211 protein-coding genes, 8 tRNA genes, 1 pseudogene and 1 riboswitch (2 of these 221 running past the window's edge) are annotated in these 230686 nt (G+C 61.1%); of the genes and pseudogenes, 137 read left to right on the top strand and 83 right to left on the bottom strand.

Translation table 11 applies throughout. From position 1 onward, the window contains the following. The 14 genes from murD to dnaE form a co-directional block, all read left to right on the top strand. On the top strand, positions 1-444 hold the 3' portion of the coding sequence (murD, locus tag VUN82_08755) for a UDP-N-acetylmuramoyl-L-alanine--D-glutamate ligase (protein ID XAS73907.1). The gene continues 1146 nt to the left of window position 1, outside the view; the window shows 444 of its 1590 coding nt (coding positions 1147-1590); the start codon falls outside the window, past its left edge; it ends in the stop codon at positions 442-444. A 2-nt stretch (positions 445-446) separates the two neighbouring features. Further along, entirely contained in the window at positions 447-1748 is a 1302-nt protein-coding gene (ftsW, locus tag VUN82_08760; GenBank protein XAS73908.1) for a putative lipid II flippase FtsW, read from the top strand. Positions 1749-1754: 6 nt separating this feature from the next. Then, positions 1755-2873 (top strand): undecaprenyldiphospho-muramoylpentapeptide beta-N-acetylglucosaminyltransferase, encoded by a 1119-nt coding sequence (gene murG, locus VUN82_08765; protein XAS73909.1) that lies wholly within the window; start codon positions 1755-1757, stop codon positions 2871-2873. Further along, positions 2870-4240, top strand: coding sequence for a UDP-N-acetylmuramate--L-alanine ligase (gene murC, locus VUN82_08770; protein XAS73910.1), 1371 nt, complete (start codon positions 2870-2872; stop codon positions 4238-4240). Before murG ends, murC begins: the two co-directional genes overlap by 4 nt. After that, a complete protein-coding gene (locus VUN82_08775) occupies positions 4233-5111 on the top strand; it encodes an FtsQ-type POTRA domain-containing protein (GenBank protein ID XAS73911.1) in 879 nt (292 codons plus the stop codon). Before murC ends, VUN82_08775 begins: the two co-directional genes overlap by 8 nt. A gap of 216 nt (positions 5112-5327) precedes the next feature. Then, positions 5328-6548, top strand: a complete 1221-nt coding sequence (gene ftsZ / locus VUN82_08780) for a cell division protein FtsZ (protein ID XAS73912.1) — start codon at positions 5328-5330, stop codon at positions 6546-6548. Between the two features lie 24 nt (positions 6549-6572). Further along, positions 6573-7283 (top strand): polyphenol oxidase family protein, encoded by a 711-nt coding sequence (locus VUN82_08785; protein XAS73913.1) that lies wholly within the window; start codon positions 6573-6575, stop codon positions 7281-7283. Further along, positions 7276-8052 carry a YggS family pyridoxal phosphate-dependent enzyme gene (locus tag VUN82_08790; protein ID XAS73914.1) on the top strand — a complete coding sequence of 259 codons (777 nt, stop codon included), beginning with the start codon at positions 7276-7278 and terminating at the stop codon, positions 8050-8052. The genes VUN82_08785 and VUN82_08790 overlap by 8 nt, the downstream gene beginning before the upstream one ends. 85 nt (positions 8053-8137) lie before the next feature. Continuing rightward, complete coding sequence (gene sepF / locus VUN82_08795) at positions 8138-8671, top strand: cell division protein SepF (protein XAS73915.1); 534 nt, start codon at positions 8138-8140, stop codon at positions 8669-8671. Positions 8672-8803: 132 nt separating this feature from the next. After that, a complete protein-coding gene (locus tag VUN82_08800) occupies positions 8804-9091 on the top strand; it encodes a YggT family protein (protein XAS73916.1) in 288 nt (95 codons plus the stop codon). Positions 9092-9261: 170 nt separating this feature from the next. Beyond that, on the top strand, positions 9262-9960 hold the full coding sequence (locus tag VUN82_08805; protein XAS73917.1) for a DivIVA domain-containing protein: 699 nt from the start codon (positions 9262-9264) through the stop codon (positions 9958-9960). A 99-nt stretch (positions 9961-10059) separates the two neighbouring features. Continuing rightward, positions 10060-10668 carry a signal peptidase II gene (gene lspA / locus VUN82_08810; GenBank protein ID XAS73918.1) on the top strand — a complete coding sequence of 203 codons (609 nt, stop codon included), beginning with the start codon at positions 10060-10062 and terminating at the stop codon, positions 10666-10668. Next, complete coding sequence (locus VUN82_08815; protein XAS73919.1) at positions 10661-11587, top strand: RluA family pseudouridine synthase; 927 nt, start codon at positions 10661-10663, stop codon at positions 11585-11587. The genes lspA and VUN82_08815 overlap by 8 nt, the downstream gene beginning before the upstream one ends. 69 nt (positions 11588-11656) lie before the next feature. Continuing rightward, the gene (gene dnaE, locus VUN82_08820) at positions 11657-15214 is read left to right on the top strand and encodes a DNA polymerase III subunit alpha (protein ID XAS73920.1); all 3558 of its coding nucleotides are present in this window, start codon (positions 11657-11659) and stop codon (positions 15212-15214) included. 9 nt (positions 15215-15223) lie between these two features. On the opposite strand, the gene VUN82_08825 is transcribed toward dnaE, so the two are convergent. Continuing rightward, positions 15224-15724, bottom strand: coding sequence for a flavin reductase family protein (locus VUN82_08825; protein XAS73921.1), 501 nt, complete (start codon positions 15722-15724; stop codon positions 15224-15226). A 114-nt stretch (positions 15725-15838) separates the two neighbouring features. On the opposite strand from VUN82_08825, the gene VUN82_08830 reads away from it, so the two are divergent. From VUN82_08830 to nrdR, 3 genes are all read left to right on the top strand, one after another. Beyond that, positions 15839-16369 (top strand): hypothetical protein, encoded by a 531-nt coding sequence (locus tag VUN82_08830; protein ID XAS73922.1) that lies wholly within the window; start codon positions 15839-15841, stop codon positions 16367-16369. A gap of 4 nt (positions 16370-16373) precedes the next feature. Then, positions 16374-17747, top strand: a complete 1374-nt coding sequence (hisD, locus tag VUN82_08835) for a histidinol dehydrogenase (GenBank protein XAS73923.1) — start codon at positions 16374-16376, stop codon at positions 17745-17747. A gap of 194 nt (positions 17748-17941) precedes the next feature. Then, positions 17942-18463 (top strand): transcriptional regulator NrdR, encoded by a 522-nt coding sequence (gene nrdR, locus VUN82_08840; protein ID XAS73924.1) that lies wholly within the window; start codon positions 17942-17944, stop codon positions 18461-18463. Here nrdR and VUN82_08845 read toward each other — a convergent pair. The 3 genes from VUN82_08845 to map form a co-directional block, all read right to left on the bottom strand. Then, the gene (locus tag VUN82_08845) at positions 18460-19227 is read right to left on the bottom strand and encodes an SDR family oxidoreductase (protein ID XAS73925.1); all 768 of its coding nucleotides are present in this window, start codon (positions 19225-19227) and stop codon (positions 18460-18462) included. The genes nrdR and VUN82_08845 overlap by 4 nt on opposite strands. A 7-nt stretch (positions 19228-19234) precedes the next feature. Then, complete coding sequence (locus tag VUN82_08850) at positions 19235-20038, bottom strand: ROK family protein (protein XAS74650.1); 804 nt, start codon at positions 20036-20038, stop codon at positions 19235-19237. A 73-nt stretch (positions 20039-20111) separates the two neighbouring features. Then, on the bottom strand, positions 20112-20990 hold the full coding sequence (gene map, locus VUN82_08855; GenBank protein ID XAS73926.1) for a type I methionyl aminopeptidase: 879 nt from the start codon (positions 20988-20990) through the stop codon (positions 20112-20114). 109 nt (positions 20991-21099) lie between these two features. On the opposite strand from map, the gene VUN82_08860 reads away from it, so the two are divergent. Continuing rightward, entirely contained in the window at positions 21100-21264 is a 165-nt protein-coding gene (locus VUN82_08860) for an SPOR domain-containing protein (GenBank protein XAS73927.1), read from the top strand. A gap of 41 nt (positions 21265-21305) precedes the next feature. Here VUN82_08860 and panB read toward each other — a convergent pair whose 3' ends face one another. Then, positions 21306-22211 (bottom strand): 3-methyl-2-oxobutanoate hydroxymethyltransferase, encoded by a 906-nt coding sequence (gene panB / locus VUN82_08865; protein XAS73928.1) that lies wholly within the window; start codon positions 22209-22211, stop codon positions 21306-21308. A 188-nt stretch (positions 22212-22399) separates the two neighbouring features. Between panB and VUN82_08870 the strand changes: the two genes are divergently transcribed. From VUN82_08870 to VUN82_08890, 5 genes are all read left to right on the top strand, one after another. Next, complete coding sequence (locus VUN82_08870) at positions 22400-23740, top strand: glutamine synthetase family protein (GenBank protein ID XAS73929.1); 1341 nt, start codon at positions 22400-22402, stop codon at positions 23738-23740. Positions 23741-23749: 9 nt separating this feature from the next. Further along, positions 23750-26761: a bifunctional [glutamine synthetase] adenylyltransferase/[glutamine synthetase]-adenylyl-L-tyrosine phosphorylase gene (locus tag VUN82_08875; GenBank protein ID XAS73930.1), complete on the top strand. Its 3012-nt coding sequence runs from the start codon at positions 23750-23752 to the stop codon at positions 26759-26761. Between the two features lie 12 nt (positions 26762-26773). After that, the gene (locus VUN82_08880) at positions 26774-27355 is read left to right on the top strand and encodes a GNAT family N-acetyltransferase (protein ID XAS73931.1); all 582 of its coding nucleotides are present in this window, start codon (positions 26774-26776) and stop codon (positions 27353-27355) included. A gap of 4 nt (positions 27356-27359) precedes the next feature. Continuing rightward, positions 27360-27575, top strand: coding sequence for an AsnC family protein (locus VUN82_08885; protein XAS74651.1), 216 nt, complete (start codon positions 27360-27362; stop codon positions 27573-27575). 572 nt (positions 27576-28147) lie between these two features. Then, positions 28148-28501, top strand: coding sequence for a hypothetical protein (locus tag VUN82_08890; GenBank protein XAS73932.1), 354 nt, complete (start codon positions 28148-28150; stop codon positions 28499-28501). A 167-nt stretch (positions 28502-28668) separates the two neighbouring features. On the opposite strand, the gene glnA is transcribed toward VUN82_08890, so the two are convergent. After that, positions 28669-30093 (bottom strand): type I glutamate--ammonia ligase, encoded by a 1425-nt coding sequence (gene glnA / locus VUN82_08895; protein XAS73933.1) that lies wholly within the window; start codon positions 30091-30093, stop codon positions 28669-28671. Between the two features lie 325 nt (positions 30094-30418). On the opposite strand from glnA, the gene VUN82_08900 reads away from it, so the two are divergent. Beyond that, positions 30419-30856: an RDD family protein gene (locus tag VUN82_08900; protein ID XAS73934.1), complete on the top strand. Its 438-nt coding sequence runs from the start codon at positions 30419-30421 to the stop codon at positions 30854-30856. Between the two features lie 131 nt (positions 30857-30987). On the opposite strand, the gene VUN82_08905 is transcribed toward VUN82_08900, so the two are convergent. The 3 genes from VUN82_08905 to lipB form a co-directional block, all read right to left on the bottom strand. Next, complete coding sequence (locus VUN82_08905; GenBank protein XAS73935.1) at positions 30988-31749, bottom strand: DUF4191 domain-containing protein; 762 nt, start codon at positions 31747-31749, stop codon at positions 30988-30990. A gap of 112 nt (positions 31750-31861) precedes the next feature. Beyond that, on the bottom strand, positions 31862-32869 hold the full coding sequence (gene lipA / locus VUN82_08910) for a lipoyl synthase (GenBank protein XAS73936.1): 1008 nt from the start codon (positions 32867-32869) through the stop codon (positions 31862-31864). Next, positions 32866-33534, bottom strand: coding sequence for a lipoyl(octanoyl) transferase LipB (lipB, locus tag VUN82_08915; protein ID XAS73937.1), 669 nt, complete (start codon positions 33532-33534; stop codon positions 32866-32868). Before lipB ends, lipA begins: the two co-directional genes overlap by 4 nt. Before the next feature lie 150 nt (positions 33535-33684). Between lipB and VUN82_08920 the strand changes: the two genes are divergently transcribed. Continuing rightward, a complete protein-coding gene (locus VUN82_08920) occupies positions 33685-35403 on the top strand; it encodes a protein kinase (protein ID XAS73938.1) in 1719 nt (572 codons plus the stop codon). Between the two features lie 53 nt (positions 35404-35456). On the opposite strand, the gene VUN82_08925 is transcribed toward VUN82_08920, so the two are convergent. After that, positions 35457-36356, bottom strand: a complete 900-nt coding sequence (locus VUN82_08925) for a TIGR01777 family oxidoreductase (protein XAS74652.1) — start codon at positions 36354-36356, stop codon at positions 35457-35459. A gap of 96 nt (positions 36357-36452) precedes the next feature. On the opposite strand from VUN82_08925, the gene VUN82_08930 reads away from it, so the two are divergent. Then, positions 36453-39962: a S41 family peptidase gene (locus tag VUN82_08930; GenBank protein XAS73939.1), complete on the top strand. Its 3510-nt coding sequence runs from the start codon at positions 36453-36455 to the stop codon at positions 39960-39962. Between the two features lie 74 nt (positions 39963-40036). On the opposite strand, the gene VUN82_08935 is transcribed toward VUN82_08930, so the two are convergent. From VUN82_08935 to VUN82_08955, 5 genes are all read right to left on the bottom strand, one after another. Then, entirely contained in the window at positions 40037-40465 is a 429-nt protein-coding gene (locus VUN82_08935; protein XAS73940.1) for an OsmC family protein, read from the bottom strand. Between the two features lie 186 nt (positions 40466-40651). Then, entirely contained in the window at positions 40652-41005 is a 354-nt protein-coding gene (locus tag VUN82_08940) for a hypothetical protein (GenBank protein XAS73941.1), read from the bottom strand. A gap of 180 nt (positions 41006-41185) precedes the next feature. Then, on the bottom strand, positions 41186-42940 hold the full coding sequence (gene sucB, locus VUN82_08945; protein ID XAS73942.1) for a 2-oxoglutarate dehydrogenase, E2 component, dihydrolipoamide succinyltransferase: 1755 nt from the start codon (positions 42938-42940) through the stop codon (positions 41186-41188). Positions 42941-43054: 114 nt separating this feature from the next. After that, on the bottom strand, positions 43055-44437 hold the full coding sequence (lpdA, locus tag VUN82_08950; protein XAS73943.1) for a dihydrolipoyl dehydrogenase: 1383 nt from the start codon (positions 44435-44437) through the stop codon (positions 43055-43057). Between the two features lie 297 nt (positions 44438-44734). Continuing rightward, positions 44735-46258, bottom strand: a complete 1524-nt coding sequence (locus VUN82_08955) for a leucyl aminopeptidase (GenBank protein XAS73944.1) — start codon at positions 46256-46258, stop codon at positions 44735-44737. A gap of 334 nt (positions 46259-46592) precedes the next feature. Between VUN82_08955 and VUN82_08960 the strand changes: the two genes are divergently transcribed. From VUN82_08960 to VUN82_08975, 4 genes are all read left to right on the top strand, one after another. Next, on the top strand, positions 46593-47531 hold the full coding sequence (locus tag VUN82_08960) for a PAC2 family protein (protein ID XAS73945.1): 939 nt from the start codon (positions 46593-46595) through the stop codon (positions 47529-47531). A 34-nt stretch (positions 47532-47565) separates the two neighbouring features. Further along, a complete protein-coding gene (locus tag VUN82_08965; protein ID XAS73946.1) occupies positions 47566-48909 on the top strand; it encodes an MFS transporter in 1344 nt (447 codons plus the stop codon). A gap of 66 nt (positions 48910-48975) precedes the next feature. Next, a complete protein-coding gene (locus tag VUN82_08970; GenBank protein XAS73947.1) occupies positions 48976-50244 on the top strand; it encodes a DUF4192 domain-containing protein in 1269 nt (422 codons plus the stop codon). 254 nt (positions 50245-50498) lie between these two features. Then, positions 50499-51818: an RNA polymerase sigma factor gene (locus VUN82_08975; protein XAS73948.1), complete on the top strand. Its 1320-nt coding sequence runs from the start codon at positions 50499-50501 to the stop codon at positions 51816-51818. A gap of 187 nt (positions 51819-52005) precedes the next feature. Here VUN82_08975 and VUN82_08980 read toward each other — a convergent pair whose 3' ends face one another. Continuing rightward, the gene (locus VUN82_08980; protein ID XAS73949.1) at positions 52006-52227 is read right to left on the bottom strand and encodes a hypothetical protein; all 222 of its coding nucleotides are present in this window, start codon (positions 52225-52227) and stop codon (positions 52006-52008) included. Positions 52228-52447: 220 nt separating this feature from the next. On the opposite strand from VUN82_08980, the gene VUN82_08985 reads away from it, so the two are divergent. Then, positions 52448-54556 carry a DNA topoisomerase IV subunit B gene (locus tag VUN82_08985; protein ID XAS73950.1) on the top strand — a complete coding sequence of 703 codons (2109 nt, stop codon included), beginning with the start codon at positions 52448-52450 and terminating at the stop codon, positions 54554-54556. A gap of 2 nt (positions 54557-54558) precedes the next feature. Here the strand turns inward: VUN82_08985 and VUN82_08990 are convergent, their stop codons facing one another. From VUN82_08990 to VUN82_09000, 3 genes are read right to left on the bottom strand one after another with little or no spacing between them, the layout of a single operon-like run. Further along, a complete protein-coding gene (locus tag VUN82_08990) occupies positions 54559-55806 on the bottom strand; it encodes an MFS transporter (protein ID XAS73951.1) in 1248 nt (415 codons plus the stop codon). A 56-nt stretch (positions 55807-55862) separates the two neighbouring features. Next, positions 55863-56909, bottom strand: a complete 1047-nt coding sequence (locus VUN82_08995; GenBank protein XAS73952.1) for a M56 family metallopeptidase — start codon at positions 56907-56909, stop codon at positions 55863-55865. 5 nt (positions 56910-56914) lie between these two features. Next, complete coding sequence (locus VUN82_09000; protein ID XAS73953.1) at positions 56915-57301, bottom strand: BlaI/MecI/CopY family transcriptional regulator; 387 nt, start codon at positions 57299-57301, stop codon at positions 56915-56917. 278 nt (positions 57302-57579) lie between these two features. Here VUN82_09000 and VUN82_09005 point away from each other — a divergent pair, with 278 nt between their 5' ends. From VUN82_09005 to VUN82_09020, 4 genes are read left to right on the top strand one after another with little or no spacing between them, the layout of a single operon-like run. Then, the gene (locus tag VUN82_09005) at positions 57580-59199 is read left to right on the top strand and encodes a cytochrome ubiquinol oxidase subunit I (protein XAS73954.1); all 1620 of its coding nucleotides are present in this window, start codon (positions 57580-57582) and stop codon (positions 59197-59199) included. Between the two features lie 17 nt (positions 59200-59216). Then, positions 59217-60293: a cytochrome d ubiquinol oxidase subunit II gene (gene cydB, locus VUN82_09010; GenBank protein ID XAS73955.1), complete on the top strand. Its 1077-nt coding sequence runs from the start codon at positions 59217-59219 to the stop codon at positions 60291-60293. 7 nt (positions 60294-60300) lie between these two features. Beyond that, positions 60301-63753 carry a thiol reductant ABC exporter subunit CydD gene (gene cydD, locus VUN82_09015; GenBank protein XAS73956.1) on the top strand — a complete coding sequence of 1151 codons (3453 nt, stop codon included), beginning with the start codon at positions 60301-60303 and terminating at the stop codon, positions 63751-63753. Positions 63754-63762: 9 nt separating this feature from the next. Beyond that, entirely contained in the window at positions 63763-64785 is a 1023-nt protein-coding gene (locus tag VUN82_09020) for a GNAT family N-acetyltransferase (GenBank protein XAS73957.1), read from the top strand. Positions 64786-64795: 10 nt separating this feature from the next. Here VUN82_09020 and VUN82_09025 read toward each other — a convergent pair whose 3' ends face one another. Next, a complete protein-coding gene (locus VUN82_09025; GenBank protein XAS73958.1) occupies positions 64796-65314 on the bottom strand; it encodes a DinB family protein in 519 nt (172 codons plus the stop codon). A 128-nt stretch (positions 65315-65442) separates the two neighbouring features. On the opposite strand from VUN82_09025, the gene VUN82_09030 reads away from it, so the two are divergent. Then, entirely contained in the window at positions 65443-65826 is a 384-nt protein-coding gene (locus VUN82_09030) for a VOC family protein (protein XAS73959.1), read from the top strand. Positions 65827-65899: 73 nt separating this feature from the next. On the opposite strand, the gene VUN82_09035 is transcribed toward VUN82_09030, so the two are convergent. After that, a complete protein-coding gene (locus VUN82_09035) occupies positions 65900-68425 on the bottom strand; it encodes a DNA topoisomerase IV subunit A (GenBank protein XAS73960.1) in 2526 nt (841 codons plus the stop codon). 55 nt (positions 68426-68480) lie between these two features. Here VUN82_09035 and VUN82_09040 point away from each other — a divergent pair, with 55 nt between their 5' ends. The 4 genes from VUN82_09040 (at position 68481) to VUN82_09055 (ending at position 73958) form a co-directional block, all read left to right on the top strand. Then, positions 68481-71168, top strand: coding sequence for a GNAT family N-acetyltransferase (locus VUN82_09040; GenBank protein ID XAS73961.1), 2688 nt, complete (start codon positions 68481-68483; stop codon positions 71166-71168). Positions 71169-71249: 81 nt separating this feature from the next. Further along, entirely contained in the window at positions 71250-71975 is a 726-nt protein-coding gene (locus VUN82_09045) for a DUF5998 family protein (GenBank protein XAS73962.1), read from the top strand. 20 nt (positions 71976-71995) lie between these two features. Then, entirely contained in the window at positions 71996-73201 is a 1206-nt protein-coding gene (locus VUN82_09050) for an alkaline phosphatase family protein (GenBank protein ID XAS73963.1), read from the top strand. Next, positions 73194-73958, top strand: coding sequence for a thymidine kinase (locus VUN82_09055; protein ID XAS73964.1), 765 nt, complete (start codon positions 73194-73196; stop codon positions 73956-73958). Before VUN82_09050 ends, VUN82_09055 begins: the two co-directional genes overlap by 8 nt. A 40-nt stretch (positions 73959-73998) precedes the next feature. On the opposite strand, the gene sepH is transcribed toward VUN82_09055, so the two are convergent. Next, entirely contained in the window at positions 73999-75387 is a 1389-nt protein-coding gene (gene sepH / locus VUN82_09060; GenBank protein ID XAS73965.1) for a septation protein SepH, read from the bottom strand. A 306-nt stretch (positions 75388-75693) separates the two neighbouring features. On the opposite strand from sepH, the gene VUN82_09065 reads away from it, so the two are divergent. Further along, positions 75694-75993, top strand: coding sequence for a DUF4193 domain-containing protein (locus tag VUN82_09065; protein XAS73966.1), 300 nt, complete (start codon positions 75694-75696; stop codon positions 75991-75993). A 38-nt stretch (positions 75994-76031) separates the two neighbouring features. Here the strand turns inward: VUN82_09065 and VUN82_09070 are convergent, their stop codons facing one another. Then, a complete protein-coding gene (locus VUN82_09070; protein XAS73967.1) occupies positions 76032-76523 on the bottom strand; it encodes a DUF3093 domain-containing protein in 492 nt (163 codons plus the stop codon). Between the two features lie 79 nt (positions 76524-76602). On the opposite strand from VUN82_09070, the gene dut reads away from it, so the two are divergent. The 3 genes from dut (at position 76603) to VUN82_09085 (ending at position 79091) form a co-directional block, all read left to right on the top strand. Further along, on the top strand, positions 76603-77112 hold the full coding sequence (gene dut, locus VUN82_09075; protein XAS73968.1) for a dUTP diphosphatase: 510 nt from the start codon (positions 76603-76605) through the stop codon (positions 77110-77112). Between the two features lie 56 nt (positions 77113-77168). Beyond that, entirely contained in the window at positions 77169-77942 is a 774-nt protein-coding gene (locus tag VUN82_09080; GenBank protein XAS73969.1) for a DUF3710 domain-containing protein, read from the top strand. A 366-nt stretch (positions 77943-78308) separates the two neighbouring features. Next, entirely contained in the window at positions 78309-79091 is a 783-nt protein-coding gene (locus tag VUN82_09085) for a DUF3159 domain-containing protein (GenBank protein XAS73970.1), read from the top strand. Here the strand turns inward: VUN82_09085 and VUN82_09090 are convergent. Further along, positions 79061-79795 carry an NAD-binding protein gene (locus tag VUN82_09090; protein ID XAS73971.1) on the bottom strand — a complete coding sequence of 245 codons (735 nt, stop codon included), beginning with the start codon at positions 79793-79795 and terminating at the stop codon, positions 79061-79063. The genes VUN82_09085 and VUN82_09090 overlap by 31 nt on opposite strands. Beyond that, positions 79795-80466, bottom strand: coding sequence for a TrkA family potassium uptake protein (locus VUN82_09095; protein XAS73972.1), 672 nt, complete (start codon positions 80464-80466; stop codon positions 79795-79797). The genes VUN82_09090 and VUN82_09095 overlap by 1 nt, the downstream gene beginning before the upstream one ends. Positions 80467-80545: 79 nt before the next feature. Between VUN82_09095 and VUN82_09100 the strand changes: the two genes are divergently transcribed. The 3 genes from VUN82_09100 to acnA all read left to right on the top strand — a co-directional run bounded on the left by VUN82_09100 (position 80546) and on the right by acnA (position 86997). Then, on the top strand, positions 80546-82558 hold the full coding sequence (locus VUN82_09100) for an APC family permease (protein ID XAS73973.1): 2013 nt from the start codon (positions 80546-80548) through the stop codon (positions 82556-82558). Then, positions 82555-83922, top strand: a complete 1368-nt coding sequence (locus VUN82_09105; protein ID XAS73974.1) for a TRAM domain-containing protein — start codon at positions 82555-82557, stop codon at positions 83920-83922. The genes VUN82_09100 and VUN82_09105 overlap by 4 nt, the downstream gene beginning before the upstream one ends. Before the next feature lie 264 nt (positions 83923-84186). Then, positions 84187-86997: an aconitate hydratase AcnA gene (gene acnA / locus VUN82_09110; GenBank protein ID XAS73975.1), complete on the top strand. Its 2811-nt coding sequence runs from the start codon at positions 84187-84189 to the stop codon at positions 86995-86997. A 134-nt stretch (positions 86998-87131) separates the two neighbouring features. Here the strand turns inward: acnA and VUN82_09115 are convergent, their stop codons facing one another. Further along, on the bottom strand, positions 87132-87974 hold the full coding sequence (locus VUN82_09115; GenBank protein ID XAS73976.1) for an MBL fold metallo-hydrolase: 843 nt from the start codon (positions 87972-87974) through the stop codon (positions 87132-87134). Positions 87975-88011: 37 nt separating this feature from the next. Beyond that, entirely contained in the window at positions 88012-88851 is an 840-nt protein-coding gene (locus VUN82_09120) for a hypothetical protein (protein XAS73977.1), read from the bottom strand. 301 nt (positions 88852-89152) lie between these two features. Here VUN82_09120 and VUN82_09125 point away from each other — a divergent pair, with 301 nt between their 5' ends. The 11 genes from VUN82_09125 (at position 89153) to VUN82_09175 (ending at position 99860) form a co-directional block, all read left to right on the top strand. Further along, positions 89153-90082 (top strand): helix-turn-helix transcriptional regulator, encoded by a 930-nt coding sequence (locus tag VUN82_09125; protein XAS73978.1) that lies wholly within the window; start codon positions 89153-89155, stop codon positions 90080-90082. Between the two features lie 76 nt (positions 90083-90158). After that, on the top strand, positions 90159-90593 hold the full coding sequence (locus VUN82_09130) for a cupin domain-containing protein (GenBank protein ID XAS73979.1): 435 nt from the start codon (positions 90159-90161) through the stop codon (positions 90591-90593). After that, positions 90590-90724: a hypothetical protein gene (locus VUN82_09135; GenBank protein XAS73980.1), complete on the top strand. Its 135-nt coding sequence runs from the start codon at positions 90590-90592 to the stop codon at positions 90722-90724. Before VUN82_09130 ends, VUN82_09135 begins: the two co-directional genes overlap by 4 nt. Before the next feature lie 299 nt (positions 90725-91023). After that, on the top strand, positions 91024-92967 hold the full coding sequence (locus VUN82_09140; protein ID XAS73981.1) for a beta-glucoside-specific PTS transporter subunit IIABC: 1944 nt from the start codon (positions 91024-91026) through the stop codon (positions 92965-92967). A 27-nt stretch (positions 92968-92994) separates the two neighbouring features. Then, a complete protein-coding gene (locus VUN82_09145; GenBank protein XAS73982.1) occupies positions 92995-94413 on the top strand; it encodes a glycoside hydrolase family 1 protein in 1419 nt (472 codons plus the stop codon). A gap of 90 nt (positions 94414-94503) precedes the next feature. Then, positions 94504-95352: a PRD domain-containing protein gene (locus VUN82_09150; protein ID XAS73983.1), complete on the top strand. Its 849-nt coding sequence runs from the start codon at positions 94504-94506 to the stop codon at positions 95350-95352. A gap of 140 nt (positions 95353-95492) precedes the next feature. Next, the gene (dxs, locus tag VUN82_09155) at positions 95493-97466 is read left to right on the top strand and encodes a 1-deoxy-D-xylulose-5-phosphate synthase (GenBank protein XAS73984.1); all 1974 of its coding nucleotides are present in this window, start codon (positions 95493-95495) and stop codon (positions 97464-97466) included. Continuing rightward, positions 97463-98032 carry a DUF402 domain-containing protein gene (locus tag VUN82_09160; protein XAS73985.1) on the top strand — a complete coding sequence of 190 codons (570 nt, stop codon included), beginning with the start codon at positions 97463-97465 and terminating at the stop codon, positions 98030-98032. The genes dxs and VUN82_09160 overlap by 4 nt, the downstream gene beginning before the upstream one ends. Next, positions 98029-98589, top strand: coding sequence for a hypothetical protein (locus VUN82_09165; protein ID XAS73986.1), 561 nt, complete (start codon positions 98029-98031; stop codon positions 98587-98589). Before VUN82_09160 ends, VUN82_09165 begins: the two co-directional genes overlap by 4 nt. A 32-nt stretch (positions 98590-98621) precedes the next feature. After that, a complete protein-coding gene (locus VUN82_09170; GenBank protein XAS73987.1) occupies positions 98622-98840 on the top strand; it encodes a hypothetical protein in 219 nt (72 codons plus the stop codon). Positions 98841-98882: 42 nt separating this feature from the next. Further along, positions 98883-99860: an aldo/keto reductase gene (locus VUN82_09175; GenBank protein ID XAS73988.1), complete on the top strand. Its 978-nt coding sequence runs from the start codon at positions 98883-98885 to the stop codon at positions 99858-99860. Positions 99861-99936: 76 nt separating this feature from the next. Here VUN82_09175 and VUN82_09180 read toward each other — a convergent pair whose 3' ends face one another. The 9 genes from VUN82_09180 to VUN82_09220 all read right to left on the bottom strand — a co-directional run bounded on the left by VUN82_09180 (position 99937) and on the right by VUN82_09220 (position 110083). Continuing rightward, entirely contained in the window at positions 99937-102081 is a 2145-nt protein-coding gene (locus VUN82_09180; protein ID XAS73989.1) for a 3-hydroxyacyl-CoA dehydrogenase NAD-binding domain-containing protein, read from the bottom strand. Then, on the bottom strand, positions 102078-103334 hold the full coding sequence (locus VUN82_09185; protein XAS73990.1) for an acetyl-CoA C-acyltransferase: 1257 nt from the start codon (positions 103332-103334) through the stop codon (positions 102078-102080). The genes VUN82_09180 and VUN82_09185 overlap by 4 nt, the downstream gene beginning before the upstream one ends. A 218-nt stretch (positions 103335-103552) precedes the next feature. Then, positions 103553-104896, bottom strand: coding sequence for an HRDC domain-containing protein (locus tag VUN82_09190; protein ID XAS73991.1), 1344 nt, complete (start codon positions 104894-104896; stop codon positions 103553-103555). A gap of 59 nt (positions 104897-104955) precedes the next feature. Next, positions 104956-105615, bottom strand: coding sequence for a DUF3000 domain-containing protein (locus tag VUN82_09195; protein ID XAS73992.1), 660 nt, complete (start codon positions 105613-105615; stop codon positions 104956-104958). Between the two features lie 69 nt (positions 105616-105684). Continuing rightward, positions 105685-106797, bottom strand: coding sequence for a low specificity L-threonine aldolase (locus VUN82_09200; GenBank protein XAS74653.1), 1113 nt, complete (start codon positions 106795-106797; stop codon positions 105685-105687). A 22-nt stretch (positions 106798-106819) separates the two neighbouring features. Further along, complete coding sequence (locus VUN82_09205) at positions 106820-107548, bottom strand: SDR family NAD(P)-dependent oxidoreductase (protein XAS73993.1); 729 nt, start codon at positions 107546-107548, stop codon at positions 106820-106822. Continuing rightward, a complete protein-coding gene (locus tag VUN82_09210; protein ID XAS73994.1) occupies positions 107548-108915 on the bottom strand; it encodes a DUF6421 family protein in 1368 nt (455 codons plus the stop codon). Before VUN82_09210 ends, VUN82_09205 begins: the two co-directional genes overlap by 1 nt. Before the next feature lie 185 nt (positions 108916-109100). Continuing rightward, positions 109101-109577: a peptide-methionine (R)-S-oxide reductase MsrB gene (gene msrB / locus VUN82_09215; protein XAS73995.1), complete on the bottom strand. Its 477-nt coding sequence runs from the start codon at positions 109575-109577 to the stop codon at positions 109101-109103. A gap of 14 nt (positions 109578-109591) precedes the next feature. After that, positions 109592-110083: a hypothetical protein gene (locus VUN82_09220; GenBank protein ID XAS73996.1), complete on the bottom strand. Its 492-nt coding sequence runs from the start codon at positions 110081-110083 to the stop codon at positions 109592-109594. Between the two features lie 138 nt (positions 110084-110221). Between VUN82_09220 and VUN82_09225 the strand changes: the two genes are divergently transcribed. Beyond that, positions 110222-111526 (top strand): alpha/beta fold hydrolase, encoded by a 1305-nt coding sequence (locus tag VUN82_09225; protein XAS73997.1) that lies wholly within the window; start codon positions 110222-110224, stop codon positions 111524-111526. Between the two features lie 18 nt (positions 111527-111544). Here VUN82_09225 and ybaK read toward each other — a convergent pair whose 3' ends face one another. From ybaK to VUN82_09240, 3 genes are read right to left on the bottom strand one after another with little or no spacing between them, the layout of a single operon-like run. Further along, positions 111545-112039: a Cys-tRNA(Pro) deacylase gene (ybaK, locus tag VUN82_09230; protein ID XAS73998.1), complete on the bottom strand. Its 495-nt coding sequence runs from the start codon at positions 112037-112039 to the stop codon at positions 111545-111547. Between the two features lie 42 nt (positions 112040-112081). After that, a complete protein-coding gene (locus tag VUN82_09235) occupies positions 112082-112549 on the bottom strand; it encodes a SufE family protein (protein XAS73999.1) in 468 nt (155 codons plus the stop codon). A 54-nt stretch (positions 112550-112603) separates the two neighbouring features. Then, positions 112604-113530, bottom strand: a complete 927-nt coding sequence (locus tag VUN82_09240) for a sulfurtransferase (GenBank protein ID XAS74000.1) — start codon at positions 113528-113530, stop codon at positions 112604-112606. Positions 113531-113741: 211 nt separating this feature from the next. Between VUN82_09240 and zapE the strand changes: the two genes are divergently transcribed. Continuing rightward, positions 113742-114782, top strand: a complete 1041-nt coding sequence (gene zapE / locus VUN82_09245) for a cell division protein ZapE (GenBank protein ID XAS74001.1) — start codon at positions 113742-113744, stop codon at positions 114780-114782. Between the two features lie 13 nt (positions 114783-114795). On the opposite strand, the gene VUN82_09250 is transcribed toward zapE, so the two are convergent. The 9 genes from VUN82_09250 to VUN82_09290 form a co-directional block, all read right to left on the bottom strand. Then, positions 114796-116016 (bottom strand): benzoate/H(+) symporter BenE family transporter, encoded by a 1221-nt coding sequence (locus tag VUN82_09250; protein ID XAS74002.1) that lies wholly within the window; start codon positions 116014-116016, stop codon positions 114796-114798. Positions 116017-116132: 116 nt separating this feature from the next. Then, positions 116133-116366, bottom strand: coding sequence for an antitoxin (locus VUN82_09255; protein ID XAS74003.1), 234 nt, complete (start codon positions 116364-116366; stop codon positions 116133-116135). A gap of 83 nt (positions 116367-116449) precedes the next feature. Then, complete coding sequence (locus VUN82_09260) at positions 116450-117904, bottom strand: amino acid permease (GenBank protein XAS74004.1); 1455 nt, start codon at positions 117902-117904, stop codon at positions 116450-116452. A gap of 198 nt (positions 117905-118102) precedes the next feature. After that, a tRNA-Gly gene (locus tag VUN82_09265) sits at positions 118103-118178 on the bottom strand. A gap of 57 nt (positions 118179-118235) precedes the next feature. Then, positions 118236-118310, bottom strand: a tRNA-Val gene (locus VUN82_09270). A gap of 42 nt (positions 118311-118352) precedes the next feature. Continuing rightward, positions 118353-118425 (bottom strand) — tRNA-Gly (locus tag VUN82_09275). Positions 118426-118482: 57 nt separating this feature from the next. After that, a tRNA-Val gene (locus VUN82_09280) sits at positions 118483-118557 on the bottom strand. Positions 118558-118595: 38 nt separating this feature from the next. Next, positions 118596-118666: transfer RNA gene (locus tag VUN82_09285), tRNA-Cys, on the bottom strand. 45 nt (positions 118667-118711) lie between these two features. Continuing rightward, a tRNA-Gly gene (locus VUN82_09290) sits at positions 118712-118784 on the bottom strand. 272 nt (positions 118785-119056) lie between these two features. Between VUN82_09290 and VUN82_09295 the strand changes: the two genes are divergently transcribed. Next, positions 119057-119131 (top strand) — tRNA-Val (locus VUN82_09295). Positions 119132-119289: 158 nt separating this feature from the next. After that, positions 119290-119775 carry a hypothetical protein gene (locus tag VUN82_09300; GenBank protein XAS74005.1) on the top strand — a complete coding sequence of 162 codons (486 nt, stop codon included), beginning with the start codon at positions 119290-119292 and terminating at the stop codon, positions 119773-119775. Positions 119776-119920: 145 nt separating this feature from the next. Here the strand turns inward: VUN82_09300 and VUN82_09305 are convergent, their stop codons facing one another. The 5 genes from VUN82_09305 to VUN82_09325 all read right to left on the bottom strand — a co-directional run bounded on the left by VUN82_09305 (position 119921) and on the right by VUN82_09325 (position 123253). Next, positions 119921-120316 (bottom strand): response regulator, encoded by a 396-nt coding sequence (locus VUN82_09305; GenBank protein XAS74006.1) that lies wholly within the window; start codon positions 120314-120316, stop codon positions 119921-119923. Positions 120317-120411: 95 nt separating this feature from the next. Further along, the gene (locus VUN82_09310) at positions 120412-121353 is read right to left on the bottom strand and encodes a hypothetical protein (protein ID XAS74007.1); all 942 of its coding nucleotides are present in this window, start codon (positions 121351-121353) and stop codon (positions 120412-120414) included. Then, positions 121340-121774, bottom strand: a complete 435-nt coding sequence (locus VUN82_09315; GenBank protein ID XAS74008.1) for a sigma factor-like helix-turn-helix DNA-binding protein — start codon at positions 121772-121774, stop codon at positions 121340-121342. The genes VUN82_09310 and VUN82_09315 overlap by 14 nt, the downstream gene beginning before the upstream one ends. Positions 121775-121785: 11 nt before the next feature. Beyond that, positions 121786-122745 carry a hypothetical protein gene (locus VUN82_09320; protein ID XAS74009.1) on the bottom strand — a complete coding sequence of 320 codons (960 nt, stop codon included), beginning with the start codon at positions 122743-122745 and terminating at the stop codon, positions 121786-121788. Next, positions 122720-123253 (bottom strand): sigma-70 family RNA polymerase sigma factor, encoded by a 534-nt coding sequence (locus VUN82_09325; GenBank protein ID XAS74654.1) that lies wholly within the window; start codon positions 123251-123253, stop codon positions 122720-122722. The genes VUN82_09320 and VUN82_09325 overlap by 26 nt, the downstream gene beginning before the upstream one ends. Positions 123254-123682: 429 nt before the next feature. Here VUN82_09325 and VUN82_09330 point away from each other — a divergent pair, with 429 nt between their 5' ends. Beyond that, positions 123683-124519, top strand: coding sequence for a DUF3883 domain-containing protein (locus VUN82_09330; GenBank protein ID XAS74010.1), 837 nt, complete (start codon positions 123683-123685; stop codon positions 124517-124519). Positions 124520-124647: 128 nt separating this feature from the next. Here VUN82_09330 and VUN82_09335 read toward each other — a convergent pair whose 3' ends face one another. The 3 genes from VUN82_09335 to VUN82_09345 all read right to left on the bottom strand — a co-directional run bounded on the left by VUN82_09335 (position 124648) and on the right by VUN82_09345 (position 126046). Next, positions 124648-124983, bottom strand: a complete 336-nt coding sequence (locus tag VUN82_09335; GenBank protein ID XAS74011.1) for a hypothetical protein — start codon at positions 124981-124983, stop codon at positions 124648-124650. Between the two features lie 101 nt (positions 124984-125084). Then, a complete protein-coding gene (locus VUN82_09340) occupies positions 125085-125504 on the bottom strand; it encodes a HEAT repeat domain-containing protein (protein XAS74012.1) in 420 nt (139 codons plus the stop codon). Continuing rightward, positions 125501-126046, bottom strand: coding sequence for a hypothetical protein (locus tag VUN82_09345; GenBank protein XAS74013.1), 546 nt, complete (start codon positions 126044-126046; stop codon positions 125501-125503). The genes VUN82_09340 and VUN82_09345 overlap by 4 nt, the downstream gene beginning before the upstream one ends. Positions 126047-126209: 163 nt before the next feature. Here VUN82_09345 and VUN82_09350 point away from each other — a divergent pair. Next, positions 126210-126909: pseudogene (locus VUN82_09350) on the top strand (SOS response-associated peptidase). A gap of 759 nt (positions 126910-127668) precedes the next feature. Further along, complete coding sequence (locus VUN82_09355) at positions 127669-127977, top strand: Lsr2 family protein (protein XAS74014.1); 309 nt, start codon at positions 127669-127671, stop codon at positions 127975-127977. An 86-nt stretch (positions 127978-128063) separates the two neighbouring features. Here the strand turns inward: VUN82_09355 and VUN82_09360 are convergent, their stop codons facing one another. The 7 genes from VUN82_09360 to VUN82_09390 all read right to left on the bottom strand — a co-directional run bounded on the left by VUN82_09360 (position 128064) and on the right by VUN82_09390 (position 132946). After that, a complete protein-coding gene (locus VUN82_09360) occupies positions 128064-128294 on the bottom strand; it encodes a hypothetical protein (GenBank protein ID XAS74015.1) in 231 nt (76 codons plus the stop codon). A gap of 1239 nt (positions 128295-129533) precedes the next feature. After that, positions 129534-129818, bottom strand: a complete 285-nt coding sequence (locus VUN82_09365; GenBank protein ID XAS74016.1) for a hypothetical protein — start codon at positions 129816-129818, stop codon at positions 129534-129536. Positions 129819-130258: 440 nt separating this feature from the next. Further along, positions 130259-130486, bottom strand: a complete 228-nt coding sequence (locus VUN82_09370) for a hypothetical protein (protein XAS74017.1) — start codon at positions 130484-130486, stop codon at positions 130259-130261. Between the two features lie 523 nt (positions 130487-131009). Next, entirely contained in the window at positions 131010-131420 is a 411-nt protein-coding gene (locus VUN82_09375) for a hypothetical protein (protein ID XAS74018.1), read from the bottom strand. 110 nt (positions 131421-131530) lie between these two features. Beyond that, positions 131531-131731: a hypothetical protein gene (locus VUN82_09380; protein ID XAS74019.1), complete on the bottom strand. Its 201-nt coding sequence runs from the start codon at positions 131729-131731 to the stop codon at positions 131531-131533. 48 nt (positions 131732-131779) lie between these two features. Then, entirely contained in the window at positions 131780-132187 is a 408-nt protein-coding gene (locus tag VUN82_09385) for a hypothetical protein (protein ID XAS74020.1), read from the bottom strand. Between the two features lie 594 nt (positions 132188-132781). Continuing rightward, positions 132782-132946: a hypothetical protein gene (locus VUN82_09390; protein ID XAS74799.1), complete on the bottom strand. Its 165-nt coding sequence runs from the start codon at positions 132944-132946 to the stop codon at positions 132782-132784. A gap of 24 nt (positions 132947-132970) precedes the next feature. On the opposite strand from VUN82_09390, the gene VUN82_09395 reads away from it, so the two are divergent. Next, positions 132971-134680 carry a hypothetical protein gene (locus VUN82_09395; protein ID XAS74021.1) on the top strand — a complete coding sequence of 570 codons (1710 nt, stop codon included), beginning with the start codon at positions 132971-132973 and terminating at the stop codon, positions 134678-134680. A gap of 62 nt (positions 134681-134742) precedes the next feature. Here VUN82_09395 and VUN82_09400 read toward each other — a convergent pair whose 3' ends face one another. Continuing rightward, a complete protein-coding gene (locus tag VUN82_09400; GenBank protein ID XAS74022.1) occupies positions 134743-135405 on the bottom strand; it encodes a hypothetical protein in 663 nt (220 codons plus the stop codon). A gap of 908 nt (positions 135406-136313) precedes the next feature. Then, positions 136314-137096 (bottom strand): hypothetical protein, encoded by a 783-nt coding sequence (locus VUN82_09405; GenBank protein XAS74023.1) that lies wholly within the window; start codon positions 137094-137096, stop codon positions 136314-136316. Positions 137097-137626: 530 nt separating this feature from the next. Between VUN82_09405 and VUN82_09410 the strand changes: the two genes are divergently transcribed. Next, positions 137627-138172, top strand: a complete 546-nt coding sequence (locus tag VUN82_09410; protein XAS74024.1) for an SHOCT domain-containing protein — start codon at positions 137627-137629, stop codon at positions 138170-138172. 76 nt (positions 138173-138248) lie between these two features. Here the strand turns inward: VUN82_09410 and VUN82_09415 are convergent, their stop codons facing one another. Next, positions 138249-138737 (bottom strand): hypothetical protein, encoded by a 489-nt coding sequence (locus VUN82_09415; protein ID XAS74025.1) that lies wholly within the window; start codon positions 138735-138737, stop codon positions 138249-138251. 416 nt (positions 138738-139153) lie between these two features. On the opposite strand from VUN82_09415, the gene VUN82_09420 reads away from it, so the two are divergent. Together VUN82_09420 and VUN82_09425 are read left to right on the top strand one after the other, a co-directional pair. Continuing rightward, positions 139154-140830 (top strand): FG-GAP-like repeat-containing protein, encoded by a 1677-nt coding sequence (locus tag VUN82_09420; protein XAS74026.1) that lies wholly within the window; start codon positions 139154-139156, stop codon positions 140828-140830. 369 nt (positions 140831-141199) lie between these two features. Next, positions 141200-142144, top strand: a complete 945-nt coding sequence (locus VUN82_09425; protein XAS74027.1) for a DUF5655 domain-containing protein — start codon at positions 141200-141202, stop codon at positions 142142-142144. A 275-nt stretch (positions 142145-142419) separates the two neighbouring features. Here VUN82_09425 and VUN82_09430 read toward each other — a convergent pair whose 3' ends face one another. The 3 genes from VUN82_09430 to umuD are packed head-to-tail and all read right to left on the bottom strand — an operon-like array spanning position 142420 to position 144487. Then, positions 142420-142734 carry a hypothetical protein gene (locus VUN82_09430; GenBank protein XAS74028.1) on the bottom strand — a complete coding sequence of 105 codons (315 nt, stop codon included), beginning with the start codon at positions 142732-142734 and terminating at the stop codon, positions 142420-142422. 30 nt (positions 142735-142764) lie between these two features. Continuing rightward, complete coding sequence (locus tag VUN82_09435) at positions 142765-144063, bottom strand: Y-family DNA polymerase (GenBank protein XAS74029.1); 1299 nt, start codon at positions 144061-144063, stop codon at positions 142765-142767. Beyond that, complete coding sequence (gene umuD / locus VUN82_09440; protein ID XAS74030.1) at positions 144056-144487, bottom strand: translesion error-prone DNA polymerase V autoproteolytic subunit; 432 nt, start codon at positions 144485-144487, stop codon at positions 144056-144058. The genes VUN82_09435 and umuD overlap by 8 nt, the downstream gene beginning before the upstream one ends. A gap of 297 nt (positions 144488-144784) precedes the next feature. Between umuD and VUN82_09445 the strand changes: the two genes are divergently transcribed. The 11 genes from VUN82_09445 (at position 144785) to VUN82_09495 (ending at position 156636) form a co-directional block, all read left to right on the top strand. Further along, the gene (locus VUN82_09445; GenBank protein ID XAS74655.1) at positions 144785-145813 is read left to right on the top strand and encodes an ornithine cyclodeaminase; all 1029 of its coding nucleotides are present in this window, start codon (positions 144785-144787) and stop codon (positions 145811-145813) included. A 79-nt stretch (positions 145814-145892) separates the two neighbouring features. After that, entirely contained in the window at positions 145893-147170 is a 1278-nt protein-coding gene (locus tag VUN82_09450; protein XAS74031.1) for an ABC transporter substrate-binding protein, read from the top strand. Continuing rightward, on the top strand, positions 147167-147925 hold the full coding sequence (locus tag VUN82_09455) for an ABC transporter ATP-binding protein (GenBank protein XAS74032.1): 759 nt from the start codon (positions 147167-147169) through the stop codon (positions 147923-147925). Before VUN82_09450 ends, VUN82_09455 begins: the two co-directional genes overlap by 4 nt. Continuing rightward, on the top strand, positions 147922-148701 hold the full coding sequence (locus VUN82_09460) for an ABC transporter ATP-binding protein (protein ID XAS74033.1): 780 nt from the start codon (positions 147922-147924) through the stop codon (positions 148699-148701). Before VUN82_09455 ends, VUN82_09460 begins: the two co-directional genes overlap by 4 nt. Next, complete coding sequence (locus tag VUN82_09465) at positions 148694-149563, top strand: branched-chain amino acid ABC transporter permease (protein XAS74034.1); 870 nt, start codon at positions 148694-148696, stop codon at positions 149561-149563. Before VUN82_09460 ends, VUN82_09465 begins: the two co-directional genes overlap by 8 nt. Further along, complete coding sequence (locus tag VUN82_09470) at positions 149563-150612, top strand: branched-chain amino acid ABC transporter permease (GenBank protein ID XAS74035.1); 1050 nt, start codon at positions 149563-149565, stop codon at positions 150610-150612. Before VUN82_09465 ends, VUN82_09470 begins: the two co-directional genes overlap by 1 nt. Next, positions 150602-151996, top strand: coding sequence for an ArgE/DapE family deacylase (locus VUN82_09475; protein XAS74036.1), 1395 nt, complete (start codon positions 150602-150604; stop codon positions 151994-151996). The genes VUN82_09470 and VUN82_09475 overlap by 11 nt, the downstream gene beginning before the upstream one ends. Continuing rightward, positions 151993-153291: a glutamine synthetase family protein gene (locus VUN82_09480; protein XAS74037.1), complete on the top strand. Its 1299-nt coding sequence runs from the start codon at positions 151993-151995 to the stop codon at positions 153289-153291. The genes VUN82_09475 and VUN82_09480 overlap by 4 nt, the downstream gene beginning before the upstream one ends. Continuing rightward, on the top strand, positions 153281-154435 hold the full coding sequence (locus tag VUN82_09485) for an amidohydrolase family protein (protein XAS74038.1): 1155 nt from the start codon (positions 153281-153283) through the stop codon (positions 154433-154435). Before VUN82_09480 ends, VUN82_09485 begins: the two co-directional genes overlap by 11 nt. Before the next feature lie 17 nt (positions 154436-154452). After that, positions 154453-155634 carry an amidohydrolase gene (locus tag VUN82_09490; GenBank protein XAS74656.1) on the top strand — a complete coding sequence of 394 codons (1182 nt, stop codon included), beginning with the start codon at positions 154453-154455 and terminating at the stop codon, positions 155632-155634. A gap of 108 nt (positions 155635-155742) precedes the next feature. Further along, on the top strand, positions 155743-156636 hold the full coding sequence (locus VUN82_09495; GenBank protein XAS74039.1) for a MurR/RpiR family transcriptional regulator: 894 nt from the start codon (positions 155743-155745) through the stop codon (positions 156634-156636). A 92-nt stretch (positions 156637-156728) separates the two neighbouring features. Here the strand turns inward: VUN82_09495 and VUN82_09500 are convergent, their stop codons facing one another. Next, positions 156729-157121: a nuclear transport factor 2 family protein gene (locus VUN82_09500; GenBank protein ID XAS74657.1), complete on the bottom strand. Its 393-nt coding sequence runs from the start codon at positions 157119-157121 to the stop codon at positions 156729-156731. Between the two features lie 217 nt (positions 157122-157338). Between VUN82_09500 and VUN82_09505 the strand changes: the two genes are divergently transcribed. From VUN82_09505 to VUN82_09515, 3 genes are all read left to right on the top strand, one after another. Then, complete coding sequence (locus VUN82_09505; GenBank protein ID XAS74040.1) at positions 157339-157719, top strand: STAS/SEC14 domain-containing protein; 381 nt, start codon at positions 157339-157341, stop codon at positions 157717-157719. Positions 157720-157878: 159 nt separating this feature from the next. Beyond that, positions 157879-158259, top strand: a complete 381-nt coding sequence (locus VUN82_09510; GenBank protein XAS74041.1) for an STAS/SEC14 domain-containing protein — start codon at positions 157879-157881, stop codon at positions 158257-158259. Positions 158260-158556: 297 nt separating this feature from the next. After that, on the top strand, positions 158557-158877 hold the full coding sequence (locus tag VUN82_09515; GenBank protein ID XAS74042.1) for a hypothetical protein: 321 nt from the start codon (positions 158557-158559) through the stop codon (positions 158875-158877). Positions 158878-159109: 232 nt separating this feature from the next. Here the strand turns inward: VUN82_09515 and VUN82_09520 are convergent, their stop codons facing one another. Then, a complete protein-coding gene (locus VUN82_09520; GenBank protein XAS74043.1) occupies positions 159110-159430 on the bottom strand; it encodes a hypothetical protein in 321 nt (106 codons plus the stop codon). A gap of 99 nt (positions 159431-159529) precedes the next feature. After that, entirely contained in the window at positions 159530-160024 is a 495-nt protein-coding gene (locus VUN82_09525; protein XAS74044.1) for a hypothetical protein, read from the bottom strand. 1067 nt (positions 160025-161091) lie between these two features. On the opposite strand from VUN82_09525, the gene VUN82_09530 reads away from it, so the two are divergent. The 18 genes from VUN82_09530 to hisF all read left to right on the top strand — a co-directional run bounded on the left by VUN82_09530 (position 161092) and on the right by hisF (position 178338). Then, positions 161092-163695: a GEVED domain-containing protein gene (locus VUN82_09530; GenBank protein ID XAS74045.1), complete on the top strand. Its 2604-nt coding sequence runs from the start codon at positions 161092-161094 to the stop codon at positions 163693-163695. Between the two features lie 102 nt (positions 163696-163797). Further along, positions 163798-165279 carry a SpaH/EbpB family LPXTG-anchored major pilin gene (locus VUN82_09535; GenBank protein ID XAS74046.1) on the top strand — a complete coding sequence of 494 codons (1482 nt, stop codon included), beginning with the start codon at positions 163798-163800 and terminating at the stop codon, positions 165277-165279. Between the two features lie 545 nt (positions 165280-165824). After that, positions 165825-166202: a hypothetical protein gene (locus VUN82_09540; GenBank protein XAS74047.1), complete on the top strand. Its 378-nt coding sequence runs from the start codon at positions 165825-165827 to the stop codon at positions 166200-166202. Positions 166203-166410: 208 nt separating this feature from the next. After that, complete coding sequence (locus tag VUN82_09545) at positions 166411-166581, top strand: hypothetical protein (GenBank protein ID XAS74048.1); 171 nt, start codon at positions 166411-166413, stop codon at positions 166579-166581. A 37-nt stretch (positions 166582-166618) separates the two neighbouring features. Beyond that, positions 166619-167566 carry a cytochrome gene (locus VUN82_09550; protein ID XAS74049.1) on the top strand — a complete coding sequence of 316 codons (948 nt, stop codon included), beginning with the start codon at positions 166619-166621 and terminating at the stop codon, positions 167564-167566. 50 nt (positions 167567-167616) lie between these two features. Continuing rightward, positions 167617-168189, top strand: a complete 573-nt coding sequence (gene def / locus VUN82_09555; GenBank protein ID XAS74050.1) for a peptide deformylase — start codon at positions 167617-167619, stop codon at positions 168187-168189. Continuing rightward, on the top strand, positions 168186-169106 hold the full coding sequence (gene fmt, locus VUN82_09560; protein ID XAS74051.1) for a methionyl-tRNA formyltransferase: 921 nt from the start codon (positions 168186-168188) through the stop codon (positions 169104-169106). Before def ends, fmt begins: the two co-directional genes overlap by 4 nt. Next, positions 169103-170653, top strand: coding sequence for a transcription antitermination factor NusB (locus VUN82_09565; GenBank protein ID XAS74052.1), 1551 nt, complete (start codon positions 169103-169105; stop codon positions 170651-170653). Before fmt ends, VUN82_09565 begins: the two co-directional genes overlap by 4 nt. 92 nt (positions 170654-170745) lie before the next feature. Further along, positions 170746-171420, top strand: a complete 675-nt coding sequence (rpe, locus tag VUN82_09570; GenBank protein XAS74053.1) for a ribulose-phosphate 3-epimerase — start codon at positions 170746-170748, stop codon at positions 171418-171420. A gap of 77 nt (positions 171421-171497) precedes the next feature. Beyond that, positions 171498-171651, top strand: a riboswitch (FMN riboswitch). Positions 171652-171738: 87 nt separating this feature from the next. Next, the gene (gene pnuC, locus VUN82_09575; protein XAS74054.1) at positions 171739-172431 is read left to right on the top strand and encodes a nicotinamide riboside transporter PnuC; all 693 of its coding nucleotides are present in this window, start codon (positions 171739-171741) and stop codon (positions 172429-172431) included. 41 nt (positions 172432-172472) lie between these two features. After that, positions 172473-173579: a bifunctional diaminohydroxyphosphoribosylaminopyrimidine deaminase/5-amino-6-(5-phosphoribosylamino)uracil reductase RibD gene (gene ribD, locus VUN82_09580; protein XAS74658.1), complete on the top strand. Its 1107-nt coding sequence runs from the start codon at positions 172473-172475 to the stop codon at positions 173577-173579. Further along, positions 173580-174278 carry a riboflavin synthase gene (locus VUN82_09585; GenBank protein XAS74055.1) on the top strand — a complete coding sequence of 233 codons (699 nt, stop codon included), beginning with the start codon at positions 173580-173582 and terminating at the stop codon, positions 174276-174278. After that, complete coding sequence (gene ribB / locus VUN82_09590) at positions 174275-174970, top strand: 3,4-dihydroxy-2-butanone-4-phosphate synthase (GenBank protein ID XAS74056.1); 696 nt, start codon at positions 174275-174277, stop codon at positions 174968-174970. The genes VUN82_09585 and ribB overlap by 4 nt, the downstream gene beginning before the upstream one ends. Then, on the top strand, positions 174967-175671 hold the full coding sequence (gene ribA, locus VUN82_09595; protein ID XAS74057.1) for a GTP cyclohydrolase II: 705 nt from the start codon (positions 174967-174969) through the stop codon (positions 175669-175671). The genes ribB and ribA overlap by 4 nt, the downstream gene beginning before the upstream one ends. Positions 175672-175689: 18 nt before the next feature. Beyond that, entirely contained in the window at positions 175690-176175 is a 486-nt protein-coding gene (gene ribH / locus VUN82_09600; protein ID XAS74058.1) for a 6,7-dimethyl-8-ribityllumazine synthase, read from the top strand. A 112-nt stretch (positions 176176-176287) separates the two neighbouring features. Further along, positions 176288-176551 carry a phosphoribosyl-ATP diphosphatase gene (locus VUN82_09605; GenBank protein ID XAS74059.1) on the top strand — a complete coding sequence of 88 codons (264 nt, stop codon included), beginning with the start codon at positions 176288-176290 and terminating at the stop codon, positions 176549-176551. 83 nt (positions 176552-176634) lie between these two features. Continuing rightward, positions 176635-177495 (top strand): ATP phosphoribosyltransferase, encoded by an 861-nt coding sequence (hisG, locus tag VUN82_09610; GenBank protein XAS74060.1) that lies wholly within the window; start codon positions 176635-176637, stop codon positions 177493-177495. Positions 177496-177561: 66 nt separating this feature from the next. Further along, positions 177562-178338, top strand: coding sequence for an imidazole glycerol phosphate synthase subunit HisF (gene hisF / locus VUN82_09615; GenBank protein ID XAS74061.1), 777 nt, complete (start codon positions 177562-177564; stop codon positions 178336-178338). 77 nt (positions 178339-178415) lie between these two features. Here hisF and VUN82_09620 read toward each other — a convergent pair whose 3' ends face one another. After that, positions 178416-179060: a TIGR03085 family metal-binding protein gene (locus VUN82_09620; GenBank protein XAS74659.1), complete on the bottom strand. Its 645-nt coding sequence runs from the start codon at positions 179058-179060 to the stop codon at positions 178416-178418. 89 nt (positions 179061-179149) lie between these two features. Between VUN82_09620 and hisI the strand changes: the two genes are divergently transcribed. The 11 genes from hisI to pyk all read left to right on the top strand — a co-directional run bounded on the left by hisI (position 179150) and on the right by pyk (position 194380). Then, complete coding sequence (gene hisI / locus VUN82_09625) at positions 179150-179566, top strand: phosphoribosyl-AMP cyclohydrolase (protein XAS74062.1); 417 nt, start codon at positions 179150-179152, stop codon at positions 179564-179566. 57 nt (positions 179567-179623) lie between these two features. Beyond that, positions 179624-181207 carry an anthranilate synthase component I gene (locus tag VUN82_09630; protein XAS74063.1) on the top strand — a complete coding sequence of 528 codons (1584 nt, stop codon included), beginning with the start codon at positions 179624-179626 and terminating at the stop codon, positions 181205-181207. After that, the gene (locus VUN82_09635; protein ID XAS74064.1) at positions 181204-181806 is read left to right on the top strand and encodes a Trp biosynthesis-associated membrane protein; all 603 of its coding nucleotides are present in this window, start codon (positions 181204-181206) and stop codon (positions 181804-181806) included. Before VUN82_09630 ends, VUN82_09635 begins: the two co-directional genes overlap by 4 nt. Positions 181807-181937: 131 nt before the next feature. Beyond that, positions 181938-182210 carry an HGxxPAAW family protein gene (locus VUN82_09640; GenBank protein ID XAS74065.1) on the top strand — a complete coding sequence of 91 codons (273 nt, stop codon included), beginning with the start codon at positions 181938-181940 and terminating at the stop codon, positions 182208-182210. 2 nt (positions 182211-182212) lie between these two features. Then, complete coding sequence (gene trpC, locus VUN82_09645) at positions 182213-183031, top strand: indole-3-glycerol phosphate synthase TrpC (GenBank protein XAS74066.1); 819 nt, start codon at positions 182213-182215, stop codon at positions 183029-183031. Between the two features lie 114 nt (positions 183032-183145). Then, on the top strand, positions 183146-184522 hold the full coding sequence (gene trpB, locus VUN82_09650; GenBank protein ID XAS74660.1) for a tryptophan synthase subunit beta: 1377 nt from the start codon (positions 183146-183148) through the stop codon (positions 184520-184522). After that, positions 184522-185334, top strand: coding sequence for a tryptophan synthase subunit alpha (gene trpA, locus VUN82_09655; GenBank protein XAS74067.1), 813 nt, complete (start codon positions 184522-184524; stop codon positions 185332-185334). The genes trpB and trpA overlap by 1 nt, the downstream gene beginning before the upstream one ends. Before the next feature lie 21 nt (positions 185335-185355). Next, on the top strand, positions 185356-186510 hold the full coding sequence (gene lgt / locus VUN82_09660) for a prolipoprotein diacylglyceryl transferase (protein XAS74068.1): 1155 nt from the start codon (positions 185356-185358) through the stop codon (positions 186508-186510). 260 nt (positions 186511-186770) lie between these two features. Further along, complete coding sequence (gene gltB / locus VUN82_09665) at positions 186771-191384, top strand: glutamate synthase large subunit (protein XAS74069.1); 4614 nt, start codon at positions 186771-186773, stop codon at positions 191382-191384. Next, positions 191377-192834, top strand: a complete 1458-nt coding sequence (locus VUN82_09670; protein XAS74070.1) for a glutamate synthase subunit beta — start codon at positions 191377-191379, stop codon at positions 192832-192834. Before gltB ends, VUN82_09670 begins: the two co-directional genes overlap by 8 nt. A gap of 55 nt (positions 192835-192889) precedes the next feature. Then, entirely contained in the window at positions 192890-194380 is a 1491-nt protein-coding gene (gene pyk, locus VUN82_09675) for a pyruvate kinase (GenBank protein ID XAS74071.1), read from the top strand. 159 nt (positions 194381-194539) lie between these two features. Here pyk and VUN82_09680 read toward each other — a convergent pair whose 3' ends face one another. Continuing rightward, the gene (locus VUN82_09680; protein ID XAS74072.1) at positions 194540-195145 is read right to left on the bottom strand and encodes a response regulator; all 606 of its coding nucleotides are present in this window, start codon (positions 195143-195145) and stop codon (positions 194540-194542) included. A 198-nt stretch (positions 195146-195343) separates the two neighbouring features. On the opposite strand from VUN82_09680, the gene VUN82_09685 reads away from it, so the two are divergent. Both VUN82_09685 and VUN82_09690 read left to right on the top strand, forming a co-directional pair. Continuing rightward, positions 195344-195425: transfer RNA gene (locus tag VUN82_09685), tRNA-Leu, on the top strand. 183 nt (positions 195426-195608) lie between these two features. After that, positions 195609-196643, top strand: coding sequence for a site-specific integrase (locus tag VUN82_09690; GenBank protein ID XAS74073.1), 1035 nt, complete (start codon positions 195609-195611; stop codon positions 196641-196643). A gap of 19 nt (positions 196644-196662) precedes the next feature. Here the strand turns inward: VUN82_09690 and VUN82_09695 are convergent, their stop codons facing one another. The 3 genes from VUN82_09695 to VUN82_09705 all read right to left on the bottom strand — a co-directional run bounded on the left by VUN82_09695 (position 196663) and on the right by VUN82_09705 (position 198703). Continuing rightward, positions 196663-196926 carry a hypothetical protein gene (locus VUN82_09695; GenBank protein XAS74074.1) on the bottom strand — a complete coding sequence of 88 codons (264 nt, stop codon included), beginning with the start codon at positions 196924-196926 and terminating at the stop codon, positions 196663-196665. 645 nt (positions 196927-197571) lie between these two features. Then, a complete protein-coding gene (locus VUN82_09700; protein XAS74075.1) occupies positions 197572-198081 on the bottom strand; it encodes a hypothetical protein in 510 nt (169 codons plus the stop codon). 4 nt (positions 198082-198085) lie between these two features. Then, the gene (locus VUN82_09705) at positions 198086-198703 is read right to left on the bottom strand and encodes a hypothetical protein (GenBank protein XAS74076.1); all 618 of its coding nucleotides are present in this window, start codon (positions 198701-198703) and stop codon (positions 198086-198088) included. A 104-nt stretch (positions 198704-198807) separates the two neighbouring features. On the opposite strand from VUN82_09705, the gene VUN82_09710 reads away from it, so the two are divergent. The 7 genes from VUN82_09710 to VUN82_09740 all read left to right on the top strand — a co-directional run bounded on the left by VUN82_09710 (position 198808) and on the right by VUN82_09740 (position 204159). Continuing rightward, positions 198808-199866, top strand: coding sequence for a hypothetical protein (locus tag VUN82_09710; GenBank protein ID XAS74077.1), 1059 nt, complete (start codon positions 198808-198810; stop codon positions 199864-199866). Between the two features lie 193 nt (positions 199867-200059). After that, positions 200060-200551: a hypothetical protein gene (locus VUN82_09715; protein XAS74078.1), complete on the top strand. Its 492-nt coding sequence runs from the start codon at positions 200060-200062 to the stop codon at positions 200549-200551. Continuing rightward, positions 200548-201564, top strand: coding sequence for a hypothetical protein (locus VUN82_09720; protein ID XAS74079.1), 1017 nt, complete (start codon positions 200548-200550; stop codon positions 201562-201564). Before VUN82_09715 ends, VUN82_09720 begins: the two co-directional genes overlap by 4 nt. Further along, on the top strand, positions 201561-202019 hold the full coding sequence (locus tag VUN82_09725; GenBank protein XAS74080.1) for a hypothetical protein: 459 nt from the start codon (positions 201561-201563) through the stop codon (positions 202017-202019). The genes VUN82_09720 and VUN82_09725 overlap by 4 nt, the downstream gene beginning before the upstream one ends. Positions 202020-202366: 347 nt before the next feature. Continuing rightward, positions 202367-202570 carry a hypothetical protein gene (locus VUN82_09730; protein ID XAS74800.1) on the top strand — a complete coding sequence of 68 codons (204 nt, stop codon included), beginning with the start codon at positions 202367-202369 and terminating at the stop codon, positions 202568-202570. Further along, a complete protein-coding gene (locus VUN82_09735) occupies positions 202510-203214 on the top strand; it encodes an alpha/beta fold hydrolase (GenBank protein ID XAS74081.1) in 705 nt (234 codons plus the stop codon). The genes VUN82_09730 and VUN82_09735 overlap by 61 nt, the downstream gene beginning before the upstream one ends. Positions 203215-203652: 438 nt before the next feature. Beyond that, positions 203653-204159 carry a hypothetical protein gene (locus VUN82_09740; protein XAS74082.1) on the top strand — a complete coding sequence of 169 codons (507 nt, stop codon included), beginning with the start codon at positions 203653-203655 and terminating at the stop codon, positions 204157-204159. Here VUN82_09740 and VUN82_09745 read toward each other — a convergent pair. Beyond that, the gene (locus VUN82_09745; protein XAS74083.1) at positions 204113-204436 is read right to left on the bottom strand and encodes a helix-turn-helix transcriptional regulator; all 324 of its coding nucleotides are present in this window, start codon (positions 204434-204436) and stop codon (positions 204113-204115) included. The genes VUN82_09740 and VUN82_09745 overlap by 47 nt on opposite strands. A 182-nt stretch (positions 204437-204618) precedes the next feature. Here VUN82_09745 and VUN82_09750 point away from each other — a divergent pair, with 182 nt between their 5' ends. The 3 genes from VUN82_09750 (at position 204619) to VUN82_09760 (ending at position 208472) form a co-directional block, all read left to right on the top strand. Continuing rightward, positions 204619-205518, top strand: a complete 900-nt coding sequence (locus VUN82_09750) for a sigma factor (GenBank protein XAS74084.1) — start codon at positions 204619-204621, stop codon at positions 205516-205518. Between the two features lie 1343 nt (positions 205519-206861). Beyond that, positions 206862-207392: an NlpC/P60 family protein gene (locus VUN82_09755; GenBank protein ID XAS74085.1), complete on the top strand. Its 531-nt coding sequence runs from the start codon at positions 206862-206864 to the stop codon at positions 207390-207392. A gap of 399 nt (positions 207393-207791) precedes the next feature. Continuing rightward, positions 207792-208472, top strand: a complete 681-nt coding sequence (locus VUN82_09760; GenBank protein ID XAS74086.1) for a hypothetical protein — start codon at positions 207792-207794, stop codon at positions 208470-208472. Between the two features lie 338 nt (positions 208473-208810). On the opposite strand, the gene VUN82_09765 is transcribed toward VUN82_09760, so the two are convergent. Both VUN82_09765 and VUN82_09770 read right to left on the bottom strand, forming a co-directional pair. Continuing rightward, positions 208811-209254 carry a hypothetical protein gene (locus tag VUN82_09765; protein ID XAS74087.1) on the bottom strand — a complete coding sequence of 148 codons (444 nt, stop codon included), beginning with the start codon at positions 209252-209254 and terminating at the stop codon, positions 208811-208813. Beyond that, positions 209251-210453 carry a hypothetical protein gene (locus VUN82_09770; GenBank protein ID XAS74088.1) on the bottom strand — a complete coding sequence of 401 codons (1203 nt, stop codon included), beginning with the start codon at positions 210451-210453 and terminating at the stop codon, positions 209251-209253. The genes VUN82_09765 and VUN82_09770 overlap by 4 nt, the downstream gene beginning before the upstream one ends. A gap of 480 nt (positions 210454-210933) precedes the next feature. Between VUN82_09770 and VUN82_09775 the strand changes: the two genes are divergently transcribed. From VUN82_09775 to VUN82_09815, 9 genes are all read left to right on the top strand, one after another. Continuing rightward, positions 210934-211248, top strand: a complete 315-nt coding sequence (locus VUN82_09775) for a hypothetical protein (GenBank protein ID XAS74089.1) — start codon at positions 210934-210936, stop codon at positions 211246-211248. 12 nt (positions 211249-211260) lie between these two features. Next, entirely contained in the window at positions 211261-212679 is a 1419-nt protein-coding gene (locus VUN82_09780) for a type IV secretion system protein (protein ID XAS74090.1), read from the top strand. Further along, on the top strand, positions 212672-214162 hold the full coding sequence (locus VUN82_09785; GenBank protein XAS74091.1) for an SCO6880 family protein: 1491 nt from the start codon (positions 212672-212674) through the stop codon (positions 214160-214162). The genes VUN82_09780 and VUN82_09785 overlap by 8 nt, the downstream gene beginning before the upstream one ends. Beyond that, the gene (locus VUN82_09790) at positions 214159-215619 is read left to right on the top strand and encodes an ATP-binding protein (protein XAS74092.1); all 1461 of its coding nucleotides are present in this window, start codon (positions 214159-214161) and stop codon (positions 215617-215619) included. The genes VUN82_09785 and VUN82_09790 overlap by 4 nt, the downstream gene beginning before the upstream one ends. After that, positions 215616-217418, top strand: a complete 1803-nt coding sequence (locus VUN82_09795) for a TraM recognition domain-containing protein (GenBank protein XAS74093.1) — start codon at positions 215616-215618, stop codon at positions 217416-217418. Before VUN82_09790 ends, VUN82_09795 begins: the two co-directional genes overlap by 4 nt. Then, positions 217418-217918, top strand: coding sequence for a hypothetical protein (locus VUN82_09800; GenBank protein ID XAS74094.1), 501 nt, complete (start codon positions 217418-217420; stop codon positions 217916-217918). Before VUN82_09795 ends, VUN82_09800 begins: the two co-directional genes overlap by 1 nt. Positions 217919-218002: 84 nt before the next feature. Further along, entirely contained in the window at positions 218003-219160 is a 1158-nt protein-coding gene (locus VUN82_09805; GenBank protein XAS74095.1) for an ImmA/IrrE family metallo-endopeptidase, read from the top strand. 52 nt (positions 219161-219212) lie between these two features. Beyond that, entirely contained in the window at positions 219213-219719 is a 507-nt protein-coding gene (locus VUN82_09810; GenBank protein XAS74096.1) for a single-stranded DNA-binding protein, read from the top strand. Between the two features lie 101 nt (positions 219720-219820). After that, complete coding sequence (locus VUN82_09815; protein XAS74097.1) at positions 219821-220102, top strand: hypothetical protein; 282 nt, start codon at positions 219821-219823, stop codon at positions 220100-220102. Between the two features lie 70 nt (positions 220103-220172). On the opposite strand, the gene VUN82_09820 is transcribed toward VUN82_09815, so the two are convergent. The 3 genes from VUN82_09820 to VUN82_09830 all read right to left on the bottom strand — a co-directional run bounded on the left by VUN82_09820 (position 220173) and on the right by VUN82_09830 (position 226641). Further along, on the bottom strand, positions 220173-220679 hold the full coding sequence (locus VUN82_09820) for a hypothetical protein (protein ID XAS74098.1): 507 nt from the start codon (positions 220677-220679) through the stop codon (positions 220173-220175). A 15-nt stretch (positions 220680-220694) separates the two neighbouring features. Next, entirely contained in the window at positions 220695-224243 is a 3549-nt protein-coding gene (gene mobF / locus VUN82_09825) for a MobF family relaxase (GenBank protein XAS74099.1), read from the bottom strand. A 1621-nt stretch (positions 224244-225864) separates the two neighbouring features. Further along, complete coding sequence (locus VUN82_09830) at positions 225865-226641, bottom strand: IclR family transcriptional regulator (protein ID XAS74100.1); 777 nt, start codon at positions 226639-226641, stop codon at positions 225865-225867. Positions 226642-226752: 111 nt separating this feature from the next. Here VUN82_09830 and VUN82_09835 point away from each other — a divergent pair, with 111 nt between their 5' ends. The 4 genes from VUN82_09835 to VUN82_09850 form a co-directional block, all read left to right on the top strand. Continuing rightward, a complete protein-coding gene (locus VUN82_09835; GenBank protein XAS74101.1) occupies positions 226753-228294 on the top strand; it encodes a pyruvate carboxylase subunit B in 1542 nt (513 codons plus the stop codon). Continuing rightward, the gene (accB, locus tag VUN82_09840; GenBank protein XAS74102.1) at positions 228284-228805 is read left to right on the top strand and encodes an acetyl-CoA carboxylase biotin carboxyl carrier protein; all 522 of its coding nucleotides are present in this window, start codon (positions 228284-228286) and stop codon (positions 228803-228805) included. Before VUN82_09835 ends, accB begins: the two co-directional genes overlap by 11 nt. Continuing rightward, positions 228798-230171 carry an acetyl-CoA carboxylase biotin carboxylase subunit gene (gene accC, locus VUN82_09845; GenBank protein ID XAS74103.1) on the top strand — a complete coding sequence of 458 codons (1374 nt, stop codon included), beginning with the start codon at positions 228798-228800 and terminating at the stop codon, positions 230169-230171. The genes accB and accC overlap by 8 nt, the downstream gene beginning before the upstream one ends. A 356-nt stretch (positions 230172-230527) precedes the next feature. Continuing rightward, positions 230528-230686, top strand: partial view of a thiolase family protein gene (locus VUN82_09850; protein XAS74104.1) — the start only. It continues 1056 nt past the right edge of the window; the window shows 159 of its 1215 coding nt (coding positions 1-159); the start codon lies at positions 230528-230530; its stop codon lies beyond the right edge, outside the window.

Below are 230686 nucleotides of genomic sequence, written 5' to 3' on the forward strand. Positions count from 1 at the left end.
CACGCTGCCTCGGCCGCGCTTTCAGCTTTCCACAACGTGGTGTGGATCGCAGGGGGCCTCTCCAAGGGCGTCAATTACGATGACCTCGTCAAGGAGCACGCCCCCCGCTTGAAGTCCGTGGTGCTCATCGGCACTGACACGGAGGCCTTGGAAGCGTCCCTCCAGCGACACGCAGCGGATGTCCCCGTGATAGCCCAGCCCAAGGGCGACACTGAAAGTGTGCAGACCGCAGACGGTAACGCCTCCTCGCCGATTTTTGGTGAGACCATCATGGCCCAGGCTGTGAGGGCAGCGGCCAGCGTGGCGGAACCAGGTGACACCGTACTCATGGCTCCAGCGGCTGCATCCATGGATCAGTTCTCTTCCTACGCTCACCGTGGCGACGCTTTCGTCCAGGCAGTACGCGAGCTCGTGGAAGGGCAGGCAAAGACCACCGAGGAGTAACAATGGTCAGCACGCCCACCCGCAGCCGCGGCAAGGTTTCCGGGAACGTCGAAGCCGAGGCTCCGTCGGCTGCCCGCAAGAAGCCCGTCCGGCTCCGGGGCCATGTTCGCTCCTTCTGGGAGGGCCTGGAGGGCAAGAGCAAAGCGCCCAACAGCTCCACGTACTACCTCATTCTTGGATGCGCCCTGGCCCTCACGGCCATCGGTGTCATGATGGTGCTCTCTGCTTCCAGTGTGGAAGCGATTTCCGAAGGCAAGTCCCCGTACGCAGACGCGTTGAAGCAGGCGATGTTTGGCGTCGTTGGACTTGTGGCGATGTACCTGATCTCCCGGACCAACGTCAGCTGGATGAAGAGGCTGTCCTGGTGGGGACTCGGTGCCGTTGTGGTCCTGCTGATACTTGTCCAGGTTTTCGGCCGCAGCACACTGGGCAACCAGAACTGGATCGACATCGGCGGGATCAGCATCCAGCCCTCGGAAATTTCGAAGCTGGTTCTTTGTGTTTGGATAGCGGCGGTCCTGGCACGCAAGGAGAAGTACCTGCATCGCTGGATGCACGTGATCATCCCGGTGGTCCCCGGTGCTGCCCTGGTCCTTGGGCTGATCCTCGTGGGCAATGACCTGGGCACGGCGATCGTTGTCATGGCCATTGTGGCTGCGGGGTTGTACTTTGCCGGGGTTCCCACCAAGATGCTGGCCATTGCGGGCGTCGCGGGAGCCATTGGCGCTACGGCCATGACAATCATCAGTCCCAACCGGATCTGCCGGGTGACAGCCTGGTTGGGCATGGCAGGGGATTCCTGCACCGCAGATTCCGACTTCACCTACCAGTCCACCAACGGCATGTATGGATTGGCGCAGGGGAGTTGGACCGGACTTGGGTTGGGGCAGAGCAGGCAAAAATACAACTGGCTTCCCGAGGCCCACAATGACTTCATCTTTGCCATCATCGGCGAGGAACTGGGACTGGTGGGCACCCTTGTGGTCCTGGTGTTGTTCGCCATCCTTGGCATCGCCATTTTCCGTGTCGTTGTCCGGCAGACCGATCCGTTCCAGCGCACGCTCGCCGGTGGCATCATGGTGTGGCTCCTGGGACAGGCAAGCATGAACATGGCAGTGGTGACCCAGCTGCTTCCAGTGATCGGTGTCCCGCTGCCTTTCATTTCTGCAGGTGGCTCGGCCTTGGTGATGTCGCTGTGCGGCGTGGGCGTAGTGTTGTCCTTGGCCCGCGGACAGTTGCCACCACAACAGCGTCCCAGGCTCTTGCCGCGTCGTTTGTCCAAGACCGCACGAAAGCGTAAATAGCACTTCATGACTTCAGATTCCCCCCACGCGTCCAAGCCGTTGTCCGTCGTGCTTGCAGGCGGTGGTACGGCCGGCCATGTCAGTCCGTTGCTGGCCATCGCGGACGCAATCAAGGAAAAGCGTCCGGAAGCTGCCATCCTGGCTGTCGGCACGCCGTCGGGCCTGGAAACCAGGCTTGTCCCGGCGGCCGGGTACGAGCTCGCCACTATTGACCGTGTCCCTTTGCCACGAAAACCGTCCCTTGATCTCGTGAAGCTTCCGGGGCGCTTGAGGGGAGCAGTCAGGCAGGCGGAACGAATCCTGAATGACGCACAGGCCGATGTCCTGGTGGGTGTGGGCGGCTACGTGTGCACGCCCATGTATTTGGCCGCCCGCAGGCGCGGTACGCCTATCGTGATCCACGAAGCCAACATGAAGGCGGGGCTGGCGAACCGGGTGGGTGCACGGTTCAGCCGCCATGTTGCCGTGGCGTTTGCCGGTACGCGCCTTCGCGGCGCCCGCCACGTGGGAATGCCCATGCGCCGCGCCATCTCAGGACTGGACCGCACCAAGGCCGCGCCTGCTGCCAAGGCTTCGCTGGGCCTCAATCCGGACCGTCCTGCCTTGATCGTGACTGGCGGGTCCTCCGGAGCACTGAGCATCAACCGTGCTGTGGCTGCTGCGTTGCCCGCGCTGGCAGCTGCCGGGATCCAGACACTGCACATCACCGGTACCGGCAAGGCTGTTCTGGATAACGACGGCGGGCTCCTCGCCGCTGATGGCTACCGGCAGGTGGAGTACGTGGATGGAATGGAGAATGTCTACGCTGCTGCAGACATCCTGCTCGCCCGTGCCGGGGCCGCAACCGTCAGCGAAGTGGCAGCAGTAGGGGTTCCAGCGGTGTTCGTGCCCTTGCCGATCGGCAACGGTGAGCAAGCCCTTAATGCAGCTGCCTTGGTGGAGGCCGGCGGAGCGCTGATGGTCCAGGACAACGAATTCACCCCGGAATGGCTCAAAGAAGAACTCATTCCACTCGTATCGGACCGCGGCAGGCTGGACGACATGGCCCGCAGGTCCGAGGCCCTTGGCATCAGAAACGCCGATCAGCGCATGGCTGATCTTGTCTTGGAAGCGGTATCCGCATGACGCACGCGATTGCACCACTCGAGTCCCTTGGACGAGTACATTTCATCGGCATCGGCGGCGTAGGAATGTCAGCCATCGCCCGGATCATGGTGGCCCGGGGTGTTCCCGTGAGTGGTACGGACGCCAAGGACCTTCCAGTCATGCATGACCTGGCCGCAGCAGGTGCCCGTATTGCCGTGGGATACGACTCCGGCAATTTGGGTGACGCCCAAACTGTTGTTGCCGGCTCCGCAATCCGTGCTGACAATCCTGAGTTGTCTGCGGCACGCCAGGCCGGTTTGCCCGTCCTGCATCGTTCCGAGGCATTGGCTGCCACCATGGACGGCCACAGGGTGGTCACCATCGCCGGTACGCACGGTAAATCCACCACCACCTCCATGGTCGCGGTCCTGCTCAAGGAAGCAGGATTGGATCCGTCGTTCGCCATTGGCGCGAACGTCCCGGCACTGGGAGTCAACGCGGCTCATGGATCCTCGGACATCTTCGTGGCAGAAGCGGACGAGTCCGATGGTTCGTTCCTCAACTACCGTCCTCTGATCGCCGTCGTCACCAACGTGGAAGCGGACCATCTGGACCACTACGGAACCGCTGAAGCTGTTTATGCCTCCTTTGATAACTTCGCGGCGCTCCTGCCGCCCCACGGAGTCCTTCTGGCATGTGCGGACGACGAGGGCGCCCGCGCCTTGGCGGAGCGGACAGCCGCCAAGGGAACCACTCGTGTGCTTACGTACGGGACAAGTCACGACGCCGATATCCGCCTTCACGATGGTGGCCCGGGTGATGTCTCGGTAGCGGTGGATGGAGCCGGGTACGACTTGGACCTGCAGGTTCCGGGAAGGCATAACGCGCTCAATGCGGCTGCCGCGTTCGCCGTGGCCTTGGAGCTTGGCGTAGCGCCCGGGACGGCGGCTACGGCACTTGGACACTTCACCGGTGCGTCCCGGCGCTTTGAACTCAAAGGGCAGGGGAGGGGCGTGCGTGTATACGACGACTACGCCCACCATCCAACTGAAGTGCGTGCGGCCCTTTCCGCCGCGCGCTCTGTGGCCGGCGGCAACAAAGTCCACGTTCTCTTCCAACCGCATTTGTTTTCACGGACCCGGGAATTCGCTGCGGAGTTTGCAGCGGCACTGGACGCTGCGGACACGGCGCTGGTCCTGGACATCTACCCTGCCCGTGAAGACCCCATCCCCGGCGTCACTAGTTCGTTGATTGCTGACCGGCTCTCCCAAGGACGGCTGGTCTCTGGTGACGAAGCTGTGGATGCTGTTGTGGCGTCCGCTGGCGAGGGGGACATAGTGCTGACCGTGGGAGCCGGAGATGTCACTGCTTACGGCCCGGTGATTGTGGAGGCGCTGGGTGGCTAGCACCCGTAAGCCAACCTTCAAGCCCGGGGCAGATTCCAGCCGGGAGAACAAGAGCCGTTCGGCCGGTGGTTCCCCGGACAGTGTCATCAGCGCCCAACGGTCAGTCGGGCCATCTCCAGTGACGAGTACGGTCAAGCAGAGCAGCGCGGACAACGTCATTGCTTTTCCCGAGCCAAAGGGCAAACGCAAACGCAGGCTCCTGCTGTGGACGCTCTGCATCATTACGGCCTTCGTAACGGTGCTCATAGTGGGTGCCATCTATTCGCCCGTGCTCGCGGTCCGGACCATCACTGTGGACGGCACCAAGCTAGTGACGCCTGAGACTGTGCAGAAGGCTTTGTCAGGTGTCGGGGGCAAGCCGCTGCCGCAGGTGAGCGAGCAGGAAGTCAATGAGCTCCTGAAGCCCTTGGTCCAGGTGCGTTCGGCAACTGTGGAGGCAAGGCCGCCGTCGGAATTGCTCGTGCACGTCAATGAGCGCGTACCGGTGGCCCTGTTGAAGCAAGGCGACTCGTTTGTGATGGTGGATGTAGACGGAGTCCAGTTGGGAGCCACACAGGATCAGTCTGCGGTTGCGCTGCCCCTGATCGACGCTGGTGCAGGTGCCACCAACACTGGGTTGTTTAAAGCCATTGCGGCTGTCCTGAACACTTTGCCGGCCGATGTGCTTGCGAGGATGTCCACCGCATCCGCTGCGTCGCCTGATGCCGTGGAGCTGAAACTGGTGGACGGAAAGACGGTAGTGTGGGGCAATGCCGAGGACAAGGAACTGAAGGCGAAGGCACTTGAGGCACTACTGAAGATGCCGCCGGATCCCAAAGTTCCCGTGAACGTCTACGACGTCAGCGTGCCCAGGCATCCATTCACCAAATAAAGAGCATTGAGCACGTAACCTGCGGGCCTCGGTGACCTTATTTCGCGACAATCAAGCGACACGCGCAAGCGGTCATTGCATGTGCGAAGCGGAGGAAATACCGTCGCAGTAGAGTTACTTGACATAACTATAACCTTCAACTAGAGGGTTAAGGTCCAAGGATTCAAGTTGGACTCGATCAGTTTCGCTATAGGACACAAGCAAGGGGCACGAAACGTGGCAGCACCGCAGAATTACTTGGCCGTCATCAAGGTCGTCGGCATCGGCGGCGGTGGCGTGAACGCAGTCAACCGAATGATCGAGGTCGGCCTCCGGGGCGTCGAGTTCATTGCCATCAACACTGACGCGCAAGCGCTCCTCATGAGTGATGCCGATGTCAAGCTCGACGTCGGTCGCGAGCTTACGCGCGGCCTTGGCGCCGGAGCCAACCCCGAGGTCGGCAAGCAGGCCGCCGAAGACCACGCTGACGAGATCGAAGAAGTTCTCCGCGGCGCTGACATGGTCTTCGTAACGGCTGGCGAAGGTGGTGGCACCGGTACTGGCGGAGCCCCTGTAGTCGCACGCATCGCCCGCTCCCTGGGTGCGCTGACCATTGGCGTGGTGACCCGCCCCTTCACTTTCGAAGGCCGCCGTCGCGCGGGCTCTGCCGAGGCCGGCATCGACGCCCTGCGTGATGAAGTCGACACCCTGATCGTCATCCCCAACGACCGACTCCTGTCCATCAGCGATCGCAACGTCTCCGTCCTGGACGCTTTCCGCTCAGCTGACCAGGTACTGCTTTCCGGTGTCCAGGGCATTACGGACCTCATCACCACCCCGGGCCTGATCAACCTCGACTTCGCCGACGTCAAATCCGTCATGCAGGGTGCGGGCTCTGCGCTCATGGGTATCGGATCCGCCCGTGGCGAAGACCGCGCAGTGAAGGCTGCCGAGTTGGCCATCGCCTCGCCACTCCTGGAAGCCTCCATCGACGGCGCGCATGGCGTGCTGCTGTCCATCCAGGGTGGTTCAGACCTCGGCTTGTTCGAAATCAACGAGGCAGCCCGCCTGGTGCAGGAAGTCGCGCACCCGGAGGCAAACATCATCTTCGGCGCGGTCATCGACGACGCCCTTGGCGACGAAGCCCGCGTCACCGTCATTGCCGCTGGATTCGACGACGTCAAGGCAACCTCTCCGTCCATGGACCAGTCGCGTCCGGCGCAGAACCCCGTGCCTGCCGAGCGTCCTGCTGCGCCAAACACGGCTCCTTCCAACGCAAACGCACCGCAGCATGCAACTGCAGGCATCGGCGCGGCAGGCTTGAGCAATTGGGGCCAGCAGCGTCCGTCGGCGCTCCCGGCGGACTCCGGCTTCGACGTCGACCTTCCTGCCGTTGTCGAGCCGGACCTGTCGGGCAGCCGCTCGGATGACCTCGACGTTCCTGATTTCCTGAAGTAAGCGGGCTTCGAGAGTCAATATCCCGTGTTTTGGTGGCGCAATGAAGTACAGCCCGGCGTTTCTGTGGCCTTCACGGACACAGGCGCCGGGAACCTGGCCCTCCATGTGGGGGACAACCCCGGGGATGTGACCGAGCGTCGTGCCCGGTTGGACTATGCTGCGAACCTGGGAAACCGTAGCTTTCAGTACATGGACCAGGTTCATGGCAATGAGGTCGCCCTTATTTCGAGCTACGGCCCCGGTCCCACTGCGGATGCAATGGTTTCCACGCCTTCAGGTAGCCAGGCTGCGCAGCCATTGTCCGTCATGGTGGCTGATTGTGTTCCTGTGGTCCTTGTTGGAGATGCAGGCGATCGTGGTCCCATCATCGCTGTCGCGCACGCAGGACGGCCAGGCGTGGCCTCTTCCGTTGTCCCGGCAACCGTCAACGAGCTGCGCAGGCTCGGTGCCCTGAACATCCGCGCCTGGCTGGGGCCCTCCATTTGTGGATCCTGCTATGAGGTTCCCGAGCAGCTTCGCGAAGATGTTGCCGCGGTGGCACCCGCCGCCTGGTCGAGTACATCGTGGGGAACGCCTGCTTTGGACCTTCCCGCCGGTGTTCGCGCCCAGTTGGCTGAAGGTGACGTCACGGTTGAGTACTCAGGGGAGTGCACCCTGGAAAATGACTCCCTTTTTTCCTACCGGCGGGATTCCCGTACGGGTCGATTCGCAGGTTTGGTGTGGACTCATGACTAACCTTGGACATGACGATGCCCTGTCCGGCGATGCCCCGTCCGGCGTTGCCCCGTCCGGCGATGCACGCACCACTGAACTCGCCCGCCGGCTCGAGGCCGTTAAGACACGGATTGGAGCGGCGACGGCTGCAGCGGGACGTACGGATCGGCCCGGGCTGATCGTCGTGACCAAGTTCCATCCGGCAGCTGATGTCCGGCGACTGTCCACGCTCGGAGTCCAGGATGTCGGCGAGAACCGGGACCAGGAGGCCGCGGGGAAAAGTGCCGAGCTCGCAGACCTGGACGTCCGATGGCACTTCATTGGCCAGTTACAGAGCAAAAAAGCGAAATCCGTGGCCAAATACGCTTACTCGGTGCAGTCAGTAGATCGTCTACAGGTGATCGACGCCCTGGAAAAGGCAGTCGCCCGTGAACAGGACGTCACGGGGCGGAAAGACCTTGAGTGCTACATCCAAGTCAGTTTGGATGACGACGCCGGGGCGCACCGTGGTGGTGCCCATCCCTCGGAGGTGGAATCCCTCGCGGCAAAGATCGCTTCCGCGCCCGGACTGAGGCTTGCTGGAGTAATGGCTGTGGCCCCGCTGGGCGCCGATCCGGAAGCGGCGTTTGAACGACTTGCGGTTGTTTCCGCAGAACTGCGGGCCAATCATCCGGCTGCTTCAGGAATATCAGCAGGCATGAGCCAGGACCTTGAAGCCGCTATCAAGTTCGGGGCGACACACCTGAGAATTGGCTCCGATATTCTCGGTTCGCGTCCGGCCGTGGGGTAGCGTCAAAGTATTGGAATGACGGGCCGGGGTTCCAATATGTCAAGTCATGGCGGCCCGCCTACTGCAGAAACGATAGGAGTGCACCATGGCTGGCGCTCTGCGCAAGACAATGATCTATCTTGGGCTCGCCGACGGCGATGAACACTACGAATCTGAGCAGGCCGTCGCGCACCACGACGAAGAACGCCCCCAGGCACAGGACCGGGAAGAGCGCCGAGCGCCTGCACCCGTCCGGGAAGTTGTCCGTGAAATGCCCACTGTTGACGCCGAAGAGGAATACCGCGCACCCGTGACACCCATTAAGCGTGCGGCGTCCAGCCGCGAAGATGCCTCGGGTTTGAGGCAGATCACCACAGTTCATCCGCGTTCTTATAATGACGCCAAAATTATTGGCGAGAGCTTCCGGGATGGCATTCCCGTGATCATGAATGTCACCGACATGGGCGAGGCAGACGCCAAGCGCCTGGTGGACTTCTCGGCCGGTTTGGTCTTTGGCCTCCACGGCAGCATCGAAAGGGTTACCAACAAGGTCTTCCTGTTGTCGCCGTCGTATGTGGAAGTCATTGGGGACGACAAGAAGGCCAGCGAAACCCAGGCCAGCTTCTTCAACCAGAGCTAAGAACGATCGCTACGAGGATGCCAGGCGGGTCAACCTGCCTGGCATCTGTGTTGCAATAGTAAGGACCGATCGGCGTTTCAAGAGCAGGGACTGATCGGCATTCCGGAACAAGTGGGAGATCTGAGCTAACTCGTGGGCATTGTTTTCGGCCTTATCTATATTGTGTTGTTGCTGTTTTTCATTGCCCTTATCATCAGGCTGATCTTCGAATGGGTTCAGATGTTCGCCCGTCAATGGCGGCCCCGCGGTGTGGCATTGGTAACAGCCCATGTTGTCTACTCCGTGACAGACCCACCACTGAGAAGGCTTCGCAAGTTGATACCGCCACTGCAAATGGGTGGAATCTCCTTGGACCTGGGCTTCCTGATCCTGATTATCGCCGTGAGCATCGCCATGGCGGTGAGCAGCGGCCTGGCGTAGCTGCGCACTGATGCTGTACCGCGGAACCGGGGGCACGCGAGGGTTCGAAGGCCGCAAATTCTCCAATTCAACACGATGGTGTTGAATTGGAGGAACCAGATGATATTTAGGTACCGTAGTTTTGAACGGCCGGAAGGCCTACTGACTAACTAGACCAACGAGGTGACCAGATGGCTTTGACGCCAGAAGACGTTGTCAACAAGCGCTTTCAGCCGACCAAGTTCCGCGAAGGCTACGACCAGGACGAGGTAGATGACTTCCTCGACGAGATCGTGGTTGAACTGCGCCGCCTGAACCAGGAGAACGACGAACTTCGCAAGAAGCTCGGCGAAGCTGGCTCGGCTGTGCCCGCGGCAACTGCTGCGGCTCCGGTCGTCGAGAAGGTTCCGGCCCCGGTCAAGGTGGACAAGGAAGCCGAGGCCAAGGCGGAAGCCGAGGCGAAGGCTGCTGAAGCTGCCAAGAAGAAGGAAGCCGAGCAGGCCGCTGCGGCTGCCGCCGCTGCCAAGGCACCTGCTCCCAGCAACGGTGTGACGCCTACTGCTGAGTCCGCTGCAGGACTGCTGGCCATGGCGCAGCAGATGCACGACAAGCACGTTGCCGACGGTGCACAGCAGAAGGAAAAGATTATCGCTGAGGCGCAGATCGAGGCTTCCAGTCTCGTCAACGACGCCCAGGAGAAGTCCCGCAAGATCCTTGGCGCCCTTGAGCAGCAGCGTTCGGTCCTGGAACGCAAGGTTGAGCAGCTCCGTGGCTTCGAACGCGACTACCGCTCGCGCCTGAAGGCCTACATCGAGGGCCAGCTGCGCGACCTCGACGCCCGTGGTTCCGTCGCTGCCCCTGAGGTCGGCGAAGCAACCGCAGACGTTTAGCAAGTATTCTAAAAGCCGGTGGCTGAGGTCTCCTCTGCCACCGGCTTTTGCTGTTAACACCCTGGTAGCAGCCCACAACGCTCCACGAACGAAAGCACTATGACCGACGACCTCACCGACGACGCATCGCGGCCGGCACTTCCCGTCCGACGCAAATGGCGTCCTGCAATGATCTGGCTCTTTGCGGGTTTTGCAGTTTTTGCCTACGCCTTTGACCAGCTCACCAAGCTTTGGGTGACCAGCACCATGACAGAAGGTGAGCGTATTCCAGTGCTGCCACCGTTGCTGCACTGGTACTACATCCGCAATTCCGGGGCTGCCTTTTCCATTGGTGAGAATGTCACATGGGTCTTCACGATCGTCATGGCCGGGGTTTCCGTTGCCATTCTTTTGCAGTTGCGGCGGCTCGGCTCCGCCTGGTGGGCATTGTCGCTTGGGCTGCTGCTCGGTGGCGCATTGGGCAATCTGACGGATCGATTGTTCCGTGAACCGTCCTTTGCCATGGGTCATGTGGTGGATTTCATCCAGGTACCGAACTTTGCCATCTTCAACATCGCCGACTCAGCCGTGGTGTCCGGCGTTGTGATCATTTGCCTGCTGACCCTGCGCGGGGTGGGCATGGACGGCACCCGGCAAGTGGCAGCACCAAAAACAGCCAAGCCAGCCGAGCCCGCTGGGGGCTCCAATGAGGAGAGCGTCGGTGAGTGAGTCGCTTGTGGTGCCTGAGGACCTTGCAGGAGCGCGGGCTGACGCTGGACTTGCACGTTTGCTGGACATTTCCCGTTCTGCTGCGGCACTGCTGATTGCCGAAGGCAACGTCACCAGTGGCGGTGCGGCTCTCGGCAAATCGGCAAAGCTTGTTGCGGGCGCGGTGTTGGACGTCACGGTTCCCGAGCGGCCGGATCCCCTGGAAGTCGTGGAGGAAGTTGTGGAAGGCTTGAAGATCCTGTTGGATGACGAGGAATTCGTCGTCATCGACAAGCCAGTGGGAGTAGCGGCGCATCCGTCGCCGGGCTGGGTGGGACCCACGGTGGTCGGCGGCCTGGCTGGAGCCGGGTACCGGATTTCGACGTCGGGAGCACCCGAGCGTGCGGGCATTGTCCACAGGCTCGACGTCGGCACTTCCGGCGTGATGGTTGTGGCTAAGACGGAGCATGCTTACACGGTCCTCAAAAGGGCTTTCAAGGAGCGGACGGTGGACAAGGTCTACCACGCGGTTGTCCAAGGACTTCCGGATCCACTTGAGGGCACTATTGATGCCCCGATCGGCCGCCACCCTGGCCACGACTGGCGCTTTGCAGTTATAGAAGACGGCCGGCCCTCGGTGACCCACTACGAGGTTCTGGAAGCCTTTGGTAAAGCTACGTTGGTGGAGGTGCACCTGGAAACGGGCCGGACGCACCAGATCAGGGTCCACTTCTCTGCTTTGCGGCACCCTTGCGCCGGCGATCTCACCTACGGTGCTGATCCCCGTCTCGCAGCAAACTTGGGACTCACCCGACAGTGGCTTCATGCACGGCAACTGGGCTTCACGCACCCGCGGACCGGCGAGTGGGTGGAAGTCACCAGCGACTACCCAGCGGACCTTCAATACGCCTTGGACCTGCTGGCCACGGGCTCAGCCTAGGCAACCCTTCCGGGCCGGCCCGGTCCAAGGTTCCCTATTTTGTCGGAGGCGGGACGGTAGACTGTCGTGGTGACTTCCAGCAATGATTCGTTCGTCCATCTGCACACCCACACCGAATACTCCATGCTGGATGGAGCGGCCCGCCTGGGTGAGCTGTTCGATGAAACCGAACGCCTGGGCATGCCGGCCCTGGCTACCACTGACCATGGCTACCTCTTTGGTGCGTTCGACTTCTGGCGCAAGGCCACGGACAAGGGCATCAAGCCGATCATCGGCGTCGAGGCCTATGTGACCCCGGGTACTGCCCGCGGGGATAAGGAGCGCGTTCGCTGGGGCGACGAAAGCCAGCGTAAGGACGATGTCTCTGGTGGTGGCTCGTATACCCACATGACGCTCCTGAGTTACAACAACGTCGGCATGAGGAACCTGTTCAGGGCCTCGTCCATCGCATCGCTGGATTCTGTCTTTGGTAAGTGGCCGCGGCTGGACCGGGAATTGCTCAATACGTACTCCGAAGGGCTCATTGCGACTACCGGTTGCCCTTCCGGGGAAGTCCAGACCAAGCTGCGGCTCGGCCTTTACCGCGAGGCTGTCGAAGCCGCCGCAGAGTTCCGCGACATTTTTGGGGCGGAAAACTACTTCTGCGAACTGATGGACCACGGGCTGGACATTGAACGGCGCGTTACCGGGGATCTCCTGCGCCTTGCCAAGGAGCTCAACCTCCCGCTGGTGGCCACCAATGACCTCCACTACACGCATGAACACGATGCCAAGGCCCACGAAGCTTTGTTGGCCATCCAGTCCGGCTCCACGCTCCTGGAACCGACGTACGACAACGGCGGCTCCCGCTTCGCCTTCTCGGGCAGTGGCTACTACCTGAAATCTCCGCAGGAAATGCGGGAGCTGTTCCGCGATCACCCGGAGGCCTGCGATAACACGCTGCTCATCGCCGAGCGCTGCGAGGTTTCGTTCAACACGGGCGCCAACTACATGCCGCGCTTCCCTTGTCCTCCCGGGGAAGACGAGACCTCTTGGCTGGTCAAGGAAGTAGACACCGGCCTTAAGTACCGCTATCCCCAAGGCATTCCGGACAATGTCCGCAAGCAGGCTGACTACGAACTCGGGGTCATTACCTCCATGGGCTTCCCCGGGTACTTCTTGGTGGTCGCCGACTTCATCAACTGGGCCAAGAACAACGGGATCCGTGTTGGTCCGGGGCGTGGTTCCGGTGCAGGTTCCATGGTGGCCTACGCCATGCGTATTACTGACCTTGATCCGCTCCAGCACGGCCTGATCTTCGAGCGCTTCCTCAACCCGGATCGCGTTTCCATGCCCGACTTCGACGTCGACTTCGATGATCGCCGTCGCTCCGAGGTGATCGACTACGTCACCAAGAAGTACGGCGACGAGCGCGTGGCGATGATCGTCACCTATGGAACCATCAAGACCAAGCAGGCGCTCAAGGACTCCTCCCGTGTGCTTGGCTACCCGTTCAGTATGGGCGAGCAGCTGACCAAGGCACTCCCGCCGGCGGTCATGGCCAAGGACATTCCCTTGGCGGACATCCAGAACCCGGAATCCAAGCGCTACAGCGAAGCGGGAGATTTCCGCCAGCTGATCGCCACCGATCCCGAGGCCGCCAAAGTCTTCGAGACCGCGCTGGGTATTGAGGGACTGAAGCGCCAGTGGGGTGTTCACGCGGCGGGCGTCATCATGTCCTCGGATCCCATCATCGACGTCATTCCTGTCATGCGCCGTTTCCAGGACGGCCAGGTCATCACCCAGTTCGATTATCCGACGTCCGAAGGCCTCGGCCTGATCAAGATGGACTTCCTGGGCCTCCGAAACCTGACGATCATTTCGGATGCCCTGGAAAACATCAAGATGAACCGCGGCGTTGACCTGGACCTGGAAAACCTGGAACTCGACGATGCTGCATCGTATGAGCTCCTGGCGCGCGGTGACACCTTGGGTGTGTTCCAGCTCGATGGTGGACCCATGCGGTCCCTCCTCAAGCTCATGAAGCCTGACAACTTTGAAGATATCTCCGCAGTTCTCGCGTTGTACCGGCCTGGACCCATGGGCGCCAACGCCCACACCGACTACGCCCTGCGCAAAAACGGGATCCAGGAAGTAATTCCCATCCACCCGGAGTTGGAAGAGCCGCTCAAGGAAATCCTGGGTGGGACCTTCGGCCTGATTGTGTACCAGGAACAGGTTATGGCCGTGGCGCAGAAGCTTGCCGGCTACTCGCTGGGCCAAGCCGACATCCTGCGCCGTGCCATGGGCAAGAAGAAGAAATCGGAGCTGGACAAGCAGTTCGCCGGCTTCTCCCAAGGCATGCAGGACAACGGCTACTCCATGGCCGCCGTCAAAACGCTCTGGGACATTCTGCTTCCGTTCTCCGACTACGCCTTCAATAAAGCGCACTCGGCCGCTTACGGGGTCATTTCTTACTGGACTGCCTACTTGAAGGCACACTATGCGCCCGAGTATATGGCTGCCCTCCTCACGTCCGTTGGTGATGACAAGGACAAGTCCGCTATCTACCTCAACGAGTGCCGCCGGATGGGCATCACCGTTCTTCCGCCGGATGTCAATGAATCCTCGTTGAACTTCACTCCCGTGGGAACGGACATCCGCTTCGGCATGGGGGCCATCCGAAACGTCGGCGTGAACGTGGTGGAAGCCATGGTCTCTGCACGGACTACGGAAGGCAACTACACATCCTTCAAGGACTTCCTGATGAAGGTCCCTGCAGTTGTCTGCAACAAGCGCACCATCGAATCCTTGATCAAGGCTGGCGCTTTCGACTCACTGGGACACCATCGCCGTGCTTTGGCCATGATCCATGAAGAGGCCATCGACTCCGTCATCACACTCAAGCGCAACGAGGCAATCGGCCAGTTCGATCTGTTCGCCGGTTTCGAGGACCAGGAACCTGAAGCTTCGCTGACCACGGAAATTCCGGACCTCCCCGAATGGGAGAAGAAGGACAAGCTGTCCTTCGAGCGCGACATGCTGGGTCTCTATGTTTCGGACCACCCCTTGCAGGGCTTGGAAGGCGTCCTCAGCCAGCATGCGGAGCAGTCCATTACTTCCATCATTGCCGAGGACGGACCGCACGACGGCGCGATTGTCACCATCGCGGGCATGATCACGTCGTTGAGCCGCAGGATCGCCAAGGCCAGTGGCAACGCCTACGCCCGTGCCGAGATTGAAGACCTGGGCGGCTCCATGGAGGTCATGTTCTTCGGTCAGGTGTACGGGCCCATCGCTTCCGTCCTGGCTGAAGACTTAATCGTGGTGGTCAAGGGGCGCCTGCAGCGCAGGGATGATGGAGCCGTGACGCTGAACTGCATGGAACTCTCGGTGCCGGACCTCAGTGAGAGCGTGAACGGACCGGTGGTGATCACCATTCCAACGTTCAAGGCCACCGAGGCAGTGGTTACCGACCTTCGGGATGTGCTGCGGACACATCGGGGCAACTCCGAGGTGCGGCTTAAGCTCATGGGGGACACCAAAGTGGAGGTCATGGGGCTTCCCGTGCACATGAGGGTCAACCCCAGCCCATCGCTCTTCGGTGACCTGAAAGTGCTGCTGGGTCCGGCCTGCCTGGATAATTAGTCCAGTGGGCTAGATTTCGTAGTCGAGGGGCCTCGGCTGGCTATAGCCGCCACCGTGATACAGCAGGGGAGCGCCGTCGTCGCCCACCTGGCCGTCGACGACCTCCACGACCACCACGGCATTGTTCTCAAACGACAACCGCATTTGGATCTTTCCCACCAGCCAACCTGCTACGTCCTTGAGAATGGGCACATCGTAAGGACCTGGCTCCCAGTGGTCGCCTTCGAAGCGGTCCCGTGTCTTGGCGAAGCGATCTGCCAGCGCCTGGTTCTCCAGTCCGAGCATGTGCACGCCAATGTAGTTGGCATTGGCGATGGCCGGCCAGGAACTTGAGCTTCGGGCCATGTTGAAGGTGAAACGTGGCGGCTCGGCGGACAGGGATGCAACGGAGGTGGCAGTGAAGCCAAAAGGCTTGCCATTCAGGTTGGCTGTGATGATGGCCACCCCGGCGGCATGGCGGCGAAACATTTCCCTGAACGTCTTTTCGAAGCCGGATAGTTCGCTTGCCACGTTGATGAATCTCCTGGAACTGGGTCGGGGGCGTCTTTCTCTCAGGGTATTCCTCCCTGTGCCCCACTTCTCCATTTTAATGAGCACACACGAACCTTTGTTAATGTGAGTTCCATGACTGAGCCCACTGTGCACGTTCCCGCGGAAGTCCAGACCGACGCCGCAACTCCCCGGCGTTCGCGGGACGCCCTGTGGCTTGTCCTGCCGGCGGCATCGGGGGTAGCCATAGGCATTCTCTGGTGGATCCTGGCCCCGGGCGGGGGGAACCTGGTTTCGGGCAACCCCGATCTGGCAAATCCTGCCAACCCGGCTTCGTGGCTGCCGCGCGATCTGGCCCTTGCCGCCCTGATGTTGGTGGCCGGGTGTGTCACTGGCCTCTTGCTCGACGGAAAGCTCCAGGGGACTGGGGTCGGCAGGCGGCTGGCCTTGGCACTGGCAGGGGGAGCCGCCGGCGCTGCGGTTGCCTGGGTGGTTGGCTTGGTTGCAGGGCAGCTGTGGGGCCCCGCTCCGGATCCTTCACTGGGTGCGGAATACGGTTTCACCCTCCGCTCGTACGCCGTCCTCGTCTTGTGGCCGGGCGCCATCGCCTTCGTGACGTTCGTACTTGCGCTGTTCGGGGTTCTTTCCAGGAAGCCCGTAAAATAGGCGGGTGACCACTTCTTCGGATACTTCCGCCCCTGCCACTGCATCCTTGAATTTCCGCAGTATCGATTTCCGCGGCCGCCACCTCTCCCTGGCTGAGCTGCGCGCCGCGGTACCCAGGGCCAAGCATCAGACGATGGCCGATGCGGAGCAGAAGGTCCTGGACATTATGGGAGCTGTTCGTAGCCGTGGCTTCGCCGCGCTGACGGAACTTGCAAGGACCTTCGACGGCGTTGAACAGTCCCACCCGCGTGTGCCGGTGGACGCACTTGCCAAGGCCCTTGCTGACATTGATCTCACTGTCCGTGCCGCGCTGGAAGAGTCCATCAGCCGGGCCAGACAGTTCGCCGATCAGCAGCGTCCAGCAAATGTTGACGTCGCTTTGGCTGATGGTGCGGTTGTCAGCCAGAACTGGATTCCCGTGGGGCGTGTTGGGCTGTATGTTCCCGGCGGCCTCGCGCCCTTGGCCTCCTCGGTGATCATGAACGTTGTTCCCGCGGTGGCTGCGGGTGTCGAATCCATCGCTCTGGCTTCACCGCCCCAAAAGGACTTCGGCGGCCTCCCGCACCCTACAATCCTTGCGGCGGCAGCGCTGCTGGGCATCGATGAGGTCTATGCAATTGGCGGTGCCCAGGCAATCATTTCGTTTGCCTACGGCATCCCCGGTTCGGAGGGAGTGCCTCCTATCGAGCCTGTGGATCTCGTCACCGGGCCTGGCAATATTTTCGTCGCCACTGCCAAGAGGCTGGTGAAGGGAGTCGTTGGCATCGATTCCGAGGCGGGGACTACCGAGATCGCTATCTTGGCCGATTCCACTGCCCAGCCCGCGCTCGTGGCTGCCGATCTCATCAGCCAGGCGGAGCACGATCCCAAAGCCGCCTCTGTCCTGGTGACGGACTCCGCTGACCTGGCGGACGCCGTCGTGGGTGAATTGGCACGGCAAGCAGCCGCCACGAAGCACAGCGCACGCGTCCTTGAGGCACTCTCCGGTCCGCAATCGGGTGTAGTGCTGGTGGATGACCTGGAACAGGCGATTGCCGTGTGCAATGCCTACGCCGCTGAACACCTTGAGATCATGACGGCGGACGCACCGGCGGTGGCGGCGCGGATCCGCAACGCGGGCGCCATTTTCGTGGGGGATTACAGTCCCGTGAGCCTTGGCGATTATTGTGCCGGATCCAACCACGTGCTGCCCACCAGCGGCACTGCTGCCTTCTCCTCGGGGCTGAACGTCACCACCTTCCTGCGCGCAGTGCAGGTCATCAACTACAACCGTGCGGCTCTGGAACAGGTCAGCGGCCACATCGTGAGTTTGGCCGGGGCCGAGGACCTTCCAGGCCATGGGGATGCAGTCAGGATCCGCTTCAGCGGGCAACGCTGACATCGAAACCAGCAGGGTAAACGGGACCTGACCACAACATATACGGGTCAACACCACTACATGTAGTAATTACAAGCTTGTCATTACGGTGTCATCGAACGTAAACTGGTGCCGGAAGAGAATCTTCCGGCACCTTTGCGTTTCCGGCACACTGCCGCTCGGACGTGGGCCGGAGCTGATCAGGGAGGCCCAGCGTGTACTGTCCGTTCTGCCGGAATCCTGACTCACGCGTCGTTGACAGCCGCATGGCCGACGACGGAACTTCCATCCGGCGCCGCCGGCAATGCCCTGAATGCGGGCGACGCTTCACCACGGTGGAAACCACCAGCCTGTCCGTCATCAAGCGCTCAGGAGTCGGGGAGCCGTTCAGCCGTATCAAGGTCATCAGCGGTGTGCGCAAAGCGTGCCAAGGCCGCCCTGTCACCGAAGACGATCTCGCCATGCTGGCGCAGGAAGTCGAGGAGAACATCCGCTCTTCGGGTGCCGCTGAAATTGACGCCCACGAAGTAGGCCTGGCCATTCTCGGTCCGTTGCGGAAACTGGATGAGGTGGCATACCTGCGATTCGCCAGCGTCTATCAAGCATTCGAGTCACTCGAAGACTTCGAATCCGCAATATCCTTGCTGCGGCATGAGGCCGAGGCGCACGCAAAGGCCGGGACCCACGCCAAAGCCGGGGCCAAGGAAGCCAAAGGTTCCGAGAAAAGCCAGCTCTAGCGGCCGCCTGATACGGGGAGGACCGCTCCAGTAATGTAGCCGGCCTCACCGGACATTAGCCACATCACAGCCGCAGCCACCTCTTCAGGTTCGGCGCCGCGGCCCATGGGAATGGTCGGATTGAGCCTCTCTACGCGGTCGGGCATTCCTGCAGCTGCGTGGAGTCCGGTGTTGGTACTGCCCGGAGCCACGGCGTTGACACGAATGCCCTGCTTTGCCACTTCCGCGGCCAGGCCCACCGTCAAAACGTCCACGGCGCCTTTCGACGCCGCATAGTGAACCCATGTCCCTGGGGAGCCTGCTTTTGTCGCCGTCGAGGAGATGTTGATGATCGAACCACCAGGGCCGCCGTTCTCGGTAGAGAGTCTCCGAACCGCTTCCTGGCACATGAAGATCATGCCAGCGACGTTCACGTCCACGACACGCTGCACTGTCTCGGCAGGCACGTCGGCAAGTGTTCCAATGAGGTTGCCGGTAATGGCCGCGTTGTTGATGACCGCTGTTACAGGACCCCACGCTGCGGCTGCGTCGAACAAACGCCCGACGTCGGCGGGCTGGCTGACGTCGCCCTGCACGGCCACTGCCTTGCCCCCTTGTGCCTGGATGTCCTTGACCACTGCATCAGCACCCTCGGCATCCAAGGAGTAGTTGACCACGACGCCATATCCGGAACGTGCCGCCGCGTTTGCAACTGCCGCGCCGATTCCGCGGCTGGCACCCGTGACGATCGCGATTCCGGCTATGGCGTCGTTGTCCACAGTCACCCTGCGGCTACTTGGCGAGTTTGTGGTGCAAGGCGACCTCAAGGGCGGCGCCCACGATGCCGGCGTCGTTCTTTAACTTGGCTGTGACAATGTTGGTGCGCAATTTCAGGTGCGGGAAATATTCATCGGAGCGCTTGGAGATGCCGCCGCCGATAATGAAAAGTTCTGGGGAGAACAGGAACTCTACGTGCTGCAGGTAGCGGTTGAGCAGCACGCCATACTCGTCCCAGCTCAGCCCATCGCGTTCGCGGGCCACGGCTGATGCCTTGGTTTCGGCGTCGAATCCGTCCACCTCGAGGTGGCCGAGCTCGGCGTTGGGAACCAATTGACCATTGAAAATGAAGGCGGAGCCGATGCCGGTGCCGAGCGTGATGACCAGGACGGTGCCGTCCACGCCCTCGCCGGCGCCATAGCGGGCCTCTGCGAGACCTGCTGCGTCGGCATCGTTGATAACCTCAACCGGCCGACCCAGCCGCTCAGTAAACTTCTTGTCGATGTCCGTGTCAAGCCAGGACTTATCCACATTCGCAGCGGAGTGGACCACACCGTGCTGGATAATGCCCGGGAAGGTGACACCCACTGGCGAATCAGCGGCAGGGGCGTCGGGGCGGCTGGAAAGTTCTTTAACGATCTCGGCCACCACTTCGGCAACTGCCTCGGGGGTAGCCGGCTGCGGCGTGGGAACGCGGAAGCGTTCGCCGATCAGCTTGCCCTTCTTCAGGTCGACGATGCCGCCTTTGATGCCCGTGCCGCCGATATCGATTCCGATCAGCGGAGGGTTCTTGTGGGTCTTCTCATCCTTCTTGGACAATGCATTTCCGATCATGGCAGGAGGGGTGGGCATGGCGCAGCCGCCCGCGGCTGCGATGGACCTTCCAGACAGCTTAAGGAAGGGTCAGGATTTCCGCGCCGGTCTCGGTGACCAGCAGGGTGTGTTCGAATTGGGCCGTGCGCTTGTGGTCCCTGGTTACAACCGTCCAGTCGTCGGACCACATGTCCCATTCGATCGTGCCAAGGGTCAGCATGGGTTCGATGGTGAAGACCATGCCTGCCTCGATCACGGTGTTGTACGCCGGGGCTGCGTCGTAATGCGGAATGATGAGGCCCGTGTGGAACGCCTCACCAACACCGTGGCCAGTGAAGTCCCGCACCACGCCATAGCCGAAGCGCTTGGCGTAGGACTGGATCGCGCGGCCGATTACGTTGATTTCGCGGCCTGGGGCCACGGCCTTGATGGCCCGGTTGAGTGACTCCTGCGTCCGCTCAACCAGCAAACGGGATTCCTCGTCCACGTCGCCAACCAGGAAAGTGTAATTGGTATCTCCATGCACCCCGCCGATGAACGCGGTGATGTCAATGTTCAGGATGTCGCCATCCTGTACCACTGTGGAATCCGGGATGCCGTGGCAAATGACTTCATTGAGGGAAGAGCACAGGGACTTCGGGAAGCCCCGGTAGCCCAGCGTGGACGGGTAGGCGTTGTGGTCCACAAGGAACTCGTGGCCAACCTTGTCCAACTGGTCCGTCGTTACGCCGGGCTGGATGTGCTTGCCGACTTCAACGATGGCCTGGGCAGCGATCCTGCTGGCAATACGGATCTTCTCGATGGTCTCCGCTGACTTCACTTCGGAGCCGGTGAACTTGCTGGGTGCCTTCTTGCCCACGTACTCGGGGCGGGGGATCGACGCCGGGACAGCCCGTTCAGGGCTGATGATTCCCGGAGTGAGCGTGCCGATGGGTGCGGTCGAAGCAAGAGAAGGCATAGATTGATCATATAAGGCAGGCAAGAGACGCAAGTAACAAAGTGCGGCCGGGTCCGAGTGACTGACGCCAACGTTACGCGTTTGAGGGCCGACGCAATGAGGAGGAGACGTGACGGAGTACTGGTACAACGTCAAGACGCATGAGATCGAAGAGGACGCCATGTCCGATTGGACACAGCTGATTGGCCCTTATAAGACCAGGGAAGAAGCCGAACATGCGCTGGAAAAGGTCAAGCAACGCAACGACGCCTGGGACGCCCAGGACGACGACTAGCTGTATTGGCGATTAGCTGTAATAGGGCGCCCCTGTCTTAGCTAGAAGGAATGCTCAGGTCCGGGAAATTCTCCGGACCTGACGTCCTCTCCAAAGGCTGCTGCGGCGTCGGTGAGCGTGGTGCGAAGGTCTGCATACTGCTTGACGAACTTGGCCATCTTGCCCCCTCGCAGTCCCGCCATGTCCTGCCAGACCAGCACTTGGCCTGTGGTGCTCTTGCCGGCCCCGATACCAACGGTTGGGACGCGCAATGCGGCATCCACGGCAGCGGCAGTTTCCGCGGGCACCATTTCCATGAGGACGCTGAAAGCGCCAGCGTCCTGCAGGGCAACTGCGTCCTCGATCAGCCGCTGGGCGTCCTCGCCCCTGCCTTGGACCCGGTAGCCACCCAGGGAATGTTCGCTTTGGGGAGTGAATCCAATGTGGGCCATGACAGGAATGCCTGCCTGGACCATGGCCTTCACGGTCTCCGCATAGTAGGCAGAGCCTTCGATTTTGACCGCATGGGCCAATCCTTCCTTGAGGAAGCGGACGCCTGTGGCGACTGCCTGCTCGGTTGAAACCTCATAGCTGCCAAAGGGCAGGTCCGCCAGGACCAGGGCGCGCTTGGCTGAGCGGCTTACGGCACGGCACAAGGGCAGCAGTTCGTCCACAGTGACGGGAAGGCTGGTCTCGTTGCCGAAGACGTTGTTTGAGGCGGAGTCGCCCACCAGGAGGACTTCGATCCCTGCTTGGTCGAAGATCTCGGCGGTGTATTGCTCGTATGCGGTGAGCATGGCGAAGTGCTCGCCGTTGTCCTTGGCCTGCTGGAGGTGATGGATGCGCACCCTGCTGACCTGCTTCTTGGCGCCCGCTGGCGATGCCTGGGCTGCCGCCGTGGGGCCGGTGCCATAGGGCGCGGGGACTTCGGCGGGCGTGGTGGACTCAGGAAGGTTGCTTGGGGCCATGGGTAGAGCCTAAGCCGTGCCGACGGCGCCTGCCAGCAGTGTGCCAAGGGTCACTGTTTGTAAACGCTGTGTTACGCGCAGCTACTGCGGCGGCATTCCTCCCGAATGCTTAGTAGAGTGAAGTCTGAGCTGCCGTGGCTTCAATGATGGGAACCGCGGCATGGACACCGAACCGGAAAAGAGGCCCTATGGACCGCCAGCAAGAGTTCGTTCTGCGGACGATCGAAGAGCGTGACGTGCGCTTCGTACGCTTGTGGTTCACCGACGTCGTGGGTTCACTGAAGTCCGTGGCACTTGCGCCGGCTGAGGTTGAAGGTGCCTTCGAAGAGGGCCTGGGATTCGATGGTTCAGCGATTGAGGGCCTGGCGCGGGTTTTTGAGTCGGACATGCTGGCACAGCCGGACCCCTCAACCTTCCAGATCCTTCCCTGGCGCGGTGAGACCGAGCAAACGTCCAGAATGTTCTGTGATGTCTTAACGCCGGATGGGGAACCGTCGGCAGCAGATCCCCGAAACGTCCTCAAGCGGACCCTTGCCAAGGCCGCGGATATGGGTTTCACCTGCTACACGCACCCTGAGATTGAGTTCTACCTGCTGAAGTCGAAGGAGCTTGGCCCCAATGGTGCGCCGGTCCCCGTTGACGAAGGCGGCTATTTCGACCACGTCCCTGGTGGTGTTGCGCAGGACTTCCGCCGGACCGCGGTGACCATGCTGGAATCGGTCGGTATCTCGGTGGAGTTCAGCCACCACGAGGGCGGGCCGGGCCAGAACGAGATTGACCTGCGGTACGCGGATGCCCTGCAGACTGCGGACAACATCATGACCTTCCGCACGGTCATCAAGGAAGTCGCCCTGCAGCAGGGCACGTATGCCACGTTCATGCCCAAGCCGTTTACGGACCACCCCGGCTCCGGAATGCACACACACTTCTCGCTCTTCGAGGGCGACACCAATGCCTTCTTTGAGGCAGGCGCGGAGTTCCAGCTGTCCAAGACTGCCCGCCAGTTCATCGCCGGGATCCTCAAGCACGCTCCCGAATTCACGGCGGTCACCAACCAGTTCGTGAACTCCTATAAGCGGCTCTGGGGCGGCGGCGAAGCACCGAGCTATCTGAGCTGGGGCCACAACAACCGCTCCGCGCTGGTGCGAGTGCCGTTGTACAAGCCCGGCAAGGGCCAGTCGGCGCGCATCGAGTACCGCGGCATCGACTCCGCCACCAACCCATATCTGGCATATGCCGTCCTTTTGGGCGCCGGTTTGAAGGGTATCGAGGAAGGCTACGAGCTTCCGGCAGCTGCCGAGGATGACGTTTGGTCGCTAACCACCGCGGAGCGCAAAGCCATGGGCCACGCTCCGCTGCCGGCCAGCCTCCACGATGCCATTCGTGCCATGGAGGAATCGGAGTTGGTAGCCCAGATTCTGGGTGAACAGGTCTTTGAACACTTCTTGCGCAACAAGCGCGCGGAATGGCAGGACTACCGCCTCCAGGTCACGCCGTACGAGCTGCAGCGCAACCTCGGCATTCTGTAGGCAGGGCGAATGAGCCTTGCACGTCGGCTCATATCAGCCGGATTCAATGACCTGGAAAAGGGCGAACGTTTTCTCGCTGCCCCGGAACTCGAAGGCATCGAGCAGGATGCCCTGTTCGCCGGGCTCTCCTTGGCGGCGAGCCCGGATACCGCGTTGCAATCACTGGTCCGGCTGATTGAGAAGAATCCCGGCCTCAAGAAGTTGGCCGGCGCGGACCCTGACACGAGCGAATCCTTGTATCGGCTGTTGGGGGCATCGGAGGCGCTGGGGGAGTTCCTCATGCGCAGGCCGGAGCACCTGGATGTTTTTGAGGCCCGGGTGAGCCCGGAGCCCCTTCCGGCCTCAAGCGAAGAGCTCAGGTCCCTTCTCCTTCGTTCGGTCAAGGCCGAGCCGGGTGCGCAGCGTCCAGTGGCCGGGTTGACGGGGCTTCCGGCGTATGCGGCCTTGCGGACGGCATACCGCCGCGGGCTCACAGAGCTTGCCATCAAGGACCTCTGCGCTGCCTCGCCGCAAGACTTCATGCCCGCCGTTGGTGCAGAGCTTGCCGACCTCGCCGGAGCCGCCATTGAAGCTGCCCTTGCCGTTTCCCGGGCAGAAGCGGCGGCCCAGTTCGACGCCTCGGAGGTGGCCGACGTCGGACTCGCAGTCATTGGCATGGGCAAATGTGGTGCCCGCGAGCTGAACTACATTTCCGACGTCGATGTCATTTACGTCATCGAAGCAGAGGAACTGGACGACGCCCGCGCCGCGACCATCGGCACCGCCCTGGCCTCCGGCATCTCGCGGGCGATTTCCTCATCCGCACCCGAGCCGGGTTTGTGGGAAGTGGACCCCAACCTTCGCCCGGAAGGAAAATCCGGGCCGTTGGTGCGGACCCTCCCTTCACACCTGAGCTATTACGCCCGATGGGCTGAGAGCTGGGAATTCCAGGCGTTGCTGAAGGCCCGCACGATTGCCGGCGACCGGGAACTGGGCCAGCGCTATGAAAAGGCAGTGGAACCACTGGTGTGGGCGTCCGCCGGCCGTGATGGCTTCGTCGAATCCGTCCAGGCCATGAGGCGCCGGGTCACCGACTACATTCCGGCCGCCGAGGAACAGCGGCAGATCAAGTTGGGACGTGGTGGGCTGCGCGACGTCGAATTCACTGTGCAGTTGTTGCAGCTGGTTCACGGCAAGTCGGACGAGTCCCTTCGTTGCCGTGACACCACATCGGCTATCGCGGCATTGTCTGCCGGTGGCTACATCGGACGTGCCGACGCCGCCGGCTTCGACAACGCGTACCGCTATCTTCGGCTTTTGGAGCACCGGATTCAGTTGTTCCAGTTGCGCCGCACCCATCTCATGCCCGTGGCGGAGGATGCGCAGCGGGTGTTGGCCAAGGCTGTCCTGGGGCCCTTCTCACTTGAACGCCCGCATCCCGACCAGCTGATGGCGACCTGGCAGAAGACCAAACGGTCCGTGCGGGATTTGCATGAGCGTATTTTCTACCGTCCATTGCTCAACACCGCCGCGAAACTCAGCAGCGAAGACGCCAAGCTGAGCCCGGAAGCTGCCCAGGGCCGTCTTGCTGCCCTCGGCTACCTCGATCCCAAGGGCGCAATGCGTCACATTGAGGCGCTGACTGCCGGTGTAAGCCGGCGTGCGGCGCTGCAGCGGCAACTGTTGCCCATTCTTCTTGGCTGGCTTGCCGAGGGCGTGGATCCTGACGCTGGGCTCCTGGCGTTCCGACGGGTCAGCGAAGCGTTGGGCACCACGCACTGGTATTTGGGAATGCTTCGCGATTCCCAAGCGGCAGCCGAACGCCTCTGCCAGGTGCTTGCCAATTCGCGGCTCATTTCGGACCTCCTGGAAGTCTCACCCGAGTCCGTGGCGTGGCTTGGCAGCGATAAGGACCTGGCTCCCATCCCGTTTGAGGCGCAATGGCAGGAAATCCGCTCCAAATTGTCCAGGCACCCGGACCCGGAGAGTGCCATGCGCCTCATCAGGTTGATCCGTCGGCGGGAGATCCTGCGGACCGCGATTGCCGATAGTGCGGGTTTGCTTGACCAGGACGCCGTGGGACTGGCGTTGGCCGAAACAGACCGGGCGGCCGTGCTCGGAGCCCTGCATGTGGCCGAATCCATCGCTACCCAGTCCGATCCCCTGAAAACCGAGGTTCTGGTGGTGGCGATGGGCCGGCAGGGTGGCCGTGAGATCGGCTACGGCTCAGACGCCGACGTCATGTACGTTCACCGAGCACGGCCCGGCTTCACGGATGAGGAAGCCCAGGAACAGGCGACGGCGATAGTCGCCAAAGTCTCCAGCCTTCTTACCCAGCCGCTAAAGCCCGCGATCATGGCCGAGCGCGTGTTGATGGTAGACGCGGACCTGCGGCCGGAAGGGAAGAACGGCGCCATGGTCCGGTCCTTGGAGTCCTATGCCGAGTACTATCGCCGGTGGTCCCTCATCTGGGAATCGCAGGCACTGCTGCGGGCGCGTCCCATGGCTGGCTCAGACGACTTGGCAGTGGCCTTCCTCCAGCTTATTGATCCCATTCGTTACCCGGCTGAACTCTCCGAGCAGGACGTCAGGGAAATCCGGCGCGTCAAGGCCCGCGTGGAATCGGAGCGGCTACCTCGAGGCGCTGATCCGGCGCGCCACGTGAAGCTTGGCCGCGGTGGATTGAGCGATGTTGAATGGCTGGTCCAGCTCATCCAGTTGCAGCATGCGGGCAAGCAGCCCGCGTTACGGACTACGTCCACGCTGGAGGCACTTGCCGCAGCCGAGAACCTTGGGCTTGTTGGCAAGGACGACGCCGGACTCTTACGGGAGGCGTGGAAGCTCGCCAGCCGAATCCGCTCGGCGAACGTCATAGTGACGGGCCGGGCATCGGATGTTCTTCCATCCTCACGGAGGGATCTTGAAGCTGTGGCACGTTGGTGTGGCTACGCGCCCGGAGCCGCGGGACAGTTCGAGGAGGATTACTTGCGCCTTAGCCGCCGGGCCCGGGCTGTGTTCGAAAAAGAGTTCTACGGTAATTGAGGGTGGCTGGTGATGAGTATCTGGCTTATTCCGCTCAAGCTGCTGGACGATGATGCCCGCGACATCCAGCTGGGCGCTGTGGCGGAAATGGCGGTGGAGCCAGCCCAGCGGGATTTTGTGGGGGACCCCCTGCGCATGATGTTGGTCGGACTCGAAGAGGAGTCACGGCTGCCCTACGTGATTGAGGCTCAAGGAGTGGGTGTCGGAGTCCTGACCCTCCAGTCTGGAGCGGCGCGCCTTGCGGGATGGCAGGATGACGATTCCGTGTGGCTTCTCAGGGGATTCCTTATCGATTCAACATGTCAGGGTCGGGGCCTCGGGACGATGGCTGCGGAGGCTGCGGTAGGCGAGGCCCGCAAACTGACAGCCAGGCGCGGTGGCGGTCAGGCCGGCGTCGTGCTTTCCGTCAACGAGCGCAACCCTGCAGGCATTGCAGCCTATGCAAAAGCTGGCTTTGTGGATGCTGGCCGCTACCTCGGCGGCAACTCCGGCCCGCAACGCATCATGTACAGGGCCTTTGAGCATGCTGAAATTTCGTTCCCGCGTGAGCCGTCAACAAATGTTGACGAAGATCATGGAGTCAACTATGGTTGACGGCATGGAGGTGGACAGAATGAAAACCCTTGTTGGATCAATGGATGGCATGGGGCCGGCGGAGGCGCTGTATGCGGTAGCTGAACTCCACAAGGAAGTTGGCAGGGCCGAGGCCTCCCTTGTACGCGCAGCCCGGCAGTCCGGTTTATCGTGGGAGGCAATCGCACTTTGCCTCGGCGTGACCAAGCAGGCGGTACATAAGAAGTACGGGAAGCAGTAGGACCAGTTCGAACGACCAATGCCGGGCATCCCCTAGGGTCTGTTCGAGCGGGCATGCTGTCCCTTAGGATTCTCGCGTGACAGTCAGGCGGGATTCGGAGGGGGCACCCTTCTCAGATGCGTCGTGCTTCCGGTGTGAGCAGGCGGGGCCGCACTGGTCTTCGCCGCATGGCCGCGGCGACGTCTATGCGTGCCGGCGCTGTTTCGCAACTTTTACTGACGCCGAATGGCGGCAGGGTGACGGGGGAGCGCAGGGCCTTTTCGAAACCAAGTAGCCGGCTGTGCCCGAAGGGTAAAAAACGAGTACACACTACTCGTGCCCTGACCTGCCCTGGGTAGGCACCATGTTTGCTATGACAACCTATGTGATTGAACAAGCGGCACTGGTTCACCGCTGTCAGTGCTGCGGTGAAGAAACCGAGCGGGTGTTTTGCGCGGACTGCGCAGCTCCACAACAACCTGGCGAAGTCCCGAAAACCAGGCACTAAAGACCAAAGGCAAGGTGCTGGTTCGTCCGTTGGAAAGCCTTATAGACTCGATTCCGTAACTACTCTCGATGCTTAGGAGAAGTACATGGAATACAACGGAAGTTCGTTTGAGAAGGCTATTCCTGCTGGAGAGTTGGATCGCCGCCACGTGGGTCAATCCATTAGCTTTCAGCCCAACGATTTCACGGTTGTCTTCGGGACGATCGCGGGCATCGCAAGAACCGAGGCGCTCGTATATTTATCGCTCGATGGCGTCTCCGGCGGCACGCATTTGAAGGACGAGTACGACCTCCCCATCGATCGGCACGTCTACCTGCAGTTGGATCCCCTGAGCAGCGCGGAAAAGGGTCTTGCAGATGCCGCAAAGGTGGTGAAGGAGAAGCTGGACGAGTTCGGAAAAAACATCCGGGACCGGGATCAGGGCAAGGAATCCGAGTAGCTAGCACTTCGCCACAGCCTTACGGATCTAGCTGATTCGGCGGTAGCAGCGGGTTATAGGACAAAGAGAAGGGCCGGCATCAGGTACAAAACCTGTTGCCGGCCCTTCTTATTCGGGAACCTTGGTGGGTTCCGCGTGGGCTAAACCTGGTTTAGCCGCGGGAGTTGCTAGACGCCGTAGTAGAGCTCGAACTCGTACGGGTTCGGGCGCAGCGACAGCGGGCGAATCTCATTCTCGTACTTGTAGTCAATCCAGGTATCGATCAGGTCCTGGGTGAAGACGCCGCCAGCCTGCAGGAACTCGTTGTCCTCGCGGAGGGCCTCAAGGGCTTCTTCCAGGGAACCCGGAGCCTTGGGGATGTCCTTGGCTTCCTCGGCCGGGAGCTCGTAGAGGTCCTTGTCGATGGGAGCCGGGGGTTCGATGCGGTTGCGGATGCCGTCAATGCCGGCCATCAGCTGGGCAGCGAAGGCCAGGTAGGGGTTGGACGAGGGGTCCGGAGCGCGGAATTCGATGCGCTTGGCCTTCGGGTTGGAGCCCGTGATGGGGATACGGATACCAGCAGAGCGGTTGCCCTGGGAGTACACCATGTTGACCGGAGCTTCGAAGCCCTTGACCAAGCGGCGGTACGAGTTGACGGTCGGGTTGGTGAACGCGAGGACCGCGGAGGAGTGCTTCAGCAGGCCGCCGATGTACCAGCGGGCAGTGTCGGAAAGGCCGGCATAGCCCTTCTCGTCGTAGAACAGCGGATCGCCGTTGCTCCACAGCGACTGGTGGCAGTGCATGCCAGAGCCGTTGTCACCGAAGACCGGCTTCGGCATGAAGGTTACGGACTTGCCCCATGCGTCCGCAGTGTTCTTGATGACGTACTTGAACTTCTGGAGGTCGTCAGCAGCTGCAGTCAGCGTGGTGAACTTGTAGTTGATCTCTGCCTGGCCGGCGGAGCCAACTTCGTGGTGGGAGCGCTCGACCTCAAGGCCGGCCTTGTCCAGTTCAACGCACATGGCGTCGCGGAGGTCAGCCTGCTTGTCGGTGGGGGAAACCGGGAAGTAACCGCCCTTGACGGGGGTCTTGTAGCCGAGGTTTCCGCCCTCTTCCTTGCGACCGGTGTTCCAGTGGGCTTCTTCGGAGTCAATCTTGTAGAAGCTGCCCTGCGGGGAGGACTGGTACTGGATGTTGTCGAAGACGAAGAACTCTGCCTCGGGAGCAAAGAACGCCGTGTCCGCGATGCCGGTGGAGGCCAGGTAGGCTTCAGCCTTCTCGGCTACGCCACGGGGGTCGCGGTGGTAGGGGTCGCCCGTACGGGGGTTCACGATGGAGAAGTTCAGCGCCAGCGTCTTCTCAATGCGGAATGTGTCGATGAAAGCCGAGGTCACATCCGGGATGAGCTGCATGTCGGATTCAGCGATGCCCTGGAAACCGCGGATCGAAGATCCGTCGAAGAGCTGACCGTTCACGAAGAAGTCGTGGTCTACGCTCTTTGCCGGCACATTGAAGTGCTGCTGGACGCCCGGAAGGTCGGTGAAGCGGATATCGACGAATTTGACGTCTTCGTCTTTGATGAACTTGAGGACTTCGTCCGCAGTCTTGAACATCTATGCTCCTTATGCATATCAAGTAACAGGCCCGGAAGGCCGCGTGAGCCAGCCCATGCCGGAGGCCCGGAGACACAAAAAATTCCCCTTGCCGCGGTGGCTAGCAACTCATACCACCTTAGGGAGATGGGATTTCCCGGGAGTGTCAGTATTGTTTCGGGCAGGTTACAGAATGATCTGTTGTGTAAACGGTAGTCGGCTTTCCTGTGTCAGGTCCAAGCGGGTCCAGTGGGCGAACACTTTGGCCCCAGCTAAGCGAAGGCGCAGGCACGATAGGTGCCCTCCGACGTCGGACCGTCAGTCCGGCAGCCGTTAGGCTTGGAGGGTGGTTGATCGAAAAGACATAGGCTCCTGGCTGAGCGGGCCGGACACATCCGGCATCTCTAAATACCCGGGTGAGAGACTCGGCCTTCCTGAGGCCGGACCAGGCTCGATGGCGCGGGCCGGACGTCGAATCCTGGCAATCGTGATCGACTGGACGATCGCCCTGGTCATCAGCAACTTCGCATTTAGTGGAAACCAGTGGGCAACGCTCGCCATCTTTGCTGCGGAGCAGATTCTGCTGATCGGCACGCTCGGCTACAGCATTGGCCACAGGATTGCCGCGATTCACGTGGTCCGCTTGGGGGGAGGCCCGGCCGGACCCCTCGCCGCTGTGGTGCGCACTTTGCTCCTGTGCCTGGTTATCCCCGCAGTCATCTTTGATCCGGATCAGCGTGGAATTCATGATAAAGCCATGAACACCATCCTCATTCGGATGTAGCGTTTCAGTCCTCCCGGTTGGAACCAACCCCATAGAAGCACCAATAAATAAGCAAAACCAACAAAAACCGCCCTTGTCTCGTTTGAGACATGGGCGGTTTTTCGTATAGGCAATCAAGCACCTACGGACAATCAGCGTCCGCGTGCAGCCTTGCGGTCCGGGCGGGCCTTGTAGGGGTCGATGCCCTTGGGGATCGGCAGGCGGGTGCCGAGGGAGTTGATGCGCTTGGACACAGCATTGACCTCCACCTTGGTGAGTTCGTTCTTCATCTTTCCCATGGTCTTGGCGAGTTTGTTCAAAGGCACCTGGCCCTCACCGCGACCGGATTCCAGAACGTGGATGGTGACGTTGGGCAGGATGCGCGTGAGTCGCTTACGTTCAGCTTCCACCAGCGGCTTGACACGGTGCGTGGGACCTTCGCTGACCAAAACGACGCCGGGACGACCAATTGCCATGAACACGGCGTCCTGGGTGCGAGGGTTAACCGCGACAGGCTGGTCCTGGGTGACCCAGCCGCGGCGGAGAGTACCCAAGGCCGCGCCGGAAGCACCAGGCTGGTTCTCGATCTGCGCGAATGCAGCCTTCTCTGCGCGACGGGAGAGGATGAAAACGGCGGCCAGGAGACCCAACGGAATACCGATGATGAGACCGGTAACCCAGTTGTCCAGGAGGAAGCCGACGAGGAAGGCCACGGCAACCACTGCCAGGAATGCCAGCAGCATGATCCACACAACCTGGGGATCATTCCGCCGCGTCATCTTGAAGACTTCAGCGATCTGCTTCAGCTGGCTCGGCTTCTTGGCCTTGGCTTCCTTGGGCTTGCGCTGGAACAGCCCACGCTTGGGGGCGTCGGCCGAGGGGGTCGATTTGCTGGAATCAGAGGAATTCGCCATAGTGCCTTAATTCTACGTGATGGACGTCGAAGGACCGGACGCCATTACGCTTGGCATCCGGCCCTTCGGTACTGCTTCATGGTGTTGCCGGTGAAGTGTTGCCGACCCGGGGTCAGGCGTGGGCGGCGAGGATGGTGGAGGCTTCCTGGCGGGTGGTGCCGGAGGACTCGATGTGGGCCAGGGCGGCGGGGATTTCCCAGCCCTTCTTGCGCATTGCGGTGGCCCACAAGCGTCCGGCGCGGTAGGAGGAGCGGACCAGCGGACCGGACATGACACCGAGGAACCCGATCTCCTCGGCCTCGTGCTGGAGGTCCACGAATTCCTGGGGCTTGACCCACCGGTCCACCGGCAGGTGCCGTTCGGAGGGGCGCAGGTACTGGGTGATCGTGATCAAATCACACCCGGCCGCGTGAAGATCGCGGAGGGCTTCGGAGATTTCCTCGCGGGTTTCGCCCATGCCCAGGATCAGGTTGGACTTGGTCACCATGCCCAGGTCCCGGCCCTGGGTGATGACATCCAGGGAACGTTCGTACCGGAACGCCGGGCGGATCCTCTTGAAGATCCTGGGCACGGTCTCGACGTTGTGCGCGAACACCTCCGGCTTGGAATCACAGATCGCGGCGATGTGTTCGGGTTTGCCGGAGAAGTCCGGGATCAGCAGTTCCACACCGGTGCCGGGGTTCAGTTCGTGGATTTTGCGGACAGTTTCGGCGTACAGCCAGACACCTTCATCGGCGAGGTCATCACGGGCCACTCCGGTGACCGTGGCGTAGCGCAGCTGCATGGCCTGCACGGACCGGGCCACCTTGGTGGGTTCGAACATGTCCACCGGGGAGGGTTTGCCGGTATCGATCTGGCAGAAATCACAGCGCCGGGTGCATTCGGACCCGCCGATCAGGAACGTCGCTTCCTTGTCTTCCCAGCACTCGAAAATGTTCGGGCAGCCTGCCTCTTCACAGACAGTGTGCAGGCCTTCCTTCTTCACCAGGTTCTTCAACCCGACGAACTCCGGGCCCATCTGGACTTTGGCCTTGATCCACTCGGGCTTGCGTTCAACCGGGACAGCCGAGTTACGCTGCTCAACGCGCAGCAACTTACGGCCTTCAGGTGCCAGGGTCACTGGAGTGCTCCTTCTGGGGTGGAAACGAGTGCTTCTTCATGCTTGCGGAACTCTTCCACGAAGCGGTCAACGATGTCAGCCGGGTTGATGGTCCGGCCAGTCTCCAGCGACATGGTGGTGACGCTGGCGTCGGTGATTCCGCACGCGATGATCTGCGCATATGGCGCGAGGTCGTTGCTGCAGTTGATGGCAACACCATGCATGGTGACACCCTCAAGGACGCGGATGCCTATCGCGGCAATCTTGCGGTCCGGTCCTTTGTCATCGGCGAGGATCCATACGCCTGCCCGGCCCTTCACCGTGACTGCCGGGATTCCATAGTCCGTCATGACGGCGATCATGATGGCTTCGAGGCGCTCCACATAGTCCCGGATTCCCGCACGGTTCTTGAGCTTGAGGATCGGATAGGCAATGAGTTGTCCCGGGCCGTGCCACGTTAACTTGCCACCACGATCCACGGGAACAACGGGGGTGCCGTCAAAGGGGCGTTCGTGGTCTTCGGTGAGCTTGCCTGCCGTGTAGACGGCGGAGTGCTCAAGGAGCAGGACGGTGCTGTTTTTCTCGCCGGCAACAACTTTGTTGTGGATCTCGCGCTGTAGGTCCCAGCCCTGCACGTAGTCAACGAAATCCGGGGCAAGACCCAGTTGTGAAAACTCAAGAGTCATGGGTTCAAGCTTAGACCCAGCAGGTCACTCACCATGATTTTGTGGTGAACCTCTCAGTCGCATCCGTCAGCGTGGCTTTCGTACCCCGCAAGCTGGTGCTGCCTGTGGATAACTTCTGCGGGAAATCCGATCATCCGGTAGACCTTGGATATGGAAACTACTGACGATCCTGCCCCCTCGGTCCCGCACATTCCGGGATACACGCCATTACGCCTACTGGGTAGCGGTGGCTCGTCGACAGTCTGGCTTGCCAGCAGGGACAAGGACGGTGCCCGCTTCGCCATCAAGTGCATCATGGGAGGGCCCGGCAAGGATTCCCGTGGGTCGGCCGGACCAGAGTCCCAACATGGCTTGCGTGAGGGGCTGATCCTGTCCGGGCTCGAGCACGAGCACCTTATCCGACTCCACGATGTGATGGACCTGCCGGGAGTGGGGACGGGCAGTGTCGGGCTCGTCATGGACTTTGCCGCAGGAGGTTCCCTTGCGAATCTGGTGGGTGGCCGACGCAAGCTTGGAATCGGTGAAGCGGTGACGATTCTGACCCCTGTTGCCCAGGTCTTGGCTTACCTGCATGCCCAGGGAACGGCCCATGGGGATATTTCCCCAGGCAACGTCCTGTTTACGGCACAGGGGAAGCCCCTGGTGACAGACCTTGGCGTGGCGGGTGTTGTGGGTGAGGAGAATCAAAGCCTCGACGTCGGCACGGACGGCTTCGTTGATCCTTCTATTGCCGCGCGGGGTGCGCGGGGTGATGGAGCCGGAGGAGCTTTGCAGCCGGAACGGGATGTCTATTCGCTGGCCGCGCTTGGCTGGTATTGCTTGACAGGCATGGCGCCGGAAATCGCCAAGCACCGCCCACCGCTGCCTCTCTTGGTTCCCGATGTCCCCAAAGGGCTCGCCGCTGCCCTTGAGGCGGGACTGGATCCCGATCCGCGGGCGCGTCCCACGGCCCGGGAGTTGGGAACAGCGATTTATCGCAGCGCGGCCGCGGAGCCCGTGGATCTGGCTGGGTCCGTCCATTCTTCCGTGATTCCGGAGTTGCTGACGCGCCGGCAGGCTGGGGGACGACCCCAGCGCAGGAGTCCGCTGAGCAGGAGTCCAGTGCGCAGGAGTCGACTGAGCAGGAGTCCATTGAGCAGGAGTCCACTGGCCGGGGCTGTGTTGCGGCTTCCGCCCTTGCGGACAGCAAGGACTCCGCGTCCCGAACGCCGAACCCGAACAAGACAACCTCAGCGGAGAACTAAACCGCAGAGTGGGCCACGTTCCAGCATCCGAGTGGGGTTCCTGGTGGCTGCGGGAGTGTCGGTCGGGGCGGTTGGGTTTGCTGTCTGGCTGGGAATCCAGGAACCCGCGTCTGGTTTGACGTCCGTAGTAGATCCAGGGACGACGACCGTAGTCACGGAAGCTGCCCAAGCCACTGAAGCGGCCCAAGCCACTCAAGCCGCCCATCCCATTCCGGACGCACTCTTGGACGCGCTGCACTCTGAGGATCCGGCAATCGCCATGCACGCGTTATCGGCGGTGCGCGACATGGCGCTGGGACTGGATCGTCTTGAATTGCTGGCAACCGTCAACGCAGCAGGCTCAGCTGCCCATGCGGCAGATGAGACGTTGAAGCAGCAATTAAGAGCTGACGGTATCCGCTTTGCCGGGCTCACCACCACCTTGGACAGCGTTTCGGTGTTGGGCCCACACGACGTTGATCGCGCAGTCGTTGCCCTGACCGCAACGACCTCAAGTTACGAGGAGCGCGACGCATCGGATCGCTTGGTGAAGTCCCAGCCCGCCGGGGAGCGCCAGCAGCTGCGCCTCATCCTTGTCAGATTGGCAGGGCAGTGGAGCATCTCGGAGATTCTCGGTCCCGGTTAGCCGTACTGCCATGGGACGTTCTTTGGCGTGAGTGGGTCTGGGATGCGGTTCGATCAGCGGGAATGCTTGCTCGTCAGCCACTCCATGGCTTCATCGAGCCCCGGGTGTTGCCACTGAAAACCGGCGGCGGCAAGCTTGGCTGGTTCCATCCTTTGGTTTGCCAGGACGAGCTCGTCAGCAAGCTTGCCAAGGACAAGCCGGAGGACGGGACGTGGGACGCGTAAGAAGGCAGGACGATGGAACGCTTTCGCGAGCCGCCTCACAATGGCGCTAACGTCCGCGCTTTCCGGGGCGCACACATTGACCGCACCTTCCAGATCGGACTTGAGGAGGAACGCGAGTGCAGCGGCTTCGTCGGCAAGGGTGATCCACGGCCAGTATTGTCGCCCGTTTCCGAAGGGTCCGCCAAGCCCAAGCCTGAGCAGTGGAAGCATTGGGCCCAATGCGCCACCGGAAGTGCTGAGCACCACTCCGGTCCTTGGTGTCACTACCCTCACGCTGGCTGGAGCGGTTCTGGCAGTCTGCTCCCATTCAACGCAGAGCGGTCCCAGCACTCCCGCGCCTGGACCGGAGTCTTCGCGGAGCACACCGTCCCGGGAGGCGCCGTAGTAGCCGGATGCTGACTGGCTGACGAAAGACAATGCCGGCTGGCCCAAGCGACGCATGGCCGCAGTGAGTGTCCGGGTTGGCTGAAGGCGTGAGTCACGAATGACACTGATTCTGTGCTTGGTCCATGGCCGGTCGCCGATGCCGGCGCCGGACAAGTTGACCACCGCATCTGCGCCTTCCAGGATTGCCTCGTCCAGGACTCCAGCAACTGGATCCCATGTCCTTTCGTCGTCAGTCTTTGCAGGCCGACGAACCAGCCGGATGACCTCGTCACCAGCACTTTTTAACTGCTCGGACAATGCTGTCCCAATCATTCCTGAGGCTCCGGACATCACGATTCGCATGACCCATCTCACCACGACCCCAGCATGAGGCAGAAACAGGTGCGAAGCGCGGGGCGGGTCCCTCTTGACACCGCGCCTCTTGACTATGATCGAACAATGACCTCCTCCAGCTACCTCCGTTTCCCGCATGCCCATGGCGAATTGGTCACGTTCGTGGCCGAAGATGACATCTGGATCGCCCCCGTCTCCGGTGGCCGGGCCTGGCGTGTTTCCTCCCAGCAAATGCCGGCCAGGAACCCACGCTTCACTCCCGATGGCAAGCGGCTGGTGTGGACTGCTGTTGTTGGTACCTCACCGGAAGTTGTCACCGCGGACGTCGACGGCGGCGGGTACAAGCAGCTGAGCTACTTTGGACACACCACAACCCGGGTCAAGGGTTTCACGCCCGCTGGAAACGTCCTGGTGACCAGCGCGTTCCAGCAGTCCGAGAGCCGCCACACCTATGCCTATAGCCTCCCCCTGAACGGAGGTGCCGCCGTCGAACTTCCTTTCGGACCGGTGGAGGCTGTTGCGTATGGACCCGAAATCGGTGACGAGAAGCCAGTGGTCTTGGCGAGCGTCCTTTCCCGCGAACCGGCTTGGTGGAAGCGTTACCGTGGCGGCACTGCCGGCAAGTTGTGGATCGACGCAGACGGCAATGGTGAGTTCGAGCGCTTGATCCCCGAAATTGAGGGCAACCTGACTGACCCGCTGTGGATCCAGGGGCGCATCGCCTTCGTCTCAGACCACGAAGGCTACGGAAACCTCTACTCCGTCCTTCCTGACGGATCAGGATTGCGTCGCCACACGGACCATGAAGATTTCTATGTTCGGCACGCCAGTTCGGATGGCCAGCGGATTGTTTTCGAATCTGCCGGTGAACTCTGGATCCTGCCCTCGTTGGACGCCGACGCTGAAGCCGTGAAGCTGGAGATCACGCTGGGTTCTGCATCACCGGCGCGGCGCCCTGCCCCGCTGAAAACGTCTGCGCATCTGGGCGACGTTTTTCCGAATACTGCAGGAACGGCCAGCGCGGTCGAGTCACATGGCACCATCCATTGGCTCCGCCATAGGGACGGGCCCTCGCGAGTAGTCGAAGCGACGCCGGGTGTCCGGGCCCGCCTCCCGCGTCCGCTGACGGATGGTCGTATCGCTTATGTGGCTGACCACGGGGGAGTGGAGGCTTTGTACGTCAAGCGCATCGCCGCACGCTTGTCCGGAGTTGTTGAGGTGCCGAAGGCGGCGGAACCTGTTGTTGCTTCCAGTGAAGCCGATGGACTCCCCAAGCCGGTCTCGGCATCCAACGTCCTGGGACAAGGTTCCACCGCAAACCAGCCAGCCAACCAGTCCATGGATACGGTCCAAGCGGCCGCACCCTCCGACGAAGCCGCCCAAGCCGAACCGTCACCAGACACAGTGGGGGGAACGGCGATACCTGTCGCATCCACAGGAGATGATCAAGCGGACGATCTCCGGCTGGACTTCCCCGCACCTACAAGGACGAGCGCACTGGAGGCCAGTCCCGATGGCCGTTGGCTCGCCATCGGCACGTCTTTTGGCGACGTTTTCGTAGCCGACACCACGTCCGGGACATTGACTCGTTTGGTCAGTATTGGCGAAGGCAGCGTCGATCAGTTGTCGTGGTCGGCTGATTCGCAGTGGCTCGCCTGGTCTGAGCCCGTGACGTCCTTCGGTTCCCGCAGCAAACTTCGGCTGGCACGGCCTTCGGCATCCGACGCCGACATTATCGATGCCACCGACGGCCGCTTCTGCGATGAATCACCCAGATTCACCCCGGATGGGAAATTCCTGGCCTTCCTGTCCAACCGGAGCTTCGACCCCGTCTATGACGGCCATTCTTTCGACCTTTCCTTCCCGAGCCCCATCAAGCCGTACCTGCTGGCCCTGGCCGCTGATACGCCGTCTCCTTTCGGTCCGTCCGTGGACACCCTTGAGGATGCTCCCGCCACAACAGCAAAGCACGACGACGGTGAAGCGCCAGTTGTGCGGGTCGACGCCGAAGGCCTTGCTCACCGCGTCATTACGGTTCCCGTGCCACAGGGAAACTACTCCGGACTCGCTGCCGGGGACGGGGCGCTGCTGTGGCTTGACACTGAGCTATCCGGTGTTACCGGCGAAGGGAAGGGCACTCTGCAGGATAAGAAGACAGCCCCCTCCCTGGTGCGCTTTGACCTTGCCAAGCGCAAGGAAACCACCCTCGTCGCTGCTGTGGACAGCTACCGGTTGTCTGGTGATCGCAAGACGGTTGTCTATGTCCTTGATAAGCAGATCGTGTCAGTTCCGTCAGACAGCAAGGTGGACGAAGAATCCGGGGAATTGGTCAAAGTGGACCTGAACAGGATCCGCGTGATCCTGGACCCGGTGGCTGCCTGGGGCCAGGCCTTCGATGAAGCATGGCGCTTGCAGAGGGACTTCTTCTGGGCTCCGGACATGGCTGGCCAGGACTGGGACTCCGTCTACAATCGCTACCGTCCGATCGTGGAACGGCTGGGGTCTCATGATGACCTTGTGGACCTTTTGTGGGAGATCCATGGCGAACTGGGGACCTCTCATGCCTATGTGCGGCCGGCCGCTGTGACTGAACCTGGTCGTAATGGTCAAGGCAGGCTTGGCGCGGAGTTGCAGCTCGGCAGCAAAGGCTGGGAGATAACCAGGATCCTGGCTGGAGAGTCTTCCGATCCCCTCGCAACTTCGCCCTTAACGCGTCCCGGCGCAGATGCCAAGGTGGGCGACGTCCTCCTGGCGATTGACGGCGTCGAGCTTTCCGCGGCGCTGACGCCCGCCATGCAATTGGTGGGTGCAGCGGGGAGAACCGTTGAATTGACACTCTTGAATGGCGAAGGACATGGTGGAGCTGCGGGTGCCCAGCGGCGGGTTGCCGTAGTCCCCATCCGTGACGAGGAGCGTTTACGCTATCAGGACTGGGTCCGCGCCAACCGGCGCACGGTCCGTGAGGCATCCGGTGATAAATTCGGCTACCTGCACATCCCGGACATGATGGCCAATGGTTGGGCCCAGTTGCATCGTGACCTCGATACAGAAACCGCCCTGGACGGGTTGATCGTAGACGTGCGGCGTAACCGTGGCGGCCACACCTCACAGCTCGTGGCCGAGCTCATTGGCCGGAAGGTCACTGGGTGGAGTATGCCGCGTGGCGAGAAGCCACGGACTTATCCCCACCATGCTCCCCGGGGTCCAGTGATTATCCTGGCAGACGAATTTGCCGGATCAGATGGCGACATCATCACCCAAGTGTCCAAACTGAGGGGCATCGGCCCTGTCATTGGGGTACGGACATGGGGCGGCGTGGTGGGCATTGACAACCGCTTTGCCCTGGCTGACGGTACCGGCGTGACCCAGCCCCGCTATGCCACGTGGTTTGGCGGTGGGATCGGCTGGGATGTTGAAAACCGTGGTGTGGAGCCGGACATCGAGGTGCTCTTCCCGCCCCACGCCTATGCAGCAGGCAGCGATCCGCAACTCGAGTATGGCATTGGTGCCCTCAAGGAGATGATCCAGGAGCTACCTACTGACCGCCCGCCGTTGCGTGAAGGCTACCGCCAGGTGCGGCCAGCGCCGTTGCCCGCCCGCCCGCAAGAGGGCTAGCAGCAGGTGAGCGCAGAAGAGCCCCGCCGCTCCCCTCAGGGGAGTGGCGGGGCTCTTTTGCGCTTTGAAGGGTTTTACTGCGCGAGGGTGGCATCCAAGGTGATTTCGATGCTGGCCAGTGCACCGGAAACGGGGCAGCCCGTCTTTGCGTCTTCGGAAATACGGCGGAAGTCGGCTTCGGACAGGCCCGGAACCTTCGCGGTCATGGTCAGGTGGCTGCCCGTGATGCCTGTGCCGGGAACGAAGGTAACGTCGGCCTTGGTCTGAACTTCTTCAGCTGTGAATCCCTCGCCGGCAAGTGCGTGGCTGAACGCCATGGAGAAGCATGCAGAGTGGGCTGCAGCGATCAATTCCTCCGGGCTGGTCTTGCCACCGGACTGCTCGGTGCGTGCCTTCCAGGTGACATCGAACGTGCCCAGGCCTGAGCTATCCAGCGTCGTGTTGCCGGCACCCTCAATCAAGTTGCCGTTCCAAACCGTGTGTGCGGTGCGTGTTGCTGCCATGTCCACTCCTTGGGGTCGTTTGTGTGTCGGCAACCAGCCATCGCCGGATGCCACCGGGGTCAATCCTATGGATTTGCCGGCTGCTCTGCACTGTCATTCCGCTGTCAGTGGATTGTGACCCCGGACCTGCGTTGACAAAGCAGCCGACCCCCCTGGCGAAGGCGGACCGGCTGCTGCGACGTGCGCTTAGTTCCAGAGCGTGGCAATGGCGATGTTCACCAGGGCCAATCCACCAACGCCGTGAGCCAAGCCGGTGGAAACAGGTTCGCCCTTCTTGACCTTGCGGGAGCCGATCACCGCTAGAACAGCAACGGCCACGCCGATGGCGAATTTGATGCCGAGCTTGAAGTAGTTGGGATGGGCATCCGGCATGAGGGGCAGGAGGCCCATCATGGCAATGCCTGTAAGCAACTGCAGGAATGCGCCGTCCCGCTGGCGGGGGTGGACGGTGGGCGTCTTGATGGTGGCGATCCAGTAGCCCACAATCATGGCTGCGCCGACGATGTGCAAGAACAGCAGGATGTTGAAGAGAATACTCATGGCCCCAGCTTATCCAGTTGGTTCTACGTCCTGTAGCAAAGCCACGCTTAGTAGACGAACAGCGCCGCGGACAAATGGTGTGGGACAACGAAACGGGGCAGGCTACCGGGTTTCCCCGGAGCCTGCCCCGCCTGGTTGAGTAGAGCGCCCTCCGTGAGGAGGGTCTGCTAACGCTTGGGCTTAGAGACCAAGATCTGCTTCGAAAGCACCTTCCTCAAGGCGGGCCTTGAGGGTCTGGAGGAAGCGGCCAGCGTCCGCGCCGTCCACCAGGCGGTGGTCGTACGTCAGAGACAGGTACATCATGGAGCGGATGGCAATCGAGTCGTCGCCGTTTTCGTCGGCCACCACCACTGCGCGCTTGACAATTGCGCCCGTGCCCAGGATGCCTACCTGCGGCTGGTTGATGATCGGGGTGTCGAACAGGGCGCCAACAGAACCGATGTTGGTGATGCTGAACGTACCGCCGGACAGCTCATCCGGGCCGATCTTTCCATCGCGGGTGCGTCCTGCGACGTCGGCGATCTTACCGGCGAGGCCTGCAAGGTTGAGGTTGCCGGCGTCGGAGATGACCGGCACCAGCAGGCCCTTATCGGTATCTACCGCAATGGCGAGGTGTTCGGCGTTGTGGTAGGTGATTTCCTGCTTGGACTCGTCGTAGGCAGCGTTCAGCTTGGGGTGCTGCTTCAGGGCTTCCGCCACAGCTTTGGCGATGAACGGCAGGAACGTCAGCTTCACACCGTTCTGGGCCTGGAACGAGTTCTTGGCCTTGAGGCGGAGCTTGGCGATCTTGGTCATGTCGACCTCGTGCACCTGGGTGAGCTGGGTGGAGATTTCCAGCGACTCGCGCATACGGCGGGCGATGACCTGGCGGATACGCGGAGCCTTCTCCGTGGTGCCTCGCAGGGAGGAAGCAACAACGGGTGCCGCAGCCTTGGCGGCAGGAGCGGCAGCAGGAGCCGCGGCCGGCGCTGCTGCGGCGGCTTGCTTGGCTTCGGCAGCGGCAAGGACATCCTGCTTGCGGATGCGGCCACCGACGCCGGTGCCGGACACGGATGCGATGTCCACGCCCTGCTGGTTTGCCAGCTTGCGTACCAGGGGAGTGACGTAACCAGACTCGGAGGACGAGCCGGCTTCTGCCGGCGCGGCAGCCGGAGCCGGCGCAGCAGCAGGTGCCGGTGCGGGGGCGGCAGCAGGTGCCGGTGCGGCTGCGGGTGCGGGTGCCGGTGCGGGTGCGGGGGCGGCAGCAGGTGCCGGTGCGGCCGGAGCTTCAGCGGCAGGAGCGGCGGGCGCCGGAGCCGGAGCGGGGGCTGCCGCGCCGGAGCCGATAACAGCCAGAACCGATCCAACTTCGGCGGTTTCGTCTTCGTTGACGCGAATTTCCTGCAAGGTGCCTGCAACCGGGGAAGGAATCTCGGTATCGACCTTGTCAGTGGAAACCTCAAGAAGCGGCTCATCCACCTCCACGGTGTCGCCAATAGCCTTGAGCCAGCGGGTGACGGTGCCTTCGGTAACGCTCTCGCCCAAGGCGGGCAGGGTTACTTCGTGGCCTTCGCCACCGGAGGCGGCGGGAGCTTCAGCCTGGGTTTCCTCAGCAGCCGGGGCGGCGGGAGCCTCTTCGGCGGGAGCAGCCTGCTCGGCAGCAGCGGGTGCTTCCTGAGCGGCGGGTGCTTCCTCAGCAGCCGGTGCGGCGGAGCCGGAGCCGTCGCCAATGCGTACCAGGGGGGCGCCAACCTCTGCTGTCTCGTCTTCAGCAACGAGGATTTCTTCGATGACGCCTGCGATCGGAGAAGGGATTTCGGTGTCTACTTTGTCGGTGGAAACCTCGAGCAGCGGCTCGTCGATCTCTACCCGGTCACCAACCTGCTTGAGCCAGCGTGTGACGGTTCCTTCGGTGACACTCTCACCGAGGGCGGGCAAGTTAACGGATTCAGACATGTCGTCCCCGTTCTCCTTATTGATCTTTTGTGCGGATGAATTCTGCTGGTCCGGACAAGGTGCATGCGGCAGATTCCGCGGCATGCACCCTGTCCGTTTGTCTTGGGTAAAGACTTAGCCGTGGAGCGGCTTGCCCGCGAGGGCGAGGTGGGCTTCGCCCAGGGTTTCGTTCTGGGTGGGGTGGGCGTGGACCAGCTGGGCCACGTCTTCCGGGTAGGCTTCCCAGTTCACGATGAGCTGCGCTTCACCGATCTGCTCACCCATGCGTGAACCGATCATGTGAATGCCCACAACGGGGCCGTCCTTCTGGCGGACAACCTTGACGATGCCACCGGTACCGAGGATGGAACTCTTGCCGTTGCCAGCCAGGTTGTACTCCTGCGTCTGGACTTGGTCGTCGCCGAACTTTTCCTTGGCGCCCTTTTCCGTGTAGCCGACTGTAGCGATCTCAGGCTCGCAGAACGTGACCTTGGGGATATTGACGTCTTCGACAATGGCGGGGTTCAGGCCGGCGATTTCCTCGGCGACGAAAATACCCTGCTGGTAGCCGCGGTGCGCGAGCTGGACGCCGGGGACGATGTCGCCCACTGCGTAGATGTTGCCGACGCCTGTGTGGAGGCGCTCATTGGTGATGACGAAGCCGCGGTCAAGGGTGATGCCGGCTTCTTCGTAGCCCAGGTTGGCAGTGACAGGGCCGCGGCCGACAGCCACGAGCAGGAGCTCCGCTTCGAACGTCTGGCCGTCCACCAAGGTGACCTTGACGCCGTCGTTGTTCTGCTCCACGCCCTGGAAGAAGACGCCGGTGCTGAACTTGATGCCGCGCTTCTTGAAGGCACGCTCAAGGTTCTTCACGATCGATGCGTCCTCGTTGGGAACCAGGGAGGGCAGGCCTTCGATGATGGTGACGTCCACGCCGAAGGACTTCCACACGGAAGCGAACTCGACGCCGATCACGCCGCCGCCCAGGACGATGACGCTCTTGGGGATGTAGTCCATGGTGAGGGCTTCATCCGAGGTGATCACCCTGCCGCCGATTTCCAGGCCTGGAAGGGAGCGCGAGTACGAACCGGTTGCAAGGACAATGTTCTTGCCCGTGTAGGCCGTGCCGTTGACGACGATGGTGTTGTTGCCCTGGAGCTTGCCTTCACCCTCGATGACGGTGATGCCCTTGGACTTGATGAGACCCTGGAGGCCCTTGAACTTCCCAGCGACGATACCGTCCTTGTAAGCGTTCACAGCCGACATGTCGATGCCATCGAACGTGACGTTCACGCCGTACTTGGCGGAGTCCCGTGCGTGGTCGGCGAGTTCAGCCGAGTGCAGGAGTGCCTTGGTGGGGATACAGCCGTTGTGCAGGCAGGTTCCACCGAGCTTTGCCTTCTCTACAAGGCCAACGGTGAACCCAAGTTGTACGGCTCGAAGGGCTGTGGCGTAGCCGCCGCTGCCGCCACCGAGTACCAGGATGTCGAATTCTTGCGCAGTTGCCTGATCGGCCACTAAAACGCTCCCTCGCGTGAATGATGACACGGGACAACGCGTCATCTGGTCTTGGAACTTGTTCTGCCGTGATTATGCCAGCACCTAAGTTCTCTTGCATTTGTGACTATCGAGTTCACCTTAGCGAACCACCTACCCATGCTCCACCCTCCACGGGCGTTTGTGGAGCGCTTGTGTCCAGACTCACGTTCTCTTGTGACACAGCGCTACACGCCGCATAATTCCGGGGTTGTGCGGGCGGTACGGACCCATCCGCCCTACCCGCACACCCCGGTTTAACGCAGTGGAGCGGGTTGCTTACGCGGAGGGCGCCAACAGATCCTCGGCGTAGGCCACCAAGGTACGGACTGTGCATCCCGTTCCTTGCTTGGGGGTGTAGCCGTAGGGGCTGCCGTTGTTGAACGATGGCCCGGCAATATCGACGTGTGCCCAGGGAATCTGCTGACCGTCCCCGTTCTTGCCCACGAATTCACGCAGGAAGACGGCTGCTGTCATCATTCCGCCGTTACGCTCGCCGATGTTGGCAAGGTCCGCAACCTGGGAGTCAAGGCTGGGGCGCAGTTCCTCGGGCAACGGCATCGGCCAGACAAGCTCGCCTGCCCTGTCAGCGGCGGACTTCAAGGCGGCCGTGACCGAATCGGAACCCATCACTCCTGCCGTGCGCAATCCGAGCGCAATCAGCTGGGCGCCAGTGAGTGTCGCGACGTCGATGATTGCGTCCGGCTTTTCCAGGCTCGCGGCCACCAATCCGTCGGCCATGACAAGGCGGCCCTCGGCGTCGGTGTTCAAGACTTCGACTGTCTTTCCACCATAGACAGTCAGGACGTCCGCCGGACGCTGGGCAGCGCCGGAAGGCATGTTCTCAGCAATGCACAGCCACGCGGTCGCCTTGATGGGCAGGCCGAGCGAGGCGATGGCGAGGACCGTATTAAGAACGACGGCGGCGCCCGCCATATCGCTCTTCATGTCACCCATGCCGAGGGCTGGCTTAATGGAGATACCGCCGGTGTCGAAGGTGATGCCCTTGCCCACGAGGGCGATCTTCCGGGTGGCCTTTGCCGGAGCGTACTCGACCTTGACCAAGCGTGGCTGCCGGGTTGAACCCTTGCCAACGCCGAGGATGCCGCCAAAGCCTTCCTTTTCCAAGCGCTTTTCGTCCCAGACCGTCACCTTCACGGGAAGACCCTTTGCCAGTTCCTTGGCAGATTCGGCGAATGACTCGGGGTACAAGTGGCTGGGCGGCTGGTTCACGAGCGTACGCGTTGCGTTGACGGCCCTGCCCAGCACTGTTGCCCGGTCAAGGGCAGGTTGGGCAGCTTTGGCATCAACGCCGGTCAAGATCAGAACCTTGGCCACCGGGTCCTTGAGCCCGTCCTGGCTGGAACGGTGTTCGGTGTAGGAATAGGCGCCCATGGCGGCACCTTCGGCGATTGCGGCGACGTCGGTGTCGGACGCCGTCGGGAACGCCAACGTCACGGAGGGGACGCCGGCAAGTTGCCTGACCGCGGATCCGGCCGCCCGGCGCAGTGCCTCTTCAGGGATGGTGCCGTCCTCGGACAACTTGCCCACGCCTGCCAGGACCAGGATCCCTGAGCCCGTTTCCGGCAAACCCGGAAGGCGGTGCGCCTGGTCGGGAGCACCCGAGACGCCAAGGAGCTTCAGCGATCCCTCAAGGGATTCGGCGGCCTTGGCACTCAAAGGGTTCTCCAGCAGCACTGGTCCGTCCGAGCCCTGGGCAACTCCGATCACAAGTGCGTCGCTGGGTGACTTTTTCAGGTCCTTGGCGATGACGCCGAGGATGATGTCAGTAGTCTTGACCACGAGGATGTTTCCTCACTTCTCTCTGCATTGCTTGGCGGGGCCGCATGTTTGGCGGGCCAGCTCCCGGTACGCGCCCGACGTCCTGTTGCGACGGCGGCCTTGGTCTTCAGGTCCAGCGTCGCAAAGACGTCGGCCCGTTTCGATCGTAGTCTCTCGCAGGCTGCTGACAGCAATTAAATGAGAGCTGCGGCACACCAAGGGCAGGAATGCCTACTGGAGGTGCAGCGTTGTACAAAGAGACACAGAGTCCCCACACCACATTCATGGAGTCAGCGACGCCATGACCAGTGGCGCATGGGGGCACCGAAGCTTGCCACTGCGAAAGGAACATGCCGTGTTTGAACGGATATCCGGCTCCCTCCTGGACCCCGAGGCGCTCTATGCGAGCAACATCGAGATCTTCCACAGCCCGGAACTGCGGGGGCTGAATATGGTCATGGGTTTCACGGGCTTTGCCGATGCCGGTCATGTGGTCAGGCAGATCAACGCGGAACTCCTGGACCAACTCGACGCTGAGGTCGTGGCCATGTTCGACGCCGACCAACTCATCGACTACCGCTCGCGGCGTCCCCACATCAGCTTCGTTGAAGACCATTTGCAGGACTATCAGGCACCCAGACTGGCGCTCTACAAGCTCACAGACGGCCTGGGCCAGCCCTTCCTGTTGCTCGCCGGCTTCGAACCTGACTTGCAGTGGGAGCGATTCGCCCGTGCCGTCGTAGGAATAGTGGAGAAACTCGACGTCAACCTGGTGACTTGGATCCACTCCATCCCCATGCCCGTACCGCATACGCGGCCGGTGGGAGTTACCGTTCACGGCAACCGGCCCGAACTTATCGAAGGTATCTCGAGTTGGAAGCCAACGGTCGAAGTTCCCGCCGCCATTGGCCACATCCTTGAACTCCGGCTCACCGAGGCCGAACGCCATGTGGCCGGCTACGTCATTCACGTGCCCCACTATCTGGCTGAGGCCGAATATCCTCCAGCAGCGGTGGCAGGGTTGGAGTACCTCGGAGCGGCAACGTCCCTGATGCTTCCTACTGACCGGCTCCGGGAGGCCGGCCGGGAAGTAGGCCGCCAGATTGCGGAACAGATTGAAGCCTCGGAGGAAGTGCAAGCCGTCGTCGCCAACCTGGAGGCACGGTATGACGAGAAATCCGAGGGCATCGTCCGGCGTTCGTTGCTCGCCGATGAGAACGACGAACTGCCCAACGCCGAGGACATTGGAGCGGCTGTGGAGGCGTACCTGGCGCGGAAAGACTCGCCTCAATAAATCAGCTTTGAACTGTGGCGGGCATAATTGAGGAGTGACTGCTCCCCGCGCCTGGCTCATCTGGACGATTGGCGTCTTTGCCTACCTGGTGGCCGTAGCACAGCGAACCTCATTTGGTGTCGCGGGTTTGGAAGCAACAGAACGCTTCCATGCCAGTGCTTCGGCCATCTCCTTTTTTACTGTATTGCAGTTGCTTGTCTACGCAGGCTTACAAATTCCGGTGGGCGTCCTGGTGGACAGATTCGGATCGCGGGTCATGATTGCCGGTGGTGCCATCCTGATGGGACTGGGGCAGTTGCAGCTCGCCTTCGCGGATAGCATCCCTGGAGGGGTTTTGGGGCGCGTCCTGGTGGGAGCCGGTGACGCCATGACATTCATCTCCGTCATCCGGCTCGTTCCCTTGTGGTTCAGCCCGGTCAGGGTGCCCGTGGTTACGCAGCTGACCGGGATGTGCGGGCAGTTGGGCCAGCTCTTCAGCGTGGTGCCTTTCGCCTTGCTTCTTCACTCTGCCGGATGGACGCCCGCGTTCATGTCACTCGCGGCGATGTCCGTGCTGGCTGTCGTCCTGGTCCTCGTGCTGTTGCGGGACCAGCCTCCCGGGCATCCGCCCCGGGAAACCGGGCAGGGCCTTCGCGCTACCGGAGTTTCCCTGTCACGCGCTTGGAAGCAGCCAGGCACCCGGCTAGGTTTGTGGAGCCATTTCACCGTCCAGTTCAGTGGCAACCTCTTTGCGATGACATGGGGTTATCCGTTCCTCCTCTCTGCGCAGGGACTTGATGCCGGGACGGTCTCAGCATTGATGGCCTTGTTTGTGGCAACCGCCATCGTCTCGGGGCCTGGATTTGGTCGGTTCGTCTCCAAACATCCAATGCGCCGCTCGGCCATGGTCCTGCTCATCACTGCGTCCACTGCGCTGGCTTGGGCGGCGGTGCTCATCCTTCCTGACCGGGCACCACTCTGGCTCCTCGTGATGCTGGTGGTGGTGTTGGCAGTTGGCGGGCCGGGCTCCATGATTGGCTTCGACTTCGCGCGGACATTCAATCCTTCCCAGCGTATTGGTACCGCCACAGGGATCGTCAACGTGGGCGGATTCATCGCTGCCTTGGTGGCGATCTACCTCATTGGCCTGGTCCTGGACGTCCTGAACGCGAGCGGATTCTCAGGCGGGGACTTGTACGGCCTTGATCCGTTCCGTGTAGCCCTCAGCGTCCAGTTCGTCCTGCTGGGCATCGGGACGGTCCTTATTATGCTGACCCGGCGGAAGGTGCGGTTGCAGATGGCCGAGCAGGGTGTCCACGTACCTCCTCTGGCTGCTACCTTGGTCCGGCAGCACCGCGAGAGGATCGAGCGCCGGCGAGCGGCACGTGCACAAAGGTAGCCACCTTTATCCACATACACGCGATGGTCCCTGTTTTCAACCATTGGCGTTGCCCAAGCTTGAAGCATGACCACCAAAGAGACGCTGAGCATTCATCAACCAGAAGACATCCTGGGTTACATACCGCATTTGTTGGGTTACTGGCCCGAGGACAGCCTTGTGGCCATCACGATGCAGGGGAGATTGCTCGGAGCCGCTCTCCGCGTTGACCTGCCTGCCCGGGCTTCGGGCCCCGCGCTTGCTGATTTTGCGGAGCATGTGCGTCACTACTTGGCGGCGGACACCCTTGCCGACGGCGTGGTCCTTGCCCTCTACACCGACGACGGTTGGGACGATGGCATGGTTGTCACCAGAACACTTCCACTGCTGGCTGAACTTCAAGAAACACTTGACCACGCTGATTTGCCTGTCCGGGACGCCTGGTTGGTTGGTCCTGAGTATTGGCGTGGCGCCTTCTGCGCAGACCAGGAGTGCTGCCCGGTGCCGGGCCTGCCGATAGAACGAATCCGGAACAGCAGGCTTAGCGCAGAAATGGTCTATCGAGGCAGCACCATCGGAGCTTCCCCAAGGAGCAAGGAACTTCCGCCCGTTCCGGGACGTCCTGGTGCCCTCGATCCCGCAGTGGCCGAGGCCGAATCAGATTTTGCAAAGCGGATGCGAACGTCATGGCGCAGTGGGAGGTGCTTTGATGGCGTACTTGAGGTGTGGCGGCAAGTGCTGGACGACGCCCGGATCCGTCCCGGCAGTGAAACCGTGGATTTGCTAACCCCGCGAGTCGCGGGTTTTCTCAGGTCGACCCTTGGTGTCCCCGGATGGCGGGACGCTGTCATGATCATGGCAGCTGCTGGAACCGGTTCCGCGAAGGCAGGGGCAGCAGCGTTCGGATTGCGCAGTGGCGACGACGACTCCGAGCCACTTCCGTTCGACGCCGGCGAGCTGGCATTGCCCCCGGCTGATACCGACAAAGGGGTTGGGAAGGCCTTCGAAGCAAACGGGATGCTCAGCATCTTTGCCTATGCTGACGTCCTTCTGGGTGTTGAACCGGCCATTCCTGACTGGGGGCAGCTTGATGCCCTGCAGCGTGTCCTGTCGTACTTGTGTGTCCAAGGAGAAGTGGGGGAAGTTGCTGCTGCTGCCTTGACCTTGCAAGGCTGGATTGCCTGGTGCAAGGGTAGTGGGTCCTCTGCACACGCCTGCCTTATGCGCGCCAAAGCAGCCAGCCCCGGCTACAGGCTCGCCGAATTGCTGGACGAGATACTCGGGCAAGGAAGCATCTGCGCCTGGGCCAGCCGTCCAGAGTCCGCATGGGGAACCTACAAAGGATCCCTCCTGTAGCCATCAGTAGCCATTACGCTTCATCAAGCGTGGGATTCATAAAACCGTGAGACAATGGATGCCGAGACCCGGTTGGGTCCGCGTTTGAATGCCCGCAATGAGCCCGGAATCCGGGAACATTACGGTGTCGTTGGCAGTTGTACATAGTGACTCTGCAGACGGCGATCGCATTTGAAATTGATCGCGGACTTGACAGGGTCATAGTGGTGTTGCCCGCATGGTGATTCCACAGACCGCCGCTAGAAAGGTTTTCTGTGACCCCGTCTTCCGTCGAGAAGGAACCCGCCGCCCAGGCCGAACTGTCCGCTGAGGAAAACAATGCGGCCACTTCGGCAAAGCGCGCGGCGACACGTGTTGCCACCAAGGCCTCAGAGGGCACCTCTGACAAGCCGGCACCAAAGAAGCGTGGACCCAAGCCCGGCGCCAAGGCCGCGGCCGAAGCCGCGAACAAGTCTTCGGACTCCGAGACCGACACCGAAGAAGTGGCTGTCGAGGACGAAGATTTCGATCCTGCAGCAGCTGAGGAAGTTGAAGTCGGAGACGACGATGCCGAGGACGGCGCCGTAACCGGTAAAGACAAGGCAGCGCCCTCCGGATCCGGATTCGTCTACTCGGACGCCGATGACGACGACGCCCCTGTCCAGCAGGTCATGTCTGCCGGTGCCACGGCTGACCCCGTGAAGGACTACCTGAAGCAAATCGGTAAGGTCGCCCTGCTGAACGCTGAGCAGGAAGTCGATCTGGCGCTTCGCATCGAAGCCGGCCTGTTTGCTGAAGAAAAGATCAACGCCGACGACGGTTCCATGGACCCGAAGCTCAAGCGTGAACTTGAATTCGTTATCCACGACGGCAAGCGGGCCAAGAACCACCTGCTCGAAGCCAACCTTCGCCTCGTTGTTTCCTTGGCCAAGCGCTACACCGGCCGTGGCATGCTCTTCCTGGACCTCATCCAGGAAGGCAACCTGGGTCTCATCCGCGCTGTGGAGAAGTTCGACTACACCAAGGGCTTCAAATTCTCCACATATGCAACGTGGTGGATCCGTCAGGCCATTACCCGCGCCATGGCTGACCAGGCCCGCACCATCCGCATCCCCGTGCACATGGTGGAAGTCATCAACAAGCTCGCCCGCGTCCAGCGGCAGATGCTTCAGGACCTGGGCCGTGAACCCACACCTGAAGAATTGGCGCTGGAACTGGACATGACGCCTGAGAAGGTCGTCGAAGTCCAGAAGTACGGCCGTGAACCGATTTCGCTGCACACGCCGCTGGGTGAGGATGGTGACTCCGAGTTCGGTGACCTCATCGAGGATTCTGAAGCTGTTGTTCCGGCTGACGCCGTGAGCTTTACGCTCCTCCAGGAGCAACTGCACTCGGTTCTGGACACGCTCTCCGAGCGTGAGGCCGGAGTCGTAGCAATGCGCTTTGGTTTGACCGATGGCCAGCCTAAGACTTTAGACGAAATCGGCAAGGTCTACGGCGTTACGCGTGAGCGCATCCGCCAGATCGAATCCAAGACCATGTCCAAGCTGCGGCACCCGTCCCGCTCGCAGGTCCTGCGGGACTACCTGGATTAAAGAAGGACGACTTCTGCTAAAGAGGTCCGCAGTCAAACAGTAACGGCCCGATCGGAGTATCCGATCGGGTCGTTACTGTGTGGGCGTCCTGTATTCAACGGAACAGGGCCCCTCCCGGATGGGAGGAGCCCTGTTCTTGCTCGAAGTGATGTGGCAGGAGAGTGTCCAGCCTTACCGCCAGTCCTGTCTAGTCGACCGGAACGGGTGCCTTCTCGTTGAGGCGCTCGGTCTCGTCGTGCCAGTCGGAGGTCAGGGGCCGAAGCGTGGCCTCAACTGCGCGTGCGTGGTGGCCGCAAAACAGCAGCTCACCGCCGGAGGACTCGAGTACAACGCGGACATATGCTTGAGCCCCGCAACGATCGCATCGGTCAGCTGCGTTCAGTGTGCGGTCTGCAACTGCTGTTGTCATGTCGGCCTCCTTAGTAGTTCTGTACATCCATATAACCAGTATTCGGAGCAGAACCATGGCAAGGATGGATCACTTTCGCTGTCCGCGTATCACATGTGCGTAACGTAACGAAGTAGAATGCCGGTTTCCGGGAGTGGCAACCGGTGCCGATGCGGGACCGAGACTAGCCTAAGATGGGCAGTGTTTGCCTTGAGATATACCCCGAAGGAGCACACCGCGAGTGGCACCGAGTTCTGAATACAACGCCCGGCATCTATCTGTCCTGGAGGGCCTGGAAGCCGTTCGCAAGCGCCCGGGCATGTACATCGGTTCCACCGACTCCCGTGGCCTTATGCACTGCCTGTGGGAGATCATCGACAACGCTGTTGATGAGGCCCTGGCCGGCTTCGGGCATGACATCAAGGTCATCCTCCACGCGGATAATTCGGTCGAAATCCATGACGACGGTAGAGGCATCCCGGTAGACGTCGAACCGAAGACGGGACTTTCCGGCGTCGAAGTTGTCTTTACGAAACTGCATGCAGGCGGCAAGTTCGGCGGCGGTTCTTACACGGCTTCCGGTGGCCTCCATGGCGTAGGCGCCTCGGTGGTCAACGCTTTGTCGAGCCGGCTGGATGTCCAGGTCGATCGTGGCAGCAAGACGTACCAGATGTCCTTCCGCCGCGGTGAGCCCGGACGTTTCATTGATGCCGGCGCCAAGCCCAGCCCCAACGCGACCTTCGAGCCTTTCGTTGAAGATTCTGTGTTGGACGTGGTTGGCAAGGCCAAACGCGGAGTCACCGGTACAAGGGTGCGTTACTGGGCCGACCGCCAGATCTTCACTCCCGACGCCAAGTTCTCTTATGACGACCTCGCCTCGCGTGCACGCCAGACGTCGTTCCTCGTCCCCGGATTGAAGATTACTGTCCGCGACGAGCGCAAGCTTGCGGGCACTCCTGGTGAAAACGGTGTGCACGAGGAAGTCTTCCACCACGACGGCGGCATTTCGGAATTTGTGGAGTTCCTCGCGGCCGACTCCGGAGTGACTGACGTGTGGCGTCTCCACGGTTCGGGGAAGTTCAAGGAAACGGTCCCGGTCCTTGATGAAAACGGGCACAGCAAGATCGCTGAAGTCGAACGCGACTGCGAAGTCGACATTGCCCTGCGCTGGGGGATCGGTTACGAGACGACGATGCGTAGCTTCGTCAATATCATTGCGACCCCCAAGGGCGGTACGCACCAGGCGGGCTTCGAGGCAGCGTTGCTGAAGACGTTCCGAAAAGCCGTGGAAACGAACGCCAGGAAGCTGAAGGCGGGCAACGACAAGATCGAGAAGGACGACGTCCTGGCCGGCCTCACCGCTGTGCTGACCGTCCGCTTGGCCGAGCCACAGTTCGAAGGCCAGACCAAGGAAATCCTCGGCACGTCCGCTGTTCGCGCCATCGTTGCCAAGGTGGTCGAGCAGGAAATTTCGAGCAGGTTGTCCTCTGCCAACCGCAATGACAAAGCACAGTCGGCACTGTTGCTGGAGAAGATCGTTGCGGAGATGAAGTCGCGAATTTCGGCCAGGGTGCACAAGGAGACCCAGCGCCGAAAGAACGCACTGGAAACCTCTTCGATGCCCACCAAGCTTGCCGACTGCCGCACTGATGACGTGGCACGATCCGAGCTCTTCATCGTTGAGGGTGATTCTGCGCTCGGAACTGCCAAGCTTGCCCGGTCTTCGGATTTCCAGGCCCTGCTTCCTATTCGAGGCAAGATCCTTAACGTCCAGAAGGCTTCGGTAGGGGACATGCTCTCCAACGCTGAATGTGCTGCACTCATCCAGGTTGTCGGCGCCGGCTCAGGCCGGAGTTTCGACCTCGATGCAGCACGTTATGGCAAGGTCATCCTGATGACAGACGCTGACGTCGACGGCGCGCACATCCGCACGCTGCTGTTGACGCTCTTCTTCCGCTACATGCGGCCCATGGTCGAGGCGGGCCGGGTGTTCGCCGCAGTTCCGCCCCTGCATCGCGTGGAGGTCATCAATCCGGGCCAGAAGGCCAACGAGATGATCTATACGTACTCTGAGGCGGAATTGCATGTTCTCCTGGCCAACCTGGCCAAGGAGGGCAAGCGTTACAAGGAGCCCATCCAGCGTTACAAGGGCTTGGGCGAAATGGACGCACAGCAGCTCGCCGAGACCACCATGGACCCGCGTCACCGGACCCTTCGAAAGGTCGGGATTGACAGCGCCCAGCGTGCTGAAGAGGTTTTCGATCTCCTCATGGGCTCGGACGTCGCGCCCCGTAAGGAATTCATCATTGCCGGGGCAGCGACGCTGGACCGGGAGCGCATCGACGCCTAGGTTCAGACCCGCGGTTTCCGGCCTGTTTTTGTGACGGAGCCGGAGGCCGCGGAAGCTGGTGCCGCAAAGGCCGCTGCCCCTACGGCCAGAGCAAGGGCACCCAAGCCCCAAGGGAGACCCGCTGCTACGGCAATCCCGCCCACCAACAAGGGCCCGCCAGCATCGCCAAGCTCCCGGCCAAGTTCGGCCGAACCCATCGTGCGGCCCAGGCGTTCAGCGGGAGTCGCATCTGCCAAGTGCGCGAAGGCCAATGGGGTAGCGGTACCGATTCCCAGTCCGATCAAAACGGCGGCACAGTAAATCGGTACGGCGCGGTACATGGAAAGGGCACCGTTCATAGCCAGTGCTTCGGGGAGAAGGCCCGCGATGAGTACGCCGACGGTTATGGCCAGCAAACCACCCACCATGCCCGGCCGGTCTGCGAGGACTCCCCGATCCCGCAATCGTCCGATCCTTGGCTGGACCAGCGATGACGCCAAGGCCAAGACCGTTACGACGGCGACACTGCCGGCGGTGCCGAGGCCCTCCCTTGCGGCCAGCGCCGGGAGAAAGCCTACCGCTGCGCCCAGGGCGCCAGTCGAGGCCGCCAGCACCACGGTAGGCCCAAGGAATGATCGCTCGGTACTTTGCTTCCAGACATCAACGATGGTGTATCTGGGCCGATGCAGGGGAGCCAGGCGCGGCACGGAGATGGCGGCCCAGACGGCTACTGCGAAGCCCAATAGGGAGAGGATGAGGAAGAGCAGGCTGAAACCGCCTGCGATGATCGCGACAGCGCCCAACAGGGGACCGACCGCGTAGCCAAGGCCCTTCCATGCGCCGTAACGGCCAAAGTAGCGACCCGTGTGTTTGCCGGCCAACCTCGCCACGCTGGCAGAGGATGCTGGTGAAAATGCCGAAGCAGCCATGCCTTGGCCCAGACGGGCTACGGCCAGCATGAGGGGTTGATCGGCCCACAGCCCGATGAGGGACGCAGCGGAGAAGGCCAGAAGCCCTCCGATGATCACGGGTTTGGGCCCAATGCGGTCGCTGAGGGCCCCGAAGACCGGCTTGAGGAAGACCTCCGCGATGTCGTACAGGGCCAACAGCACACCCAGGCCAAGCAGGCTCAAACCGATGTCCGCGCTTTCGGCGCCAAGTCCGGCGGCTACGGCGTGGGCGCCAAAAGCGGTGGTGAAGCCGGCTGCATAGAGGGGCCATCGGTGGCTGGGGGAGATGTCGGCACTCAAGCGCGACTTGTCGTCGTTCACGCCCCTCAATGTAACAACACCGCCATGTAACAACACCGCCAGCGCTGACCTTCTACCTAGCCAAGCAATCCCGGGACGATAAGAAGCCCCGTGGGCACAGCCAGCAGCAAGGCTGAGGTGGCCAGCACCAGGGCGCGAAGACCTTTGGCGAGTGGAGGCTGTGGCGAGAGGAGGCGGCTCACGCGTGACGCCGTCGTACGCGGTGAATCTGCCCCGCCGGTGGCGCTGATGCTGCCACCCTCGACGACGGCGCCCCCGCCGCTGAGCGCCCGCGGGCTGAGTGCCTGGCCGGCAAGAGCCTTGCCATTCGGTGCACCGCCGCTCACGGACTGTTCTCCCAGCCCTGGCGTGGAGGACCCGCTGGAGACTATGGCAATGGCCTTGATCAGCGTGACCTTGCTTTCGGTCCTGAGTGCGACGTCGTCAGCCAGCATTTCGATCAGGGAGTTCACGGCCGTCTGGGCAAGCCGTGTGGTGGGGAACCAGGGGAGTGCCTGCCGCCAGGCTGCGAACGCCCAGAGCAGGAGGTCGTGACGTTGGGACAAGTGCGCGTTTTCATGGATGAGCACTGCGCGCAATTCCGCCGGTTCGAGGGCGGCCATGAGTCCGTCGGACAAGACTGTCACCGAACGTGCGCCGCCGGGCAAGCAGTAAGCCACAGGGGAGTCGTGGTTGATCACTACGGTGCCCGGGCCGTCGTCCGAGGGTGATGCCAGAAGCGTGAGCAATTCGCGGTGTCGCCTGCGTTGCCGTTCAATTTTGTAGTAGGTCAAGAGCAGGGTGAACACCAGGTGGGCCGTTAGGAGTGCGGCCGCAGACAGGGCGAAGAGGTGCCAGAAGCCCAGCGCTGTGGTTGGCTCGTTATTGAAAACCATGCCGGCCAGGCTCCTGAGCCCAGCGATGAGGTTCTCACCGATTGGTTCCAGCCCGTAGACCAGCATTGCGCCGATCATGGACAGGCCACCTGCGAGGGCAATTGCCTGCCAGAGGACCATTGCGGTGAAGGGGGAGCGCGCAGGCCATTGCGCGCGCGAAAGCAAAACGGGTACCGGCCACGCCAGTATCAATGCCAGGACCGCCAGGAAGTATGAGGTCCAGAACATACTGGCTAATTGTAGCCGAGCAGTTTGCGCAGGGTAGCGGCTTCACTTTCGGAGACGGAGCCAATGAAGCGGGCAAGAACTGCTTCGCGGTCAGGAGCCGAGCCAAGAACTTCGTGCATGAGTTCCGCGGTGTGGTCGGCGCGGCTCGACACGGCTTGGTATCGGTGTGGCCTGGTCCCGCGTTCGCGTTCCACCAGGCCCTTCTTCTCCAGCCTGGAGAGCACTGTCAGGACCGTAGTCACTGCCAGGTCCTTGCCCTGGTGTCCCGCTGTGCCGTCGCCGGCTTCAGAGTCCTGCGCGAGAAGATCACGCAGGGTGTTGGCTGTTGCAGCCTCCTGGCCTGCCCAGAGCAGGTCCATCACTGCCCGTTCCAGTTCCCCAAGACTCGCCATCAATACTTCCCTACCTTCCGCGTCCCGGTGGCAAAAGCCGCCACCCGGGAGCGATGATCCAACGTTCCATCACAAATCTACCGCTTTTCAGCCTCTCATTCTACGTGAGGTAGAACTATCGGCGCGTCGCGGACGGCGCTTGACCCTTGCGTGTGCGTAACGCCACTTGAAGAATGGCATGTGGTTCCCTCACTTGTTCTACACTGTGTAGAAGTAAAGTTTTCTACACAACGTAGAAGTAATTACACCGCACTTGGGCCGCCGGACAAAGGACAGCCATGGACGCCTTGGAAATCGCACGCTGGCAATTCGGGATCACCACCGTCTACCACTTCATGATGGTGCCCCTGACCATCGGCCTTGGCCTGGTGGTGGCCATCATTCAGACCCTGTGGTACCGCACGGGAAAGCCCGAGTATCTCCGCATGACCAAGTTCTGGGGCAAGCTCTTCCTCATCAACTTCATCATGGGTGTGGCAACCGGCATCGTTCAGGAATTCCAGTTCGGCATGGCCTGGAGCGAATACAGCCGGTTCGTTGGTGATGTCTTTGGGGCACCGCTGGCCCTCGAAGCCCTTCTCGCCTTCTTCGTCGAGTCCACTTTCCTTGGACTCTGGATCTTCGGTTGGAAGCAACTTAAGCGCGGTGTCCACCTTGCCTGCCTGTGGATTGCCGTGATCGGTTCGGTCTTCTCCGCTTACTTCATCATCGTGGCCAATTCATGGATGCAGCACCCGGTGGGCGTTGAAATGGTGGAAGGCCGGCCTGTCATGACGGACGCCTGGGCAGTGTTTACCAATAACACTGCACTGGTTGCCGTACCGCACACTCTCTTCGGTGCCCTTGGTGTTGCCGGTGCCTTCCTGCTCGGAATCGCCTGGTACCACTTGTGGCGCCGCCGCCATGACGGCATTGACGTGGTTGGTGCGGACGGCCGGCTGCTTGTCGGAGAAGCCGATATCCCGGGCCGCGACAAGGGTGACTACACAGTATGGATGCGTTCCCTCCGGATCGGCGCCGTGGTGGCGATGATCTCCTTTGCCGGCACCGCCCTCACGGGCGACCTGCAAGGCAAGCTCATGTTCGAGCAGCAGCCCATGAAAATGGCTGCCGCGGAGGCGGCATGCCACGACGGCACCGGCTTTTCCGTACTGAGCGTCGGCAACCTGGGTGCCAAGAACTGTGACGACATCGTCGCTGTCATCGAAGTGCCAGGGATCCTTTCCTTCCTCGCCAAGGGCGACTTCACCACAGAAGTGAAGGGCGTGAACAGCCTGCTTGGGGAGTACAAGGAGAAGTACGGCACGCACTTGCCGGACAACCCGCTCTATGGCGACCGGGCCGGTCAGGAAATCCAGTACGTGCCCGTCATGGAAGTCACCTACTGGGGCTTCCGGATGATGATCGGCTTCGGGGGCGTCGCCGCACTGGCAGCGCTTGTGGCCCTATGGGTTACCCGCAAGGGCGTCGTCCCTGGGTCAAAATGGCTCATGCGCCTTGCCGTCTTCGGAATCCTGGCACCGTTCGGGGCCAACGCCGCCGGCTGGATCTTCACGGAAATGGGCCGGCAACCCTTTGTCGTAGCCCCAAATCCCGACATGAACGGTATTGACCAGGTCTTCATGTTCACCGCCGCTGCCGTTTCACCCGGCGTCAGTGCCGGTGAGCTCATGACCTCCCTGGTTGTCCTGACCGCCATCTACGCCGTCCTGCTGGTGGTGGAAGTCAAGCTCCTGGTCAAGTACGTCCGTGGCGGCGTCGCCTCAGCCATGCCTGAGCTTGCCCACGCCGCGGACAAGCACCGCGCCAGCGATGACGAACGTGACAGGGACAAGGAAGGCGACGACGGCGCACCCGGCCCCGACAAAGCCGACGACGTCCTGGCGTTCGCCTACTAGAAACAGAGGAATAGACAATGGAACTGTTGCCAACCATCTGGTTCGTGGCCATCGCAGTACTATGGACCGGCTATCTCTTCCTTGAGGGCTTCGATCTCGGGGTAGGCATGCTCATGAAGCTGTTTGCGCGGAACAACACGGACAGGCGCGTGCTTCTCAATACCATCGGCCCCGTCTGGGACGGCAACGAGGTTTGGCTTCTCACTGCAGCCGGAGCCACCTTCGCAGCTTTCCCCCTCTGGTACGCCTCCTTGTTCTCGGCGCTCTATCTTCCGCTCCTGTGCGTCCTGGTGGCGTTGATCTTCCGGGCCGTGGCCTTCGAATACCGGGGCAAGGTGGACACTGAACGCTGGCGCACCACCTGGGACTGGGCAATCGCCGTTGGATCCTTTGTGGCCGCCTTCGGTATCGGCGCAGCCCTGGCGCTTACCACCACGGGCTTGCCGCTCAACGCCAACGGGGACCGCACCGGTGGACCGTTTGCCTGGTTCAGCGGTTACGCCCTCCTTGGCGGCTTCGGTGTGGTCGCCTTCGCCTTGGTTCACGCCCTGGCGTTCCTGGCGTTGAAGACCGACGGCGAGGTGCGGCTGCGTGCCCGCCGCTGGTTTGTGCGGCTGGTGCCGTTTGCTGTCTTGCCGATGCTCGCATGGATGGTTGCTGTGCAGTTCCTGAGCGGAAAGACCTGGACGTGGGTCATTGTTGTGGCCGGAGTCGTGTCCGTGGTTTTGGCCTGGCAGTGGGCACGCAACGGCTCGGAGGGCCGGGCATTTGGGGCAATCGGAGCTTTCGTCGTCTGTGCCACGGCGTCGATCTTCGGGGCCGCGTTCCCAGTGGTCATCCCCTCAACCGTAGATCCCGCGTTCAGCCTAACTATTTCCAATGCTTCTTCCTCCGACTACACGCTGGGCCTGATGAGCATTGTGGCTGCGGTGGGGCTTCCCCTGGTTATTGCCTACCAGGCCTGGACTTACTGGGTATTCCGGCGCCGTGTCAGCGCAGCGCACATTCCCGAAGCCCACGGTTTCCTTCCGGCCATCGCCGCCAAGGTGTTGGTTGGCAAGGAAAACACCAGCCCTTCCAACCCGGGAGCCTAGCCTCGTCATGAAGCCCGTGTTCCCCTCCGGCCCGGCCACCCGATCCGCCCTCTACGTCATAGGCCTGCTCTCAGCCCTCAAGGCACTTTCGCTGGTACTGATGGCACAGGCGGTGGCCGGTGCACTGGCCGGTTTGGCCGGAAGCCCGTCCGATTGGACCAACGGGCTGGTGTGGGGGGCCGTCGGAGCGGTGCTACGGTCCCTGACCGTATGGGGCCAGGGCGTTGCGTCGCGCCGTGCCGCGCTGGGGGTCAAAGAGGAGCTGCGCTCGCAGCTTCTCAAGCGCTCACTGGCCGAGGGCGGAACAGCTGCGGTTGAGGGCACTAACGACGGCGGGCTCGCGATCCTCGCCACGCGCGGGCTGGACGCACTGGATGACTACTACACCCAATACCTGCCGGCCCTGGTGAACTGCGCGACCGTTCCGCTGCTCATCGGCGCCCGGATACTGTTTGCCGACTGGGTGAGCGCCGTGGTCATCGTCTTGACCGTTCCCCTTGTGCCGCTGTTCATGATCCTGATTGGCCGCCACACGGAAGACGCGGTCAGGGACGCCCAAACGACGCTTCGCAGGTTGTCCGGGCACATCCTTGAACTCGCAAAGGGCCTGCCTGTGCTGGTGGGTTTGGGACGGGCCAGCGAGCAACGCGCGGCACTCGAAGACATTTCCGAGCAATACCGCAGCCGAACCATGGTCACGCTCCGGACGGCGTTCCTCTCGGCTCTTGCCCTGGAACTCATAGCAACCATCTCAGTCGCTGTCGTAGCAGTCTTCATCGGCGTGCGGCTGGTGGCCGGAGACATGGCCCTGGAAGCCGGGCTTTTGGCACTTATCCTTGCTCCTGACTGCTACTTGCCCCTGCGTGAGCTCGGTACCGCCCACCATGCCAGCGATGACGGCAGGGCGGCCTTGGAAACTGCCAATACCGTGTTGAAGGCACCCACGCACCAGCGTCTTACTGATAACCAGCGTCTTACCGATAACCAGCCACTTACCGACAACCCGACATCTCGCACCGGGCTCGCCGACATCGTGGTCAGAGGCCTCACGGTGACCTATACCGGACGGCCCGCACCCGCCGTCGAGCGCTTGGATTTTACCGCTCCGGCAGGCCTGGTTACGGCGTTGGACGGAAACAGCGGCGCCGGAAAAAGCACTGTGCTGGGTGTCCTGGCCGGCCTGATCGGCCCGGGTCCGGGCGCATCCGTGACCGGCACCGTGACTGGTGTGGCACCGGGTACCGTCGCCTGGGTACCGCAACACCCCGTGATGGTGGCCGACACCGTGCAGGAGGAGATCGAGCTGTACCTTGGCGGGCAGCACTCAGTAGATACCGCGCAGGCTGTCGCGAGCATCCTGCGGAGAGTCTCTGCTGATCACCTTGCGGCCAAACACCCTGCCGAACTCAGCCCGGGGGAGTTGCGCCGTGTGGCGCTTGCCCGGGGCCTGGCGCGGCTGGAGGCCGGCGCTGCCGTGCTGCTTCTGGACGAACCCACCGCACATTTGGACCACTACTCAGCCAGCGTGGTCCGCTCTGCCATCACGTCCCTTCGCGGCTCTGCCACCGTCATCCTGATCGCACACGATTCCGCCACCCGTGCGCTCGCCGACCATGTAGTCCGGGTAGAGCACTTGACGCCAGCGAATCGGCGTACCGACCTGCCGGAACGAAGGGCTGCATCTACCGCGGCCCTCGTATCAACCGATCTGCAGCAGTCCACCCGGACAGCTGCCGGTACTGGTCAAATTGAGCACGCAGAGGACGGAATCGTCCACACAGCCCTCAACCAGGGATGGCTCCCCAACGTGAAACGGCTCGCGCTGGTCCTACGGCCGGTTCGAGGAAAGTTCGCCGCAGCAGGCGTGGTGGGAGTCCTCGCCGCGCTTTTCGCAGTTGCCCTGTCCGGCCTGTCAGGGTGGCTCATCATCCGGGCCAGCGACCAGCCACCCATTCTCTACCTCCTGGGCGCGATCGTTGGCGTGCGTTTCTTCGGCATCGGCAGGGCCGTCCTTCGCTACTGTGAGCGGCTCCTGACCCACGACGCCGTCTTTGCTGCGATGACACGCCTGCGCGGGGCGCTCTGGGCCACCCTGAGCCGCCGTGCACTCTCACTTCGCAGGCTTTTGCAAGGCGGTAACGTCCTGGGCTCGATCGTGGACGACGTTGACACACTCAGGGACCTTCTACCGAGGGTCGCCCTGCCTCCGTTGACTGCCGTGGGTGTTGGCGGTGCGGCCATCGCGGCAACGGCCATGGTGTTGCCCGTTGCCGTGCCCGCCGTTGCCTCTGCCACCGTAATGGGACTCATTGTTGCGCCGCTTGTTGCCGTACTTGCTGACCGGAACGCCGCCAAGGCAGAACAACAGCTGCGCTCGGTGGTGCTCCGCGATGTTGCGGCCGCCCTCGATGCCCGCGCCGAACTAACCGCCAACGGTGTGGCCGGAAGCATCCTGACCGCACTCAGCGACAAAGATCGTGCGGCTACCGTTTCGGCGCAGCGTTCTGCCTGGGCCGAAGGTCTCGGCCAAGCTGTCACCGTCCTCGCCTGCTCGCTCGCCGCCCTATGGGCGGCACTCCTGGGCGCCGAATCGGTGCACGATGGTTCCGCCGCGCCTGCCCTTGTGGCCGTGATTGTGCTCATGCAATTGGCCCTCGTGGAACCTTTTGCGGCAACGGTTTCCGCCGTCCGCCAGGGCCCTGCGCTCGCAGACGTCTTGGGCGGCGTGGCAGTCACCGGGGCGTTGTCCGGCCCCGCCGATGCGGACAACGCAGATCACGACGCCGGTACGCACCCTTTGCCTGACCGCGACGGCAAGGCGGGGCTGGAGTTGAACGGAATTGCCGCTGCCTGGCCAGGTGGCCCGTCGGTGATCTCCGGAGTTACCGCCGAGGCCGGGCCGGGCCGATGGCTGGCAGTCACCGGCCCGTCGGGAGCCGGCAAATCGACGCTGCTTTCAGTCCTCCTTGGCTTCCTTCCTGTGAAGGAAGGAAGGGCACTGCTCACGGGGACAGCGGCGTGGTGCCCGCAGGAAGCCCACCTCTTCGACTCCACCATCCGGGGTAATCTCCTTCTGGCGAGGCCCCCGGGGAACAAGCCCAACGAACAAGAAATGGCCAAGGCCTTGCAGGATGTGGGTCTCGACGTATTGGTAGGGACCTTGCCGGAGGGGCTTGACACACGCATTGGATCAGCCGGGGCCTTCCTCAGTGGTGGCGAGCGGCAGCGTCTTGCCATGGCCAGGACACTTCTGACGGGCGCGAGCGTGCTGTTGCTGGATGAGCCTACGGCGCACCTTGATGCTGAAGCCGCCCGCGAAATGATGGCCACCCTTCGCCGGGGTTTGCGGGACGTCACAGTAGTCTTGGTGACCCATAACCCGGATGACATCGATCCTGCAGACGCCAGGCTTGAGCTCCCCAGCGCGGCTGAGCTGGTGAGAGTTCCTACTCCCCAGTAGCCTGTTGGCATGTCTTCTGAGGTTCCACCCCTGATGCAGCCTGATGCCGGCCGAACAGGTCTGCAATGGCGGCCGGCCACAACTGCGGACCTCGACAACTGGGCGGAATTGATCGCCCGGACTGCCGCCGTCGAGCGTCCCGTCTGGTTCGAAAAGCGTGCCGACCTTGTCCATGTCCTGGAGTCCACCAAGAATGATCCCAGGACCAACACGCTGCTGGGATTGGACCGGGATGGGGTTGCCCGCGCGTACGGACGCATCACCAAAAACCCGGAGGGGGACAAGGCCACAGGAATGGGATGCGTGGACCCGGACTGGCAACGCAGGGGCATCGGTTCAGCAGTCCTCGCGTGGCAGGAAGCACAGACCCGGAGAAGGTTCCACACGGACAAGGCTGCGGGGCACAGCAATGCCCCACCCCGCCTCCGCATCCGAACTGAAGAACAACACCAGCACCAGGCAGCGTTGTTCCGGTCCCGGGGCTATGACGTTGTGCGCTGGTTCAATGAAATGCATCGGCCGTTGTCCGGGCCTGCTGCCAAGCCTGCTCCAGCAGCACGGCTCGAATCGGGATTGGAACTTTGCACGTTTGACGCATCCCTGCACGAGCCCGTTCGTCTGGCCCATAACGATGCTTTCAGGGACCACTGGGGAAGCGAGCCACGCGACGAAGAAACCTGGCGATTCACCATCGAGGAACCCACGGCGCGGCACGATTGGAGCGCTGTGGTAATTGATGCTTCCACAGGGGAAGTAGCTGGGTACCAACTGGCCAGCTACGATCCCGCTTCAGCGGTTGCCCGGGGTTTCAAGGAGGGCTATACCGAACTGCTTGGTGTCCGGCGTGCGTTCCGTGGCCGGGGAATAGCGCAAGCACTGCTGGCCGACGCCCTGCGGCGATTCACGGCCGCCGGGATGGACATTGCATCGCTGGACGTCGATTCTGCCAATCCCACCGGGGCCCTGGCACTCTACCTTGGCATGGGATACAGCCCGGTGAACCGGAGCATGACGTGGGAGAAGACGCTGTAGCCCAGCGGCCTTAGCCGTCAACGTCGTGTAGGTGATGGACGACGTCGTGCAGGAAGTATTGCGAGAACGTCAGCACCGTGAACTCGGAACCGTTGCTTCGCCGCCCTGTACGCTGCCATTCATCCTGCACCACCCGTGCGAAGGACTCGGCGATTTGCTCCCCTTCCGCGATCAGCTCGTCAGAGACAACGCGCGGATCCGAGCGTCCATACTCGCCGTCGATGGCCGCTTGGTCCTGGTCCCAGTTGGCAAATTCGGCGTTGTCATTACTCAGCATCAGGTTCAGCCTCTTATCGAAGAGGCTGAAGACATCGCGCACGTGGCATGCATACTCCATGGGAGACCACGTGTGGTCATTCGGGCGTACGGCGACGTCCTCGCGGCGCAGAACGGCGCGCCACCTCGGAAGCATATTCAGCACGGTGCCCGGGACCGTGGACGGCGTCACGGTGGAGGCGTCAAAGCCGCACTCGGGGCAGGGCTTTGAAAGCACCCATGTCCAGTCTTTTGCGTCGGGGATGATCGGCATGCCGCCAGTCTAAAGGGTCACCACCGGCAATCTCAGGCAAGGCGTAAAATCCGCAGCTGTTTGCCCCTGACTTCGTTGCCGCCCAGGAGTAAAGTTCGCTCCGGGGAGAGAGTCGGAAAGAGAAAAACATGCTCAAGGATCAGCAAGTGGGTGCCGTTCTTCCGGCATCGGATATTGCCCGGGCCCGCGCTTATTACAGCGAGAAACTCGGACTCGAACCAGAAAATCCAGACGCCGACGACAACCTCCAGTACAGGTGCGGGGACGGGACCGGATTCTTCATTTACCAAACATCCAATGCAGGTACGGCCAAGAACACCCAGATCGGCTGGATGGTCAGTGACCTCACTGCCACCGTATCGGAACTCCGCGAGAAGGGTGTTGTGTTCGAAGACTACGATTTCCCAGGCCTGAAGACTGAAAACGGCATTGCGACGATGCCGGACGGAACGGCAGCGGCTTGGTTCCTGGACTCCGAGGGAAACATACTGAGCCTCAACCAAAACGCCTGACGCAGCAAGCAGGGCCGGTGGTCTTAAACCACCGGCCCTGCTGTTGTTCCCTGTGCCATTGCTGGCTGTTGGCCTACTCGGTGGACACAGCCATTGCGTTCCAGGCCATGCTCGGACCGATCGCTTCGACTGGCTGTGACAGCGGCACACCTGACCCGTCCCTGCGGCCGTGCTCGTGGGGAAGTGCGCGGGCCACTCCGGCGGCCGATGACGCCTTCGCTGGTCCGTGTCCGGCCCACGCCAAGAGCAGGGTGTCCTCGCCCTTGAGGAAGCGGTGTACGCGGACGCCTCCGGTGGCCCGCCCCTTGGACGGGTATTCGTCGAAGGCAGTCACCTTCGCGGTCCCCGGGGCAGTGCCCGGCAGAGCGCCATTGGTTCCGGCAATAGTGACAACGACGGCGGCGGGATCGTCTGCGCGCACGGTGCCAAAGTGGATGACTTCGTCGTCGTCAGCGAGCTTGATGCCTGCCATGCCACCAGCGGTCCGGCCTTGCGGACGCACGTTTGACGCACTGAACCTTAGCAATTGGGCTTGCTTGGTCACGAAGACGAGTTCGACGTCGTCCTCCTGGGCGGGTTCAACGGCAAGAACGGTGTCCTTGTCCTTGAGCGAAATGATTTCCCAGTCCTCACGGTTCAGCGGGTACTCCGGCTGAACACGCTTAACCACGCCCTGCACGGTTCCAATCGCAAGGATGGCGTCCAACGGAACGAACGCAACCAGTGTCTCGCCCTTGAGAAGAGTGATGAAATCCTTGGCCGGCACTCCACCGGCCAGATTTGGAAGGCCTCCGACAGGGGGCAGGGCTGGCATGTCCATGACCTGTAGGCGCAACATGCGGCCCAGGGAAGTGACGGCGCCAATCTCGCCACGTGCCGTGGTCTTCACCACCGAACGGAAGACGTCGTGCTTCGCCCGCGGACCAGCCTCGGCCAGCGGTTCCTGGTTGGTTGTCCGTGCGATCTGCCCGGACACGCTGAGGAGGGCCCAGCAGGGGTCGTCCGGGATTTCGAGGGGGAGCGCTGCGGCCTTGCCCTTGGGCCCCGGTACCGCCGCCGCAAGGGCCGCGGCGACCGTGGGCGAAACTGCCTCGGACTCCAGGAGTACGGTGCGTCGGGGCGTACCGTACTTCGTGGCGATTTCGGCCAGCTCACCGGAAACCAGGTCACGGAGCAGCTCGTCGGAGGCAAGGATGGCTTCCAGGGCTTCGATCTCGCGGCGCAGCTCGTCCTGTTCCTTCTCCAATTCAAGGCGGGAGTACTTGGTCAGCTGCCGTAGGCGCAGTTCCAGGATGTAGTTGGCCTGGATCTCGGTGAGGTCGTAGATGGACATCAGCCGTTCACGGGCTGCGGAAGCTTCATCAGAGGAGCGAATGATCTGGATGACTTCGTCGATATCGACGATCGCGATCAGCAGGCCCTCCACCAAGTGCAGGCGGTCCTTCTTCTTGCCCAACCGGAAAGCCGTCCTACGCCGGACCACGTTCAGACGGTGGTCCACGTAAACCTGCAGGAGCTCCAGCAGGCCAAGGGTCTGCGGCTGGCCGTCAACCAACGTGACGTTGTTGATGCCGAAGGAATCTTCCATGGGCGAATAGCGGTACAGCTGCTGAAGCACGGCGTTGGGGTTGAAGCCGTTCTTCAGCTCGATGACCAGGCGCAGGCCATGGTTGCGGTCCGTAAGGTCCACGACATCGCTGATGCCGGTCAACTTCTTGGCGTTGACGGCGTCCTTGATCTTTTCGATGACCTTTTCAGGGCCAACCATGTAAGGCAGCTCGGTCACCACCAGGCCGGTACGGCGGGCAGACAACTGCTCCACTTCCACCTTGGCGCGCGTCTTGAAGGAACCGCGGCCCGTGGCATAGGCATCGCGGATACCGTCCAGGCCCACGATGCGGCCACCGGTGGGAAGGTCCGGACCCGGGACGTACTTCATGATGTCGCCCAGCGTCGCATCCGGATTAGCGATCAAATGACGTGCGGCCGCAATGACCTCAACAAGGTTGTGCGGAGCCATGTTGGTTGCCATGCCGACGGCAATGCCCGTAGTTCCGTTAACCAACAGGTTGGGAAACGCTGCCGGGAGGACGTCCGGTTGGGTCAACTGGTTGTCGTAGTTGGGGACGAAATCCACGACGTCTTCGTCGAGGTGGTCCGTCATGGTCAGCGCAGCCGCGGCCAGGCGTGCCTCCGTGTAACGCGGGGCTGCCGGACCGTCGTCGAGCGATCCAAAGTTGCCGTGACCATCGATCAACGGCAGGCGGAGGGAGAAGTCTTGTGCCATGCGCACCATGGCGTCATAGATGGCGGCATCGCCATGGGGGTGGAGCTTTCCCATGACTTCGCCCACGACGCGCGCACTCTTGACGTGGCCCCGGTCCGGGCGCAAGCCCATGTCCGCCATCATGTAGAGGATGCGGCGCTGAACCGGTTTGAGGCCATCACGTGCGTCAGGAAGGGCTCGGGAATAGATCACCGAGTAGGCGTACTCCAGGAAGGAGCCCTCCATCTCGGAAGTGACGTCGATATCGACGATGTTCTCGGTGAAATCGCCGAGAGGCTCGCCTTTGCGTGCGGGAGTTTGGCTGCGGGCCATGGGGTCGGTGGATCCTTGAAAGTTGTACTGCGGATGTTTTAGCTAGGCTAAGCCTATGGTGGATCAGCCCGACGTCGGCATTTATCCGGAATATTGGGAGGCCGATGTCGTCCTGCGCGACGGCGGGACAGCCCACATCCGTCCCATCCGCCCCGAGGACGCAGACGCCCTGCAGGCCTTCCATGCCGGGCAATCGCAAACTTCCATCTACATGCGGTTTTTCTCCTTCAAGCCCAAACTGTCCGGAAAAGAAGTGCGGCGCTTCACTGAAGTGGACCATGTGAACCGGGTGGCATTCGTCATCACGATCGGTGGCGAAATCATGGGCGTGGGCCGCTACGACCGGCTGGAGGACCCCGACGAAGCCGAGGTGGCCTTCAACATTTCGGACGCCCATCAAGGCCGCGGCATCGGCTCGATCCTCCTGGAGCATCTCGCGGCGGCCGCCCGGGAGAACGGTATTCGTCGGTTCATTGCCGAGGTCCTGCCCGAGAACCGCAAGATGCTTATGGTCTTCGCTGATGCCGGCTATGACCTCAAGCGCGGGTTTGACGACGGCGTGGTGAGCGTCGAGTTCAATATCGACCCCACCGAGAAATCGCGGGCCGTCATGGAGTCCCGCGAGCACCGCGCAGAGGCCCGCAGCGTGCGCGACTTGCTGGCGCCGTCGTCGGTGGCTGTCATTGGTGCCAGCCGCAAGTGGGGGACCGTAGGCTACCAACTCCTGGAACACATTATTGAGGGTGGCTTTGAGGGCCCGGTCTATGCGGTCAACCCCGAGGCCTTCGAGCTCGCCGGCATGATCTCCTTTGCCCGCTTATCCGAGATCCCCGGGCCGGTGCAGTTGGCGATCATCGCCGTTCCCTACGAGGAAGTGCCCAAAGTAGTGGACGACTGCGCAGCAGCGGGCGTCAAGGGCATCGTGGTGGCAACCGCCGGATTTGCCGACGACGGCGAGAGGGGCCTTGCACGCCAACATGAGCTGGTCCGGCGCGCCCGGGCCAATGGCATGCGGGTGATTGGGCCCGAGTCCCTGGGGATCCTGAACACTCATCCGGCCGTATCCCTCAACGCTTCCATGGCTCCGAGCATGCCGCCCCGAGGGGGCCTTGGCCTCTTCAGCCAGTCAGCCGCCGTGGGTGTCGCCGTCTACGCCGCGGCGAGGCGGCGCCGGTTGGGCCTGTCCACATTTCTCTCTGCCGGGAACCGCGCGGATGTCTCGGGCAACGACGCCATGCAGTACTGGGAGGACGACGCCGATACTTCCGCTGTAGGGCTCTACCTCGAATCAATCGGGAATCCCCGTAAGTTTTCCCGGCTCGCCCGCAGGTTGTCCCGGAGCAAACCGGTGATCGTCGCAAAGTCCGACGTCACGGGCCTCCGCCTTCCGCCCGGACATGAAGTCCGGACCACGCAAGCGCCCGCCGCCGCAGTGGACGCAATGATGCGGCAGGCGGGCGTCATCAGGGTGGGAACCATCGAGCAATTGATGGACATCGCCCAGATCGTCGCCTCCCAGGCATTGCCCACCGGCCCCGGCGTTGCGGTCTACTCCAATTCCGTCGCCCTGGCGAAAGTCGTCGCTGACAGCGCCGGACCACTCGGGCTTGATGTGAACCGGATGGTAACGGATGTGGACCTCGACGCCGGCATGTCACTCGCCCTTCCAGCGCTCCGGGCGAGCCTGCAGGCAAGCCTCGCGGACGAATCTGTCAACGCCATCGTGGCCGCACTCCTGCCTGCACGCGGACTCACTGTAGAAGCGCTGGCCGGTGTCCTGGCCGAGTGTGCGGCGGAGGCCGGCAAGCCGGTAGTGGCAGTGTTCACCGGCATTCTGGACCCCTCCATCCCTGTGGAAGGCATGGTAGGCAACTCCGATCATCAGTTACTGCCCTCCTATTCCAATGCAGGTGCCGCAGTAGGCGCCCTGGCCGCGATCGTTCGCTACGCCCAATGGCTGGACCGCGACCAAGGTCTTTTCATCGAGCCCGGTGCCTGCGATGTGGAAGGGACCAAGGAAACCCTGGCCAGGATGCTTACCGGCGTGACGGGGGAAAAACTCCGCAAGCTCGACGCCGGTGCTGCCGCAGAATTACTCGCGGGCTACGGCATCGCCGTGGTGCCAACAATCGGCTTCGCAACACCGGAGGAAGCTGTTGAAGCAGCCGAACGCCTGGGCTGGCCAGTGGTTCTGAAGACCACTGATCCCGCCCTGAGGCACCGCCTGGACCTGGGCGGCGTCCGCCTGGACATTGAAGATGCAGAGTCCTTGCTGCACAACATCGCCCAGATGAAGCGGGCACTGGAACCTTACGGTTCGCCGTCCCTCGAAGTTCAGGCAATGGCCCCGGTAGGCCAGGCGTGCACCTTCCGGGCGATAGAGGATCCTTTGCTGGGGCCGGTGGTGTCTTTCGGCCTGGCAGGGGACGCAGTGAATCTGCTGGACGATTGGGCACACCGGGTCCCACCATTGTCTGCGGCAGACCTGCACGACCTCATCCGCTCGCCGCGGGCTTCCAGGAAACTGTTCGGCTACCAGGGCCTCCCAGCCGTGGACGTCCCTGCCCTCGAGGACATCGCCGCCAGGCTGGCCAAACTCAAGGATGACCACCCCGGAATTGCCCTGGTGGAATTCAACCCTGTGCTCGCGGGCCCCACCGGTGCAACGATTCTGGGTGCTGATGTGTGGATAGGTAACGCGGCCAGGCGCACCGATAGCGCTCGCAGGGCAATGCGCGGTTAAGGGCTCCGTATACGCCAGCGACCACTCCAGTAGCGAAGCCGGCAGTTAGGAAGTCCCCAGTGGATCTGTGAAAATGGGGGAATGAGCACCCAGTCTCCGACGCCTCAGTCCCGTCCGTCCAATGCCGGGCTCCACAGCGCCCATAACCACAGCTTGCAGGGACAGAGCCTGGACCAAGCGCTGCAACAGGCTGGTTTCTACCCCCGGCTGGTGGCCGACGTCGTGGATGACGCCTTGGATGGCCGCGATTGCCTGTCACACCTCGTGCACCTTGAAACACACTTTGATCGCGCCGAGGTTCGCCGCCACATCACAGTGCTGGTGCTCACGGAAGACATGCTGGTGATCACCCACGTTGATGATCAGCAGCTGGATGAAGCCGGGGAACAAATCGTCGCCCAGATTTCCACGGAGTCCGTGCCGGTTGCACAGATCCGTTCGGTGGTCCTTAGCTACATGTACGCCCAGCCGCAGGACTACAAGCCCTCGGATCCCGTGCGGGAAATGACAGTCTCCATCGCCTGGTCCGGTGGGCAGCGCCTGGACATGGGCCCGGCAAGCTGCGGTGACCCGCAGTGCGAAGCGGACCACGGCTACAGCGGAACCATCGCCCAAGAGGATATCGTCCTGCGCATCAGTGCCGAAGCGGACGGCCTCCAGGCAGTCCAGGATGCGAAGGTCTTCGCACGCGCCCTTCGTGCCGTGAACACGGCAAATCCCACACCCATCCCGCACACAGGAATCCCCGCGCCGCGCCCACGTTCGGGGGTCTTCAGCAACCGCTTGAGCCGCGGACACCAGCGTTGAGGGTGACTGCACAGGAGCACATGCAGCCGACATCCGGTACGGCGCCGGCCCCGGACCTCCCTTCGCCCCCGCTTTTTGGGAGCAGGTCGATCGCCGAAGTTTTTACCAGTGCTGCCGCCAGCATGGGCATCCCCGGATTTGCCAACCAGCTTCACCTGCCTGCTGCGCCGCGTGTCTGTGTGGTCCTCGCCGATGGCCTGGGCCGCAGCCTGCTCAAGCAAAAGGCTTCGCACACACCGTTCCTGCGTTCCCTCCTGTCCAGCGGACAGGGCAATGTCCCCAACTGGATTGATTCCGCTTTTCCCAGCACCACGGCAGCTTCCCTGGCCAGCCTGGGAACAGGGCTTCCCGCCGGGCAGCACGGCATGGTGGGCTATGACGTCCTGGATCCTTCCCAGGACAAAGTAGTGAACCTGCTGGGCAACTGGGACGCCCATGTGGACCCTGCGCTTTGGCAGCCGCACGCTACCGTCTTCGAACGCATAGGGGCCGAAGCCGACGTCGTTACTGTGAGCCTCCCGCAGTTCGGGAATTCGCCGATGACCCAGGCTGCCTTGCGGGGCAGCCGTTTCGTGGGCGGCACGAGCCTGCATGCGCGCACAGCCGCTGCAGCAGAGGCCATGTCCGGCGGTGGCCGTTCCCTGATGTACTTCTACGTCAATGAATTGGACAAAGCAGGTCACCGCTACGGCTGCCAGTCCGACCGCTGGGAACACCAACTTGAAGAGCTCGACTCCACTGTCAAAAGATTGTCCGCGACGCTGCCGGCGGGAACCACTATCGTGCTGACCGGGGATCACGGAATGCTGGACGTTCCCGAGTCCCAGCGCATTGACTACTCAGCTGATGCTTCACTCGTCGCCGGGGTCCGCCACACTGCAGGCGAGCCCCGCATGGTTCATCTTTACCTTGAGCCCGGCCTTCCGGACACGCACCGCGAGTTGCTCATCTCCGCCTGGCGGGCAAGGTTTGGCGAACGCATCTGGGCTTTCACCCGTGAACAGGCGATAGGCGCAGGGCTGTTCGGCGACGTCCAGCCGGACGTGGCGCCGCGCATTGGCGACGTCATGATTGCCGCACGGGATACCCTTGCCCTTTACGACACCCGCAGGGTCCGTCCGGCATCGTTGGAAGTAGTGGGCCAGCACGGCTCCATGACGAAGGCGGAACGCGAAGTGCCGTTCCTTTGCTTCCCGGCAGCCGGTAAAAAGGGCAAACGTGGCTGAACTCGTCTTCTTCTCCGGCACCATGGACTGCGGCAAGTCCACACTGGCTTTGCAAATGGACTACAACCACCGTGCTCGGGGCAGGGGCGGGGTACGGTTCAGCTGCAACGACCGCGCAGGTGATTCGACGATTTCCAGCAGGTTGGGCCTGAAGACAGACGCCGTTGAAGTCCATGCGGACACGGACTTCTGGGATGAAGTGGTTGTACGCCGGACCGGTGGGCTCCGCGTGGACTACCTGATCTGCGATGAAGCCCAGTTCTACTCCGCCGCCCAGGTGGAGCAGTTGGCACGCCTGGTGGATGAGATGGACGTGGACGTCTTCGCGTTCGGGATCACCTCGGACTTTCGAACCACCCTGTTTCCCGGCTCTCAACGTCTGATCGAACTCGCCGACAAAGTACAGGTGCTCCAGGTCGAGGCACTGTGCTGGTGCGGGCGTCGCGCAACTCAAAATGCCCGAACGGTGGACGGCATCATGGTGGTGGAAGGGGACCAGGTCATGGTCGGCGATGTCGCACCCCAGACAGGCGGCGACGCCCCGGGCGTGAACGATCAAATTACCCCTGGAGAAGCTGGCGGCCATGAACCCGTGGTGGGCTACGAGACCCTGTGCCGACGCCATTACATGCGCCGCGTGACAGCCCACGGCGCCAACCTCATGGCTGGGGGAGACCCGACTCTTCCGTTCGACGTCGATGCCTGCCTATGGCCGGGAGCCGGTTCCGGCAGTGGCTCCGGCTTGACGCGTAGCTAGGGCTGGTCGCCGCGCCAGAGGTTAGTCGCCACGCCAGAGGTTAGTCGCCGCGGGCGCCGAAGACGATCTCGTCCCAGCTGGGGATACTTGATCGTTTCGGACGCGAGGGCTGGCGCTCTACGGGCGCCTCAGCATCCTTGTGCGTGTTCCGGTCCTCGGCCTCGAGGGATGCCTTGTCCTGTGAGGCTGTCTCTGTACGGGAGGCAGCACGATCAGTCTGTGTTTGCGGGGATGTGGCTCCGCCAAGCAGTTCGTCCAGCCCTGCCCGTTGCATCTGGTTGGTCGCGGAATCGATTCGATCCGCATCTTTGGGCTCAGGAGCGCTGGCCGCCCCCGGCTTGCGGTCGGTTAAGGAAGTAACGGGCCGCAATGGGCTTGCCACAACGGTGATTTCGCGCGTCTCCGTGCTGACGCCGTCATGGAGTTTCAGCGCGTCGTCGTCCGCGTCATGGTTCCGGGGCGCCAGGCTCAGCCGGGACAGCATGGACGGACGCCCATCCTTCCGCGTTGGCTCAGCCGCAGGGGAAGCTTGCGGTTCTGGGTGATCTCCGGCGGGTTCCTCGGCCGGCTCCTGATCTTCCCCGCCAGAACGCGGGTGGGCGGCCGGAACGTTGCTGAGCAGGACGGCCAAGGCGTCATCGCCGTCTTCGTCCACGCCCAGGCGCTGCCCACGGCGTGAGCGGAGCATTTCCAAGAGGCTGTCGGATTCCTTCGCCGACGCGCGTGCCGCGGTTTCGGCGTCGGTCTCGAAGTCGAAAGGACGATCCGAGACGGCGGCAAGCCGGCGTGCAGGAACGGGTCCGTCCAAGGGCTCCAGTTCACTGAGCTGCTGAGCCCAGCGGTTGGCGTTCTGCAGGGATTTCCGCTGCGGACTGAACGTCCACATGGCCGGTGGCTCCTCGCCGATGCTTCCGTGCGTACCGGGAACTGCATCAAAGCGCGCGACGACGGTCCAGGAACCATCGGAACGGCGCCAGGAGTCCCATTCAACCGTTGAAGAATCGATGCCGTGCGCCGACAGGCGGTGGGCCACCATTTCGCCGAGCGTCGCTGGGTTGTCGCCAAAGGCAGAGCGGTAGATGTCATGGCCAGGGGCCGGGGAAGCTACTTCAATGTTTCTGGCCTGCTGCGCAACGTACTCACGCTCGGCAAGGACAGGGCCCTCGTAACGTTGCACGTTGGCAAGGGGCAGCCCGGACAACTCCGCCACTTCGGCCGCCGTGGCTCCGCTGCGGATTCTGGACTGGATATCCCTGGGGGACATGGCAATCGGGGTGTTTGACGCCCGCGCAGCGACCTGGGCGGGTGTCCGGCTCGTCGCGGCACGAAGTGCCTCGTCGATCGGAAGCTGGAACATCGCACCGCCGGGTCCGCTCAGGAGCAGATGCCCGCCGTCGTCGTGGACGCCTACCAGCCGTAGATCCTGCATAACACCCTCCACCACATGGCATAACTGACATTCGAAACTCTGCCACCCCCGTTGCCCTTTTCCTACTAGGACAAAGGGCGTGCCGTGATATTCCGGCGAAAGAGTCAGATTACAGGGTGGATCCTTTCCAGCCATCCCAGCCCAATTTGCCGCCTCTGGACAATCGCTGGGCAGGGGAGGACAATCTGGCCGATATCGGGCACAAATCCGGGGCGTCCGGCGTTACACCCTTAGACCGGCGGCGGGCACGAAATCCGCCAGGCCGGAATCCTACCCGGAGCAAGTACGACAGGATGAAGAAGGACCATGGCCACGGATTACGATGCCCCTCGAAAGACCGAGGAAGACGTCAGCGAGGACTCGATTGAGGAACTCAAGACGCGCCAGTCGGGGAAGCAATCCTCCGCGGTGGATGTCGATGAGACCGATCTTGCCGATGGCTTCGAGCTCCCGGGAGCAGACCTCTCCGGCGAAGAGCTCCTGATTCAAGTCATGCCACCACAGCCTGACGAATTCACGTGCTACAACTGCTTCCTTGTGAAGCACCGCTCCCAGATTGCCACTGAGAGGGACGGGCACCTGTACTGCACGGAATGCGAGAGCTAGCAGTACCGGCGACTTCAGGAGCTACCTAAGGGGAGCGGCTACCGCGCGCCCAGGGCAGCGACGAGTTCGTCCGGGTGGCGCGAAGAGACCAGCCAGTAAGGCGTTCGATCAGCGGGATCGGTAATGTCGATTTTCACCACGGCATCGACCCACCCGCGGAAGCACATGTAGGCGAGGCCGTTGAGGCGGGTTCCACGTTCGGCGGTGGCCTCGTCTTTTTTGAAGGCCTCGGCGGTGCCGACGAATTTGCGGTCGATAGTGGCACGTCCCACCCGAAGGCTGTCCCGCGTAACGGTGATGGTAGGTGTTGTAACCACCAGCAGGGTGGTCATGACGGCCAGAAGCACCAGGGCGGCGATGACGCCCGCGGCGGCACTGATGGGCGCGAACATCAGGATTCCAGCGCTCGACAGGCCCACGACGACAACCCAGATCCAGATGGTGGGCCATAATTTCTCCGTGAACAACACCTCGGAGGCGGAGGGAGTATTCCGGGCAGGCATGGGGGCGGACTGGTCAGACGTAGGCATGGGTCCAGCTTATCGGCCCTTGGGCTGGCTATCTCCCCGGAGTGCCCGCATGGATGTGCCCCACGTAGAATGGTCCACTGTGAGCAACGAGACCGCAGTATTCAGTAATGACACCACCGCAGCGTATGGCACGCCCACTTTGGACGTTCAGCTGAAAATGCTCGACGCCGGACTGGAAGCACCGTCCTATGCGCACCCAGGCGATGCTGGCGCGGACCTCCGGGCCCGCGAGGACGTTAAACTTGCCCCGGGCGAGCGGAAATTGGTTCCTACGGGCGTTTCAATTGCCCTCCCTGACGGCTTTGTGGCACTGATCCACCCGCGGTCCGGCCTCGCGACCAAGCATGGCCTCACGGTTGTCAACGCACCCGGAACTGTGGACGCAGGTTACCGCGGCGAAATCGCCGTCACGCTGCTGAACACAGACCAAAACCACGCCATTGAGCTCAAGCGCGGCGATAGAATTGCCCAAATGGTGATTCAGCGCGTCGAGTACGCGCGCTTCGTGATGGTTGATGATCTATCCGACTCCGCCCGCGGTACGGGCGGCTTTGGTTCCACTGGCGGATTCAACGCACCGGTGGCCTGATAACCCACGGGGTTGCGGTTTACTTGGGGATAGACCACTACTAAGGAGACAACCCAATGCTTTTTGGGCGCGGCAAAAAGTCCAAGGCCGAGCGGCCGGAAACCGCTGGCACCGTCGAGGAAAACGACGCGGCTGAGGCAACAGCCCCTGCAACCGGCGCGTCCGGTACCAAGGGTGATTTCCGGCTTGGCAAAGGTCCTTGGGACATCGATGAGATCGAGGAACGCGACGGATACGTGGATCTCGGCGCACTGCTGATCGCACCCGCCGATGGACTCCAGTTGCGACTGGAAGTGGAAGAAGCTACTCAGCGCGTGGTGGCAGTGACCATGGACCTGGCAGGGTCAAGCCTGCAGCTCCAGGCATTCGCCGCTCCGCGTTCGGAAGGCCTGTGGGACGAGATCCGCGAGCAGATTGGCCAATCCGTAGCAAGCCAGGGTGGCGAGACAGAAGAAGTATCTGGAACGTTTGGCACAGAGCTCGTCGCCAAGCTCCCCGCCGAAGCTACTGACGGCAGCCGGGGTTTCCGGGCCGCCCGCTTCATGGGGGTGGACGGTCCCCGGTGGTTCCTGCGTGGTGTCCTCGGCGGCGAAGCTGCCCTGGACCGGGACGCCGCAGCAGGCCTGGAGGAGCTCTTCCGGCGCGTGGTTGTTGTACGCGGCGACAATCCGATGCCGCCGCGCGAACTGTTGCAGCTGCGTCTGCCCAAGGATGCTGCCGCCCAAGCCCCAGCTCAGGCCCCCGCTGAAGCTTCCGATCCCGCTGCACAGCAAGGTGGTCCCGCCCTGCACCAGCCGGAGCGGGGACCGGAGATCACCCAGATTGGCTGATACGCCCGGCTTGCCAGGATCCGCCGGGCAGCAGTCCCGGCAACACGGCGTCCGTGATCTCCCTGCCCGCGGCCGGGCCACCTGCACTGGATTCATCGAATCGGTCACGTACCAGCCGCCAAGTGAGCAACCCTTCTTTTCGGCGATTGTCGTGGACGCGCTGGAGCACAGTTCCCAACCATCAGTGGGTGGCGGGGGCGTGAAAAGGCCGTATGCACGGTTGCGCGTCATCTGGTTGGGCAGGAACCGGGTACCAGGGATTGAAGCAGGAGCGGAGTTGCGCTTGAACGGCGTGGTGACACATAAGGATGGCCTGCCTGCGATGTTCAATCCACGCTACGAAATACTTTCCCGTCAGGAGCACTTATGACAGTGGCCAATGGATCAGAACCTAAGGATCCGGCGCAGCCTACGACCGGCAAGGGTGAAACTCCGACCACGGGGTCAGCCAAGACCCCTGCAGCCGAAAGCCCGGGGGTCGCGGATCTAGCTGCGGGCTATGCAGAAAAGGCGGGACTTCAGCGCAACAGTGCCGGCCATGTGGACATGTTGAAGTCTGCCGGGGGAGTGCAAGGCATCGCGGAGAGCATCCTGCCTGGCCTCGTCTTCCTCGTGGCCTTCACCATAAGCCGCGACTTGACGATTTCGTTGGTGGCAGCGTTGGCCACGGCAGCGATTTTCACTGTTGTTCGCCTGATCCAGCGACGCCCGTTGACGCAGGCACTTGCCGGTGTGGTCGGCGTCGGGATTTCTGCTTGGTTGGCCAACACCACGGGGAAGGCTGAAGACTTCTACGTTCTGGGCTTCTTCACCAACATTGCCTATATTGCGGGCATGGTGCTGTCCATAGTGCTCAAGTGGCCTATCGCCGGCTTGCTGTTTGGTTTCGTCCGCAACGAGGGTCTCGAATGGCGCAAAGACCCGGAACGCCTGCGGGCGTACCAGCTTGGCACGTGGATTGTTGTGGCGGTGCTTGCGCTGCGGCTGGTGGTGCAGGTGCCCCTGTACTTCCTGGGTGAGCCAGGCTTGACGGCGTTGGCTACCACCCGGCTCCTCATGGGTGCACCGCTATACATCCTCGGCCTTTGGGTGGCATGGCTTGTTACCAAGCCCGCACCTCAACCGTCGAAGCCGTCGTCCTCCGCCTGATCAGTAACGCTGGCATCGCCGTCGCGGGGTCCTTGGCCCGCCATTGAGGCTGGTGACAACAGGGCCCGCAGTCCGTCCTCTGCCTGGATGGTGGTGACGAAGAACAGTTCGTCGCCACCATCGAGGACATCGTCACGACTTGGGGTGATGGGTGCCTGATCACGCAGGATGGCTACCAAGGTGGCGTCTTCGGGCCACTCAATGGCGCCCACTGTGCTCCCAATGACGTGGGAGTCGTGGGGAACGGTAAATTCCACGATCGAGGCGACGCCGGTCTGCAATGTCAACAGCCGGACGATGTCGCCGATTTCCACGGCTTCCTCAACCAGGGCAGTCATAAGCTGGGGAGTGTTGACGGCGACGTCCACACCCCAGGAGTCATTGAACATCCAGTCGTTCTTGGGGTTGTTGACACGCCCAACAGTGCGCCCTACGGCGAATTCCGTCTTGGCCAGCAGGGACACCACGAGGTTCACTTTGTCATCACCGGTAGCGGAAACCACGACGTCGGCATCCTCAAGTTTGGCGTCCTGAAGGGTGCTGAGTTCGCAGGCATCGCCCACCAGCCAGCGCGCACCCCGAAGGCCGCTGCGGCCAATGACTTCAGGCTTGAGGTCGATGAGCAGGATTTGATGGTTGTGGGCCAGGAGCTCACGGGCAATGGACGAGCCGACGCTGCCTGCGCCAACGATGACAACTTTCACTAAGACTCCTTGGCCGGTGCTTTGGCAAGGACCCGGCTGATCTCCGAAGTCCTGTCCAGGCTCAACATTGCATGGACGGTATCGCCTTCCTGATAGGCCGTGCCTGGCAGGGGCAGGAGGCCCTCGCCGAAACGCGTCAGGAAGGCGACACGGATGCCTGCGGCAGCTTCAATGGACGTCACGCTATGGCCAATCCATCCCTCGTGCAGGTCCACTTCCGCCAGGACGAGCCTGCCGGATGGCTCCCGGTAATCGCCGGCGAGATGCTGCTCCGGAAGGATGCGCCTGAGGACCTGGTCGGCGCTCCAGCGCACCGCGGCTACGGTGGGAATGCCGAGGCGCTGGTAGATTTCGGCGCGTCCGGGATCGTAGATGCGGGCCACGACGTGTCCAACATGGAATGTCTCCCGTGCCACACGGGTGGCCAGGATGTTGGAATTGTCACCACTTGAAACAGCGGCGAATGCGTAGGCCTCTTCCACTCCTGCCTGCTTGAGTGTGTCCCTGTCGAAACCTACGCCGGTGACCTTGCGGCCGGTAAACGTGTTGCGAAGCCGACGGAACGCCCGCTCGTCCTGGTCGATGATGGCCACCGAATGGCCGGCGTCTTCCAAAGTATGTGCCAGGGTTGCGCCAACACGGCCGCAACCCATGATCACGAAGTGAGCCACCGTGTCTCCTTATGTGTGTTTACCGTGTCGCTGCGTATGACTTTACCGGTGCGCTGGACGTAAGTCGGAGACCGCCGTCATGACATCGCTGGGGATTCAGAGTAGTTTTGCGAAAGTGTTGACAATACTGAATGCTGCGAAGCGTGTGTTGGTGGGCCGGCCAGTCCGGAATGACCGCCTATCCCACACCCTCTTGCCCAAGCGCATCGCTTTGCCGATCTTCGCCTCGGATGCCCTGTCTTCGGTGGCCTACGCACCGGATGAAATCCTGCTGACCTTGGCTCTCGCGGGTGTGAGCGCGGTAGCGTTCTCCCCCTTTGTTGGGTTGGCAGTGATGGTGGTGTTGCTCACAGTGGTGGCCTCTTACCGCCAGAATGTGCATGCCTACCCGTCGGGCGGAGGGGACTATGAGATTGCCAACGTCAATCTGGGCAAGTACGCCGGGCTCACCGTTGCTGCTGCGCTCCTCGTGGACTATGTCCTGACCGTTGCAGTGTCGATGTCCTCTGCCGCTGCATATCTCACCACGGCGATCCCTTCGTTGCACGGCCAACAGGCGATGATCGCGACTGTGGGCGTGATCATTCTCGCTTTGGTCAACCTGCGAGGCATCAAGGAGGCCGGCACGGTCTTCGCCGTTCCCACCTACATTTTCATGGCCTCCATCATTGGCATGACCCTCGTGGGCATCTTCCAGGCCATTACGGGACAACTGGGCCAGGCGGCGTCCGCCAACTTCACCATCGTGCCCGAGGCCGGCTTCGACGAAGGCCTCGTTGGCCTTGCCGGTGCATTCCTGTTGCTGCGTGCCTTTTCCTCGGGTGCTGCTGCCTTGACGGGTGTGGAGGCGATCAGCAACGGCGTGCCCAACTTCCGGAAGCCCAAGAGCAAGAACGCTGCCACCACCCTGTTGTTGCTCGGCGCGATCGCGGCGGCCATGCTGGCCGGCATCCTTTACCTCGCCAACGCCACGAAGGTGCACATTGTCTTGGATCCCGCCAAGGAGTTCCTCCTTGATGGCAAGCCGTTGCCCGAGGGCTATATCCAGAATCCGGCCATCAGCCAGATCGCCGACACCATTTTTGGGGCCGGTTCCATTCCGTTCTACATAGTGGTGGCTGCCACCGGCGTCATTCTCGTGTTCGCTTCCAACACCGCGTTCAACGGCTTCCCTGTGCTGGGCTCCATCCTGGCTCAGGACGGTTATCTGCCCCGCCAGCTCCGCACCCGCGGCGACAGGTTGGCCTTCAGCAATGGCGTGCTGGCCTTGGCTGCCGGAGCGCTGGTTCTCATCCTTTCGTTCAACGCTGATGTCACCAAGCTCATCCAGCTGTACATCGTGGGGGTCTTCATTTCCTTCACCGCCAGCCAGCTTGGCATGGTCCGCCACTGGGGCCGCGAACTGAAACTCGCGCGGGACAAATCGGTACGCCGCAGGATCATCAAATCGCGGACCATCAACATGGTGGGTTTCGGCATGACTGCGCTCGTCTTGGTCATCGTCCTCATCACCAAATTTGAGCAAGGTGCCTGGATCGCACTTCTGGCAATGTTCGTGCTGTTCCTCATCATGTGGAGTATCCGGGCGCACTATGACAATGTTGCCAAGGAATTGGCTGTTGACGAGGATTCATCGCCACGCGCGCTGCCTACCCGTGTCCACGCCGTACTGCTTGTTTCGCACGTCCGCAAACCTGTATTGCGGGCCCTGGCTTACGCCCGGGCGTCGCGGCCCTCGCGACTGGATGCGATTACCGTGGACATCAACTCCGAAGAGACAGAACATACCGTGCGGGATTGGGAGAAGCTGGAAATTCCAGTACCGCTCACCGTACTGGCCAGCCCCTACCGTGAGACCGTGACTCCCATCATGGAGTACATCAAGAACATGCGACGCGACTCACCCCGGGACTTGATCGTGGTGTACATCCCCGAGTACGTCGTGGGCAAATGGTGGGAGCAGCTGGTTCACAACCAGACGGCACTCAGAATCAAGACGCGGCTCCACTTTGAACCTGGAGTCATGGTTGCCAGCGTTCCTTGGCAGCTCAAGTCCTCCGAAGAAGCAAAGGCACTGCAGGATACACAATGACCTCCCACAGCATTTCCCCCCTCACTGACAACAGCGGAGGCCAAGGTACGCCCGGCACCGAACTGACCGTTGACGTTGGCCCTGTCGCACACGGCGGGCATTTCGTCGCACGCCATGAAGGTCGCGTCATCTTCGTACGCCATGGCATTCCGGGGGAGAAGGTCCGGATCCGATTGACCGACTCCGGCGACTCGTCGCGCTTCTGGCGTGCCGACGTCGTCGAGGTCCTGGAAGCCTCGCCGGACCGCGTGCCGCATTTCTGGAAGCCGGCCGATTCGCTGGCGGCCTGGCAGCACGGGAATCCACCCGTGGGCGGCGCCGAGCTCGGCCACATTTCCCTGCAACGGCAGCGTGCCCTGAAGGCCGAAGTGTTGTCCGAGCAACTCAAGAGACTCGCGGGCCTGGACCTCGCGGTCGAGGTTGAGGGCGTGGGTGCCAACGACGACGGCGGACTCGGCTGGCGTACGCGCGCCAGCTTTGCTGTCACACCCAAGGGACGGCTGGGAATGCATGCCCACCGTTCGGACGTCGTGGTGCCCATACGGGAGATGCCACTGGCGCTCTCCGGAATCAACGACCTCAAGTTGTGGGACCTTGATCTCAGCGGGATAGCACGCGTAGAAGTGGTGGCGCCAGCCAATGGCTCCAGGCCGCTCGTGTTGCTGGCGCCGGAGGAAACAACAAGTCCCAAGCGGCTGCACAGCATCCTTTCGCAGTTGTCGCACGAAGTTTCCGTAGCCAGCTTCGATCCCGGCAAGGGCCAAGTACTGCAGCTTCGGGGACGGACCTGGGTGCAGGAATCGGCGGCAGGGCATGAATACCGGGTGACAGGCGAAGGCTTCTGGCAGATTCACAAAGACGCGCCGGAGACGTTGGTCAACGCGGTGACCGGCTACCTCGCAGGCGGTGGGTATCTCCAACCGGGTGCTGCGGTGGCGGACCTCTACGCCGGCGCAGGCCTGTTTACTGCTCCTTTGGCTGATGCGGTAGGCGTTACGGGTTCGGTATTGTCCGTTGAAGGATCGCCTGGCACCAGCCGTGATGCGCGCAAGAACCTGCACGGAGAATCCCATGTTGAGATCGTGCAGGGACGAGTGGAGCGGGTATTGCACCAGCGTCCCAGGAACTTTGATTCCCTGGTCCTGGACCCGCCGCGCGTGGGGGCTGGAAAAGCCGTGGTAAACCAACTCATGGCCTCACATCCCCGCGCAATTGCCTATGTGTCCTGTGATCCGGCTTCTTTTGCACGTGATCTGGGTTACTTCCAGCAGGGCGGTTGGCGCCTGGAGTCGTTGAGAGCGTTCGACCTGTACCCCCACACTCATCACTTGGAGACCGTCAGCCTCATCGTTCCCGCCGGTTAGGCGTCTATCGCCCGCCGCGCCACCGGATGGCGGGCGATTCGTCGAGGGTGCCGCGCTGGGTGCAACTGCCTGCGGCAGTGCTTCAACATGATCGATGCCACTACGATGGGCATAGTAGTCCCACATAGCAGCCCCACTCCGCGTAGTTCCGCGGGGGATAGGGGTTGACCAACTGAGAGTGCCGCCCGGCTAAGTAAGGTGCGCCTAACTGGCTAGCGGCCAACCACGCGACAAAGATGAAACTGTTGCGAGAGGAGTCCTGCCATGAGCACTGTGGACAGCTTCGGTTCCAAAGGCGTACTGAATGTAGCCGGCACCGATTATGAAATTTTCCGGTTGAACTCCGTAGAGGGCGCAGACAGCCTTCCGTTCAGCCTCAAGGTATTGCTTGAAAACCTCCTGCGGACTGAGGATGGCGCCAATATAACGGCTGACCACGTCCGCGCCCTGGCCGGTTGGGACCCCAATGCGGAGCCCGACACGGAGATCCAGTTCACCCCGGCCCGAGTCATCATGCAGGACTTCACCGGCGTACCCTGCGTTGTAGACCTCGCCACCATGCGCGAGGCAGTTAAAGAACTTGGCGGCGACCCCAAGCGCGTCAACCCCTTGGCGCCAGCCGAAATGGTCATCGACCACTCCGTCCAGATCGACGCCTTCGGTAACTCCGGCGCACTGGAGCGCAACATGGAGATCGAATACCAGCGCAATGGTGAGCGCTACCAATTCCTGCGGTGGGGCCAGACGGCCTTTGATGACTTCAAGGTTGTCCCCCCGGGAACCGGCATTGTCCACCAGGTCAACATCGAGTACCTGGCCCGCACGGTCATGACCCGTGAGATCGATGGCGTGCTTCGTGCCTACCCGGACACCTGCGTTGGAACCGACTCCCACACCACCATGGTCAACGGTCTGGGAATCCTGGGTTGGGGCGTCGGCGGCATCGAAGCCGAGGCTGCCATGCTTGGCCAGCCCGTCTCCATGCTGATTCCCCGCGTCGTGGGCTTCAAGCTCAGCGGCAGCATCCCGGCAGGCGCCACCGCAACGGACGTTGTGCTGACCATCACCGAAATGCTGCGCAAGCACGGCGTGGTGGGTAAGTTCGTCGAATTCTACGGTGAAGGCGTTGCCGCTGTGCCGCTGGCAAACCGCGCAACCATCGGAAACATGAGCCCGGAATTCGGTTCCACGGCCGCCATGTTCCCGATTGACGATGTCACCTTGGAATACCTGCGCCTGACCGGCCGGTCCGAAGAGAATGTCGCCCTTGTGGAGGCATACACCAAGGAGCAGGGCCTCTGGCACGATCCTTCCCGCGAGCTGCGCTTCTCCGAGTTCCTAGAGCTGGACCTTTCAACGGTTGTTCCGTCCATCTCCGGCCCGAAGCGTCCGCAGGACCGCATCGAGCTGACGGATGCCAAGGAGCAGTTCCGGAAGGACATCCACAACTACGTCGCCATTGAAGATGGCAGTGTAGACGAATCCCTGGACGAGTCCTTCCCGGCTTCGGATTCACCGTCCTTCACGCACGCCGACTCGCACACGACGGAGACGGCACGCGTTGCGTCCGCCGCCAACGGTGCGCACGGCCGCCCGTCCTCCCCGGTGCACGTGAAGACAGCCGACGGCCGCGAGTTCGAGCTGGACCACGGTGCAGTGTCGATCGCCTCGATCACGTCCTGCACCAACACCTCCAACCCGTCTGTCATGTTGGCTGCAGCCCTCCTTGCACGCAACGCTGTTGACAAGGGCCTGACGTCCAAGCCGTGGGTCAAGACCTCTGTGGCTCCGGGCTCGAAGGTCGTCACCGACTACTACGAGAAGTCCGGCCTGACCCCGTACCTGGAGAAGCTCGGCTTCTACATCGTGGGCTACGGCTGTGCAACGTGCATCGGCAACTCCGGCCCTCTGGAGCCGGAGATCTCCGAAGCCATCCAGGCCAACGACCTCTCCGTGACGGCTGTCCTCTCGGGCAACCGCAACTTCGAAGGCCGTATCAACCCGGACGTCAAGATGAACTACCTGGCTTCCCCGCCGTTGGTCATCGCTTACGCCCTGGCCGGTTCCATGGACTTCGATTTCGACACCGATGCCCTGGGCACGGACTCCGAGGGCAACGAAGTTTTCCTGAAGGACATCTGGCCGAACCCCATCGAGGTGCAGGAAGTCATTGACTCCTCCATCGACAAGGCTATGTTCGCCAAGGGTTACGAGGGCGTCTTCGACGGCGACGAGCGCTGGAAGGCACTCGACACCCCGGCAGGCGACACGTTCGCCTGGGCCGAGGACTCCACCTACGTGCGGAAGCCCCCATACTTCGAAGGCATGAAGGCGCAGCCGGATCCCGTCAAGGACATTGCAGGTGCACGCGTGCTCCTGAAGCTTGGCGATTCCGTCACCACGGACCACATCTCCCCGGCCGGCTCGTTCAAGTCGGACACGCCTGCAGGCCAGTACCTCCTGGCCAATGGCGTGGAGCGCAAGGACTTCAACTCCTACGGCTCGCGCCGTGGCAACCACGAAGTCATGATCCGCGGTACCTTCGCCAACATCCGCATCAAGAACCAGCTCCTGGACGGCGTCGAGGGTGGCTTCACCCGCGACTTCAGCCAGGAAGGTGCACCGCAGGCCTACGTTTACGATGCCGCACAGAACTACCAGGCTGCGGGAACGCCGCTGGTTGTCCTTGCAGGCAAGGAATACGGTTCCGGATCGTCCCGTGACTGGGCAGCCAAGGGCACTGCGCTCCTGGGTGTCAAGGCCGTCGTTGCCGAGAGCTACGAGCGCATCCACCGCTCCAACCTCATCGGCATGGGCGTTCTTCCCCTGCAGTTCCCCGCTGGCGAGTCCGCGGCAACGCTCGGCCTGACCGGCACGGAGACGTTCTCGGTTGAAGGCGTTACGGCGCTGAACAACGGCACCACGCCCAAGACGCTCAAGGTGACGGCAACGGCCGAGGACGGCACGTCCAAGTCCTTCGACGCTGTCCTGCGCATCGATACCCCGGGTGAAGCGGACTACTACCGCAACGGTGGCATCCTGCAGTACGTGCTTCGGCAAATTAGCGGTTCCTGAGCTGATCGGCTCGGATACCAGAGGATCTGGTCGCTGACTCGCTTTCACCGGCTGTCACACTAGAGTCTCGCTCAAGTGCCCCGTCAGGCTTCGGCCTGGCGGGGCACTTCTGCTTTGTAGGTCCGACTCCGGGCCTACGCGGACGCGCCGCCCAGCCGGAAAGGCTCGCCCGGTGCGAGCACGCGGATGCGCTTGGGGTTGACCACGACGTCCCAGAGCGTGTCCGGGTCGGCGTTGAACGGGGAAAAATCGGGGGAGTCCACCGAGCCCCAGTGGTGCAGGATCAGGTCTGCGTCGGGGTAGGCATTGGCCATCTCGACCGCGCCGTCGAAGGTGAAATGCCACTCGCTGTCCGAGAAGTCGAACAGTAGCGCGTCCGGGGTCGGCATGGTCAGATGGTGTTCGCGGATCAGCCGTGAGTCCCCTGGTGCCCAGATCACGCCGTCACGGGTCTCGATCCAGAAGCCGCACGAGTCCTCATCGCGGAAGGTGCGCTGTCCCGGCTTGGGCGCGGCATTCTGCCAGGCATGGTCCGCCGGCGTGACCGTGACCCGGACCCCGCCGATGGAGAAGGCGTCGCCGGTGCCGTGGCCCTCGGCGGGCATGCCCAGTTCCTGCATCAGATCGGAGACGTAGCGCGTCGAGTGGAACCGCTGCGTGACTTCATTCAAGGCATTACACGTCGGCACGCTGAAGTGGTCATTGTCCGCGTGAGTGACCAGGATCCCATCGACTCGGGGGACGTCTGCCGCCCGGAGCGGGTAGTCGATGAGCACAGGCATGTCAAAGTCCTGGAGCAGCGGATCGACCATAATCAGCGTCCCCCGTGCATTGATCAGAAATCCCGCCATGCCGAGCCAGTAAAGGACGGTACCGTGCGGGTTATCGAAGGCCTCAGCACGAATTGGCATAGTTTTCGGGGCCATGGCCTGCCCGCGGGGGCTGTGCCGGAGCGGTGGGTGCGAATGGTTCATCATGTCTCCTTGGGTCTATTCTGCGGTGCAATGGGAGTGGTCACTGTTCACTCCGGCGACCGAGCATGAAATCAGCCATAAGATCTTGCACGGCCTCAACCATGTGCTCACCGGCGGCAGTTCCGCAGCCAACGGAACGGGCGGCAGCAATGAGAGGTGTAGTGCCGTGTCCCGAGACGACGTCGCCGACGAACATTGAGGAGGTCAGCAACGAGCGATCCACCGGCAACGGGTCTTTGTCTCCCATCCCCAGAGGGGTCGCGTTGAAGACCAGGTCGAAGCCCGTTGGGTCGACCGTCCCGGCACGCGCGCGGCCAGGATCCATCATCTCCAGCAGGTCCAGTAAACCGCTCACGCGCGACAGGTCGGCGTCGTGGAGCACGAGCTCCCGCACCCCGGCTTCGATGAGGGCGATTGCGATCGCACTGCCCGCGCTTCCGGTACCCACTAGCAACGCTCGTGAGCCGTAGATGGTCGCGCCGTGGTCCTGCTGCGCCTTGACGAACGCGAGGCCGTCGAGCATGTCCCCATGCCAGGTGCCGTCCGGGTTGCGGCGCATGACGCTGACGACGCCAGAGCGGCTCGCACGGTCGGTGCTGGTGGAGCAATAGGTGAAGGAGCCGTGCTTGTGCGGCATCGTGACCAGGATCCCGTCGACGTTCGGCGTTGCTGTGAGTCCGGCCATGACGGCATCGAGTGCGCCCTCTGGTACTTGCATCGGTACGCAGATCCCGTTATGGCCGCGCTCCGCGAAAGTCCGCGTGAGCCATATAGGGGACTGCACGTGCGTGATGGGGTCTCCGATGATGGGAAACAAGCGGGTGGCTCCGCTCAGATGTTGCAGCGTCTCTGCTGTTCCGTCCGGGATCCATGCGGTCATGGGTGGTTTCTCCTTCTCGGTAGGGGTTTCCCCGCCGCGTCGGGTGTTTCGCGTGTATCTGGAGCCCGGTGTCAGGCGTCCTCGACGACGTTCTTCAGCACGGTCGTCGCGCCCATCCCGTTGGGCCAGCCGGCGTAGAAGGAAAGGTGCAGTAACGCTTCCTTGAGCTCCTTTTCTCCTTCGTCGTAGTTGCTCGAATGCCTCTATTCCATCGCGACTGCGGCAGGGGAGGGGAGTCTCTAGTGAAGGGTGTACCAGCGGGGCCTCCCTCCAAGCCAGTGGCCCGAATAGCGTTGTGTGCATGAACACCAAGGATGAAGCACGGGAGTTCCTCATATCCCGTCGGGCGAACATCAGCCCCGAGCAGGCCGGACTGACGGTCTCGGGGCACCGTCGCGTCGCGGGCTTGAGGCGGGGGGAGGTTGCGATGCTTGCGGACGTGAGTCCGGAGTACTATGCCAAGATCGAGCGAGGCAACCTCGCCGGGGTGTCCGACTCCGTGCTGGAGTCGGTCGCACGGGCCCTGCAGCTCGACGATGCCGAGCGCGAGCACCTTTTTGATCTCGCACGGGCCGCAAACGGAGGCGCGCAGCACGTGCGCCGGCGCAAGTCGAAGACATGGGTGGCGCGGGATAGCCTGACCCGTGCGCTGGACGTCATCGTGAACGGTCCGGCGTTCGTACGCAACGGACGGATGGACATCTTGGCGACCAACGCCCTGGGTCGCGCCTTCTATGACGAGGTCTTCGACGGGCCCGGGCAGGGGAACCTCGCCCGGTACTGCTTCTTCGACGAACGCGCAAAGACGTTCTACCCGGACTGGGAGGCGGCGGCCGACGTCACCGTGGCGATTCTGCGCACGGAGGCCGGTCATGATCCTCGTGACAAGCAGTTGCATGACCTTGTCGGTGAACTCTCCACCCGCAGTGACGCGTTCCGTACGCGGTGGGGTGCGCACAACGTCCGCCGCCACGGCTCGGGCACGAAGGACTTTCACCACCACGAGGTCGGCGACCTCACCCTCACCTACGAAGGACTCGAGCTGACCGCCGAGCCGGGGCTTTCGTTCCTCATTTACACCGCCGAGCCCGGTTCGCCGAGCGATCAACGGCTGCACTTGCTGGCAAGCCTCGCCGCCACCGTAACCGCGACGCGTCGCACCCCGTACTCGGCGACACCACCACCACGAAGGACTGATCATGCAGACCAGAGCACTGGGCCAGGGGCTTGAGGTCTCCGCGATGATCGTGCCGATCCCCGGCACATGGCTTACCTCAACCGCTGGACGGAACAAAAGGAAAAGCAAAATGACTGACAACGAATTCGACCAGATCTTCCCGCTCGGGGAAAAGAACGACGCCTACGCCCAGTACTTCATCGGCCAGAGTTATCTGGCCCCGCTCGCCTCGGGAAGTGTTCCGGTCAGCAACGTCTCCTTCGAGCCGGGATGCCGCAACAACTGGCACATCCACCACGGCACCGATGGTGGAGGAGACCAGATCCTGATCTGCACTGCGGGCAGCGGCTGGTACCAGGCAGAGGGCACCGAGCCGATCAGCCTGGAGCCCGGAACGGTGATCCACGTCCGGGCCGGCACGAAGCACTGGCACGGTGCGAAGGCCAATTCGTGGTTCTCCCACGTTGCTTTCATCACCCCGGGCGAAGGCGTAAGCAACGAATGGCTGGAGCCGGTCACCGACGAGGTGTACGGCGCGCTTCCGACCAACGGAGAGAACGCATGAGCATCCTGAACGAGAGCTACACCCTGTCCAACGGCATCGAGATCCCGAAGCTGGGGCTCGGCACGTGGTTCATCGACGATGACGAGGCAGCGGGCGCGGTCGCCGCGATCGACGTCTACAGCGGCAAGTGACGCAGGAGGACCAAGTAGCATGACTGCGTGGAACCGGTGACGCCGTCACGTCCTCCGATCGTCCGGCGATCTGGACGGCTTGACGTGACTCATATCACCTGACATGATGATTTCTGGTTCTTTCGAGACCTGGGTATGTAACTCGCTTCGGGCGAGGCAAGGCTCAAGCTCTGCGACCTTCATCGGTCAACCGGCTTGGGCCTTTTTCGTGCCCTGATACAGGATCACCTGAAACAGCTCAAGCCGCGTTGCCTCACACCCCGCCCAATGAAGGGCGGATCTGAGAATGCGAGGAAATCATGAGCAAGCAATACGCTCCCTTAGCCGCAGACATAGTGCGGCTCGTTGGCGGCAAAGCCAACATTACCGAGGCCTACCACTGCCAGACCCGGCTTCGTTTCGCCCTAAAGGATGAATCCGCCGTCGCGCTGGACGAGCTGAACGCCACTGAAGGCATCGTAAAAACCCTCTCCAAGGGAGGGGTCTTCCAAGTGGTGGTCGGCATGCACGTCAAGGAAGTGTTCAACGAAGTGGAGCGCGAGCTCGGCGATTTGTCTGTCAACGCCAAGGACGACGGCGGCGCGGCCAAGGTCAAGCGCAATAACGTGGGCAGCGCGGTGATCGAGTTCGTCTCCAGTGTCTTCCAGCCCCTCATCCCAGCATTGTCTGGAGCTGGTATGGTCAAGGCGCTCCTTGCCCTGCTCGTAGTGCTGAATCTCGTGTCCCGGGAATCTCAGACTTACGCTTTGGTCAACCTTTTCGCAGATGCAGTGTTCTACTTCCTCCCCGTGCTGCTGGCTTTTAGTGCGGCTCAGAAGTTGAAGATCAGCCCGATCCTGGCAGCCGCGGTCGCTGCCATGATGCTGCACCCCAACTGGGTCGCCCTGGTGACGAAGAAGGACCCGGTCACCTTCTTCGACATCTTGCCGTTCCCCTTGGTCAACTACTCGGGCGCGGTCATTCCGATCATCTTGGTCGTGTTCGCCCAGTACTACGTGGAGCGTGGTCTGACCCGGGTGGTTCCGAAGTCCGTGAACCTGGTGTTCGTGCCGATGCTGACCTTCCTCATCATGGGTACCCTGGCCCTCGGTGTGCTCGGACCCATTGGCAGCATTCTGAGCGGCTACCTTGGTTCCTTCTTCACATTCCTGAGCACCAACGCAGCCTGGGCCCCGGCCCTGCTGGTCGGTGCGACACTTCCGGTCATGGTCATGTTCGGCCTGCACAACGGCATCGCCCCGCTCGGTGTCGTCCAGCTCGCCCAGACGGGCAAGGAAAGCATCTTCGGCCCCGGTGCCCTGGTCTCCAACATCGCCATGGGCGCAGCGTCCCTGGTGGTCGCTTTCCGAACCAAGGACAAGAAGACGCGTCAGATTGCCACCGCAGGCGGCATCACAGGCCTGATGGGCATCACGGAACCGATTCTCTATGGCATCGCCCTCCCCAAGCGTTACCCGCTCATCGCGGCCATGATCGGCGGTGGCGCGGGCGGCTTGTACGCGGGCTTGACCCAGACGCACCGCTTTGCCACCGGCTCCTCCGGCCTGCCCGCCGTTCTGCTCTACATCGGTGACAACACGCTGGTGAACATGATCAACATCATCATCGCCCTGGTCATCTCCGCCGTCGTCTCCGCCGTGCTGACCTTTGTGCTCTCGTTCAAGTTCGAAAAGCCCGCCGTCGAAACGGCCTCGGCAGCGGACGACGATGCGGCCCCGTCCGTCCGTCGCCCTGCTGCCAAGGAGACCGCCGCCGTCGCCGGTGGCACAGCAACTCTGGTGCGGACCGAAACCATTGAATTGGCAGCGCCCTGCGCCGGCACCGTTGTTCCGTTGGCCGACGTCGGCGATCCGGTCTTCGCCTCCGGAGCCATGGGTCCGGGCGTCGCCGTGGAACCGTCCGAGAGCGTCATCGTCTCCCCGGTGAGCGGAACGGTAGCCGTGGCCATGAAGACCGGCCACGCCTTCGGCATCAAGACCGACGACGGCGTAGAGGTACTGGTGCACGTGGGCATCGACACGGTGACCATGAAGGGTGAGGGTTTCCACGGCGCGCTGGAACGCGGGACACGCGTGGAGGCAGGGCAGCCGCTCGTCACGGCCGACCTGGACGCCATTCGCGCCGCCGGCCATCCGGCCACCGTACTGGTGGTCGTGACCAACGGACCCAAGGACGCACCGGTGGAGCAGCTTGAAGGCGGCTCCGTGGTGGCAGGCGCGGCGATCGCCGTCGTCGGACGCTGACCAGGAAGCCACGAAAGGAACCGCAGAATGCAGCACGAGCAGCTCACCCCGTTCCCCGAGGACTTCCTCTGGGGAGCCTCCACCTCCGCATATCAGGTGGAGGGCGGCTGGGACGCCGACGGCAAAGGCCCGTCGGTGATCGACATCCACATGCACCGGCCGGACGGCGTCACGGACTTCACCGTGGCGGCCGGCCACTACCACCGCTACGCCGAGGACGTGGAGTTGTTCTCGGAGATGGGTCTGAACGCCTACCGCTTCTCCATCGCATGGACCCGGATCGTCCCGGACGGCGACGGCGCGGTGAACCCGGCCGGCGTAGCGCATTATCATCGGGTGATTGACGAGCTCCTGGCCAAGGGCATCGAGCCTGTCGTGACCATGTACCACTTCGACCTCCCCGCGGCGCTGGACGCCAAGGGCGGCTGGTCGGAGCGGGCCACCATCGACGCCTTCGAGCGTTACGCCCGGGTACTTTTTCAGGAGTACGGCTCCAAGGTGAAGTACTGGCTCACCATCAACGAGCAGAACATGATGATCCTGCACGGTCGCGCCATCGGGACCACCGGACGCAGTGGCCAGGTGGGAGGAAAGGAGCTTTATCAGCAGAACCACCACATGTTCCTGGCGCAGGCGCGGGTCATGGTGCTTTGCCATGAGCTGCTGCCAGAGGCGAAGATCGGGCCGGCCCCGAACATCGTGTCCGTCTACCCGGCCACCTGCGCGCCGGAGGATATCATCGCGGCGGATGACTGGGATGCCATTCGCAACCTGCTCTACGTGGACCTGTCCGTCCGGGGCAGGTACCACAATCTGGCGTGGGCCTACCTCTGTGCCAAGGGCTGGGAGCCGGAGATCCTGGATGGCGATCTTGAGCTGCTGGCTGCGGCCAAGCCGGATTTCCTCGCGTTCAACTACTACTCGACTCAGACGGTCGGTGCGTCCCGTGGGGACTCCTCGGACATCCAAGTGCGGGGTGGGGACCAGCAGATCGTGCGGGGCGAGGTGGGCCTCTATCGTGCGGTAAAGAATGAGCATCTGCCCGTCAATGCCTTCGGCTGGGAGATCGACCCGGTGGGGTTCCGCACCACTATGCGCCGCCTCTGGGACCGCTATCAGCTGCCGCTCATCATCACCGAGAACGGGCTGGGTGCCTTTGACGAGCTGGTGGACGGCAGGGTGCGGGACGATTACAGGATCGAGTTCCTGCGCCTGCACCTGGAGCAGATCCGGCTGGCCATCAGCGACGGCGTGGACGTGTTCGGCTACTGCCCGTGGACGGCGATCGACTTGGTGTCCACGCATCAGGGCATCTCCAAGCGGTACGGCTTTATCTATGTGGACCGCACGGAGGATGATCTGAAGGATCTGGCGCGCGTGCGGAAAGACAGCTTCTTCTGGTACCAGGGCATCATCGCTTCCGGTGGCGAGTCGCTCTCCGCCTGAGGCTCCGGCGGGATCCCGCCGGGCTGTGGTGCGGGGCAGAATCCGCCCCGCACCACCACCATGATTTTTTGACGGAAGGAACGGTGAGACGTGCAAGTCAAGCGCGTGCTCAACAACAACGCGGTGCTGGCGGTCGATGTCGACGGCAAGGACCTCGTGGTGATCGGCCGCGGCCTCGGGCACGGCCGCAGGCCAGGTGACCAGATCTCCCGCGAGGTGGCGGATCAGGTCTTCGTTGCGGCGGAGAACGCCAATCTGGAACGGCTCGCCCGCTTCCTGGATGACATCCCTCTGGACTGTCTGAATGCAGCCGGCGAGGTCGCGGAGCTGGCGCAGAAGCGGCTCGACCTGCGGGTCAGCCAAGCCCTGGTGGTGCCGCTCGCGGATCACCTCAGCTTCGCCGTCGAACGGCTGCAAGAGGGGATCCCCGCCCAGTTCCCGCTGGTCTGGGAGGTCTCCCAGCTTTACCCGAAGGAGCTGGCCACGGGACGCGAGGCGTTGGGCCTGGTGGAGGCGTCGCTGGGGGTGAGGCTGCATGACGACGAGGCGGTGGCCCTGGCCATGCACTTCGTGAACGCTCAGTTCGCCACGCCCGGCATGGAGAAGGCCATGCAGATGACTGGTGTCATCGCGCAGGCATTCGCGCTGGTGGATAAGACTTTCGGCTTCACCGTGGACCAGCAGTCCATGAACGCGGCACGCTTCGTCACGCATTTGAGATACCTGTTCAGCCGAGTCGCCTCGGGCAAACAGATCTCCGAGAAGTCCTCCGTGCTGGTGGACGCGATCATTCAGAGCCACCCGGAGGCCGTCGTGTGCTCCGCCAAGATCCAGTACCTCCTGGAAATGGGACTGGACACCAGCCTCACCCGGGACGAGGTGGCATACCTGGCCTTGCACGTCGCACGCCTGGTAGCGGACGTGAGTGAATACCGCTAGAGCCCGGATGCGCCGTTCCCCTGAGCCGGGGCTGTTTGCGTTCCCGGGACGCGTATTCGTTCCCCACGCACGGCGCGAAAATGTTGGCCCCGGGCACGCGCTAAAGTTAACAAGCACGTCATTCACCCTAAGGAGGGCCGTTGGGACTCTTGGAAACCATCAAGGATCCACAGGACCTGGCCAAGCTGTCCGGCCAAGAGCTGGAACAGCTGGCCGGCGAGATCAGGGACTTCCTGATTACCAACGTAGCCGCTACCGGTGGACACCTGGGTCCCAACCTCGGCGTCGTCGAGCTCACGCTTGCCGTACACCGCATCTTCGAGTCTCCCCGGGACAGCGTTGTCTTTGATACCGGGCACCAGTCCTATGTCCACAAGCTCCTCACGGGCAGGCAGGACTTCAGTACTCTGCGCCAGCAGGGCGGCCTCTCGGGTTACCCGGACCGCGCCGAGTCCGAGCACGACATCGTCGAAAGCTCCCACGCTTCCTCGTCCTTGTCCTGGGCGGACGGCATTTCCCGCGCCCGGCAGTTGACCGGCGAAGGCGACCGGTTCGTCGTCGCGGTTGTAGGTGACGGTGCCCTTACTGGTGGCATGACCTGGGAAGCCATCAATAATATTGCCGCTGATAAGCGGCGCCGCGTGGTGATTGTGGTCAACGACAACGGCCGCTCCTATGCACCGACTGTGGGCGGTTTTGCCGACTACCTGGCATCGCTGCGCCCCACCATCGACACTTTGCGGACCACACCGGCTTATGAGCGGATGCTTGACTGGTGGAAGAAGAAGCTCCAGGACGGCGGTCCGGTAGGCCAGTTCACCTACAAGAGCCTGCACGCCATGAAAAAGGGCATCAAGGACTGGTGGGCGCCCCAGGGAATGTTTGAAGACCTGGGCATGAAGTACATCGGTCCGGTGGACGGACACAACCTCCAAGCCATGGAGCACGCTCTCAGCACGGCCAAAGCCTACGGTGGCCCGGTGATCGTGCATGCCATGACGGAAAAGGGCCACGGATATGCTCCCGCCCTTGCCAACGAGGCCGATCAGTTCCACGCTGTGGGAATCATTGATCCAGAGACAGGTGAGCCGACCGAAAGGCCCGGCGCCAGATCCTGGACCTCGGTCTTCGCCGAGGAAATCGCCGACATCGCTGATGAGCGTCCTGACGTTGTCGGCATCACCGGGGCAATGCTGATACCCGTTGGTCTGCACAAGTTTGCGGAGCGCCATCCTGAACGCGTTATCGACGTCGGTATCGCCGAACAGCATGCGCTCACGTCTGCTGCCGGGATGGCCTTCGGTGGCCTGCACCCGGTGGTGGCGGTTTATGCAACCTTCCTGAACCGTGCTTTCGATCAGCTCCTGATGGATGTAGCACTTCACAAGGCAGGGGTCACCATTGTCCTGGACCGTGCAGGCGTTACAGGACCGGACGGTCCCAGCCACCACGGCATGTGGGACATGGCGATGGTCCAGATTGTCCCAGGACTCCATTTAGCCGCTCCGCGCGACGCCACCCGGCTCAGGGAAGAACTGCGCGAGGCGGTCGCCATCAATGACGCCCCCACCGTGGTGCGGTTCTCCAAGGGCAGCGTCGGCTCTGAAGTGGAGGCCATTGAGCGGCTCCACGACGGCGTGGATATCCTGGCACGCCGTCCCGAGGGTTCCACCGAAAACGACGTCCTCATCATCAGTGTTGGCGCGATGTCCGAGCTCGCCCTGGATGTCGCCGGCCGTCTTGGCGCCCAGGGAATCAGCTCAACGGTGGTCGATCCCCGCTGGCTTCTGCCTGTGCGCAGATCAATCATCGCCCTTGCCGCCCGGCACCGCCTGGTCATCTGTATCGAAGACGGCGTCCGCGCCGGCGGCGTGGGTTCACGCATCCGCCAGGAAATGCGCGCAGCAGGCGTTGATACAGCTTTGAACGAGGGCGGCTTGCCTGTTGAGTTCCTGGTGCACGGATCCAGGAGCCAGGTCCTGGAGCGCGTCGGGCTTACGGCCCAGAAAATAGCCCACGACATCGTAGCGCAGGTCCTGGGGACAAAGGTCCCCTTTGCGCGGCCCCTGCCAGGTCAGGAACACCCCACCACCGGCAGTCTGCCCAAGCTGTGAGTCCCGATCGCGAACCGGGCTCCCTGCAGCCCGGCGACCTCGTGGTGGCGAGAAACAGGAAGTGGAACGGCAAGGCGCACTGGGTTGTACCCGGCCGCTACTTGGGTGAGGACATCCACGGCTGGTGGATTTTCCAAGGCGCGGGGGAGTTCTGTTCTCGTCCCGGTGCTGCCTTCTACACAGCCTCGGATGCAGTCCTGCTGGTACCGCGGACCGGCGAATTCGTGGCCACTTTCTATGACGACACCTACCCGGGTGACTTCCGGATCTACGTAGACCTGGCAACCGGTCATGGATGGAACACCATCAGGCCAGGCGTTACCGAGTTCCACATGATCGATATGGACCTGGACGTCATCCGATCCACCCTTCACGGTGTGTTCGTCGATGACGAGGATGAGTTTGAGGACCACAGGGCAGGCATGGGATATCCCGCAGAAATCGTGGAAACCATGCGTGCGGAGTGCGCAGCCCTTCGTGAGGGAGTGGAGGCCATGAAGGCTCCATTCGACGTCGAGGGCACCAGCAACACCAGTGCAGAGTGGTTCAGGAAAGGACGAACATGAGCGGCATTATCCGCGCATACAAACGCGACGACGAGGGAGTACTTCACTTCCGTGAAGCCTGGTACGACGACGACGACCACCAGTTCGTGATCAATCACGGCGTTGTGGGCCACCAAAGCAAGACCGATGAAACAGACGTTGACGACGACACTTCGGTAGACGGTTTGATGGCGGCTTTCGCTGCCCAGTGTGAAGAGGATGGATACGCCGAGATCCCGGAGTCCGAGCAGTTCTGGGTGGTTGCACAGTTTGCGCTGAAGACCAAGGACGGCACTGAACGTGACCGTCACTTTGAGCGCAAGGCAAAGGCCGCGCTCACGGGCGAACTGGCTTGGCGAGGACTGGGAATCGTGGACCGCACGGAGATCGGAAACTCGCGTCTGAACGTTTTTTGCCTGTGCCCGGATGTCAACAAGGCCGTCAATGCCATCAAGATCTGCGTTCGCAATGAGGACCTGGATTTCACCAAGCTCTCCATCGCAGCGGCTCCGCACAGCGACCCCACCGCATTCCGCGTGAAGCACTCGCCCAAGCAAGGTGTGGGCTTTACCCTCTAAGTAGGACCTAACGCACTCAGGAGGGATGTTCCATGTCGTCCAAGAGCAATTGGCCCGGACATACGCCGCTACCCAAGGGCCTTGCGGCGCCGGCAAAACGCGCCCTGGCCCACGAAGGCATCGAAACTTTGGAACAGCTGGCTGAGTTTGGCGAACAGAAGGCCTCCAAGCTCCACGGCATGGGGCCGGTAGCCATTGCCCAGCTCGAGGAAGCAATGGAGGAATCCGGCATCACTTTCGGCTCGCGCTAACATCGGCCATAGTCCCCGGAAGAGCGTTATAGGCTGGGTTCCATGACTGAATATCGACGCCTTGGCCACTCCGGACTGACCGTCTCAGCTGTAGGGCTGGGTTGTAACAACCTGGGACGCGCCAACACTCCCACGGAGTCGCAGGAAGGCACGGATGCCGTTGTCCGCGCCGCGATCGATGCCGGGGTGACGTTCTTCGACGTCGCAGATGTTTACGGCCGGGAGCCTGGCCTCAGCGAGGCCATGCTGGGCAAAGCGCTGAAGGGACATCGCGACGACGTCGTCATCGGTACCAAGTTCGGCATGGATATGCACGGGGCCAATGGCAACGACTTTGGTGCGCGCGGTTCGCGGCGCTACATCCTCAAGGCGGTTGAAGCCTCGCTGCGCAGGCTGGGTACGGAGTGGATCGACCTCTACCAGTTCCACACCCCGGACCCACAGACGCCCATTGAGGAAACCCTTGCAGCGTTGGATGTCCTGGTCACCAGCGGCAAGGTCCGCTACATCGGTCACTCGAACTTCGCTGGGTGGCAGATCGCCGAAGCCGAGTACGTTGGGCGGCAGTCTGGAGGGGTTCGCTTCATTTCAACCCAGAACCACTACAATCTGCTGGACCGCCGGGCCGAGCTCGAGGTCATTCCGGCAGCCAGCGCCTTCTCGCTTGGTGTGCTTCCGTATTTCCCCCTGGCCAATGGCCTGCTCACAGGCAAGTACTCCGCCGGCCATGCCCCCGAGGGTTCCCGCCTGAGCCATACACGGACCAATCTGGTGCATGATGCCGATTGGCAGCAGCTGGGCCGCTTTGGTCAGTTCGCCAAGGAACGGGGCATCACCGAACTCCAGCTGGCATTCTCGTGGTTGGCAGCCCAACCCGGCGTCAGCAGTGTCATCGCTGGAGCGACGCGTCCGGAGCAGATTCGTGAGAACGCGGAAGCAGTGTGCTGGGTCCCTAGCCAGGAGGAGCGCGAGGAACTGGACGAGATCTTCCCGCGTGCTCCCAAGGTGGCACTCTTCTAGACACAAAAGGCTTGGAAACGCAGGAAGGGCAGTGGCGCGGGCTTTCGCTCTTACCACTGCCCTCTTTCTTGCCGCTTTAGGCCGGGGCGGAGGCGACGCCGGGTGCCAGGAAACGCTTGCCATTGACGCGTTCAGCGGCGCCAACGCGGTCCAGGTAGGGAGTGATGCCGCCCAGGAACATGGGCCAGCCCGCACCCATGATGACGCAGAGGTCGATGTCCTCAGGCCCGGCAACCACGCCTTCTTCAAGCATCAGTCCGATTTCCTCGGCCAGTGCGTCCTGGGTTCGCCGCAGCACTTCCTCGCGTGTGGAGGGAGTGTTACCGAAGGACATGATGGCCAGAGTCTCAGCCGGGATGACTGGCTTTCCGTCCGGACCGGGGACCCAGAGGGACTTTACGCCGTTGTCGATGAGCTTCTGCAGGTTCTGTGAAACGGGGAAACGGCCTCCGAAGGCATTATGGAGGGACTCCTGCACATGCTGTGCGACCGGCAGTCCCACCATGGCGCTCAGGGTGAAGGGAGTCATCGGCAGGCCCATGGGACGCAAAGCGGTGTCTGCCACTTCGGCGGGGGTGCCTTCGTCGAAAGCGGCGATGACTTCGCCCATGAGGCGGAGCAGGATGCGGTTTACGACGAACGCCGGCGCATCCTTAACCAGGACGGCAGTCTTCTTCAGGCCCTTGGCGAGCTCAAAAGCAGTAGCCAGTACGGCGTCGTCAGTCTTTGGCGCCCTGACAATTTCCAAGAGCGGCATGACGGCAACAGGGTTGAAGAAATGGAAGCCCACCAGCCGCTCCGGGTGCCGTAGGTCCTCGGCCATGGCGGTTACGGACAGCGAGGAAGTGTTGGTGGCGAGGATGCACTCGGGGGAGACGATCTCTTCCACTTCGGCGAAGACTTGCTTCTTGATGTGCAGCTCTTCAAACACGGCCTCGATGACGAAATCGGCATCAGCGAAGACTGCCTTGGACACCGAACCGGTGACGAGCGCCTTGGTCCGGTTGGCGGCGTCGGCCTTGATTCGCTTCTTTGCCAGCAATTTGTCGACCTCTGCGTGGACGTACGCGACGCCCTTGTCTACCCTGGCCTGATCGATGTCGGTCATGACGACCGGCACCTTGAGCTGGCGGGCGAAAAGTAGCGCCAGCTGGCTTGCCATGAGCCCCGCGCCTACCACGCCTACCTTGGTGACCGGGCGGGCCAGCTTCCGGTCCGGTGCGCCTGCAGGCCGCTTGGAGCGCTTCTGCACGAGGTCCAGGAAAGCGTACACGGTGGAGCGGAACTCATCCGTCTGCATCAGGCCGGCAAGGGTCTCACATTCCAACTCCGCCGATTCGCCTTGGCTCATGGTGCGATTTGCCTCCATGATGTCCAGCACCTTGGCGGGCGCGGGCGAAGCATTGGAGGTCTTCGCCTCAACAAACGCACGGCCTGCGGAAACCGCCGCAGCCCAGCGGCTGGCGACGCCTTCGTCCGAGGGGTCGACGGCGTTCTTCCGCACTGGGGTTTCTTTGCCGGTAATGACACGGGCAGCCCACGCAAGGGACTGCTCCACGAAGTCGGCCGGCTCGAAGATGGCATCGGCAATACCGAGCTCAAACGCTTCCGGGCCAGTGAGTGTGCGGTTGTTGCTGAGCGGGTTCTCGATCATTACCTTGACGGCGTTTTCGGGTCCGATCAACCGGGGGAGAATGTAGACGCCGCCCCAGCCCGGAACAAGGCCAATAAACGCCTCAGGCAGTGCGAGGGCGCCTGCGCCGGTGGAGACGGTCCGGTAGGTGGATTGCAGGGCGATCTCGAGTCCGCCGCCGAGCGCCAGACCATTGATGAAGGCGAAGCTGGGCACCCCGAGGTTGGCCAGGGTGGAGTACACAGCGTGTCCAAGCTGGGCCATCCACAGGCCATGCTCGCGTTCTTTGAGGGTCTTCACGGCAGACAAGTCTGCGCCGGCCACCAGGAAGTATGGTTTGCCGGTCACACCGACCCCTACGATTTCACCCTTGGCGGCACGCTCCTTGAGTCCATCCAGGACTTCGCCCAATTCCACCAGGGTGTTTGGCCCCAGCGTGGTGGGTTTGGAGTGGTCCAGTCCGTTGTCCAGGGTGATTAAGGCAAAGGTGCCTGCACCGCCTGGAAGCTGGATGTCCTGGACGTAGGAATGCGTCACGATCTCGTCGGGGAAGAGGGAGGCGAGCTTCTGGAATTCTGTGGCGCTCATGCGGCGGCTCCTTCTGTACTGGTCTGGAGGGACGATTCGAAGTCAGCGTGGTGTGGGTTCTCCCAAATCACCGTGGCGCCCATGCCCAGGCCGATGCACATGGTGGTGATGCCATAACGGACCGAGGGGTCTTCCTGGAACTGCCGGGCCAGTTGGTTCATCAACCGAACGCCTGAGGAAGCAAGCGGATGTCCGACGGCGATCGCCCCGCCATAGCGGTTGACCCGGGGGTCGTCATCCGCGATGCCGAAGTGATCAAGGAAGCTCAGGACCTGTACCGCGAAGGCCTCGTTGATCTCGAACAATCCGATGTCCTCGATGGCGAGGCCCGCGTTTTTGAGGGCCTTTTCCGTGGCTGGCACGGGACCGATTCCCATGACTTCCGGTTCCACTCCCGCGAAGGCATAGGAGACCAAGCGCATCTTCACGGGCAGGCCCAATTCCGCAGCGGCTTCCGCCGAAGCGAGTACCGCAGCGGTGGCGCCGTCGTTCAAGCCTGCTGCGTTGCCCGCCGTAACCCGCCCATGGGCCCGGAAGGGGGTACGCAGTTCGGCGAGATCCTCCACCGTGGTTCCCGGCCGGGGTGGCTCATCGGTGGTGTGCAGCGCCCAACCCTGCCCTGGCTTCATGGTGGCCACGGGGACGAGGTCGTCCTGGATCTGCTGGCGGGAATACGCTTGGGCGAGTTTCGCCTGCGAGGCGGCCGCGTAGGCGTCCGTTCGGTCCTTGGTGATGGCCGGAAAGCGGTCGTGCAAATTCTCGGCCGTGTTGCCCATATTCAGCGCTGCGGGATCCACGAGCCGCTCTGACATGAAACGCGGATTGGGGTCGGCGCCGGACCCCATGGGGTGGTTTCCCATGTGCTCCACGCCGCCGGCAATGACGACGTCGTACGCGCCGAAGCCGATGCCACTCGCCGTCGTCGTTACTGCTGTCATGGCTCCAGCGCACATGCGGTCGATTGCGAAGCCGGGCACCGTGCGGGGAAGGCCTGCCAGAAGGGCCGCCGTCCTGCCAATGGTGAGGCCTTGATCGCCGGTCTGGGTTGTCGCGGCGATGGCTACCTCGTCAATGCGGTCAGCAGGCAACGACGGATTGCGGCGCATCAGTTCGCGGATGCACTTTACGACGAGGTCATCAGCGCGCGTACCCGCGTAGATGCCTTTCTCGCCGGCTTTACCGAAGGGTGTCCGCACACCATCCACGAACACGACGTCGCGGACGCTCCTCTGAGCACTGCGTGATGGACTCATGTGTTAACTCCTCGTTGAGACATGGTGCCGGATTCCGCAGAGCGGTCTCCGATTGGCATTAATGCAATGTTACTCGTGAGTAACTTAGGGTGCAAGGTCGATAGGTGCAAGGTGGTTAGGATGCAAGATGCTGCGGATGCCTGACATGTCCCGGGACGCAAAAGGCCCGCCACCTCGAACCGAAGTTCGGGTGACGGGCCCAGGGGCAAGGTAATGAATCAGTCGGAGTCCTTGGATTGCTGCTCTGCCCTCGACTTGGACTCCTTGCCGGGGAGCGGCTTTGGGTTCAAGCATGCCTCAGTCAGGATGGGCGCTGCGAAGGAGATTTGCCATTCCCGCGCACCCAGGGTGCGTAGCTCATCGGCTATCGATTCCAGTGAAACGTCCGACGGCGGCCGCCACGCCACGCGGCGGAGGTAGTCCGGGGTGAGCAGGTTCTCGATAGGTAGCTTGAGTTCGTCGGCCTTTTCCTGGAGCGCGGGGCGGGCTGTGGCAAGGCGTGCGGCAGCTGCCGGATCCCTGTCCACCCATACGCGTGGCGGGGGCGGCGCGTTGGTGGCCAAGTGCAGGGGAGGCAGATCCGTGAGCGTGCGGGCTGTGGTTATGCACCGCAGCCATCTGGGGGCTTCGCGCTGGGCTGACCTGCCATGGAAGCCTTTGGTGGCCAGGAGCTGGGGAACGGTGGTGGGAAGCGCCTTGGCTGCTGCGACGAGGGCGGAATCGGGGATGAGCCGTCCGGGAGCGACGTCACGCTTGCGGGCCAGTTGGTCCCGCTCCTCCCACAGTTCCCGAACGGCGGCCAGCTGGCGGCGGTCACGGATCTGGTGGAGTCCGGATGTCTTCCGCCATGGATCCACCCTTGGGGGTGCGATACCGGCAGCAAGGATTCCCTCGAATTCCTGCTCGGCGAATCCGAGCTTGCCGTCGGCCTGAAGAAGTTCGATGAGTTCTTCGCGGAGTTCAGCCAGGACTTCGACGTCGAGGGCAGCGTAGCGCAGCCAAGGCTCCGGCAGCGGCCGTGTTGACCAGTCTGCGGCGGAATGTTCTTTGGCGAGACCGAACCCAAGCAGCTGTTCGATGACGGCAGCGAGCCCGACGCGAGGGAGTCCGGCCAGCCTGGCCGCAAGTTCGGTATCGAAGAGTTTGTCCGGCCACATGCCCAGCTCGGAAAGGCAGGGAAGGTCCTGGGTGGCAGCGTGCAGGATCCATTCGACACCGCGCAGCGCATCATTGACGATGTTCAGGTTGTCAAACGGTTCGGGGTCAATCAACCAGGTGCCGGCTCCTTCGCGCCGGATTTGTACGAGGAAGGCGCGCTGGCCGTAGCGGAATCCGGAAGCGCGTTCGGCGTCGACGCCAGCCGGCCCGGTTCCGGCCGCAATAGCCGCGGCACATCGCTCCAGGCCTGCCAAGGTATCGATGACCAGGGGCACGCCTTCGCGCGGGGTATCAAGATCGATGACTTCAGGGATGTGGCTGTCGAAGCCTTCAACTTTGATGTGGGTGGTGGGATCAGCAACCGGATCGCCGGTTGTGGTTTTATCCAGGTTTTCAGGGGTCATGGTGGCTTAAGCTTACCGATTCCTGCTGCGGCAGGCCCTTGTGGACGAATTCAGGGCAATCAATTGAGCCTCCTGTTGGGTAGTCCGGTAACGCCCGGCGGCAAGGGGGGCAGCCCGGCGAACGTACAAACCATGTCAGACCAGGCCTCCAGGTGCGCTTGCACATTTGCCGTGGCAGGAGTCCAGGAGGCACGCAATTCGATATCTATCGTGTCGGGGCGATCGGACAGGGTGCCGAAGCTCTCCGAAAGAATCCTTGTTGCAGTACCTCCCGCAGCGCGGTACTGGGCAGCATGGTTTTCAAGGGCTTCCACCAGCCAGGTCCACGCGACGGAACCCAGCATGGTGTCATTTCCCATCTCGGCGTCCATCTGGGCGCGGATATAGGTGACAATCCGGAATTCGCCTTCCCATACTGCCGAGCCGTCGGGGTCGTACAGCAGGATGAAACGGCCGGTAGCCAGCTCGTCGTCCTCTTCATCCGGAGGGCTGGCGTTCTGCTTTTCGGCGAAGGCTTTGGCTGCAGGGCCGTGGACCGGAATTTGGCGGGTGGCTGCCGTCGGGCTGAAGACTTCCGCTCCAAGGGCCACAGCGTATGGTGCCAGACGGGCGGGCGCAGGGATTTCGTCCAACCGCAGTTCGCTGCGGCATTGTGCTTTTCGTAGCGATCCCAAGGCGGAAAGAAATTCCGAGGGAACCTGGGCGAGGGCGTTCACCATCGCAGATTATGCGTCCGGGGCAGCGAATCCCTGTAGGCTCGCCGCCCCGGACAATTCCTTGTTCACTTGTTAGCCGGCCGCCAAATCGGTGGCAAGCTCCCGCTTAATGGCGGCGACGAAGGCGTCGATATCTTCCTCCGTGGTATCGAAGGAGCACATCCATCTGACTTCACCACGGGCAGCGTCCCAATCGTAAAAGGCGAAGGATGAGCGCAGGCGGTCGGCGACTCCGCCGGGCAGAATCGCGAAGACGCCGTTCGACTGTGTGGCCTGGGTGGGCTCCACGCCGTCGATACCCTCGATGGCCGAGCGCAGGCGTGCTGCCATCGCGTTGGCGTGGGCAGCTGACCGTAGCCACAGTCCGTCCTCCAGCAAGGCGATGAATTGCGCCGAGATGAAGCGCATCTTCGAAGCCAGCTGCATGTTCATTTTGCGAAGGAATTTCAGGCCGTCGGCGGCTTCAGGGTTGAGGGCAACCACGACTTCACCAAAAAGCAGTCCGTTCTTGGTGCCGCCGAACGACAGGATGTCCACACCGGCGTCGCGCGTGAACGTACGCAGGGGAACGCCAAGGTGTGCTGCCGCGTTTGCCAGCCGCGCTCCATCCATGTGCAACTTCATGCCTTTGGCATGGGCGTGATCGGCGATGGCCCGCACTTCTTCAGGGGTGTAGCACGTGCCCAACTCGGTGGTCTGGGTAATGGAGACAACCAGGGGCTGAGCGCGGTGCTCATCGCCCCAGCCCCAGGCTTCGCGGTCGATCAACGCAGGCGTGAGTTTTCCGTCTTCGGTGGGTATCTGCAGCAGCTTGATACCGCCAACCCGCTCGGGCGCACCATTCTCGTCCATGTTGATGTGCGCCGTGGAAGCGCAAATGACGGCACCCCAGCGGGGAAGGAGCGATTGCAGGGACAGGACGTTGGCGCCTGTGCCGTTGAAGACCGGGAAGGTTTCGATGCCGCTGCCGAACTGCTGTTCCAGGACCTCCTGGAGCCGGGCGGTGTAAACGTCCTCACCATAGGAGACCTGGTGGCCTCCGTTGGCTGTAGCCAGAGCAGCGAGGACCTCGGGGTGGACTCCCGAATAATTGTCCGAAGCAAAGCCTCGAACCGAGGGGTCGTGGAGTTGGCCGTGGCCGGTTGTGGCGGTGGCGCTGTGGAGCGCCTCTGTTGTGCTCGTCACTGGTTCATTCACGCTTTCAAGTCTATTTGGCCAGCAGGATGCGCTGGCCGTTGAGGGTGTCCGCCGGTTCGCTAAAGAGTTCGACGACGGCGGCAGCCAGTTCTTCGACGTCCGTGTAGCCTGGGAAGCGCCGCTCCGGGTGCGCGCGCCGCATGGCGGCATCGACGAGGGATTTGACCACGAAGATCCCGGCGGCGCTGTGTTGTGGTGCCGGGGTTTGTTTGTTTCCTGACTGATCTTGCCGGAAACCGTCGGCTACCGCGAGGGTCCAGGCTTCTGCGGCGGCCTTGGCAGCTGCGTAGCTTGCTGTCGCGGCGGTCGGTGCAGACACGACGGTGGATGAGACCATGGCAAAGCGGCCATGGGGTGACTCTTCCAACTGGCGATAGAAAACGCGCGAGACGTTGCGCAGGGTGGTAATCGCGCCCTCTTCAAGGGATTCCCAGTCGTCGTCGGACTGGTCCTCGATGCCGGTCGCACTGCGCCAGCCGCCCACGAGATGGATGACGCCGTCTATTCGCTCGACGCCGAGCTGATGAATCGTCTCTGCAAGTTCGCGAACAGAATCAAGGCTGGCGAGGTCGCAAACCAGCGGGGTCACGCCATCACCGGCCTCCAAGGATGCGGCCTTGATACGGACATCGTCTGAACCGATGGTGAAAACCCTGTAACCGGCGGCCGCCAAAGCGCGCGCCGCAGCTACACCGGACGCGCTGCTGCCGCCGGTCACCAGGACTGTCAGTGGGCTCATCAGGCCGCCGTCGCGCCAGTGATGCCGGTGGTGGATTCGATAACAGGGCGCATTTTCTTCTCCAATGCTTCGTAGAACATGGACAGCGGGAACTCATCGTCCAGGACTTGGTCAGTAAGGCCGCGGGGGGCGCCGTTCAAAGGCAGGGCTTCAGGGCCCTTGGCCCAGATCGACGCCGGGTGCGGAGTCACTGTACCGGAAATGAGCTCATAGGCCGCAAGCCAGTGGGCAGCCTTCGGGCGGTCGATGGAACGCCAGTACAGCTCTTCGATCCTGGCACCAAGCTCCACCACAACGTCGGCTGCTTCATCCCAGTCGATGCTGAGCTTGCTGTCCGTCCAGTGCAGCACGTGGTGTTGGTGCATCCACGCGAACAGGAGCTGGCCGCCAAGGCCGTCGTAATTCCGAACGCGGCTGCCGGTGATGGCGAATCGGAAGATCCGGTCAAAAATCACTGCGTACTGCACGAGCTTGGCGTGCTTGCGGGCATCAGGATCGGCGTTCTCGTCCTTTTCGATGCGCACTGACTCCCGGAAGGCGGTCAGATCGCACCGGAGCTCTTCCAAGGAGTAGAGGAAGAACGGCATGCGCTGCTTGATCATGAACGGATCAAAGGGAAGGTCACCACGCATGTGTGTGCGGTCGTGGATCAAGTCCCACATGACGAAGGTGCGCTGGGTGAGTTCCTGGTCTTCAAGGAGCTCCGCGGCGTCCGCAGGGAGCACAAGCGATGTGGTGGCAGCCGCAGCTTTGAGTACGCGGCGGAAGCGGGCCGCTTCACGGTCTGCAAAGATGGCGCCCCACGTGAACGTCGGTGTCTCGCGGACAGCCACTGTCTCCGGGAAGAGGACTGCCGAATTGGTGTCGTAGCCCGGGGTGAAATCAACAAAACGAATGGGAACGAAGAGCTTGTTGGAGTACTCGCCGGCTTCCAGTCCGCCAATGAACTCCGGCCAAATGACCTCGATCAAGACAGCTTCGACCAAGCGGGTGGTGCTGCCGTTCTGGGTATACATCGGGAAGACCACCAGATGCTGGAGGCCATCGACCCGCTGCTCCTGCGGCTGGAAGGCCTGGAGGGAGTCCAGGAAATCCGGAACTCCAAACCCGCCCTGGACCCAGCGGCTGAAGTCTTCCACCAACAGTTCAAGGTATCGGGCGTCGTGCGGGAAGTGAAGGGCCAACGCGATGATGGCATCCGAAATCGTTGCTACCAGTTGTGCGGCTTCTGCGTGGACGGCCGGATCCGCAATGGAACCGTCCTGCTCCTGGTATCCCTGAAGTGCGGTGACAGCGGCCTTGAGGGCAGTCCACTCCATGTTGTCGGCCGTGACACGCGGGAGGGCGGCGGTGGCAGTGATGGTCATTGATGCTCGTCCTTTCAGAAGTCGTTCATGTTTCTGATGTGAGCGTAGCAACCGAAAAGCTTAGCTAATCCAAAAATGGGCTGAGCATAAGCAAGACTGTTGCAAAGGGTTGTTTCAAAGTGCTCGAGATGCAGCAGCTGTGCGTCCCGGGACGGGCGCCGCTTGCGAGCCCGCCCCGGAAGGGCCTACTTCTTGTCGGACTCGGCTGGCTCCATGGACTCAACTGGCTCTTTCGATTCCACAAGCCGCAGCGAGATCGAATTAATGCAGAACCGCTGATCCGTGGGAGTGCCGTACCCCTCGCCTTCAAACACGTGACCCAAATGCGAATCGCAGTTCGCGCACCGGACTTCCACCCGGTCCATCCCCATAGTGCGGTCATGCAGGTAACGCACCGTGCCCTCCGCCAACGGCGCCCAGAAAGACGGCCAACCGCAATGGGAATCAAACTTTTCGTGGCTGGTGAACAACTGACTGCCACAAGCGCGGCACTGATAAACGCCCTCTGTATGAGTGTCCCAGTACTCGCCGGTGTAAGGCCGCTCAGTACCGGCCTGGCGCAGCACTCGGTACTCATCAGGGGTTAGCTCATCACGCCACTGGGCGTCGGACTTCTCCATGGGCACGCCCGTGGTCTTGCTGGTGTTCTCAGGAGTGTTCATGTCTTATGCAACGCTCACGAGTCGCCGATAAATCCCGAACCCGCATACAAGTGAAGAACGGGAAGCCCCAACTGGTCCTGCGCCTTATTGGCCCAATCCGTGTGGAAAGTATCCGCGATTGCGTGCGGACGCGTTACCACCACAGCTTGCGCGGCATCCAAGGCCCGGACCTTCGATACCAGGCCGGCCACGGCACCGCCGTCGACAATCTCTCCCGTGACACCGCCGCCCAAACCTTGCAGCGCAGCCAAAGAAGTGGCCAGGGTTTCCGACGCCTCCGCCCGCTCAACATCCGGGTTGGGGGACTGGCCACCAAGTTCCCGGAAAGCTTTGGCAATATCAAGCATGGAAAGGTTCTCCAGGAAATCAACCAGGAGATGTCGCTCGGTATTGGCCGGGACCAGGACAACCAAGGGTGCGTCGCCGCCGTCGACCAATTTGGCGATGTTGACGCGGTCGTCGGGACCAAGGGGCTCTTCTGTCAGGATGACGATGGGATCGCTCATGGCTACAGCGTAGTCCCGCCGAACAAGACGACGCAGATTTTCGGCACTCAATTCCTGCCAGGCCATTTCCGGGCAACCAATCCGCCGCGCGCCCTCCACGTGCATGGACCACGGCTACTGAACGGCGACAATGGAGCCATGGCATTGAATACCCGGTCAGCAAGCAACGCTGCAGAGAAGAAAATGTCCCTGAGCACCAAATGGGCCATCGCGGGAATCCTCACCGGAGGGACACTCGCAGGACTCGTCGGTGCAGGATCCTCCGCGCTCGCAGTGTATTTTGCCCGCCGCGTCATTACGCCCGCTGCCCGTCATGAGGACCAGGAGGTTCTCGCCCTCATCCGCAGCGACAAGGGACTGCAGGTCATCCTTGCGGCCACCCCTGACACCACCATCGACGGCGTGTTCAGCCTCTTCTTCGAGGGCGGCAAAGGCCATGCCAGGATTGGCAGGATCGTGTCCTACTCACCAGCTGAACAAACGGTGCTGCGCGAGGTCGAAGAGGTTTACGGCGGCAATCTGGCTGAAGCCCGCCGGGGATGGTGGAGCGGGGCAACGTACCCGGATCCTGCGGCCATCGGCCTCGCCGCCGAGGAGGTGGAGATTGACCTCGACGTCGGAAAGGCGCCGGCATGGCTGGTCCGGGCGGATGCAGCTACCCACGCACCCATCTGGGCGATCATGGTGCACGGCCGCGGTGCCACCAGGCTTGAAGGCCTCAGGGCTGTCCGGACGGCGCGGGAGCTGGGACTGGACAGCTTGCTGATTTCGTACCGTAATGACGGAGTTGCGCCCTCGGCACTTGATGGCCGGTACGGCCTAGGCTCCACCGAGTGGCGGGACGTGGAAGCCGCGATCGAATATGCGATGGCACATGGTGCCCGGGAAGTGGTCCTGTTCGGTTGGTCCATGGGTGGAGCGATCAGCCTCCAAACAGCAGATCTGTCCAAGCACAGGCACCTGATCCGTGCTTTGGTGCTGGACGCGCCAGTGATCAATTGGGTCAACGTGATGGCCCACCATGCAGAGATGAACAGGATCCCCTACAACGTGGGCCGGTACGGGCAGTTGATGCTCGGGCATCCACTGGGTCGCAGGCTGACAGGACTTTCCGCTCCCGTGGATTTCAAAGCGATGGACTGGGAAGCACGAGCCGTGGAGTTACGAACCCCAACACTGCTGATCCACAGTGTTGACGACGACTACGTCCCCTTTGAGCCTTCTGCGAGCCTTGCGGAGAAGAACCCGGACATGGTGACGTTCGAACCATTCCATGGAGCGCGGCACACGAAGGAATGGAACGTTGACCCGGAGAAATGGGAACGGCTGGTTCGCTCATGGCTGCAGCGTCAGTTGGCTCCCCGGAACAATCCCGGGCAGTCGGAGGCTGCTGGTCTGTCAGAACGTGCCGCGCAGTCGGAGGGTAACGCGCAGGCTGGGTGACGCTAGCCCTGGGTGATGTTAGCCCTTGGAGCCGATTGGCGCCGTCACTGCTTTGGTCAGCCGGACCAGGTCCCCTGGGGCAAGCTCGATGTCGAGACCGCGTCGCCCACCGGACACCAGGATGGTGTCAAAGGACAAAGCCGACTCGTCCAGGACAGTGGGGGAGGGTTGGCGCTGGCCCAAGGGCGAGATTCCGCCCAAAACGTAGCCTGTCCTGCGCTCGGCCGCCTTGGGGTCGGCCATGGCTGCCTTCTTCGAACCCAGGGCTGCCGCCACGGACTTGAGGTCCAGGTTTCCGGAAACGGGGACGATGCCCACGGCGAGTTTGCCTTCGACTTCCACCATCAATGTCTTGAAAACCCGCTTGGGATCGATGCCAAGGACTTCGGCAGCTTCCAGCCCGTAGCTTGAGGCCGACGGATCATGGGAGTACGGGTGCAGCACGAAGGGAACGCCGGCCGCAGCGAGTGCTGCAGTGGCCGGCGTTCCCTGTGATGCCATCTTCTTGGCCATGTGTGCCAGGACGCCTCTCAGCCTTGCCTTGCGGAAAGTTGCTTAGCGTTCCAAGCGGCTTGCGGCCGCCACTTTCCGCTTGATACGGCCCAGCATGGCGGTCATGCCGCGCATACGCAGGGGAGTGATAGCCCTGGTCAATCCCAGCAACTCCGGCATGTCGTCCGGAACGTCCAGAATTTCCTGGGCAGTCAACCCATCGAGTCCTTCGTGCAGTACCCCGGCGAATCCACGCGTGGTGGGAGCCTCCGGAGGAGCTTTGAAAAACAACCGGTAGGCGCGGGGGCCTTCGGCGTCGTCTTTGTTTTTCTCGGATTCGATCGTAAGGAACAGAGGCGATTGGCACTCCACAACCTGCTCCAGCAGCTCCGGGTGGTCCTTGAGGCGCTCCGGAAGTTCGGGCAACCCACGGGAGAACTCGAGCAGCAGTTGCAGGCGGTCAGGCTCGGTCAGTGCCTGGAAGTCATCGACGATTTCCGCCAGTGCGGCGGGCAAAGTGTTGGTACTCATCACTTCTAGCTTACGCACAACGGTGCTGATTGCATCGCTGGTTACGTTGTATCGCTAGTTACGGACCAAGGCTGCCGGTACGGAACCGCGCTCGGCGCCCTTGACGATGGGTACGCGGACCGCGTTGCCCCATTCGGTCCAGGAACCGTCGTAGTTGCGGACGGTCTCAAAGCCCAGCAGATACTTAAGCGCGAACCAGGTGTGGCTGGACCGCTCGCCAATGCGGCAGTAAGCCACGACGTCGTCGCCCGCCGTCAGGCCGGCTTCGCCGAGGTAGAGGGCTTCCAGTTCCTCACGGGAACGGTAGGTGCCGTCCTCAGCAGCAGCCCGGGCCCACGGAATCGAAGCGGCCGTAGGGATATGACCGCCACGCAGTGCGCCTTCTTCGGGGTACGCGGGCATGTGAGTGCGCTGGCCCGTGTACTCCTCGGGGGAGCGGACATCGATCAGGGGGTTGCCCAGGTGAGCCAGGACGTCCTCCTTGAAGGCCCGGATGGGAGCGTCGTTGCGCTCAACTTCCGGGTAGGTGCCCGGGGCCGGCGTCGGTACATCCGTGGTCAATTCGCGGCCTTCAGCGATCCACTTGTCGCGGCCGCCGTCCAGCAGGCGCACATCTTCGTGTCCGAACAGCGTGAAGACCCAGAGGGCGTAGGCTGCCCACCAGTTGGACTTGTCACCGTAGATCACCACAGTGGTGTCGCGGGAGATGCCCTTGGATGCAGCCAAAGCGGCGAATGCGGCACCGTCGACGTAGTCGCGGGTCACTTCATCGTTCAGGTCCGTATGCCAGTCGATCTTTACGGCACCCGGAATGTGGCCGGTTTCGTACAGGAGGACGTCCTCATCGGACTCCACAACCACCAGCTTGCCGTCGGCGATGGCGCCTTCGGCAAGTGCTGCGGCAAGCCACTGAGTGGATACGAGTCGTTCAGGGTTCGCATAGGACGCGAACTTTTCGTTTTCTTCAACGGGGTAGGACATGATGATGGCCTTTCACTGACAACGGGCGGAGCCAGGCCCTGGAAGCTGCATCAGTTGCCGGCCCGGCGTGCTCCAACACTAACCATGGGCCGCGACGAATGCTTCCCCGCTGGTCACATGGTGAAACATGGCCTTGGTCACGTCACCGTTTTCGGGCCGCCCGATGCCGGTATTCTTGCTGGGGACCCAAATACTCTAAGAACGGACCACCGTGGTACAGATCGAACAACTGGCTGCCCGCACACCGGCAGTCTCCGTGGAGGAACTCCTTAAGGGTTTCTACCCGTCTCCGCGATTCGGAGAGGTATCGTTCGATAGCTACCGCCCGGACCCTGCCCAGCCCAGCCAGGCCAATGCGGTGAAGCTGCTGTCCGCATTCGCTGACGGTGTTGGAGCCGATGACGGCGGTGGCCTGTTCAAGAAGTTGTTCGCCAAGAAGGCCCCCGCCACCCGTGCAGGCATTTACCTTGACGGTGGCTTCGGCGTCGGAAAGACCCACCTTCTGGCCTCCCTTTGGCACCGTTCTCCGGGTCCTAAGGCCTTCGGTACTTTCGTTGAATACACCAACCTCGTAGGCGCGCTCTCGTTCCGCAAGACCGTGGAAGCCCTCAGCAACTACAAGCTGGTCTGCATTGACGAGTTCGAACTCGATGATCCCGGCGATACTGTGCTGATGTCCCGCCTGATGCGTGAACTGGCCGACGCCGGCGTAAAGCTGGCCGCAACCTCCAACACCCTGCCGGGTTCCTTGGGCGAAGGACGCTTCGCAGCCGTGGACTTCCAACGGGAAATCCAGGTCCTTGCCGATCAGTTTGATGTTGTCAGGATTGACGGCGAAGACTTCCGCCACCGTGGCCTGCCCGCAGCTCCGTCACCGTTGAAGACTGAAGAGCTCAAGCACCGCATGCATGCCGAGTTCGACGGTCAAACAGTTGCCGTGGATGACTTCGGCACTCTCGTGCACCACCTCGCCGGCGTTCACCCCAGCCGCTACCGCCAGCTGATCTCAGGGATCGAAGCCGTGGTGTGGCGCGACGTCGAGACGATTACCGAGCAGGCAGTAGCGCTGCGCTTCGTAGTCCTCGCCGACCGGCTCTATGACAAAGATGTGCCGATTCTTGCCAGCGGCGTCCCCTTCGACAAACTCTTCACCGAAGAGATGATGACGGGCGGCTACATGAAGAAGTACTTCCGTGCCGTGTCCCGGCTTACGGCTCTTGCCCGTGAGGGGCAGAACCACGAACCTGCCTGATTCGGTTCCGGCTTTACTTGTGTGAAGGCATAAGCGGTTCCCGGTCTTTCAGTAACCAGCGGACCAGGATGCCTCCCGCCAATGCCCAGAAGGCGGCACCTACTCCGGCGAAGCTGATCCCTGAGGCGGCAAGCAGGAAAGTGATGCACGCGGGTACGCGTTCTTCGGCGACTGCCAATGCGGAAGAAATGGCTGAGGCCAAAGTGCCCAGCAAGGCCAGCCCTGCCACTGCTTCAAGCAAACCCGCCGGTGCAGCAGCCACCACTGTGACAAGGGCTGCGGAGAACGCTGCCAATATCAGGTAGGCCAGCCCCGCAATGAACGCGGCGATCCAGCGCCTGCCGTGATCTTTCCCCGCTTCCTCGCCCGCGGCCAAGGCGGCACTCAAGGCAGCAAGGTTGATGGCGTGGCCTCCGAACGGAGCGCCCGCGATGGTTCCGGCTCCGGTTACCACCATCGATGCCCGCCAAGGTGTTGTGAAGCCAAAGGATTTAAGCACGGCGACGCCGGGAATGTTCTGCGATGCCATCGTGACAATGAACAGAGGCAAGGCAAGCCCTACGGCTGCCTCCACAGTAAATGTTGGAGTAGTCCATTCGAGCCGCGGCAACAGGTCGTCCCCGGGAATCTGAACGCCGTTCGTCACGATATGGATGCCGATAACGGCCAGGGCGACCAACAGTGAGGCGGGGACTGCCCAGCGGGCCGCGAACTTCATCATGACCAACCAGCAAAGGGCCACCGGGCCAACCAGCAAGGGCGCCTCTCCCAGGGATTTGAAGGGTGCCAGGCACAGGGGGAGCAGCACGCCTGCCAGCATCGCCTGCGCAAGCGCTGTGGGTATCTTCGCCATGAGGTTTCCCAGGCTGGGCAGTAACCCTGTCAGGACGATCAGCACCCCGACGACGAGGAACGCACCCACCGCCGCCGGCCAGCCGCCGTCGACCATTCCTGCAGTGGCGAGGAGCGCCGCACCTGGGGTGGACCAGGCCAACGTGACAGGCATTTTCGACCTCCACGCCAGCCATAAGATGCCCAGGCCGAACGTCAGCGTGAGGGCCAGGAGGCCGCTGGAGGCTTGCGTCTGGTTGGCTCCCACAGCCCGGAGTCCGGCAAGGACCACAGCGAAGGAGGACGTGAAACCGACCAGGGCGGTGACGATGCCTGCCGTGATGGGTGGCCCCAACGTGTCCTGGCGGGAGGGGCGCTGGACTGCGGAAGAGGCTGATGGCATAAGGACCAAAATACCGGACAGGAAGCTGGTTACTCGTTAAACGCCAAGGGCACCGGTGGCGCCTCTCGGCGGGACCGGTGCCCCCTTGACGTATCTGGTACGGCGGGCTCAGGCAGCTACAGCTGCTTAGGCTCATCCGCGACGGGAGCCTGTGCGGCGTCACCGTCTGTTGTAGCCACGAAGTCGGAAGCGGCATTCTGAACCGCGTCAACCTGACCTGCGAACTTGCCGCCTGTCTTTTCGTCGACGAAGTCTCCGGCCTTTTCGATGCCATTCTGGATGGCTTCTTCGTTGCCCTGAATGAGACCCTGAGCCTTACCCTTCAGGTCGTCAATTAAACCCACGGGCACCTCCCTTCCTTCGCGGAGCCAGTTCGCTCCTCCGCGTCCGACCCTAACACCACATTCAGGGTGTGCCAAGGATTCCAGGCGCGCTACGCCAAGGGCTTACTCAGTTCAAGGTGGCGCGGGCTGTCCGGATTCATGAGCGAGTGCTTACGGCCGTAGGAGAAATAGATGACCAAGCCAACAATGAGCCAGACGACAAAACGCAGCCAGGTTTCCCAGTGCAACTGGGACATCAGGAACGCTGAGGCCAGCACGCCGAACGCAGGAACTACCGGCATCCATGGCAAACGGAACGTGCGGGGGGCCTCGGGCCGCTTGTAGCGGAAGACGATGACAGAAATGCAGACTACAACGAATGCTGCCAGGATGCCGATGTTGGTGAGGTCTGCCACTTCCTTGATCGGGAAAACGCCAGCCAGGAACGCTGAGGCGATGCCCGCGATCCACGTCACGCGCTGCGGTGTGCCGTGACGGTCCGTACGGGCGAACCAGCCCGGCAGCAGGCCGTCGCGGCTCATGGAGAACCACACGCGGGTAACGCCCAGAAGGAACGTCAGCATGACCGTCAGGATGGATAGGACCGCGAAAACCGAAATGATGGTGGCGATGACCGGCAGACCCACCCCGGTGAACGCCGATGCGAAGCCAGCCTTGGGATCGATGTCCTTGTAGTTCTGCATGCCGGTGAGGACGAGCGTAGCCGCGACATACAGCAGCATGGCGATGATCAGGGACAGGACGATCGCCTTGGGCATGTGCTTCTTGCCGTCCTTGGCTTCTTCCGCGGCTGTACTCATGGCGTCGTAACCAAAGACAGCGAAGAACACCGTAGCTGCACCAGAGAAGACCGGGCCGAAGCCGCTGGGCATGAACGGATTGAAGTTCTCGGTGTTGATGTAGAAAGTGCCCAACCCGATGATGAACAGGATCAGCACCACTTTGATGGCGACAGCCACCAACTCGAAGCGCCCGAAAGCCTTGGTTCCCCTGCTCAGGATCCAGGTCACCAAGAGGCAGACCAGGATCGCCGGAAGGTTGATGATGCCGCCCTTGCCTTCATCCGCAGTGGATGTCATCCACGTGGGCATGTGGATTCCGATGCCGGACAAGAAGGCATCGAAGTAGCCGGAGATGCCGATTGCCACAACGGCAACAATGGCAATGTATTCAAGCAGGAGATCCCAGCCAATAAACCAGCCGATGATCTCGCCCAAAGCCACGTAGCCATAGGTGTAGGCGGAGCCGGCCCTGGGGATCATGCCTGCAAATTCGGCATAGGACAGAGCTGCGGCGCCGGAAGCGAGTCCGGCAATAAGGAACGAGACGAGCACTGCAGGGCCAACGCCCGGGTTGTTTGCGTCGCCGTGGGCTACAAGGCCGGCCAGCGAGAAGATGCCGACGCCGATAATGCCGCCGACGCCGATGGCCGTCAGTTGCCAGAGGCCAAGACTCTTGAAGAGTCCACTGTGCTTGCTTTCTTCCTCGATGTCGTCGATGGGCTTGCGCCTCATGACGGATTGGGAAGCCGTCTGTTGATTCATGGGGGTACTCCTGCCAGTTGGCGTGGAACGGTGATGAGCTCGCATTACATTCTGCGAGACGAATCACATTAGATAAAGCGACTTTTTCTTAGGTGTATCAGTTACTTCAAATAATGAATGGCATTTGGCTCCGCGTGTGCGCATAAAGGCTCAGTGCGGGCATAAAAAAAGCAGCTCCGGGGAGCTGCCTTTTTTCGTTGGAGCGGACGACGAGATTCGAACTCGCGACATCCACCTTGGCAAGGTGGTGCTCTACCAGCTGAGCTACGTCCGCACATGTTATCTGCCTGGCAGATGCCTGGCCTTCAACAACAAACAAGTTGCCTTGTTCTGGTGGGCGATACTGGGATCGAACCAGTGACCTCTTCCGTGTCAGGGAAGCGCGCTACCGCTGCGCCAATCGCCCGTTTCCGGGTCCTCATGAAGGAATCCGTTCCTCATGAAAGAGAGCGGACGACGAGATTCGAACTCGCGACATCCACCTTGGCAAGGTGGTGCTCTACCAGCTGAGCTACGTCCGCACATGTTGTCTGCCTGGCAGATGCCTGGCCTTCAACAACAAACAAGTTGCCTTGTTCTGGTGGGCGATACTGGGATCGAACCAGTGACCTCTTCCGTGTCAGGGAAGCGCGCTACCGCTGCGCCAATCGCCCATGCATCCAGCCGTGGCTGGAGGACATGGTTTTCACCGAGGTGGGTACGGGATTCGAACCCGTGTATACGGCTTTGCAGGCCGCTGCCTCGCCTCTCGGCCAACCCACCGTGTAAGCAGATTCCGAGGAATTCTTGCCTTGACAGTGCCTTGCGAGCGGACGACGAGATTCGAACTCGCGACATCCACCTTGGCAAGGTGGTGCTCTACCAGCTGAGCTACGTCCGCAGTGCCGTTACGCCGGCCTGCCCAGTAGGCATTCCGTCGCTTTCCGACGAGTAAAAACTCTATAGGAGGTTGCTTGAAACTCCAAATCGGTTGGTTGCTTTGGCTTCTTAATGGGCTTGGATCGTTGAATTTACGCGGCTGGCGGGGAGTTTCATGGTTGTAATTCCGCGGTTGTGATTCGGTGTTGGAAAGGTGGGCTGAGCGCGTTTTGCAATCCAGCCAGGGTGGGCTAGTCTTCTGTATGCATCAGCGAGTTGATGCACGTTCTACCCGGGCGATTGGCGCAGTGGTAGCGCGCTTCGTTCACACCGAAGAGGTCACTGGTTCGAACCCAGTATCGCCCACCAAGAGAAACCCCCGGATTTCCGGGGGTTTTTTTGCGTTGTACCCCCAGGGCGTCGCATCGATCGCTATCGCGAAGAAGCTCCGTATGTGACGGCGCTCACTGCTACATTGTTCCGAGGGGGGTGCAAAGGGTGCTTCCTGCACGCCGAGGAGTTCCCGTATGAGCCTTCAGATTCCGCGCCCGGGCGACCTACCCGCAGCGACAGCAGACGAGGACCCGAAGAAGAACCGCAAAGCCCGTACTTCCATTGGCATTGGCCTCATTGCTGTCGCCGTGATCAGTGCGGCGGCAATGATTTGGCTGTATTCGTTGTATGGGGCTGGGCTGGCAACCCTCACCGAGAGCGATAGGTCTGAACACGCAGTCTTCGTAACCCTCAACATCTTTTACTTCATGGCGTTGGCTGCAGTTGGTATTTGGAATATCGCTGCCAGGCGTAGTGCATCCAAGGTGCCGCTCATTGCTGCGCTCGTCATGTCGTGCCTCGCGCTGACGTTCACTGTTATCAACATCCTTGACTTCGCGACGACCAGCGGCAGGATTCCGAGTCTGTTTATGTTGTTCCTGAATGTGGGTATCTGCGTTCAGACAATCAGGCTCTTGCTCGTAAAGCCGCAGCTGGACAGGTCCTCTGTTCGCCACTAAATGCCGCATCAAGTAGGCAATTAGACGTGCGCCGCGGAGGGCACCGCCGCTTCCGGGAAGTACTGCGCGACGTCGTAAACATTTGCAGTCTGCCAACCGGGAAGGGTAACGGAGGGCGACTGGCAGGTCTGCCTCAGACGTCCCTTCAGGTGCTGTAGGGATCCGGGGATGTGAGTTCCTGGGGGCTCAGTTTCAGCGCGAGCTCACGCAGTTGGCGGGGCCGGAAGGGCTTGATCAGGTATGCCGTGGCGCCAGAGGCAATGCCATGGAGTTCATCGTCCCGTTCGGCGAAGGCTGTGATCATCAATATCGGGGCCTGGGAAACCGCGGAAATCAGGCGGGCGGCTTCGCGACCGTCCATGTCGGGCAGTCCCAGATCAAGGGTGATCAGTACCGGGTTCAGCCGTTCGACTGCGGTCATGCCTTCATGTGCTGTTTCGCAGGCATGGACTTCGAAGCCAGCACCCGTGAGGATCAGTGCGATGAGGTCGCGGATGTCAGCATTGTCTTCGATGACGACGCAGGTTCTCTTTGAATTCACGTGGGCTCCTTTCGCGACAAGCTTACGGGCGGGATTGGTCGTCGCAGCAGAGATGTGCAGGATCTCTTTTGTGCCGCGGGCGGCCATCTTTGACTTCAGCCCACGGGGCGCCGTTGAGGGGGAAGTTGCCACATCCGCGACCGGTCCTCAGGAAATGCGAACCTTAGTGAGCTGATGAGGCGTTTGATCGTGACGAATTCCTGGGATCGGACGTACTGCTGCGCTTCATCCGCCGACACAAAAGTGCGGGCGTAGCTGGACTGGTGAGCGGCATTACCCAGTACCAGCTGGTCGCCGAAGCGGAGGACGGACCGAGGTCCCACCGTTGCTCCAAACGGACTGTCGCAGACTTGGTCGGCGGTCGTTTGAGCCACGAGCCCGAAGGAACCCCTGGGTTCTGCCTCCGCCGTCAATCCAAAGGAGAATGCAGCTGCCAGGGTCGGATCCAGGAGTTCGGCGCCCGTTGAAATTTCTGAATGTTGGAGCTGGACAATGGGCGGTGGCAGCAGCGGGCACGAAACGGCATCGGCCAACGGACCGAAGTACAGATTGGCGACAGGCAGCGAGTCTTGGTCCAATACGGTTACGTGCAGTCCCGGGTACTCAGCCGAGGGCTCGTGGCGCTGAACACTCCATGTAGCGGGTAGGTCGATGCTGGCCTCGGCCGCGGTGTCGGTGTCGGCCCACGGATTGACCAAGACGGCGGTGCGCCATTTTGCTGGTGAGGCTTCGTGGGTTGCGGCTCCGGAATTGCCGCTGGCTATTGGTCGGCCAGCATCGCGGTCGTTGTCCGTCTGCTTTGTCGCCGACGATAGGACGGCGGGGACCGCTAAGGCGATGAGGGCTGACAGGGCGAAGATAAGGATGGTCTGGTTAATCCTTCTCCGACTGGATTTAGGCCGACGCCAGGACGGTGCTAAACCGATCCCGAGTGTTTCGACGTCATCGACGGTGCCTGGCGGAATCGTGTTGACGGGAAGGACTGCAACGTCGATGGTTGGAGCTGCGTTGGATATTTGCAGCTCAAGGGGTTTCATGGGCGCTGTCCTCCATAGAGAATCCGAGATTCTTGGCCCGGTCTTCCGCGTGTCCATAAGCCCTGTCCAGAAGCGCTCCTGCATGAGAGATGGAACAGCCCAGATAGTCTGCAAGTTCACCCATGCTGAGTTGGTCCCAGTAAATGAGCCTCAGCACTTCGCGCTCCACAGGGTGTAGTGCCGCGATGATCCCGGCCATGGACACCTGTTCGGCGAGTGCTTTGTCATTGTCTCGAATTGCAATTGCTGCGGACCGGGCGGATGCGGCAAGCAGGGCTCCGAAGGGGATTTCTATTCCGGCTTGTGCCTGGCTCACGGCCCAGCGGAAAGTGTCTGTCGTAAGCACTTGGGCATAATCCATATCGCCTATCCGGCGGGCGAGGAAGATGGCCAGCCGCTGATAATCCGTTGCACTGGGCATCGTCATCGCTCCTACTTCGGCTCGATGATGCGCACCGAAGTCAGCATCCGCTTGAACGTCAGGTATTCATCGGTCCCCATGTATGCCCGGGCCTCGTCAATTGTGGCGAATGTGGGGGTGAGTGAGGTTGTCGAGCTCGACAACCAGCCGGCGGCCACGCCGTTGAATTGGAAGTGGTCGGAAACGATCAGCATGGTGTCGGCCGGGAAGGATTCCATGTGGTGGTATTCAGTGCAGGAATCGACTGCATTCCCTGGTGGCAGCGAGGTGATTCCGAGGGACGGCTTCAATGTCGATCCGTCCACAACCCGGTAAACGAACCGTGGCGGCGCCGTTCCGGGCGTAGCAGCGTTGGCGGGTACATCCACCGGGGTGCTATCCAGTTCCACATAGTTCTCTGGAGAGGCGACGCAGGCGTGGGGGTCGCGCTGCGGCAGCGCCTTTCCGTAGTAGATCTGGGCAAGGATATCCTGCGTCGGAGTGTCCCTGACGATCTTGATGGAAAGGGAGTCGTAGCCTTCGTTCGGGACGTCGCTGCTTGTCGTAAATCCGGGCGCAATATCCAATTGAATCTGAGGACCCTTATCATAGCCAGCCTGCGTGGTGGACAGGCGCACCACCCGCCACCCCTCCGATCCAATCTCGGTGCTGCTGACGCTTGGTGATGGGCTGACTGCCGGTGGTGTGGGCTGCAGCGGGGCCAGCAGTTGGACCAGGGCGATGGTGGCTATTACCAGGACGGTCAACGCGGCCATGGCCACGGCAAGAGCGAAGGACCTGCGAGAGTATCTGCTCCGGGGAAGGGCTTTTCTGTTTTGCCCAACAAAGTCCGAACCGCTGGCTTGTAGGCCGGGCGCACCATCGAGTGCGGCACGCAGCTCTGCCCGGGGGTCAAGCCGCGGCGCGCTCGGGGGGCGCACGGGATTGGCTGATTCCAGGAGTTGGTCAATCTTGTCCATGGGAGTGATCACCCGCTTTGTCCATATGACCGGTTCGGAGTTCTGGGGGCATCGCGGCCGCGAATGCCCGCTTTGCCCTGTGAACGCGCACGCTTACGCTGTTTTCGGTGCAGCCGAGCGTAGCCGAGATCTCCGCGGTGGAGAGCCTGTCCCAGAAATGCAACATCAGGATCTCCCTGTCTCTTGGGCGGAGTTTGCCAAGCGTTTCGGCAACCGTGGCCTCCACTTCGCCATCCGATGGGGCGGCGGCGCGGACACCGTCGGCGAGTTTGAGCATCAACTCACGCCGTCGCCGTATGCCGCGATATTCGTTGCCTATGACGTTTCTCGCGACGCCGAACAGCCATGCAATGTCGGTCGTGGGCTCATCCTCGGATCGCTGCCATGCAATCCGGAAAACGTCCGCCGTGAGTTCCCGGGCTACTTCCACGTCGCCAACCCGGCGGAGGACATAGTGCAGAACGCGCTCGTGCTGGGCAGCATGAAGAGAGATGAACTCGGCTTCCCGCTGCAACAACATCACGTCGCCCCCGTCCGTTTGAGGCCTTTTGTTTCCAGATACCCCTTATGTTTCCGCCATCGGCAGGATTCTTACAGCCGGGACTGGGAATTTTGGCCCATGAAAGCTTCGTGGACAAGGCGGCGAGGACATTATGAACAGCGACTTCGTCGCTATCGTCCCAGATGGAGTGTTACATGGAGACCTTGCCGGTGTTCAAGTCCTAGCAGGCCGCGTCGTGTTGTCCTGGGCACCTGGCAATGACCATCAGGCTCCGATCAGGGTAGCGTTCCGCCAGGCCACGGTTGCGGCTCCGGAGATGATCACAGGTGAGGATCCACCACGGTTCCAATTGTAAAATTTAGCATTCTCCAGCGAGAGCCTTTGCATCCTGCGCTGCTGGGATTCGATGTCCACGATGATTCTGCGTCGATCGGCGATACTCAATTCATGGTCATTAACATTAGACTCAGCGATCGAAAGACTGCCGAGAGCGACGACCCGTTGGGACGGACGTGGTACGGCTACGATCCCTCCGTGACGCCGGAGCTTTTGTGGGAGAACAACCGCGGCGACTGGTCCCTGAATGCGGACAGGATTTCGGAGCATCGTTGGGCAGCGCTGAACTATCAGGGCCGCGTCGTGCTGGTAGCGGAACTCCTGGACCCGAATCACGAGATTCTTCCTAGCACTTCAAGGGTGCCGAAGAAGGCCCTCCTTGGCCGTGTCCTGGAAGGCGGTTCTGCCATCTACGATGCGCTCATCGGAACACAGGTGGACTATCCAGCAGGCAGCCGGAACTCGATCCTCTACACTGCAGACCCTGCCGTTGCAGGCCCAGCTGCTTCTGACTTGCTCAATGGTGGAATCGACCTGCCCGGTGCACGGGGTCAGGGAAAGCAAATGGACGCCGAGATCCGCCGGGTCATCGAGAACGCTGCCCAGGACCGGTTGATGGGGCTCTACGTCGAACAAGGATGGACGGTGACGGACACTCGACTGAACCATCCGTACGATGCACTGGCCGTCAAAGGCAATGAGCGGATCTATCTTGAGGCAAAAGGTACCCAGAGCCGTGGTGAGTCAGTCATCGTTACCCGCAACGAGGTCAATCATGCCCGCCGTCATCCGGGTTCCTGCGTGATGGGCGTCTGGTCCGGCATTCGGTTTGTAGGCGGCGAGATAGATCCCGATTCAGGAGAGTTCATCACCTTGGATTTCAGTCCGACCGATGAGCAATTAAGTCCCCGCGACTTTGACTGGACCTTGCCCGAAACTGCTACCTGAGCATGGGCGGCGACTGATAGCGCCGGAGCTGAGTCTGTGGCCTTGGTGAATCAACTACCGGAACCCCCAAAATGGGGATCGCATGGAAAATTGGCCATGCCCGCGGAGCTGCCCTTCCACGTTGGCCATTATTCGTCGAACAGAATCTTGGTCCATTCCACACTCTCGCGCCAGCCGTCCAAACCAAAGGACCACGAAGCGATAAGGGCATGGGCGGCGCGCATGTCGTCCACTACCGTGCCGAAGTGCTGGCTCGGGCTGCCTTCACGGAATTCGACGACGTAGGTTCCGTCATCGTTGCGGGTTGACTGTATGAAGGTCTGACCGCTGGGATCAGCCAGTAGCTCCACGATCAGGAATGCCTCTTCACCCTGCTCGATGTCCTCCATGAACATGAACAAGGCATCCTCGGAAGGATCCTCCCATGTCTGGCCGGACTCGTTAGTGGACTTTAGTAGCGGCATCGCAGCCCAACCGTTCTCTTGTGGCGGGCAGTCATCCGCGCCCCTTTGCAAAGGGAAGGCAAGGACGGATCGTTCCCCATGGCCTGAGTCTCGAGTCAATTTCAGGCGAGCCCGCGGCTGATTGTCCTCTTGGCCAGTGCCTCGTTGGCGGCATCCCTGACGAACCAGGACTCGTCATCAAGCAGTGATTCGATAAGCTCGGTGGTTGCTCGGCGGTGGCGGGTGACTGCGGCCCGGACGGTGTCGTCTTCGTCCAGGGCGAGTTTTTGCAGGAGATCAATGTTGATCTTTCTTTTTGTCGCCACGAAGGAGCGGACGCGCACGTCGGGATCTGACGCGAGTAGTTCAAGGATTTCCAGTGGCACCGTTTTGTTGTGGGCGACCCAGAAGCGCATGTCAGGGTACTTGTCGATGACGTCCAGCCATACCGAAACGTCAGCCTCTTCATGAGCTGCCCGGTGATACTCCGCGGGGTCTTCGCTCGAGCGCAGTCTCACGAACTCTGCGGCCGATTGAATCATGTTCCGACGCTCTTGATCTTGTTCCCGGAAGTCATCCGCAGGACCGGCTGTTCGAAGCCGTCCAGGTTGCTAGCCCAGAGGTCTTCTTCCCGGTATGTCACGAAGCGGAAAGACGCAGAGGGATTCTCCTCGTCGTGTCCGTAGTCGACGTGGATCCAGACATCGATGGGGTTATCCGTGAGCTCAGCAGCTGCGGCGATGACCAGGTGGCCCAGCAGGATGCCCTGGGTCAAACAACCAGCCACCCAGTCGCTGGTCCCAGCGAAATCCCGCCAAGCTGGCGAATCATCGGCACCATCGATAAGCCAGTCCAGGGGGAGCTTGTTGATGTAGCCCTCAAATCCTGTGGGGCCGCCGAAGTCAGCATCGCTGTTCTGGCGGATGTTGTGTATTTGGGAGACAAAGAAGAGGCACCCCTCTCGGATTGTCAGGCCCTCGTCGAGTTCAGCCTTGATTCGAGGATCCAGATAGCTGGTCTCCGAGCGAGGCTGTGCCATGCCGCGAAGGGGCCGCATCGCCTCATTCATCGTCTCGGTAATCACAAAGCAATCCTGTCATGAACCATTGAGACTCATTCGGCCCCATCTCGAGACAACCGAGTGAGGGTTCGGTCGTGTCGCGATGAGTAACTCTGTAGCGCTGGCGTGGTGGATCTATTCCGGGTGAGTCTGTTGGCAGAATGGGCTTATGTGCGGCAGATACGTGATGTCCAAGGCAACCAGTGATCTCCTTAGCCACTTCGATGCCAAAGAGGTCGAAGGCACTCCACCACCTCCGAGCTGGAACGTGGCCCCAACCCAGGATGTGCCGATTATCGCTGAACGTCTGGATGAAGGCACGATTGACCGACCTGCTCATCGCCAGGTGGGGACTGGTGCCATCGTGGGCGAAGGACATCAAGATCGGCTCCAAGCTAATCAATGCCCGCAGCGAGACCATTCTGGAGAAGCCCTCTTTCCGCAACGCCGCCGTAAAGCGCAGGGCAATCTTGCCAGCCGAGGGCTACTACGAATGGCAGAAGACCGAGGATGGCAAGAAGATACCGAAATACTTGTTCTCGGAGCAGGAGCCGCTGCTCGGCTTCGCAGGGTTGTATGAGTTCTGGCCGGATCCTGAGTTGCCCGAAGACGACCCCGAACGGTGGCTGCTGACGTGCACAGTCTTAACCACGACCACGCAGGATGCTTTGGGACATGTCCACGACAGGTCGCCCGTTATTGTTCCCCGCGACCGGTTCGCTGAGGGGCTGGATCCGGACCTCACTGACAAAGCCGATGTCCAGCACCTGCTCAACTCGCTGCCCGAGCCGACATTGACCCCGCGCATTGTCAGCCTGCGGGTGAACAGTGTGCGCAACAACGGACCTGAACTGATCGAGCCAGCCCCGGCGGCGTCCGGTGACTAGCAGCTTGGCCGCTCTTGTGAATTAGTCGAAGAGGCTATTGCTCCCGTGCCCATGTGATGTCGCCAATGCTGGCCCGGTCCCTGCTTGTGCCTGGCGAGCTGTGTGCCCCCGGTGCGTGCGCGGACACACCGAATGCTGTCATTGACGTCACCTCCCAGTGTGCCGGTGCGTTAAATTCTTTTGCCACGGCTTCGCGCGGGAGAATTCCGAGTACTCCCAATCGGGGGTGTCTTCGACGTGGATTTGCGCGAGGTTTGCCACCAAAAGCGATGCAGCGGGTGCCCACGCTGAGGAGCTTCGGGCCAGATGCGGGACCAGCCTTGAGTGAACGCTGTCCCCTCGTAGCCCGGCGATAAACATTCAGGTTGGGAGTTGCCTGCGCACGGTGCCTTACGGGCTGCATCGAGCATGGTGTCGAGTTGGGGTGGCGTGATCACTACAAGAGGATCGAACCGGACAGGACTGAACCTGCTCGCCAGGGCTGTGTGGAGCTTTGGGCGGGCAGGGGAGTTGCACGTAGTCATAAGCAAAGTCTGCTGCACAAGCTGGGCAGTTGGGCATTCACGGAGTAAATAAGACAATTCGTCCTTGCGCGTCATATTCATTGCTGCTTTTCGCGTCAGGATTGCGAGGCGGAACACACTGTAGCCGTAAGGGGAAATGCGGACGCTGGGATGGTCTCCACCCATCTAAAATTCCTTGTTGCAATTCGAGCATAATTGCTTCAAAACCAGCTATTTCCCGGGGTACTGTCTGAGGGTGGCTACGAAAACAATAATCACCTTCCACGACGATCTGGATGGAACTGAAGCCCACCAGACAGTTTCCTTCTCCGTTGAGGGAACTTCGTACGAAATCGACCTCAGCGATGCGCATGCCGAGCAGCTGCGGTCAGCCCTGGGTCCCTACGCTGCCGCAGCCCGCGGCGTGAAAGGGACGCGGAAGACACGATCTCCGCAACCAGAGAATGAGAAGGTGCGGGCTTGGGCCAAAGAAAACGGCATCCATGTCGCCTCCAGGGGAGCCGTTAGCCGCAAAGTCGTGGAGCTTTACAGGAGTAGGAGCTAGCCGGGGAGGCCTTCAGGTTGCTTCGTCCCGGCGAAATCCTCATGGTGCGAACTTGCCTTGATCACCAGGGTGCTGCAGACCGATCATCACGGCCCTGAGATCCAAGCGACGAGGGCTACGACAATTCCCAGGACAATCCAGGCCCCGAAAATGACGCGCAGCACCTTGAGGTTTCGACGTTTGAAAGCAGGCTTGTCCAGGTTGGGTCGGAAGTAGGCTTGAGTGTTTGCAGCGGCGTTGGTCAGGGGTGTGGCGAGGGTCATCATTAGCAGGCCTGCTCCTATCAGGGCCAGGCCAAATATTGCTCCAGATGCCATTGTTATTTCTCTTGGTGGATTTTGTGGCAGTTGCCTGGCTCCTGGTGCGATGTACCCCCGGTGCGATGTACCCCCGGTGCGATGTAAACCGAGGATGATGATCAGACGGCTAGGTAGCTCCAGCCCCAGCGACCGGTCACAAGGGCAGTAAGAAGGCCCATGATTATCAGGGCGCCACCCAGCGCCATGAAGCAGATCGCCCCGATCCTAAGCGTTTGCCGATTCCTACTCGCATATGCGGGCTTTTGTTCGTCTCGGAGTGTCCAATGCCAGTTTGCACCCCACCTTGCAAGCGTGGTGGATATGGCATACCCCGTAAGGCCCATGACGATAAGCGTGGCTCCCATCAGAATCGGACCGATCATTGTTTACCCCTTTCGTGAGGGTCGTTGTTGTGACCGAACGAGTCACCTACTCAGGCCTGGGCCCGGCTTCGAAGACGAGCATTGGCATCAGGTTGGCTATGAACAGCAATGGGGCTTGGTTTTTCTCTTCGCGAGCCTACCCTCTGGTGGTCAACGACAATGTCACGGCATTCGGTCGTCATATCGAACCGGGTAGCCAAGCTTTTCAGCAGCTTCAAGAACGGCGTCTGGCGATCGGGAAGGAAACGTCCAGGGCATGTTCTCCTCTGCGAGGAATTCCACCTGCGGGGGCGCCATGACGTTCAAACGGCCTAGGTACACCTCACGGATGGCGGACCGCTCGACCCGCCACGGCCCGGCAAAACGCGCGAGCCAACGAAATCTCATCCTGAATTCAATGTGTGAGTCATCCAGGGTCAGCAGAACCCAAGGACCCAGGATCCTTATCAATTTCCCGGGTCTCTCCAAGCCGCCTTTGAACATGTACGTCATTTGACCACCTTGATCGAAGCCAGGTTATTGGCCACTGTTCCTGTGTCTTCTTCTATAAATCCAAACATTCCGGGCTACCTCGACGAGAACGAAAACCGTCACAATCGTTCCTACCATTGGGGCAAAATTTGGGTGGCTGGGCGGAATCAGGAAGGACATCACCAGTACTGTTACTCCGATGGTGATGATCAGGCCTAAGCCCGATCCGATGATTTCACGTTTTGTCATTTAGCCCTCCGGACCCGGACATCCAATGCTTATGCCAAAGTAGGCACCTGATACAAGGCCTCCAGCGGCTCCAGAACAACGGACCCGCATCAAAAGCTCGTCGACCTAGCCAGTGACGATCTCCGTCTGCTGATCTCGTTTCCGGCGGTTCGGGCTATTCGCGTTCCAGGGGAAGACCTGCTGCGTGTCGCCGACGGTCCTCCCTTGCCTCCGCGTTCACTCGCTGTAGTCCCCGAGCGCCCTTGACCACAAAAAGAGCCGCCGCAAGCAAGAGCAGGCCCACTAATGCGATGGACCAATATGTGGAGGGGTCATTGATTTTTGGCTGTGTGACCCAGAAGAAGATTATCGCGACCAGCATGATGAGGTTGGCGATGAAGTAAGGACCGAACATCGAAAGGACAGCGTTCCAAGTCGCTTTGCTCGAACGGTTCCTCATGCGAGCTCCTTTCTTGTCAGATGGCCTCGTCATCGTCGCCGTTGCGAGTAGCTCTTCGTGCTCGGAGCTTGTAAACAAGTCGAGCAACAGTTGGCGCGATAAGAGCTCCGGCAAACGCGTAGCGCCAAGGGCCCCGGGTTTTGGACGGCATGATTGTCCCGGCAGTTACCGGCAGGAAGATATTTTGAGGCCAAGACAATATCAAATTCTTGCTCACTCCCGTTCCCCCCTTTTGGGCTGATGCCATGATTCATTTGTCCGTGTCTAGGCCGGAAAGAGACAGCCGAGGAACGCGAACCCAATGCCCACAAGCCCAATCCGTGCGGGGCCCGGAAGCATTATCTTGAAGACTGCCGTTTGCAGTCCGAATCCACAAGAGCCGAGCACTCCGAGGGCATGGGAACATCCGCGATTTCCACGCACGGGTGGTCAACGCACCATCATTGGATTCGGTCGTCATATCGAACCGGATAGCCAAGCTTGTCGGCAGCTTCAAGCACGTCCAGTGGCCACTGGGTCAGAAACGACCACGGCATGATCTCCTCGCCGAGGAAGTTCACCCGCCCCCATGGTGAAAGCGCGTTCGGACGGCCTGGGTAGACGTCGCGGATGACGGAACGCTCGAGCCGCCACGGGCCGAAAACACGCGCGAGCCAACGGAATCTCATGCAGAATTCCAAGTGCGTCGGGTGTAACTTCAGCACGACCCAAGGTCCAAGAATTCTAGTCAGTGCGCCCGGTCTTACTAGGCCGCCTCTGAACACGTACGTCATTTGAACACCTTGAAAGGATCGATATTTAGGTAAGGATCGGAATCGTTGACTGGCCCTCCAGGTTCTAAGGGGCACTTTCTTCGCCGCGGGCATGGCTCGAATTAGTCCAGTCGCCCCTAAGGTCTCTGCGGATGTAGATGACCGTTAGGGCAACGCCTATAGGGGCTATCCACAGCCAAATGCCCAGAGCTTCAGTAAAACGGAATCCAGTGAACAGAAGCGCGAGCATGAACCCGATCGCCCATCCAACGAAACAGCTGGCGATCGATCTCCGAATTCGTTCACGTCGTGTTGCCATGATTGATCCTAGCCCCGACCAACCGCCTCCCGGCGGAACCCAGCTCTTGAGACGAGAGGAGCACCCCGACGGCATGGTCGCTTCGGATAAGCCGATCTTTCCGTGCACCCGCTCCCTGGGTCAACCGAACATGTATTGCGCGATCGAAGCTAGATAAAGAAGAGCGAGACCGTGTCCGACTCCCCACGCAACCGACTGTGGCCACTTCTTTGAAACCACCTTGGATGTTGGCGACTCATCCATGCTTTTCCGACTTGGATGCTCGCGCCGCAACGGTTTTAGACCGTACGTAACGAGAGAGACGAGTAGCGCGGCGAAGGCGGCATAAGCCAAGGCCGGAAGACCGCGGAAGGATGTCATCGGAGGCAGTGCAAAAACGATGGCTGCGGCGGCGACCAGGAATGCAAGGTGCACCGCCTCGAAGCCAATCTCGCCCTTCGCGCCTGGTTTGATAGCCATGCGGTGTCGCCCGCCCCAACTCAGGCCATAGCCGAACAACAAGAGGTACACGTACATCAATACGCGAATCATTAGCAATACTTCCGCACGTAGTTGAAGGCATCATATGGAAACTGTGGTCGTCCTGTTGGAAGCGTCGGTCTTGCCAGTCAGCTGACCCGCTGCGTCGTAGGCGTAGCTGGTTAGCGGTTGAGCGCGTCCGTCGATGACGTCAGACGATTGCTGGAGTCGTAGGCGTAGTTGGTGACGTGGGATGCCTGGTCGGTCTGGGAAATTGTGTTGCCATCAGCGTCGTAGCCGGTCGCTGTAACGGTAGCGTCCGGGCGGGTGGTACCTGTTTTCCTGCCCAGGGCGTCGTAGCTGTAGCCCGTGGTGCGTCCCATGCGGTCGGTCGTTCAATCCGCGGACCCTCCATTACTCGATGTCCACGATTACCTCAAGTCAGCTGCGTGGGATGCCACCTTGAAGTCAAAGAGCAGCACCATGATTAGGTTTGCTGTCAGCAGCAGGAATACGGCAATAATGCCTATTGACAGTCCGGCCACAAAGAGGCTTAGGGCCGCTGCACCCGTGAGGGGAAGTAGCAGGAGGAAAAGGACACGTTTCCATGGCTTCGGGCTCGGAACGAACTCACCATCGGGCCGCTGACCGCCCAGTTGCCAGGCCCGGAAGAGAGTAATGATTCCAGTTGTGATGAGTCCTATAGCGAGAAAGGCGTCCATTTGGCTTCGCGGATGAACCGCTGAATCGATCAGCAACGCAATTGCGCCCAGAGCCAGCACGGCCATGGTGATAGCCATGGCACGGCGTAGGCCCGGAAGATCTGTCCACTTTTTCATGAAGCACCGCCCCGATAAGATTCCCGCAGACACCATGAGCTTGGGTCGATCATAGTTTGGCGTAGCACAAACCACCTCCGATGGCGCTTGAGAATGCCAATGTGTTGCCGGTGGCCACCCATCCCTGGACGGTTGCTCCCGATTGAATCACTCTAGCCACGTGGGCTCCCACCGAGGGTATTCGAGCAATAGCGAGGGGTCTGAGGAACCAAGAGATGGCTGCCAAACGGCATCCGAACGTGTTGGACGGGTCATTAGCGACAACCGGATCAATAGGGCCAGTGTTGGGCGAGTAAGTTGCCCATGTGGGTGGGAATTGACGACGCACGACAATTTCTGAAAATTGGTATTCCCGGATTGACAGCGAGGCTGTCTGCAGCTCACTCAGCCCTGAGGCTTTCTCCGCGAACGGTCGCGTTGTCGGTCAGGCTGCCTGCGGACATCGAAGAAGCCCGCCGATGGGGGACCGACGGGCTTCCGCCTCAACGCTATGGGTGCGGATTACCAACATCAACTTGAACAAATGGCCGGCGAAGGCCTGTTCAGGCCAGCTCGCACTTGAGCCGGATCAGTTGCTGAAGCTGTGGGTCGTGCTTACGGCTGCGGATCCAGGCTGTCGCTTGTCCGGATGACGAGTATTTTGAAGCCTTCGGGAACCAAAGCCTCCGCGGTTGCTTTGGCTTCGTCATGTGTCCTGCCTTCGGCGCTGACATGGTCCGGGGTACCGTCGGGGGCTTCTATGGTCAGGGTTACCATCACGTTCACATTTTAGGCGGCCTCTGAGTGGCTCTCAGCCCTGGCGGTGGGCGGGCCACTGGAACGGAAGCTGCCGTGGATGGGTGGAACCTGCGCCGTATTAGGACCCTGGATGGGTGGTACCTGAATATGCGAGGCGGTAGATTGGCCGCCAGGAATGTGCAGCTGAATTTGGGGGCTTCAGTGCAGTTGGTGGCGTACCTGAACGGTGAACGGATCGATGCAACGCAGATGGCCCATGACCATTGGCGGGGGCTGGTGAATCATCCGCTGTATGAATCCCTTGTCCTGCTGGAGTGCGGACTGCGGGCAAGCCGGGTAACACGCAAGGGGCGACAGTTCTTCAAGCACTATCCGGACGTTGAATGCGGCTTCGAGCACAAGTCGGAGTCGGCTCAGCATCTGGCAATGAAGCGGGCGCTGAAGGACAGGATTGACGCTGTTCCCGGCTGGCGCGCGGAGGTCGAGCATGCCCATCCGGAGCGACTATGGATCGCGGACGTCATGGCCTTTCATGTCTCGGGCAAAAGGCTCGCTTTTGAGGTCCAGCTCTCCGCACAGAGCGAGGACGAGTATATCTTTCGGTCCCAGCGCTACATTGACGATCGTGTCGGCCCTGTGTGGGTGGTCCCCGGGAACGTTGATTGGATTCGTGTGAAGCTGCCCACGATCGTCACCAACTTCGGTAAGAGCAACGATCTGCCGGATGACCCGGCAGCGCTCATGGAAGCATCGGCGTACCAGCCGATGGTCCATGCTATAGCGCGGGTGGGGAGCGTCGTGGACCACGTGCTGCATCCCTCGTTCCGCTGGGCGCACGGCACACCAACGAGGCAACAGGAGCTCCTGGCACAAGAAGATATGAAACGGGCGCAGGATGCAGAGACCGCGAAATTGAGTGCGGCGGCCGCCCTGACTGCGAAGCTGCTTGCCGACGAGGAGACCCTCCGCCGAAATGCCCGGCACGCGGCGGAGTTCGTGAGCCTGGCAGTTCCGCCGGACATCATCAGCACGCCGGCAATCGTGGCTGGAATGAACATCTGGGCCAGCGTGGTGAAGTGTCCGGGCAACGGTCATTCGATGTTGATTTGGCGCCTCGTTGAGCCACCGTACGCAGTCAATTCCCGCCCCTACCAACTTGATCGGGAAAACTACCAGAATGTCTGCGCGCGTGTGAGCACATGGCTGGAAAAGGAAGGCCATGGTCTTCCAAAGGCCGACATTGTTCGATTTAAGGGCCTCGGGAAACGTCAAGGCTTCGCATGCCCTGAGTGCAAAGAGATCATCAGGGAGCGTTTGGTGGCAGCGCTCCCGCGTACAAAATGGTCGCTCATAGCGGCGGGCATTCTGAACCGCTCGGGCAGGCCGCCGGTAGTGCAGGAGGCACTTCCCTCGGAACAGGGAATTCATAGACCCACGCCCCCGGAAGAACCATCGCGCGCGCCTATCCAGCAGACTAACGACGAGGTAAACCCACGGTTACTTGGACCGAAGAGTAAGCCGCTCTGGATGTTGGAGGCCCGCGGCGGCAGGGACATCGCCGAACGACTGGCAGCCAAGGAAGCTCAAACAGCTCGCATGCAGACCATCAGGGACAACCCCCGATACCGGGCCAGCCCCAACGGTTTTCGCTTCTATTGCACTGACTGCGGTGGCATATTCGAGGACGACAAGGAAGGCATCCATGCCGACGGGGGCTGCATCATTCCCAGCAAGCGGGGATCTGGTTGGTGGTAACTACGAAGTGTTTTCCACAGGTTCGCATACCGATATTGTGATCCAGAATCCATCGTTTTGCCTCATGCATGACAGTTCATTTTCGTTATTTGAAACCCGTCACCTTGGTTAGTTATGTCTTCCAGCTTCACGCGGGCGGGCTTGCCTTGCGGCAACCCCGCCGTAATGTCATTCGTTGAACCTATGGACCCCGCGCCTCTGTCAATGCTGACCGCCACATAAATCCCGCCAGGGCAGCCGTTAGGAGCCATGGACACGACGTCAACATATGTGCACTTCCACCTTCCGCAGCTAAATTTTGAATCGTCGAGATATTGGAAGTACATTTGGTTGCCCGCGGGATTCCAGCCTTGAGCTTTCATTTGCTTCTCTTCGCTCTCCGCCCTCAGTCGCTCGGCTTCTTGCGCCTGTGCTGCTTTCTCAGCGGCCATTCTTGCGCGTTCCGACGCAAAGAATGCGGCGTCCTCGGCTGCCTTTTTGGACGCTGCCGCCGCAGAAGCCTGCGATGATGCTGATGCTGATGCTGATGCTGATGCTGATGCTGAGGCAGCACCCGCTGCCGCTTGCTCGGCCTCCCGGGCCGTAACAGTGACATTCCAAACAAATGCGCCACTCAGGGTCAACACCAATGCCGCGATGGACGAGATGATGACGTTGCGATTGCGTTTCCTCGGCCTCGGATCCTGCCGCACGTCACGCAAATTCGGTCCTTGAACCTCGTCCATGAATGCCCCAATTCCACGCCGCCACCGCAGTTGAAAAGTTCGGGACGCTAACCCGCCCTTGACCATGGTTACAGAGAGACGGGCCTGCGCGTGAGGCTCGGGAGGTAATCCTTGGCCAATCCTGCGCAATCCGGGGAAAAACTAGCTCAATGCTGGCAAGCTTCGCTTGAAGAAGTGGCGGCAATGAACTCGTGGAACATATGGAAGATAAGGCCGGTCTCTTCGTACAGTTTCTCCACAGATTGGATCATAGCTGTCGCCAGGGCCACAGCCAGTGCAAGAAGGCAAGGACCGTCGAGCCCAATCCCGCTGCAAGAACAGCAACCACTGCCCTCTCCAAGATGTCCATTGCTTGTACAACCCACTTAGGACGAGGAAGACGCAAGGCACAGTGCCTGGGTTTGGAAGCCATGGCAGCCCACCAATCTTTTGAGACTGGCCTGCCCGCCACACCAGTGAACGCTTGAATAGACCAAACCAAGGTTCATACGATGAGGACAGAAGCACACCAGTGACCCGGTATGTTTCCAGAGCGCCCCTCGCCTTGGACAGTTAGGGCGCTCTCCTTGTTTGAGAGCCAAGAACTCGACTCATTCATTTCCGCAACGAAGCGTCGGCAAGTCGCATGTCCCCCGGATCGTTAATTTTTGTGAGGCGGGGTGCGTCGGCCGAGAACCACGAACCGCCTGAATTCCCTGAATGTTGTGGCGCCGAAGACGCGCACCTGATCCTGTGCGAATCGCTCCCGCAGGATCAATCAGCCGCCTCGATTGGAAGGCGATTGAGCTGGGTTGCACCGAATCTGTGGCAAGGGTCGCGAACGATCTCCGGGCGCTTGGGCTTGATCCCTGCGAGGTGATCCACCAGTGAGCGGGCATCGCTTCGTTGGGCGCTCTTGAGGGGCCAGGCTATGCCTGGCTTACCGGGTTCGGGCTTTTTAGAGTCCCGATGCCGCAGTGCCAGTCGATAGTTTTCACGAAGTCCCCGGCGAGCCTTTGCACTGTGTTGGAGACGCTGGGATCAGGGCAGTTGAAATCAGCGGCTGTGGCCGCGACGACGTCCCTGATTTCCTGCCAGGTTATCCAGCTCACCGTTTCTGGAATCAACTGGCGCAGGCGCTCATAGTCCTCGGCCGGTCGTCCGCTGAGGGCGCAGAGTTCTTCGAGTCCAACAGCGACGCCGTCATTAAGCCCAACGCGACCTGAGGACTGGATCCGGACGGGTGGAGGGGAGCCCAGGATGACCAGGAGGAGATTATGCTCCTTTGGATCAGCCATGAGGGCCAGGAACTCGCGTGCAAGCTGGGTCTTCTGGAATTGCGCACCTGCCCGCGGACCTTTTGCCTCAACCAGCACTGTCGAGTGCTCCTGCCAGATCGCAGCATCGGCTTGTACACCTATGCTGGTGTCCGGGATTTTGATCTCGGTGGGGAACATTTGCAGCGTTGCTTCCTCCGAACCAGCGCCAATCCGAGACCGCACCTGGTCAGCCCCATGGGCAGCTGCCAGGACGCCGCCGAGAAACGCTTCCCGGGGAAGGTAGGAGAGCAAGAGCAGTGCCTCGGCGGTGAGGACATTCTCATCTCCTCTACCGCCGTTCCTTAGCCTGCGGATTTTCCTGCCTTCCCAGGACAGCTCATCGACGAGCCGGCCGATGACGGAGGCTGGAAATTGGGGCGATGCGAGGTCCATGGGGTGACCCTACAGGTCAAGGCCAAACAAAGGCGAGGGTCCGCGACGTTTGCCGGAGGAATGTCTGGAGGGCGTGCCGTCGATGCTGATCTAATCAGCCTCAGGAGGAGCTGGTGCTTGTTCAGTTGCCTGTTCGTTGCTTTGGTCAGTCTCCAATTGAAAGGCATAGGGCCACTGTTGCCGCACCGCGGTTTCATTCCATCCTGCCTGCAAACGATTATGGGCTCGGTTGGCGAGCGTTTCGAGCGACCGCACGATCTCTGCAGGTGGTTGTTCGGACCGACCTGCAAAGTGCCCAGGAGCACATTGACGGCAGTAGCTTCCTTGGGAGTCATTCTGGCCATGAGACATCCGTAGGGTTCATCGTCCAAGGAAGGAAGGAGTCCCGTGGCCTGCATAGCCACGGCTCCTGCTTTCCGGTCGCCATATTGCTAAGATCCTCGCCAGGAGGCTGAGTTCTCCTGGCTCGGAGGAGGATCGCTGAGGAGGATCGCTGACAACGCCGTTAGCGGAACAGGGAGGGAACGAAATTGGAAACACAGCCATTTTTCACTTTTACCTCGCACATTGACGGGAAAAACGCCAAGGTGTCGGTGTATAAGGACAGGATTGAATGGATAAAGCCCCGCGGAGTATCCAGCGGAAAGCTCACAGCAGGAGTACTCACGGCAGGTGTGTCTTTGCTTGCAACGGGCTTCAAAAACGGTAAGTCCGGGACAGAAATGATCCCAGTCAAAAGCATGTCCAGTGTGACCACGTCCCGGGACGGCTTGCTGAACAGCAAAGTTTCTGTCATTACTTCCGGCAACACAGTGGATTTCCGTGTCTCGCATTCCGAAGCTGCGAAGGTGAAAGAGGTTCTTACTCAGCTCATCCTTGGTACACATCCGACACAACAGTCCAACGACAGCGCTCCCGCACCCCAGGCTCCTGCACCACGGGCTCCCGCCGCTGCCCCAGTGGCCCAGGGCGATGTGATGGAGCAACTGACGAAACTCGGGGAATTGAAGGCTGCGGGTATCATCACTGAAGCAGAATTTGAAAGCAAGAAGACGGAGCTTTTGGGAAGGCTTTAGAGGTAGCGCCGAACCGTCCAGGACAAAGGGCTGACTGCGGCGGACTTGGGACTCTTGCGCGTGTCGTCGTGGCCGCCTATAGGTAGTCGAAGTACCTGATCCACCAGCTCGGCTTGCTTTGCAGGAACACCGAAGCGGGGACACGGCCGTCGTACGGCGCCCAAAGCGGCTCTTCCGGAACGAGGATGTAATCGCCCTCGTCGAGGCATTCGAAGATGCGTGTCAGGTCACTCACGTGAACGAGCGCGTCGAACTCCTCTTGGTCATAAGCTCCCGGGTTCTCAAGCGCCAGCACGGCGAGATTGCCGAAGTTCGAGACCCGGACGACGAGATCGGCTCCTGTGGCGGTTGCGTCGGAAGGAACGGTGACCTCGGCGTGATAGGAGGCATCTTCGATGCTCCGATCCGTCGCGCACGTGGTCTGAAAAGCGGAGTTGAACCGGGCGACGAGGCCGTCGAACTGTCGGCGGGCGGCTTCCCAGTCGAATCCTTGCGGCATCTCCAGGTGCGCTGGATCGTCCAACTCGTACAGCAGCGCCCAGAGTCTTACGCCGTCGATCCGCACCCCACCAGCGTAGCTTGAGTCCCACCGGGAGCCCAAGAGGGTACAGGTGGCAAGGACGAGGATTATCCATCTCGCCGCCAGCCGAGAGTCGCTGAAGGGGCCTTACTGGTCAGCCGAGCGCCCAGCCGCTGCTACCTGATTGCGTTAAATATGCGAAGCCTTCGTGCCTCAAAATAGTTCCAGGTTGTCCAGACGGTACCGCGCGTAGGTTGGCAGGTCGGAGGGCAGCGCCGGGGTTTGACGCGGCTGATGTCGAGGACGACGGCTTAGTTACCACTAGGGACGGGGTGGTCGGAAACTGGCGTAGACACTGATGTTTCCCTGATGCATGTCCAAACGGCTTGCCGGACAGCGGGTCCGGACATATTGTCTGAGCAGGATGAATCGGTGCGAAATACTTGGGGGAGTGATGTCGCATGATGTTGGCTAGGCATCTGGCTCGTATCAGCATCGCTCTCGTTATCACTCTATCTTTCGTTGTCGCTGCTGCCTGGGGCGATAACGTCGCTGTGGCAGCTCCCGAGGTGAGCGACTGGCTCGAGGTTGGCGACTCCGCGTACGCGGTTGCCTATGACCCGACGACACGGACTCTCTTTGTGGGAGCAGACGGAGCTATCTCCGTTGTGAAGGACTGCGTCCCGGTGGGCAAGATCGCCGTGGCTGCAAAGACCATGTCGGTAAACCCTCTGACGCACACGCTGTACGCCCTCGACTCAACACACAACACTGTCGCGGTCATCAACGGAACAACAGTGACGGCCACCATTCCGGTTCCTGAGGGGTCTCAGGATCTGGCACTGGACCCCGGTGCCGGAAAGGTCTACATCGCCAACGGAATGGTTGGTGTGACCGTCATTGAGGGCGATAAAGTCACTGGCACGATCGCCTTGAAGGATGAAGGATACGTGTGGTCGATCGCCGTGGACACCTCCACGCACGCCGTGTATGCAGGGAATTATTCCAAGGGCGCGGTTTCGGTCATTGTCGATGGCGCCGTCACGAAAACCATCCCGGCGGCCAGCGGTTGGTCGATTGCTGTCGATTCGGTAACCCATGACGTCTATGTGCCGAGTGAGTTCCTCAGGAAAGTCGTGGTGATCAACGGCGCGGCAGTGGTGCGGACGATTGATGTTCCCTTTCCCCAGGATGTTGCGGTGGATTCTTCAACCCACACGGCGTACGTGACAAGTCCCGGGCTCCACACGGTGTCCGTAATTCATGGCAGCGCGGTGTCCTCTGTTGTTTCGTTCCACAAGCCAGGTCGACCCGTGGTGGATCCGGTTTCACACTCTGTCTATGTCCCCTCGCCGGTCGGCGCAGTGGCCGTCATCCGGGACCCTTCAAATCGGGACTTCAGCTCCGACGGTCGAACTGACGTGCTGGCTCGTGACGGTAATGGCGTGCTTTGGCTGTACCCCACAAATGGTTCCAGCGGGTGGTTGGCCCCTGAACGTGTTGGCCAGGGTTGGAATGCGATGACCGCCATCATCGCCGGTGGTGACTTTAACACCGATGGCCGGGCCGATGTGCTGGCCCGGGACTCTGCCGGGTTGTTGTGGTTGTATCCGGGGGATGGGGATGGCGGCTGGCTTCCACGTGTTCAGGCCGGGCAAGGCTGGCAGTCGATGACGGCTCTTTTCGGTGCGGGGGACTTCGACGGCGATGGCTTCCCCGATGTCCTGGCGCGGGACCCCGGCGGTGTGCTGTGGTTATATCCCGGCGACGGGGCCGGCGGCTGGTTCTCCAGGATCAAGGTCGGTCAGGGCTGGAATGGCATGACGACGGTCCTTGGTGCCGGTGACCTGAACGCGGACGAGGAACCTGATGTCCTGGCCCGGGATGCCGAGGGCTTCCTGTGGGTGTACCCGGGCGACGGTGCCGGCGGTTGGCTTCCGCGGTTCCAGTCGGGGCAGGGCTGGAACACCATGAACGCCATCACAGTCCCCGGTGACTTCAACGGCGACGGTAGGCCGGACGTACTGGCAAGGGATAATGACGGCTTGCTGTGGCTCTATCCGGAAGCCGGTGACTACGGCTGGATGCCACGAGTCCAGGTAGGACAGGGCTGGAACGTCATGAACGCCATTGTCTAGGGCCGTTCCTTACATTCCGCGAACCTGTCCGGGCGTAGGCAAGCGATAGTGGAATGGTCAGGGATCATGAGCGCCCAATCCAATGGTGTCCCAACCGATCGGTCTGGAGAGTCAATGAAAACAGGCAAATGTAAAGCGGCGACGTTCCCCTACGGCGGATGGAAGCACGAATGACGAGCCCACATCGCACCGTCCTCAGGGTTGCTGGGTGTTGAGGCGGGGGCAGGGGACACGTCAGGGCATCTAATAGGTGTGGGACTCGCCGGGGCACAATACTGACGGGCCAGCGCAGTGTTCCACAACTAGGAAAATGGGACAGGTCTCGTGGCGCTGCCTTGGTTACGGCTGTCGGGATGGAAGAGTTGATTCGTGGCTGATCTTAAACTGTTTCGTATAGAGGGTGGTCGAGCATCAGAGCTTCCATCGCGGAGTTTCGCGCTCGAACGAAACCTCCAAACACTCATTGAAGAGAACATGGAGGTCACCTTCGGTGTGCGGTACCTGGCCACAGAGTATTCAACAGGAAAAGTTCATCGAGGGAGAATCGACTCTTTGGGCCTGGACGAAAACGGGTCTCCAGTCATTTTCGAGTACAAGAGGACGTCCAATGAGAACGTTATTAATCAGGGGCTCTTCTACTTGGACTGGCTCATGGATCACAAAGGCGAATTTCAGATCCTAGTCGCTTCCAGACTTGGGCAAGCAATAGCGGACAGCATTGACTGGTCAGCGCCTCGTCTCATTTGTGTTGCCAACGACTTCACACGCTATGACGAATATGCAGTCAGACAGATTGATAGGAACGTTGAACTGGTCCGGTATCGAGACTTCGGTTCTGACCTTCTGGCTATTGAACTGGTGACCTCGGTTTCGACAGAGCCAACAGCAACCACACGGAAACTGTCGAAGGATGCAGGCGCTGTTGCTGCTGTGCGCCCGGACAAAAGGACATCTCGATCCAAGACTGTGGCCGAATTGCTCGCGCAGGCTGATCCGCAGTTGGCTGGCTTATATGAAAAGTTTGAGGCCTTCGCGCTCTCGCTCGGCGATGACGTAGTTAGGAACGAGCGGTCCCTCTACTTCGCTTTCCGCCGGCTAAAGAATTTTGCCTGTGTAGAGGTACACCCCTCCTCCAGAAACCTTCTCGTGTATTTGAAGCTTGACCCCCAGTCCGTGGAGCTGGTTGAAGGCTTTAGCAGGGACGTCAGCGAAGTCGGACACTTCGGGACGGGCGACCTTGAACTCAGAGTAAGCAACACGGCCCACTGGGCGCTGGTGGAGGAACTCACACGGCAGGCATACGCAGCTAACTGACCGCTTAGGTGTTTCTCACCATGGTGCTGCCGTCGGACCCGAAGGTCGGCTGTCTGTGTCTTCGACCGGAGAGGGATTGTTGGTCCGCGGGCTTTACCGGCCGCTACAAACCGGGAGGGGAGTTCGCGCCAATCAGGCGATAGTACCTGACGACGTGATCGTGAGCTGGCCCAGAGCCTGCGAATGCGGCAGGCTTCTTGGACGGATGTTGGCCGCGCGACCGGCATCAGCCGCCAGGGCGCGCATGAACGCTGGTCTAATAACGCCACCTCGCACTAGCTGATGGACTCGAGCTGCCAGTGTTCAGCCAAGGGCTCGCGGCGCAGAGTGAACGTATGCAGTTCTGCATGGTGGCTGGGCAGATTAGCCTGCACTTGCCAGTACTCAACGCTGACAAGATCACCGGTGTCGGCGGCGGCCCGGCTCCGGTGTTCGCACCAGGCGTCCCTGGCGAACCAGTGTGCTGTGTGGATGTCCCGGTCGACCATCCAAATCCGGCCCATGTAGCGAATCGCCAGAGGCGTCCCGTCGGGGCTGAACCGGATAGCGACTTCGTGGCTGGTGGTGGGTGTTTCAGGCGCAATGGTCATGGTGTTCCTTTCAATTTCGTGAGCTGCCAGTCAGGCGGCTTTGACGAGGGGGAGCTCGTCCCAGTGCGTGGTGTATCTGGGGGAGAGCATGTCGCGTTTCATGGTCCAGTCCGGGCCACCTTTGATGCCGGCGTGACCCAGTCCAATAGCGCCGCGGCCGTATCGTTTGCTGATCTCTTCCAGGAGCATGCCGATGCCGCGTTCTTCGTGCGGATTTTCGAACAGTTCCAAGGGCTTCTGATTACCAGTGGGCCGGAGATCCGTGACCATGATCCCGGCGCGAACATACTTCACTCCTTCGTGGACCTGGGGGAGCAGGGCGTGGGCTGCCCTGGTCAGCAGCAAAGGATCCGCCGTGGGCATCGGCAGCGCCACGCAGACCGAGGGGAAGGACTTTTCGTTCGGATTGAAGTGCGACGTCGCAGCAAACGCAGTCAACACTTTGGCTTGCAGGTCGTGTTTGGCCAGACGTGCACTGGCCATCTGCGCATAGACGCTCATGACCTGCCGCAACCCGGCCGTCGTCGTGATGGGCGTCGAAAACGAGCGCGAGAAGATCAGCTGGTCACGGCCGATGCGCTCTTCCTCCATGGGAATGCACGGTGTTCCCTGCAACTCCAGCACGGTACGCATCATGACGATGGAGAACTTGTCGCGGATCGCCACGGGGTTGGCCCGGGTGAGGTCCAGGATGGAGAAGATCCCCATCGCGTTCAGGCGCTTGGTCAGCCGTGTGGCCACGCCCCAGATTTCAATGACCGACAGTTTCGCCATCAGCGCTTCGCGCTGATCCACGGGTACAGACTCCCAGCGGCAGACGCCGTCGAAGGCGGGGTTGTTCTTGGCCCATTTGTTGCAAAGTTTGGCCAGGGTCTTGGTGGGTGCGATGCCCACGCACACTGGCACGCCGACATGGCGTCGACAGGCGGCTTTTATCGTCCGGCCCAGGGCCAGCAGCTCATCGGGCTCGCCTTTGACGCCTAGGAACGCCTCATCGATCGAGTACACCTCCAGCCAGGCTGAGTAGCGGCCCAGCAGCTCCATCACCCGGGCAGAAATGTCCCCATACAACTCGTAGTTGCTGGACAGGGCCACCAGTCCCCATTCCTTGGCCCGGGGCCTGAGCTTGAACCACGGCTCACCCATGGGAACGCCGAGCTTCTTGGCTTCCGGAGAGCGGGTTACTGCGCAGCCATCGTTGTTGGAGAGCACAACGAGGGGTCTACCCTCCAACGCGGGATTAAAGACTCGCTCGGCTGAGGCGTAGAAGCAGTTCACGTCCACGTGCGCTATCTCCTGCATGCGGCGCATGACCGCGGGCTTAGACATAATGCAGACACCGTGTCGCGACGCCCCAGATTGTCAGGTCCGAGAGCGCTGGAACCTTGATATCGGGGAAGTCCGGGTTGTCGGCCTGCAGGATGACACCGTGGGCGGTGATCCTCAGCCGCTTGATGGTCAGCTCGCCGTCAAGGACAGCCACGACCACGGAGCCGTCCTTGGGTTCCAGTCCGCGGTTGACGATCAGCTCGTCGCCGTCGCTGATGCCGGCCTGCTCCATGGACTGGCCGGTGACCCTGACGATAAAGGTGCTGGTCACGTCCTTGATCAGGTGTTCGTTTAGATCGATCCGGCCGTCGAAGTAGTCCTGGGCCGGCGAAGGGTAGCCTGCAGCCACCGCAACAGGTGCCAGCAACACCTTCACCAGAGAGAGTCCCGCGTCTATCACACGGGGGCCAACTATCACGCCCACAACACACCTTTATTCGAATATATGTTCGATAGTTCAGTGTACTGCCGAGCTGCGACATAGTAAGCACCCACCACGTTGCAGCGGGTGTCCGTTGATCCGGGAGGTGAGTGACCGGGCAGCTGGAGGTGACCGTCCACGCCGTCGTTGACCAGGAAGCGCGACACTCGTCTCTGACAGACAGATTCTGAAAGAAATGTAACAAATTCTTCAAAACTAGTGACTTTGGTTTGTTTGTAACGCATCATGGAATCAGCCGTTCCCGAGGACGCGAGCGGCACCAACAAGAAGGGAGCGCAGATGACGCGCTTTGTTGATGTACACAACATGATCAGCTGGGTCAGATCCCAGGGTCCGGAGACGATCATCAAAGATCTGATCCACTACATGGAGGAAGACTTCCGCCGATGGGCGCGGTTCGATAAGACGCCCCGGGTAGCCAGTCATACCCCGTACGGCGTTATAGAACTCATGCCCACCAGCGATCATGAGACCTACGGATTCAAATATGTGAACGGGCACCCTGCCAATCCTGCACGTGGCTACCAAACCGTCACAGCATTCGGCGTCCTCGCAGATGTCCACAACGGTTATCCAACGTTCCTTGCCGAAATGACGATCCTTACCGCGCTGCGCACCGCCGCCACGTCCGCCATGGTTGCGAAGGCACTGGCTCGACCGGATTCCAGGGTCATGGCCATGATTGGAACCGGCAGCCAGGCTGAATTCCAGGCACTTGCCATGAGAACGGCTTTGGGCGTTGCGAAGCTGCGGGTTTGGGACACTGATCCCGCCGCAGTGCAGAAGTTCATCCGAAACATGGTTCCGCTTGGATTCGAAATAGACATGGCTTCATCTGCTCTGGAAGCCGTTCAGGGCGCCGATGTCATCACGACGTGCACGGCAGACAAGGCCCAGGCCACGATCCTAAGCGTTCAGCACATTGGTCCTGGCGTCCATCTCAACGCCATCGGTGGAGATTGCCCCGGAAAGACGGAACTGGATCCGTTGATCCTGGAAATCGGTGACGTCTTTGTCGAGTACGAGAGCCAGACGCGGATCGAAGGCGAAATCCAGCAGATGCCAGCCGATTTCGCCGTTACCGAATTCTGGAAGGTCCTCCTTGGCGCCGCACCCGGGCGCACATCAGAAGATCAAATCACTATCTTCGATTCCGTCGGATTTGCTGTGGAAGACTTCGCAGCCCTGCGTTATGTGCGGGACTCCGTGGATGGTTCCGAGTTCTTTGAAGACATTGATCTCGTTGCCAATCCCGACGATCCCAAAGACCTGTTCGGTCTTGTCGGTGTCTTATCCCCGATTGGTTAGGGGACTAACTCCATCCACCAAATGCTTCCAGCTATGACTCCCCAACCCAGACCAAAATCCCCATCTCCCACGGAGCGCTATGTCCACCTCAATCAAGCCCCACTTACGTTCTTCCCTTCTTCTATCAGCAGCTGCGCTCATGGCCATTTCGATGGTGAGTTGTACCGTTCCCACCGGCGAAGGTGGTGACTCCGGGACATCCGAAGATGCCATCACGCTCGGTCTGTTGGCCCCACTCACAGGTGTGGCTGCTGCCGATGGCAAGCTCATGGAACAGGGTGCACGGCTCGCGGTCGACGAAATCAATGCCAAAGGCGGCATCGATGGCAGGAAGGTTGAACTCAAAGCCCTTGACGTACGGGACCAGAAGTCGGACGCGGTCTCGTCTGCTGTGACGCAACTGACCTCAGACCCCGATGTTGCGGCAGTGGTCACCGGCTACGCCAGCACTACCAACTTCGAAATCGATCAGCTCGCAGAAGCTGGAATTCCGTACCTGCTCAGCGGCAACAGCGCCCAAACGCAGGACATTATTGCCAAGAACCCCGAGAAGTACCCAGGTGTTTGGTCCCTTGCCCCTTCATACGAGGGCTACAGCACTGGAATCCCTGAACAACTGGATGCCTGGAACGCCGATGGCACGTTCCCACTGACTAATCGCAGGGTCTACATCATCTCCAGCGACAACGCATATTCCAATGGCATCGCGTCTGGCCTGGACAAGAACTTCAAGGCAAAAGGCTGGGAGGTGACCGGCCCTGACACTGTTCCCTTTGGGGAAGTGGACGACTGGACGACGCAAATTACCAAAATCCGGCAGGTCGATCCGGCTGTGATCATTAACCTCGACTACTTGACTGCAAATGCATCAAAATTCCTCACTCAATTCCGCCAGAATCCCACGCAGTCATTGGTGTTTTCGCAGTATGCCCCGAGCGTCCCGGAGTTCACTGAGCTTGCAGGGAAGAACGCTGATGGCGTGCTTTACAACCTGCCGTTTGCCCCATTGCCGGCATTGCCGGAAACCAGGGACCTTACCCGGAAGCTTACGGGGGCTTACCAGAACGAACCGAGCCTTTATAGCTATGGCCTTTATGAACAGGTCTATCTGTGGGCCGACGCCGTCAAGGAAGTCGGGGATCCTAAAAAACGAGAGGAAGTGGGAGCTGCATTAGGCAAGCTGGACAAACAAACCACCCTCGGGCGTGTCCATTTTGATCCCACAACCCATCTGGCCGTAGCCGGCAAGGACGGTATCCCGATGACGTACTACCAAATCCAAAACGGCAAACGCTTGAACATCGCTCCCGAAGAGTTCGCCGACGGCAAGTTCCAGAGGCCCGAGTGGATGAAATGAGGATCGCCAAGTTACCTGCCCCCAGCACGTCTACAGGGCACCTACTGGAAGTACGCCAGGTCAGTCGGCGCTTCGGGGGATTCGTGGCCGTGGACAACGTCACGCTTAATGTTGACGAGGGGGAGATTCTGGGGATTGCCGGTCCTAATGGCGCCGGAAAAAGTACTCTCTTCAACCTGATCTCCGGGGTGCCGTTCGGCCCGACGGACGGAGAGGTTGTCTTCGACGGCGTACGGATTGACAGGCTTCCCGCGCACCGGATCGCTCGCTCGGGAATGCGTCGAACCTTCCAGTCGGAACAGCTGTTCCCCTCGTTGAGCGTTTCGGACAACATTGCAGTGGCCAACCAGTACCTCGGCGGGCGCCAGCAAAGCAAAGGGGACGTGCAAGCTGCTTTGGAGACCGTCGGAATCACCAGGTACAGGGATGATCGGGCGGCGGACATACCATTGCTCGCAAAAAAGAAGCTGATGATAGCCAGCGCCCTCGTCTCACAGCCGCGGCTCTTGATGCTGGATGAACCAGCTGGAGGCCTCAACGATGAAGATCAGGCTGAACTGATCCTGCTGTTGCGAGAACTTCAGAAGGGCGGCCTGACACTGCTGATCATTGAGCACGTACTCAGTCTTATCCGCGACCTAGCCAAAAGGATGGTCATCATGTCGGCTGGCGAAGTCCTGGTTGAAGGAACCCCCGACGCCGTTCTTTCGGATCCGCGCGTGATGGAGGCATATCTGGGGAAGGCCGCAGCATGAACACCGATCAGCAGAGCGTTAGCCCCCTGCTCCGAGTCAGTGACCTGGAGGCCGGATATGGCCGCCTGCCTGTGGTCCGATCACTTTCCATCGAGGTCCTCCCGGGTGAAGCTCTGGCCCTGTTGGGTCCGAACGGACATGGAAAGACGACCGCCCTGCGCGCCATCTCGGGCCTGGGCAGGATCTCGTCAGGTCAGGTTGTCTTCGATGGCAGCGATATCACCGGGATGCCCGCCTATACGGTAGTCAATCAGGGAATGATGCATGTGCCCCAAGGCAATCAGCTCTTTCCGAGGCTCACCGTCAGGGAGAACCTGGCCTTGGCAGGCGCGATCCCGGCAGCGAGGGGCCAGCGGGAAGAGACTCTGGAAATGGTCCAGGGACTCTTTCCCAAGCTCCAGCAACGCCGAGGCCAACTTGTGGGCACGCTGTCAGGAGGCGAACGCCAAATGGTGGCCATCGGAATGGGCCTTATGGCCAAGCCCAAGCTTCTGGTGCTGGATGAACCAACTCTCGGGCTGGCACCCAAGATCCGGTACGAAATCCTTGACACACTCCACGAAGTCCGCCGACTGGGTCTATCGCTGATAGTCGCCGACGGCGATATTGAGTTCCTCTTCGAACTCACGGACCGTTGGCATCTTGTGGAGCTCGGACGGATCGCCTCCAGCGGAACCACCGACATCAAGCCCAGCCACGAGGAAGTCATGGATATGTACGTCGGTTCCCACCCGTCATCCGCTACCAACAATATTGAAGGAGACAAGCATGTCTGATGCGCTCCTTTCCATCCTGGTCTCAGCCGTCGTACTTGGGTCGCTGTACTCATTGATGGCCAGCGGATTGTCCCTCATCTGGTCCACGCTCGGAGTCTTCAACTACGCTCATGGCGCGCTGCTGCTGCTGGGCGCTTACCTCATCTGGACGTTCTCAGAAAAGGTCGGGCTCCCGGTACTCCTCGCTTTCGCCGCTGCGATTCCCTTGCTGGCCCTACTGGGTATGCTTCTGGACTTAGTCGCCGTCCGACCATTCATCAGCAGGCCAAACGGAACTCTCTTGGTCATGGTTTCGACCCTCGCCATCGCCAACGCAGTCGAAGGCGCGGCACAACTAATCTGGGGACCGCAGAACAAGCAGATAAAGTCCGTGAGCAACTCAACATTTGCTTTGGGCGACGTAAAAATCGCAAGCTCCACCCTCATTGCCCTGGCCCTGGCATTAGTTCTAGTCATAGGACTGATTACGTTGCTGCGCAAGACGAAGTGGGGGATGGCCGTCCGGGCAGTGGAACAAAACCGGGACATGGCAATGCTCGTCGGAATCAGGCCAGCGCGCATATACGCCGGCGTATTTGCGGTGGCGTCAATTCTGGCCTGCGCCGCTGCCTTCGTTTACGGAACGACCACCACCATAACGCCCACCAAGGGCTTTGAACCCCTGCTGACTGCCTTTGTCGTCCTGGTCTTTGGCGGGTCGGCGACTTTGTGGGGAACCTTGGTCGGGGCCTTCACCATAGGCCTGTTGGAGGCGGGCACAACGTACTGGCTCGGTCTGCAATGGAGCCCTGTAGCCGTATTCATCGTCCTGGTCCTCATCATGCTGGTCCGCCCCCAAGGTCTAGTGAAAGGACGTTCGTGATGAACATTCTTGGATCCCTCAAGCGCTTCGCGACGTGGCCGTTGCTCTTGCTTGCCGCCGCCTTGCTGCCGTATGTCGTCATCAGCGGCTCTGCACGCCTGCTGGCCGCGACAGCTCTCATTTACGCCCTGCTCGCGGCCAGCTGGAACCTGACGCTGGGTATCGGCGGTATCTTCAACTTCGCACACGTTGGCTTCTTCGGGGTAGGTGGCTACGCGATGGCCGTTGCCACAGTGACATGGGATATGAATCCATGGCTTGGGCTCATACTGGCAACCGTTGCCGGTGGGCTGGCTGGTGCCCTGGCCTATGTCCCGGTGATACGCATGCGAGGCATTTATATCGCACTGATCACCTTCGTCTTCGTTCAGCTCTGCTACTACCTGGTGTTGGCTATTCCCGGAATCACCGGCGGATCCAGTGGGCTGACAGGCGTACCGGCACTGAGCGTAGGAGATTTTTCCTTCGCAAAGTACTCGGGATTGGGTTACCTATGGTTGCTCGGCGGGGCAGTGGTCCTGCTCCTGGTTCTGCTCCGTACCACCCTTCGCAGCCCGTTCGGCAAGAGCCTCATCGCACTGCGCGACAATGAAAACCTTGCCGTGAGCCGCGGAATGAACCGCATAAGGCAGCATCTCCTTGCCTTCATCCTCAGCGGAGCAGTCGCCGGAGTCACAGGAGCCCTTTATGTTGCGTACTTCCGCGTTGCGGACGTCACACTCTTCAGTTTCGGATTCGTCACCCTTGGCTTGAGCATGATCTTCCTCGGCGGTACCGGCCACATCTGGGGTCCGGTCCTGGGGGCATTGATAGTCACCGTCATCGACCGCCAACTCACTGACCTTGGGCCTGTGCGTGCGATCATCATCGGCGTTGGAACCCTTCTGGTTCTCATTTTCCTTCCACGCGGCATTTCCGGGCTCTTCGAAGACGTATGGACCAGAGCGCGGAGGCTACTTCCGGGAAACCCGAACAAATCCGCCCATAGAGCACTCCAAAAACCCGCAAGCCGGACTATGGAAGTCGAGGAGACCACGCATGTCCATTGATTCCACTGCCCGGGCAGAGCAGAACCAGCGAAAGGCGGTCCTGGACGCTGTGGATCGTCTGGCGCCCAGGATCGTGCAGTCCGTCGCCGACGCAGTCAGGATCCCGAGCATAAACCCCAAGTATCCCGGTCAGGACTACCAGAAGCTTGTGGGCGGTGAGGGTGAGGTGAGCGCGCTCATGAACGATCTTCATCGCGAAGCCGGAGCCTCCACGGAACTCGTCACAGTTGAGAAAGGCCGGGACAATGCTTGCGGGCGGATTGCCGGAACGGGCGGTGGCCGCTCGCTGCTGCTCAACGGGCACGTCGATGTTGTGCCGCCCAACCGGGAAGGTCTTTGGGATCACGCGCCGTTCTCCGGGTTGATTACCGATGACGCGGTTCATGGCAGGGGAGCTACGGATAACAAAGCCGGCACAGTCGCCACGGCATATGCTGCCATCGCATTAGCCACCGCAGGTATCCGGCTCAAAGGAGACCTCGTACTGCAGGCGGTCGTGGGAGAAGAAGTCGGTGACCACCTCTCGGGTACAACGGCAGCCTTACAGGCGGGATATGGGGCCGACGCCGCAATCGTCTGCGAACCGTCGAACTTCTCGGACGCAGCCCCCAATCTGGTTCCCACCACGCCGGGCCTGTTGTGGTTCTCGCTGTCTCTTGTCGGCAAAGCTGCGCACTCAGGACTGCGGGGTCTTACTATTCATCCAACCCTCGAAGGCGACGCTTTGGGCGTCAATACCATCGATAAGTTCTGGATTATTTACCAGGCCCTGCGGCAGTTGGAAGATACTTGGGCGCGGCGCGACAGGCACCCCCTTTTCCAGCCGGGCTACTTCAATCTGTTGCCTGGAGTGATCCGTGGAAACCCGGAGGGCGTCCTGGTACCGTTCTTCCTCGCCGACACGCTCACAGTGGAATACTGCGTCTACCATCATCCTGAGCGAAGCAACGACGAAGTCATCGACGAGATCGAACGAACCGTGCGTCAGGCCTGTGCCAACGATCCGTGGCTGAGCACCCACCGTCCTGAATTCGACTGGAAGCTCCTTTGGCCGCCGTACACCGCGGCGGCCGGCCATGAGCTCATCCCCGCGGTCATGAAGGCCCACAGTGATTCCGTGGGCGGGTTTGACCTGGCCACCCCTCCCAAGCAAGAGGGGTTCCTGGGTGTCTGCGATCTCACATGGATGGATGCCCAAGGTATCGGCGGGCTCGTTTACGGTCCTGGGGTTGGGCGAACCGCGCACGCCGAAAACGAATACGTGCCAATCCACCAGATCATCACCGCAGTAAAGACGTACGCCCTGTCTGCAATGGACTATTGCGGCGTCTCGGCTACTGAATCCAGCATCAATCCACCCACGACCGGCCGGAGGCTCCCGTGAACACCCCCGATATATTCGTTGCAACCTGCGATCTCGCTGGTCAGGTCAAAGGACGAGGCGCACCCGGGGAAGCCTACGGCTCTGTCCTTCGCTCGGGACTGGGCTGGGTGCCGGCCAACCTTGGCATTTCAGCTTTCGGCAGCATCGTGCCTGGCAGCGCCTTCGGTTCAACCGGGGACCTGCGCCTTATGCCGGACGAGGCCACGGAAATCACCGTGGTCGATGGCCCCAATCAGGGCGGACTAAGGATTCTGCTCGCCGACCAAACGCAACCTGACGGAACCGACTGGGACTGCTGTCCCAGGACCTTCCTGCGCCGGGCCATCAACGACTTTCGAGAGCAAACGGGCCTGCGCGTTATCGCCACTTTCGAACACGAGTTCGTTGTGGAGGGCCTGCCTCAATCGGCTCCGTTTTCCTTGCGCAGGCACCTCGACGCCGATCCGTTCGGAATGGACCTCCTGCGTCTCTTGACGGATTGTGGTCTCGCACCGGAGAACTGGTTGCCTGAATACGGGGCGAACCAGTTTGAAATCACGGTGGAACCGAGCGACCCCCTCACCGCAGCAGACAGGGCGGTGCTCTTGCGCGAATTGGTCCGCGATTTGGCAATCCGACGCGGCCTCAGAGCTTCCTTCGCACCGCTTCAGGAACCGAGTGGTACCGGTACCGGCGTCCATGTCCACATTAGTTTGGTCGACGACGGCGGTACTCCAGTTCTGTTCGACGCCACCCGTCCGGCGCGCCTATCCGAAGTCGGATCAAGATTCAGCGCAGGAATCCTGCGTCACGCCGAAGCGCTGACGGCCTGGACAGCGCCAAGCCCGGTTTCCTTCATGCGCCTGGCGCCGGACCGATGGAGTGTAGGGGGAATATTCCTGGCGGAACGAAACAGGGAGGCTCTTCTACGAATCTGCCCGACCAGTTCGGCAGGTGGATCTGCTCCGGACCACCAGTTCAATCTTGAGTACAGGGCAGCGGATGCAACCGCCAACCCGTGGCTCACGCTTGGTGTCCTGCTCCGGGCCGGTCTGGCCGGAATCGTAGGCGGCGACGAGTACCCCGAACCAGACATTTTCCCGGAGACGGCAGACCCGGCTGAATTGAACGACGTACCTCGACTGCCTCGTACACTCCAGGACGCGCTCCTGGCATTGGAAAAGGACCAGACCGTGACGTCGTGGTTCCATCCTGATCTGTTGGCAACCTATTTGGCGGTCAAGCGGCATGAGCTCGCCCACGTGGCCACACTCGACGATGCTGCCCGAGTCAAAGCGGTATCTGATGTCTACTAATTCCGTAGAAGATCTCCTGACCACCATCGAGGAAATCCCCTTGGTGGACCATCATGTCCACGGTGCGTTGAAGGATGACGTTGACCGGTCCTCGCTGGAGGAACTGCTGACGGAGTCGGACAGGCCCATTCCTGAATGGATGACCCAATTCGATTCGCAATTGGGATTCGCGATTCGTCGTTGGTGTGCGCCGTTGTTGGGCCTTCCTGCACATGCGAGTGCCGACGCGTACTTTGAACGGCGTGTGGGGCTCGGGTCGTCGGAAGTAACCTCACGCCTGCTCAAGTCTGCGGGGATAGGTCATTTCCTGGTCGAAACCGGATATCGCGGTGATCAAATCCACGGCCTTTCGGGGATGGAGCGCATCAGCTCAGCCACGGTAGGTGAGGTTGTCAGACTCGAATCAGTAGCGGAGTCTTTGGCGTGGGAAGGCGTATCAGCCGCCGATTTCGCTAACGCCTATACGGCCCGGCTTGCCCTGGCAACCCAGAACGCGGTGGGAGTCAAGAGCATCATCGCCTACCGACATGGGTTCGACTTTGATCCAATCAGGCCCTCCAAAGAAGAAGTGGTGAAGGCGGCTGCTTCCTGGCTCCGTTTGGTAGCAGCCGGCTACTCGCTTCGTGTTTCGGATCCTGTGCTTTTACGATTCTTTCTCTGGTCCGGCGTCGACCGTGGCCTGCCCATTCAAATGCACACTGGGTACGGCGATCCCGACCTGCGTCTGGAGGCCTGCGACCCGTTGCTGCTGGTTCCCTGGTTAAAGCTGATTGAATCGTTGAAGGTGGACGTACTCCTTCTCCACTGCTACCCGTTCCACCGGCATGCAGGCTATCTTGCGCAGGTGTTCCCGCACGTCTACTTCGACGTCGGGCTGGGGACCAACTACACAGGCGTTCAGTCTCTGGAACTGATCAAAGAGTCTTTCGAGTTGGCACCGTTCTCCAAAATCCTGTTTTCAACGGACGCATGGGGGCCTCCGGAACTCCATTACCTCGGCGCGCGACTATGGCGCGAAGGAATGGGCAAGGTCCTGGGGGCTTGGGTTCGTGATGGGGACTGGGCTGAGGAGGATGCCATTCGAGTGGTTCACATGGTCGGAAGGGATAACGCGGTGCGCGTCTATGAGCTGGGGGAGAAGTGAATTCTGAACTGTTTGAAGTGCTCAGGAGCCGCATTGATCAGGAAATTCCACATGCAATAGAACTGCGCCACAAATTGCACAGCATGCCGGATTTATCCGGTTCCGAGGGACCCACCCTTGATCTGGTCTTGAATGCATTGCCTGGCGACCTGCAGACCCAGTTTGTGGCCGGAACCGGGGCAGTATTGCGAATCGGCGGGCCCGGCAAGGCGATCGCTATCCGGGCTGAGCTGGATGCGCTGCCGGCCGTGGAAGATTCCGAAGTCGATTGGGCTTCCCAAAGGGCAGGTGTCATGCACGCCTGTGGGCATGATGTCCATCTGGCTGCCGTCGTTGCCTTGGCCAGGGCTCTCCACTCAACACCCGGTGCAGCTCCCGCGGCATTGGTCTTGCAACCCAGGGAAGAAACGTACCCGTCCGGGGCAAAGGACATCTGCGCAACAGGGATACTGGCGGAGCAAGATGTGCGTGCCACAGTCGCGGCCCATATTCAGCCGCTGCTACCCGGAGGGACGGTAGCGTGCACACCGGGGGCCGTGAATGCCTCATCGGACGAGTTCATCATCAACATCAGTGGAAGGGGCGGCCACGCTGCCTACCCGCACATTGCAGCGGATCCTGTCCTGGCGCTATCCCACGTAGTGGTCTCTTTGCAAAACATCGTGAGCCGGAACGTGGATCCCATGGACTCGGTCGTGCTCACCATTGCGACCCTTCAAGCTGGTACCGCGGCCAATGTCATACCGGGGACCGCCGCCGCCCGGGGAACTGTCCGCACCATGGCCACCCCAGTGAGGGAGGAAGTGCTGCGTCGTCTTGCCGAGACAGTGCACCTGGTTGCTGCTGCGCACGGCTGCAGCGGCGAAGTCAGCGTCACCGAAGGCGAACCCGTCCTGGAAAATGATGTGCACATCGTCAAGGCGACTGCCCCTCTACTGCTGGCTCTGGGCTTGGAAGTGGACAGCAATCTCAGGTCGGCAGGCTCCGACGATTTTTCGTATTTTTCGGAAAGGATGCCTTCATTGATGATGTTCGTGGGTACCAGCGGAACCGGGGAACGGCTGCACTCAAGCACTTTCGTGCCCGATGACTCTCATGTCCATGATGTAGCGCATGCACTGCTGGCTGGATACGTTGGCGCCGCCAGGACGTTACTGCCCGCCCACGAGCTGCCCCTGGTCGCTGCTCCAACAAGCTGACGGCAGGCTACTGCTCAAGCCGTTCTGGGTTTCCTGATTGAATGGGGATAAAAGCGGAGGAGTTCATACCAACTTCCAGCTTTGCCGTCTGTGCAAGAAAGGAACGCCATGACGCAGTCCGGACAGTTTGAACAGTCTGAGAACCAATCTGCCCGGTTGACCCTGGCGGACCGAATCCGTCAAATTCAGGGTTCGCTTTCTCCGGCAGAGCACAAGCTGTCCCGTGTGTTCCTCGCCAACTACCCGACTGCAGGGCTCGAGTCCACAATTGAATTTGCCAAGAAAGGAAATGTCAGTGCCCCCACCGTGCTCAGGTTCGTCAGCAGATTGGGCTTCAACAAGTACCGGGACTTCCAGGATGCCCTACGCGAAGAAGTGCAGGCGCGGCGGGCATCGCCGCTGACCCTCCAAGGCAAAATACGAGTTGATTCAGCCGCTCCAGAATTGGCTCAGTCAGTGGCAGAGACGGCGGTCCAGGGCATCGAGAGCACGGTCGCCTCGCTTCCGGAGCACGAGTTCGACCGTGCCGTTGCGCTTCTATGCAATACGTCACTGGACATTACTTCGGTCGGTGGCAGGTTCTCTCACCTGCTGGCCACCTACTTGGACTTGCACCTTCGCCTGATGCGACCCAACACCGTGGTGCACGCCCAGCATCCTAACAATGACTCCACATTCATAGCTGACCTCAGCAAACGCGATGTCTGCGTCTTCTTCGATTTTCGCCGCTACCAAAAAGACACCGTTGACCTGGCAAAGGCAGCCCGTGAGAAGGGGGCAAAGATTGTCCTCATCACGGACCCGTGGCTCTCTCCGGTTTCCTTTGTCGCGGACGTCGTTCTGCCGGCGCGGGTGGAGGCGGCCGGTTCCTTCGACAGCATCGTGCCGGCAACGGTGTTGGTGGAAGCCCTCATCGCAGCGGTCCACGTCAAGCTTGGGCATGCGGCCGATCACCGTATGCGCATTTTGGAAGCCAGCCATGGCGCAGTGCTGGCCGACTAAGCTTCATACACAAGATAGAGAGTTGGGGCTGTGACTATCGGGTTCCTTACCCCTTGGAGTTCTCAATTCTCCGGCTTGGACAATTCCAGAACTCAGGTCCAGAATTCGTCCGCCTTGGCGGTGTCCTCGAAGAACTCCCGGCCCTCGACAACCTTTCCGTCGCGGAGCACGAACACGATGGCCGACGCCACGTCCAAAGTCTTTCCGTTGTTTTCCGCGTGGCTTTGCTGGATCCCCACGGTGTGGTTTTCCCCGCCTACGATGTCCTGGACATTCGCCTGGAACGACCCCTGGGAGCGTGAGCCCAGCTCACCAAAGTAGGCCAGGATGGCTTCGCGTCCTTCTTTCTTGCCTGACAGCACGCCGCTTCCTGCCGCGTGCCAGACTGCGTCCTCCGCGAATAGTTCGCCAAGGGTCGCCAAATCCCCAGTGTTGAAGGCCTCGTACCCGCGCCGAACGAGTTCAGCGTTTTCTGCAGCTCCCATATCGAACACCCCGTCATCCTTGTCGGTATTTTTACAACGGCCTAAGCCTGTTGACCCAACCAGTATCCGCTTCGGTATCCGGACGCTCAATAGCCGGCGCTCGGTGAGGTCAAGTCATAGGAGCTTCCCGGCGCCGCCAACTTTGACTGGTCGTTTGGGTGCGCATCTTTAAACAGGCAGTTACTCTTAGCTCTACAAGACTCTGGGGGAGCAAGAGATGAAACCAATCACCGTCGACGGCGGCAAGGGCACAGTGGAACTCGACGCCCAAGGAATTCTCTACCTTGTGTGGCAACCGGGGACTGTTCTGGAGGCCGATGACGTACATGCAGCGATGGCAAAGGTCAATGAGGTTGCCGGCGGTGCCGAGTACCCGTTGCTGATCGACATAGCCAACACTCAAGCGGTGACCCTTCAGGCGAAGTCTGTTTTCAGCGTCAAGTGCGCCGCTTCACGAATTGCCCTGCTTGGCTCAAGCCCACTCAATCGGGTCATTGCCAACTTCGCCATGGCACGGCGGAAACTCCCGTGTCCCACTCGGTATTTCACCTCCCGCGATGAGGCGATGTCCTGGCTGCTCCAGGCACCCGTTTCCTGACACCACTGTGCCCATATCCAACGAAATCGGACAAGACTGACCGTCTACGTCCATTCAGAAGCAGCATTTGCGACGAATTGCACGCCTTTGTCCGTTCGTTCCGGTGCGCATATTCAAGCAGGCAGCTAGTCTTAGCTCCACAAGACTCTGGGGGAGTAAATGAAGCCAACAACTGTTGACGGCGGCAAGGGCACAGTTGAACTCGATGCCGAAGAAGTTCTCCAGCTGGTGTGGCATCCGGCGACTGTTCTGGAGGCTGCTGACGTACATGCGGCGATGGCAAAGGTCAATGAACTTGCCGCCGGTGCCGAGTACCCGATGTTGATCGACATAGCGAACACTCAGGCGGTGACCCGTCAGGCCAGGACTGTTTTCAGCGTCAAGTGCGCCGCTTCACGGATTGCCCTGCTTGGCTCAAGTCCGGTCACTCGTGTCATTGCCAACTTTGCTATGGCTCGGCGGACACTCCCTTGTCCTACTCGGTATTTCACCTCCCGCGATGAGGCCATGTCCTGGCTACTCCAGACGACCGTTCCGTAACGCTGGCCACGGCCTCTTCAGGGCCGGGGGCCGCGAGATCGACCATCCCACATATCAGGAGGGCTACGGATTCCGTGGTCCCAGGAGTTCGAAACAGCACTAAATCGCGGTGTGTCAGCTCTGGATCTTCAGCGCCGCGAGAACGAAGCTAACGAGTGGAACAGTTTTGAAACGCGAATTCGGATTGAGTCGCTTCTGTTCTGTAGAAAGTTCTGGCATGAATATTGGTAGAGCCTTAGCCGCCCAGAATGGAGCGCGTTTCGCATCCCAATCCTTGGTCTCCACCAGGCGCTGCTAATGACCAAAGGAATCATACTTATCGTGTTCGTGATTTTTGGGTACGGACTCGGTTGGTCCGGACGATTCCGAATGACCCTCAAGAGTGGTTCCCGGACAGAATGGACTTACCAAACAATCCACCTCGTCGGGATCGGGCTCCTTGCCCTGATCATGATCGTCTTGCCACCTCTGACTGCTTTCCAGGGTCTGCCAGGAATTGCTTTTACCTCAGCCGTCGTCCTGCTCGCCTCGCTTGCTCTTTTCCCCTTGAAGGTCCAGAGACTCCCATTGGCCCTCAGTCCGGCTACTGGAGCAAGGGCGAAACCGCCTGAGGAGTAGCATCGAGATAGATGGCCCCATTCCTTGGCTTGGTTTGTGGGTTTCTGTCTGGCCGCTTGGTATTTGCGCACGATCTATGCCCGCTTTGGGTAGCGATCTCCCAGCAGCATGTGCGACCCGAAGGCGGTCAGCCTTCCGCGTTTTAGGCGCGCTGGTCGAAACAACGGATTCACAAACACATGGGCTTTCGCTGGTGTTGCGTTCATCTCTAGTGGAAGCTTGGTAATTGCTCCTACGGGCCTTTATTGGCCGACTCTTGGGCATGCTTTCCAGTGGACGGTGTCCCGATGATCGGTATGGGCGCCGTGTCGAAGAATCGGTATTCCGTATCCGGAATGCGGATGGTGCCGGCGGCCTCCGCTTTGTCCCGGAGGAAATCGTGATCATCACGGGAAAGTACAACCTGCCCGTGCACGTCGTACTCTACGTCTTTGTATCCTTCGTTGCTGACCCTTCTTGATAGAGCTTCGGGCAGAACAAGGCACGCTGGATTCTCCAAGAGCCATGTCCGTGTTTCCGAGTCGAGCCGATTCCATTCGTGTTTAATGCTCATGCCTGGACGTCCCCTTCTGCCGGGCTTTGCTGGATGGTATTGAATTCCACTCAGATTACGCCTGCCATTTAGCGGACGATAGAGTTGTGCGCCACCGCTTCAGGTCTCAGGCCCAAGCCTCACGCCGGGCCTGCCCTTGGCGAGGCGGCCTCGCGGGGCAGCAATGAACGCCAGCACGCCCACCAGCGCACCCGCCAGGGACACGGTGGTGGAGATCGCGAAGGCATCAGCTGAGAACTGTTGAAGGCCAAACGAGAAGGGCAACCAAATGACAACCCACTGGAACACGTCAACAATGCCGCCCCAGCGCCTTCCGCGGCTTAATCCGACAAGGGCCACGACGGAGAGTCCTGCTATTCCAAGGCCGCCAGCCACGCCGATGAAGAACCCGCGTGTTACGTCGTTGTCAGGCTCGACAGGGTATGTTGCGATCACCTCCCGGGACCACACGTACATCCAGATGGCCAGACCAAGCCCGCCAATGATCATGAGAGAAGTAACGACCCTGGCTATATAGAGGATCGCAACCGCAACCGACGTCGACCGTGCCTCGCCCCGCTGCCCATCGGCCTGGCCGCGCTTCCTTTCCCCCATCGGACCAGCCTGCGCGCAATTGATGACGTTGTCACGTCCAGTCAGCGGACTGGGGGCATCTCAACCATCCGACCGCTTCCAAAGAATGCGACACGCAGGTTTCCGGCTTGCAGCAAAGGCCGGTCCAGACCAGTGCCTGACGATAGGGTGAGTCGGCCCGGCTGGAATGTTATGAACATGAACGTTTGAGCTGCCTAAGTGAGCGGCACTAAAAACACGGGAGTTTGCAATGGGAACTTGGTCGACCGGCAGTTTCGGAAATGACGAGGCCCTCGATTGGTTTGGGGATCTGCGGGAAGCCCCTGAAGCAATGCCCTTCATTGAACAGACTGTGAACAACGGTTCGACCGAGAGCATCATTGCCGCCGGCGCGGTTTTGGCCGTGCTGAGCGGACACCTGCATACAGACGTTCACCCGGATGTTATCGAATGGTGTGCTGGCGGACCGGCCCCGTCATCCGCTTTGAAACTGGCGGCAGCGGATGCGATCCAGGCCGTCATCGATGACCCGGAAGTTGACGGTCACGATACATGGGCGGAGCTCGGCGAAGATGACGATGACTACGTTGGATGGATCGCAAACTTAGAGAGCATTTCAGGCTCTGTTGCGCGAATCAGACTGATTCTGCCCCTTTGCCCGCGAGCTCCAGCTCCATGCCGATCCCGGACTGTCGGCCAGTGGCCTCATAGTCAGCGAGGTCTGGCCGTCAGGGTGTGAATGCCTTCGGCTTTGCAGGAGAACAGCTCAAGCCTCATTTTCATCTCATCCCGCGACGTGATCCCTCATGGGGACCGTCAGTACTATTTTTCCCCACGATGCTGTGAGGATCTGCTCGTTTCGCTCAGCAGCCTCCATCCACGGTACGAGCTCTGGACCGCAGCCATCCCTGCAGGAGCTCCGGGGCCTTTCTCTCAAACAGTTTCGCTTTTTGCGACATGAACTTTCCCGATCACGCACTCCTTTGACTGGAGACCGACCTTGCCGGACGCAATCGGTCAGTCTCCGCAACATATGTTTGGCCGTCGGCTGTGGGGTCTGTCGGTCACTGTTCATTGGAGAGAATCCCTTGAAGTATCTGCTTGGGAAAATTACTGCCTTCGTTACCGTTTTAATGGTCGTTTTTGGCGCACTTTTATTGGGGGTGCTCCACCTGGCTGCACCAGCACACGCCTACGAAGTGGCAACCAACCAGGCAAACATCACCGGTGGGGCGGCTATTTTGACGATGCCTGGATCTAATCTGACCACCACCTATGATCAATCCGGACTGACTGACCTCGTGGGCGCATCTTCGATGAATAGCCGGGGTTACGTTGGCTCCGATTTCACGCCAAGCCTTGCAACCACCGCTCCTGCGGTCGAGTTCTCATCGAACCTGATCAACAACTGCCCAGCGGTAGGCACCTGTACAGGCTTGGGGACCGTCACGATCGCTTTCAGTCAGCCGGTGCGGAATCCCGTGCTCAACATCGCTGGCCTCGGCGGATACGTCTTGAATGACATCGGCAATAACGGGACCGTCGACAAGCAGTCCCAGCAGCATGCTGTGCTGAATCTCGCAACCGCGGGGTTGACGATGACCAAGCTCTCCGGTGGAAATCTTTCCGTCTCTGGGAACTCGATCACCACCACCAACGACAACGCCGGAACGGCGTGTAATACGAGTGTGCAGACCGGCACGCCGGACCCCGTCGACGCCCAGGCGACCGCTGGCTGCGGTTCGGCCCGCATCAACGGAACCGTCACCACTCTGAGCTTCAACATCAGTGCTGTTTTTGTCCAAACCATTGCTGCCTTGCCGGCCTACACAATCAATGACAGTACGGACCCATTGCACAACAGAGACAACTTCGTCATGGCGGTGACGGTGCCCCAGGATTTCGGTGACGCCCCGCCCAGTTATGACCAGGGCAGTGCCGCCCGGGCTGTTCTGTCGGATGTGACGCTTGGGCCGAATGTCACTGAGGACAACGCGACTGTGGTCAACGGCACCGCCTCGCCGAACGCGGGTACGACGGCGGCCCAGGACCTGATGGACGACGGCGTGACGCTCGCACCGATGACGCAGGGCGCCACGAGCTACTCCACAACCGTGGCGATCAGTGCAGCCAGCAAGCCCGGCAGGACCTGTGGGTGGATTGATTTTAACAAGAACGGGAAATTCGACAACCCTGCCGAGCAGGCCTGCGCCTCCTTCCAGCCCGGAGCCACGACCGCGACACTGACCTGGGCGTCGATCGCTCCCGTGACTGCCGGGACGACGTATGCGCGGTTCCGGATCGGTTACACGGCCAGCCAGATCGAGTCTCCGATCGGTGGATCCGATTCCGGGGAAGTGGAAGATTACATCTTCACGATCGCTGCCGCTGCTCCGGCGATCACGTTGGTGAAGACGGTGAACAAGACCACGCTGGTGGCCGGTGAAACGGCCACGTACACGTTCGTGGCGAAAAACACGGGCAACGTGACGCTGACCTCGGTGGTCATCGCCGAGACGCAGTTCTCCGGAACCGGCACGATGTCGGCCCTGTCCTACACCTGGCCTGGCCTTCCCGGGATTCTTTTGCCGGGGCAGTCCGTGACCGCGACCGCGACATATGTGGTCACGGCGCCGGATGTCACCACGGGGTTGCTGACCAACACGGCGAAGGTCACCGGGAACCCGCCCCTGGGCTTGCCCGTCACGGCAACGGACGACGCGCAGGTCACCGCACCGCCGGCGTGGAAGATCAAAAAGACCGCCACGGTCAACGGAGGAGTTCCCGCGAACGGGTCTGTCACCCCGGGGCAGACCATCGTGTACACGGTCACGGCCACCAGTATCAGCGGCACCATCACCGGCGTTGTCCTGAAGGACAACCTGGGGGAGGTCCTGGATGACGCGACGTTCGTTCCCGGGTCAGCGTCCCTGGTGATCGGCACGGGAACACCCGTGGCGGTAGCCAATCCCGTACCGCCATCCACCCTGCTGAGCACTGCACCGTTCACGTTGCCGGCCGGGCAGACGGCGACCTTGAAGTACAGCGTCGTGGTCAAGGCCGGGGCGTGGAATAAGGAGCTTGTCAACATGGTGACGGGCACGGCGACCACCACGCCACCGCAGACGTGCGCACCAGGCTCCAGCGGGCCGGGCCCTGACTGCACCACCACGCACCGCACCCCGGGCAAGGTGTTGATCGAGAAGATCGGCGAGTCCTCCGGCGGCACCTGGGTGCCGATGGCCGGCTCCACCTGGGCCGTGCACGTCGATAACAACGGCGCCCCCGGCGCTGTGCTGGGAAGCCCGGCCGTGACTGCCGTGGCCGGGCAAACCGGCCGGTTCCAGCTCGAAGGAATCCAGCCCGGCACGTACTGGCTTGCAGAAACCAAGGCCCCGGCCGGGTTCAGCTTGCTCGCCGAACCGGTGAAATTCACCATCGCCACCACCGGTGCCGTGACCCTGGGCCAGGGTTCCCAGGGACAAGGCGCCGGTAGTGGGGTCGTGACCAGCACCGACGCGGACGGTGACGGGATCTTCCTGCTCACGGTCCGGGACGTGCCGGCACTGAAGTTGCCCGAGTCCGGCGGCATCGGCTGGTGGCCCTTCACCACCACCGGATCAGCCCTCCTGATCGGCGCCCTCGCACTGACCCTGGCCGCCAACCGCCGCCGACAGCACGAGTCCATCTAGAGTTCCGCGGTCAGAGCAATCCTGCGTGGCCGCGCACCAAATGTTCATTTCCGAGCATCAGCACCACCACTAGAAATCATCACGATGAAAGAGGAAAACACAGTGAGTAATCACCACACCGGGCGGCTTTGGAAGACCGCCGCCGCTACGATCGCCGGGGCGGTGTTGGCGATGTCCTTCTCCGTGGCCCCGGCCTCGGCTGCGCCCCTGGTTGACTGGAACAAGACCGGGTCCATCACGGTCCACAAGTTCGAACGCCCCGCCACCCCGACGGGCCTGCCGAACAACGGCACGTCCGTGGACACCACCGGCCTGACACCGTTGGCCGGTATCGAGTTCACGATCCAGCAGGTCAACACCATCGACCTGTCCACCAACGCCGGCTGGGACGCCGCCCACAACCTCTCGGGCGTGTTCGCCCCGGCCAACCCCGCGGGCTCGATCACTGGCGCCGGGTACACCCTGGGCGCTGCCCAGGCGAAAACCACCGACGCTGCCGGGACCGCCGGTTTCACCGCACTGCCGGTGGGCCTGTACCTGGTGACGGAAACGAACTACCCCGCCGGTGTGACGCCGTCGGCACCGTTCCTGGTGTCCGTGCCGTTGACGGACCCGGATAACAAGGACAACTGGATCTACGACGTCCACGTCTACCCGAAGAACTCCGTTGCCGGGGCCGAGAAGACCGTCACGGACGCCCCTGACGTCAAGCTCGGGGACCAGATCGACTTCACCATCACCGGTGACATCCCGAACGAAGCCGTCATCGATGGCTACAAAATCGTGGACGTCCTGGACCCGAAACTGACCTACGTCGGCGCGTCCGCGACCCTCGTTGACGGCACGCCCATCACGGCAAGCACGGACTACACCGTGAGCTTCGACGCCGCGACCAACACCGTCTCAGTTGTTTTCACTACCGCCGGCCGTGCGAAACTGGCTGCACATACCGACACCCGTGTGCAGGTCATGGTGAACACCAAGGTCAACACCATCGGCGAAATCGAAAACGAAGCCGTCGTCTACCCGAACGCTGCCAGCTTCACCACCACCCCGGGCCAGCCCGGCGGCCCGATCGTCACGCCCCCGGTCGTGACCAAGTGGGGCGAAATGACGCTGCAGAAGGTCAACGAGAACGGTGCAGCCCTTGCCGGTGCCGCGTTCTCCGTCTACACCAATGAAGCCGACGCGAAGGCCGGCACGAACCCGGTGGACCTCAACGGCCAGACGGTCTTCACCGTCGCCGCTGACGGCACCCTGACGATCTCGGGCCTGCGGTACTCGGACTGGGCCAACGGCGCAGCCGTGGCACCCGGAACCCCGGACTACCGCACGTACTACCTGGTGGAGACCACCGCCCCGGCAGGCTATGAACTGCTCGCCGAGCCGGTCTCCTTCCTGATCAACGCCGCCACCACCACGGTCGGCATCGACCTTGAAGTGAAGAACATCCCCTCCAACAGCGGCTTCCAGCTGCCGCTGACCGGTGGCGTCGGAACCGGCATCCTCTACGCAGCCGGTGCCCTCCTCGTCGTCGGCGCAGCCCTGATGTTCGTCCGCAACCGCCGCACCAGCAACAACTAACACCAACACACCAGCAACAGCACCACCGCTGGTAAGCAACACTGCGGGGGCCGCTACCCGCGGCCCCCGCAGTGACCCAAGTGGGGAAGAACGCCAACCACGCGCTCTTCCCCACTTGCATTCCCCACCGGAAGCGCCGAGTCTCAAGCCGGTGATGACCAATTGCATCGCCGTGAGCGCAAGGTTTCTACGGAAATGGAATCCGGCGAACCACACGTCGATGAAGACGGCTCCTGTACGTTCACGAATGATTCCCCATTCATCTATTAGTCACGGCTCGTGAATAGTGGACATGGCCGAGGAAATTGCATGAGAATTGAACCCAACGCTTGATACGGCCGAAAGGTTGTCGCTAGGTCCATCGCGCGAACAGCTCTTATCGGAATACGTTCATATGGAAATGAATCTGCTTGGATTCTTACCAGCTGAGGAACGCCGTCCTTGGTACGATGGCGGCAGAGCTTTACGGATGATTGCCGCCGCATAGCCTAAGAAGTGGCACATGACTCAACTAGTAGAGACGGTCACTAAAAGGGGGAAGCCAAATGAGCACGTCGCCTGTTGTACGTCATTCGTTGTCCACACAAACCCGATGGGTCGCTTTCGCACTTGCCCTGATGGAAGTTTTTGTTGTCATTGTCGTGGGTGCTTTTTCATCGCCCGGCGGACTTCAGCTGATTTCCGCTCTGGCCTTCATCCCTGTGGCTATTTTGCTTGGACTGGTCGTGCAAGGACACTTCCCTTCGTCAAAGCGGCTGTTGGCCTACAGCCTGACTCCGATCGCTGGTGCGTTGGTCGTGGTGACCGTTCTTTTGGGTACGGTCCTTTTTGCCGGAGCTATGGCTTGGTGGATAGCAGGCGCAGTTCTGTGTGCGCTTCCGTTTCTTGCCTTCTTCCGGTTCGTCGCCGTCGAGGGGGAGTAAGTACCTTTTTCCGGGTGTGTGCGTTCAGCACTGAGTACAAGCCTGATTCAGGCACCTACAGGGGCCTATCGCGAAGTTCATAATTGCGCGCCCGCTGATCGATCCATCGTTTGGACTGATGAGACTCAGTCCGGACGGTTTTTTCCGTCTCAGGACACGGCTGGAGCATTCCGCGTCACAAAAATGCCCGCCAGTGCACAGCATCAACATGAGTGGATCAACAGAAGCTGAAGACTCCAAGGCACTCCTGAAGGACTTGGCCACAACGTCGCCCATCCTCGCGGCAAAGCTCGCCCGCCTGCCGCTTGAACAAGCGGCCATGATTTTTGGTGAATGGTCCACCGAAGGCGGTATATGCACAGGCACGTCTGGCGGCTGAGGGGAATTCTGTCGGTGCTCTGTGTCAGAGTCTTTATATGACTGCTCCACTTCTTGCCCACGCTACCGACTACGGACGTATGTACGCCCGCTCCACAACAGAGCAATTCTCTGTGCCCTCCATCACCACGGTGATAGGGCAGCAGGCGCACTCCCTGGACGGTTGGTTCAGTTATATGGGAGCAAGCAGCTTGGCCGCAGATCCCGAACTTCCCGCCGTGCTTGGCAGCCCGGCAAGGATCCGGCAGGCGGTCAATAAGGCCTCCAAAGCTGCTGAGGCCTACAGGGACCAAGCTGCGGCAAGGGGCGATCGCGTCCACAACTACTGTGAGCAGGTAGCCCTTCGCGCCCTGGGTCGTCCGCATCGGATGCAGGAATGCCGCGATGAGCTTGCCTCCCACGGTGAACAGGCCTTTGCGGCGCGCTTCGACGAATGGTGGGAACTGTACAAAGTGGAGCCGCTTGCTCCGGAAATCACTGTCTGGAACAAGACCGTTGGCTATGCCGGCACCCTGGACCTCGTTGCGCGGATTAACGGGCGCATCTGCCTGATCGATTACAAGACCAAGGGCACTACACGCGATGGCACTGTTAAGGCCCTCGACGACAAAGTCGTGATGCAACTTGTGGCGGGGATGAAAGCGGAAGAGAGCCTCGTGGACCCGGTAGCGGGGGAGTGGGAGGCATGGAAGTTTGGCGAGAACCCTATGTTGTTGGCGGTCGCCATCGGAGAAACCGAAGTGAGGCCCCAGCGAGCCAACCCGGATGTCCTGAAGCACCATTGGTGGAAGTTCTGCGCCCTGAGGCGCGTCTGGGAGATGTCAGCTGATGTTACTGCGGCCGGTCAGGCGCTCATGCCCGTCCCGCCGCCGTCGTTCGTGTCACCGTCGTTGGAGTCCGCGTCGCTGGTGCCTGCTGGCGCAGCGACTGCCACTGCTGGCGCTGGAGACAACGGCAGTAGCCTGCACTCAACTAAACTGGCCTAGGCTCCGCAACAGCCGGACCAGAGTGTGACGATCGTGAGGACTGACAGCAGATGGCAATTTTGAGTATCCGAATCATTGGGGATCCGGTGTTGCGAACCGTAGCCGATCCCGTCGCTGAATTCGGTCCGGAGCTCGCCAAGCTGGTAGCCGACATGATGGAAACCATGGAGGACGTGGAAGGCGCAGGCCTTGCAGCTCCCCAGGTGGGCGTCAGCAAGCGGGTCTTCACCTACCGCATTGCCGGTGTAGAGGGACACATCATCAACCCGATCCTTGACAACAGCGAAGATTTCCAGCCCGACGAAGTTGAGGGCTGCCTCTCCATACCCGGCCTTGGTTTCCCCGTGCGCCGACACCGGGCAACGCGCGCCACGGGTGTGGATCTCAATGGCAATCCGGTAGAGGTTGAAGCCGAAGGTATGCTGGCACGTTGCTTCCAGCACGAGACCGATCACCTCGACGGCGTCCTTTTCACGGACAGGCTTGAGGGCGAAGACCGGAAAGCCGCGCTGCGTGCCATCCGAAACGCGAACTACCACGCTGTGACTGAGCAGACCACATCCAAGCGGGCAAGCTCTGTTGGTTCCAGCTTTGGTGCCGGCAGTTTCGGGGCTCCCGAGTGAGGGTTCTCTATGCAGGAACCCCGGCCGTTGCCGTTCCGTCCTTGGACGCCCTGGTCAAAGCCGGCTTTGACGTCGTTGCAGTCCTGACGCGCCCGGATGCGCCGTTAGGACGCAAACGGGTCCTGACGCCGTCGCCGGTTGCCGCCCGGGCGGAGGAACTCGGCATCGAGATCATTCGCGCTGCCAAGGTGGATGCTGACACTACGGCTCGAATTGCTGAAATTGCTCCGGATGTAGCCGCCATCGTGGCTTATGGGGGAATCGTTCCCCGCGCTGCCCTGGGCGTTCCCCGGCTTGGCTGGGTCAATCTCCACTTCTCGCTTCTTCCCGCGTGGCGTGGTGCGGCTCCCGTGCAGCGCTCCATCATCGCGGGTGACGACTTCACGGGGGCGGCTACCTTCCAACTGGAAGAAGGGCTGGACACCGGCCCTGTGTTTGGCACGCTAACCGAAACCGTGCGGCCGGATGACAGTGCTGGCGATCTTCTCGAGCGTCTTTCCCTGAGTGGTGCCGTCCTCCTCAGCCAGACGCTGTCCGCCATCGACGCCGGTCAGGCGGCGCCGCAGCCGCAGACGGGCGAGGTATCCCTGGCCCCCAAGCTGTCGCTCGAGGACGGACGGTTGGACTGGCAGCAGCCGGCCCTTGCCCTGAATCGAAGGGCGCGCGGCGTTACGCCCGAGCCCGGCGCGTGGACAACGTTGGAGGGGGAAAGGATCAAGCTTGAACCCGTCGCACTCCGACCCGATGTCAAGGACATTGCTCCTGGAGCCATCCGCGTTGATGGAAAGACCGTGCTGGTAGGGACTGGCTCCCACGCGGTGGAACTGGGGCGGATTCAACCCGCCGGCAAAAAGATGATGTCGTCGGCCGACTGGGCCCGCGGCTTGGCTGCACCTGAGAAAGTGGTATTCGAATGAGCGAGTCCGGCCGGCGAGGCCCCAACAACAGCGGGAGCCGGGACGGTGGCGGACACGCTGATCGTGGAGGCCGCAGCGACAGCAAGCGCAATGCCCAGGGCAGGGAACGAAACAGGGGACCCCAGAGGGGCTTCTCCAATAACGCCCCATCCCAGCGCACGCGCCGCGCTGATCCTGCGCGCCTGGTAGCTTACGAAGTCCTCCGTGCCGTCGCATCGGAAGACGCGTACGCGAATCTTGTCCTTCCCGCCAGAATCCGTGAGCACCGCCTGGACCGCCGCGACGCTGGTTTTGCCACCGAGCTGAGCTACGGTGCCTTGCGAGGGCAGGGCACGTACGATGCCATCCTGGCCCGCTGCGTCGACCGCCCACTCGAGCAACTTGACCCCGCGATCCTGGATGCCCTGCGCATCGGCGCGCATCAGCTGCTCTCCATGCGCGTTCCGGCCCATGCTGCGCTGGACCAAACCGTGGGCCTGGCCCGCGCGGTCATCGGCGCCGGGCCGTCTGCGCTCATCAACGCTGTTCTCCGCAAAGTCACGGCGCACAGCATGACAGAGTGGCTGGACATCCTGCTGGAGCAGGAGACAGACGAGACCAAGATTGCTGCCCTGCGTCACGCTCACCCGGAATGGATCGTCCGCGCATTGCGCCAATCGTTGGTGAATCACGGGAGATCCAAGACTGAGATTGAAGCCCTGCTGGAGGCAGACAACGCAGCGCCTGTGGTTAATCTGGTTGCCCTGCCTGGGTTGGGTAACCTGGAGGAAGCTTTCGAGAACGGGGCTACAGCCGGAGAGCTGGTAGAGGACTCCGCGCTGTCGGCCGGAGGCGACCTTGGCCGGCTCGAGTCCGTCCGAAAGGGCACTACCCGTGTTCAGGATGTTGGCTCGCAACTCGTAGCCCGCGCAGTTGCAGGCGTGGATCTGGGCGCGCCTTCACGCGAAGGAGAGCGCTGGCTGGACATGTGCGCAGGGCCGGGAGGCAAAGCTGCCTTGCTTGCGGCCTTGGCTCACCGCGATGGCGCCACCTTGCTGGCCAACGAGCCCGCCCCCCACCGCGCCAAGCTGGTCCGGCAGGCGCTGTCTGCGGTGCCTGCGGAATCTTGGACGGTGCGGACCGGTGACGGACGGGAGGTTGGCGGCGAACAGCCCGACTCCTTTGACCGGGTGTTGGTGGACGTTCCCTGCAGTGGTCTTGGTGCCCTGCGCAGGCGTCCCGAATCGCGCTGGCGCCGCGCACCCAAGGACATCGCGGACCTTGGTCCACTGCAGCGTGAACTGCTGATCTCCGCCGTCGACGCCGTCAAGCCCGGTGGCGTGGTGGCGTACGTGACGTGTTCACCCCACCCTGCGGAAACCACAGCCGTTGTGGGTGACGTCATGGGAAAGCGTGATGACCTTGAGATGCTCGACGCCGGTCAGGCGCTGGACGCTGTCAGCCTCACCGGTGCCCTCGGTGCCGGGCACGAGAATATGGCCCAGCTTTGGCCGCACGTTCACCACACGGATGCCATGTTCATGGCGCTCATCCGCAAAAAGTCCTAGCTCCGCAAAAAAGTCCTGGCTCCGTAAAAAGTCCTAGGCCGCCACACCCGCTTGAACTCAATCGATAAAACAACTGACCCAAAGGGGCTGCCTTGTCTCAGTGCTGTATCAACCCGAGCATCCTGTCCGCAGACTTCGTCAACCTTGAGGCGGAGCTGCAGCGGATCGCCAATGCCGATGCCGTGCACGTGGACGTCATGGACAACCACTTCGTTCCCAACCTGACGCTTGGCTTGCCCGTGGTGGAGCGGATCCAAGCCGTCAGCCCGGTTCCCTTGGACGTACACCTGATGATTTCAGACGCTGATCGTTGGGCACCTGCCTACGCTGACGCCGGCGTCGCATCGGTGACGTTTCATGCCGAGGCTGCCATGGCGCCTGTCAAGCTTGCCCGCGAGCTGCGGGCCCGAGGCTCAAAAGCGGGTATGGCTTTGCGGCCCGCAACTCCTGTTGAGCCGTATCTTGACATGCTTAGTGAACTGGACATGCTCCTGATCATGACAGTTGAGCCGGGCTTTGGTGGCCAGTCGTTCCTGGATATCACCTTGCCCAAGATCCGCCGCGCCCGCGCAGCCATTGACGGCTCCGGCATCGGTGTGGCCATCCAGGTGGATGGCGGGATCACTGAGGAAACCATCCTCCGCGCCGCTGAGGCAGGCGCGAATGTGTTCGTGGCAGGCTCAGCCGTGTACGGGGACGAAGACCCCGCGGCGGCAATTGATCGGCTCCGCGCAGCCGGATCCAAGGGCGGCTCGGCGAAACCGTGACGACCGTCATCAGATGTTACGAAGATTGCAGGGAATAGCTCAGGCATCTTCGCAGTTGTGGCACAATAGCAACACACATACGTGCTCCGGGGTCGGTGTAAGTCCGAACCGGCGGTTATAGTCCGCGACCCGCGCGCCTTGGAATCCAAGTAATTGGAAGCCGCTGGCAAACGGTTGAACCGGTGGAATTCCGGTACCGACAGTTAAAGTCTGGATGGGAGAAGCACGTACAGTCATGCTGTGTGCGTCCTTAGGGACGCCGCGCAGTGTGCTGTCGTACACCCCCGGAGCCATCGCGGCTTACTGGGAAGGAACGGCATGGACTTTCTGCGATGGCTCTTCGAAGCACAGATTCCCGTTGGAGGATCTGCGCTTGTTTTACGCGAAGTGCTTGGCAACATCTTTGGGCTCGCCAGCGCCCTCGGCGGAATGCGCCGCAAAGTCTGGGCGTGGCCTGTAGGCATCGTGGGGAATATCCTCCTGCTGACGGTCTTCCTCGGCAACGTTTTCGGCGCGGCCGCCCCCGCAACCCTCTGGGGACAGGCTGCCCGGCAGATCATGTTCGTAGCCGTCGCCGTCTACGGTTGGTACCGGTGGCAACAAGGCCGGCAAGCCAGCACCCAGGGGCAGGCAATCGTCCCGGGCTGGGCCAGCAACAAGGTCCGCATAGCCCTCATCGGGGCAATGGTGGCAGGAACGGCCGCCCTGACTCCGCTTTTCGACGCGCTGGGCTCCTACCCGCCTGTGTGGGCAGATGCCTGGACGTTCACGGGTTCCCTGCTGGCCACCTACGGTATGGCCCGGGGATGGACGGAGTTCTGGCTCATCTGGGTAGCCGTGGACATCGTCGGCGTCCCATTGCTCTTCAGCGCCGGATACTACGCGAGTGCCGTCATGTACCTCTTCTATGGCTTCTTTACGTTGACCGGTTTCTTCGTGTGGTGGCGTGCAGAGAAGCGTGAACGTGCCTCGGCCCGCCCCGCTCCTGCTGTTGTGGGGGTCGCTGCGTGACTCTGAACCCCAAATTCTTCAATACCGCCGAGACTGCGGCCATGGACGTGGCCCTTACAGCTGCACTCGGCGGGCCGCGTGGAGCCAACCCCTTGGTGGGCGCCGTTGTGCTCAGTCCCGGGGGCGAACAGCTCGCCGTTGGCTACCATCGGGGAGCTGGCACAGCCCACGCCGAGGCCGATGCCATTCTTGAGGCACGCCGTCAGGGTGTGGACCTTGCCGGAACCACCATGGTGGTCACCCTGGAGCCCTGCAACCACGTGGGCCGTACCGGACCCTGCGCACAGGCCATCATTGAGGCCGGGATCTCCAGGGTGATTTACGCCGTCGATGATCCCCACGATCCCGCCGCGGGCGGCGCCCGCACCTTGAAAGCAGCGGGAGTCGACGTCGAATCCGGGCTCGCCGCCGACAAGGCGTTTGACCTCAACCGCGAATGGTTCGACGCCGTAGCAACCAAACGTCCTTTCGTCACCTTGCACATTGCCCAGACGCTGGACAGCCGCATCGCCGCAGTGGACGGTACCAGTCAATGGATCTCCAGTCCTGAGTCGCTCGCGGACAACCACGGATTGCGGGGCCTCATTGATGCCATCCTGGTGGGCACTGGCACGGTACTCATCGACAACCCCCGTCTGACGGCGCGGGCCTCCGACGGCAGCCTGGCGCAGCGTCAGCCGCTCCGCGCCGTCATGGGTTTAAGGGATGTTCCCGAAGATGCTGCGGTACGCGGAACCGATGGCCTTTTTGTGCACCTGCAAACCAGGGACGCGGGGGAAGCGCTCAGCCAACTGTTCCACCTAGGCGTCAGGCATGTCATGGTGGAGGGCGGTTCCAGCATCCTCAGCACGTTCCTTGCTGCTGGCTTGGTGGATGAACTGATCGTCTATCTTGCTCCAACCCTTTTGGGCTCCGGAACGCCCGCTCTGAACGACCTCGGCATTACCACCTTGGCCGATGCCCAGCACTGGGCCTGGGACGATGCCGGTGGAGGGGCTGTACAGACCCTGGGCAACGATCTTCGGCTGCATCTGCGATCCATGAGATCGGCAACAAAGACAGCACCAGCCCAAACAGCAGCGGCCAGCACAACCAAGAATTCCATTCCGCGCAGTGAAGCTGCGGAATACGTCACAGGAGGACACTAAATGTTTACCGGAATCGTTGCCGAACAGGGCACCGTCCTGGCTATTGACCGCGACGGCGATGATAGCGCGACGCTGCGGCTGAAAGCCCCGACCACCACAGAAGGTCTCCCGTTGGGAGGATCCATCGCAGTCAATGGAGTCTGCCTCACCGCCACTCAGATTGACGGGCAGGATTTCAGCGTCGACGTCATGGGGGAGACCCTGATCCGCACCACCATCGGCGAGTTGGCCGCGGGCGATACGGTGAACCTTGAGCGCTGCGTCCCTGCGGGTGGGCGCCTCGACGGCCATGTGGTCCAAGGACATGTTGACGGCGTGGGTGAGCTGCTGGAACGTGAGCCGCTGGGCAACTGGGACCGTTTGAGGTTTGGCGTCCCTGGCCCGCTGGCACGGTACATTGCCGAGAAGGGTTCGATCGCCGTCGACGGTGTTTCGCTGACCGTGACGGCCGTGAGCCCAGCCGCTGAAGCGGCTCCCTGGTTCGAAGTAGGGCTTATCCCTACGACTCTGGAGGAGACAGGCCTGGGGGCTAAGCCGGTTGGTGCCCGGGTGAACCTGGAAGTGGACGTGCTTGCGAAGTACACCGAAAGGCTCCTGTCCTTCGCTCCGCAGGGCTCCCCGGCGCACCGCGCGATCGTGGACACGGCCAACGAGGAGTCAGCCAGGGAGTCTGCCGGGAACCAGGAGGCTGCGCGATGAGCACCCCGACCAAGACGGTCTCGACGGCGAGGGGCCGTACAGGCCTGGATCCCGTGGAAGCTGCGATCGCGGCGATGGCTGCCGGCCAGGCAGTCATCGTGGTGGACAACGAAGACCGCGAGAACGAAGGCGACATCATTTTCGCTGCCGAACACGCCACGCCCGCCCTCATGGGGTGGACCATCCGGTATTCATCGGGCGTCATTTGCGTTCCGCTTGAAGCGGAACGCGCGGATGCCCTTGCGCTTCCGCCCATGGTGGCAGTCAATGAGGACGCCAAAGGTACTGCCTACACTGTTTCCTGCGATGCGGCCATCGGAGTGAGCACTGGTATCTCGGCTACGGACCGTGCATTGACGGCCCGGATCCTCGCCGATCCCCAGAGCACTCCAGCGGCGATTACGCGCCCCGGGCATATTTTCCCGCTCCGGGCGGTTAAGGGGGGAGTGCGTGAACGTCCGGGACACACGGAAGCAGCCGTGGACCTGTGTCGGCTTGCCGGGCTTGCTCCGGTGGGCGTGATCGCTGAGTTGGTACATGACGATGGTGAAATGATGCGCCTGGACAGCCTGCGTGATTTTGCCGCCGAACATGGATGCCCCCTCATCTCTATTGAGGATCTGGTGGCATACGTTGACGCGGTAGAGTCCCAGACGGCACACGTTTCAGTGGCAGACGAGGAGAAGCGATGACCGCACCGACAACGCGCAGCAGCGGCGACACCGAGCCCACACCCCACCCGGTGAGCGGCGGCCCGATTGTCCAGCTGCCCACAGCCTTTGGGGACTTTGTAGCCCAGGCCTGGACGGACCACGTTACAGGCGTGGAACACCTTGCCGTGAGTTCCCCCAACCCGCCTAAGGATGGCCACGCCCCACTGGTGCGCCTGCACTCCGAATGCCTCACTGGCGACGTCTTCGGATCCTATCGTTGCGATTGCGGCGAGCAATTGGCCTTTGCCCTTGAGCTCATCCACGCTGAGGGTGGAACACTCCTGTACTTGCGGGGCCAGGAAGGGCGCGGCATTGGTCTCGCCAACAAGATCAAGGCCTACGCGCTGCAGGAAGCCGGTTTCGATACCGTCGAGGCCAACGAACAGCTGGGCCTGCCGGTAGACGCACGCTCCTATGGTGCCGCGGGTCAGATCCTGGCCGAGATGGGCCTGCATGAGGTCCGGTTGCTCAGCAACAATCCGGACAAGCAGAACCGGCTGGCCGAGGCTGGCGTCTCGGTGGTGGAAATGGTTCCCACGGAAGTTCCTTCGCGCGAACAGAACCTTCGCTATTTGCAGACCAAGAAAGACCGGATGGATCACCGTCTGACGCTCGAAACCGAGACCGTCGGCAACGGAAAGACACCGTCCCGAAGCCCCTTTGACCACGAACAAGACTGAACGGAATTCCAGCAAACAATGAGCGGACACGGCGCACCCACCATCGACCTCACCACCCTCAGGCCCGAGGAAACCTCGCAGCTCAAGCTCGCCATTGTGGCAGCCAGCTGGCACACCCAGATCATGGATGGACTGGTTGATGGCGCACTCCGCGCAGCCAAGGAAGCCGGCATCGCCGAGCCCACCCTTCTGCGCGTCCCCGGCAGCTTCGAACTCCCGGTTGCCGCGGCCCGGCTCGCACCGCACTTCGACGCCGTCGTGGCCCTTGGTGTTGTTATCCGCGGCGGGACGCCGCACTTTGAGTACGTATGCCAGGCCGCGACGTCGGGACTCACCGACGTCAGCGTCCGCACCGGCGTTCCGGTCGGGTTTGGTGTCCTGACTTGCGATACGGAACAGCAGGGCTTGGACCGCGCTGGCCTCCCGGGCTCCAACGAAGACAAGGGCCACGAGGCAGTGACTGCGGCCCTTGCCACGGCAGTGACGCTGAAGCAGTACAGCTGACACTGGGACAGTATGCGTTGAAGGGGATGTGGGTGTGTCTTCACTCACATCCCCTTCGTCATGGAAGGCCCCAACAAGCGGTGCCAGCCCCGAAGCAAGTAGTCTGTAGGGCGTGAAGAATTTCGAGACGCTGTTCGCAGAACTGAGTGAGAAAGCAGCGACCCGCCCGGCAGGCTCGCGTACGGTTGCCGAACTGGACTCCGGAATCCACGGCATCGGTAAGAAAGTGGTCGAAGAGGCCGCCGAAGTCTGGATGGCCGCCGAGTACGAATCCGATGAAGCCGCTGCCGAGGAAATCTCCCAGTTGCTGTACCACCTGCAGGTCCTCATGCTCGCCAAGGGCCTCAGCCTGGAAGACGTTTACAAGCATCTCTAGCCACGCCACTCCGCCTCAATGAGCGGAGCCAGCTGCGTGGCCGAAGTGCCTGAAAACCTCCATTCCAAACAGAAAGTCTCCCCATGCTCCGTGTAGCAGTCCCCAACAAGGGATCCCTGTCAGAAGCCGCCTCTGCAATGTTGTCCGAGGCCGGTTACCGCCAGCGCCGCGACACCCGCGAACTGGTCATGGTTGATCCCGACAATGACATTGAATTCTTCTTCCTGCGCCCCCGCGACATCGCCGTGTATGTGGGCCAGGGAACCCTGGACGTCGGAATCACCGGACGCGACCTCCTGCTGGACGCAAAGGTGGAAGCCGAAGAACTCCTTCCCTTGGGCTTTGCCCCTTCCACCTTCCGTTTCGCCGGCCCCGTGGGTGACTTCACCGGCGTCGAACAGCTCGAAGGTAAGCGCCTCGCCACCAGTTACGACGGTCTCCTTCGTGACTATCTGGCGGATCGCGGCGTGAACGCCAAGGTGGTCCGACTGGACGGTGCCGTCGAGTCATCGGTGCGGCTCGGCGTCGCCGACGCCATTGCCGACGTCGTCGAGACGGGCAACACCCTCAAGGCAGCCGGGATGGAAATCTTCGGCGATCCCATTCTTAAGTCCGAGGCCGTGCTGATCAGGCGCACAGGCCCAGGTGGTGCCGCGAACGGCACTGCCAAGGAAATCGACGTTCTCATCCGTCGCCTGCAGGGCGTCCTCGTGGCGCGGCAGTACGTCCTGATGGACTACGACATCCGTAAGGATCTGGTGGAGGATGCTGCTGCGCTCACCCCTGGCCTTGAATCACCCACCGTTTCCCCGCTGCGGGACTCGGATTGGGTGGCCGTGCGGTCCATGGTTCCCAAGAAGGAAACCAACCGCATCATGGATGAACTGTACGATCTGGGCGCCCGCGCCATCCTGGTCAGCAGCATCCACGCCTGCCGTATCTGACCGGACCGCCTCAGCAGCGCACAGCAGAATTCCTCAGCAGCGCACAGCAGAATTAAGGAGCAGCACATGGCTGTAGCCGTACGCGTCATTCCCTGCCTGGACGTCGATGCCGGCCGAGTGGTCAAAGGCGTCAACTTCGAAGGCCTGAGGGACGCCGGAGACCCTGTGGAACTGGCGCATCGCTACGACAATGGCGGCGCCGATGAACTCACGTTCCTCGACGTCACGGCATCATCGGGCAACCGCGAAACCACGTTCGACGTCGTTCGCCGAACCGCCGAGGAAGTCTTCATCCCGCTGACTGTTGGTGGCGGGGTCCGTGGCGTGGCAGAGGTGGATAAACTCCTGCGCTTCGGTGCAGACAAGGCATCGATCAACACCGCTGCCGTGGCCCGACCAGAGGTCATCGACGAAATCACCCGCCACTTCGGCTCGCAGGTCCTGGTGCTCTCCGTGGATGCGCGCCGTACCCGCGAAGGCGACGCCCCGACGTCGTCCGGTTTTGAAGTCACCACACACGGCGGCCGGACCGGGACGGGAATCGACGCCATCGCCTGGGCCAAGGAAGCCGCGGACCGGGGTGTGGGAGAAATCCTTTTGAACTCGATCGACGCCGACGGCACCAAGGACGGATTCGACCTTGAACTGATCCGCCTTGTCCGTGGGGCCGTCAACATTCCGATCATCGCCTCCGGTGGTGCCGGGAAGCCTGCGCATTTCCCTCCAGCCGTGGAGGCCGGAGCAGACGCCGTGCTGGCAGCTTCGGTGTTCCACTTCGGTCCCGATGACATGATCGCCCAAGTCAAAGCGGCCATTCGCGAGGCTGGCTTCGAAGTCCGCTAAAACGTAAACAACGCGGGGTCACTTTTGGCCCATCTCCGGAAGGATGATGGGCCAAAAGTGACCCCGCGTTGTTTGTCTTAAAGGCCGATGTCTGCGGTTTGCAAAAGCGCGACGGCGTCCGGCTGGCCTTCGAAGGTGACCAGGGCCTGGCTGGTGCGGCCGTGCGCATGCATGAGCAATTCGCCGGGTTCGCCAACAATCGCAACCGACACGGGAGCGCGCTTGGCCACATGCCGGGGGCCGGAGGGCCGCACCAGAACGATGCCGAGGTCCACGCCGCGGTAAAGGAAAGCGGCCCGCTTGATGAGTTCATCCCACAGGGCGTCCGAGTACGCTTCGTCGAGGGCCCGGGGCGCCCAGCGGTCACCCGCGCGGCGGATGTCCTCGGTGTGGACGAAATATTCGATGAGATTCGACGTCTCGTCCAGCGCCTTGATCTTCAAAGGGGAAAGGGCTGGCGGGCCTGCGCGGAACGTCTTGACGAGCTCCGCGTAGTCATCAGTGGTCTTCAGCTTGGCAGCAAGTTTGGCCGTTGCTTTGTCCGAAGCCTTACCGAGGCTGGGAATCAAGAGGCCAATGCCCACGGCAGCTTTACGCTCGCGCAGGTAGAGGTGCGCCGCAAGGTCCCGGGTGAGCCACCCTTGGCAGAGCGTGGGGGAGTCAGGTCCGGCCGCCAACAGGGTTTCGGCCAGTACTTCTCGGGAAGGATCGACGAAATGCATCACTTGTGAAACTAGCACGATCAGGGCAAGGTTGCGCAGTGGAACCGCCGCAGAATCCGGCTCCCATCAAAGGCACTAGACTTGATCTGATGTCAGAGCAGTCCGCCCCCAGTCCAACTCCTGCCGTGGAGCTCTCCAGCGACCCCGGGGACACCCTGCCGCAGGAGATCGCCAGTGCTCTCAAACGGGACTCCGCAGGCCTTGTAGCCGCCATCATCCAGCAGCACGATACCCATGAGGTCCTCATGCTTGGCTGGATGGATGACGAGGCACTCCGCCGCACCATGACCACGGGACGCGTGACCTTCTACTCGCGCTCCCGCCAGGAGTACTGGCGTAAGGGCGACACTTCCGGGCACGTACAGTTCGTGAAGTCAGTCGCCCTTGACTGCGACGGCGATGCCCTCCTGGTCCGCGTGGACCAGATCGGCGCAGCCTGCCATACCGGTACCCGCACCTGCTTCGACGGGCGCGACCTTTCGGTTGTAACGGGCCACCGCGATTAAGGCATCCCCTAGTTTCCCTGACGCACCACCTAAGACCAAAGGCGGAGAACAATAGCCATGCAGGACCTTGGAATCATCAGCCCGGGCCTGGAAGAGTTCCGCGAACTCGCCGTCCACAGCCGTGTCATCCCTGTCCGACTCAAAGTCCTGGCCGACGCCGAGACCCCCATCGGGCTGTACCGTAAGCTCGCCAAGGGCCAGCCCGGAACGTTCCTCCTTGAGTCGGCTGCCGTTGGCGGTGCCTGGTCGCGCTATTCTTTCATTGGTGCCAAGTCCCGGGCCACGCTGACCACGAAGGACGGCCAGGCACACTGGATTGGCGAGCCGCCCGTCGGCGTTCCCGTGACTGGCAACCCGGTGGAAGCAGTCCGTGACACCATCGCCGCCCTGCAAACGGACCGGTTTGAAGGGCTGCCGCCCTTTACTTCCGGCCTCGTCGGTTTCCTGGGCTGGGAAGCCGTGCGCCATTGGGAGAAGCTGACGGCACCGCCGGAAGATGACCTCCAGCTGCCCGAGATGGCCCTGAACCTGGTCACCGACATGGCAGTGCACGACAATGTGGACGGCACAGTCCTCCTGATCGCCAACGCGATCAACTTCGACAACAGTTCCGAGCGTGTGGATGACGCCTGGCACGACGCCGTGGCGCGGGTTAAAGCGCTGCTGGACCAGGTCAGTACCCCTGTTGCCCAACCCGTCTCGGTGCTGGAGCCGGCCGCACTGGATTTCGCGTCCAGCGTGCAGGAACGCTGGGACGAGGCCAAGTACCTGGAAGCCATCGATCGCGGCAAGGAAGCGATCGTCGATGGCGAGGTCTTCCAGGTGGTCATCTCGCGCCGCTTCGAAATGGAGTGCCAGGCCGATCCGCTGGATGTTTACCGCGTACTGCGCAACACCAACCCGAGCCCTTACATGTACATCTTCAGCCTCGAAGATGCTGACGGACGCGAGTACTCGATCGTGGGTTCCTCCCCGGAAGCGTTGGTGACGGTAACCGGCGGCGAAGTCATTACGCACCCCATCGCCGGATCGCGTCCCCGTGGCAAGACTGTTGAAGCTGACAAAGCCCTGGCCACGGAACTTTTGGCCGACCAGAAGGAGCGTGCAGAGCACCTCATGCTGGTTGACCTTTCACGTAACGACCTCTCAAAGGTCTGCGTTGCCGGCACGATTGACGTCACCCAGTTCATGGAGGTGGAGCGTTTCAGCCACATCATGCACTTGGTGTCCACTGTGGTGGGGGAGTTGGCTCCGCATGCCAAGGCCTACGACGTCCTGAAGGCAACATTCCCTGCGGGTACCCTTTCCGGTGCCCCGAAACCGCGGGCGTTGCGCCTCCTGGACGAGCTCGAACCGCACCGCCGCGGTATCTATGGTGGCGTTGTGGGTTACCTCGACTTTGCCGGTGACATGGACATGGCGATTGCCATCCGTTCTGCGTTGCTGCGGGAAGGCCGGGCCTACGTGCAGGCTGGCGGCGGGATTGTTGCTGACTCACACAAACCGTCGGAAGCCCTTGAAACGGTGAACAAGGCTGCTGCGCCGCTTCGGGCAGTGCACACGGCGGGTTCGCTGCAGAATATTTCCGCCGAGACAGTGCGGGATAAAGGAATCGTCGACGGCGGGACGCCCGCCTCATGACCGCTGAAGCACAGGGGCCGACGGCGACCACATCGCCGCGCTGGGCCCGGAAGTCAACGCTTGTTCTGGCCACGGCACTCCTGGCCCTGGCTGTATTTGGAACCACCACGCAGACGTGGATCGAGGTCCGTCTGGACCCGACAGCTGCTTCCAACAGCGACCTCCACGTTCAAGGCAGCAAGGCGGCCACGGCCGTTACCGCACTGGCACTTGTAGCACTTGCCGGTGGGCTGGCGGCTTCCATTGCAGGGCGGATCGCCCGCTGGATCATCGCAGCACTCCTTGTCCTCTCAGCTGCGGGCATTATCCTGGCGGCAGTCACAGTGCTGTCTGACCCTCTCGGTGCCGCGCAGGGTTCCATCGCTGCGGCAACCGGCATCTCGGGAGGTCAGGCGAGCGTGGCCACAACGGTCTTCCCTGTCCTGGCAATCGTGGCCGGTGCCTTGCTTGCCGTCTGTGCAGTGGTCTTGCCGCTGGCCGGACGGTATTGGAAAAGCCGCACCAAGTACGACGCCGCTGCCGTCAAGGAACGCGGTAGCGGACCAGTGGACGAGATCGACAGCTGGGACAGTCTTTCCCGCGGCGAAGACCCAACCTAAGCAGCCCAGCAATCTTTCGGGCCGGTATGGCGCAACATAAGCGCCAGCGCCGGTCCTGACGTCGGACGATGTCCCGGCCGCCGTCAATAAATGGCAGAATGTAAGCAGTATTCATCCTGAGGAGATTCCACATGAGCAAAACCACAGTGTCCGCAAACCAAGCTACCTCCACCATGGCCAGCCACGCTGATGCCATCGGCCACGGTAACAGCCCGGCTGCCTGGACCTGCGTGATTGTGATGCTGGTCGGCGCCCTGATTTCCTCCATTGCTTTCGTCATCGCCAGCACCCCCATCTTCATCGGCGGTGTCGTGGTCATGGTGGCCGGCCTCATCGTTGGCTGGGCCATGCGCAAGGCCGGCTACGGAGTGGGTGGCAGCAAGCTGCAGAACAACGGCCACTAATCGTGACCGTTCTTGACGACATCATCGTCGGCGTCAAGGAGGACATGGAAGCCCGCCGCCGGCTTGTGTCCCTCGTTGAGCTGAAGGACCGCGTTGCTGGTGCAGCCCCCGCGCGTGACGCTTGGGCTGCCCTGGGTGGTACCTCGTCGAATCGTGACGATCTCAAGGTCATCGCTGAAATCAAGCGTCGTAGCCCCTCCAAAGGCGACCTCGCGCCCATTGATGATCCGGCTTCGCTCGCGGTGCAGTACGAACATGGCGGAGCTTCGGTCATCAGCGTCCTTACCGAGAAGCGACGTTTCGGCGGATCGCTGGCAGATCTCGATGCCGTACGTGCCGCCGTCGATATTCCCTTGCTGCGCAAGGACTTCACGGTGGACGATTACCAGATCTGGGAAGCCCGCGCCCATGGTGCGGACCTTATTCTGCTGATCGTTGCGGCCTTGTCCGACTCGGAGCTGGCTCACTTCAGTGCCCTCAGCCATGAGCTTGGCATGAACGTGCTCGTGGAAACGCACACCGAAGAGGAAATTGAGCGTGCCGTCGCTGCGCAGGCCAAGATCATCGGCATCAACGTCCGCAACCTGAAGACGCTCGACGTCGACCGTTCAGTTTTCGGTTCACTGGCCGGTTTGATTCCGGCTGAGGCAGTGATTGTTGCGGAGTCCGGCGTGCGGACGGCCGAGGACGTCACGCACTATGCCGCGAGCGGCGCCAATGCCATCTTGGTGGGGGAGGCGCTGGTCAGCGACTCAACCCCGCGCGAACGCATCACCGAATTCAAGGCAGCTGGAGCTGCCGCCATCGCCGTCAGGAACTGAGGCAGTACCTGAAACAAGGCGACAGCCATGAGGCAGCCCGGGCATGAGCCTGCGGCTGCCTTGTGGCACGTGGAACTACCCGATGAACTAACTTCGAACAGGACGGTGAGACTGATGGTGGACGCGCCAACAGCCAGCTCGGAAGAGAATGCGGCCGACGCATTCCTGCAAGGTGGCACTTCGCTGCGCAACGCGGCCGGGCCCTACTTCGGTAACTACGGTGGCCGTTGGATGCCGGAGTCACTTATCGCCGCACTCGACGAAGTCCAGGACACGTTCGAAAAAGCCAAGGCCGATCCCGAGTTCCTCGCGGAGTTGAAGGACCTCAACAAAAACTACTCCGGGCGTCCGTCGCTGCTGACAGAGGCCAAGCGCTTCTCCAAGCACGCTGGTGGCGCGAGGATTTTCCTCAAGCGTGAAGACCTCAACCACACCGGTTCGCACAAGATCAACAACGTCCTGGGGCAAGCCCTCCTGGCCAAGCGCATGGGCAAGACCCGGGTCATTGCCGAAACCGGCGCAGGCCAGCACGGCGTTGCCAGCGCGACGGCAGCCGCCCTCCTGGGCCTTGAATGTGTTGTCTACATGGGCGCGGAGGACTGCCGCCGTCAGGCTTTGAACGTTGCCCGCATGCAACTGCTCGGCGCCACTGTGGTTCCCGTGACCAATGGTTCGCAGACCCTCAAGGACGCCATCAACGACGCCCTGCGGGATTGGGTTTCGAACGTGGAGAACACCCACTACCTACTGGGTACCGCGGCCGGAGCTCACCCGTTCCCCGCCATGGTTCGTTTCTTCCACGAAGTGATCGGCGAGGAAGCCCGCGCTCAGATCCTGGACCAGACTGGCAAGCTGCCCGACGCCATCTGTGCCTGCATCGGTGGTGGCTCCAATGCCATCGGCCTGTTCCACAGCTTCCTGGACGACGCATCCGTGAAGATCTACGGCTTTGAGGCAGGTGGCGACGGCGTAGAGACCGGGCGTCACGCTGCAGCAATCTCCCTGGGACGTCCCGGTGTGCTGCACGGTGCCCGTTCCTACCTCATGCAGGACGAAGACGGTCAGACCATCGAATCCCACTCGATCTCTGCCGGACTGGACTACCCCAGCGTGGGACCCGAGCACTCGTACCTCGCGGACATTGGACGCGTGACGTACGAGCCCATCACTGACACCGAAGCCATGGACGCCTTCAGCCTCCTGTGCCGGACTGAGGGGATCATCCCCGCTATCGAGTCTGCGCACGCGCTTGCCGGTGCCATCAAGGTGGGCAAGCGCCTCACCGAGGGTAAAGAGGACCCGTCCGAGATCTCCGTGATCGTGAACCTGTCCGGTCGTGGGGACAAGGACGTGGAAACCGCAGCCGCATGGTTCAACATGTTGGACGAAGAAGGTCACGTCAAGGGCACCACCCTGTCTACCCGCAAGCCCAAAGGTCCTGCAGAGCGCACCTCCGAAGCAGCCGTGGATGTAAACGAGGACCAGAACTGATGACTGAACAATTCGCCAGCAAATCTGCTGCTGCCATCGACCGTGCCAAGGCTGAAGGCCGGGCAGCCCTTGTCGGATACCTTCCGGCGGGCTACCCCACTGTCCAGGACAGCATCGAGGCAGGCATTGCCCTGGCACGGAACGGTGCGGACCTCATCGAGATCGGTATTCCCTACTCCGATCCAGTGATGGACGGACCTGTAATCCAGGCTGCAACCACGGAAGCGATCAACAACGGTTTCCGCGTCGCCAATGTCTTCGACGTCGTTGCGGGGATTACTGCCGCTACTGACGCCGCCGTGTTGGTGATGACCTACTGGAACCCGGTTATGCGGATGGGTGTGGATGAGTTTTCCCGCCGTCTGGCCGAATCCGGGGGAGCAGGCCTGATTACTCCAGACCTTATTCCGGATGAAGCCAGTGAATGGTTCGCAGCCTCGGACAAATACGGACTGGACAGGGTCTTCCTGGTGGCTCCGTCGTCAACGCCGGAACGCATGGATATGACTGTCAAGGCGAGCCGTGGCTTTGTGTATGCCGTCTCCATCATGGGCGTGACCGGCACGCGCCAGTCCGTCAGCAGCACCGCCGAAAACGTCGTGGCACGTGCCCATGCTGCTGGCGCGGAACGGGTTTGCGTTGGCCTTGGTGTTTCCAACCCGGATCATGTTCGCGAGATAGCTGCCTACGCGGACGGCGTGATCGTCGGCACCGCGCTCGTGGCGGCCCTCCGCGACGGCGGCGTTGACGCCGTCGGCCAACTCACCAAGAACCTCAGCGCCGGCTTGGGCCGCGCAGCTGCAGACGCCTAGGAAAAGGAAACAGCGAAGCCCATGCAGACCGTCCTCCACGCAGCGGCAATGGTTCCACTGAGCATCCCGAGCCCATCGTGGTCCGGTTTCGACATTCCGCTGCCGTGGGGGACGCTGCGTATCCACGCTTACGCCCTCTGCATCTTGGCGGGCATCATCATCGGCCTCTGGCTGACGGCCGCCCGATGGAAGCGCCGTGGAGCCCCGGAGGGCAGCCTGTGGGATATCGCCATTTGGGCGATTCCTTTCGGCATCATCGGTGGCCGGCTTTACCACGTGTTTTCGTCCCCGGATGCTTACTTTGGCCCTGGGTTCGATGGCACAGGTGACCTCTCCCTGATTCCGCAGATACAGCGAGGCGGCCTGGGTATTTGGGGCGCCGTGCTGCTTGGCGCCGTGGGTGCCTGGATCGGTTGCCGTCGGGCGGGCGTCAAGCTCACGGCGTTCCTGGATGCCGCGGCTCCCGGATTGCTGCTTGCCCAGGCGATCGGCCGTTGGGGCAACTGGTTCAACCAGGAACTCTTCGGCGCTCCCACCACGTTGCCGTGGGGACTCCAGATTGACCCTGCAAACGCCAACTTCCCAGCGGGTATGCCGGCAGACACGCTCTTCCACCCGACGTTCCTCTATGAATTCCTGTGGAACATCCTGGGCGTCGCCATTCTGCTCCTGCTGGACCGGAAGTTCCACTTCCGCCGCGGACGCCTGTTCTGGCTCTACGCGATGTATTACACGCTGGGCCGCGTGTGGATCGAAGCGCTCAGGATTGACGACGCCGAGCAAATCAGCCTCTTCGGGATCACCACCAGGCTGAACGTGTGGACGAGTATCTTCGTCTTCATTGCGGCGCTGGTTATCTTCCTTGTTCTCGGCAGGGGAGGACGGCCGCAGCCGGATACCCCTTATTTACCGGGCAAGGAACCTGAAGCCATGCCGGCCAAAGATGAGGCATCCGTGACGAGCGTCACCAGTCATGATGTGGACCCATCTGTCTCGGATAGTGGTTCCCGTGGTAATCTCCCAGATAACCAAAGCGATCCGGGCCACGTTGACGAGCCGCAGGATGCAGCAGGAGATTCGGCAAAGGACTCACCGTCCAAGGCGGAATCGGAATCTGCTGCGACTGCCGCAAGGAAGGCCCCCGGATCCTCGCTGGAAGCTGACGACACCAAGTAGTCGCTTCCGGCAAAGGGGCAACAGAGTCACCGCTCGTAGGGCCCAGTCCACAGCGTCGTGGCACCCCGGAAACCGGATCGCAGCATACCGATGTTCACTGGTCAAGCCGGGGCCAGTGGTCTGCGTAACTGTTCGTTGCGCTTGATTGGCTGGCCTACAATTCCAATAACTAGCGCTTTGTTGTGCCCATCACAAGGGCATGCAAGGTGGGGCCAACGTTGTCCCTTCCATACGCACGATCACGAGGAAGGACGTCTCCCATGACCCATCTTCATAACCCCGGTTGGTCCGAAAATATCGAACCGCAGGGTGCCATGTCTCCATTCAAGCGCTTTGCTGCGCTTCCGGAGGCCCGGGGTCTTTACAACCCGGACAAGGAGAAGGACGCCTGCGGCCTGGCAATTATTGCCACGCTCCGCGGGGAACCGGGATACGACATCGTGGAAGCGGCTCTGACTGCCCTCCGCAATCTCGAACACCGCGGCGCCGTGGGCGCCGATGAAGGTACTGGCGACGGTGCGGGCCTGCTGATGCAGGTTCCGGACGAGTTCTTCAGGGCCGTCACCGAATTCGAACTGCCCGCTCCGGGCCAGTACGTGGTGGGCACCGCCTTCCTTCCTGCTGAATCGCGCGAAGCAGCTACGGCCAAGGCCGGCATCGAAGCCCTTGCAACAGATGAGGGCCTCACTGTCCTTGGCTGGCGTGAAGTTCCGGTTGTCGCAGACCTGGTGGGTGCCATGGCACGGGCATGTATGCCGTACTTCTCGCAGCCTTTCTTTGCTTCCGCTACCGGCGAGCAGCTTGAGCGCAATGAACTTGACTCACGCGCCTGGCGAATCCGCAAGCGCGCTCAGAACAAGTACGGCGTCTACTTCCCGTCGCTGTCCTCGCGCACCATTGTGTACAAGGGCATGCTGACGACGGCCCAGTTGGAGCCGTTCTACCCGGACCTTTCGGACCAGCGCTTCAAGACGAAGCTGGCCATTGTCCACTCACGCTTTTCCACGAACACGTTCCCGTCGTGGCCTTTGGCGCAGCCGTTCCGCACCATCGCCCACAACGGCGAAATCAATACGGTCAAGGGCAACCGCAACTGGATGCGTGCACGCCAGTCACAGTTGGCCAGCCCGCTGCTGGGCGACACCCCGGAAGAGCTGTACCCGATCTGCACCCCGGGTGCCTCGGACTCTGCTTCCTTCGATGAAGTAGCCGAGCTCCTGTGGCTGTCCGGCCGGCCAATCACGCACTCGATCATGATGATGATCCCGGAGGCGTGGGAGAACCACGCCACCATGGATCCGGCCCGTCGCGCCTTCTACGAATACCATTCGCTGCTCATGGAGCCGTGGGATGGTCCTGCCGCTGTCTCCTTCACTGACGGCAACCTCGTTGGCGCAACGCTGGACCGTAATGGTCTGCGCCCGGGACGTTACTGGATCACTGAAGACGGCCTGATCATTTTCGCCTCGGAAGTGGGCGTTATCGAGGTCGAACCTTCCAACGTGGTCAAGAAGGGTCGCGTCGCACCGGGCAAGATGTTCCTGGTGGACACAGAAGCCGGGCGCATCATCGACGACGCCGAGGTCAAGGCCGAGGTCGCTGCAGCCAACCCTTGGGCCGAATGGCTCAAGGACAACCTGATCGACATCAACGAGCTCCCCGAGCGCGAGCACGTACGCCACACCGCTGCATCGGTGAACATCCGCCAGCGGACCTTCGGTTACACCACTGAGGAACTGAAGATCCTGCTGGGCCCCATGGCCCGCACGGGTGCCGAGCCCCTGGGTGCCATGGGTTCCGATACCCCGGTTGCCGTGTTGTCCAAGCGCCCGCGCTTGCTGTTCGACTACTTCGTGCAGTCCTTCGCCCAGGTCACCAACCCGCCGCTGGACGCCATCCGCGAAGAGCTGGTGACGTCACTGAAGTGCGCCATCGGACCCAACGGCAACCTCCTGGATGGCAAGCAGGTCCGCCAACCGCAGATCTCCCTGCCCTTCCCCGTGATCAACAACGATCAACTCGCCAAGATCTCGAACATCGAAAACGCCGACGGCGACCGCATCGCCATGAAGGTACGTGGCCTTTACCGTCCGGAGGGTGGGGAAGCGGCACTGCGTGCCCGCCTGACAGAGATCTGCGAGCAGGTTTCCGGCGCGATCAACCGTGGCGTGCAGTATGTTGTGCTGTCCGACCGTGACTCAAACGCGCAGTGGGCACCCATTCCCTCGCTCCTGCTGGTCAGCGCTGTCCACCACCACTTGCTCCGCAGTGCAAACCGCACCAAGACGGCACTCGTGGTTGAGGCCGGCGACGTCCGCGAGACGCACCATGTCGCCGTACTCATTGGCTATGGCGCATCGGCAGTGAACCCCTACCTCGCCATGGAATCGGTTGAACAGCTGATCTCCAACGGCGACGTTGAGGGCGTGACTCCGGAAGACGGCGTTTACAACCTCATCAAGGGCCTCGGCAAGGGTGTCCTGAAGATCATGTCCAAGATGGGCATCTCCACAGTTGCCTCCTACACCGGCGCCCAGACCTTTGAGGCACTGGGCCTGTCGCAGGAACTCGTTGACGAATTCTTCTCGGGTACGCACTCCCAACTGGGTGGCGTGGGCCTGGACGTTATTGCCGCCGAAGTTTCCGCACGGCACCAGATGGCGTACCCCGAGGGCGGAATCGAGCACCCGCACCAGCCGTTGCTCGGCGGCGGCGAGTACCAGTGGCGCCGTGACGGTGAACCACACCTCTTCAACCCGGAGACTGTGTTCCGCTTGCAGCACGCCACGCGTGAGCGTCGCTACGACATCTTCAAGGCCTACACCAAGGGCGTTGACGATCAGTCCGAGAACCTGATGACACTGCGTGGGTTGCTCAAGTTCAAGAGTGACGTCCGCCCGGCCGTGCCGCTTGAGGAAGTGGAGTCGGTCTCCAGCATCGTCAAGCGTTTCTCCACCGGCGCCATGAGCTACGGCTCGATCTCCAAGGAAGCCCACGAGACACTCGCTATCGCCATGAACCGTTTGGGCGCCAAGTCCAACACCGGTGAAGGTGGCGAGGACGTTGACCGCCTGCTGGATCCGGAGCGCCGTTCTGCCATCAAGCAGATTGCTTCCGGCCGCTTCGGTGTCACCAGCCTCTACCTGACCAACGCTGACGACATCCAAATCAAGATGGCCCAGGGTGCCAAGCCCGGCGAGGGTGGCCAGTTGATGGCCCAGAAGGTCTACCCGTGGGTAGCCCGGACGCGCCACTCTACGCCCGGCGTCGGACTCATTTCCCCGCCCCCGCACCACGACATCTACTCGATCGAAGACCTCGCGCAGCTCATCTACGATGCCAAGCGCGCCAACCCTTCGGCCCGTGTACACGTGAAGCTGGTTTCGGAAGTCGGGATCGGCACTGTGGCCTCCGGCGTGACCAAGGCGAAGGCCGACGTCGTGCTTGTTTCAGGTCACGACGGCGGTACCGGCGCCTCGCCGCTGAACTCGCTGAAGCATGCAGGTGTGCCGTGGGAACTTGGCCTGGCCGAGACCCAGCAAACGCTCATGCTCAACGGTCTCCGCGACCGCGTGGTGGTTCAGGTGGACGGCCAGCTCAAGACAGGCCGTGACGTGGTCATTGCCGCCCTGCTGGGTGGTGAAGAGTTCGGTTTCGCAACGGCTCCGCTGGTTGTCTCAGGTTGCATCATGATGCGGGTTTGCCACTTGGACACCTGTCCCGTTGGTGTTGCTACCCAGAACCCTGAACTGCGTTCGAGGTTCAACGGCAAGCCTGAGTTCGTGGTCAACTTCTTCGAGTTCCTCGCAGAAGAAGTCCGCGAAATCCTCGCAGAGCTCGGTTTCCGCAGCCTCGAAGAGGCGATCGGCCACGCCGAGGTGCTGGACACCCGCGAAGCGATCGACCACTGGAAGGCCGAAGGCCTGGACCTGGATCCGATCCTGCACGGTCTTGAGTTTGACGACGACGTGCCGCTGCGCAACATGACCACGCAGAACCACGAGCTGGACAAGCACTTCGACCAGCGGCTCATCACCATGGCCGCCGAAGCGCTCAGCGACCGGATGCCCGTCAAGATCACCCTGGACGTCATCAACACGGACCGTTCCGTGGGCACGATGCTCGGCCACGTGGTGACTAAGACGTTCGGTACCGATGTGCTGGCGACGGACACGATCGACATCACGCTCAACGGCACGGCCGGCCAGTCGCTTGGCGCCTTCCTGCCTGCGGGCATCACCCTGCGTATGTACGGTGACTCCAACGACTACGTTGGCAAGGGCCTCTCCGGTGGACGCATCATCGTCCGCCCGGACCGCACCAACGTGTTCCAGGCCGAGCGCAACGTCATTGCCGGCAACGTCATCGGTTACGGCGCAACGAGCGGTGAGATGTTCCTGCGTGGCCAGGTTGGTGAACGCTTCCTGGTGCGTAACTCGGGTGCGACCGCCGTCGTCGAAGGTATTGGCGATCACGGATGCGAGTACATGACCGGTGGCCAGACGCTGATCATTGGCCGTACCGGACGCAACTTCGGTGCCGGCATGTCCGGTGGTACTGCTTACGTGCTTGACCTGCAGCATGAGCGGGTCAACAAGGATGCACTGGACTCCGGTGAACTTCAGCTCCTTGAGCTGGACGCCGAGGACCGCGACATCGTCCACGGCCTGCTCACCAAGCACGCCGAGGAAACCGAATCCGTCCTGGCCGGCCGTCTGCTCGAGAACTTCGACGACACCGCCGCCCGCATCACCAAAGTACTGCCACGCGACTACGCCGCAGTCCTGCAAACCCGCCTCGACGCCATCGAAGAGGGCCTTGACCCCGACGGCGAAGAAGTATGGTCTCGAATCCTGGAGGTAACCGGTGGCTGATCCACGCGGATTTCTGAAAGTCCGGCAGCGCGAGACGCAGCCACGCCGTCCCGTTCCGGTCCGCATCATGGACTGGAAAGAAGTTTACGAAGCCCAGGAAAAGGGTGTCCTGAAGAGCCAGGCCGGCCGCTGCATGGACTGTGGCGTTCCGTTCTGCCATCAGGGATGCCCGCTGGGCAACCTGATTCCCGAGTGGAACGACCTCGTGTGGCGGGACAAGGGTGAGGAAGCGATTGAACGCCTCCACGCCACGAACAACTTCCCGGAGTTCACCGGCCGTCTGTGCCCGGCACCCTGCGAAGCGTCCTGCGTGCTGGGTATCAACCAGCCTGCCGTGACCATCAAGCAGGTTGAGGTTTCCATCATTGATGAAGCCTTCGACAACGACTGGGTCCATCCCCTTCCGCCGACGCGCCTCACAGGCAAGACGGTTGCCGTGGTGGGGTCCGGTCCTGCAGGCCTCGCAGTTGCACAGCAGCTGACCCGCGTCGGTCACACGGTTGCCGTGTACGAACGTGACGACAAGATCGGCGGCCTGCTCCGCTACGGCATCCCCGACTTCAAAATGGAGAAGGAACAGGTTGACCGCCGCCTGGAGCAGATGAAGGCCGAAGGCACCCGCTTCCGCACCGGCGTCGCAGTCGGTACGGACGTGACTTGGGAACAGCTGCGCCGCCGTTACGACGCCGTCGTGATTGCTACCGGGGCTACAGTTCCCCGCGATCTGCCCATTCCGGGTCGTGACCTTGAGGGTGTCCACTTCGCCATGGACTACCTGGTTCCCTCCAACCGCGTAGTGGCGGGGGAGAGCCCGGAAAATCACATCGACGCCCGTGGCAAGCATGTGGTCATCCTTGGTGGCGGCGATACCGGCGCGGACTGCATCGGTACAGCACACCGTCACCAGGCGGCTTCCGTTACGACGCTCGCGATCGGCAAGCAGCCGCCTCTTGAGCGTGCAGGGCACCAGCCGTGGCCGACGTTCCCCACACTCTTTGAGGTCGCCAGCGCCCACGAAGAAGGCGGCGAGCGTACGTACCTGGCATCCACGGTGGAGTTTGTTGGCGAGAACGGAAAGCTCACCGGGGTCAAGGTTGCCGAAACGGAGTTCGTGGATGGCAAGCGCCTGCCGAAGGCCGGAACCGAACGGATCATTCCGGCTGACCTCGTCTTCCTGAGCCTCGGCTTCACCGGTGCTGAACCGTCCGGGATCACCGAGCAGGTCAGTGCAGAATTCGACGGTCGGGGCAACGTAGCCCGCGACGGCTACTACATGACGAACACCGAGGGCGTGTTTGTTGCCGGTGACGCCGGACGTGGCCAGTCCCTGATTGTGTGGGCCATTGCCGAAGGCCGTGCATGCGCGGCGGCAGTGGACAAGTTCCTCATGGGAAGCACAATCCTTCCGGCACCGGTCGCCCCCACCGACCGGGCAATCGCGGTCTTATAGCGCCGGCAGGAATGATCTTTAACTCAATCAGCAGCACACTACTTAGGGTAGGTATATGAGACGCGCGAAAATTGTGGCAACTTTCGGCCCGGCAATCTCCAGCTACGACAACACTCTCGCAGTGCTGGAAGCCGGCGTTGACGTTGCCCGCATGAACATGAGCCACGGCGACTACTCCGTGCACGACATCACCTACGAGAATGTCCGCAAGGCTGCGGCGCAACTGCACAAGCCCGTGGCGATCATGGCTGACCTCCAGGGTCCCAAGATCCGCCTTGGCCGCTTTGTTGACGGCCCGCACGAGCTTGCTGTTGGCGACATCTTCACTATCACCACCGAAGACGTCCCCGGTACCAAGGACATCTGCTCCACCACGCTTAAGAGCCTCACCGAAGACGTCAACGTGGGCGATGCCCTGTTGATCGACGACGGCAAGGTTGCCCTTCGCGCCATCGAAGTTGACGACGTCAAGGTTGTCGCCACCGTTACCGTCGGTGGCAAGGTGTCCAACAACAAGGGCATCAACCTGCCCGGTGTTGCCGTGAACGTCCCCGCACTGAGCGAAAAGGACGAGGACGACCTCCGTTGGGCCCTCAAGCGTGGCGTGGACTTGGTTGCCTTGTCCTTCGTCCGCGACGCCTCTGACATCAAGCGCGTCCACGAAATCATGGACGAAGAGGGCCGCCGCGTTCCGGTGATCGCCAAGATCGAAAAGCCCCAGGCTGTGGACCAGCTCCACGAAATCATCGATGCGTTCGACGCCATCATGGTTGCCCGTGGCGACCTCGGTGTTGAGCTTCCGCTCGAAGAGGTGCCGATCGTCCAGAAGCGCGCCATTGAACTTGCACGCCGCTGGGCCAAGCCGGTCATCGTGGCAACTCAGGTCCTGGAATCCATGATCGACAACCCGCGTCCGACGCGTGCCGAGGCTTCCGACTGCGCAAACGCAGTTCTCGACGGCGCCGACGCAGTCATGCTGTCCGGCGAAACTTCGGTGGGTCAGTACCCCATCGAAACCGTCAAGGTCATGGCCCGGATCATCGAGTCCACCGAAGAACACGGCCTCGAGCGCGTCCCCCCGCTGGGTACCAAGCCCAAGACCCGTGGTGGCGCCATCACCCGTGCCGCCGTCGAAATCGCCGACCAGCTGGACGCAAAGTACATCTGTACTTTCACCCAGTCCGGTGACTCGGCACGCCGTTTGTCGCGTCTGCGTCCGGTCAAGCCGGTCTTCGCGTTCACGCCTGTTGAGCACGTGTGGAACCAGCTCGCCCTCACCTGGGGCATCCAGCCGGTGCTGGTTCCCTCCGTGGGCCACACCGACGAAATGACCGCACAGGTGGACCGTAGCCTCCTGGACATGAAGATCGTCGATGAAGGCGACCTCGTTGTCATCGCTGCCGGTTCCCCTCCCGGACAGGCCGGTTCCACGAACTCGCTGAAGGTCCACAAGGTGGGCGACCTCGCCGACACGTCCAAGGTTGATGCTTCGCGCAAGGAACCTGTGGGTCCGTGGCCGGAAAAGAAGAGCAAGACCAGGGCATAAGTTCCTGGGTTTGGTTTGAACAAAGTGGGTTCCGCCGTTTGGCGGGACCCATTTTGTTTTTGTGTTGTCTTTTGGTGTGGCTTCGTGCCGTGAGAGGGCACGACGGCGGCCGGTCACCTTTCGCTGAGGTGACCGGCCGCCGTCGTTAATTGCTTGGTGCTAGTTGACCTGGTTGATGATCGTTTCAGCAACCTCACGCATGCTGAGGCGACGGTCCATGGAGGTCTTCTGGATCCAACGGAAGGCCTCCGGCTCGGTGAGGCCCATCTTGGTGGTCAGGAGGCTCTTGGCGCGCTCTACGAGCTTGCGGGTAGCGAACTGCTCCTGGAGATCGGAAACCTCGTTTTCGAGGGCCTTGATCTCCTCGTGGCGGGACAGGGCGATCTCGATGGCCGGGATGAGGTCAGCGGGCGTAAACGGCTTCACAACGTAAGCCATGGCGCCGGCGTCGCGGGCACGCTCCACAAGTTCCTTCTGACTGAAAGCAGTCAACAGGACTACGGGGGCGATGCGGGCCTTGACGATCTTCTCAGCAGCCGAGATGCCATCCATGACAGGCATCTTCACATCCATGAGGACGAGGTCCGGCTTCAGTTCTTCGGCCAGCTGCACGGCCTTCTCGCCGTTGTCTGCCTCGCCGACGACGTCGTACCCTTCGCCCTTCAGGATCTCAATAATGTCCAAGCGGATGAGGGTCTCATCCTCGGCAACGACGACGCGTCGGGCCAGTTGGGCTGCGGGTGTGGACTCCGTCTGTTCGGTCACGGGATCTCCTTGAAAAGGTTCGGCGGGTTCTAGTCCATCTTAGTGTGGACCGCTGCGGCACATGATTTTGTTGCACTCGCGCGCCCAGTTCTGAAAAACAGCCTATCTGCATGTAGAGTAGTTTCGCGTGCTGGGAAAGGATCGCGTTGCTCACAGGAATGAGAGCAGTCAGCGAGAATTAACTTCCCGGTAATCCGCGCCCGAGTGGCGGAATTGGCAGACGCGCCGCACTCAAAATGCGGTATCGAAAGGTGTGTGGGTTCGAGTCCCACCTCGGGCACCGTATTGTCGCAGGTCAGGGGCCTATATGGCCCCTGACTGTGTACAAAACCCCTAAAAGTGTGTACAGCGGCGTAGCGTTTTATCTATGGCCAGCATCTCAACACGACCCAAAAAGGACGGTTCCCAGTCCTTCATGGTCCGCTGGCGTGACCCCAAGACTGGCAAAGCCCAGGGCCTCACCGTGGCCACTGAATCCGAAGCAGAAACGCTCAAGCGACTGCTCGACGCCAATGGGCAGAACTTCGAAATCGCCCAGCACGCGATCCTCACTAACCAGAAGCGTGTGCCGACCGTCGGTGAGGTTATTCAGGAACACATCGACCTGCTGATCCGGCCGTCGAGCGGAACGGTGAAGACGTATCAGACCATGCTCGATCTACATGTGAAGAAGGTCATCGGCCACGTTCCTGTCGACAAGCTTGATTACCGTTTGATTGCCTACTGGGTGAAGTCAATGATGGCCAAGGGGCGGTCGCCCAAGACGATCAAGAATGTGCACGGCTTGATCTCTGCGTCGATGAACACGGCGGAGATGCTGGGGTACATCACGCGCAATCCGTGCCGGGGCGTGCAGTTGCCAAGCGTTGAGAAGGCCGAGGACGAAATGATGTTCCTCACCCATGCCGAGTTCGGGTTGATCATGGACGGCATGGGGGAGCGGTACAAGGACTTCACCAACTTCTTGGTCATGACGGGAACCCGCTTTGGTGAGGCCACGGCACTGACTGTTGCGGACATCGATTTGTTGGCCAAGCCGGCCACCGCTCGGATCAACAAGGCCTGGAAGCGCGATGGGCAGAACCAGTTCTACATCGGGCCAACGAAGACGGGTGCTGGCAAGCGGACCATCGGGCTGAATCCTGCCCTAGTGGAGCTGCTGATTCCCTTGGTGGCGGGACGGCTTGGCGGCGATCTGCTGTTTACGACGCCCAAGGGGGAACGGATTGTTCACAAGCTGTTCTGGCATCACTATTGGGTTCCGGCTGTGAAGGCCGCCCAGGCTCGTGGGCTGCGGAAGAATCCACGCATTCACGATCTACGGCACACACATGCCTCGTGGCTAATTCAGGACGGTGTACCTATCTTCACGATTTCTCGTCGACTTGGGCATGCATCGACTCGGACCACAGAGGGCGTTTATGGGCACCTGATGCCGGAAGCGCTGCAGGCTGGGGCGGATGCGACAGAGCGTTCGGTGTCGGCGTTTATGCGCTAGGGCTTTCAAGTTAGTGTTCTCAGGAGACGAGGCGATTGCGGGCCCTCGTGCCTATGAGTCGGGTACTGGTTGGGCCGCCACCTGGGGCCGACGCCGGGTGCGAGCCGGGGAGGATTTCACTTAGCCTGGCTATTTCGGCAATGTGCTCCGACGTGAAGACGATCTTGCCCTTGCCCCAACACGCGTGCGGGAACCGACCCGCAGCTGCGCCGTCGCGCAGCCATCCTTCGCTGCACCGCATGAGGGCTGCGGCTTCCGCAGGTTCGAAGAATTCCAAATCCATGTTTGTCCGCTCCCTACAGGGTTCCAACTTGGCATTTCATGCGAGATTTCGCCCAGGAGGACATGACCTTGCTGGCATTTCATTACGTGGAAGGGCAAACCGGTCTGCCACCATACAAGCGGGCCCATGCGCTGCAACCGCCCGTTCTCCTGCGGCGCCCATTCGGCCGGCATCATGCTTTCCACAGCAGAGGCTGGGTTGGATTCGCCTGGCGTCTCCCGTGGGGTGGACGAGCCTTTCAATGCTTTAACTCGCAGAGCAGGGTTCAAAGCAACCGGCTCAAGCGGGTCGCAAAAGCCAAGCCAGTTTTGCGCAGACGTTCTCTTCGTTTCGGCGCAAATGCGCGAAGAGGGGGTCTTCTGCGCCACGAATGGTGATGATTCCGGCCAAACTTGCTTCCTATCTTGCTTGTCTGATTACGGACACAACATGACGCCTTGGCGGTAGTCAGCCACGGCCAGCGGTATGACCTAGCTGCCGTCGACTATCCAGGCAACCAGCGTGACTTTGCTCATGAAAGAAAGCCCCAGATGATGCGAAAGGGCCGAAGCCAGCTCGGGATGGTGCACTTGCCTATGTCGGATTCAATGCCAAAGCTGTTGGCCTGATATCACCGGATGACCAGGGACATTTGGCTACCTCTCATTAAGCAGGATCAATGTCCTTGCTCTCCGCCAAGCCAAGGTCACGCTGAGCGGCGGCGAGGAGCGCGTCCCTTTTCTCATGAAAAGACTTACTGAGTTCGTAGAGAACCGGATCCTTCGGCCTAGGGGGATGCGGCTGTGAAAGAATGCGCCGTGCTTTATTAATCTCCATACCTAGAGATTTTTGGGCTGCCCGGACCTCTGTGGAGGCGAGCAGTAACAGGCGGTGGTTCTTGACGACTCCTGATGCCGCTAGAACCTCCTTGACCGTGCTGCCGTGTTCATTGTTGTACCGGCTGTAGCGGTGTATGAAAGTCTGAACATCTTCAAGGAACTCGGTGTAGGCCTCTTCCTTCTTGGTCCTAACCCAACTTTCGTGAGCATCCTTCCGATCTCTCGTCCATTTGGATTCGGCATCGCTTCTATCTGCCTTAAGACGGAGATAACCCACAATTCCGTTGATGACGGCGGCCCCCACAGCTCCACCAAGGAGCGGGAATAAGAAGTCCATAGTTCTAACCTAGATCCTTCTGGTTCTCAGTTTCGTCCAGTCGAGTATAGAAATTAGGCGTCATCTCTTCTGGCTCTACCAGCATAGGGAACGCCTGAAAGGCCTTCTTGTTTTCGCGGTGCTTCTTACTGTTTGTGTTGGGGTCACCAAGGTCAATCTTCATTGCTGTCAGAAGCATGGTTCTCACCTGCCGACACTCTATGGACCAGTCTTCCAGCGATTTCTTAAGGTCTGAGCCGTCCATTTCGTGATCGATTGCGTTCAGTCTATGAATCTCGATCATGGTGACCTGCCACGCTTGTTTTGCCACGATCCCAGAGTCCATGATTAGGAAGTGCTCGCCGAGCCGATACATGGTGCGTTTGAAGTCCCACAACTCCTTCGTCGTTGGGTAGAGCTTGTTGCGGATGGCCCTATAGGCAACGACATCTAAATTTCTACCCGCTTCGAGGGTCTCAGTCACGAGTTCGAGTACCTTCTCTCGCTTCCAAATGAAGCGATCTTCTATGCGCTGTTTGCTGCTGTTCCTGGCCGTAACAAAGGCCGTAATCCCTGACCCAAGAACACCCGCCAGCAGCGTGCAGACTCCAACACCTATGAGCCTGATTGTCTCCATATCCATACGCCAAACGTACACAATCCATCTTGGCCGTAGGATTACGCATGTGAATGTTCGGGGGCATATGAAGTGCTGTTGCGAACTCGCAAAGACAGAAGGAGTTGAAGTTGGCAGATGTTGCAGATCCCGAACCGTTCCGGGCGCGATTCGACATCTTGACAGCCGTTATTGAGTCTCTTCAACGGTTGAAAGGGCACGCCAGTAAATTGGTGCCAGTCATCAAGGACGACGACCAGATTGATCTCGTTTCCGTGGATCTTGTGATCGATGCATGGCTGACCGTCTTGGAGGACGATTACATACTCGTTGGATTCGAGGAGGATGCGGAGACTCCCGCCGGCGATGCCACCATTCACTGGGTGACAACTGATGTGCTTCAGCGTGCTCAATCCGCCATCGCGCAACTGGACAAGATCTTAACTACGCTGAAGGGGTTGCCCACCGCGACTGCTCCGCTCGGTGAACTAGCCAAAGAGCTCGATGGTGTGCTGGCGACGGCTAGAAGTTTTGGCATGGAGGGTCAGCGTGGAGAGATTCACAGAAGGCGGCTTGCTGACGCTGCAAACATCCTCAGACAGTACGAATCCCAGACGCACCTTCGCAGGATCGCGGCTCAAGCGAATCAGGCCCTAAATCGAACGGAGGCCTCGGCGTCCAAAGCCTCCGAAGCCGCAGGAGTAACCAGCGAGAGCGTCATGGCTGCTCACTACAAAGCTTTGGCTGACGCGGAATCCACTACTGCCGGAATATTCAGAATGTGGACGATAATAAGTACCATTTTTGCCGGTGCGACCGCGGGGGCCTTCCTATTGGGCCCAAGCTTTGGCTGGGCGGCAGTCGCAATTGCGCCGAACGATTGGGTTCATTTAATACAGCGCGCAATCATCACAGCCGCGGTTTTTGCTTTCGCCGCCTATCTCGCAAGGCAAGCCCACCAGCATCGATCAATGGCGAACTGGGCAGGCTCTCTCGCTGTGCAATTGAAGACCTTTGAGGCGTTCTTGGCTCCTATCGCTTCCGAAGAAGTTCGGGATCAACTGAGGATGTCTTTTGCTACGAGAGCCTTCGGAGACCACCCAGCCATAAAGGGCGAACCATCTGGCGGAGGAGCCTCCGCTTTGACCGAGAAAGCCATAGACCTCCTCGCTAAGAACTCGGGAAAGTAGCTGAAGGGGTAATAGACAAGAGCCAGCTGGTGCCATGGCTGGCTCGCTCTCAACCGTCTCCACACCCATTGCGCCCGCTCTCTGGACATGTCCAGAGAGCGGGCGTTCAATTGAGTTGAGGGTTCGCACGGCGCTGCGCAGCAATTTGCCTTAGGCACCACGAACCGGGGGAAACGCATCACTGGGGATGCCGATGAAAATAAACCCATATAGCCCTGGACAATCGCCTGCGGACCGCGCAGCGACTGCCTTCGATGCTTTGGCGCTTCCGACTCACCTGAACTTGGAACGCCTGGTGAAAATTGTCGAGGCTGTCCGGCATCGTCCAATTCAGATTGAAGCTGCCGGAGTGCTTAATGGCGGTTCTGTCTGTGGATTGTGGCTTTCCACGGACGACGTCGAAATCATCTTGCACGCCGTCAGTCCGTCTGGACTGCACCGGCAACAGTTTGTCCTTCACGAGCTCGGGCACATGGTCTTGAGGCATGACGAACTTGTCGTTCCGGCCGACTACATAGGAGTTCTCTTCCCGAACCTTCCGGTGGGTCTTGTCTCTCGTGTCCTAGCCCGAAGCAGTTTCACCGATGAGCTGGAGGCCGCAGCGGAGTCGCTGGCGGATCTCTTCGCATCAGCGATCAGGAATAGTGCAAGGGAGCCAAGGTCCTTCGAGAGGGTTTTCGAATGATTCAGGTTGTGGCTGCTGTCTTAATTTGGCTACTCGTTGTTTGCCTCCTGCCTGGCCTGCGGAGACGGCGTGATTACAGCGTGCTAACGGCGGCCATCACGATTTCAGTAGCCCTGACATTAAACATCGATCAGGTCTACGGCGTCATCGATTCGGTTCTGGGCGGCCGTAACTACGTTGACCTGTTGGCCAATGTCTCTATGGTCGTTGGGATCTACTTTCTCTCGAGGGCAATCATCCGGGCGGCGACGCCGGAAGAGGCGGTCGAGAAGGGAGACAGGGTTGGCATTATTCTCCTGGCCGCAGTGATCGTGGGCCTTGCAGCCAGCTTCAGTGCCATCGTCACCCAGGGCAGTTCCACTCGTTTCATGGTGGATTACGGTGACCAGTGGTCTGCCGCCCTCTACTCATCCATCCAGTTTGGATACATCGGCTATGTGGTTAGCGTTACCGGCGTTACGTGTTTCCGGTTTCGTGGGGACATGTTGAGACCCTACTTCCGCACGGCATTTACCTGCATCGGGGTTGGCTGTAGCTTCGCCGTTCTCCTCGTATCGCTAGTGCTGGTCATGGATATTTTGCATTTGCTGGGGCGCCTGGATGCTATGCGTGCGGTTTCGCCAATCTATGATGCGGCAGTCGTTGCGGCGATGGCCTTCCTGTGCGTGGGCTTGGCGATCCCGCCCTTAGCGCGTCGAGTTCTCCGCCACAGGGATTCCGTGACTGAGGAGGAGCTGGTCAGCGGTCTCACAAAGATCTGGGAAAAGACGACAAAGCAGCGGCAAGACGTACGGCTGGTGCGAGACACCGAAATGATCAGCCAAGTGGACCGGGCTCAAAGACTCCATAGAATGCTTGTTGAAGTACAGGACGCACTGTTAGTCGAGCCCGGTCTAGGCAGCTCCTTGGACATTCATGACCTCAATGTCCTGAACGCTGCCGAGAACTATCTTGCCGGACCCTTCGTGCGCCAAGTTCCAGTTCGTAGACGGAAGCGGGAACAGGCGATATGACGGATGATGCCAGTTCCTCTGAAAGCCCTCAGACCAGATTGGCGCGCAAGCTTAACCTCCTTCTTGACCTCTATGAGGCGGAGGGATCGGAGGCGTTGACCTACCCCGAAATCAATCTGCATATGAGTCAGCGTGGAACTCCGCTTTCCCGCTCCCGCTGGGCCTACATGCGCAGCGGGGACAGCTCGCTGGCAAATGATCCTATGCTGCTCCGGAATCTTGCCGAGTTCTTCGGCGTGGACCGTGACTACCTCCTCGATGATGCCGGGGAAATACCCAAACTCGTAGACGCTCAACTGGAACTTCTCCGTACCCTGCGTGAGTCCCGTGTAAGGAACTTTGCCGCTCGTCAGTTGGAAGGGATCTCTCCCGATACCCTGATGAGACTCCGCCAAATAATCGACGAACGGAAGAGAGCCGAAGGGGTGAACGATGCCGGGAGCAACCAGCCATAGGGTTGTGAAGATTGGACTTCTTGCTGCATCCGCGGCTCTGCTTGCTGGCGTCGCTGGTGCAACGTACTTTGCTCGTCAGGTTGTAGTCCCGAAATACAGCCGCCGTGAGGGGTTGAAGCTTCGTACCGTGCACACTCGGGGCGACGGATCTCTCGAAATTGAACTTCCGGCTACTGAACAAACCCGAGCGCATGGACGCTACAGCTTTTGGTTCGATCAGGGAACGGGTCACGCGTGCTTAGGACCTGTCGTTCAGTCTAATCACGACCGGAGCACAGTAATCCGGGAGGTTGAACGAGTGGACTCTGGTGACCTCAAACAAGCTAGGGCCGGTATCTGGAGCGGGTATGTCTACTCGAAACCTGGGCAGGTTGGTCTACCGTACCAAGACGTTGAGATTCCAGTCGATAACGGTGTCGCCCCAGCGTGGAGATTCGACCCGTCCGCTGGTGTCGCAACTCCCGGAGCATGGGCTATCCATATCCACGGCATGGGCGGTAAACGGGCAGGCACTCTTCGCGGCATACCAGTCGCAGGACGTTTGGGAATGACGTCGCTGGTAGTCTCGTTCCGCAACGACGGGGACGCCCCGCCGTCGTACGATGGCCGCTACAACCTCGGCCAAGGCGAGTGGCGCGACGTCGAGGCCGGGATCAACTACGCCATTTCCAATGGCGCTGAACGCATTGTCCTTTTTGGATGGTCACTCGGCGCTGCAATCGCCCTTCAAGCAGCGGCCCTGTCGCCGAATTCCTCGCGAGTAGCCGGGATGGTTCTCGACGCGCCAGTCTTCGACTGGCGAACGACCCTGGCAGCGAACGCCAAAGCGGCCGGACTACCTCGGCCGCTTGTGCACTTTGGCTTTACTATTCTTCGATCAAAGGCCCTCCGCTGGGTGACCGGCCTTGCTGAACCGATATGTCTCGATTCCCTGGATTGGCTGGCGCGCGCATCTGAATTGAACAAACCGATCCTCGTGCTCCATGGGGCGAAGGACGACACAACACCTTTCGAAGCATCAAGGAAAGCTGCCAGCCTGAGGCCAGACCTCATCAAGTTGGTGGAGTTTGAAGCCCAGGGCCACTCTTTGGAGTGGAATGTCGACGCCGAAAAGTGGGAGCAATCAGTCGAGGACTGGTTCCACAGTCTCCCGTTGGCCGGCACTAGTCCTGAGCAAGCGGCGGCGCAGTTGTAGGAGGCATTTGCACGAAGTACTGGGCCGCTAGGTCGATGAGCTGGCCCTCGACGATTGAGGCGTGGGCGGAGTAACGCTGGTCAGCCAAAGCCTGAACGTAACCAGCCGACTCAAGGATGAAGAGATGATGCCGAACAGTTGCTTGAGAAGTCTGAAGCCCTGAAGCCAGGACGCAGGGGGACGATGGCCCGCTTCTGATAAGGAAGCGAAGGATCTGGCTCCGTGTTCGGTTCATCAAGATGTATGTCGACATTCAAACCACGGCTCAGGATTGTGGAAGATACTTGCTGTAGACGGGTCTACAGCAACAGGATACGCCTCAGGTGAGCCGCGGAACAGATTGAATGTGCAGTGGATTGTCTAGCCACGGCGCTCGCGGAATACTGATGGCAACGCAGCATCATTTCTCATCGAACGAGGCAGTCGAAAGGGTGGAGCATGCCGGCAAAAGACCTTAGCCGCGACGGCGCGTTGTCACCGCAGGCCGCCCTCGCCCGCCGGCTAAACCTGCTACTCGATGTCGTTGTAGCCGAGAGGGGTTCACCCGTCACTTTCCGGGAGATTGAGGCCGGGCTCCGCTCTCGAGGAATCAAGATCTCCAGAGCCAGATGGTTCTATATGAAGGACGGTACGGGACGCTTGGTTAGTGATCCGCAGCTGCTCGCCGCTATCTGCGAGATGTTCGACGTCGATCCCTCCTATTTGATGAACGGAGTCGAAGGCGACATCCCGGATCGCATCGATTCGCAGTTGGAGTTCGTGAAGTCCCTTAGGGCAGCTCGGGTGAAATCCTTCGCAGTTAGGACGCTCGGTGACGTCTCGCCGGAAACGCTGCGCGCCATCTCCGAGTATCTAAACAAGGACATCGGTTTGCATCCGAATGGTGAGCGTGCCGCAGCTACTCCTCCAAGACATAGCGAAGATGAGCGTCCAGTAACTCCTTGATGCGGGCAGGATTCGCTGAGTAGCGAGGAGAGCGGCCGTGGCGCCGTCCGGCTTCCACGTCGACCTCAATGGCGCCGACCTGTTCAAGTGCGATGAGGTGTTTGGCGACGCTGGGCTCGCCGGCGCTGACTGCTGCGACGATGTCCCCTCTGGACGCAGGACCATTTGCCGTCAGGAATCTCAGAATCTCATTCCGGGAACGGTTCCCGAACGTCGCCACTGCGTCTTCAACGTCGGGCGACCAGGCGTCGTCGTGAGGCTGCGTGATCCGTGGCATGCCTCCATTCTTGCTGAACAACATGGAAAAAGTAAGAACTGGGGTCTTGACGATATTTTAATTATCTTTGACAATATTTGTTAGAAGCTTGTGTTGTGGTCAGATCGCTACTAGCCACGTTGATTCGCCACATCTGGTGGCGCTGGAGATATTCGAATCCGTTAGTCGAAGCGGTGAGAGCCATGAGCCTGGAACACCTGGCGGGCAACGCTGAAATAGAGAACTCAAACCCATCCCCGGTGGACATTTCGCTGCTGAGTCCGGTGACACCCACCCTGACAGTACCCATCGACCAAATGATGGGAGCAGTCGAAGGCATGCATCGCTACGTCGCCTCGCACTTGGCTCGGATCGGCCGCTCGTGCGATGTGGACGATGTCATGCAGGACATCAGGATGGCTGTTTGGGACGGGGTGGCACGCGGAAACTACCGGCAGATCCCTGGAGTTCCATTCGAGGCCTGGGTGCAAGGCGTCACAGGCAATGTCTGCGCCGCGCACGTCCGTAAGGAACTTGGGCACAAGACCCTGCCGCTGCTTTTAGATCCGGGCAACGGTGAGAGCTCGGACGTTCTCCAGCAGCTAACGGTGCTGGTCGTGTCACGAGACTACCGCGATGTCGCGGAGATCATCGACCAAGAATGGGCGCATACGGTGCTTGGGTTGACTCGAGCCGCGGTGTCAGCTCCTGTATGGCGCCTTGCGGTGGGCAGCCTTACTGAGCCGCGACGATATGCCCCTCCGTCGCCGCAAGACCGTCGCCGTTGGAATGCGGTCACCGCCGTTCGGCAGACTGCAAAGACAATCAGCCAAGCGCTAGATGTAGATCCGGAAGCTGTGCACGACATGCCCGGCCTGTGCCGGTGCGCCGTTGGTTGTCTGCCGAGTCCGCTGCTGCGAGGGGTGGCCGAAGCAATCGTCCTTCCGGAACATCATGGCGTCGAAAGGCGGGCTGCCATTGCCGCGGTCGCCGAGGAATTCAAAGTCACTGATCGGTATGTGGCGGTTCAAATCGGCACTGCCCGTCGCCTCTACCAAACGGCATGGCGAGTCATTCGCAGTTCAATGACTTCGACTGTTTGAGTCAGGTTGCTCATTGGCACGTTGAGCCATGAACAGGCTTAGGAGGCAAGCATGGCGGAATCCCTTTGGCGCGGGCGCCGAACTCGTCGGTGGGCCTTTGGCCTAACGTTGGCGATACTCCTCGGTGCCCTCATCCTCGTCCTAGTCGGACCGCGAGAGTCTCCGTCAACGACAGGGGCGGATGCGCCTCCGGCAGAGTCTCCAACGCGTAAGGCTCTTCCGAGCATTTCCCCGACGATTGCGCCGAAACCAACGACGTCAGCTCCGCTCGCTAAAGCGCCAGTGTCGGTTCCGCCTACGACTGCCAACTACCGGGCGCTTGCATCTGCGGCTGCCGTGGCCATCTACGGCTGGGATACTCGAACTTCGTCCTATTCGGACGTGTTTGCCCGACTTCGGGGCTGGTGGTTCGTCCTCCCTGACGGATCGAATCCATTGGCTGTGCTCGTCCAGGAGTTTGAGGCAACGGGCATCAATGCGGGATCCTTCGCTTCGCTTGCGGGCCAAGGTGCGTACCGGGTGGCAACGGTCGAATCCATGGCATGCGACAACGAACTCATAAAGGTTCGCGAACGTCCGGCTCCGTGGGCGGGGCTTCATGTCTGTACGGTTCGGCTTAAGGTCGTTGACCACACGGTGAGTAGCAGCAATTCATATACAGCACCGGTCAGCATAATGGTCAATTGCCCGCCGGCGGCCACCGCGCCGCCAGATCGGTGCCAGATGGTTGGCTTTTATACGTCCGCCAGCAGAATTGTCTACTGATGCCGCATCCGGCTTTGGTGATGGCCCTAGCCAGGCGCACAACGCTCTTGCGGGCTGCAACCGCCGTCGTTCTCGTGATTGTGCTTTCTCTGGGTGTCGTAGTCAGTGCTGTCGCTATAGCCCTGGCGGGGGATAGGCCGCAATCACCTGTCGGGTGTGTGTCCAGCGGCGGCGCCGTCACACAAAACGTCCTCGAGAACAGTGGATCTCGGCCGGATGGTCACGCCGTTGGACTCTCCGCAGGGCAGATTGCTGTGGCGCAGGGGTACATTTCCGTCGGGAAGCAACTTGGCGTTCCTCGGGAGGCGATGGTGATCGCCATAATGATGTCTCTCCAGGAGTCGACCCTCCGTATGCTCGCTAACGCGAGTGTTCCCGCGTCATTTCAGTATCCTCATGACGGGGTTGGGAGTGACCACGACTCGGTAGGTTCTGCACAACAGCGACCAGCGGCCGGATGGGGGACCGTTGCAGAGCTGATGGATGTCACTTACAACGCCCGGGCATTCTATGGCGGGCCGTCTGGACCGAACCAGGGTAGCCCTCGAGGTTTGCTGGATGTGCCAGGATGGTCTGCCATGAGCAAAGGGCAAGCAGCCCAAGCAGTCCAAGTTTCAGCGTTTCCAGAGCTCTACGCACGATGGGAACCGCAGGCCACGGCCATCGTTGACCTGCTCCAGGGTGTTACCACGGTCCCAACCTGCAGCGTGGGGGAGAGCGGCATTTCAGATCCTGTCTCGGCAGAAGGTTTGTCTCAAATCAGGCAGGACATTCTGCGTTTCACGCAGATGGGTGTGGGTGGTGCCTACGTCTGGGGTGGCACGGCTTTCAAGGCATGGGACTGCTCGGGGTTTGTTCAGTGGATTTACCGACAAGCAGGAATCGAGCTCCCGCGAGTGGAACAATGGCGCGTCGGGCGAATGACAGACAGCCCACAAATCGGAGACCTTGTTGTCCAAAACCCTCAAGGGCCATACAACTGGGGACACGTGGGCATCTACGCAGGAAACGGGATGATGTATAGCGCGCTCAACCCGTCTGCAGGCACTTTGCTCCATCCAATCGCTTGGAACCCGGGTAGTGCCTATTTCGACCTCTTAGGGTCGTAGGCCGGCGCGACGGCGGAAGGGTGTTGTCATGGCTTGGGGTCCAGATACATCTTCGTTGTGGACAGATGTATTGCAGGGCGAGGTGAGTCTCGACGTGCGCCTTGCTGCTCGCACACTTCCCAGTCCGTTGTCTGGCCAGTAATCTGCGGTGGCCGACATGGGTCATCAGTTGGTCGATGTAGGGGAGCGATTTCCGTGGGGTCAACGCCAGCCGCCGTGGAGCGCTATCAACTGCGTCGGTCGGTCCCCCAGGCCGAGTCGGCGTCCCGCTCTGGACGCGAGGACGTCCGCCTCCGCTCGTCAGGCCTGCCTCAGTCGAGGTCCTTGAGTTCATCTGCGATCCTGGGGTAACCACACCGCACGAAGTTCCTCGTTCGAGCGCCGTTATACTTCAAGGCAATGAGCAATTCAATTGGAGCCAAGGCCAGCCGCGAGGAAGAAATCGCGTTCCTCATCATGGAGAACGTCCTCGGGGTCGACATCTACCTCGCGGACGCAGGCGCAGGCAACAAGAAACCTGATGGCGCTTGGGCCAGTCCGGGCGTGAAGGGACGCCGGGGCATCGTCGAGATCACTTCGCCCCCGGACAAAGAGCTTTTGAAGAAGTGGGCGCAGGCAAAGAGAGATGGCGAACCACAGTCAGAAAGCGGTTCGGTTTCACTGCGTTTGAACGAGCTTGATCAGGTTTGCACAGACTTGCTGGATGAAGACTGGGCGCGGGACAACATCGCGAAGCTGAGAGCTGAACCGGCGGATGAGCGACATCTCTTCCTCTTTGGTCGAAGCCACCGAGTCGAGTCCTACTTCTACCGGCTCTCGGACGAGTCCGACGAAGGTCGGGCCGAGCTCGTTGGCGACCTGGTTCTTCCCGAAGGGCTCAGCTCGGTATGGTTCCGCGGCAAGGCAGTGCGCCGCCCTGACTGGGGCATCCGCGTCTGGGTGGCGAGGTTCCAAGTGGGCTCAGGATGGCACCGCCACACAGTCGACATAGACGAACGGCGCTTGCCGTCACCTAACCCAGGCATGGTCGATGACAAGGTCCCCTCAGAGCTTCGAACCCCGAAGGATCGATCCCGCTAGACCGTGTCGAGAGCACGTCAGGGTTCTCGGAACTTGCGCTGGAGGAACCCTGCAGGGGGCGTTGAGGATCAGCCACGTCGATATCCGCTTTTCGGACTGACGGAAGGGCAGGCAGCCGGGCGGAGCCGTGCCGACTGAGGGCCTTGTCAGCATCTGGATCGCTATCGGAGGCCATCCGCTGCCGCAGATAGTCGGCACAGTCGGCGCTATCAGCAACCGACTCCTACGTGCTGCGGGGAGCGCCATGATCCACCGGACATGCCGCTTCTGCGGAGAAACGCACTGCGTGTCCCCTTCGCTGTAGCGAGGAGGGTCATGCTGTTTAGCCGTCAAGTTGCTCACGCATTCCAGTTGCCCTGCGTCCGGGTGGCGAACTCCTCGCGGGTGCACGATTCGACGCCGAATTCTGCGCCCTTTGCGCGGACGGCCTTGTCGTTGGACACGATGATCCATGTCGGGCCGAACAGCCACGTCTCGGATTGTTGAATCCCGTCCAGCGCACATGCTACAAGCAATGGGTCCGCTGCGCCTTTGTTTGCGTAAAGGTTCACGAGCGAGATGTCGTTTTCGGGCACGGTGGCCATGACTTTCTGGAGGAATGTTAGAACACTCGCCGTAGTCGGATACTCAACCGCCCTGAATGCATCCGCGTGGGCGTGCCCGGCTTCATGGAGCACCTCAGCCGGGATCCGGCATTGAGTACGGAAGAACTCGCTCGCGCGCTGTGCAGGCGACAAGTGGGAGAGCACGTTGTTATCGATGAGGTACATCTCCTCGTTCATCGGAGCGCCACCTTTAGTTCCCCGAGATCACTTGGACCGATGCGGTTCAGGCAGACGACCCGGCAGAATTCGCGCTGGGAGAGCCGGCGCTCATCGACCGCGCGGAGCATCCGGGCGGTCAGGTCGCGGCCGCTGTACTTCTTTATCGCGTTGACGGGCTTCGGCTGGCGCGGTTTCGGCTTTTGCCGGGTGAGGAACTCTTCCTTGAGCTCATGCAGGTAACCGTTCGCGGTCAAGGGGGTGATTCTCCCGAGGCGCATTGCTCTGACCGCCACGCCGCTAGGGGTAACCTTGAACAGGTCAGCCGCGGCCTTCACATCGTCCAGTTCTTCGAGCATGATTCCCTGCAGCTCGGCCGCGGGCATGAGAATTTCACCCACTATGTCGTACTCACGGCCCACGTCAGGAGCGGTGCTGCTCGCGTCGTAGCTGACCGGTGCGAAGATCCCGCGGGCAACAAGAACCGCCATCAGGACGAGGGTGAAGATCTGTCGCCCGGTCGGTTCCTGGAAGTCGCCGTGGTCGCCGCCAGCCAAGAAGATGTACGGCACCTTCGAGTCGCGCACCGTCATCCCGCTGAAGCGCACTTCGAGAAGTTGAGGCATGAAGCCTCGTACGCTTCGAGAAACGAGCACCTGATTGGCTTCGAGCCGCTCGATGATGAGATCCAGTGCGGCTTCTTTCTTACGAGCCCGACGGATCTCATCACGATCGAGCCCGAGCGCGCTGACGAGAGCAACGGCATCTTCACGCACGGTAGGACTTGGCTTGCGCAGCAGCCCGACAATCGTATTCTTCACGAGCGTGGGATCGTACTTCCGGGCCAGCGCCTGTTTGCGTAGGAGGTCCTTCACAATTAGTTCGACATCTCGCAGTTTCACTATTGTTCGTGAGTTCACGGTGAACGTCTCCGGTGCAACTCCCTGCAGGAGCTTCTCGCTCTTACTACGCAATTGTGCTTTCACTACGGCCGGAGTCGCGAAGAAGAGTGGGTGTGGGACTTCGGCCTTCCGGGCAAGGTCCAAGAGGTCCGAATATTGGATCTTCGACTTCTCAAGGGCCGTGATGTACGGTGCCCGACCATTCACCACAGAGTTCTCCAAGAGGTCAACGAACACCGATCGGTCAATCGGCACCTGTTCACCGGCAATCATTACCCGCATCGTGAAGCCCCCAAAACACCAGTCGCTATTCGGCATTACCTATTCTTTGTTTATGCCATCGCAATTTACACCGTCGTGATCACAACACAGGACTTCGACACCTAGCCCGGATAATGATGCAGCAGACTCCCGTCGTTCGTGACGCCCCACCACCTGATCGATCAGCCCTCGTTCGCGCCGCGGCTTGGAATCGCGCAATGTTTCAATAGGGTGAGACCCGGAAAACCGCTTCATGACACGAGGGCCCCGGCATCCGTGTTGGGTCGAATTCCACCCATCGCCTTTTCCGACCTTCGTCGGCCGATCTTCTATCACTGAAGACAACTCTGGGGTGTGTTGGTGATACGCCGAGCAATGGGGTCGACTGCAGATAGCGAACCACTTGTTGATGTCTGAACCCAGAGTGCTCGAGCCCGTCGCAAATCGCACGAGCGATGCAGATGTTTGGTGGTTTTCCAGGTCATGTCGTACCCATCCACCAACCCCATGAAGTCGTGAGCTCAATCAGCTCATTCCATGGAAAACGACTGGATGGAGCACCAGATGGTACTGGCAGCGGTGGATCCTGGGATCACACCAAACGCGAACTTTCCTTTTCTTGAGTCACTCAAGCAGATCGGCGGCGGCATCCTCGTCGGTGCCTTCATCGTCATTGCGATCGTGGCCATCATCGGAGCTGCGATGTTGTTGGCCGGCAAACTGAGTCAATCGTCGCGGCTTGCGTCAGGCGGCGGGGTGATCCTTCTGTGGACAGGTCCCGTCGCAGCGATTCTCGGCGGCATCAACGGATACATACTGTGGTCCCAGACGGCCTTTCCATTGGGCTTCTAAACTCTCGCGATCATGCCTATCGAGTGTGACCTCAACGGTTGGTGGCCGCCGGGCTGCGGACTGGTTTCACAAGCCAACGATGGCGTTCAAGGCTCGATCACGTCCATCTTCGCGAACGTTCTTCAGAACATCGCCTCTTGGATGTGGGGCTTCATTACAGGAGCCTTCACGGTTTCGGATGTTGACGACTCCCAGTGGGCCGCGATCGGTGGCCTGACGAACTGGTGGATCATCGTCATGATGACGCCACTCGTCGTCGTGATGATCTTGCAACTCTTGTCCGGTCTGATCAGCCAGCAACCACGCCGACTGCTGAGGGCGCTCATCGGGGGAGCGGCGGCAGTGCCGCTCGTGGCTGCGGCCGTCTACGTGGTTCGGCAGCTCACCAGGGTCAGCGACGAGGCCTCGGCGGCCCTGCTGGAATCGATGGGAACCGATCCGTACGTCGTTTTCATGCGGCTCTTCGGCTTCGAACGGGCTCCAGCAGGCTCCGGGCGCGAATGGAACGTCATCTCCCTGGCGCCGGGCAACCAAGGCGGAGCCGTCGGCGGCGCGATAGTGACAGCAATGGCGGTCATCGTCGTGTGGATACTGGCATTCATCCTCATGTGCTCGATGATCTTTAGGACGTTCGCCCTCGCGGTCCTGGCGGCCGTCGCACCGGTCGCCCTCATGATGATGCCTTGGGAGAAGTCAAAGGCCTGGGCCGGACGGTGGTGCGAAGTCGTCGTCGCGCTCTTGCTGGCGAAACCGCTGGCCGCGACAGTTCTGGCAGCGGCGATCAAGCTATTTGCGGAGTCGACGTCATTTGCAGGATTGGCAGCCGGCACTGTCGGCATGGCTCTTGCCTGCGGCGCGCCGTTGATGGCGCTGAGGCTGGTGAGTTTTGCGGGTGGCGAGCTCGCAGCAGCGGCTCAAACGGCTGGCGGCGGTCACGTTCTTGCTCGCAGCAGCAGCGTTGCCTCCCGGCAGTTCAGTCGACAGCTCGGTGGCCGCATGACGATTGCATCAATGTTGGGCAGATCGTCACTTGCTCGACCAATTCCCTCAAGTCGCAGAGACATCCCCACGCGCGTACTGCCACCGTCAGTGCCTCTGCCGCGCAGCCTCACGAGTACCACGCCGATACCCACCTCAGGTGAAAACGCTTCGGTATCGCACCGGGCAAACTCCGTCCGTGGAGGCGCCGCCGCTGGGCAGAGGGACGTGGTGAGCGGAGGGCTCGTAACCGGGCCGAGTAAAAAAGCGCCGGCGTCACCTTCGAGGATAGGCCGGACCCCGGACGCCGGACCGCCCACGGCAAACCGGCCGAGGACCGCCCCGCGGCCCGAAGTACGAAGTTCTGGCAGCGCTCTGCCGTCATCCGAATTGCCGCCCATCAGGCCAAAGGCTTCTGAGGGGCACTTCACTCCGGAGAAATCCAATGACTGAAGATTTTCGAGCCCTTGAGGCCGTTAAGTTTCCCCGCTACGAGCGCCGCGGCATTTTCATGGGGCTGAAGTGGTACCAGCTTGTGTTGCTGGTCGTCGGCATCCTAACGGCGATTATTGCCTCTGCGGCTGGCGGTCCAGTCGGACTTACGACAATGAGTCCCATCTGGCTGCTGTTCGTGCTGATGGGGGTGCTTCAGCACGCTCGCATTCCGTATCCCATCTGGGTCAGTCTCATCACGCTGTTCCTTGTGCGACTGATCCTGGGTCAGACGCGATACCTCGCCCGCCCCGAGAAGGCGTTGAAGGCGGGGAGGCTTGCGCTGCCAGGTGGGCTTGGCAGCCTCAAACTCCAGACGACCAGACGTGGAGAGTGCTTCATCGTTGACCCGCAGGGTAAAGAAGCAACGGTCGTCATGCGCTGCACCACCAGGTCATTCGCTCTCCTCGACGACGATGACAAAGCGTGGGCTGCCCAAGCATGGTCACGTGTCCAGGCCGGGCTCGCCCAACGGTCGGACATAGCAAGAATCGCCGTTCAGGATTACACAGTTCCGTATCCTTCGTCTGCCCTTCAGGACTTCTATAACAACACCATCGTGCACAACGGCGGCAGACCGGGCGGCAATTCGTGGGGTGAATTGGCGTATCAGGACTTGATAGCTGCTGCAGGATCCGCCATGAGTCACGATGTCTTGTTGTCCGTTGTTGTGGATACGGCCAAGTCGAGGAGGCGCATCAAGGAGTCGGGCGGAGGCATAGCGGGACTCGAGCGTGTTCTACGTTTGGAGGTACAGGCGATCACCACATCCCTGGCAACTCATGGAGTGCGCGTGGACGAGTGGCTTTCGGAGTCCCGACTACTTGAAGTGTTCAGGGGCTCCTTTGATCCTGAAACGGTCTCCCGAGGGTCGGTGAAGAAGGACAGCGACCCACAGGATGCCCAGCTAAACGGAAAGCGGCGTCTGAGTTCAAGCCCGATGGCCGTAGAGGAGCACTGGACTTATCTCCGCACGGACTCCGGCTTCCACCAGACCTTCTGGGTCGCAGAGTGGCCGCGGCAAAAGGTGTATCCCGGATTCCTGCACCCGCTGGTTTACGTTGGCGACTTCCGGCACACGGTTACGCAGGTGATTCGTGCTGTTCCCACCTTGGAAGCGCTACGTGACATCCGGTCGGCTCAGGAAGCCCACGAAACGCGCCGGAGGATCAACGCCCGGTTCGACCGTCCCACGACTCGGGAGCAGCGAGCCGAGGAGGAAGAAGTGGCGCAACGGGAAGAAGAAATCGTTGCCGGGCATGGCGATGTTCGTCTGACTGCCTTCGTGACGATAACAGCAGCGTCCCTGGAGGACTTGGCCCGGCACCGCCACGAGCTTGAGTCCGCAGCAGGCGGCGCGTTCGTCGAACTTCGATTGTTGGCGGGCCAACAGTGGGCAGCCTTCATTGCGGGAGGACTGCCCTTGGGAAGGGGATTGCGATGAGCCTCAAGAACCAAGAGGTGACCTATACGCCGTCGGGCACTCGCGCGGAGCGCAAGAGTCTCAGGAGGGCCACAACCGCTGAGTCATTGCCACAGAAGCGCAAACTCGGCCAGCGGATCGACGAAGCCTTGGAGTGGCGCGGCGACCGCGAGCGCCTTGTCGGCGACTGGGGGAGCAGGGAACCGCAGTCATTATGGGGACCGCATAGACTGCGGCCGGCACCTCACCGCGCCTCGACCATGACCTTCGCGGCGGCCTACCCCTTCATCACGGAGTCAGGACTTGGGCACGAGGGAACCTATATAGGAACTGACGTCTTCGGTTCGGGCGCCTTTTCGTACGATCCTTGGATCCTCTATGACAAGGGAATCATCAGCGGTCCTTCGATCGTCGTGATTGGAACAGTGGGCACGGGCAAGTCGATGTGTGGCAAGTCGCTGGTTGCTCGCTCCATAACGTTGGGACGGAAAGCGGCTGTCGCGTCGGATCCCAAGGGAGAATGGGTATCAGTGGCCAAGGCCGTCGGTGGCAAGGTCATTTCCGTTGGTCCTGGTCGCACGGCTCGCGTGAATCCTCTGGACGCAGGTTCTCGGCCCACTTCGCTGTCGGACACCCAGTGGAAGGCTGTCGTCCGGCAGCGGCGTCGGCAACTGCTGGTGGCCTTGGTGTCTCTCATGCGTCAGGGCACACCGTTGCATCCGGTTGAGCACACCGCTCTCGACATGGCTCTCATGGAAACCACCGCGGAAAACTCGACGCCGACCCTTCCTATGGTGCTGGACCACCTCTTGAGTCCTTCCGCAGAAACGCTCGCCCTTGTCGGCAAGGACGGCGGAGCGGCAGTCAGTCACTCACTGCGGCGAACAGTCTCGGGCGACTTGGAAGGCATGTTCGATGCACCGTCCACAGTGGCCTTCGACGCCGACGCGCCAATGATGGTCATGGACACGTCCGCGCTCATCGGCGCGTCCGAGCAGGCGTTGTCCCTCGCCGCTGCCTGCAGCGCGACGTGGTTGGAAGCGGCAGTGACAAACCCCGACGGCGGCAAGCGGCTCGTGGTGTACGACGAAGGTTGGCGGATGCTCGCCGATCCGTACATGTTGGCCAAGATGAGCGAGCAATGGCGCCTTGCACGAACTTACGGGATTGCCAACCTCCTCATCATGCACAAGGTGGCTGACCTCAACGAGATCGGCGACAGCAGCAGCGGACACCGTCAGAAGGCCTTGGGGTTGCTGACAGAAGCGGACACCCGCATCATCTATCGCCAAAAGCATGACGCGATGCGCCTGACCAAGGAAGCCCTGGGTCTCACCGAGGCTGAATGCGAGCATGTCGAGAACCTTCCCAAGGGCGTTGGGCTCTGGAAGGTTGGGAACCGCTCCTTCATCGTGGCCAACAGAGTGACCACAGATGAGCTGGAAGTCTTTGGCACGGATGACCGGATGCACCTGTGAGGACGACGCGACCGGGTAGCAGCAGTACCTTGGTCTCGGCCGGACTCTGGACGTTGACTGGCTACATGGGGTTCTGCCTGTTGGTCCAAGCAGCCGCTCACCTTGCTGGCGCTGGACACTGCGGCGGCAGGCCGGCGTCGTTCTTCAACCCCGCTGCGGGCATCGGCCTGTTCGCCGGCCGCCAGGACTGGATCGTTGGTGCCCCAAGTAACTGCACTTTAGATGTCGGGGCAATCTGGTGGATCGTGGGTGCAGTTCTCACGCTGCTTGCAGCGCTCGCAGCCGCGGCGGCCCTCGCGTGGAGAACCTGGAAGCAGTCCGGCGCGTGGTTACGCCAGGACATCCTGAGCCGGGACGGGGTGGCTGGCCGGGCAGAGATACTTCGGGACTTCGGAGCCAGAGCGGTTCGCAAGCGTGGGCAATACACTCGGCCGGGCCTCCGCAAGCCGAGCATTCATGATGTGTCGTGGACACTTGGCCGCTCCCGTGGAGTGACCATCCATGTCTCCACCGAAGAGTCGATGGTCATTCAGGGAGCTCCTCGGTCGGGCAAGGGCCTATACGTCGTCATCAACGCGATTCTCGACGCGCCCGGCGCTGTCGTCACCACATCCACGCGAGCCGACAACCTTGTGGTCACGATGCGAGCGCGGATGTCTGAGGGGCGGCCAGTGACGGTCTTTGACCCTCAGGGCATGTCGGGCCTGCCATCGACTCTCCGGTGGTCGCCGGTGCGTGGTTGCGGTGACCCGGACATCGCCACCAGACGGGCTCTCGTTATCACCGCAGATACCGAGATGAAGGGTGAGAATGCAGCGTGGCAAAAGCGCTCGCTGATCGTGCTGCAATGCCTCCTCCATGCCGCCGCGCTGTCAGGGCAGGGCATCGCAGCCTTCCGTCGATGGTCGTCCAGTCCAGTGTTGGCCAGAGAGGCGCTGGATATTCTGGGGCGCCCAGGTGCGGCATTGGGGTGGCAGGCAGATCTGATGGGGATCTTGGAAGACGACCCACGGAATACTTCCAACTCCTGGATTGGGGTTTCTGCGGCTGTGGCTCCACTCTCATCTCCCAGGGTGTTAGCGGCGCTGAACCCACAAGACGAAGCTCAAGAGTTTGATCCCAAAAGCTTCATCAGGCAACGGGGGACTCTCTACCTTATTGGCACCCGATCGGGCGCTGCCGCCGCTGGCCCCTACCTATCGGCTCTGATCGACGACATCGATAACGCTGCGCGTGAGCTGGCCTTTGTCTCACCTGGAGGCCGACTCGATCCACCCCTTTCGCTGATCCTGGACGAAATAGCGAATCTGTCTCCGTGGCCTGGCCTGCCTGTGGTGCTCTCTGACGGTGGTGGCATCGGCATTTCAACTCTCGTTGTTCTGCAGTCCCTTTCACAGGCACGGAGTGGATGGTCGATCGAGGAAGCCGCCACCATCTGGGATTCCGCGATCATCAAAGTGATCTTCGGCGGCGGCTCGGACGAGCCTGACCTGCGCTCGCTGGCTGGCCTACTGGGAGAGCGGAGTCTCGTCCTCAACACTCGCTCCTGGTCATCTCAGGGCCGTCAGGACGGCGAGCAGATCAGGGAGAGCCCAGTCATTCGGTTGGACGAGATCCGGAGGCTCCCGGTCGGGACTGCCCTGATGCTCGGTCGACGTACAAGGCCGATCCTCCTGGATCTTCGGGACTGGCATCAACGCAAGGATGCAGCCGAACTGGGCCGTTCGAAGGTTGAAACTGAGCGGGAGCTGGCTGCCGGCCACCTACAGAACCAGTCAATAGACAAGCAGGTGGATTGATGGGCACTGCATCCGATGACGCTGAGTTTGAAGTTGGTCCCATTGCGGAGCTCGATGACGAATTAACGGTGGAGCTGTTCCGGTCCGCATTTCAACCGCCGTCCCGAAGCTCGGGTGGTACGTATCGTTGGCGTGACATGGCACCCGAACAGGCAGTTGGGGCCTGGGAAAGCCTTTTTGGGTGGGTCGGGTGGTTTGTTGCGACCTACCAGCTGACGACGTCGGTGGTGCCCGACTGCTGGTGGCGTCACACGGAAATCGTGGCCGAGCTCTACGCCCTTCAGCGAGCCGAAATGGCTTCCTTTACTGCCGACGACGCGGGCTTTGGTCCTCTGGCGTTCCACGAAAGGTTGCCACACGCCGTCGAACGTCTGCGGAACCATACGCGGACTGCAGGATGTGTCGGCTTGCAGAGCCACAAGGAACCGGTCCTGAGGATCGTTCCGGCAGACCCGGAATTCGAGGACTGGAAGCTGGGCACCCATCAGACCCGAAGCTGATCCCGTCATGCCGTTGCTTCGTTCGCTCGACATGAATAGGTGATCCCCTCGTAGGGCTGTCTAGAAGCACGAAGGATGGCTGTCGTGGCCTCTGCATCTGAACTCAATGCTGACGCAAGCGGGGCTGAAGAAGCCGCCGCGCCGCCGTCGAACGTTCGCCTGTCGGCCGAGGAACGCATAGCCGAACTGACCAGGGGACTTCACACAGCACTTGAGGAAGCCATTGATTCGCCCATGCGCTGGCAGGTTCTGCTCGACGCCTCCGCAACCCTGTGGCGGTACTCCGGGGGTAACGTCGCCCTGCTGATGATGCAGATGGCACAGCGCGGTACCCAAGAGCCGACTCTGGTGGCCGGCTACAAGGAGTGGGCCCGGCATGGGCGAACGGTTCTGCGGGGAGAACACGCGCTCTGGGTGATCGCGCCCCGGACAGCATCGATGCAGGAACTGATTCTGGCCGACGGGCAGCGCAAGCTCTTGCCAGCGAATCAGACTGCACCTGTTGATGCTGTCAGCAGAGGCAAGAGGAACGTGATCACGGGTTGGCGCGGGCAGGCTGTCTTTGACGTCACCCAAACGGAGGGCACACCGCTGCTGGTTCCTCGCGCGGGTGCTCAATCTGGCGTGGACGTTGGTGATCTCTGGACTTCCCTACGGGAGGTAGCGAAGGAACACAGCTTCCGGGTTGAGGTGTCGGGATTCCAACAGGGCTACACCAGTGGCTATACCGACTTTGATGCTCGTCGAATTCAAGTTGGTGCCTGGATGAACGACGAGGAGCGGGTAGCGGTTCTTGCGCACGAACTCGGACACGTCCTTTTGCACGGACCCGACGACCGACTGGGACAACTTTATGGAAGCAGCGCGAACCATCGCGGGCTGGCGGAAGTGGAGGCCGAATCAGTTGCCTACACCGTCATGCGTGCCCACGGCATTGATCGTGGACCGCAGTCGGCGTCCTATCTGGCTGGCTGGGCCGACGCTGTGATCCGCGCGGAGAAGGATTTGAAGCACGACTCCTCAGAAGGCTGGGTGCCGACGTCGCGCGTCGACATCGCGAAGTCGGTGCTTGGGCGGGTGACCGCAGCAACCAAGGGGATCCTGGCGGTCTCGGATCCTCCTGGTTTCGGAGGAAAGTTCGCCGCCACCAGTGCTGACCCGTCCGTTGCTGCCAGTCCGAACTATGCCGGTGTCCCTGGACCGACCGCGTCCTTGAACGGTCCTGAGATTGCTGGTCCCTAAACACGCAGGTGTCCGTCGGGAGAGGCCCGTCGACTAAGGAAGGTAAACCATCATGAATACAAAGATTCCCATCACTATCGCGGGGAACCTGGTCGCAGATCCCGAACTGACCATTGGGGAATCCGGAACACCACACGCGAAACTCCGCGTTGCCGTGAACCAGCGGATTCAGAACCCAGATGGCACCTGGCGGGACGGCGAACCGGTCTTTCACAACGTGTCTGCATTCCGGATGCTCGCGGAGAACGCTTCTACTTCTCTGAAGAAGGGTGACCCTGTGACAGTGTCGGGGGAACTTGAGTTCCGTTCCTACGACAAAGACGGTGAACGACGTGAAGCAAGGCGCATCATCGCTGACACCATTGGGCCGGACCTTCGCTTTGGCACGGCGACGTATCAACGCTCCGCGCGAGCAGTTGCCGAGCCCGAGGCCGCCGTGGAGGCCACAGGGCCACAAGCGACGACGGCGACTGGCTGGCCCGCATACAACGTGACAACGAAAAGCCCTGTGGCGGCGCCCCCTTTCGGCACAGCGCGGGGGAGTGAAATGACGATCTGATTCGTGCCCTCTGCAGGTTCTGGCCCACGTTTCATGCTCCGAGACGTGGGCCGCCTTTTGTTTGCCGACCAGCATTCGAATATATGTTCTAATCTTGTTCTATGAGACCGAAGCAAGACTCCAACGCCTTCGCACGCATGATGGCGCAGACAGATGCCGACAATAAGCATCCAAAACCTGATGATGGCCAGATTATGGAACTGCCTGCCAACGAACAACCGCTGGTGCGCGTAAGCGAGATTTACGGACGAGCCATCAAGTACACCAGAACATACGGCCTGGTCGAGTGGGTGGACGATCAGAGGGTCTACCACGTGCAGTGGTTTCCGGCGGGACAGGTCAAGCGGGTTGACCGGGATTCGTGGAGAGGGCGACAACTCTAGGATTGAAAGAGGGAGGCTAGCACCGTGGTGCCAGCCTCTTTTTTCGATCGGGACGAGCGGTGTTTGTCGATCAGACCAAAGGTGCCCAAGCCAGTACGCGGTCTCCCGTGATGCGGTAAGTGGCCGGCCATGGACTGCCAGGACGCACTTGGGCCGGGTCAGGCGAGATCAGCAATACAGAGCCCGGCCATATGGGTTCGGACAGCGCCTCGATCCACGCTGCCTGCACGTGATCGAAATGGTTCCACTTGATGGTGATCCATGAACCGGTTGGCTGAAGGCCATCGACACTCAGCACTGTGATCTCGGTTGTTGTGCCATGATCGCGCTTGGCTCGCTCAAGTGCGTTCCACCGAGAGTCAGCGGACGCTTGCCAGCCGCGCTGCCTGTGCACGCGATGCACCCAGAACAAGATAATGACCAAGCCTGCCAATGCCACGGCTACGAGCATCCATTGAAGCAGAATTGAGCCCGGTCGGAGAGTAGGCATCACAGCAGCGAAGAGAATGGTCGCTGCGCTCGCAACGATCAGCAGGGGTGTCGCCACCTTGGGCTTCAGGGCTGGGTTCGCGTTCATGCTTGCTGCTTCAGTTTAAAGCTGCCAGCCGACATTGATAAGAGCGACTCGTTGATCAACGAATTCGCCGGCATCGATGGCGGGGATGCGGGCAACTTCTCGGATGGTGCGCTGGAGGGTTTCCCACTGCAATCTTTGTTCCCACTCGTACTCATCCGGGATTGTGCCGATGGCCAGATCGGAGTCCGCGACACCCCACCGATCTCTGTAGACAGCTGCGTCCCGAACTACCGAAGCGCACTCGAAAGGATCGACGTCGGCACCCAGTTGCGCAAGGAGGTCCCTCTTCCATTCGGGCTCCTCAAAGAGGGCAGCATTGCCAATAAACTCAATTCGGTCACGAATCCGATGTTTTACCTGAGTAAGCACTGCGTTGAGGTCCGCACGCTCGACGACAAGGTCCTCGTTCAAAGCATCAAAGGACGTTAGTGGCATACCGGACGAAAGGCGGCGGAGGCGCGAGTGAACGATTGCGGCCAGATCTCGTGCCCCATCCTGTGATGTGAACAGCTCTCTCAAAACACGTTCGGCACTTGTCCGACTCACGTTCGTTGCTCGCCGCCAGGAAGCAACTGCAGCTCCCCAGGAAGGCGATATCCGCAGCGCCTTGGCCTCTTCGGGAGCCAATTCCGCTACGACCCTTGCGAGATCTAGCCCAGCTGCGATTTGGGCAAGGTAGTCGTACTCTCGGCTCAGGCGTTCGAGACTGTCGGCATGCGCTCGTTCAGCTTCCTGCACTTCGTGGGCTGATCTTTCAGCTCCCTCGGCGGCCAGCACTTCACCCAGAATTTGTCGCCAGGTGGACCGGAGCCGTGGGTCAAGTGTCTCTTCCTCATCGGGGTCGTTTTCGCTGACATAGGCCATGTTGGCGCTGCGTCCTCGGGTCATGCTGACGTAGAGGAGTTCACGGGTTAGCCGGCCAGGTGTGACCACCGTATGCCCGGTATCAACTGTGAGGCCCTGGGAACGATGAGCGGTCGTGGCATATCCCAGCTCGACGGATGTCTCGAGGTAGGAGGCGTCCAAGTCGATGCTCGCCCCAGTGTCCCTTCGGATAGCGCGGACTTGGCCTTTCCCGACATCGGTCACCTCGAGCAGTGCTCCGTTGCGAATGAAGGCTCCATGCTCGTCAAGGATCGATCTGTCGTTTCGTCGGGCGATGATTATGTCCCCTCGGCCAGCACGGAGGCCGTCCCTCAGCGCCAGGGTCTTTTCCGCATCGACAGTGCCCTGGACAACGCGGTCTGCTTGGGCTCGTTCGTTGAGCATCCCAACTGTGTCATTGTCGGGTGCAATAAGGATCGAGAGTCGCCCGGAGAGCACGTCTTCATGCCACCCGGAGTAGGCCCGATCGAGCATGTCCAGATAGGTTCCATATCGAATGCGGTCATTCCGTTCGTAGTCCGTAAGAACAGAAATATCTCCATCGCGGAGCCTGAGTGACGCCGTCTGTTCCCACGCCTGTCTGAAGCGCCAAATGGTGCTCAGCCTTGCAGTCTTGTTTTGCCGATCGAGCCAGCCGAGCACGCCGCCGGCATCGATAGAATCCAGCTGTCCTGGATCCCCAACCATGAGGATCTTGGCGTCGCTTTCGCATGCTTGGCGTACAAGCCCGGCAAGCTGAGCAGTGGATACCATCGAGGCCTCATCGATGATGACGAGTTGCCGAGGACGGAACCGCCACCGATATTGCTCGGCGCTAAGTCTGGCCACCGCCTGCACCAGCCGTGTGGCGCCCACGAATTCGTCGTGGGGCAAAGATCCGAGCCGCTTCTCCGCCTCGGAAAACAAGGCCGCTCTGTGCATTGCTCCGGTTCCAACAGATTCATGTAGCCACTTGGCAACGTTCTCCGTTGTCATTGCCAGTTGGCGGGCAAGTACTTCTGCGCTCGCCGCAGCAGGAGCCAACCCAACGACGCTTCCAGCCCCGAATTCGGCCTCCCACGCTGACTTGATGGCATCGAGAGTAGTTGTTTTACCAGTACCCGCTGGACCGACGATTGCATCCAATCGGTTTCCGCTCAACAGCACCTGAGCGGCGGCGGCTCGTTGGTCCTGGTGAAGCTCGAGTCCGCCTCTCGTTCTGTGGCTGGCGAGTACATCAAAGGTGACGTCACCCCGCACTGCCGGTCCGCCGTCGTCGTTCCTCGCTGCCAGGATTTCATCCTCAAAGGTGAGCGTCGCCTCATCTGTAAAGAGTCGTGAACCATGGAACTCGAAGACGCTGTGGCGCGCGAAGCCGAGGTCAGTTTCAGCATCCAGCGGCGTGGAGTAGCGATACTCGTTCAGCGGAACAGACTGACGCTCGGCGGCCGACGCGACCGCGTCGATCAGGGCGTTCCGGTCGGCGGCCGTGGCACAGCGGACCTCGGCGCATACGCGCTCGCCTTCCGCGATGAGGTTCCATCGGTTCCATGTAGAGCGTTTCGCAGCGACGCGCTGGCGGGTGACGAGCGCGACGGCGTCGATCCAGTCAGGGGTTAAGTCGCCTCTGTGGAATGGAGCGTGACGAGAGCGATTTATGGTCGCGGCAACAACGGCCTCTGGGTCCAAGCCTCTAGCTTTTGCTCGTTTGCGCCACCTGGCAGATAGCTCGTGAAGCGGGGCGCCAACGTCGCCCTTCGGGGTACGTGTGGACAAGGTGGCTTGCTGTCGCAATTTGACGGTTGTCGTGGCTTTAGGACGGCTGCCATGCTCCTCGATCCATTCGGCCACGAGGCGGTCAGTCTCGACGTCGATGAGTCTGGATCGATTTGAGAACTCGCGGATGAGTGCGTCGTCGATGCCGGTCAGCTGCTGGCTTGGATTGTGGGTGCTTTGAGCAGGGATGCGGATATCTGTGTTCGTTCGGAGACTTTGGTGCAGCGCATCGAACAGCAGCCCGTTGTAGTGCTCGCTCGCGGCGACCACCGCTTTGTACAGACTCCGTGAATCCAGCGTTACCCACGCATCGTCGGTGATGCGCTGGACGCGGTTGGCAATCACCAAATGAGTGTGGAGCTGCGGATCCCCGGAGCGGGACTCCCAGTGGTCGAAGGCGGCAGCGATCGCGCCGTGGGTTCCGACGTGGGCTATTCCGTTTCTGCCAGCTCGGGTGTGGATGACCAGGTCCTCAAGCCAGCGCAGCGTCTCGTTGACGGCATCGTGGTGGGCCTGAAGGATTTGATCTTGGACGTGCCGGGTGCTGAGCGCCCACAGCGCAGAGACGGACTTAGGAACACTGAACGTTAGGTCGAAGCCTGCTACGGCGTGCCTGGTTTCGGGGAGTCCCTGGCTTCGTTGGACGACCGTCGGCTCGCCGTGCGGACGTCCGAGGGTGGCTCCAGTGTCCGGGTGGGCCGCTTGCTCGAAGATGGCCTTGGCGTCCCATTCGGTGACCCTGTCGCCTGCGGACCGATCGATACCGTCAAGCCCACTGCCGAGCCAACGGCCCTGCGGTGTTCCAGATTTCATGTAGTAGGAGACGGTGTCCGGGGGAGTGCGGGCGAGGTCGTCCAGCATGGTCGACTTGAAGAGGTACTTCAGGCCAGACTGCGCGGAGAGCCTGGCGATGGACATGGTCATGCCTGACCAGCTTTGGTGCGACCACGTGATGGAAGCCAGCCACGGCGACGAAGGATGCCCACGGTAATGGCGTCCAGGGGCATGCTTTTGGCCTTTGACAAGGAAACGAGCGCCGCCGCCACGTGTGCCAGTTCCTGAATGTTCGTTCGTTGAGCCCGCTTGAGTCGCGAGACTTCGTTGTGGAGCAGGTTGGTTCTTGCTTCCAGTTCCTCGTTGAGAGTTTGTAGGTGCTCGATATCCGATGACTGTGTTCGGAGTTCTGTGAGTAGGCGCTCGACGCGTAGCTGGCATGCTTTGCATGTCTCTGCTGGGTTCGGCTCAGTGGCTTTCCTGTTCACACACTTCCATGCCAGCTCATGCCCTAGTCAGCATGATCTGGCGTTCGACTGCATGCACGCACCTGCCTTGGATGCCAGAGGTGTGAAGGATTGAGGGAGTCGATGATCGGTCGGCGTGAGCCTTTTTTCGGTGCTCAAGGGGCACGTTCACCGCGCTCGATATCCGATTTATCGTGTGCGCTGAGCTGTTCCCGCACTTGGGGGTTAGCCGTCTCGCAATCGCGGATCTTCAGGAGGCGCCGATGAAGCTGGGTTTCGGCGTGGCGGCAGAAGAACAGAAATAGGGTCGGGCGTTGATCCTGCAATACGAGCTCGCGTCGGCCATAACGTGTAGAGTGGCCTGCCAACCGGGGGAGAAGTAGCCCGAGACTGACAAGTAAAACGGCGCACGTCTCGCCTATCCAGTAGAAGCTGTTCAGGGCGGCGGCTGCTGGGCTGTCAGCGTCCTCAGCCTCAGACAGCAATCCCGTACAGCAGTCGGTCGACCAGGACCACGGCAAACAGAATACAACTGCCAGCGATTAGGGTGAATGCCGATCGGAATGAAGGGGCCGCATATGGGGAACGTGACTGTGGCAAACCCGGGATATATCGAGGCGGACCCACAGATGAAGGCTGATCCCGCCCAGAGGAAAAGTGCCATCCTGGCTGGTCACTGTGGGCATCGGGAGGTTGGTATCTGTCTCCCCTAGTCGGCTTTTCTAGAAAACCCGCCGTGCACACCACACGGTGACCTGATGGCCCAAGGCGAGTTGCCGCCGTCGAACTGTGGCATCCAAAACTGCGGCCAGCAATATAGCGCTCCGAAACTGCCAGAACCCGAGGAATAACGACAATAGGGTGACCAGCCTTACCCGGTTGTGTCCCCGAGCCAGGGATCGACCGCATAGTAAACGGTGGGGACGTAGAGTGTGCGCACCTCCGGGCCGGGGATCGTGGCCAGGGCCGGCAGGTGCGGGATGCGTCCCCAGCCGGTGGTGGAGGCGCCGATGATGCCGACCCGGATCGGGCGATCGGAGTGGACTTTGGAAAAATGGTGTTCCTTGATCAGGGGCTGCCCCTATGCTTTTGGTCAAGCGCCCAGGGCGGGTTTTTCCTCCTAGAAGGTGCCGTGTCTGCAGATGACGGTCTCGTTGTGCTTCTTCCCCAGCCCCCGTTTCTTTTGTAGTAGGCCTTCGACGCGTGGTGGTGGCAGCTAAGTAAACGGTACTGGGGCTAGCAGCGGGCTGGCAGGCCCGAAGTGCCATAAGGGGTGCAGGGCGTCGGCCGCTGCTGCCCAATGCCTATTGCTCTGCGAACCTGACTGCAGACAGGAGAGCGTCGAGCAGCGCGGACTCGGTCCGCTCATAACGGCTGGAGGGAACTGTCACCGCTAAAGCAGCGACGACACGTCCTTCACTGCGGATCGGGGCGCTCAATGACCGAACGTCCTCCCGGTATTCGCCGCGGTCGTAGAGGATTCCGGTACGTCGTATCTCGGCCATCTGGGCTTCGAGGCCGGCTCGGTCGCTTACGGTCATCGGCGTGAATCGAGTGTACTCGTGGTTATCCAGGATAGACGAGCGCTGTTCCTCGTCGGCAAAGGCGAGGAGTACCTTTGCACTTGCTCGGGCGTGGACATCACCGGTGAATCCCACTTCGAGGCCGGCGACCCGCACGGCCTGTGATCCTTCGACCATGGCGAGGATGCGTATCTCACCACGGAACCACCCGGTGAGATATGCAGTCTCGCGGGTGGTCTCGGCGAGTTGCCTGAGGGCCTGCCTGTGTTTAGCGTCTACGCGTACGCGCAGGCCGGGCGAGTTGGCGATGTCGATAGCGCTCACGCCGAGGGTGTAGCGCTTGCCCGACTCCTTGCTCAGCAGTTTTTCTTCCTCAAGTGTCGCGAGCAGGTGGTAGGCGGTGGGCATGGAGAGGCCAACGAGAGATGCGACCTCGGTCGCGGTGAGTCCATGCGGCGATCGAGCGACCCCGAGCAGGATGCGCGAAGCGCGCGCGACGGATTGGATCAGCTGGCGTTGTTTTCCGGGTTCCACTTCGCTTATCGACGCTGCATTCATTGCTTCATCCGTTCCGCTTGCTCTAAAAAATCCTTGACTTTAATAGCCACGTCATCCCATAGTATGGCAGATTCTGAAAAACACTTTCACTATCTTGACATAAGGAGAGCGATGTCGACCAATACACCACCGTCGATTGCGTCGGTAATGAGTCTTGGGGGGCGGCCGGCGGGAAGTCGGCGCGAGATTAAGATCATTGATACGACACTGCGCGACGCGCACCAGTCGCTATGGGCGACGAGGATGCGGACCGAGCACATCATTTCTATGGCGAAGGACTTCGATGAAGCCGGTTTCGCGCAGGTGGACCTGGTCGCGCCGATCCAGTTCGACGTCGCGGTGCGCTATTTGAAGGAGGACCCTTGGGAGCGGGTAAGGCTGGCGCACCAGCACGCCCCGAACACTACCTTCCGGGCGCTGATCCGGTCGAAGAACATCGCTGCGTTCGACTTCCTCTCTGATGATGTGATCGCGGCGTGGGTGGAGCGGCTGTACGCAAACGGGTTCCGTGTCATCGGTTCGTTTGACGGGCTCAACGACGTAGACAACATCGCACCCGGCCTGATCCGAGCCAAGGAACTGGGGGCATCGACTTTTGGCGCAGTTTCGTTCTCCGAGAGCCCTGTACATACGGATGAGCTCTTCGTTAAGAAGGCGATCGAACTGATCGAGAAGGCGGACGTCGACGCCATCATGCTAAAGGATGCCGCTGGCCTGCTGACGCCGGACCGCATCCGCACGCTTGTTCCTGCACTCAAAAGCGTCATGGGCGACCGGTCGCTGGAAGTTCATACCCATTCCCTGACGGGACTCGCACCTCTGGTTTGCCTGGAGGCGGTGGAACTGGGCGCGGATGCATTGCATACCTCTATCGCGCCGCTTTCAGCGGGCAACGGGCAGCCGTCGACGCAGGGCATCGTACGTGACCTGCGTGCACTCGGGTACGTGGTCAACGTAGACGATGAGCGGATCGACGCGATCAGTTCAAGAATCGTTGATATCGCCGCGGCGGAGGACAAGCCCCTGGGTGTTCCGATCGAGTACAACGGTCTGCACTACATGCACCAGACCCCGGGGGGGATGCTGTCGAACTTCCGGTCGCAGCTGGAGACGGCAGGTCTGGCCGACCGATACGACGAATTGCTGCTCGAGGTGGCGCGGGTGCGCGGGGAGCTGGCCTACCCGATCATGATCACGCCGTTTGCGCAGTTCGTGGGAACACAGGCTGTGATGAACGTGATCTCGGGTGAGCGTTACTCCGTGGTTCCGAACGAGATCAAGAAATACGCCCTGGGCTACTACGGAACACTTCTTGCCCCCATCGACCCCGAAGTGCTTGAGAAAGTCATTGCCAATGGGGCATCGGACATCCCGTTGGAGCCGCCGGCCATTGAGCCGATGCTGCCCGCATTGCGGGATCGGCACCCGGATGAATCCATCGATCTGCTGCTCCTGCGTGCGATGTTCGCGGGGAGCCAAGTCGATGAGATGAAACGAGTTGTGGCAGCCGGGGGAAACCCGGAAGAGGCATACGGGCCCATCCTGGGCTTGGTCAAGGCGCTTTACGACTCAACCGAATCCGGCACTCAATCGCTGACTGCCGGGAACCTGAACATTCGACTGGAAAAAGGAAATTGTGAAGATGTCGCTTAACCCGCTCGATATCAAAGAACTTCGGGACATCGTCAACTGGGCGAACCTGACACCCGACGTACGCCAGCTCTCCATCAAACACGGCGACGTGGAGCTATTCCTCTCCCGCGATCGGCAGTCCTCGAACGACCGTCCGGCCGCTCCACAGGCCGTGACGCCCGCTCCGGAAACGACCTCCACTCCCGCATCAGCACCTGCTCCCGCACCAGCCCCCGCGGCCGGCCGCGTAGTGACTGAACCGGGGTCCGCTGACGAACTGGGGACCAACGAGGTACTGATCAAGGCGCCCATGGTGGGAGTCTTTTACGCGTCACCCAAGCCAGGGGAGCCCGCCTTCGTCAAGGTGGGGGACACCGTCAGCGCCTCGACGGTGCTGGGCATCGTAGAGGTGATGAAGCTGATGAACAACATCGAGGCGCGCGTCGAAGGTGCCGTGACGAAGATCCTGGTCGACAACGAGCAGGCAGTCGAGTACGGTCAGCCGCTGATGGTGATTACCCGCAATGCCTGAACCGCTGAGAAGTGTCCTGATCGCCAACCGCGGCGAGATCGCGTTGCGAGTCGTCCGCGCCTGCAAGGAACTTGGTATTCGAAGCATCGTTGCCTATTCCGAAGCAGATGCCGGCTCGCTGTCGGTGAAGCTGGCAGACCAGGCCGTGTGCATCGGGCCCGCGCAGGCCAAGTCAAGCTATCGCAACATGCATGCTGTCATCTCAGCTGCACAGGCTTACAAGGCTGATGCCATCCATCCCGGATACGGATTCCTGTCTGAGAATGCTGACTTCGTTGCGCTTTGTGAAGCGGAAAACGTCGGGTTCGTTGGCCCTGCAGCGAACATCATTCGTCGCATGGGCGACAAGATCGAAGCCAAGAAGATCGCCCGCCGGGCCGGGGTACCGACAGTTCCGGGTTCGGTGGGCGCGATCGCTGAGTACAAAGAAGCCCTTGCCGTCGCAAGCGAGGTCGGCTACCCGCTGCTGATAAAGGCGGCGGCGGGCGGCGGCGGGCGAGGCATGCGGGTCGTCGAGGCTGCCGAGACACTCGAGAACGATCTGCGCGAGATCATGTCGGAAGCCGAGGTCGCGTTTGGCGACGCGTCGGTGTACATAGAGCGGTACCTCACCGACATCCGCCACATCGAAATTCAGGTCATCTCTGACGGCACCACCGTTCTGCATCTCGGTGAACGTGACTGCACGGCACAGCGGCGCAATCAAAAGCTCATTGAAGAATCACCCTCGCCGGTCTTGGACGCGGAGCTCAGGCAGGGCCTTGCAGATGCAGCGGTCGCACTCTGCAGGGAAGTGGGGTACACGAACGCCGGGACGGTGGAGTTCGTCTTCGACAACATCGAGCGCAAGTACTACTTCATCGAGATGAACACTCGTATCCAAGTAGAGCATCCCGTTTCGGAAATGGTTTCCGGGATCGACCTCATCAAACTTCAGTTGCAGATCGCCGGTGGCATCCCACTGAGTTTGAGGCAGGATGACATCGTCATCACCGGCCACGCCATCGAATGTCGCATCAACGCCGAGGACCCGGACAACAACTTCGCACCGCGTCCGGGGACCGTTGCGAACTTCCGTGCGCCCGGCGGCTTCGGGATCCGAATGGACACCCATATCGAGACGGGATATGCAATCCCGCCGTTCTATGACTCAATGATCGGCAAGCTCATCTGCTGGGGCAAAGACCGCGATGAAGCCATCGCACGGACGATCCGTGCCCTGGACGAACTCGTTGTCGACGGCATCACCACCACAGCGCCCTTCCACAAGCAGATCCTCGAGACCGAGAAGTTCCGAAGCGGGGACTTCAACACCGCATTCGTCGCCGAACTCCTATCTTCAACACGCGCCACCGCAGGAGTATAGGGACACTCTGTGTCCTCACAGACGCAGCCCGTCGCCGGTCCTGGCCGACCTGATCGCACGCCCCACAACAGGAATGCACTCAAGTTAAGCATCCAGTGCGTTCCAAGACCAGCAGCGGGACCTGGACTGCAACCGGGACATCGTCCTGACATGCCGAGCGGACGTGGAGTGACAACGACATGCTCGGCGCAGGTGGTGATGAGGAACAGGCACCTCAGCGGTTGGGCGCGGTTACTGGGAACTGGCGACGTGCCCGTCCGCGTGGTCCTCAGAAATGGCCCCTTCTGCGGTGTCCTCTCCGCCCACACCCCCTTCAAGACTGCGCAGCAGGTCTTTCGAGAAATGGATACAGCATCATGAATCAGGCTTTTGTGTACGACGCCGTGCGCACCCCGTTCGGCAAGTTCGGTTCCGGCCTTGCCGCCGTCCGCCCGGACGACCTTGCCGCGCATGTGATCAGGGAGTCCGTGAAGCGCGCCCCCGGGCTGGATCCGGAGCGGATTGATGAGGTGGTG

Source organism: Micrococcaceae bacterium Sec5.1 (assembly GCA_039636795.1).
Classification (GTDB): domain Bacteria; phylum Actinomycetota; class Actinomycetes; order Actinomycetales; family Micrococcaceae; genus Arthrobacter.

Bases quoted from the DNA above. Each gene is read 5' to 3' on its own strand.
- VUN82_09375 (XAS74018.1), bottom strand. From the start codon at position 131,420: ATGATTCGCGTATTGATGTACGTGTACCTCTTGTTGTTCGGCTATGGC.
- VUN82_09715 (XAS74078.1), top strand. From the start codon at position 200,060: ATGAAAATAAACCCATATAGCCCTGGACAATCGCCTGCGGACCGCGCA.
- VUN82_09370 (XAS74017.1), bottom strand. From the start codon at position 130,486: ATGAGATTCCGTTGGCTCGCGCGTGTTTTCGGCCCGTGGCGGCTCGAG.
- VUN82_09545 (XAS74048.1), top strand. From the start codon at position 166,411: ATGAGTGGATCAACAGAAGCTGAAGACTCCAAGGCACTCCTGAAGGAC.
- VUN82_09500 (XAS74657.1), bottom strand. From the start codon at position 157,121: ATGGGAGCTGCAGAAAACGCTGAACTCGTTCGGCGCGGGTACGAGGCC.
- VUN82_09260 (XAS74004.1), bottom strand. From the start codon at position 117,904: ATGAATCAACAGACGGCTTCCCAATCCGTCATGAGGCGCAAGCCCATC.
- VUN82_09165 (XAS73986.1), top strand. From the start codon at position 98,029: ATGAGCGGCATTATCCGCGCATACAAACGCGACGACGAGGGAGTACTT.
- VUN82_09630 (XAS74063.1), top strand. From the start codon at position 179,624: ATGCAGGACCTTGGAATCATCAGCCCGGGCCTGGAAGAGTTCCGCGAA.
- VUN82_09830 (XAS74100.1), bottom strand. From the start codon at position 226,641: ATGAATGCAGCGTCGATAAGCGAAGTGGAACCCGGAAAACAACGCCAG.
- VUN82_09755 (XAS74085.1), top strand. From the start codon at position 206,862: ATGAGCAAAGGGCAAGCAGCCCAAGCAGTCCAAGTTTCAGCGTTTCCA.
- VUN82_09765 (XAS74087.1), bottom strand. From the start codon at position 209,254: ATGAACGAGGAGATGTACCTCATCGATAACAACGTGCTCTCCCACTTG.
- VUN82_09640 (XAS74065.1), top strand. From the start codon at position 181,938: ATGAGCAAAACCACAGTGTCCGCAAACCAAGCTACCTCCACCATGGCC.
- VUN82_09380 (XAS74019.1), bottom strand. From the start codon at position 131,731: ATGGGACGCACCACGGGCTACAGCTACGACGCCCTGGGCAGGAAAACA.
- VUN82_09330 (XAS74010.1), top strand. From the start codon at position 123,683: ATGGTCATTAACATTAGACTCAGCGATCGAAAGACTGCCGAGAGCGAC.
- VUN82_09520 (XAS74043.1), bottom strand. From the start codon at position 159,430: ATGAGCATTAAACACGAATGGAATCGGCTCGACTCGGAAACACGGACA.
- VUN82_08930 (XAS73939.1), top strand. From the start codon at position 36,453: ATGACCTCCTCCAGCTACCTCCGTTTCCCGCATGCCCATGGCGAATTG.
- VUN82_09780 (XAS74090.1), top strand. From the start codon at position 211,261: ATGCCTATCGAGTGTGACCTCAACGGTTGGTGGCCGCCGGGCTGCGGA.
- trpA (XAS74067.1), top strand. From the start codon at position 184,522: ATGACTGAACAATTCGCCAGCAAATCTGCTGCTGCCATCGACCGTGCC.
- VUN82_09310 (XAS74007.1), bottom strand. From the start codon at position 121,353: ATGAAACCCCTTGAGCTGCAAATATCCAACGCAGCTCCAACCATCGAC.
- VUN82_09185 (XAS73990.1), bottom strand. From the start codon at position 103,334: ATGAGTCCATCACGCAGTGCTCAGAGGAGCGTCCGCGACGTCGTGTTC.
- VUN82_09620 (XAS74659.1), bottom strand. From the start codon at position 179,060: ATGCATTTCGTCGATCCTTCCCGAGAAGTACTGGCCGAAACCCTGTTG.
- VUN82_09250 (XAS74002.1), bottom strand. From the start codon at position 116,016: ATGCCATCAGCCTCTTCCGCAGTCCAGCGCCCCTCCCGCCAGGACACG.
- VUN82_09400 (XAS74022.1), bottom strand. From the start codon at position 135,405: ATGGACGAGGTTCAAGGACCGAATTTGCGTGACGTGCGGCAGGATCCG.
- lgt (XAS74068.1), top strand. From the start codon at position 185,356: ATGCAGACCGTCCTCCACGCAGCGGCAATGGTTCCACTGAGCATCCCG.
- VUN82_09450 (XAS74031.1), top strand. From the start codon at position 145,893: ATGTCCACCTCAATCAAGCCCCACTTACGTTCTTCCCTTCTTCTATCA.
- VUN82_09445 (XAS74655.1), top strand. From the start codon at position 144,785: ATGACGCGCTTTGTTGATGTACACAACATGATCAGCTGGGTCAGATCC.
- VUN82_09790 (XAS74092.1), top strand. From the start codon at position 214,159: ATGAGCCTCAAGAACCAAGAGGTGACCTATACGCCGTCGGGCACTCGC.
- VUN82_09005 (XAS73954.1), top strand. From the start codon at position 57,580: ATGGACGCCTTGGAAATCGCACGCTGGCAATTCGGGATCACCACCGTC.
- VUN82_09835 (XAS74101.1), top strand. From the start codon at position 226,753: ATGTCGACCAATACACCACCGTCGATTGCGTCGGTAATGAGTCTTGGG.
- VUN82_09785 (XAS74091.1), top strand. From the start codon at position 212,672: ATGACTGAAGATTTTCGAGCCCTTGAGGCCGTTAAGTTTCCCCGCTAC.
- VUN82_09820 (XAS74098.1), bottom strand. From the start codon at position 220,679: ATGAACGCGAACCCAGCCCTGAAGCCCAAGGTGGCGACACCCCTGCTG.
- VUN82_09475 (XAS74036.1), top strand. From the start codon at position 150,602: ATGTCCATTGATTCCACTGCCCGGGCAGAGCAGAACCAGCGAAAGGCG.
- VUN82_09565 (XAS74052.1), top strand. From the start codon at position 169,103: ATGAGCGAGTCCGGCCGGCGAGGCCCCAACAACAGCGGGAGCCGGGAC.
- VUN82_09335 (XAS74011.1), bottom strand. From the start codon at position 124,983: ATGCCGCTACTAAAGTCCACTAACGAGTCCGGCCAGACATGGGAGGAT.
- cydB (XAS73955.1), top strand. From the start codon at position 59,217: ATGGAACTGTTGCCAACCATCTGGTTCGTGGCCATCGCAGTACTATGG.
- VUN82_09730 (XAS74800.1), top strand. From the start codon at position 202,367: ATGTCTACTCGAAACCTGGGCAGGTTGGTCTACCGTACCAAGACGTTG.
- VUN82_09635 (XAS74064.1), top strand. From the start codon at position 181,204: ATGACCGCTGAAGCACAGGGGCCGACGGCGACCACATCGCCGCGCTGG.
- VUN82_09210 (XAS73994.1), bottom strand. From the start codon at position 108,915: ATGACCATCACTGCCACCGCCGCCCTCCCGCGTGTCACGGCCGACAAC.
- VUN82_09420 (XAS74026.1), top strand. From the start codon at position 139,154: ATGATGTTGGCTAGGCATCTGGCTCGTATCAGCATCGCTCTCGTTATC.
- VUN82_09385 (XAS74020.1), bottom strand. From the start codon at position 132,187: ATGAAAAAGTGGACAGATCTTCCGGGCCTACGCCGTGCCATGGCTATC.
- panB (XAS73928.1), bottom strand. From the start codon at position 22,211: ATGGCCCCAAGCAACCTTCCTGAGTCCACCACGCCCGCCGAAGTCCCC.
- VUN82_09235 (XAS73999.1), bottom strand. From the start codon at position 112,549: ATGAGTACCAACACTTTGCCCGCCGCACTGGCGGAAATCGTCGATGAC.
- VUN82_09085 (XAS73970.1), top strand. From the start codon at position 78,309: ATGACAGTGGCCAATGGATCAGAACCTAAGGATCCGGCGCAGCCTACG.
- VUN82_09485 (XAS74038.1), top strand. From the start codon at position 153,281: ATGTCTACTAATTCCGTAGAAGATCTCCTGACCACCATCGAGGAAATC.
- VUN82_09220 (XAS73996.1), bottom strand. From the start codon at position 110,083: ATGAGCGATCCCATCGTCATCCTGACAGAAGAGCCCCTTGGTCCCGAC.
- VUN82_08880 (XAS73931.1), top strand. From the start codon at position 26,774: ATGAGTATCTGGCTTATTCCGCTCAAGCTGCTGGACGATGATGCCCGC.
- VUN82_08805 (XAS73917.1), top strand. From the start codon at position 9,262: ATGGCTTTGACGCCAGAAGACGTTGTCAACAAGCGCTTTCAGCCGACC.
- VUN82_09770 (XAS74088.1), bottom strand. From the start codon at position 210,453: ATGCCGAATAGCGACTGGTGTTTTGGGGGCTTCACGATGCGGGTAATG.
- VUN82_09195 (XAS73992.1), bottom strand. From the start codon at position 105,615: ATGGTGAACGCCCTCGCCCAGGTTCCCTCGGAATTTCTTTCCGCCTTG.
- ribH (XAS74058.1), top strand. From the start codon at position 175,690: ATGAGCGGACACGGCGCACCCACCATCGACCTCACCACCCTCAGGCCC.
- VUN82_09430 (XAS74028.1), bottom strand. From the start codon at position 142,734: ATGACCATTGCGCCTGAAACACCCACCACCAGCCACGAAGTCGCTATC.
- VUN82_09000 (XAS73953.1), bottom strand. From the start codon at position 57,301: ATGGCGAGTCTTGGGGAACTGGAACGGGCAGTGATGGACCTGCTCTGG.
- VUN82_09180 (XAS73989.1), bottom strand. From the start codon at position 102,081: ATGAGCGCCACAGAATTCCAGAAGCTCGCCTCCCTCTTCCCCGACGAG.
- pnuC (XAS74054.1), top strand. From the start codon at position 171,739: ATGGACTTTCTGCGATGGCTCTTCGAAGCACAGATTCCCGTTGGAGGA.
- ftsW (XAS73908.1), top strand. From the start codon at position 447: ATGGTCAGCACGCCCACCCGCAGCCGCGGCAAGGTTTCCGGGAACGTC.
- ybaK (XAS73998.1), bottom strand. From the start codon at position 112,039: ATGGCCAAGAAGATGGCATCACAGGGAACGCCGGCCACTGCAGCACTC.
- VUN82_09550 (XAS74049.1), top strand. From the start codon at position 166,619: ATGACTGCTCCACTTCTTGCCCACGCTACCGACTACGGACGTATGTAC.
- VUN82_09300 (XAS74005.1), top strand. From the start codon at position 119,290: ATGAGCCTTCAGATTCCGCGCCCGGGCGACCTACCCGCAGCGACAGCA.
- VUN82_09190 (XAS73991.1), bottom strand. From the start codon at position 104,896: ATGACCCCTGAAAACCTGGATAAAACCACAACCGGCGATCCGGTTGCT.
- VUN82_09810 (XAS74096.1), top strand. From the start codon at position 219,213: ATGAATACAAAGATTCCCATCACTATCGCGGGGAACCTGGTCGCAGAT.
- VUN82_08920 (XAS73938.1), top strand. From the start codon at position 33,685: ATGGAAACTACTGACGATCCTGCCCCCTCGGTCCCGCACATTCCGGGA.
- hisF (XAS74061.1), top strand. From the start codon at position 177,562: ATGGCTGTAGCCGTACGCGTCATTCCCTGCCTGGACGTCGATGCCGGC.
- VUN82_09240 (XAS74000.1), bottom strand. From the start codon at position 113,530: ATGTCCTACCCCGTTGAAGAAAACGAAAAGTTCGCGTCCTATGCGAAC.
- VUN82_08935 (XAS73940.1), bottom strand. From the start codon at position 40,465: ATGGCAGCAACACGCACCGCACACACGGTTTGGAACGGCAACTTGATT.
- VUN82_09510 (XAS74041.1), top strand. From the start codon at position 157,879: ATGAAGCCAACAACTGTTGACGGCGGCAAGGGCACAGTTGAACTCGAT.
- sepF (XAS73915.1), top strand. From the start codon at position 8,138: ATGGCTGGCGCTCTGCGCAAGACAATGATCTATCTTGGGCTCGCCGAC.
- lspA (XAS73918.1), top strand. From the start codon at position 10,060: ATGACCGACGACCTCACCGACGACGCATCGCGGCCGGCACTTCCCGTC.
- VUN82_09405 (XAS74023.1), bottom strand. From the start codon at position 137,096: ATGGACCTCGCATCGCCCCAATTTCCAGCCTCCGTCATCGGCCGGCTC.
- VUN82_09750 (XAS74084.1), top strand. From the start codon at position 204,619: ATGAGCCTGGAACACCTGGCGGGCAACGCTGAAATAGAGAACTCAAAC.
- def (XAS74050.1), top strand. From the start codon at position 167,617: ATGGCAATTTTGAGTATCCGAATCATTGGGGATCCGGTGTTGCGAACC.
- VUN82_08980 (XAS73949.1), bottom strand. From the start codon at position 52,227: ATGACAACAGCAGTTGCAGACCGCACACTGAACGCAGCTGACCGATGC.
- VUN82_09100 (XAS73973.1), top strand. From the start codon at position 80,546: ATGACATCGCTGGGGATTCAGAGTAGTTTTGCGAAAGTGTTGACAATA.
- VUN82_09105 (XAS73974.1), top strand. From the start codon at position 82,555: ATGACCTCCCACAGCATTTCCCCCCTCACTGACAACAGCGGAGGCCAA.
- VUN82_08905 (XAS73935.1), bottom strand. From the start codon at position 31,749: ATGGCGAATTCCTCTGATTCCAGCAAATCGACCCCCTCGGCCGACGCC.
- VUN82_09455 (XAS74032.1), top strand. From the start codon at position 147,167: ATGAGGATCGCCAAGTTACCTGCCCCCAGCACGTCTACAGGGCACCTA.
- VUN82_09050 (XAS73963.1), top strand. From the start codon at position 71,996: ATGCAGCCGACATCCGGTACGGCGCCGGCCCCGGACCTCCCTTCGCCC.
- VUN82_09325 (XAS74654.1), bottom strand. From the start codon at position 123,253: ATGTTGTTGCAGCGGGAAGCCGAGTTCATCTCTCTTCATGCTGCCCAG.
- VUN82_09435 (XAS74029.1), bottom strand. From the start codon at position 144,063: ATGTCTAAGCCCGCGGTCATGCGCCGCATGCAGGAGATAGCGCACGTG.
- VUN82_09365 (XAS74016.1), bottom strand. From the start codon at position 129,818: ATGAGGAACCGTTCGAGCAAAGCGACTTGGAACGCTGTCCTTTCGATG.
- VUN82_09775 (XAS74089.1), top strand. From the start codon at position 210,934: ATGGAAAACGACTGGATGGAGCACCAGATGGTACTGGCAGCGGTGGAT.
- VUN82_08870 (XAS73929.1), top strand. From the start codon at position 22,400: ATGGACCGCCAGCAAGAGTTCGTTCTGCGGACGATCGAAGAGCGTGAC.
- VUN82_08890 (XAS73932.1), top strand. From the start codon at position 28,148: ATGGAATACAACGGAAGTTCGTTTGAGAAGGCTATTCCTGCTGGAGAG.
- VUN82_09360 (XAS74015.1), bottom strand. From the start codon at position 128,294: ATGGCATCTGGAGCAATATTTGGCCTGGCCCTGATAGGAGCAGGCCTG.
- VUN82_09725 (XAS74080.1), top strand. From the start codon at position 201,561: ATGACGGATGATGCCAGTTCCTCTGAAAGCCCTCAGACCAGATTGGCG.
- VUN82_09740 (XAS74082.1), top strand. From the start codon at position 203,653: ATGCCGGCAAAAGACCTTAGCCGCGACGGCGCGTTGTCACCGCAGGCC.
- VUN82_09125 (XAS73978.1), top strand. From the start codon at position 89,153: ATGAACACCAAGGATGAAGCACGGGAGTTCCTCATATCCCGTCGGGCG.
- ribB (XAS74056.1), top strand. From the start codon at position 174,275: ATGAGCACCCCGACCAAGACGGTCTCGACGGCGAGGGGCCGTACAGGC.
- sucB (XAS73942.1), bottom strand. From the start codon at position 42,940: ATGTCTGAATCCGTTAACTTGCCCGCCCTCGGTGAGAGTGTCACCGAA.
- VUN82_09700 (XAS74075.1), bottom strand. From the start codon at position 198,081: ATGGACTTCTTATTCCCGCTCCTTGGTGGAGCTGTGGGGGCCGCCGTC.
- VUN82_09470 (XAS74035.1), top strand. From the start codon at position 149,563: ATGAACATTCTTGGATCCCTCAAGCGCTTCGCGACGTGGCCGTTGCTC.
- VUN82_09065 (XAS73966.1), top strand. From the start codon at position 75,694: ATGGCCACGGATTACGATGCCCCTCGAAAGACCGAGGAAGACGTCAGC.
- VUN82_09205 (XAS73993.1), bottom strand. From the start codon at position 107,548: ATGAGCCCACTGACAGTCCTGGTGACCGGCGGCAGCAGCGCGTCCGGT.
- accC (XAS74103.1), top strand. From the start codon at position 228,798: ATGCCTGAACCGCTGAGAAGTGTCCTGATCGCCAACCGCGGCGAGATC.
- ribA (XAS74057.1), top strand. From the start codon at position 174,967: ATGACCGCACCGACAACGCGCAGCAGCGGCGACACCGAGCCCACACCC.
- VUN82_08875 (XAS73930.1), top strand. From the start codon at position 23,750: ATGAGCCTTGCACGTCGGCTCATATCAGCCGGATTCAATGACCTGGAA.
- VUN82_09025 (XAS73958.1), bottom strand. From the start codon at position 65,314: ATGCCGATCATCCCCGACGCAAAAGACTGGACATGGGTGCTTTCAAAG.
- VUN82_09120 (XAS73977.1), bottom strand. From the start codon at position 88,851: ATGACCGCATGGATCCCGGACGGAACAGCAGAGACGCTGCAACATCTG.
- VUN82_09815 (XAS74097.1), top strand. From the start codon at position 219,821: ATGAGACCGAAGCAAGACTCCAACGCCTTCGCACGCATGATGGCGCAG.
- VUN82_09175 (XAS73988.1), top strand. From the start codon at position 98,883: ATGACTGAATATCGACGCCTTGGCCACTCCGGACTGACCGTCTCAGCT.
- VUN82_09040 (XAS73961.1), top strand. From the start codon at position 68,481: ATGGTGGATCAGCCCGACGTCGGCATTTATCCGGAATATTGGGAGGCC.
- VUN82_09465 (XAS74034.1), top strand. From the start codon at position 148,694: ATGTCTGATGCGCTCCTTTCCATCCTGGTCTCAGCCGTCGTACTTGGG.
- VUN82_09035 (XAS73960.1), bottom strand. From the start codon at position 68,425: ATGGCCCGCAGCCAAACTCCCGCACGCAAAGGCGAGCCTCTCGGCGAT.
- hisG (XAS74060.1), top strand. From the start codon at position 176,635: ATGCTCCGTGTAGCAGTCCCCAACAAGGGATCCCTGTCAGAAGCCGCC.
- map (XAS73926.1), bottom strand. From the start codon at position 20,990: ATGCCTTCTCTTGCTTCGACCGCACCCATCGGCACGCTCACTCCGGGA.
- acnA (XAS73975.1), top strand. From the start codon at position 84,187: ATGAGCACTGTGGACAGCTTCGGTTCCAAAGGCGTACTGAATGTAGCC.
- cydD (XAS73956.1), top strand. From the start codon at position 60,301: ATGAAGCCCGTGTTCCCCTCCGGCCCGGCCACCCGATCCGCCCTCTAC.
- VUN82_09045 (XAS73962.1), top strand. From the start codon at position 71,250: ATGAGCACCCAGTCTCCGACGCCTCAGTCCCGTCCGTCCAATGCCGGG.
- VUN82_09460 (XAS74033.1), top strand. From the start codon at position 147,922: ATGAACACCGATCAGCAGAGCGTTAGCCCCCTGCTCCGAGTCAGTGAC.
- VUN82_09745 (XAS74083.1), bottom strand. From the start codon at position 204,436: ATGCCACGGATCACGCAGCCTCACGACGACGCCTGGTCGCCCGACGTT.
- VUN82_09585 (XAS74055.1), top strand. From the start codon at position 173,580: ATGTTTACCGGAATCGTTGCCGAACAGGGCACCGTCCTGGCTATTGAC.
- gltB (XAS74069.1), top strand. From the start codon at position 186,771: ATGACCCATCTTCATAACCCCGGTTGGTCCGAAAATATCGAACCGCAG.
- VUN82_09695 (XAS74074.1), bottom strand. From the start codon at position 196,926: ATGGATTTGGAATTCTTCGAACCTGCGGAAGCCGCAGCCCTCATGCGG.
- murC (XAS73910.1), top strand. From the start codon at position 2,870: ATGACGCACGCGATTGCACCACTCGAGTCCCTTGGACGAGTACATTTC.
- VUN82_09145 (XAS73982.1), top strand. From the start codon at position 92,995: ATGCAGCACGAGCAGCTCACCCCGTTCCCCGAGGACTTCCTCTGGGGA.
- VUN82_09720 (XAS74079.1), top strand. From the start codon at position 200,548: ATGATTCAGGTTGTGGCTGCTGTCTTAATTTGGCTACTCGTTGTTTGC.
- VUN82_08790 (XAS73914.1), top strand. From the start codon at position 7,276: ATGACTAACCTTGGACATGACGATGCCCTGTCCGGCGATGCCCCGTCC.
- VUN82_09760 (XAS74086.1), top strand. From the start codon at position 207,792: ATGAGCAATTCAATTGGAGCCAAGGCCAGCCGCGAGGAAGAAATCGCG.
- VUN82_08995 (XAS73952.1), bottom strand. From the start codon at position 56,909: ATGTTCTGGACCTCATACTTCCTGGCGGTCCTGGCATTGATACTGGCG.
- VUN82_09340 (XAS74012.1), bottom strand. From the start codon at position 125,504: ATGATTCAATCGGCCGCAGAGTTCGTGAGACTGCGCTCGAGCGAAGAC.
- VUN82_09170 (XAS73987.1), top strand. From the start codon at position 98,622: ATGTCGTCCAAGAGCAATTGGCCCGGACATACGCCGCTACCCAAGGGC.
- VUN82_09515 (XAS74042.1), top strand. From the start codon at position 158,557: ATGACCAAAGGAATCATACTTATCGTGTTCGTGATTTTTGGGTACGGA.
- VUN82_09020 (XAS73957.1), top strand. From the start codon at position 63,763: ATGTCTTCTGAGGTTCCACCCCTGATGCAGCCTGATGCCGGCCGAACA.
- trpB (XAS74660.1), top strand. From the start codon at position 183,146: ATGGTGGACGCGCCAACAGCCAGCTCGGAAGAGAATGCGGCCGACGCA.
- VUN82_09705 (XAS74076.1), bottom strand. From the start codon at position 198,703: ATGGATATGGAGACAATCAGGCTCATAGGTGTTGGAGTCTGCACGCTG.
- pyk (XAS74071.1), top strand. From the start codon at position 192,890: ATGAGACGCGCGAAAATTGTGGCAACTTTCGGCCCGGCAATCTCCAGC.
- VUN82_09735 (XAS74081.1), top strand. From the start codon at position 202,510: ATGGGCGGTAAACGGGCAGGCACTCTTCGCGGCATACCAGTCGCAGGA.
- VUN82_09495 (XAS74039.1), top strand. From the start codon at position 155,743: ATGACGCAGTCCGGACAGTTTGAACAGTCTGAGAACCAATCTGCCCGG.
- VUN82_09080 (XAS73969.1), top strand. From the start codon at position 77,169: ATGCTTTTTGGGCGCGGCAAAAAGTCCAAGGCCGAGCGGCCGGAAACC.
- glnA (XAS73933.1), bottom strand. From the start codon at position 30,093: ATGTTCAAGACTGCGGACGAAGTCCTCAAGTTCATCAAAGACGAAGAC.
- VUN82_09115 (XAS73976.1), bottom strand. From the start codon at position 87,974: ATGATGAACCATTCGCACCCACCGCTCCGGCACAGCCCCCGCGGGCAG.
- VUN82_09315 (XAS74008.1), bottom strand. From the start codon at position 121,774: ATGCCCAGTGCAACGGATTATCAGCGGCTGGCCATCTTCCTCGCCCGC.
- VUN82_09135 (XAS73980.1), top strand. From the start codon at position 90,590: ATGAGCATCCTGAACGAGAGCTACACCCTGTCCAACGGCATCGAGATC.
- lipB (XAS73937.1), bottom strand. From the start codon at position 33,534: ATGACTCTTGAGTTTTCACAACTGGGTCTTGCCCCGGATTTCGTTGAC.
- murG (XAS73909.1), top strand. From the start codon at position 1,755: ATGACTTCAGATTCCCCCCACGCGTCCAAGCCGTTGTCCGTCGTGCTT.
- VUN82_09525 (XAS74044.1), bottom strand. From the start codon at position 160,024: ATGGGGGAAAGGAAGCGCGGCCAGGCCGATGGGCAGCGGGGCGAGGCA.
- VUN82_08970 (XAS73947.1), top strand. From the start codon at position 48,976: ATGACCACCAAAGAGACGCTGAGCATTCATCAACCAGAAGACATCCTG.
- VUN82_09505 (XAS74040.1), top strand. From the start codon at position 157,339: ATGAAACCAATCACCGTCGACGGCGGCAAGGGCACAGTGGAACTCGAC.
- VUN82_08940 (XAS73941.1), bottom strand. From the start codon at position 41,005: ATGAGTATTCTCTTCAACATCCTGCTGTTCTTGCACATCGTCGGCGCA.
- ribD (XAS74658.1), top strand. From the start codon at position 172,473: ATGGACGTGGCCCTTACAGCTGCACTCGGCGGGCCGCGTGGAGCCAAC.
- VUN82_09130 (XAS73979.1), top strand. From the start codon at position 90,159: ATGACTGACAACGAATTCGACCAGATCTTCCCGCTCGGGGAAAAGAAC.
- VUN82_08925 (XAS74652.1), bottom strand. From the start codon at position 36,356: ATGCGAATCGTGATGTCCGGAGCCTCAGGAATGATTGGGACAGCATTG.
- hisI (XAS74062.1), top strand. From the start codon at position 179,150: ATGTCAGAGCAGTCCGCCCCCAGTCCAACTCCTGCCGTGGAGCTCTCC.
- VUN82_09070 (XAS73967.1), bottom strand. From the start codon at position 76,523: ATGCCTACGTCTGACCAGTCCGCCCCCATGCCTGCCCGGAATACTCCC.
- msrB (XAS73995.1), bottom strand. From the start codon at position 109,577: ATGAACACTCCTGAGAACACCAGCAAGACCACGGGCGTGCCCATGGAG.
- VUN82_08830 (XAS73922.1), top strand. From the start codon at position 15,839: ATGACTGAGCCCACTGTGCACGTTCCCGCGGAAGTCCAGACCGACGCC.
- VUN82_09030 (XAS73959.1), top strand. From the start codon at position 65,443: ATGCTCAAGGATCAGCAAGTGGGTGCCGTTCTTCCGGCATCGGATATT.
- accB (XAS74102.1), top strand. From the start codon at position 228,284: ATGTCGCTTAACCCGCTCGATATCAAAGAACTTCGGGACATCGTCAAC.
- VUN82_08885 (XAS74651.1), top strand. From the start codon at position 27,360: ATGGAGGTGGACAGAATGAAAACCCTTGTTGGATCAATGGATGGCATG.
- sepH (XAS73965.1), bottom strand. From the start codon at position 75,387: ATGCAGGATCTACGGCTGGTAGGCGTCCACGACGACGGCGGGCATCTG.
- VUN82_09140 (XAS73981.1), top strand. From the start codon at position 91,024: ATGAGCAAGCAATACGCTCCCTTAGCCGCAGACATAGTGCGGCTCGTT.
- VUN82_09540 (XAS74047.1), top strand. From the start codon at position 165,825: ATGAGCACGTCGCCTGTTGTACGTCATTCGTTGTCCACACAAACCCGA.
- VUN82_09800 (XAS74094.1), top strand. From the start codon at position 217,418: ATGGGCACTGCATCCGATGACGCTGAGTTTGAAGTTGGTCCCATTGCG.
- mobF (XAS74099.1), bottom strand. From the start codon at position 224,243: ATGACCATGTCCATCGCCAGGCTCTCCGCGCAGTCTGGCCTGAAGTAC.
- VUN82_09225 (XAS73997.1), top strand. From the start codon at position 110,222: ATGGCATTGAATACCCGGTCAGCAAGCAACGCTGCAGAGAAGAAAATG.